The sequence below is a fragment of the Ectopseudomonas guguanensis genome, assembly GCF_900104265.1.
Taxonomy (GTDB): Bacteria; Pseudomonadota; Gammaproteobacteria; order Pseudomonadales; family Pseudomonadaceae; genus Aquipseudomonas; species Aquipseudomonas guguanensis.
The window spans coordinates 249,932-473,015 of record NZ_FNJJ01000001.1; the positions used below are offsets into that span (position 1 = coordinate 249,932).

General features: G+C 64.2%; 218 protein-coding genes, 1 pseudogene and 3 riboswitches (2 of these 222 cut by a window edge). Of the genes and pseudogenes, 112 read left to right on the forward strand and 107 right to left on the reverse strand.

From position 1 onward, the window contains the following. The 4 genes from topA to fadB form a co-directional block, all read right to left on the reverse strand. On the reverse strand, nt 1-690 hold the 5' portion of the coding sequence (gene topA / locus BLS61_RS01230) for a type I DNA topoisomerase (RefSeq protein ID WP_090426233.1). The gene continues 1,917 nt to the left of window position 1, outside the view; only the first 690 of its 2,607 coding nucleotides appear in the window; its start codon is at nt 688-690; its stop codon lies off the left edge, out of view. 105 nt (nt 691-795) lie between these two features. After that, nucleotides 796-1,038, reverse strand: coding sequence for a DUF1653 domain-containing protein (locus tag BLS61_RS01235; RefSeq protein ID WP_090426236.1), 243 nt, complete (start codon nt 1,036-1,038; stop codon nt 796-798). 74 nt (nt 1,039-1,112) lie between these two features. Then, nucleotides 1,113-2,288 carry an acetyl-CoA C-acyltransferase FadA gene (gene fadA, locus BLS61_RS01240; RefSeq protein WP_090426239.1) on the reverse strand — a complete coding sequence of 392 codons (1,176 nt, stop codon included), beginning with the start codon at nt 2,286-2,288 and terminating at the stop codon, nt 1,113-1,115. Between the two features lie 30 nt (nt 2,289-2,318). Beyond that, complete coding sequence (fadB, locus tag BLS61_RS01245; RefSeq protein ID WP_090426243.1) at nt 2,319-4,466, reverse strand: fatty acid oxidation complex subunit alpha FadB; 2,148 nt, start codon at nt 4,464-4,466, stop codon at nt 2,319-2,321. 466 nt (nt 4,467-4,932) lie between these two features. On the opposite strand from fadB, the gene BLS61_RS01255 reads away from it, so the two are divergent. Together BLS61_RS01255 and BLS61_RS01260 are read left to right on the forward strand one after the other, a co-directional pair. Beyond that, nucleotides 4,933-5,754, forward strand: coding sequence for a hypothetical protein (locus BLS61_RS01255; RefSeq protein ID WP_090426247.1), 822 nt, complete (start codon nt 4,933-4,935; stop codon nt 5,752-5,754). Nucleotides 5,755-5,904: 150 nt separating this feature from the next. Further along, complete coding sequence (locus BLS61_RS01260) at nt 5,905-6,354, forward strand: universal stress protein (protein ID WP_090426249.1); 450 nt, start codon at nt 5,905-5,907, stop codon at nt 6,352-6,354. A gap of 87 nt (nt 6,355-6,441) precedes the next feature. On the opposite strand, the gene BLS61_RS01265 is transcribed toward BLS61_RS01260, so the two are convergent. Next, the gene (locus BLS61_RS01265; RefSeq protein ID WP_090426251.1) at nt 6,442-7,128 is read right to left on the reverse strand and encodes a DUF6901 family protein; all 687 of its coding nucleotides are present in this window, start codon (nt 7,126-7,128) and stop codon (nt 6,442-6,444) included. An 18-nt stretch (nt 7,129-7,146) separates the two neighbouring features. Further along, the gene (locus BLS61_RS01270; protein ID WP_090426254.1) at nt 7,147-9,072 is read right to left on the reverse strand and encodes an ATP-binding cassette domain-containing protein; all 1,926 of its coding nucleotides are present in this window, start codon (nt 9,070-9,072) and stop codon (nt 7,147-7,149) included. Between the two features lie 217 nt (nt 9,073-9,289). Between BLS61_RS01270 and BLS61_RS01275 the strand changes: the two genes are divergently transcribed. Then, on the forward strand, nt 9,290-11,218 hold the full coding sequence (locus tag BLS61_RS01275) for a transglycosylase SLT domain-containing protein (protein WP_090426257.1): 1,929 nt from the start codon (nt 9,290-9,292) through the stop codon (nt 11,216-11,218). 100 nt (nt 11,219-11,318) lie between these two features. Here the strand turns inward: BLS61_RS01275 and BLS61_RS01280 are convergent, their stop codons facing one another. Both BLS61_RS01280 and BLS61_RS01285 read right to left on the reverse strand, forming a co-directional pair. After that, nucleotides 11,319-12,125 (reverse strand): MOSC domain-containing protein, encoded by an 807-nt coding sequence (locus BLS61_RS01280; RefSeq protein ID WP_090426260.1) that lies wholly within the window; start codon nt 12,123-12,125, stop codon nt 11,319-11,321. Between the two features lie 152 nt (nt 12,126-12,277). Beyond that, complete coding sequence (locus BLS61_RS01285; protein WP_090426263.1) at nt 12,278-13,210, reverse strand: chemotaxis protein CheV; 933 nt, start codon at nt 13,208-13,210, stop codon at nt 12,278-12,280. Between the two features lie 320 nt (nt 13,211-13,530). Between BLS61_RS01285 and BLS61_RS01290 the strand changes: the two genes are divergently transcribed. The 9 genes from BLS61_RS01290 to BLS61_RS01330 all read left to right on the forward strand — a co-directional run bounded on the left by BLS61_RS01290 (nt 13,531) and on the right by BLS61_RS01330 (nt 22,468). Next, on the forward strand, nt 13,531-14,556 hold the full coding sequence (locus BLS61_RS01290) for a methyl-accepting chemotaxis protein (protein WP_390891671.1): 1,026 nt from the start codon (nt 13,531-13,533) through the stop codon (nt 14,554-14,556). A 21-nt stretch (nt 14,557-14,577) separates the two neighbouring features. Beyond that, the gene (locus tag BLS61_RS01295; RefSeq protein WP_003245288.1) at nt 14,578-14,943 is read left to right on the forward strand and encodes a response regulator; all 366 of its coding nucleotides are present in this window, start codon (nt 14,578-14,580) and stop codon (nt 14,941-14,943) included. A 1-nt stretch (nt 14,944) separates the two neighbouring features. After that, nucleotides 14,945-15,271 carry an STAS domain-containing protein gene (locus BLS61_RS01300; protein ID WP_090426269.1) on the forward strand — a complete coding sequence of 109 codons (327 nt, stop codon included), beginning with the start codon at nt 14,945-14,947 and terminating at the stop codon, nt 15,269-15,271. A 13-nt stretch (nt 15,272-15,284) separates the two neighbouring features. After that, the gene (locus BLS61_RS01305) at nt 15,285-17,507 is read left to right on the forward strand and encodes a chemotaxis protein CheA (protein WP_090426272.1); all 2,223 of its coding nucleotides are present in this window, start codon (nt 15,285-15,287) and stop codon (nt 17,505-17,507) included. Nucleotides 17,508-17,520: 13 nt separating this feature from the next. Continuing rightward, entirely contained in the window at nt 17,521-19,170 is a 1,650-nt protein-coding gene (locus tag BLS61_RS01310) for a methyl-accepting chemotaxis protein (protein ID WP_090426274.1), read from the forward strand. 10 nt (nt 19,171-19,180) lie between these two features. Then, nucleotides 19,181-19,690: a chemotaxis protein CheW gene (locus BLS61_RS01315; RefSeq protein ID WP_090426276.1), complete on the forward strand. Its 510-nt coding sequence runs from the start codon at nt 19,181-19,183 to the stop codon at nt 19,688-19,690. After that, on the forward strand, nt 19,690-20,499 hold the full coding sequence (locus tag BLS61_RS01320) for a CheR family methyltransferase (protein ID WP_090426281.1): 810 nt from the start codon (nt 19,690-19,692) through the stop codon (nt 20,497-20,499). Before BLS61_RS01315 ends, BLS61_RS01320 begins: the two co-directional genes overlap by 1 nt. A gap of 22 nt (nt 20,500-20,521) precedes the next feature. Continuing rightward, nucleotides 20,522-21,589 (forward strand): protein-glutamate methylesterase/protein-glutamine glutaminase, encoded by a 1,068-nt coding sequence (locus BLS61_RS01325; RefSeq protein WP_090426285.1) that lies wholly within the window; start codon nt 20,522-20,524, stop codon nt 21,587-21,589. A 234-nt stretch (nt 21,590-21,823) separates the two neighbouring features. Further along, the gene (locus BLS61_RS01330; RefSeq protein ID WP_090426289.1) at nt 21,824-22,468 is read left to right on the forward strand and encodes a response regulator; all 645 of its coding nucleotides are present in this window, start codon (nt 21,824-21,826) and stop codon (nt 22,466-22,468) included. A gap of 9 nt (nt 22,469-22,477) precedes the next feature. Here the strand turns inward: BLS61_RS01330 and yegS are convergent, their stop codons facing one another. Beyond that, entirely contained in the window at nt 22,478-23,380 is a 903-nt protein-coding gene (gene yegS, locus BLS61_RS01335) for a lipid kinase YegS (RefSeq protein WP_090426293.1), read from the reverse strand. A gap of 177 nt (nt 23,381-23,557) precedes the next feature. Here yegS and BLS61_RS01340 point away from each other — a divergent pair, with 177 nt between their 5' ends. After that, entirely contained in the window at nt 23,558-24,256 is a 699-nt protein-coding gene (locus BLS61_RS01340; protein ID WP_090426296.1) for a pirin family protein, read from the forward strand. 95 nt (nt 24,257-24,351) lie between these two features. Here BLS61_RS01340 and BLS61_RS01345 read toward each other — a convergent pair whose 3' ends face one another. From BLS61_RS01345 to BLS61_RS01355, 3 genes are all read right to left on the reverse strand, one after another. Beyond that, nucleotides 24,352-25,911: an FGGY-family carbohydrate kinase gene (locus BLS61_RS01345; RefSeq protein WP_090426299.1), complete on the reverse strand. Its 1,560-nt coding sequence runs from the start codon at nt 25,909-25,911 to the stop codon at nt 24,352-24,354. A 434-nt stretch (nt 25,912-26,345) separates the two neighbouring features. After that, complete coding sequence (locus tag BLS61_RS01350; protein ID WP_090426303.1) at nt 26,346-27,929, reverse strand: glycerol-3-phosphate dehydrogenase/oxidase; 1,584 nt, start codon at nt 27,927-27,929, stop codon at nt 26,346-26,348. A 2-nt stretch (nt 27,930-27,931) separates the two neighbouring features. Continuing rightward, nucleotides 27,932-29,527, reverse strand: coding sequence for an FAD-binding oxidoreductase (locus tag BLS61_RS01355; RefSeq protein ID WP_090426308.1), 1,596 nt, complete (start codon nt 29,525-29,527; stop codon nt 27,932-27,934). Between the two features lie 125 nt (nt 29,528-29,652). On the opposite strand from BLS61_RS01355, the gene gliR reads away from it, so the two are divergent. Further along, complete coding sequence (gliR, locus tag BLS61_RS01360) at nt 29,653-30,687, forward strand: AraC family transcriptional regulator GliR (RefSeq protein ID WP_090426310.1); 1,035 nt, start codon at nt 29,653-29,655, stop codon at nt 30,685-30,687. Here gliR and BLS61_RS01365 read toward each other — a convergent pair. From BLS61_RS01365 to BLS61_RS01380, 4 genes are read right to left on the reverse strand one after another with little or no spacing between them, the layout of a single operon-like run. Beyond that, on the reverse strand, nt 30,684-31,283 hold the full coding sequence (locus BLS61_RS01365) for an HvfX family Cu-binding RiPP maturation protein (RefSeq protein ID WP_090426313.1): 600 nt from the start codon (nt 31,281-31,283) through the stop codon (nt 30,684-30,686). The two genes, gliR and BLS61_RS01365, sit on opposite strands and share 4 nt — an antisense overlap. 5 nt (nt 31,284-31,288) lie before the next feature. Further along, on the reverse strand, nt 31,289-31,999 hold the full coding sequence (locus BLS61_RS01370; RefSeq protein WP_090426315.1) for an HvfC family RiPP maturation protein: 711 nt from the start codon (nt 31,997-31,999) through the stop codon (nt 31,289-31,291). Next, entirely contained in the window at nt 31,996-32,838 is an 843-nt protein-coding gene (locus tag BLS61_RS01375; RefSeq protein WP_090426318.1) for an HvfB family MNIO-type RiPP peptide maturase, read from the reverse strand. Before BLS61_RS01375 ends, BLS61_RS01370 begins: the two co-directional genes overlap by 4 nt. A 20-nt stretch (nt 32,839-32,858) precedes the next feature. Then, nucleotides 32,859-33,152: an HvfA family oxazolone/thioamide-modified RiPP metallophore gene (locus BLS61_RS01380; RefSeq protein ID WP_090426320.1), complete on the reverse strand. Its 294-nt coding sequence runs from the start codon at nt 33,150-33,152 to the stop codon at nt 32,859-32,861. A gap of 799 nt (nt 33,153-33,951) precedes the next feature. On the opposite strand from BLS61_RS01380, the gene BLS61_RS23290 reads away from it, so the two are divergent. Continuing rightward, the gene (locus BLS61_RS23290; RefSeq protein WP_139205521.1) at nt 33,952-35,358 is read left to right on the forward strand and encodes a hypothetical protein; all 1,407 of its coding nucleotides are present in this window, start codon (nt 33,952-33,954) and stop codon (nt 35,356-35,358) included. A 93-nt stretch (nt 35,359-35,451) separates the two neighbouring features. Continuing rightward, a complete protein-coding gene (locus BLS61_RS23295; RefSeq protein WP_139205522.1) occupies nt 35,452-36,174 on the forward strand; it encodes a hypothetical protein in 723 nt (240 codons plus the stop codon). Nucleotides 36,175-36,308: 134 nt separating this feature from the next. On the opposite strand, the gene BLS61_RS01385 is transcribed toward BLS61_RS23295, so the two are convergent. The 3 genes from BLS61_RS01385 to BLS61_RS01395 all read right to left on the reverse strand — a co-directional run bounded on the left by BLS61_RS01385 (nt 36,309) and on the right by BLS61_RS01395 (nt 38,331). Then, nucleotides 36,309-36,542 (reverse strand): anti-sigma factor family protein, encoded by a 234-nt coding sequence (locus BLS61_RS01385; protein ID WP_041977963.1) that lies wholly within the window; start codon nt 36,540-36,542, stop codon nt 36,309-36,311. Beyond that, on the reverse strand, nt 36,536-37,138 hold the full coding sequence (locus BLS61_RS01390; RefSeq protein ID WP_090426324.1) for an RNA polymerase sigma factor: 603 nt from the start codon (nt 37,136-37,138) through the stop codon (nt 36,536-36,538). Before BLS61_RS01390 ends, BLS61_RS01385 begins: the two co-directional genes overlap by 7 nt. 71 nt (nt 37,139-37,209) lie before the next feature. Next, nucleotides 37,210-38,331 (reverse strand): beta-ketoacyl-ACP synthase III, encoded by a 1,122-nt coding sequence (locus tag BLS61_RS01395; RefSeq protein WP_090426869.1) that lies wholly within the window; start codon nt 38,329-38,331, stop codon nt 37,210-37,212. Nucleotides 38,332-38,635: 304 nt separating this feature from the next. On the opposite strand from BLS61_RS01395, the gene BLS61_RS01400 reads away from it, so the two are divergent. The 3 genes from BLS61_RS01400 to BLS61_RS01410 all read left to right on the forward strand — a co-directional run bounded on the left by BLS61_RS01400 (nt 38,636) and on the right by BLS61_RS01410 (nt 42,300). Beyond that, nucleotides 38,636-39,709: a hypothetical protein gene (locus BLS61_RS01400; protein WP_090426327.1), complete on the forward strand. Its 1,074-nt coding sequence runs from the start codon at nt 38,636-38,638 to the stop codon at nt 39,707-39,709. 240 nt (nt 39,710-39,949) lie between these two features. Next, nucleotides 39,950-41,563 carry an FMN-binding glutamate synthase family protein gene (locus BLS61_RS01405; RefSeq protein WP_090426330.1) on the forward strand — a complete coding sequence of 538 codons (1,614 nt, stop codon included), beginning with the start codon at nt 39,950-39,952 and terminating at the stop codon, nt 41,561-41,563. Further along, nucleotides 41,563-42,300: a substrate-binding periplasmic protein gene (locus tag BLS61_RS01410; protein ID WP_090426333.1), complete on the forward strand. Its 738-nt coding sequence runs from the start codon at nt 41,563-41,565 to the stop codon at nt 42,298-42,300. The genes BLS61_RS01405 and BLS61_RS01410 overlap by 1 nt, the downstream gene beginning before the upstream one ends. Here BLS61_RS01410 and BLS61_RS01415 read toward each other — a convergent pair. Next, the gene (locus tag BLS61_RS01415) at nt 42,291-43,337 is read right to left on the reverse strand and encodes an AAA family ATPase (protein ID WP_090426336.1); all 1,047 of its coding nucleotides are present in this window, start codon (nt 43,335-43,337) and stop codon (nt 42,291-42,293) included. The two genes, BLS61_RS01410 and BLS61_RS01415, sit on opposite strands and share 10 nt — an antisense overlap. Nucleotide 43,338: 1 nt before the next feature. Further along, nucleotides 43,339-43,905, reverse strand: a complete 567-nt coding sequence (gene pnuC, locus BLS61_RS01420; protein ID WP_090426338.1) for a nicotinamide riboside transporter PnuC — start codon at nt 43,903-43,905, stop codon at nt 43,339-43,341. 141 nt (nt 43,906-44,046) lie between these two features. On the opposite strand from pnuC, the gene BLS61_RS01425 reads away from it, so the two are divergent. Next, nucleotides 44,047-44,799 (forward strand): tetratricopeptide repeat protein, encoded by a 753-nt coding sequence (locus BLS61_RS01425; RefSeq protein ID WP_090426340.1) that lies wholly within the window; start codon nt 44,047-44,049, stop codon nt 44,797-44,799. 11 nt (nt 44,800-44,810) lie between these two features. On the opposite strand, the gene BLS61_RS01430 is transcribed toward BLS61_RS01425, so the two are convergent. Together BLS61_RS01430 and BLS61_RS01435 are read right to left on the reverse strand one after the other, a co-directional pair. Further along, a complete protein-coding gene (locus BLS61_RS01430; protein WP_090426343.1) occupies nt 44,811-46,079 on the reverse strand; it encodes an FAD-dependent oxidoreductase in 1,269 nt (422 codons plus the stop codon). 80 nt (nt 46,080-46,159) lie between these two features. Beyond that, on the reverse strand, nt 46,160-46,585 hold the full coding sequence (locus BLS61_RS01435) for a hypothetical protein (protein WP_003245349.1): 426 nt from the start codon (nt 46,583-46,585) through the stop codon (nt 46,160-46,162). 184 nt (nt 46,586-46,769) lie between these two features. Here BLS61_RS01435 and BLS61_RS01440 point away from each other — a divergent pair, with 184 nt between their 5' ends. Next, the gene (locus tag BLS61_RS01440) at nt 46,770-47,036 is read left to right on the forward strand and encodes a DUF2790 domain-containing protein (protein WP_090426345.1); all 267 of its coding nucleotides are present in this window, start codon (nt 46,770-46,772) and stop codon (nt 47,034-47,036) included. A gap of 60 nt (nt 47,037-47,096) precedes the next feature. Here the strand turns inward: BLS61_RS01440 and BLS61_RS01445 are convergent, their stop codons facing one another. Continuing rightward, nucleotides 47,097-47,534 (reverse strand): HIT family protein, encoded by a 438-nt coding sequence (locus tag BLS61_RS01445; RefSeq protein WP_090426349.1) that lies wholly within the window; start codon nt 47,532-47,534, stop codon nt 47,097-47,099. A 177-nt stretch (nt 47,535-47,711) separates the two neighbouring features. On the opposite strand from BLS61_RS01445, the gene BLS61_RS01450 reads away from it, so the two are divergent. Beyond that, nucleotides 47,712-48,413: a glutathione S-transferase N-terminal domain-containing protein gene (locus BLS61_RS01450; protein WP_090426352.1), complete on the forward strand. Its 702-nt coding sequence runs from the start codon at nt 47,712-47,714 to the stop codon at nt 48,411-48,413. Nucleotides 48,414-48,456: 43 nt separating this feature from the next. On the opposite strand, the gene BLS61_RS01455 is transcribed toward BLS61_RS01450, so the two are convergent. Both BLS61_RS01455 and BLS61_RS01460 read right to left on the reverse strand, forming a co-directional pair. Next, a complete protein-coding gene (locus BLS61_RS01455) occupies nt 48,457-49,767 on the reverse strand; it encodes an NTP/NDP exchange transporter (RefSeq protein ID WP_090426355.1) in 1,311 nt (436 codons plus the stop codon). Between the two features lie 43 nt (nt 49,768-49,810). Continuing rightward, nucleotides 49,811-50,860, reverse strand: coding sequence for an SDR family oxidoreductase (locus tag BLS61_RS01460; RefSeq protein WP_090426358.1), 1,050 nt, complete (start codon nt 50,858-50,860; stop codon nt 49,811-49,813). A 272-nt stretch (nt 50,861-51,132) separates the two neighbouring features. Here BLS61_RS01460 and BLS61_RS01465 point away from each other — a divergent pair, with 272 nt between their 5' ends. From BLS61_RS01465 to BLS61_RS01480, 4 genes are all read left to right on the forward strand, one after another. Then, nucleotides 51,133-52,056: a LysR family transcriptional regulator gene (locus BLS61_RS01465; RefSeq protein ID WP_090426361.1), complete on the forward strand. Its 924-nt coding sequence runs from the start codon at nt 51,133-51,135 to the stop codon at nt 52,054-52,056. A 75-nt stretch (nt 52,057-52,131) separates the two neighbouring features. Further along, a complete protein-coding gene (locus BLS61_RS01470; RefSeq protein ID WP_090426364.1) occupies nt 52,132-53,322 on the forward strand; it encodes an MFS transporter in 1,191 nt (396 codons plus the stop codon). Nucleotides 53,323-53,387: 65 nt separating this feature from the next. Beyond that, a complete protein-coding gene (locus tag BLS61_RS01475; protein WP_090426368.1) occupies nt 53,388-53,945 on the forward strand; it encodes a COG3904 family protein in 558 nt (185 codons plus the stop codon). A 223-nt stretch (nt 53,946-54,168) separates the two neighbouring features. Next, the gene (locus BLS61_RS01480; protein WP_090426371.1) at nt 54,169-54,627 is read left to right on the forward strand and encodes a DUF2846 domain-containing protein; all 459 of its coding nucleotides are present in this window, start codon (nt 54,169-54,171) and stop codon (nt 54,625-54,627) included. A gap of 52 nt (nt 54,628-54,679) precedes the next feature. On the opposite strand, the gene BLS61_RS01485 is transcribed toward BLS61_RS01480, so the two are convergent. Next, a complete protein-coding gene (locus BLS61_RS01485) occupies nt 54,680-55,981 on the reverse strand; it encodes an SLC13 family permease (RefSeq protein ID WP_090426374.1) in 1,302 nt (433 codons plus the stop codon). Between the two features lie 40 nt (nt 55,982-56,021). Continuing rightward, complete coding sequence (locus tag BLS61_RS01490) at nt 56,022-56,852, reverse strand: amidohydrolase family protein (RefSeq protein WP_090426378.1); 831 nt, start codon at nt 56,850-56,852, stop codon at nt 56,022-56,024. Nucleotides 56,853-57,019: 167 nt separating this feature from the next. Between BLS61_RS01490 and BLS61_RS01495 the strand changes: the two genes are divergently transcribed. After that, on the forward strand, nt 57,020-57,757 hold the full coding sequence (locus BLS61_RS01495; RefSeq protein ID WP_090426381.1) for a GntR family transcriptional regulator: 738 nt from the start codon (nt 57,020-57,022) through the stop codon (nt 57,755-57,757). A gap of 96 nt (nt 57,758-57,853) precedes the next feature. Here the strand turns inward: BLS61_RS01495 and BLS61_RS01500 are convergent, their stop codons facing one another. From BLS61_RS01500 to BLS61_RS01520, 6 genes and pseudogenes are all read right to left on the reverse strand, one after another. Further along, nucleotides 57,854-59,164 (reverse strand): CitMHS family transporter, encoded by a 1,311-nt coding sequence (locus BLS61_RS01500; RefSeq protein ID WP_090426384.1) that lies wholly within the window; start codon nt 59,162-59,164, stop codon nt 57,854-57,856. Nucleotides 59,165-59,518: 354 nt separating this feature from the next. Then, a complete protein-coding gene (gene arsJ, locus BLS61_RS01505; protein ID WP_090426387.1) occupies nt 59,519-60,745 on the reverse strand; it encodes an organoarsenical effux MFS transporter ArsJ in 1,227 nt (408 codons plus the stop codon). A 183-nt stretch (nt 60,746-60,928) separates the two neighbouring features. Then, nucleotides 60,929-61,933, reverse strand: a complete 1,005-nt coding sequence (locus BLS61_RS01510; RefSeq protein WP_090426389.1) for an ArsJ-associated glyceraldehyde-3-phosphate dehydrogenase — start codon at nt 61,931-61,933, stop codon at nt 60,929-60,931. Nucleotides 61,934-61,947: 14 nt separating this feature from the next. Further along, nucleotides 61,948-62,034 (reverse strand): annotated as a pseudogene (locus BLS61_RS24035) (protein phosphatase); the annotation flags it as partial. 87 nt (nt 62,035-62,121) lie between these two features. Further along, nucleotides 62,122-62,898 (reverse strand): metalloregulator ArsR/SmtB family transcription factor, encoded by a 777-nt coding sequence (locus tag BLS61_RS01515; protein ID WP_090426392.1) that lies wholly within the window; start codon nt 62,896-62,898, stop codon nt 62,122-62,124. 242 nt (nt 62,899-63,140) lie between these two features. Beyond that, entirely contained in the window at nt 63,141-63,668 is a 528-nt protein-coding gene (locus tag BLS61_RS01520) for a DUF3087 domain-containing protein (protein ID WP_090426395.1), read from the reverse strand. A 312-nt stretch (nt 63,669-63,980) separates the two neighbouring features. Here BLS61_RS01520 and BLS61_RS01525 point away from each other — a divergent pair, with 312 nt between their 5' ends. Beyond that, nucleotides 63,981-65,627 (forward strand): methyl-accepting chemotaxis protein, encoded by a 1,647-nt coding sequence (locus tag BLS61_RS01525; RefSeq protein ID WP_090426398.1) that lies wholly within the window; start codon nt 63,981-63,983, stop codon nt 65,625-65,627. A 112-nt stretch (nt 65,628-65,739) separates the two neighbouring features. Here BLS61_RS01525 and BLS61_RS01530 read toward each other — a convergent pair whose 3' ends face one another. After that, nucleotides 65,740-67,185, reverse strand: coding sequence for an alpha/beta hydrolase (locus tag BLS61_RS01530; RefSeq protein ID WP_090426400.1), 1,446 nt, complete (start codon nt 67,183-67,185; stop codon nt 65,740-65,742). Nucleotides 67,186-67,233: 48 nt separating this feature from the next. Further along, entirely contained in the window at nt 67,234-71,250 is a 4,017-nt protein-coding gene (gene hrpA / locus BLS61_RS01535; protein WP_090426402.1) for an ATP-dependent RNA helicase HrpA, read from the reverse strand. Between the two features lie 225 nt (nt 71,251-71,475). Between hrpA and BLS61_RS01540 the strand changes: the two genes are divergently transcribed. The 5 genes from BLS61_RS01540 to BLS61_RS01560 all read left to right on the forward strand — a co-directional run bounded on the left by BLS61_RS01540 (nt 71,476) and on the right by BLS61_RS01560 (nt 75,391). After that, nucleotides 71,476-71,778, forward strand: coding sequence for a type II toxin-antitoxin system RelE/ParE family toxin (locus tag BLS61_RS01540; RefSeq protein WP_090426405.1), 303 nt, complete (start codon nt 71,476-71,478; stop codon nt 71,776-71,778). Continuing rightward, the gene (locus tag BLS61_RS01545; RefSeq protein WP_090426407.1) at nt 71,771-72,064 is read left to right on the forward strand and encodes an addiction module antidote protein; all 294 of its coding nucleotides are present in this window, start codon (nt 71,771-71,773) and stop codon (nt 72,062-72,064) included. Before BLS61_RS01540 ends, BLS61_RS01545 begins: the two co-directional genes overlap by 8 nt. Before the next feature lie 291 nt (nt 72,065-72,355). Continuing rightward, nucleotides 72,356-74,359, forward strand: a complete 2,004-nt coding sequence (locus BLS61_RS01550) for a type I restriction enzyme HsdR N-terminal domain-containing protein (protein WP_244157893.1) — start codon at nt 72,356-72,358, stop codon at nt 74,357-74,359. A gap of 494 nt (nt 74,360-74,853) precedes the next feature. After that, complete coding sequence (locus BLS61_RS01555; protein ID WP_090426413.1) at nt 74,854-75,096, forward strand: hypothetical protein; 243 nt, start codon at nt 74,854-74,856, stop codon at nt 75,094-75,096. Then, entirely contained in the window at nt 75,089-75,391 is a 303-nt protein-coding gene (locus tag BLS61_RS01560) for a LasR-specific antiactivator QslA (RefSeq protein WP_012018065.1), read from the forward strand. The genes BLS61_RS01555 and BLS61_RS01560 overlap by 8 nt, the downstream gene beginning before the upstream one ends. Nucleotides 75,392-75,440: 49 nt before the next feature. On the opposite strand, the gene BLS61_RS01565 is transcribed toward BLS61_RS01560, so the two are convergent. Continuing rightward, nucleotides 75,441-76,430: a hypothetical protein gene (locus BLS61_RS01565; RefSeq protein WP_012018064.1), complete on the reverse strand. Its 990-nt coding sequence runs from the start codon at nt 76,428-76,430 to the stop codon at nt 75,441-75,443. Nucleotides 76,431-76,662: 232 nt separating this feature from the next. Next, nucleotides 76,663-77,835, reverse strand: a complete 1,173-nt coding sequence (locus BLS61_RS01570; RefSeq protein WP_090426416.1) for an MFS transporter — start codon at nt 77,833-77,835, stop codon at nt 76,663-76,665. A gap of 95 nt (nt 77,836-77,930) precedes the next feature. Here BLS61_RS01570 and BLS61_RS01575 point away from each other — a divergent pair, with 95 nt between their 5' ends. After that, nucleotides 77,931-78,824, forward strand: a complete 894-nt coding sequence (locus BLS61_RS01575; RefSeq protein WP_090426419.1) for a LysR family transcriptional regulator — start codon at nt 77,931-77,933, stop codon at nt 78,822-78,824. A 45-nt stretch (nt 78,825-78,869) separates the two neighbouring features. Here the strand turns inward: BLS61_RS01575 and BLS61_RS01580 are convergent, their stop codons facing one another. Then, nucleotides 78,870-79,586, reverse strand: coding sequence for a DUF6683 family protein (locus tag BLS61_RS01580; protein WP_090426422.1), 717 nt, complete (start codon nt 79,584-79,586; stop codon nt 78,870-78,872). Between the two features lie 338 nt (nt 79,587-79,924). Between BLS61_RS01580 and BLS61_RS01585 the strand changes: the two genes are divergently transcribed. Then, nucleotides 79,925-80,749: an AraC family transcriptional regulator gene (locus BLS61_RS01585; protein WP_090426426.1), complete on the forward strand. Its 825-nt coding sequence runs from the start codon at nt 79,925-79,927 to the stop codon at nt 80,747-80,749. 71 nt (nt 80,750-80,820) lie between these two features. Beyond that, nucleotides 80,821-81,207, forward strand: a complete 387-nt coding sequence (locus BLS61_RS01590) for a cupin domain-containing protein (RefSeq protein WP_090426429.1) — start codon at nt 80,821-80,823, stop codon at nt 81,205-81,207. A gap of 308 nt (nt 81,208-81,515) precedes the next feature. Here the strand turns inward: BLS61_RS01590 and BLS61_RS01595 are convergent, their stop codons facing one another. Both BLS61_RS01595 and BLS61_RS01600 read right to left on the reverse strand, forming a co-directional pair. Further along, nucleotides 81,516-81,827 (reverse strand): hypothetical protein, encoded by a 312-nt coding sequence (locus BLS61_RS01595; RefSeq protein ID WP_090426432.1) that lies wholly within the window; start codon nt 81,825-81,827, stop codon nt 81,516-81,518. Further along, on the reverse strand, nt 81,828-82,334 hold the full coding sequence (locus BLS61_RS01600) for a MarR family winged helix-turn-helix transcriptional regulator (RefSeq protein WP_090426435.1): 507 nt from the start codon (nt 82,332-82,334) through the stop codon (nt 81,828-81,830). It abuts the gene before it with no gap. Between the two features lie 85 nt (nt 82,335-82,419). On the opposite strand from BLS61_RS01600, the gene BLS61_RS01605 reads away from it, so the two are divergent. Further along, nucleotides 82,420-83,322, forward strand: a complete 903-nt coding sequence (locus tag BLS61_RS01605; RefSeq protein ID WP_090426438.1) for a DMT family transporter — start codon at nt 82,420-82,422, stop codon at nt 83,320-83,322. Between the two features lie 119 nt (nt 83,323-83,441). Here the strand turns inward: BLS61_RS01605 and fadD1 are convergent, their stop codons facing one another. Continuing rightward, on the reverse strand, nt 83,442-85,130 hold the full coding sequence (gene fadD1 / locus BLS61_RS01610) for a long-chain-fatty-acid--CoA ligase FadD1 (RefSeq protein ID WP_090426440.1): 1,689 nt from the start codon (nt 85,128-85,130) through the stop codon (nt 83,442-83,444). Nucleotides 85,131-85,519: 389 nt separating this feature from the next. Further along, the gene (gene fadD2, locus BLS61_RS01615) at nt 85,520-87,208 is read right to left on the reverse strand and encodes a long-chain-fatty-acid--CoA ligase FadD2 (RefSeq protein WP_090426442.1); all 1,689 of its coding nucleotides are present in this window, start codon (nt 87,206-87,208) and stop codon (nt 85,520-85,522) included. Between the two features lie 231 nt (nt 87,209-87,439). Between fadD2 and BLS61_RS01620 the strand changes: the two genes are divergently transcribed. The 7 genes from BLS61_RS01620 to codA all read left to right on the forward strand — a co-directional run bounded on the left by BLS61_RS01620 (nt 87,440) and on the right by codA (nt 94,827). Further along, a complete protein-coding gene (locus BLS61_RS01620) occupies nt 87,440-88,390 on the forward strand; it encodes an alpha/beta hydrolase (protein WP_090426444.1) in 951 nt (316 codons plus the stop codon). Continuing rightward, entirely contained in the window at nt 88,387-88,860 is a 474-nt protein-coding gene (locus tag BLS61_RS01625) for a MaoC family dehydratase (protein ID WP_090426446.1), read from the forward strand. Before BLS61_RS01620 ends, BLS61_RS01625 begins: the two co-directional genes overlap by 4 nt. Nucleotides 88,861-88,899: 39 nt before the next feature. After that, the gene (locus BLS61_RS24080; protein ID WP_394328127.1) at nt 88,900-89,142 is read left to right on the forward strand and encodes a hypothetical protein; all 243 of its coding nucleotides are present in this window, start codon (nt 88,900-88,902) and stop codon (nt 89,140-89,142) included. A 66-nt stretch (nt 89,143-89,208) separates the two neighbouring features. Then, nucleotides 89,209-90,741, forward strand: coding sequence for a Fic family protein (locus BLS61_RS01635; RefSeq protein WP_090426450.1), 1,533 nt, complete (start codon nt 89,209-89,211; stop codon nt 90,739-90,741). Between the two features lie 347 nt (nt 90,742-91,088). Further along, the gene (gene codB, locus BLS61_RS01640; protein WP_090426453.1) at nt 91,089-92,360 is read left to right on the forward strand and encodes a cytosine permease; all 1,272 of its coding nucleotides are present in this window, start codon (nt 91,089-91,091) and stop codon (nt 92,358-92,360) included. Continuing rightward, complete coding sequence (locus tag BLS61_RS01645; RefSeq protein WP_090426455.1) at nt 92,357-93,580, forward strand: PucR family transcriptional regulator; 1,224 nt, start codon at nt 92,357-92,359, stop codon at nt 93,578-93,580. Before codB ends, BLS61_RS01645 begins: the two co-directional genes overlap by 4 nt. A gap of 11 nt (nt 93,581-93,591) precedes the next feature. Further along, complete coding sequence (gene codA / locus BLS61_RS01650) at nt 93,592-94,827, forward strand: cytosine deaminase (protein WP_090426458.1); 1,236 nt, start codon at nt 93,592-93,594, stop codon at nt 94,825-94,827. A 695-nt stretch (nt 94,828-95,522) separates the two neighbouring features. Here codA and BLS61_RS01655 read toward each other — a convergent pair. The 7 genes from BLS61_RS01655 to BLS61_RS01680 form a co-directional block, all read right to left on the reverse strand. After that, on the reverse strand, nt 95,523-96,374 hold the full coding sequence (locus BLS61_RS01655) for an efflux RND transporter periplasmic adaptor subunit (RefSeq protein ID WP_090426461.1): 852 nt from the start codon (nt 96,372-96,374) through the stop codon (nt 95,523-95,525). 11 nt (nt 96,375-96,385) lie between these two features. After that, nucleotides 96,386-96,589: a DUF1656 domain-containing protein gene (locus BLS61_RS01660; RefSeq protein WP_090426464.1), complete on the reverse strand. Its 204-nt coding sequence runs from the start codon at nt 96,587-96,589 to the stop codon at nt 96,386-96,388. Next, nucleotides 96,576-98,564 carry an FUSC family protein gene (locus tag BLS61_RS01665; protein WP_090426467.1) on the reverse strand — a complete coding sequence of 663 codons (1,989 nt, stop codon included), beginning with the start codon at nt 98,562-98,564 and terminating at the stop codon, nt 96,576-96,578. The genes BLS61_RS01660 and BLS61_RS01665 overlap by 14 nt, the downstream gene beginning before the upstream one ends. A gap of 196 nt (nt 98,565-98,760) precedes the next feature. Next, a complete protein-coding gene (gene ccoM / locus BLS61_RS23965) occupies nt 98,761-98,877 on the reverse strand; it encodes a cytochrome c oxidase subunit CcoM (protein WP_279615157.1) in 117 nt (38 codons plus the stop codon). Between the two features lie 199 nt (nt 98,878-99,076). Continuing rightward, nucleotides 99,077-99,238, reverse strand: a complete 162-nt coding sequence (locus BLS61_RS23605; protein ID WP_090426469.1) for a hypothetical protein — start codon at nt 99,236-99,238, stop codon at nt 99,077-99,079. Beyond that, nucleotides 99,235-99,837, reverse strand: coding sequence for an alpha-ketoglutarate-dependent dioxygenase AlkB family protein (locus BLS61_RS01675; protein WP_244157894.1), 603 nt, complete (start codon nt 99,835-99,837; stop codon nt 99,235-99,237). The genes BLS61_RS23605 and BLS61_RS01675 overlap by 4 nt, the downstream gene beginning before the upstream one ends. Nucleotides 99,838-99,870: 33 nt before the next feature. Continuing rightward, nucleotides 99,871-100,164 (reverse strand): aspartate-semialdehyde dehydrogenase, encoded by a 294-nt coding sequence (locus tag BLS61_RS01680; protein WP_090426474.1) that lies wholly within the window; start codon nt 100,162-100,164, stop codon nt 99,871-99,873. 162 nt (nt 100,165-100,326) lie between these two features. On the opposite strand from BLS61_RS01680, the gene rapA reads away from it, so the two are divergent. Then, nucleotides 100,327-103,170, forward strand: coding sequence for an RNA polymerase-associated protein RapA (rapA, locus tag BLS61_RS01685; protein ID WP_090426477.1), 2,844 nt, complete (start codon nt 100,327-100,329; stop codon nt 103,168-103,170). 357 nt (nt 103,171-103,527) lie between these two features. Here rapA and BLS61_RS01690 read toward each other — a convergent pair whose 3' ends face one another. After that, complete coding sequence (locus BLS61_RS01690; protein WP_090426479.1) at nt 103,528-104,781, reverse strand: RNA polymerase sigma factor; 1,254 nt, start codon at nt 104,779-104,781, stop codon at nt 103,528-103,530. Nucleotides 104,782-104,934: 153 nt separating this feature from the next. Here BLS61_RS01690 and BLS61_RS01695 point away from each other — a divergent pair, with 153 nt between their 5' ends. The 3 genes from BLS61_RS01695 to cmoB all read left to right on the forward strand — a co-directional run bounded on the left by BLS61_RS01695 (nt 104,935) and on the right by cmoB (nt 107,382). Continuing rightward, entirely contained in the window at nt 104,935-105,573 is a 639-nt protein-coding gene (locus BLS61_RS01695; RefSeq protein WP_090426482.1) for a lysoplasmalogenase, read from the forward strand. A gap of 100 nt (nt 105,574-105,673) precedes the next feature. Continuing rightward, a complete protein-coding gene (gene cmoA / locus BLS61_RS01700) occupies nt 105,674-106,417 on the forward strand; it encodes a carboxy-S-adenosyl-L-methionine synthase CmoA (protein ID WP_012018045.1) in 744 nt (247 codons plus the stop codon). Then, on the forward strand, nt 106,414-107,382 hold the full coding sequence (gene cmoB / locus BLS61_RS01705; protein WP_090426486.1) for a tRNA 5-methoxyuridine(34)/uridine 5-oxyacetic acid(34) synthase CmoB: 969 nt from the start codon (nt 106,414-106,416) through the stop codon (nt 107,380-107,382). Before cmoA ends, cmoB begins: the two co-directional genes overlap by 4 nt. Before the next feature lie 213 nt (nt 107,383-107,595). On the opposite strand, the gene BLS61_RS01710 is transcribed toward cmoB, so the two are convergent. Then, nucleotides 107,596-107,871: a hypothetical protein gene (locus BLS61_RS01710; RefSeq protein WP_090426489.1), complete on the reverse strand. Its 276-nt coding sequence runs from the start codon at nt 107,869-107,871 to the stop codon at nt 107,596-107,598. A gap of 116 nt (nt 107,872-107,987) precedes the next feature. Between BLS61_RS01710 and BLS61_RS01715 the strand changes: the two genes are divergently transcribed. Continuing rightward, nucleotides 107,988-108,872 carry a LysR substrate-binding domain-containing protein gene (locus tag BLS61_RS01715; RefSeq protein WP_090426491.1) on the forward strand — a complete coding sequence of 295 codons (885 nt, stop codon included), beginning with the start codon at nt 107,988-107,990 and terminating at the stop codon, nt 108,870-108,872. A gap of 75 nt (nt 108,873-108,947) precedes the next feature. On the opposite strand, the gene pdxJ is transcribed toward BLS61_RS01715, so the two are convergent. From pdxJ to rpoE, 12 genes are all read right to left on the reverse strand, one after another. After that, nucleotides 108,948-109,694, reverse strand: a complete 747-nt coding sequence (pdxJ, locus tag BLS61_RS01720; protein ID WP_090426494.1) for a pyridoxine 5'-phosphate synthase — start codon at nt 109,692-109,694, stop codon at nt 108,948-108,950. Further along, entirely contained in the window at nt 109,687-110,376 is a 690-nt protein-coding gene (gene recO, locus BLS61_RS01725; protein ID WP_090426497.1) for a DNA repair protein RecO, read from the reverse strand. Before recO ends, pdxJ begins: the two co-directional genes overlap by 8 nt. A 57-nt stretch (nt 110,377-110,433) precedes the next feature. Further along, nucleotides 110,434-111,339 carry a GTPase Era gene (gene era, locus BLS61_RS01730; protein WP_208598762.1) on the reverse strand — a complete coding sequence of 302 codons (906 nt, stop codon included), beginning with the start codon at nt 111,337-111,339 and terminating at the stop codon, nt 110,434-110,436. Further along, nucleotides 111,326-112,015, reverse strand: coding sequence for a ribonuclease III (rnc, locus tag BLS61_RS01735; protein WP_090426503.1), 690 nt, complete (start codon nt 112,013-112,015; stop codon nt 111,326-111,328). Before rnc ends, era begins: the two co-directional genes overlap by 14 nt. Further along, the gene (locus BLS61_RS01740; protein ID WP_090426507.1) at nt 112,012-112,389 is read right to left on the reverse strand and encodes a DUF4845 domain-containing protein; all 378 of its coding nucleotides are present in this window, start codon (nt 112,387-112,389) and stop codon (nt 112,012-112,014) included. Before BLS61_RS01740 ends, rnc begins: the two co-directional genes overlap by 4 nt. Before the next feature lie 88 nt (nt 112,390-112,477). Beyond that, nucleotides 112,478-113,332, reverse strand: coding sequence for a signal peptidase I (gene lepB / locus BLS61_RS01745; RefSeq protein WP_090426512.1), 855 nt, complete (start codon nt 113,330-113,332; stop codon nt 112,478-112,480). 6 nt (nt 113,333-113,338) lie between these two features. Beyond that, nucleotides 113,339-115,138: a translation elongation factor 4 gene (gene lepA, locus BLS61_RS01750; protein ID WP_090426515.1), complete on the reverse strand. Its 1,800-nt coding sequence runs from the start codon at nt 115,136-115,138 to the stop codon at nt 113,339-113,341. Nucleotides 115,139-115,289: 151 nt separating this feature from the next. Continuing rightward, on the reverse strand, nt 115,290-116,714 hold the full coding sequence (locus tag BLS61_RS01755) for a DegQ family serine endoprotease (protein WP_090426518.1): 1,425 nt from the start codon (nt 116,712-116,714) through the stop codon (nt 115,290-115,292). Between the two features lie 35 nt (nt 116,715-116,749). Then, nucleotides 116,750-117,205, reverse strand: a complete 456-nt coding sequence (locus BLS61_RS01760; RefSeq protein WP_090426520.1) for a SoxR reducing system RseC family protein — start codon at nt 117,203-117,205, stop codon at nt 116,750-116,752. After that, nucleotides 117,202-118,149: a MucB/RseB C-terminal domain-containing protein gene (locus tag BLS61_RS01765; protein WP_090426522.1), complete on the reverse strand. Its 948-nt coding sequence runs from the start codon at nt 118,147-118,149 to the stop codon at nt 117,202-117,204. The genes BLS61_RS01760 and BLS61_RS01765 overlap by 4 nt, the downstream gene beginning before the upstream one ends. Nucleotides 118,150-118,165: 16 nt before the next feature. Then, nucleotides 118,166-118,738, reverse strand: coding sequence for a sigma-E factor negative regulatory protein (locus BLS61_RS01770; RefSeq protein ID WP_090426524.1), 573 nt, complete (start codon nt 118,736-118,738; stop codon nt 118,166-118,168). Nucleotides 118,739-118,768: 30 nt separating this feature from the next. Beyond that, a complete protein-coding gene (gene rpoE, locus BLS61_RS01775) occupies nt 118,769-119,350 on the reverse strand; it encodes an RNA polymerase sigma factor RpoE/AlgU (RefSeq protein ID WP_003245473.1) in 582 nt (193 codons plus the stop codon). 542 nt (nt 119,351-119,892) lie between these two features. Here rpoE and nadB point away from each other — a divergent pair. Then, nucleotides 119,893-121,524 carry an L-aspartate oxidase gene (nadB, locus tag BLS61_RS01780; RefSeq protein ID WP_090426526.1) on the forward strand — a complete coding sequence of 544 codons (1,632 nt, stop codon included), beginning with the start codon at nt 119,893-119,895 and terminating at the stop codon, nt 121,522-121,524. Here the strand turns inward: nadB and BLS61_RS01785 are convergent. Both BLS61_RS01785 and BLS61_RS01790 read right to left on the reverse strand, forming a co-directional pair. Then, nucleotides 121,478-121,945, reverse strand: a complete 468-nt coding sequence (locus tag BLS61_RS01785; protein WP_090426528.1) for a protein YgfX — start codon at nt 121,943-121,945, stop codon at nt 121,478-121,480. The genes nadB and BLS61_RS01785 overlap by 47 nt on opposite strands. Beyond that, nucleotides 121,929-122,183 carry an FAD assembly factor SdhE gene (locus BLS61_RS01790; RefSeq protein WP_090426530.1) on the reverse strand — a complete coding sequence of 85 codons (255 nt, stop codon included), beginning with the start codon at nt 122,181-122,183 and terminating at the stop codon, nt 121,929-121,931. Before BLS61_RS01790 ends, BLS61_RS01785 begins: the two co-directional genes overlap by 17 nt. Before the next feature lie 421 nt (nt 122,184-122,604). On the opposite strand from BLS61_RS01790, the gene ygfZ reads away from it, so the two are divergent. The 3 genes from ygfZ to BLS61_RS01805 all read left to right on the forward strand — a co-directional run bounded on the left by ygfZ (nt 122,605) and on the right by BLS61_RS01805 (nt 125,324). Beyond that, nucleotides 122,605-123,546, forward strand: coding sequence for a CAF17-like 4Fe-4S cluster assembly/insertion protein YgfZ (gene ygfZ / locus BLS61_RS01795; protein WP_090426532.1), 942 nt, complete (start codon nt 122,605-122,607; stop codon nt 123,544-123,546). Between the two features lie 46 nt (nt 123,547-123,592). Beyond that, on the forward strand, nt 123,593-124,429 hold the full coding sequence (locus BLS61_RS01800) for an HDOD domain-containing protein (protein ID WP_090426534.1): 837 nt from the start codon (nt 123,593-123,595) through the stop codon (nt 124,427-124,429). A gap of 139 nt (nt 124,430-124,568) precedes the next feature. Continuing rightward, nucleotides 124,569-125,324 (forward strand): substrate-binding periplasmic protein, encoded by a 756-nt coding sequence (locus BLS61_RS01805; RefSeq protein WP_090426537.1) that lies wholly within the window; start codon nt 124,569-124,571, stop codon nt 125,322-125,324. Here BLS61_RS01805 and BLS61_RS01810 read toward each other — a convergent pair. Both BLS61_RS01810 and BLS61_RS01815 read right to left on the reverse strand, forming a co-directional pair. Next, complete coding sequence (locus tag BLS61_RS01810) at nt 125,307-126,704, reverse strand: sensor histidine kinase (RefSeq protein WP_090426542.1); 1,398 nt, start codon at nt 126,702-126,704, stop codon at nt 125,307-125,309. The two genes, BLS61_RS01805 and BLS61_RS01810, sit on opposite strands and share 18 nt — an antisense overlap. Then, nucleotides 126,701-127,372, reverse strand: a complete 672-nt coding sequence (locus tag BLS61_RS01815) for a response regulator (RefSeq protein ID WP_090426872.1) — start codon at nt 127,370-127,372, stop codon at nt 126,701-126,703. Before BLS61_RS01815 ends, BLS61_RS01810 begins: the two co-directional genes overlap by 4 nt. Nucleotides 127,373-127,638: 266 nt before the next feature. On the opposite strand from BLS61_RS01815, the gene BLS61_RS01820 reads away from it, so the two are divergent. From BLS61_RS01820 to BLS61_RS01840, 5 genes are all read left to right on the forward strand, one after another. Next, on the forward strand, nt 127,639-128,904 hold the full coding sequence (locus BLS61_RS01820; RefSeq protein ID WP_090426545.1) for an OprD family porin: 1,266 nt from the start codon (nt 127,639-127,641) through the stop codon (nt 128,902-128,904). Nucleotides 128,905-128,935: 31 nt separating this feature from the next. Next, nucleotides 128,936-129,913, forward strand: a complete 978-nt coding sequence (locus BLS61_RS01825; RefSeq protein WP_090426549.1) for a Bug family tripartite tricarboxylate transporter substrate binding protein — start codon at nt 128,936-128,938, stop codon at nt 129,911-129,913. A gap of 63 nt (nt 129,914-129,976) precedes the next feature. Further along, a complete protein-coding gene (locus tag BLS61_RS01830; protein WP_090426552.1) occupies nt 129,977-130,420 on the forward strand; it encodes a tripartite tricarboxylate transporter TctB family protein in 444 nt (147 codons plus the stop codon). A gap of 1 nt (nt 130,421) precedes the next feature. Further along, nucleotides 130,422-131,942, forward strand: coding sequence for a tripartite tricarboxylate transporter permease (locus tag BLS61_RS01835; RefSeq protein WP_090426555.1), 1,521 nt, complete (start codon nt 130,422-130,424; stop codon nt 131,940-131,942). Beyond that, nucleotides 131,926-132,948 (forward strand): AbrB family transcriptional regulator, encoded by a 1,023-nt coding sequence (locus BLS61_RS01840; RefSeq protein ID WP_090426558.1) that lies wholly within the window; start codon nt 131,926-131,928, stop codon nt 132,946-132,948. Before BLS61_RS01835 ends, BLS61_RS01840 begins: the two co-directional genes overlap by 17 nt. A 115-nt stretch (nt 132,949-133,063) precedes the next feature. Here the strand turns inward: BLS61_RS01840 and BLS61_RS01845 are convergent, their stop codons facing one another. Continuing rightward, a complete protein-coding gene (locus BLS61_RS01845; RefSeq protein ID WP_090426562.1) occupies nt 133,064-133,945 on the reverse strand; it encodes an RluA family pseudouridine synthase in 882 nt (293 codons plus the stop codon). Between the two features lie 123 nt (nt 133,946-134,068). On the opposite strand from BLS61_RS01845, the gene BLS61_RS01850 reads away from it, so the two are divergent. Continuing rightward, on the forward strand, nt 134,069-134,740 hold the full coding sequence (locus BLS61_RS01850; protein WP_090426567.1) for a COG3650 family protein: 672 nt from the start codon (nt 134,069-134,071) through the stop codon (nt 134,738-134,740). 104 nt (nt 134,741-134,844) lie between these two features. Beyond that, entirely contained in the window at nt 134,845-136,458 is a 1,614-nt protein-coding gene (locus tag BLS61_RS01855; protein ID WP_090426570.1) for an NAD(P)/FAD-dependent oxidoreductase, read from the forward strand. Between the two features lie 228 nt (nt 136,459-136,686). Here the strand turns inward: BLS61_RS01855 and BLS61_RS01860 are convergent, their stop codons facing one another. The 15 genes from BLS61_RS01860 to BLS61_RS01930 form a co-directional block, all read right to left on the reverse strand. Continuing rightward, nucleotides 136,687-137,202: a GNAT family N-acetyltransferase gene (locus tag BLS61_RS01860; protein ID WP_090426573.1), complete on the reverse strand. Its 516-nt coding sequence runs from the start codon at nt 137,200-137,202 to the stop codon at nt 136,687-136,689. A gap of 109 nt (nt 137,203-137,311) precedes the next feature. After that, nucleotides 137,312-137,650: a Na+/H+ antiporter subunit G gene (locus BLS61_RS01865; RefSeq protein WP_024307416.1), complete on the reverse strand. Its 339-nt coding sequence runs from the start codon at nt 137,648-137,650 to the stop codon at nt 137,312-137,314. Nucleotides 137,651-137,662: 12 nt separating this feature from the next. Next, nucleotides 137,663-137,932 carry a K+/H+ antiporter subunit F gene (locus BLS61_RS01870; protein WP_004423843.1) on the reverse strand — a complete coding sequence of 90 codons (270 nt, stop codon included), beginning with the start codon at nt 137,930-137,932 and terminating at the stop codon, nt 137,663-137,665. Beyond that, nucleotides 137,917-138,414 (reverse strand): Na+/H+ antiporter subunit E, encoded by a 498-nt coding sequence (locus tag BLS61_RS01875; protein WP_090426576.1) that lies wholly within the window; start codon nt 138,412-138,414, stop codon nt 137,917-137,919. The genes BLS61_RS01870 and BLS61_RS01875 overlap by 16 nt, the downstream gene beginning before the upstream one ends. Beyond that, nucleotides 138,411-139,922, reverse strand: a complete 1,512-nt coding sequence (locus BLS61_RS01880; RefSeq protein ID WP_090426579.1) for a monovalent cation/H+ antiporter subunit D — start codon at nt 139,920-139,922, stop codon at nt 138,411-138,413. The genes BLS61_RS01875 and BLS61_RS01880 overlap by 4 nt, the downstream gene beginning before the upstream one ends. Continuing rightward, the gene (locus BLS61_RS01885) at nt 139,919-140,248 is read right to left on the reverse strand and encodes a Na+/H+ antiporter subunit C (protein ID WP_024307413.1); all 330 of its coding nucleotides are present in this window, start codon (nt 140,246-140,248) and stop codon (nt 139,919-139,921) included. The genes BLS61_RS01880 and BLS61_RS01885 overlap by 4 nt, the downstream gene beginning before the upstream one ends. 1 nt (nt 140,249) lies before the next feature. Beyond that, complete coding sequence (locus tag BLS61_RS01890) at nt 140,250-143,042, reverse strand: monovalent cation/H+ antiporter subunit A (RefSeq protein ID WP_090426582.1); 2,793 nt, start codon at nt 143,040-143,042, stop codon at nt 140,250-140,252. Nucleotides 143,043-143,333: 291 nt separating this feature from the next. Beyond that, on the reverse strand, nt 143,334-143,795 hold the full coding sequence (locus BLS61_RS01895; RefSeq protein WP_090426585.1) for an outer membrane lipoprotein: 462 nt from the start codon (nt 143,793-143,795) through the stop codon (nt 143,334-143,336). A gap of 114 nt (nt 143,796-143,909) precedes the next feature. After that, nucleotides 143,910-145,043, reverse strand: coding sequence for a glycerate kinase (locus tag BLS61_RS01900; protein ID WP_090426588.1), 1,134 nt, complete (start codon nt 145,041-145,043; stop codon nt 143,910-143,912). A 55-nt stretch (nt 145,044-145,098) separates the two neighbouring features. Then, nucleotides 145,099-146,466, reverse strand: coding sequence for a GntP family permease (locus BLS61_RS01905; RefSeq protein ID WP_090426591.1), 1,368 nt, complete (start codon nt 146,464-146,466; stop codon nt 145,099-145,101). Nucleotides 146,467-146,663: 197 nt separating this feature from the next. Next, on the reverse strand, nt 146,664-147,782 hold the full coding sequence (locus BLS61_RS01910) for a sugar diacid recognition domain-containing protein (RefSeq protein ID WP_090426594.1): 1,119 nt from the start codon (nt 147,780-147,782) through the stop codon (nt 146,664-146,666). A gap of 70 nt (nt 147,783-147,852) precedes the next feature. Continuing rightward, nucleotides 147,853-148,371 carry a ProQ/FinO family protein gene (locus tag BLS61_RS01915; protein ID WP_090426598.1) on the reverse strand — a complete coding sequence of 173 codons (519 nt, stop codon included), beginning with the start codon at nt 148,369-148,371 and terminating at the stop codon, nt 147,853-147,855. Between the two features lie 146 nt (nt 148,372-148,517). Then, nucleotides 148,518-149,165, reverse strand: coding sequence for a pyridoxamine 5'-phosphate oxidase (pdxH, locus tag BLS61_RS01920; protein WP_090426602.1), 648 nt, complete (start codon nt 149,163-149,165; stop codon nt 148,518-148,520). Between the two features lie 33 nt (nt 149,166-149,198). Continuing rightward, entirely contained in the window at nt 149,199-149,852 is a 654-nt protein-coding gene (locus BLS61_RS01925; protein ID WP_090426605.1) for an OmpA family protein, read from the reverse strand. An 81-nt stretch (nt 149,853-149,933) separates the two neighbouring features. Then, complete coding sequence (locus tag BLS61_RS01930) at nt 149,934-151,079, reverse strand: serine hydrolase domain-containing protein (protein ID WP_090426608.1); 1,146 nt, start codon at nt 151,077-151,079, stop codon at nt 149,934-149,936. Nucleotides 151,080-151,318: 239 nt separating this feature from the next. Here BLS61_RS01930 and mbhE point away from each other — a divergent pair, with 239 nt between their 5' ends. Genes mbhE through mnhG form a run of 6 tightly spaced genes read left to right on the forward strand, consistent with a single transcriptional unit; the run spans nt 151,319 to nt 157,079 of the window. Continuing rightward, nucleotides 151,319-154,039, forward strand: a complete 2,721-nt coding sequence (gene mbhE / locus BLS61_RS01935) for a hydrogen gas-evolving membrane-bound hydrogenase subunit E (protein ID WP_090426611.1) — start codon at nt 151,319-151,321, stop codon at nt 154,037-154,039. Further along, nucleotides 154,039-154,443: a sodium:proton antiporter gene (locus tag BLS61_RS01940; protein WP_090426614.1), complete on the forward strand. Its 405-nt coding sequence runs from the start codon at nt 154,039-154,041 to the stop codon at nt 154,441-154,443. Before mbhE ends, BLS61_RS01940 begins: the two co-directional genes overlap by 1 nt. Continuing rightward, nucleotides 154,440-155,936 carry a proton-conducting transporter transmembrane domain-containing protein gene (locus tag BLS61_RS01945; protein WP_090426617.1) on the forward strand — a complete coding sequence of 499 codons (1,497 nt, stop codon included), beginning with the start codon at nt 154,440-154,442 and terminating at the stop codon, nt 155,934-155,936. Before BLS61_RS01940 ends, BLS61_RS01945 begins: the two co-directional genes overlap by 4 nt. Then, entirely contained in the window at nt 155,936-156,433 is a 498-nt protein-coding gene (locus tag BLS61_RS01950; RefSeq protein WP_024307400.1) for a Na+/H+ antiporter subunit E, read from the forward strand. The genes BLS61_RS01945 and BLS61_RS01950 overlap by 1 nt, the downstream gene beginning before the upstream one ends. Beyond that, nucleotides 156,430-156,741, forward strand: a complete 312-nt coding sequence (locus tag BLS61_RS01955) for a monovalent cation/H+ antiporter complex subunit F (RefSeq protein ID WP_090426621.1) — start codon at nt 156,430-156,432, stop codon at nt 156,739-156,741. Before BLS61_RS01950 ends, BLS61_RS01955 begins: the two co-directional genes overlap by 4 nt. After that, entirely contained in the window at nt 156,738-157,079 is a 342-nt protein-coding gene (gene mnhG, locus BLS61_RS01960; protein WP_024307398.1) for a monovalent cation/H(+) antiporter subunit G, read from the forward strand. The genes BLS61_RS01955 and mnhG overlap by 4 nt, the downstream gene beginning before the upstream one ends. Nucleotides 157,080-157,084: 5 nt before the next feature. Here mnhG and dinG read toward each other — a convergent pair whose 3' ends face one another. Next, complete coding sequence (dinG, locus tag BLS61_RS01965; protein WP_090426623.1) at nt 157,085-159,229, reverse strand: ATP-dependent DNA helicase DinG; 2,145 nt, start codon at nt 159,227-159,229, stop codon at nt 157,085-157,087. Between the two features lie 140 nt (nt 159,230-159,369). Here dinG and BLS61_RS01970 point away from each other — a divergent pair, with 140 nt between their 5' ends. After that, complete coding sequence (locus tag BLS61_RS01970) at nt 159,370-159,834, forward strand: CopD family protein (protein WP_090426626.1); 465 nt, start codon at nt 159,370-159,372, stop codon at nt 159,832-159,834. Between the two features lie 40 nt (nt 159,835-159,874). Here the strand turns inward: BLS61_RS01970 and BLS61_RS01975 are convergent, their stop codons facing one another. The 4 genes from BLS61_RS01975 to BLS61_RS24085 all read right to left on the reverse strand — a co-directional run bounded on the left by BLS61_RS01975 (nt 159,875) and on the right by BLS61_RS24085 (nt 162,599). Further along, entirely contained in the window at nt 159,875-160,636 is a 762-nt protein-coding gene (locus BLS61_RS01975; RefSeq protein ID WP_090426629.1) for a hypothetical protein, read from the reverse strand. Further along, on the reverse strand, nt 160,629-160,934 hold the full coding sequence (locus BLS61_RS01980) for a DUF1145 domain-containing protein (RefSeq protein ID WP_090426632.1): 306 nt from the start codon (nt 160,932-160,934) through the stop codon (nt 160,629-160,631). The genes BLS61_RS01975 and BLS61_RS01980 overlap by 8 nt, the downstream gene beginning before the upstream one ends. A gap of 157 nt (nt 160,935-161,091) precedes the next feature. Continuing rightward, on the reverse strand, nt 161,092-161,826 hold the full coding sequence (locus BLS61_RS01985) for a PA1041 family peptidoglycan-binding anchor lipoprotein (protein ID WP_208598763.1): 735 nt from the start codon (nt 161,824-161,826) through the stop codon (nt 161,092-161,094). A 140-nt stretch (nt 161,827-161,966) separates the two neighbouring features. Then, nucleotides 161,967-162,599, reverse strand: coding sequence for an OmpA family protein (locus BLS61_RS24085; protein WP_090426635.1), 633 nt, complete (start codon nt 162,597-162,599; stop codon nt 161,967-161,969). A 163-nt stretch (nt 162,600-162,762) separates the two neighbouring features. Between BLS61_RS24085 and BLS61_RS01995 the strand changes: the two genes are divergently transcribed. From BLS61_RS01995 to BLS61_RS02005, 3 genes are all read left to right on the forward strand, one after another. After that, nucleotides 162,763-163,260 carry a DUF6231 family protein gene (locus tag BLS61_RS01995; protein WP_090426639.1) on the forward strand — a complete coding sequence of 166 codons (498 nt, stop codon included), beginning with the start codon at nt 162,763-162,765 and terminating at the stop codon, nt 163,258-163,260. Between the two features lie 4 nt (nt 163,261-163,264). Further along, complete coding sequence (locus BLS61_RS02000; RefSeq protein ID WP_090426644.1) at nt 163,265-163,747, forward strand: YchJ family protein; 483 nt, start codon at nt 163,265-163,267, stop codon at nt 163,745-163,747. A gap of 67 nt (nt 163,748-163,814) precedes the next feature. Next, a complete protein-coding gene (locus BLS61_RS02005) occupies nt 163,815-164,930 on the forward strand; it encodes a hypothetical protein (RefSeq protein ID WP_090426647.1) in 1,116 nt (371 codons plus the stop codon). Nucleotides 164,931-164,995: 65 nt separating this feature from the next. Here BLS61_RS02005 and BLS61_RS02010 read toward each other — a convergent pair whose 3' ends face one another. Further along, nucleotides 164,996-165,550 carry a hypothetical protein gene (locus tag BLS61_RS02010; protein WP_090426650.1) on the reverse strand — a complete coding sequence of 185 codons (555 nt, stop codon included), beginning with the start codon at nt 165,548-165,550 and terminating at the stop codon, nt 164,996-164,998. A 192-nt stretch (nt 165,551-165,742) separates the two neighbouring features. Here BLS61_RS02010 and BLS61_RS02015 point away from each other — a divergent pair, with 192 nt between their 5' ends. The 4 genes from BLS61_RS02015 (at nt 165,743) to BLS61_RS02030 (ending at nt 169,647) form a co-directional block, all read left to right on the forward strand. Then, the gene (locus tag BLS61_RS02015) at nt 165,743-166,240 is read left to right on the forward strand and encodes an LEA/WHy family protein (RefSeq protein WP_208598764.1); all 498 of its coding nucleotides are present in this window, start codon (nt 165,743-165,745) and stop codon (nt 166,238-166,240) included. Nucleotides 166,241-166,244: 4 nt separating this feature from the next. Further along, nucleotides 166,245-166,439, forward strand: coding sequence for an SEC-C metal-binding domain-containing protein (locus BLS61_RS02020; protein ID WP_090426657.1), 195 nt, complete (start codon nt 166,245-166,247; stop codon nt 166,437-166,439). Between the two features lie 7 nt (nt 166,440-166,446). After that, on the forward strand, nt 166,447-166,911 hold the full coding sequence (locus BLS61_RS02025) for a DUF2489 domain-containing protein (RefSeq protein WP_090426660.1): 465 nt from the start codon (nt 166,447-166,449) through the stop codon (nt 166,909-166,911). 222 nt (nt 166,912-167,133) lie between these two features. Continuing rightward, a complete protein-coding gene (locus BLS61_RS02030) occupies nt 167,134-169,647 on the forward strand; it encodes a penicillin acylase family protein (protein WP_090426663.1) in 2,514 nt (837 codons plus the stop codon). A gap of 271 nt (nt 169,648-169,918) precedes the next feature. On the opposite strand, the gene BLS61_RS02035 is transcribed toward BLS61_RS02030, so the two are convergent. Further along, nucleotides 169,919-170,611: an NUDIX hydrolase gene (locus BLS61_RS02035; RefSeq protein ID WP_090426666.1), complete on the reverse strand. Its 693-nt coding sequence runs from the start codon at nt 170,609-170,611 to the stop codon at nt 169,919-169,921. A gap of 142 nt (nt 170,612-170,753) precedes the next feature. Between BLS61_RS02035 and BLS61_RS02040 the strand changes: the two genes are divergently transcribed. The 3 genes from BLS61_RS02040 to nadE are packed head-to-tail and all read left to right on the forward strand — an operon-like array spanning nt 170,754 to nt 173,432. Then, entirely contained in the window at nt 170,754-171,398 is a 645-nt protein-coding gene (locus BLS61_RS02040) for a nicotinamidase (protein ID WP_090426669.1), read from the forward strand. Beyond that, the gene (gene pncB, locus BLS61_RS02045) at nt 171,395-172,594 is read left to right on the forward strand and encodes a nicotinate phosphoribosyltransferase (RefSeq protein ID WP_090426672.1); all 1,200 of its coding nucleotides are present in this window, start codon (nt 171,395-171,397) and stop codon (nt 172,592-172,594) included. The genes BLS61_RS02040 and pncB overlap by 4 nt, the downstream gene beginning before the upstream one ends. 10 nt (nt 172,595-172,604) lie before the next feature. Continuing rightward, complete coding sequence (nadE, locus tag BLS61_RS02050; protein WP_090426675.1) at nt 172,605-173,432, forward strand: ammonia-dependent NAD(+) synthetase; 828 nt, start codon at nt 172,605-172,607, stop codon at nt 173,430-173,432. A gap of 55 nt (nt 173,433-173,487) precedes the next feature. On the opposite strand, the gene BLS61_RS02055 is transcribed toward nadE, so the two are convergent. Then, entirely contained in the window at nt 173,488-173,700 is a 213-nt protein-coding gene (locus BLS61_RS02055) for a hypothetical protein (protein ID WP_090426678.1), read from the reverse strand. 320 nt (nt 173,701-174,020) lie between these two features. Beyond that, a complete protein-coding gene (dcd, locus tag BLS61_RS02060) occupies nt 174,021-174,587 on the reverse strand; it encodes a dCTP deaminase (RefSeq protein WP_013714599.1) in 567 nt (188 codons plus the stop codon). Nucleotides 174,588-174,890: 303 nt separating this feature from the next. Between dcd and BLS61_RS02065 the strand changes: the two genes are divergently transcribed. Further along, on the forward strand, nt 174,891-175,100 hold the full coding sequence (locus BLS61_RS02065; RefSeq protein WP_013714598.1) for a cold-shock protein: 210 nt from the start codon (nt 174,891-174,893) through the stop codon (nt 175,098-175,100). A 523-nt stretch (nt 175,101-175,623) separates the two neighbouring features. Here the strand turns inward: BLS61_RS02065 and apbC are convergent. Next, the gene (gene apbC, locus BLS61_RS02070) at nt 175,624-176,712 is read right to left on the reverse strand and encodes an iron-sulfur cluster carrier protein ApbC (protein WP_090426681.1); all 1,089 of its coding nucleotides are present in this window, start codon (nt 176,710-176,712) and stop codon (nt 175,624-175,626) included. Nucleotides 176,713-176,872: 160 nt separating this feature from the next. Here apbC and metG point away from each other — a divergent pair, with 160 nt between their 5' ends. From metG to BLS61_RS02115, 9 genes are all read left to right on the forward strand, one after another. Then, complete coding sequence (gene metG, locus BLS61_RS02075) at nt 176,873-178,909, forward strand: methionine--tRNA ligase (protein WP_090426684.1); 2,037 nt, start codon at nt 176,873-176,875, stop codon at nt 178,907-178,909. A 119-nt stretch (nt 178,910-179,028) separates the two neighbouring features. Further along, on the forward strand, nt 179,029-179,613 hold the full coding sequence (gene rsxA, locus BLS61_RS02080; protein ID WP_003245591.1) for an electron transport complex subunit RsxA: 585 nt from the start codon (nt 179,029-179,031) through the stop codon (nt 179,611-179,613). Further along, on the forward strand, nt 179,610-180,185 hold the full coding sequence (rsxB, locus tag BLS61_RS02085) for an electron transport complex subunit RsxB (protein WP_090426686.1): 576 nt from the start codon (nt 179,610-179,612) through the stop codon (nt 180,183-180,185). The genes rsxA and rsxB overlap by 4 nt, the downstream gene beginning before the upstream one ends. Beyond that, nucleotides 180,182-182,431 (forward strand): electron transport complex subunit RsxC, encoded by a 2,250-nt coding sequence (gene rsxC / locus BLS61_RS02090; RefSeq protein ID WP_090426690.1) that lies wholly within the window; start codon nt 180,182-180,184, stop codon nt 182,429-182,431. The genes rsxB and rsxC overlap by 4 nt, the downstream gene beginning before the upstream one ends. Before the next feature lie 282 nt (nt 182,432-182,713). After that, nucleotides 182,714-183,745 (forward strand): RnfABCDGE type electron transport complex subunit D, encoded by a 1,032-nt coding sequence (locus tag BLS61_RS02095; protein WP_090426695.1) that lies wholly within the window; start codon nt 182,714-182,716, stop codon nt 183,743-183,745. A 2-nt stretch (nt 183,746-183,747) separates the two neighbouring features. Then, entirely contained in the window at nt 183,748-184,383 is a 636-nt protein-coding gene (gene rsxG / locus BLS61_RS02100) for an electron transport complex subunit RsxG (RefSeq protein ID WP_090426698.1), read from the forward strand. Next, on the forward strand, nt 184,380-185,087 hold the full coding sequence (locus tag BLS61_RS02105; RefSeq protein WP_079784273.1) for an electron transport complex subunit E: 708 nt from the start codon (nt 184,380-184,382) through the stop codon (nt 185,085-185,087). The genes rsxG and BLS61_RS02105 overlap by 4 nt, the downstream gene beginning before the upstream one ends. Next, nucleotides 185,084-185,722, forward strand: coding sequence for an endonuclease III (gene nth / locus BLS61_RS02110; RefSeq protein WP_003245598.1), 639 nt, complete (start codon nt 185,084-185,086; stop codon nt 185,720-185,722). The genes BLS61_RS02105 and nth overlap by 4 nt, the downstream gene beginning before the upstream one ends. 111 nt (nt 185,723-185,833) lie before the next feature. Beyond that, on the forward strand, nt 185,834-186,013 hold the full coding sequence (locus BLS61_RS02115) for a PA3496 family putative envelope integrity protein (protein WP_004423730.1): 180 nt from the start codon (nt 185,834-185,836) through the stop codon (nt 186,011-186,013). A 44-nt stretch (nt 186,014-186,057) separates the two neighbouring features. Here BLS61_RS02115 and BLS61_RS02120 read toward each other — a convergent pair whose 3' ends face one another. The 4 genes from BLS61_RS02120 to BLS61_RS02135 all read right to left on the reverse strand — a co-directional run bounded on the left by BLS61_RS02120 (nt 186,058) and on the right by BLS61_RS02135 (nt 189,944). Next, nucleotides 186,058-187,128, reverse strand: coding sequence for a GGDEF domain-containing protein (locus BLS61_RS02120; protein WP_090426701.1), 1,071 nt, complete (start codon nt 187,126-187,128; stop codon nt 186,058-186,060). Between the two features lie 68 nt (nt 187,129-187,196). After that, nucleotides 187,197-187,589: a lactoylglutathione lyase gene (gene gloA / locus BLS61_RS02125; protein WP_090426703.1), complete on the reverse strand. Its 393-nt coding sequence runs from the start codon at nt 187,587-187,589 to the stop codon at nt 187,197-187,199. Nucleotides 187,590-187,662: 73 nt separating this feature from the next. Next, nucleotides 187,663-188,880 (reverse strand): argininosuccinate synthase, encoded by a 1,218-nt coding sequence (locus BLS61_RS02130; protein ID WP_090426706.1) that lies wholly within the window; start codon nt 188,878-188,880, stop codon nt 187,663-187,665. Between the two features lie 116 nt (nt 188,881-188,996). Further along, nucleotides 188,997-189,944, reverse strand: coding sequence for a flagellar protein MotY (locus tag BLS61_RS02135; protein ID WP_090426710.1), 948 nt, complete (start codon nt 189,942-189,944; stop codon nt 188,997-188,999). Between the two features lie 153 nt (nt 189,945-190,097). Between BLS61_RS02135 and pyrC the strand changes: the two genes are divergently transcribed. The 3 genes from pyrC (at nt 190,098) to BLS61_RS02150 (ending at nt 192,204) form a co-directional block, all read left to right on the forward strand. Next, nucleotides 190,098-191,144, forward strand: coding sequence for a dihydroorotase (pyrC, locus tag BLS61_RS02140; RefSeq protein WP_090426713.1), 1,047 nt, complete (start codon nt 190,098-190,100; stop codon nt 191,142-191,144). Continuing rightward, nucleotides 191,141-191,815, forward strand: a complete 675-nt coding sequence (gene rnt / locus BLS61_RS02145) for a ribonuclease T (RefSeq protein ID WP_090426717.1) — start codon at nt 191,141-191,143, stop codon at nt 191,813-191,815. Before pyrC ends, rnt begins: the two co-directional genes overlap by 4 nt. A gap of 170 nt (nt 191,816-191,985) precedes the next feature. Beyond that, on the forward strand, nt 191,986-192,204 hold the full coding sequence (locus BLS61_RS02150) for a bacterioferritin-associated ferredoxin (protein WP_003245614.1): 219 nt from the start codon (nt 191,986-191,988) through the stop codon (nt 192,202-192,204). 74 nt (nt 192,205-192,278) lie between these two features. Here the strand turns inward: BLS61_RS02150 and BLS61_RS02155 are convergent, their stop codons facing one another. Both BLS61_RS02155 and BLS61_RS02160 read right to left on the reverse strand, forming a co-directional pair. After that, entirely contained in the window at nt 192,279-192,647 is a 369-nt protein-coding gene (locus BLS61_RS02155; RefSeq protein ID WP_090426720.1) for a DUF5064 family protein, read from the reverse strand. Nucleotides 192,648-192,743: 96 nt separating this feature from the next. Next, nucleotides 192,744-193,061, reverse strand: coding sequence for a DUF2288 domain-containing protein (locus tag BLS61_RS02160; protein ID WP_090426879.1), 318 nt, complete (start codon nt 193,059-193,061; stop codon nt 192,744-192,746). 294 nt (nt 193,062-193,355) lie between these two features. On the opposite strand from BLS61_RS02160, the gene BLS61_RS02165 reads away from it, so the two are divergent. The 6 genes from BLS61_RS02165 to BLS61_RS02190 all read left to right on the forward strand — a co-directional run bounded on the left by BLS61_RS02165 (nt 193,356) and on the right by BLS61_RS02190 (nt 199,259). Beyond that, nucleotides 193,356-194,474 carry a branched-chain amino acid ABC transporter substrate-binding protein gene (locus tag BLS61_RS02165; protein ID WP_090426723.1) on the forward strand — a complete coding sequence of 373 codons (1,119 nt, stop codon included), beginning with the start codon at nt 193,356-193,358 and terminating at the stop codon, nt 194,472-194,474. A 116-nt stretch (nt 194,475-194,590) separates the two neighbouring features. Further along, nucleotides 194,591-195,514, forward strand: a complete 924-nt coding sequence (gene livH / locus BLS61_RS02170; protein WP_090426726.1) for a high-affinity branched-chain amino acid ABC transporter permease LivH — start codon at nt 194,591-194,593, stop codon at nt 195,512-195,514. Then, nucleotides 195,511-196,770, forward strand: a complete 1,260-nt coding sequence (locus BLS61_RS02175; protein ID WP_090426729.1) for a high-affinity branched-chain amino acid ABC transporter permease LivM — start codon at nt 195,511-195,513, stop codon at nt 196,768-196,770. The genes livH and BLS61_RS02175 overlap by 4 nt, the downstream gene beginning before the upstream one ends. Next, nucleotides 196,767-197,534, forward strand: a complete 768-nt coding sequence (gene livG / locus BLS61_RS02180) for a high-affinity branched-chain amino acid ABC transporter ATP-binding protein LivG (protein WP_090426732.1) — start codon at nt 196,767-196,769, stop codon at nt 197,532-197,534. Before BLS61_RS02175 ends, livG begins: the two co-directional genes overlap by 4 nt. Nucleotides 197,535-197,537: 3 nt before the next feature. After that, the gene (locus BLS61_RS02185; protein ID WP_090426735.1) at nt 197,538-198,239 is read left to right on the forward strand and encodes an ABC transporter ATP-binding protein; all 702 of its coding nucleotides are present in this window, start codon (nt 197,538-197,540) and stop codon (nt 198,237-198,239) included. A 159-nt stretch (nt 198,240-198,398) separates the two neighbouring features. Further along, complete coding sequence (locus tag BLS61_RS02190; RefSeq protein WP_090426738.1) at nt 198,399-199,259, forward strand: DUF6279 family lipoprotein; 861 nt, start codon at nt 198,399-198,401, stop codon at nt 199,257-199,259. A gap of 36 nt (nt 199,260-199,295) precedes the next feature. On the opposite strand, the gene ung is transcribed toward BLS61_RS02190, so the two are convergent. After that, entirely contained in the window at nt 199,296-199,985 is a 690-nt protein-coding gene (gene ung, locus BLS61_RS02195; protein ID WP_090426740.1) for a uracil-DNA glycosylase, read from the reverse strand. Between the two features lie 137 nt (nt 199,986-200,122). Between ung and BLS61_RS02200 the strand changes: the two genes are divergently transcribed. Then, nucleotides 200,123-200,935 carry an HDOD domain-containing protein gene (locus BLS61_RS02200; protein ID WP_090426743.1) on the forward strand — a complete coding sequence of 271 codons (813 nt, stop codon included), beginning with the start codon at nt 200,123-200,125 and terminating at the stop codon, nt 200,933-200,935. A gap of 3 nt (nt 200,936-200,938) precedes the next feature. Here the strand turns inward: BLS61_RS02200 and BLS61_RS02205 are convergent, their stop codons facing one another. Further along, nucleotides 200,939-201,820, reverse strand: coding sequence for an AraC family transcriptional regulator (locus tag BLS61_RS02205; RefSeq protein ID WP_090426745.1), 882 nt, complete (start codon nt 201,818-201,820; stop codon nt 200,939-200,941). A 124-nt stretch (nt 201,821-201,944) separates the two neighbouring features. On the opposite strand from BLS61_RS02205, the gene BLS61_RS02210 reads away from it, so the two are divergent. From BLS61_RS02210 to mmsB, 7 genes are all read left to right on the forward strand, one after another. Beyond that, nucleotides 201,945-203,441 carry a CoA-acylating methylmalonate-semialdehyde dehydrogenase gene (locus tag BLS61_RS02210; protein ID WP_090426746.1) on the forward strand — a complete coding sequence of 499 codons (1,497 nt, stop codon included), beginning with the start codon at nt 201,945-201,947 and terminating at the stop codon, nt 203,439-203,441. Nucleotides 203,442-203,538: 97 nt separating this feature from the next. Further along, the gene (locus tag BLS61_RS02215; RefSeq protein ID WP_090426747.1) at nt 203,539-204,786 is read left to right on the forward strand and encodes a substrate-binding protein; all 1,248 of its coding nucleotides are present in this window, start codon (nt 203,539-203,541) and stop codon (nt 204,784-204,786) included. A 6-nt stretch (nt 204,787-204,792) separates the two neighbouring features. Further along, complete coding sequence (locus tag BLS61_RS02220) at nt 204,793-205,956, forward strand: acyl-CoA dehydrogenase family protein (protein ID WP_090426748.1); 1,164 nt, start codon at nt 204,793-204,795, stop codon at nt 205,954-205,956. A gap of 78 nt (nt 205,957-206,034) precedes the next feature. Continuing rightward, nucleotides 206,035-206,853, forward strand: coding sequence for an enoyl-CoA hydratase (locus tag BLS61_RS02225; protein WP_090426749.1), 819 nt, complete (start codon nt 206,035-206,037; stop codon nt 206,851-206,853). 83 nt (nt 206,854-206,936) lie between these two features. Beyond that, nucleotides 206,937-208,040 (forward strand): enoyl-CoA hydratase/isomerase family protein, encoded by a 1,104-nt coding sequence (locus BLS61_RS02230; protein ID WP_090426750.1) that lies wholly within the window; start codon nt 206,937-206,939, stop codon nt 208,038-208,040. 132 nt (nt 208,041-208,172) lie between these two features. Continuing rightward, the gene (locus BLS61_RS02235; protein WP_090426751.1) at nt 208,173-209,009 is read left to right on the forward strand and encodes an isocitrate lyase/PEP mutase family protein; all 837 of its coding nucleotides are present in this window, start codon (nt 208,173-208,175) and stop codon (nt 209,007-209,009) included. A 151-nt stretch (nt 209,010-209,160) separates the two neighbouring features. Then, a complete protein-coding gene (mmsB, locus tag BLS61_RS02240; protein WP_090426752.1) occupies nt 209,161-210,045 on the forward strand; it encodes a 3-hydroxyisobutyrate dehydrogenase in 885 nt (294 codons plus the stop codon). A 362-nt stretch (nt 210,046-210,407) separates the two neighbouring features. On the opposite strand, the gene BLS61_RS02245 is transcribed toward mmsB, so the two are convergent. Both BLS61_RS02245 and BLS61_RS02250 read right to left on the reverse strand, forming a co-directional pair. Continuing rightward, nucleotides 210,408-210,653, reverse strand: coding sequence for a DUF1145 domain-containing protein (locus BLS61_RS02245; protein WP_090426753.1), 246 nt, complete (start codon nt 210,651-210,653; stop codon nt 210,408-210,410). Between the two features lie 145 nt (nt 210,654-210,798). Then, entirely contained in the window at nt 210,799-212,586 is a 1,788-nt protein-coding gene (locus tag BLS61_RS02250; protein ID WP_090426754.1) for an alkyl/aryl-sulfatase, read from the reverse strand. A 97-nt stretch (nt 212,587-212,683) separates the two neighbouring features. Here BLS61_RS02250 and BLS61_RS02255 point away from each other — a divergent pair, with 97 nt between their 5' ends. Then, nucleotides 212,684-213,595, forward strand: coding sequence for a LysR family transcriptional regulator (locus BLS61_RS02255; RefSeq protein WP_090426755.1), 912 nt, complete (start codon nt 212,684-212,686; stop codon nt 213,593-213,595). 3 nt (nt 213,596-213,598) lie between these two features. Here BLS61_RS02255 and BLS61_RS02260 read toward each other — a convergent pair whose 3' ends face one another. Further along, nucleotides 213,599-214,042, reverse strand: coding sequence for a hypothetical protein (locus BLS61_RS02260; RefSeq protein ID WP_090426757.1), 444 nt, complete (start codon nt 214,040-214,042; stop codon nt 213,599-213,601). A gap of 229 nt (nt 214,043-214,271) precedes the next feature. Beyond that, nucleotides 214,272-214,388: riboswitch (guanidine-I (ykkC/yxkD leader) on the forward strand. Nucleotides 214,389-214,441: 53 nt separating this feature from the next. Here BLS61_RS02260 and BLS61_RS02265 point away from each other — a divergent pair. From BLS61_RS02265 to BLS61_RS02275, 3 genes are all read left to right on the forward strand, one after another. Next, complete coding sequence (locus BLS61_RS02265) at nt 214,442-215,503, forward strand: putative urea ABC transporter substrate-binding protein (protein ID WP_090426760.1); 1,062 nt, start codon at nt 214,442-214,444, stop codon at nt 215,501-215,503. Nucleotides 215,504-215,677: 174 nt separating this feature from the next. Then, nucleotides 215,678-215,778, forward strand: a riboswitch (guanidine-I (ykkC/yxkD leader). A gap of 186 nt (nt 215,779-215,964) precedes the next feature. Then, nucleotides 215,965-216,780 carry an ABC transporter permease gene (locus BLS61_RS02270; RefSeq protein WP_003245663.1) on the forward strand — a complete coding sequence of 272 codons (816 nt, stop codon included), beginning with the start codon at nt 215,965-215,967 and terminating at the stop codon, nt 216,778-216,780. A gap of 41 nt (nt 216,781-216,821) precedes the next feature. Beyond that, nucleotides 216,822-217,646 (forward strand): ABC transporter ATP-binding protein, encoded by an 825-nt coding sequence (locus BLS61_RS02275; RefSeq protein WP_090426882.1) that lies wholly within the window; start codon nt 216,822-216,824, stop codon nt 217,644-217,646. Between the two features lie 163 nt (nt 217,647-217,809). On the opposite strand, the gene BLS61_RS02280 is transcribed toward BLS61_RS02275, so the two are convergent. Together BLS61_RS02280 and BLS61_RS02285 are read right to left on the reverse strand one after the other, a co-directional pair. Continuing rightward, the gene (locus BLS61_RS02280) at nt 217,810-218,742 is read right to left on the reverse strand and encodes a hypothetical protein (protein ID WP_090426763.1); all 933 of its coding nucleotides are present in this window, start codon (nt 218,740-218,742) and stop codon (nt 217,810-217,812) included. Beyond that, on the reverse strand, nt 218,739-219,764 hold the full coding sequence (locus tag BLS61_RS02285; RefSeq protein ID WP_090426768.1) for an isopenicillin N synthase family dioxygenase: 1,026 nt from the start codon (nt 219,762-219,764) through the stop codon (nt 218,739-218,741). Before BLS61_RS02285 ends, BLS61_RS02280 begins: the two co-directional genes overlap by 4 nt. A gap of 333 nt (nt 219,765-220,097) precedes the next feature. Next, nucleotides 220,098-220,197: riboswitch (guanidine-I (ykkC/yxkD leader) on the forward strand. A gap of 67 nt (nt 220,198-220,264) precedes the next feature. Here BLS61_RS02285 and BLS61_RS02290 point away from each other — a divergent pair. The 4 genes from BLS61_RS02290 to uca all read left to right on the forward strand — a co-directional run. Continuing rightward, nucleotides 220,265-221,332, forward strand: a complete 1,068-nt coding sequence (locus BLS61_RS02290) for a putative urea ABC transporter substrate-binding protein (protein ID WP_090426771.1) — start codon at nt 220,265-220,267, stop codon at nt 221,330-221,332. A 76-nt stretch (nt 221,333-221,408) separates the two neighbouring features. After that, entirely contained in the window at nt 221,409-222,137 is a 729-nt protein-coding gene (locus BLS61_RS02295; protein WP_090426774.1) for an urea amidolyase associated protein UAAP1, read from the forward strand. A 10-nt stretch (nt 222,138-222,147) separates the two neighbouring features. Beyond that, on the forward strand, nt 222,148-222,783 hold the full coding sequence (locus tag BLS61_RS02300; RefSeq protein ID WP_090426777.1) for an urea amidolyase associated protein UAAP2: 636 nt from the start codon (nt 222,148-222,150) through the stop codon (nt 222,781-222,783). A 165-nt stretch (nt 222,784-222,948) separates the two neighbouring features. Continuing rightward, nucleotides 222,949-223,084, forward strand: partial view of an urea carboxylase gene (gene uca, locus BLS61_RS02305; RefSeq protein WP_090426885.1) — the start only. Its footprint extends 3,575 nt past the window's final position; 136 of the gene's 3,711 nt are visible here — the first part of the coding sequence; the start codon lies at nt 222,949-222,951; its stop codon lies off the right edge, out of view.

Sequence of the window (223,084 nt, forward strand, 5' to 3'; positions counted from 1 at the left end):
ATCGGCGTGCACTTCCCAGTATTCTTCAGGGACGAAGGCACGGATTTCCTTCTCGCGCTCGACCACCAGCTTCACCGCCACCGACTGCACGCGGCCGGCGGACAGGCCGCGGGCGATCTTGGCCCACAGCAGCGGCGAGACCATGTAGCCCACCACGCGGTCGAGGAAGCGCCGCGCCTGCTGGGCGTTGACGCGGTTGATATCCAGCTCGCCGGGCTTGGAGAAGGCTTCCTGGATCGCCTTCTTGGTGATCTCGTTGAACACCACGCGCTTGTAGCGGCTGTCGTCGCCGCCGATGGATTCGCGCAGGTGCCAGGCAATGGCCTCCCCTTCGCGGTCCAAGTCGGTTGCGAGATAGATGGTGTCGGCATCCTTGGCCAGACGGCGTAGTTCCTCGATCACCTTTTCCTTGCCGGGCAGGATCTCGTACTTGGCCTTCCAGCCGTGCTCGGGGTCGACGCCCATGCGCGCGAACAGCTGACGTTTGGCCTTTTCCTTGGGCGACAGCGCAGGCGCCTCGGCGGCGGCCTTGCCGCGCTTGGCAGGCTCCTTGGTGGCGCTTGCCGAGCCGCTGGTAGGCAGGTCACGGATATGGCCGATGCTCGACTTCACCACGTACTGGCTGCCCAGATACTTGTTGATGGTCTTGGCCTTGGCCGGGGATTCCACGATGACCAGCGATTTGCCCATGGATCAGAGAATTCCTAAAAATGCGAAATATAGAAGGCTGGGAGCCTTGAGGCCCCGCTATATATAGTGGCGACCAAGCGAAGGTCAAGCGTAGGGGCCGTGCAGTCAGACTTCAGAACCACCGATAGGGCTGACTTCGGCCTGAATCAAAGCAAAGCGTGGAACGCGCCTGCCGTCCACCTCGATCTCTTCGCAGAACATGCTCAGCGGCCGCACCCACAGGCCGAACTCGCCGTAAAGGGCCTGATAGACCACCACCTCTTCCTCGCTCTCGGAATGGCGCGCCACGCCGAATACGCGGTATTGCGGGCCCTTGTAGTGGCGATAGAGTCCTGGCTGCAGTTGCATGAGAGGTTCCCGAATTGAAAAGCCGTAAAAAGCAAAACCGGGGCACTGGGCCCCGGTTTGTTGTCCACTGACGCTTAAACGCGTTCGAAGACGGTGGTGATGCCTTGGCCAAGGCCCACGCACATGGTGGAGACACCGAGGGTGCCACCGTTCTGCTTCATGACGTTGAGCAGGGTACCGGAGATACGGGCACCGGAACAACCGAAGGGGTGACCCAGGGCGATGGCGCCGCCGTGCAGGTTGACCTTCTCTTCCATCTTGTCGAGCAGTTTCAGGTCCTTCAGTACCGGCAGGGCCTGGGCAGCGAAGGCTTCGTTGAGCTCGACAAAATCGATGTCGGCCATGGTCAGACCGGCGCGCTTGAGCGCCTTCTGAGTGGACGGCACCGGGCCATAACCCATGATCGCCGGATCGACACCGGCCACGGCCATGGCGCGAACCACGGCCATCGGGGCGATACCCAGATCCTGAGCGCGCTGGGCGCTCATGACGATCATGCAGGAAGCACCGTCGGTGATCTGCGAGGAGGTACCCGCAGTCACGGTGCCGCCTTTCGGGTTGAAGGCAGGCTTGAGGTTGGCCAGGCTCTCCAGGGTGGTTTCCGGACGAATGGTTTCGTCGTAGTCGAAGACCTTCAGGAAACCGTTCTCGTCGTAGCCCTGCATCGGGATGATTTCATCCTTGAACTTGCCTTCGACGGTAGCCTTGTGCGCCAGACGGTGCGAACGCTCACCGAAGGCGTCCTGCTGCTCGCGGCTGATGCCGTGCATCTTGCCCAGCATTTCGGCGGTCAGGCCCATCATGCCGGACGCCTTGGCGGCGTACAGCGACAGGTGCGGGTTCGGGTCGACGCCATGCATCATGCCGACGTGGCCCATGTGCTCCACACCGCCGACGACGAACACGTCGCCGTTGCCGGTCTGGATCGCCTGCACGGCAGTGTGCAGGGCGCTCATGGACGAACCGCACAGACGGCTGACGGTCTGGCCGGCGCTGGTGTGCGGGATCTGGGTCATCAGCGACGCCATGCGCGCGATGTTCCAGCCCTGCTCCAGGGTCTGGTTGACGCAGCCCCAGATCACGTCCTCGACTTCCGCCGGGTCGATCTTGGAATTGCGCTCCAGCACTTTGCTGATCAGGTGCGCGGACATGGTCTCGGCACGGGTGTTGCGGTGCATGCCGCCCTTGGAACGACCCATCGGGGTACGACCGAAGTCGACGATCACTGCATCTCTAGGATTCAGGCTCATATATTCACTCTCGCTCTGTTCGCTGCGCGATTAACCGAAGAACTTCTGGCCCTTGGCGGCCATTTCGCGAAGTTTGGCGGTCGGGTGGTACAGGGCGCCCAGCTCGGCGTACTTGTCGGCCAGGGCGACGAACTCGGCCACACCGATCGAATCGATGTAGCGCAGTGCACCGCCACGGAAGGGAGGGAAGCCGATGCCGTAGATCAGGCCCATATCGGCCTCTGCTGCGGTGTCGACGATGCCGTCTTCCAGGCAACGAACGGTTTCCAGGCACAGCGGGATCATCATGAAGTTGATGATGTCCTCGTCGGTCAGCTCGCGCTGTTCCTTGACGATGGCCTTGAGGATTTCATAGGCCTCGGGATCGGAGACCTTCTTCGGCTTGCCGCGCTTGTCGGTCTCGTAGGCGTAGAAGCCCTTGCCATTTTTCTGACCCAGGCGGTTGGCCTCGTACATCACGTCGACGGCGGTCTTGCCTTCCACGGCCATGCGGTCCGGGAAGCCTTCGGCCATCACGTCACGGCCGTGGTGACCGGTGTCGATGCCGACCACGTCGGAGAGGTAGGCCGGGCCCATGGGCCAGCCGAACTTCTCCATGATCTTGTCGATGCGCACGAAGTCGACGCCGAATTCCAGCAGCTTGGCGAAACCGCCGAAGTACGGGAACAACACACGGTTGACCAGGAAGCCCGGGCAGTCGTTGACCACGATCGGGTTCTTGCCCATCTTCTTGGCGTAAGCAACGGTGGTGGCCACGGCCACTTCGCTGGATTTCTCGCCACGGATGACTTCCACCAGCGGCATCATGTGCACCGGGTTGAAGAAGTGCATGCCGACGAAGTTCTCGGGACGCTTGAGCGCCTGTGCCAGGTAGCTGATGGAAATCGTCGAGGTGTTGGAGGCGATGATCGCGTCCTCACGCACCTGACCTTCCACTTCGGCCAGCACGGCGTGCTTGACCTTCGGGTTTTCGACCACGGCCTCGACCACGATGTCGACGTTGCCGAAATCACCGTAGGACATGGTCGGACGGATGGCGTTGAGCGCTTCGGCCATCTTCGCCGGGGTCATGCGGCCCTTCTCGACGCGCTTGCCGAGCAGCTTGGAGGCCTCGTTCAAGCCCATCTGGATACCCTCTTCGCGGATATCCTTCATCAGGATCGGGGTGCCCTTGGAGGCCGACTGGTAGGCGATACCGCCACCCATGATGCCGGCGCCGAGCACGGCGGCCAGTTTCACGTCACGGGCGATCTCGTCGTGCTTCTTGGCCTTCTTCTTCAACTCCTGATCGTTCAGGAACAGGCCGATCAGGCTCGCGGCGACCGAGGTCTTGGCCAGCTTGACGAAGCCGGCGGCCTCGACTTCCAGCGCCTTGTCACGACCGAAGTTGGCGGCCTTCTGGATGGTCTTGATGGCTTCGACCGGAGCCGGGTAGTTGGGGCCGGCCTGACCTGCCACGAAACCCTTGGCGGTCTCGAAGCACATCATCTGCTCGATGGCGTTGAGCTTGAGCTTTTCCAGCTTGGGCTGACGCTTGGCCTTGTAGTCCAGCTCGCCGGAGATGGCGCGCTTGACCAGATCGAGAGCCGCATCCTTGAGTTTTTCAGGCGCCACAACGGCGTCCACGGCGCCGACTTTCAGAGCGTCGGCAGCCTTGCTTTCCTTACCGGAAGCGATCCACTCGACAGCGTTGTCGGTACCGATCAGGCGCGGCAGGCGCACGGTGCCGCCGAAGCCCGGGTAGATGCCCAGCTTGACTTCCGGCAGGCCAACCTTGGCGGTCTCGGCCGCTACGCGGTAGTCGGCAGCCAGGCACATTTCCAGACCGCCACCCAGGGCGATGCCGTTGATGGCGACGACGGTCGGTACGGCAAGGTCTTCGAAATCGCTGAAAATCTTGTTGGCTTCCAGGTTGCCAGCCACCAGCTCTTCGTCGGGCAGTTTGAAGTTGTCGACGAATTCGGTGATATCGGCACCGACGATGAACACGTCCTTGCCACTGGTGACAATCACGCCCTTGATCGAACCGTCAGCCTTGATCGCGTCGACGGCGGCGCGCAGCTCGTTGAGGGTAAGACGGTTGAATTTGTTGACGGACTCACCCTTGAGGTCGAAATTCAATTCGACGATGCCGCTCTCAAGAGCCTTAACCGTGATGGCTTTACCTTCGTAAATCATCAACTGATCTCCACGGTATGGAAGCTGAACAGTACACATCGGAGCCAACCGGCAGGCCAGCCCACGGCACAGCCGTCGAGCATAGCTCCAATCGGTACGACACACCCACCGACGCGATATTCGGGCTGTAGTGGCGCGCCTGACCAGGCAAACGCTCAATTCATACGCCCGTTTGATTTGGGTATGCACACCTTCGGGGAAAAGCCTGCGCTTGTCAATTGGCCTGTTTTCGTCGATTTCTCGACGAATTCTCCAGGCCCGGTCATCCGCGGCCTCCAGCGATTTTCGATAAACCGCGTCAATATCGCGCCATTGCGCGCTTTTCCCGGCCGCTGCCGGCGTGCCCGAGTCCCTAGCCAAACGCCCGAGCTGCGGGTACAGTCGTCTCACTTTCGGCTGGCACAGGGCCATCCGCGAGCATTAAAAAAACAAATCGAGCCCCACGACGGGCCACACGGAGTTGCCAATGTCGAGCCGCCGTTCGCTTGCATTTTCCCTGAGCGCCCTGCTCGTATTTCTCTTCACCCTGCTCCCCTCCTCCCTGCTCAGCGCCGCGCCGGCCGACGATCTGCTGCGCCTGCACCAGCTGCGCCTGGCAGCCCAGAAAAGCCTGGGCGACTTCTACATGTACAACGGCATGGAAGGCGACCAGCGCTATGCGCGGATGATCGGTGAGTCCCTGCAGGAGGGCCAGGCGCGTCTCGATAGCCTCGGCGAAATGCCCGGCGATGCGAGCAAGGCGCTGCGAGCGCAGCTGCAAACCAGTTGGCAGAGTTATCGCAGCGGCCTCCAGGCCCTGATGGACGCCATGCGCAAGCAGGGCTATACCGACCTGCAGCCTGTCGCCGACCTGGCCGATCACAACCAGCGTCTCATGGCCATTAGTCAGGAGCTGTATCAGAAGATTCAGCAGGAAAGCGGTTTCAGCGTGCCGCCGCTGACCCAGAAGAGCCGCGAACAAAGCCTGCTGATGCAAAACATCGCACTGGACTATGCTTCCCGCAGCGCATCGGTCGGCACCAGCTTCTTCGGCGGCGGTGAAGAACGCGCCATGGACGTGCTGGTCGGTGATTTCGCCAGCAAGCTCGGCAGCCTCAGTGCCGCACAGCAGAACACGCCGCAGATCACGGCTGCACTGAGCGCCATCGAAACCAAGTGGCGCTACATCGAGAAGTCGCTGCGCAACTACAACGAGAACACCGTACCCTTTCTCGTCAGCAAGTATTCCGACAGCATCATCGAAGGCCTGGAAGGCGTGTCTGCCCAGTACGCCGCCAACCAACAGTGATGCTTTATGTTTCCGGCCTGCCTGGCCTGTCCCCGCCCGGTGCTCGCACCGGGCTTTTCTTTGTCCGGATGATGACAACAGGCCCCTTATCGTGCACAACGGGGCCATACTTGCTGCATAGCCATTTGCCCCTTCGAGGAGGAGTCAACCATGCCCTACCAGCACATTCTGGTCGCCGTCGACCTGACCGACGAATGCGACCCCGTAGTGGTCCGTGCGCAGAAGCTGGCCAAGGCCAGTGGTGCCAGGATGTCTCTGGTGCATATCGTCGAGCCCATGGCCATGGCATTCGGCGGTGACGTGCCGATGGACCTGTCGATGCTGCAGCAACAGCAGTTCGAACAGGCGCGTGAACGCCTGGACAGCTTTACCGGCAAGTACCCGGAGCTCAGCGCGGACCAGCGCCACCTGGCCTACGGGCAGCCACGCCAGGAAATCCACCGCCTCGCCGAAGAACAGGGTTGCGACCTGATCGTGGTCGGCAGCCATGGCCGGCACGGTCTCGCGCTGCTACTGGGCTCCACCGCCAATGACGTGCTGCATGGCGCGCCCTGCGACGTGCTCGCCGTGCGCCTGAAGAAAGGCGAAAAAGGCGCTTGAGATCGCGTCGCGGCTGAAGCCCCTCCCACAGTAGCCGCGTTGGCTCTGCCCGTGGGAGGCGCTTCAGCGGCGAGCTTGGCTTCGGCCTTACTCGAACGACTCGCCCGCGCTCATCACCAGCGGGCGAATCTTCTGCAACTGGGTTTCCAGTGACACCGTCATGCTCGACGACATCGAGAAGAAGGTGAGAAACGCCTTGAGATTGGAGTCGCCCTCACAGGTGTCGTGAATGCGCTGCCAGAACGCCTGGTTGACCAGCTTGAGCTGCTGGAACAGACGCACCAGGCCCTTGAGCTCCCAGTCGGCCAGGCGCCCCTCGCGCATGTTGAAATACTGCCGCGTCAGGTACAGCGACACCGCACGCAGAATGAACTCCTGATTGTTGGCAAAGGGCAGGTGATGCTGCGCCATGGGCTTCAGACGCGCCAGCACCGGGCAGGCGCTGGTGGCCATGATCACGCCCAGCAGCGCGCGCAAGCCCTCCTCCAGCCCGACCTGCTTGGTGTACTCGCGCTCCGGCGTACGTACCCAGACGCTGACCTTCTTGAACGCGGGCAGGCCGCGGAAATCCTCGATCACCCGATGCAGATCGACTGCAGCCGGGCAGTGGCTGAACTGATCACGGCTCAGTGGGCAATTGCTGCATTGCTGATGCCCGAGACGGGTCCAGGCCGGCGCCTGTTGCGCTACGGCCACGTCGTATTCCCGGTTCAGCTCGATCCGGTAGCTGAACTGATGATTGTCGTCGAGAGTGATGCGGTACTCGATGGCCATAGCTCGTTCGTTCCTTCGTCAGCCTTCCAGCTCTGCCCAGCGCTCGAGCAACTCGTCCATTTCCTTTTGCAAGCTCTCGAGACGCGCCAATACCTGCGTGGTGACCTGCACCGGCTGCTGATAGAAGGCAGGGTCGGATACCTGCTCCTGTACCGCTGCCATTTCCTGTTCCAGGGCGTCGATACGCCCGGGAATGGCTTCCAGCTCACGCTGCAGCTTGTAGCTTAGTTTCTTCTTCGCCGGTTCGACGCCCTCCTGCACCGGCGCTGCGGCGACCGGAGCTGGCGCTTCGACGATGGCAGTGGCCAGTTCGGCCTTGCCGGACTTGCTTTCACCCACACCCAGCAGGCGTGGCGAGCCGCCCTGACGCAGCCAGTCCTGATAACCGCCGACGTATTCACGCACCCTGCCCTCACCCTCGAACACCAGGGTGCTGGTCACCACGTTATCGAGGAAGGCACGGTCGTGGCTGACCATCAGCACGGTGCCGGGGAAGCCAAGCAGCACTTCTTCGAGCAGTTCCAGGGTTTCCACGTCCAGGTCGTTGGTCGGTTCGTCCAGCACCAGCAGGTTGGCCGGCTTGCTGAACAGCTTGGCGAGCAACAGCCGTGCCCGTTCGCCACCTGACAGCGCCTTGACCGGCGTACGAGCCCGTTGCGGACTGAACAGGAAGTCCCCGAGATAGCTCAGCACATGACGGTTCTGGCCATCGATGGTGATGAAGTCGCGGCCTTCGGCGACGTTGTCGATCACCGTCTTCTCCGGCTCGAGCTGGTGACGCAATTGGTCGAAATACGCCACTTCCAGCTTGGTGCCGACCTCGATGCTGCCGCTGGTGGGCTGCAGATCGCCGAGCAACAACTTGAGCAGCGTGGTCTTGCCGGTACCGTTGGCGCCCAGCAGACCGATGCGGTCGCCGCGTTGCAGGACCATGGAGAAGTCCTTGACCAGGAACGGTCCGCCGGCATGGGCAAAGCTGACGTTCTCCGCCACCATCACCTGCTTGCCGGACTTGTCCGCGGTCTCCAGCTGGATATTCGCCTTGCCCTGGCGCTCGCGACGCTCGGCACGCTCGGCACGCATCGCCTTGAGCGCCCGCACGCGGCCTTCGTTACGGGTGCGACGGGCCTTGATGCCCTGGCGAATCCACACCTCCTCCTGGGCCAGGCGCTTGTCGAACAGCGCATTGGCGGTTTCCTCGGCCGCCAGTTGCTGCTCCTTGTGCACCAGAAAGCTGGCGTAGTCACCGTTCCAGTCGATCAGGCCGCCGCGGTCCAGTTCAAGGATGCGCGTGGCCAGGTTCTGCAGGAAGGAACGGTCGTGGGTGATGAACAGCACGGCGCCGCCGAACTCCTTCAGCGCCTCTTCCAGCCAGGCGATGGCGCCGATGTCCAGGTGGTTGGTGGGCTCGTCGAGCAGCAGCAGATCCGGCTCGGACACCAGCGCCTGGGCCAGCAGCACGCGGCGGCGCCAGCCACCGGAGAGCTCGGCCAGGGTCTTGTCGGCAGGCAGCTGCAGGCGACTCAGGGTGCTGTCGACCAGTTGCTGCAGGCGCCAGCCATCCTTGGCTTCCAGCTCCTGCTGCACGTGCATCAGTTGCTCGAGATCGTCGTCGCCGTGGATGTTCTGCGCCAGGTGGTGATAGCGCGCCAGCAGCTCACCGACGCCGGCCAGCCCCTCGGCGACCACGTCGAACACCGTGCGCTCGTCGGCGCGCGGCAACTCCTGCGGCAATTCGCCGATCTTCAGCCCCGGGGCGCGCCAGATCTCGCCGTCGTCGGGCATCTGATCGCCCTTGACCAGGCGCAGCATGCTCGACTTGCCGGTGCCGTTGCGGCCGATGATGCACACCCGCTCGCCCCGGGCGATCTGCCAGGACACCCCGTCGAGCAGGGGCATGGCGCCATAGGCGAGGGATACGTCGGCGAACTTGAGCAGGGTCATGGGCATCTCCAGAAACAGGCCGCGCATTCTACCCGAGTTGCGCGCCGGGGGTGGCAGGCGTGGTGAAGGTGCTCTGCCAAGGCCTGCACGTGCATTTTTGCGGCATGTGTCCAACTGCCCGGGCGGCATTCACCGCGCCCCGATGAAACGCTAAGCTAGAGGTATGCAACGACACGGATCGTGTTGCCCCTTACCCCTGCTTGCCCCTGGAAATGCCATGCGCAGTCGCTTTCTCTCTGTAGTTTCCTGTCTGATTCTCACCGCCACCGGCATCGCCAGCGTCGAAGCCGCCAGCCTCACCCAGCAGCGCCAGTACTACGATGAGGCCAAGCGCGCCCTGGCCAAGGGCGATAGCGGCCCTTACCGCCAGTACGCCAGCGCGCTGCGCGATTACCCGCTGACGCCCTATCTGGCCTATGACGAACTGACCAATCGACTCAAGTCGGCGAGCAATGCCGAGATCGAGAAGTTCCTCGCCGAACATGGCGACCTGCCCCAGGCCAGCTGGATGAAACTGCGCTGGCTGCGCTGGCTGGCCGAGCGCGGCGACTGGAAGCCGTTCCTCGATCACTACGACCCGGCGCTCAACTTCACCGAACTGGACTGCCTGTACGGCCAGTACCAGCTGAGCCACGGCCTGACCGCCGAAGGCAATGCCACCGCCGAGAAGCTCTGGCTGGTGGGCAAATCCCAGCCCAATGCCTGCGACCCGCTGTTCGAGCGCTGGGCCGCCAATGGTCAGCTCACCGAGCAGCGCCGCTGGCAGCGCACCAAGCTGGCCGTGGAGGCCGGCAATTACGGCCTGGCCAACTTCCTGATCAAAAGCATGCCGACGCTCGGCGAACGCGGCAGGCTGATGGTCGAGGTCGCGCAGAAACCGCAACTGTTGAAGAACACCGCACGCTTCACTCCCGCCGACGACGCCATGAGCGATGTAGTCGGCTTCGGCCTGCGCCGCCTGGCCCGGCAGAACCCCGAAGATGCCCTGGCCCTGCTCGAGGGCTATGCCCAGCGCATGAAGTTCTCTGCCGACGAACAGGTCGCCATCGCCCGCCAGATCGGCCTGCGCCTGGCACAACGCTTCGACTTGCGCGGCCTGCAGGTCATGGACAAGTACGATCCGCAGCTGCGCGACAACACCGTCAGCGAGTGGCGTGCACGCCTGCTGCTGCGCCACGGCCGCTGGGAAGAGGCTTACCAGCTGACCCAGCGCATGCCGTCCGACCTGGCCAGCAGCAACCGCTGGCGCTACTGGAACGCGCGCAGCCTGCAGCTGGCACAACCCAACAGCCAGCAGCCGGCAGTGCTGTTCCAGGCCCTGGCCAAGGAGCGTGATTTCTACGGTTTCATGGCCGCCGATCAGGTCAAGGCACCCTACCAGTTGAACAACCAGCCGCTGGCCCTGGACCCCAAGGTGGTGCAGAAGGTGCGCAATACCGCAGGCATCAAGCGCGCCCTGGAATTCCATGCCCGCGGCCAGATCGTCGACGGTCGCCGCGAGTGGTATCACGTCAGCCGTCTGTTCAGCCGTGACGAGCTGGTGGCCCAGGCGCGCCTGGCCTACGAGATGGAATGGTATTTCCCGGCCATCCGCACCATCAGCCAGGCCCAGTATTGGGACGATCTGGAAGTGCGCTTCCCCATGGCTCACCGCGACCAGCTGGTGCGCGAGGCCAAGCGTCGCGACCTGCACTCGAGCTGGGTATTCGCCATCACCCGCCAGGAAAGCGCCTTCATGGCCGACGCCCGCTCGCATGCCGGCGCCATGGGCCTGATGCAGCTGATGCCGGCAACCGCCAAGGAAACCGCGCGCAAGTTCGGCATCCCCCTGGCATCGCCTCAGCACGCGCTCAACCCGGACACCAACATCCAGCTGGGCGCCGCCTACCTCAGCCAGGTATACGGCCAGTTCAACGGCAATCGCGTGCTCGCCTCGGCCGCCTACAACGCCGGTCCGGGCCGTGTACGCCAGTGGCTGCGCGGCGCCAATCACCTGAGCTACGACGTCTGGGTGGAGAACATTCCGTTCGACGAAACCCGCCAGTACGTACAGAACGTGCTGTCCTACTCGGTGATCTACGGCCAGAAGCTCGGCGCACCGCACCCGCTGGTGGCCTGGAACGAACGATTCTTCGACGATCAATAAAGCGGCTGCAGGCTGCAGGCTGCAGGCTGCAGGCTGCAGGCTGCAGGCGATCAGGATGCCGTTTTTTCCTGAAGCCTGCGGCCTGTAGCCTCGAGCCGCTCTATTCCAGCACTTCCACCGTCATACCCAGCTGCAGCTCGCCAACGCCGCGCGGCAGCAGGTTCTGCCCGAAGAACACGTCACCCTCGCGTTCGCGATAGGTCTTGAGCGTGGCCAGGGGTTCACGCTGGGCGTCACGCTCGCCGGTCTGCGGGTCGATGGTGGTGAGAATGCAGCGTGAACAGCCCTTGGCCACCTCGAACTCGACCTCGCCGATACGGATGCGCTTCCAGCCATCCTCAGCATAAGGCTCGCTGCCGGTGACCACCAGATTGGGACGGAAACGCAGCATGGACAGGGGCTGCCCGACACGTTGCGAGAGATCGTCCAGCGATGCCTGGCCGATCAGCAGCAGCGGGAATCCATCGGCGAAGGCCACGCGGTCACCCGGCTGGGCATAGGCGGTGTCGACCTGGCGGGCACGTTCCTCGGGTACCTGAACCAGACGGCAGGCCTTGCCCAGCAGATCGCTGAGCCACTGCGCCGCCTCTTCGCCGGCATCCGGCACGCGCAGGCTGTCACGCCAGACGATCACCCCGCGCAGGTCCTGTTCGGGATCGGGCAAGGCAACGGCCAGATCGGCGCGGCCCGGCGCGCTCAGGGTCAAGCCGCCGCGTGCATCGTAGCGGGCGCTGAGCTGGCTCATCTGCGGCAGCAGACGCTGGGTGATGAAACGCCCGTTGTCGGCGTCGACCAGCATCCAGCGTCGGTCGCCATGCAGGCCCAGGCCATCGACCGCACTGCGCTGCAGCGCCTCGCCACGGCCGGACTTGAGCGGATAACGATAAAGCCCCGAAAGACTCGGCATGGGTCGGTTTCCTGTTGGCAAAACGCCGTTATACGAGCTCGCGGCCTCGCTCACAAGACCGGGATTCGGCAAGCGCTGCGGCCGGCGCGGGGCGCCTTGCGATCAGGCGGGTTGCACCCGCCGTACACCGGCGGCAGGCGGGAAGCCAGGTATCAGCGCGCTTCGTCCAGCTCCAGACGCTGGCGAATCACGTCCACCAGCTTGTCCGGCTGAAACTTGGAGAGGAAATTGTCGCAACCGACCTTCTTCACCATCGCCTCGTTGAAGCTGCCGGACAGCGAGGTGTGCAGCACCACGTAAAGGTCCTTCAGCCGGGGGTCGTTGCGGATCTCGCTGGTCAGGCGATAGCCGTCCATTTCCGGCATCTCGGCATCGGTGAAGATCATCAGCAGCTTGTCGGTCATCACCTCGCCGCTGTCGGCCCACTTCTTCAACAGGTTGAGCGCCTTGAGGCCGTCGCTGGCCATGTGCAGGCGAATGCCCAGTTGCGTCAGGGTATCGCGCAACTGGCTGAGCGCCACGCTGGAGTCGTCCACCAGCAGCACTTCACGACCGCGGGCCTTCTCCAGCAGCGGATCGGCGAGCTTTTCCGCGGAAACCTTGGTGCTCATCGGTACGATCTCGGCCAGCACTTTCTCCACGTCGATGATCTCGACGATCTGATCCTCGACCTTGGTGATCGCGGTCAGGTAATGCTGACGCCCGGCGCCACCGGGCGGGGGCAGGATCGACTCCCAGTTGAGATTGAGGATACGGTCGACGCTACCGACCAGGAAGGCCTGCACGGAGCGGTTGTATTCGGTGACGATGATGGTGCTGCGCTCATCCGGCACCAGCGGACGCATGCCGATGGCCTGCGACAGGTCGATGACCGGCAGGGTCTGGCCGCGCAGGTTGACCACGCCGCAGACGAAGCGATGACGCTGCGGCATCAGCGTCAGCTTGGGCATCTGCAGCACTTCCTGGACCTTGAACACGTTGATCGCGAAGAGCTGTCGGCCAGCCAGGCGGAACATGAGAATTTCCAGACGGTTCTCGCCGACCAGTTGCGTGCGTTGATCCACTGAATCGAGAATGCCGGCCATCGACTGCTCCTGCTGAAATATGAACGGATGCCTACCAGGCGCGAGGTCCTGGCAAAAGGTTATCGGCAGGCCCGGAAAAAGCCGCAGTTTGGCTTTCTGCCACCATACTCGCTGCCATCTACAGATACCAGCCCGTCCAGCCCCGGGCAACGGACATCGGGGCGCCCCCGGGGGGCCCCTAGGGGAGTCCCCGATATCGCAGCGGCGTACCGCTCTCTATCGTTGCCACATTCCCCTTGCGATAGAGATCCGCTGCCGTGCTCGTCTACTCCGCTCTCTGGACAGGTATCGCCATCAGTCTCGCCGGGCTGGCCGCCGGCATGCCCTGGCTGATCGGCGCAGGCTGTGCCCTCAGCGCCCTGGCCGCGGTTTTCCAGCGCCCGGTACGAGCGCCCACGCCCCTTGCTGCAAGCATAGATGAAGCCGCTGCCGATGCGACGCCGCAGCCCAGCGTCGAGCCGCTGCTGCTCGAGGTGCTGCCGGCCTGGAGCCAGAACCTCGGCCAGGTTCGCCAGCTGGTGCAGGACAACATCCAGCGCCTGTTCGAGCGCTTCGCCGGGCTCAGCGGCCGGCTGGAGCAGACCCTGAGTAGCTCGGAGCAGGCCATCGGCGGTGGCGGCGTCAGCGCCAACCTGCGCGAGGCGCATCAGCGTCTGGACGAAGTCATCGCCTCCTTTCACGGCGCCAGTGCCCGCAAGACCGAGCTGCTTGCCACCATCGCCCACCTCGACAGCTATGCCAGCGAGCTGCAGAAGATGTCGAAACTGGTGCAGGACATCGCCAGCCAGACCAACCTGCTCGCACTCAATGCCGCCATCGAGGCGGCCCGCGCCGGCGAGCATGGTCGCGGCTTCTCGGTGGTCGCCGACGAGGTGCGCAAGCTCTCCAGCCTGTCGGCCGAGACCGGTCAGCGCATGAGCGAGAAGGTTGGCGAAATCAACCAGGCGATCCGTGCCACGGTGATCGCTGCCGAAGAACTGTCCGGCAGCGAGAAAAGCAACCTCGACTACCTGGACCAGGTCGCCGGCGAAGTGATGCAGCGCCTCAGCGCCAACCTCGACGAACTGTCCAGCAGCTCCCTGCAGCTGCAGCAGGATGCCCGCACCACCCAGGCGGACATCCAGGAAATCATCGTCAGCCTGCAGTTCCAGGACCGTACCGACCAGATGCTCGACCACCTGCAGATCGACCTCGATCGCCTGCAGCACGCCGTGCGCGAACAGGACAGCATCCTCGCCAACCCGAGTCGCTGGCTGAAGGAGCTGCGCGACCGTTTCACCACCGAGGAAGAACGCCACGGTGGCCGGCGCAGCACCAAGCAACACGATGACGTGACCTTTTTCTGATCCGCCAAGGAGCAACCCGGCATGGCCAAGACCATTCTGATCGTCGACGACTCCCTTTCCATGCGCCAGCTGGTGAAGATGACCCTTTCCGGCGCCGGCCACACGGTGATCGAAGCCGTGGACGGACGCGATGCCCTGAGCAAGCTCAACGGGCAGAAGATCAACCTGATCATCAGCGACGTGAACATGCCCAACCTCGATGGCATCGGCCTGGTCAAGGAGGTGAAGGCGCGCAACGAATACCGCTTCACCCCTATCGTCATGCTCACCACCGAGAGCGAACAGGGCAAGAAAGCCGAGGGCCAGGCCGCCGGGGCCAAGGCCTGGATCGTCAAGCCATTCCAGCCGCAGCAGCTGCTGGCGGCCGTCGACAAGCTGGCCAGCTGAAATGTTCGAACTCATTCATGAGCCGCAGCAGCAGCCCGAGCGCCTGACCCTGGTCGGCAGCCTGACCATCTACGAGGTGCGCCAGGCTCACGAGGCCCTGCTGGCGGCGCTGAGCGGCAGCGGCGAAGGTAGCCACTGGCAGCTCGCCCTGGATCAGCTGGAAGAGCTGGACAGCGCCGGCGCCCAGCTATTGCTGGCCCTGCAGCGCCAGTTGACGCAGCGCCAGACGCGACTGGAAGTGATCAGCGCCGCCGACGGCCCGCGCGAGCTGCTCGATGTGCTGCACCTGCATTCGCTGCTTCCCGCCCACCCGACGGCGCAGGCCTGAGCCGGAGACCCAGATGCTCAATGGAGATCAATGGAGCCAGTTGCTCCGCGGTTTCATCGACGAAGCAGGCGACCTGATCAAACAGGCCGAAGAATACCTGCTGCAACTGGACCAGACACCCGACGACGAGGATGCGGTCAACGGCCTGTTTCGTGCCATGCACACCCTCAAGGGCTCGGCGGGGCTGTTCTCGCTGACGCCGCTGGTCAGCTTCACCCATCACCTGGAAAGCCTGCTGATGTCGGTGCGTGACAGCCAGCGCACGCTGGAGCCCGCACTGGTTTCGCTGATGCTGCGCTGCCTGGATGAGATCGCCAGCATGGTCGGACTGATCGATGCCGACACCGGCGAACTGCCGGTGGACGAAACGCACCAGAACGAACTGCTCGCCGCCCTCGCCGCCTTTGGTGCGCCGACGAGGATCGAGACCGTTGCCGTAATGGCTCCCGAGGCCTCTTCAGGGGCCTGCGCGCAACGTGGCAGCCTGCCTCGCTGCGCAGGCTGCGACGCCGAGGGCGCCTGGCACATCTCCCTGCGATTCGACGCCGATCTGCTGCGTAATGGCTTCGATCCGGCATCCTTCGTCCGCTACCTGACGCGTCTGGGCGACATCCTTCGTCTCGAAGTGATCGACGAAGCCCTGCCACCCTTGGCCGAGATGGACCCGGAGAGCTGCTACATCGGCCTGGAAATCGATCTGTGCAGCGAAGCCAGCAAGGCCGAGATCGAGGAGGTCTTCGCCTTCATCCACGATTTCTGCACCCTGCGCATCCTGCCGCCGCACAGCGCGCAGGAGGACTATCTGCAACTGATCCGGGAGCTTCCGGAAACCGACCAGCGCATCGGCAGCATGCTGATCGCCAGCGGCCTGCTCACCGAGCACGAGCTCAACCAGGGCCTTGCCCTGCAGGCACAGGCGGAGCCGCAGAAGGCGCCACTGGGCAGCGTGCTGGTGGAAGAAGGCATGGTGGCGCCGCAGGTGGTCAACGCCGCCCTGGCCAAGCAGCAGTCGGTGCGCGAGAAACGCAGCCAGGAAAGCACGCAGATCCGCGTTGCCGCACACAAGCTCGACGAGCTGATCAACCTGGTCGGCGAACTGGTGATCAGCGCCGCCGGCGCCCAGCTACGCGCCCAGTCCCATGGCGATGCCGGCTGCGTGGAAAGCACGCAGATCGTCAACCAGCACGTCGAGCAGATCCGCGAGGCGGCGCTGAAGCTGCGCATGATCGAAATCGGCGACACCTTCAACCGTTTCCACCGCGTGGTGCGCGACGTCAGCCAGCAACTGGGCAAGGACATCCGCCTGCAGATCCGCGGCGCCGACACCGAGTTGGACAAGTCGGTGATCGACAAGCTCGCCGACCCGCTCACCCACCTGGTGCGCAATGCCATCGACCATGGCATCGAGCCGGCCGAGCAGCGTCTGGCCGCCGGCAAGCCGGCCGAGGGCCAGCTGCAGCTCAACGCCTACCACGAGTCGGGAATGATCGTCATCGAAGTGGCCGATGACGGCCGCGGCCTGAATACCGAGCGCATCCGCCAGAAGGCGATCGACCGCGGCCTGATCGACCCCCAGGCCAACCTCAGCGAGCAGGATATCCACGCCCTGGTGTTCGCTGCCGGCTTCTCCACCGCCGACAGCGTCTCCGACCTGTCCGGCCGCGGCGTCGGCATGGACGTGGTGCGCAGCGTGATCGACGGCCTGCGCGGCAGCATCGAGATCGACTCGGTACTCGGCGCCGGCTGCACCTTCCGCATTCGCCTGCCGCTGACCCTGGCGATCATCGACGGCTTCCTGATCAGTCTCGGCGAGGAGTACTTCGTGGTCCCCCTGGACATGGTCACCGAATGCCTGGAGCTGGACGCCGAGCAACTGGGCGACAGCACCTACGGCTACCTGACCCTGCGCGGCAAACCGCTGCCGTGCATTTCCCTGGCGGCGCATTTCGAACTGCCGACCAGCCACAGCAAGCGCCGCAACATCGTCGTGGTCAACCTCGGTCGGCAACAGGCCGGGCTGGTGGTCGACCATCTGCACGGCGAGCTGCAAACCGTGATCAAGCCGCTTGGCCTGCTGTTCCAACATCTGCAGGGCATCGGCGGCTCGACCATCCTGGGCAGCGGGCAGGTCGCGCTGATCCTGGATATCCCCAGCCTGTTCCGTCACCTGCAAAACCAGGTGGAAGGCAGTGCTGGCAACCTTCGTCCATCCCGTATCGACATCAGCGGCTCCTGAGGAGTACTCCACCATGCAATTCATCCGCAATCTCAAGATTGGCGTCAGGCTGATCGCCGGCTTTACCCTGGTGGTGATCCTCACGGTCGCCATCGGCGTGCTGGGCATTCGCAACCTGGGCGAAGTCAGCCATCTGTCCGATCGCATGTACGAGAACGACATGCTCGGCCTGAACGCGCTGCAGGAAGCCAACACCCAGCTGATCGTCGCCGGTCGCTCATTCCGCAGCGTGCTGCTGGCCAGCGACGAGGCGGCCCGCGATGCCGCGGCGAACCGGGCATTCAAGGCCCTGGGCGACACCAAGGCGCTGGTGGAGCGATCCAAGGCCACCTTCCTCACCGCCGAAGGCAAGGCCTTCGCCGACCGCCTGGATCAACCGCTGAACGACTACGCCGTGCTGCTCGAGCAACTGCTCAGGTCCTACCTGGCTTCCGGCTCGCTGGCCTCGGAAACCAGTGTCAGCGCACAGATGCCCGAATTGGCCCGCCGTGGCGATACCATCGACAACCTGCTCAGCGAAGTGGTCTTGCACAAACGCGACCGGGCCAGCGAAGCCAACAAGCAGATCAACCAGATCTACCTCAGCTCGCGCACCCAGATGATCGTGCTGATCGCCATCGCTGCCGCGCTTGGCTTCGCCATCGGCATCTTCATCACCCGCTCCATCTCCAAGCCGCTGAACCGCGCGGTGGACGTGGCCAACAGCCTGGCAGAAGGCGACCTGACGGTCAGCGTCGACGCCGACAGCCGCGACGAGACCGGCCGCCTGCTGGCGTCCATGCAGCACATGACCGAGCGCCTGCGCAGCGTAATGGCCGACGTGCGCAGCGCCGCCGACTCCTTGTCCTCGGCGTCCGAGGAAGTCAGCGCCACCTCGCAGTCGCTGAGCCAGGCCGCCACCGAACAGGCCGCCAGCGTCGAGGAAACCACTGCCTCGGTGGAACAGATGTCCGCCTCCATCGCGCAGAACACCGAGAGCGCGCAGATCACCGACGGCATCGCCGGCAAGGCCGCCAACGACGCCGTGCAGGGTGGCCAGGCGGTACGCGACATGGTATTGGCCATGAAGCAGATCGCCGACAAGATCGGCATCATCGACGACATTGCCTACCAGACCAACCTGCTGGCGCTCAACGCGGCCATCGAAGCAGCGCGTGCCGGCGACCACGGCAAGGGCTTCGCCGTGGTCGCGGCCGAGGTGCGCAAGCTCGCCGAGCGCAGCCAGGTGGCCGCTCAGGAAATCGGCGGCGTGGCCAGCAACAGCGTGCACCTGGCCGAACAGGCCGGCGCCCTGCTCGACCAGATCGTGCCGAACATCCAGAAAACCTCCGACCTGGTGCAGGAGATCACCGCCGCCTCGCAGGAACAGAGCAGCGGCGCCGGGCAGATCAACGTCGCCATGGGTCAGATGAACCAGATCACCCAGCAGAACGCCTCGGCCTCCGAGGAGCTGGCCGCCACCGCCGAGGAAATGAACGCCCAGGCCAGCCAGCTGCAGGAGCTGATCAGCTACTTCCGTCTGGGCACCGCCAGCCCCGCCAAGGCATCGGCACCGCGGCGCGAGGAGCGCAGCCCGAGCAACGTGCGTGAACTGCGCCGCAACAGCGAACGCAAGGTGTCTGCGGCACCGGCCGATGAAGGCCAGTTCGTCAACTTCAACTGAGGGCACCGGCATGAATGGTCTATCCGCCAGCCATCAGGTGGCCCCACCGGACAGCGTGCAGCACCTGTCGTTTCGCGTGCGTGACGCGCGCTATGCCCTGCCCATAGAGCTGGTGCGGGAAATCATCGAGTATGGCCAGGTGACTACGGTGCCGATGATGCCGGGCTTCATCCACGGCGTGATCAACCTGCGCGGCAACGTGGTACCGGTGCTGGATCTGGCGGCGCGCTTCGGCTTCGAGCTGACCCAGGCCGGCAAACGCACCTGCATCGTGATCATCGAGCTGAACCTGGATGAGCAGCAGCAGCGCATCGGCCTGGTGGTCGATGCGGTGGACGCAGTGCTCGACATCGAACCCGGCGAGGTCGAGCAGGCGCCGCCGTTCGGCGCCGGCATCCGTACCGATTTCATCGCCGGCATGGCTCGCGACAATGGAGGCTTCACCATCATCATCGACGTGCGCCGGGTGCTCTCGCTCGACGATATCCGCCAGTTGAGCCTTGCGCAGCAGGCCAGTTGATGCCCAGCGGTCACCTGCCCAGACTCAACGTTCAAGACTTCCGCTTCCTCCAGCGCCTGATGCTGGAGGAATCGGGCATCCGCATGGCCGAACAGAAACGCACCCTGGTCGCAGGACGTCTGATGGGGCGCCTGCGCTCACTGCAGCTGCAGGACTACAGCCAGTATCTGCAACTGCTCAACCGGCCGGAGTCGGTGGACGAGCGGCGCACGGTGATCGACCTGCTGACCACCAACGAGACCTACTTCTTCCGCGAGCCGCAGCACTTCACCGTACTCGGCGAATGGGTAGCCAGTCAGCGCCGCCCTCTGCACCTGTGGAGCGCGGCCAGCTCCTCCGGAGAAGAGGCCTTCAGCATGGCGATGACCGTGGCCGAACACGCCCGCACCCAGGACTGGTCGGTATTCGCCAGCGACATCAGCCGCCGCGTGCTGGAGCGCGCGCGCAGCGCCACCTATTCCATCGACCAGGCCGGGCAGTTCCCTGCCGGCTGGCTCAAGCGTCACTGCCTGCGCGGCGTGGAGGAAAGCGAGGGGTTGCTGCGCATCAGCCAGCCGCTGCGTCACCGGGTGACCTTCGCCGAGGTCAACCTGATGCGCCCGCTGTCCCAGGGCATCGGCCCGTTCGACGTGATCTTCCTGCGCAACGTGCTGATCTACTTCGCTGCCGAGCAGAAGCGCGAGATCGTCAACCGCCTGCTCGAGCGCCTGCGCCCGGGCGGCCTGCTGTTCATCGGCCATGCCGAAAGCCTGCACGGTTTCGGCCTGCCGCTGCGTACCCTGCGCCCGTCGGTCTTCGAGCGCCAATGACGTCACTGCCTGGAGTGCCACCATGCCCAGCGCCGCACAGATCAAGGTCTTCATCGTCGACGACTCGGCATTGGTACGCCAGGTACTGACCACCTGCCTGGACAGCCATCCGGGTATCCAGGTGATCGGCCAGGCCGCCGACCCGCTGTTCGCCCTGGAAAAGATGCACAAGCAATGGCCAGACGTGCTGGTGCTGGACGTGGAAATGCCGCGCATGGACGGCATCACCTTCCTGCGCAAGATCATGGCCGAACGGCCGACGCCGGCGATCATCTGCTCCACTCTCACCGAGGCCGGCGCCGCAGTGACCCTGGATGCGCTGGCCGCCGGCGCCGTGGGCGTGTTCACCAAGGCCAGGCTGGGCCTGCGCGAAAGCCTGCAGCAGATGTCCGGCGACCTGATCCGGCAGATCGAGGTCGCCGCCCGCAGCCAACCGCGCGCGATGCCGCGCAAGACGGTCGAAGCGCCGCCCGCCACGGCAGTCAAGAGCGAACGCGCAGCGGCCGCTCACCTGACCACCACCGACCGCGTGGTGGCGCTGGGCACGTCCACCGGCGGCACCCAGGCTCTGGAGGTGGTGCTGCGCCAGCTACCGGTGGACTGCCCCGGTATCGTCATCGTCCAGCACATGCCGGAGAAGTTCACCGCCGCCTTCGCCCAGCGCCTGGACAGCGTCTGCGAAATCGAGGTGCGCGAGGCGCGTCATATGGACCGCGTGCGCCCCGGCCTGGCACTGGTGGCGCCGGGCGGCCGGCACATGCAGCTCAAGCGCAGCGGCGCGCAGTACTTCGTCGAGGTGCTCGACGGCCCGCCGGTCAACCGCCATCGTCCGTCGGTGGACGTGCTGTTCCGCTCGGTGGCCCGGCATGCCGGACACAACGCGCTAGGGGTGATCATGACCGGCATGGGTGACGACGGCGCCCGCGGCCTGCTCAGCATGCGCGAAGCCGGCGCGCGCACCGTGGCGCAGGACGAGGCCAGCTGCGTGGTCTTCGGCATGCCCAAGGAGGCCCTGCGCCTGGGCGCGGCACAGGGCACCGAATCGCTGCAGGGCATACCGCGGCTGATCGAACAATACGGGCGCGGCTGAAGCCGCCTGGCTTGACCGATCCGTCAGGCTCGACCTGACATCTCAGCAGCATCGACTATGCTCTGCCGGTGCGGCGCCGCAGTTCATCCATCTGATCCGCAACACCCTCCGCGTCATCTGCCGGCCGGCCGCTTGCCATGGATCTCCGGACTTCTGTCCGGACAAAAAGGGAGCGTCCCTCATGCACAGTTCCTCTCTTCATATCCCACTTCGACCAGCCAAGGCGGTGCTGCCATGACCTGCCGGGTATTGCTGGCCGACGACCATGCGGTGATTCGCGCCGGCGTGCGCGCGATGATTCAGGACATCGACGACTACACCATCGTCGGCGAGGCCGAGGACGGCAAGGAAACCGTGGAGCTGGCACGCGAGCTGGAGCCGGACATCATCCTGCTGGACATCTCCATGAAGCGGGTCAGCGGCCTGGAAGCCCTGCAGGTGCTCAATCGTCATTCACCGGATTGCAAGGTGCTGATCCTGTCCATGCATACCGGCCCGGAGGTGGTGCTCGAGGCCCTGCAGAAAGGCGCCCACGGTTACCTGCTCAAGGACGCCGCCGCCATCGAGCTGCGCCTGGCGCTGGAGGCAGTACGCCGCGGCGATCGCTATCTGAGTTCGGCCATCGTGCAACCGGTGATCGAGCAGGCGGTTTGCAAGGTCAACGCCCACGCCGAGCACGGCCTGACCGAGCGCCAGCTGGAGATACTGCGCCTGATCACCCGCGGCGAGTCGACCCGCTCCATCGCCAACGGCCTGGGCCTGAGCGTGAAGACCGTGGAGGCGCACCGCGCGCAGATCATGAAACGCCTGCAGATCCACGACGTGCCGAGCCTGGTGCTCTATGCCGTGCGCGAGGGCATCATCAGCCCGGACGACTGACGGACGCCGTTACCCCGCGCGGCCCAGCAATGCGCAGCGCGGCGGCAGGTGCAGACGCAGTGCCGCCGGGCGCGTCTCGAACCGCAATCGGCTGCTTTGCGTCGGCTCGCCATCGAGATTCAGATCGAGGCCCTCCAGCGCTTCGACCTCCAGCCAGGGCAAGCGCGCGCTGACGGCCACGCTCTGCAGGCCGTGCATGCCGCCGGTGAGCAGCGTGCCGAGGGTGCTCACCACATCCTGTGCAGCCGGCACGATGCTGACATCCAGCAGGCCATCATCGACGGTCGCATCCGGGCAGAGCAGATGCCCGCCGCCAGCCTGACGACCATTGCCGATACCCAGGGCGAGAAATTCGCCCTGCCATTCGAAATCCGGGCCATGAAAGCGGCCTGCAGCGGCACGCACTTCGGAAAAGCGGCTAAGCCCGGTAAGCAGATAGGCGGCGCCACCCAGGACCTTCTTCAGGTCTTCCGACGTGTTGGCGGTAACGTTGGAGCCAAAGCCTCCGGTGGCCATGTTGAGAAAGGCGCGCTCGCCGGCCATGCCCACGTCCACCGCCACCGGCTCTACCTCGAGCAGCGCCAGCGCCGCTGCTGGCGTCAGCGGCACGCCAGCGGCGTGGGCGAAATCGTTGGCCGTACCCAGCGGCAAGAGTGCCAGACTGGCATCGCTGCGTGCCCTGACCAGCGCCTCGACCACATCACGCAGGGTGCCGTCACCGCCGCCCGCGATCAGCGTCGGATAACCGGCTGCCAGCCCCTCGTGCACCAGACGTTCGGCATCGCCGCCTTCCCAGGTCAGGCGCACGGCCAGATCCCAGCCGCGCTCGCGCAGGCCGTGCACCGCCGCCCTCACCTCTTCGTTCAACGCCTGCTTGCCATGCAGGATCAGCCAGGCCTTGCGCTCGCGCATCGCAGTCCTCCTTGAAAGGATCAACGAAAGCCTAGCGCCGGGCCTCCGCGAAAATTAATCGAATAAATGAATTGTTATTCTGAAAATATTGCGCTTTTAAATCGATCCATCCAAATGGATCATGCGCCCAATCGACGCTGAATGGGACTGAGCCCATAGGCAACTGGAGGATTGACCATGATCGATGTACGTCCGTTCGAACAACTCGGTGGCGCTCACCACGGCTGGCTGAATGCCCGCCATCACTTTTCCTTCGCCGAATACTACGATGCCGAGCGGATGAACTGGGGCCGCCTGCGCGTCTGGAACGACGACGAGATCGCGCCGCACTCGGGCTTCCCGCCGCATCCGCACCGCGACATGGAAATCATTACCTACGTTCGCGAAGGGGCGATCAGCCATCAGGACAACCTGGGCAACAAGGGCCGTACCGAAGCGGGCGACGTGCAGGTGATGAGCGCCGGCACCGGCATCGCCCACAGCGAGTACAACCTGGAGGACGAAACCACCAAGATCTTCCAGATCTGGATCCAGCCGAATCAGGCCGGGTTGCCGCCGTCCTGGGGCGCCAAGCCGTTCCCCAAAGGCGAGCGCTCCGGAGCCTTCGTCACCCTGGCCAGCGGCTACGAGGAAGACGTCGATGCCCTGCGCATCCGCACCGACGCGCGACTGGTTGCCGCTACGGTCAAGGCCGGGCAAAGCGCCGAATATGCGCTGCAGCCGGGTCGCAAGGCCTATCTGGTAGGAGCCACCGGCGCCTTCACGGTCAACGGCGTAGCGGCCAAGGCACGCGACGGCGTGGCCATCGCCGATGAAACGCTGATCCGCGTCGAGGCCCAGGAAGACAGCGAAATCGTGCTGGTGGATGTGGCTTGAGGGCAGGCTACAAGCCGCAGGCAAAAGCATCCGCCTGCAGCCTGTAGCCTGTAGCCTGTAGCCTGTAGCCTGTAGCCTGTAGCCTGTAGCCGCTGTTATGCCGGATAGCCGGTGATCTTGCGAATGCGCTGGTACAGCGGCTTGAGCTGACGATACATGCGCTGATAGACCTGCCCGTAGAGCTGCTGGTAAACGCGCTGGGCCTCCGGGTTCGGCTGGAATACCTGGCCGACGCGGGTCATGGCAGCGATGGCGCTCGGGTAATCCGGGTGCAAGCCCAGACCTACCGCGCAGTTGATCGCCGCACCCAGGCCGCTGGTCTCGTACAGGTGCGGGCGTTCGGCCGGCAGACCGAAGATGTCGGCGGTCAGCTGCATCGCCGCATCGCTCTGCGAACCGCCACCGGACACGCGCAGGCGCTCGATACGGGTGCCGGCGCGTTTCTCGATGCGCTCCTTGCCCTGACGCAGGGCATAGGCCAATCCCTCCAGAATCGCCCGATACAGATGCGCGCGGGTATGCACGTCGCCAAAGCCGATGATCGAACCCTTGGCTTCCAGGCCCGGCTCGCGGATGCCGGGCGTCCAGTAGGGCTGCAGCATCAGGCCCATGGAGCCGGGCGGCACGGCGTTGACCAGCTCGTCGAACAGCGCCTCGGGCGGCACCCCCAGCGCCTCGGCACGTTGCATCTCGCGCAGGCCGAATTCGCGCTTGAACCAGCTGACCATCCAGAAGCCGCGGTAGATCATCACCTCGGTATTGAAGTGATCCGGTAGCGCCGCCGGGTAAGGCGGGATCAGCGGGATGGTTTCCAGATAGCGGCTGCGTATGGTGTTGATGGTCGCGGTGGTGCCGTAGGACAGACACGCGGTGCTGGGCTCAAGCGCGCCGGAACCCAACACCTCGCAGGCCTTGTCAGCCCCGGCGGCGATCAGCGGCAGGCCTTCGGGAATACCGGTATGGTGGCTGGCTGCGGCCGTGATGCTGCCCAGGCGCTCGCCCGGCTTGAACAGCTCGGGCAGTTGCTCGGGGCGCACCTTCAGCGCCTGCCATTTCCAGTCGCCCGGCGCCGCCCAGCGCAGGCGCTTGTAATCGAACGGCAGGTAGGCCACGCAGCTGCTGGTGGAATCGACGAAACGGCCGCACAGGCGCTGGGTGAGAAACCCGGACAGCAGCAGTACCTTGTGCGTGCGATCCGCGATGTCCGGCTGATGCTGAGCCACCCAGTTGACCTCGGCCTGGGCGCGGAAGTGATCCACCGCCTCCTCCGCACGCGCCAGCTTGAACAGCCAGCCCCAGGGCCCCTTGATCCGTCCCTGCACCTCGGCGCGGCGCTGGTCGAGCCAGAGAATCGCCGGGCGCAGCGGCGTGCCCTGCTCGTCGACATGGATGATGCTGCCACGCTGGGTGGTCACCGCTACGCCCTTGATCAGACTGCGGTCGATGTCCACCTGCTGCCACAGCAGCCGGCAGGCCTCGCCGAGGCTGGCCCAGTAGTATTCCGGGTCCTGCTCGGCCCAGCCGGGCTGGCTGGAGAAATAGGGGTCGAGCTCGACCTTGCCCTTGGCCAGCAGGTTGCCTTGGGTATCGAACAGCAGCGCTCGCACGCTCTGGGTGCCGTTGTCGATGCTCAGCAGGTAGCTTGGTTCGCTCAAGGTGTGGTCCTTCTTGTTATACGCATGGCTACGTAGCCCGGATGAAATCCGGGAGCTGCCTGTTGGTTCGGTCCCGGATTTCATCCGGGCTACAGCAAGTCTGGATCGGCGGACTGCAGGCGCGCATGGCCTAACTCCAGGCCTGTAGGAGCGAGCTCTGCTCGCGAACGCGGCTGACGTAAAAGCTTCGCGAGCAGAGCTCGCTCCCACGGCCAGCAGGCAGCGCCTTCATGCTGTCTCCGGCAGGCTGTAACAGCGCTTCCACAGCACCAAATAATCGCTCTCTTCCCGCTGCCAGCGCGCATCACTCCGACCCAGTGGCTACGTAGCCCGGATGAAATCCGGGAGCTGCATCGTCGTTCATCCCCGGATTGCATCCGGGCTACAACCGGGTAGCAGCGGATTGTCGGTGTGCACGGCGCACCCTACGTACATCATTCGCTGTCATCCGGCAGGCTGTAACAGCGCCGCCACAACGCCAGATAATCCGTCTCTTCCCGCTGCCAGCGCGCATCGCTCCAACCCAGGCGCGGCTGGCACAGCGCGCGGATGCGCGGCAGCTCGGCGCGGCCGCCTTCTGCCAGCAGCAGGCCCAGGCGGGTGCGGCGCAGCAGCAGGTCGTCCAGGTGCAGCACCAGCTCGCCCTCGGCGGCCCAGGCCAGTTCGGCCCACAGGGTGTTCGTACCCGCGACGCAGTCGCCGCCCACCTCGTCGATCAGGCGCAGCACCTCGCCCAGCTGGCGGCCATGGCGGCCGGCCAGCCGCCGCTGCTGCGCCGGGCTCAATGCCGGCATCGGCGTCGGCGTACTCGAAGCGAAGACCGCGCCGCCCTGATCGTCCACCGCTTTGCCGACGAAGCCCGCGCAGGCGCGCAATACCTCCAGCGCCAGCAGGCGAAAGGTGGTCAGCTTGCCGCCGGCCAGGGTCACGCTGCCCGGCTCGATCCACAGCGCGTGTTCGCGCTTCTCATCCGAGGGTTTCAGCCCGGCGCTGCCATCGCCCACCACCGGGCGCACGCCGGCCCAGGTCGACAGCACATCGCCGCGCATCACCTGGGCGGTCGGGAACTGCTGGGCACAGGCGGCCAACAGATAGTCGACCTCCTCGTGACTGATCACCGCCTCGGTGTCCAGATCGTCCGCATGATCCAGATCGGTTGTGCCGATCACCGTCGCGCCCTCCCAGGGGAAGACGAATACCGGCCGGCCATCGGCCGCATGCATAAAGCTGAAGGCATGCGCCACCGGCAGGCGCCAGCTCGGCAGCAAAAGGTGGCTGCCGCGCAGCGGGCGGATGCAACCATTGCCGGGCTGACGCAGGCGATCGGCCCAGGCGCCGGTGGCCTGGGCCACGGCGCGGCTGCGCAGGCGGTAGCGGTTGCCAGTCTCGATATCCTCGGCGAGTACACCGACTACCTGCCCTGACTCACGCAGCAACTCGACCACGCGCATGCCATTGAGCGCCTCAGCGCCTTCGGCACGTGCCTCGCCCAGCACGCGCTGCACCAGGCGGGCATCGTCGGTCACTGCGTCGAAGAAGCGCGTGCCGCCGAGCAGGCCGTCCTCGCGGATGCCCGGCGCCAGGTAACGCAGCTGCTGCAGCGGGTAGAACAGATGGTTGCGTTTGCCGGCCAGGGCGTCGTACATGCTCAGCAGGCCGCCGAAGACCTTGGGCCCGGGGAAGCCGCCGCGGTAGTGCGGCATGACGAAGCTCAGCGGCTCCACCAGCCCCGGCGCCTCGCCGAGCAGACGCTGGCGCTCGCGCACCGAGTCGCGAGTCAGCCCGATCTGGCCCTTGGCGACGTAGCGCAGGCCACCATGGACCATCTTCGACGAGCGACTGGAGGTGCCCCAGGCAAAGTCACGCTGCTCCAGCAGCAGGCAGCGCCAGCCGCGTCGCGCCGCCTCCCGCAGGATGCCGGCGCCGCAGATACCGCCGCCGATCACCAGCAAGTCCCAGTCATGCGCGGCCAGCTCGGGCAGCGCACGCTCGCGCCAGCGGGCGTTCCACAGTTCCATGCTCAGTCCTGCAACAGCACGCCAGGAGCCAGGCGCTGCTCCGGGTCGAAATGCGTGGCCAGGCTGCGCAGCGTGGCCATGCCCAGCTCGCCCTTCTCCGCCGCCAGATAAGGTGCGTGGTCACGACCGACGCCGTGCTGATGGCTGATGGTGCCGCGATTCTCGGCGATGGTGCGGCTGGCCGCCGCCTTGAGCCGCTGCCAGCGCGCCATGGCGGTGGCGTAGTCGGCGCCGGGGCGGAACACGTAGGTGGTGTAGATGCTCGAACCTTCGCCGTAGACGTGCGACAGGTGGGTGAAGACGTGTACCCGCTCGCCCTCGCCGACCAGCTCGTCACACAGGCTGGCCTCGACCTTGTTCAACAGGTTGTCGACGTTGGACCAGTCGGTGGCGGTTTCCAGGGTATCCACCAGGTAGCCGCGCTCCCACAGACCATGACGCAGGTAAGGGAAGCGGAAGCGGTTGTGCTCCCACTTCTTGCCCAGCAGGGTACCGGTGAACACGCCACCAAAGCCTTTCAGCAGGCGCCGCGTCTGTTTCAGCGAGGCGGCGTTCTGCACCCGGCTGCCGGTGACGCCAAAGGTCAGCATGCATTTCTCGTCACGGGCGCCGCGCAGCGCCAGGTACTTCTCCAGCAGCGCGATCTGCTGCGGATGGCCGGCCAGGGCCAGCTGGGTACGGGTTTCGATGGCGTTGGACAGGCGCAGCATGGACAGCGGCACGCGCGCCTGGGCCAGGCTGCGAATGGCGCTCAGCGCCTGCTGCCAGCTGGGCAGGAACACCGCATAGAAGCGCTCCTGCTCGGCCAGGCGACTGATGCGCACGCGCACCTCGGAGATCACCCCGAAGCGCCCTTCCGAACCCAGCACCAGCTCGCGCAGATCGGGGCCGGCGGCCGACGCCGGGAAGGTCGGAATCTCCAGAGTGCCGGCGAAGGTTTCCAGCTTACCGCCGGCGAACAGTTGCTCGATGCGCCCGTAGCGCAGCGACTGCTGTCCGCTGGAGCGGCTGGCGACCCAGCCGCCGAGGGTCGACAGCTCCCAGGACTGCGGGAAGTGGCCCAGGGTGTAGCCACGGGCGCGCAGCTGGCTTTCCACCTGCGGGCCGTTGGCACCAGGGCCGAAGGTGGCGATCAGGCTGTCCTCGTCGATATCCAGCAGGCGCGTCATGCGCTCCAGCGACAGGGTCAGCACCGGGCGCTGGCCGGCCTGCGGGTTGATGTGGCCGGCCACCGAGGTACCGCCGCCGTAGGGAATCAGGGTGACGTCATGTTTCTGTGCCCAGGCCAGCAGCTCGCGGATCTGCTCGGCGCTTTCCGGGCAGGCGACGCCATCGGGGAACAGGCCGAACTCGCCGGAGCGCATGGCCAGCCAGTCCGGCAGGCTCTGGCCGCGGGCATGGCGCACGCGCACCTCGGCATCAACGCAGATCAGCGGATGCGGGGCCAGACGCGAGACCGGCACACGCGCCAGCACGTCCTGCAGGCTGGCGTCGGCCAGGCGCTGCCCCGGCCCGATCAGCTCGGCGAGAAAAGCCTCGCCATGGGCCGGCAGTTCCACCTCGGTCGCTTCGTCTCCCCATCCGTTCCAGCGTCGCATCGCATCCCCCATTCCGATCAGCACTTATGGCTGCCTATACTAGCCAGCCGCCGATTTCCGTCACTGTCGAATCGGGACAGGCCATATCGCCAATCAAGACAGGCCTCGCAGAACAAGAAGAATCCATGGAAAACCTCGGCTACACCTCGGTTCCCGCTCTGCTCAAGTACCTGCGCCAGGCCGAACAGCTCGGTCTGGATATCGACCGTGCGCTGGCGGCCGCCGGTGTCCAGGCGCAGGATCTGGCCGACAACGGCAAGCGGATTCCCAGCGAGGTGCACGAACGCCTGCTGGCGCATCTGCTGGAGGTGTCCGGCGACCCGCTGTTCGGCCTGCACGCCGCGCGTTTCGTGCAACCCGGCTCGTGGAGCGTGCTCGGTTACATCGCCATGAACTGCGCCACCCTGGGTGAGGCCATGGGCCGCATCGTGCCGTACGAGAAATTGGTGGGCGACATGGGCACCAGCCGTCTCGAAGCCGCCAAGGATCACGTGCGGCTGATCTGGAGTTGTCGCCATCAGGCGCCGCAGGTGCGCCGGCACATGGTGGAGAACGTGCTCGCCTCCTGGCTGCTGTACGCACGCTGGATCGCCGACTCCGAGCACTCGCCGCGCGAAGTCTGGTTCGAGCACGCGCAACCGGCCGGCACCGAGCTGGCCGAATACCAGGCGCTGTTCGGCTGCCCGGTACTGTTCGAGCAACCCTGCAACGCCCTGCTGGTGCCGCTGGACTACCTCGGCGTGCCGCTGCGCCAGGCCGACGCCAACCTGCTGCGCACCCTGGAAGAACATGCTCTGGCGCTGATGGCCGGGCTCGACGAGGACGAGCCGCTACCGCTACGGGTGAAGAACGCCCTGCGCCTGCTGCTCAAGGACGGCCTGCCACGCAAGGAGCGGGTGGCGGAGAAGTTCGACATGACCGTGCGCACCCTGCAGCGCCACCTGCAGCAGGCCGGCACCAGCTACCAGCAGATTCTCGACGAGCTGCGTCAGGAACTGGCCGAGCACTACCTGCTGCGCAGCGACCTGGCGATCCAGGACATCGCCTGCTACCTCGGCTTCACCGAGGCACGCTCCTTCCACCGCAGCTTCAAGGGCTGGACCGGGCAGACGCCGGGCGAATTTCGTGAGAGCCGGCGCCGCGACAATCCGCTGGGCTAACGGGACATTCTGAAACGCCGCGCCAGCCAGTAGTCGAGACTCAACCAGCGCCCTGCCCCGCTGAAGAACAACGCCACCAGCATCACCAGGTAGGTGGCGGCGAACTCGATGCCATTGTTCAGCACCACGAACTTGCCACTGGCGGTCAGCCAGTCGTAATTGCCGTGCTCACGCAGGATGCTGCGCGCCCGTTCGAGCTTCTCCGCCGCCGCCAACACGCGCTCGTTGGCGAAGGGCGCGGACGGGTCGGCAATCGCCTGCCAGCCATAGGGCCAGTGCACGGCGAAGATCGCCACCAGCATGGTGACGATCAGCGGGATGCTAATCCAGCGCACCGCCAGGCCGAACAGCAGCAGAATGGCGCCACCGGCCTCGGTCAGCGCCGCTGCCCAGGCCAGCAGCTCGGGAAACGGCAGGCCGAGCCCCCAATCCGGATTGCCGAACCAGGCGGCAGTGGCGTCGATGTCCTTGAGCTTCTGCGTGCCGGCCATCCAGAACACCGGCACCAGATACAGGCGCAGCAGCAGCGGGCCGAGAAAATCCAGGCGCCGGGTAGCCTCCAGCGCGTCCTGGAAGCGATTGAGCAAAGCGATCATGGCGGTCAGTCCTCGGAATAGGGAAACCAGATATCGCGCGCCAGCCAGTCATCCAGCAGCGCGTGGGCGTTGGTGAAGTAATGGTGGTCGGCAGCCAGGCCGTGCTCGGTGGCCAGCGCCTGTAGCGCCTGCCCAGGCGGCTCGCCGGCCTGCAGGTGCAACGCCAGCTGATAGGCGAACGGCGCCAGTTGCATGAAGCGCACCTGATCCTGGCGGTCACGCCACACCAGCAAACAAGTCGGCTCGGCCGGTGGCTGCGTGGGGCAGTGATCAGCACCGATCCTCTGCACCGGCCAGCGATAGGCCAGCGGCCAGGCCAATGGCGACCAACCGCGCTCGGGCAAGTGCGCATCGCTGACATCCAGCGCCAGCTCGACCCACTCGTAGTGCGCCAGCTCCAGCATGAACGCAGGGTCGTCAGGCTCGGCGCGATAGCCCTGCTGCAGCCAGGCAATGAACTCCTGACTGATCTCGAGAAAGTACGGCGTGCTCGACCGGTGCTCGGCGAAGAACGCGCGCAGCAGCCGCCGCCAGCGCTCGGCCCCGAGAACCCCGCGCAGCACCGGAAAGGCGCCGCCCACCAGGCTGGCGACATTGTTGAAGAACAGCTCCTCGTAGATCGCCATGCGCTCGCCGCTAATGCCCGGCAACAGCGGCTGCACCTCAGGCTGGCGAATACGTGCAGCGAAGTCGCGCTGCTGCTGAATGCCACTCATGTGCCGTACCTGCTCAGCGGCTGCACGGCCTGTTGCAGGCTGCGGATATGTGCCAGCTCGGCATACAGCTCAGCCAGCGGCGGGAAGTTGAAATCGCGCTCCAGCAGCGTCGGGCGCACGCCATGCTGCACGTAAGCGCTGCTCAGCAGTGCCCACACCGGGTCGATGACCGGCGCACCGTGGGTGTCGATCTTCAGGTCCGCCGCCTGATCGTAATGACCGGCGACGTGCAAATAGGCGATACGCTCACTCGGCATCGCGGCGATGTAGGCATCGGCATCGAAACCGAAGTTCAGGCTGTTGACGTAGACGTTGTTGACATCCAGCAACAACTGGCAGTCGGCACGTTCCAGCACGGCGCGAACGAAGTCTGCCTCGTCCAGCTCGCCGGGCAGGCGTGCGTAAGCCGAGACATTCTCGATGATCAGCGGCCGCTCCAGCAGATCCTGAACGATGCGCACGCGCTCGGCGATGCGCACCACCGACTCTTCGGAAAACGGCAGCGGCATCAGGTCATACAGCTGACCATCGTCGGCGCAGGCCGACAGGTGCTCGCTGTAGGCCAACACGCCATGCGCGTCGAGAAAGCCCTTGATGGCGTGCAGCAACTCCAGGTTCAGCGGCGCGAAGCCGCCGAGGTTGAGGGACAGACCATGGCACAGCAACGGCCGGCCTTCGCTCAGGGCGCGCAACTGCTTGCCCAGCCGGCCACCGACACCGATCCAGTTCTCCGGCGCCACTTCGAGAAAGTCGGCGCCGCCGGCATGATCGCCGATCAGCTCGGCGAGCAGCCCGCGACGCAGGCCGAGACCGGCGCCGGTGAGGTTTGCGAGGTGCATGATCCGTCCTCCCCTTGCTCTTACTCGCTCTTCTCGCTGCCGCACTTGCCTTCGCCGCATTTACCCTCGGCGTCGGCCTTCTTCTCGCCGCCACACTTGCCCTCGCCGCACTTGCCTTCCTTGTCGGCTTTCATCTCGCCACCGCATTTGCCTTCGCCACAGGAACCTTCCTGCGCCTTCTCGGCAGCGGCCAGGCTGTAGCCGCTGGCCAGTTCCTGCGCAGCGAAGGGGTTGCTCGCGGCGTGGGCAGTGAAGGCCACGGAAGTCAGCAGCGCAGCGCCCAGGGTGGCAGTCAGGGTATTGAGTTGTTTCATGGCATCTCTCCATCGGTTTCGAATGCGGGGCCGGATTGGCGCCCTCGCAGCAATGGACGAGGCAGGGATGCGGGCGTTACAGCGGGCGAAAAAAGTTTTCGTAGCCCGGATGAAATCCGGGGGGCGCTTTGCCCGCTACCAGTCGCGGCTACGACTGCATGGATGCAGGAGGTAGAGCGAAGCAGGATGCCAGAGCCGAAAGCCCTCCCGCAGGCACAGGAACATCCACCGCACCGTGGGAGGCGCTTCAGCGGCGAGGCTTTCGATAGCCAGTAGCTCGAACATCCACCGCAAACGGTGGATAAAAAACGTCATCGCCCCTACACGCGATGTACCAAGCGTAATGCTGGAGCCAAAAGAGGAGGTCAAGCGAATACAGCGGACTGCCGGAGCACAGCGATAAGGCCATGATTGGAAGGGATTTTTAGTGCGAAGCGAAACGGGATGGTGCGGAGTTAGATGGAAGGCTCTACTATCGGATTCGTACCGCCATCCATCTAACCCCTGTTATGAGTCTGAGCGAAGCTCCGTTAGAGCATATTAAAAAGTTTAAATATTCACTTTACTTAGGCTTGGGAATTTGAATTGAGATATATAGTTCTACTAATTATCATGACGTTGCTGGTGCTTGGATCGGTGAGTGTTGACGTGGGCAAGATCACCCCGTGGCTTTTGGGTGTTAACTTTACGATAGCTATATTCTCTATTAACTTTACATTTTTTTGGCCATCAACTCTCCAAGTACAAAGCGATATACAGCGAGATAACAACAAGGCAATGGTTCAACGTTGTTGCGTTATTGACTTTGCCACTTTTGCCTCTAATCTGCTTTTTAAGCATACCCGAACACTTTGGAAAAATAGCGTTGTGGATGCTTCCTATATTGATTTTCTCTTCTATAGATAATGCAATTCTGACAACCAGATACCTAAGCGCTAAAAAATTTATTGAAGATTCCATCAGCGAAAACACCATATCCCGATACCTAGAGCAGCTATCTATAGAAATAAAGTCTGAGGTAGAATTGCATCAGAGTTATTTGAATGATGGGGGAAATTATCAAAAACCCATACATGCCTATGATTTCGAGCCTAGCACGTTAGGGATTGAACCAAATGATATATGGGACTCAATGACTACCATAACAAACTTGGCCGTTGAGAATAATGACTATCCGATTTTTCGGCAGTCATTAAATGCAATTTTAAAGCTTGTCGTCAGATTCTACTCGTTCAAATTTAAAGACGCAGACTCTTATAAGATAGATGCCGGAATAAAGTATATAGCCAGAAAAAGGCTGCGTTCAATTATCGCTTCTGTGGTTGAGAAAGATCAGAGCGGTATATTTTTTCAATCACTATCGAGTGATCTATGTGATTTCTTAATGAAAGATGAGCTGCTTCAAAAGCCATGCTCAGATTTAGCAAGATCGATTGCTTCTGATGCCGTATGGATTGCTAAAAAAATGCTCGAATCACATAGTGTTATAGAACCGATAAAAGTACTGAACACTATTCATAGAATTGCTGAAGTTAATATTTACGAGATGGAGAATAACGTTTCTGAGAACAATTTGGAACAGCTTGATAAATACAACATATCAGCTTACGCTTATGATATTAAGGTGCTAGGTGTCTCTGCCCTTAATAATGGCAATTCTCATTTTGCATATAGATGCATGGAAAGCCTTTCTTACCTCGGATGCAATTCTGCTAAATTAAAGTCCACGCAGACGGTTGTGGCTGTTTTTGAGTCCATTGTTCAGTTAGGTCGACTGGCTAGAAACTTGAAAATAGGCTGCTTTTGGTCTCGCTGCTTGATTCCTGCTGAAAGCCATGCTGAAGAGTTTATGGGTCATATATTGACTTGGCTGGTGCAGGATATTGAGCCTGACGGAAACTTCTTTATGAGGGGTTATGCTGAGCAGGCGTATTCTCGTATTCGAGGAGTTAAATGCTCAATTAAGCCAAAAGCAAATAGCAATCCGTGCTTCTGGATAGAGGAATTAGAAAAAGATGGTAAAAAAATACCCCATATAGAATATGAATCAGGCATGTATGGTTATGGTGGAAATTCGGATTATTCGGATTATTCAAATTTGAAAGAATATGTCCTACATGGAATTAGATCTGAGAGCACCGCGATGATATTTCATAGCACACCTATACCGTTGAATATAGAGTGCGAGGACGGTGAAGAAAATTGAAGCGAACAACACATAACAAAGCGCTGTTGCCGGATTGCATTTCCGCTAGCGCTACAATGCAGCCGCAAAGCGCCGCGTTAGCGGTCAATGAATATGCCTTTGCTGAACCTCTCTGCTGATACAGCCCCTGCGCTCCTTAAAGCATTGCGGGAAGTTGACATTAAAGTACCGAGCATTACTAAAGGCCGTTCGCACACACATCGCGAACGCTATTTGATGGCTCGCTTCCTTGCAACAACAGCAGAATCGCAGCTGATCGATTATCCACTGACCGTGACACATCGCGACAAGCCTGACTTTGTGCTGCAAATCGCCTCCAATCTTATCGGTGTTGAATGCATTGAAGCTGTCCCGGAGGAGTGGTACGAAATTGAAGCAATACGGGGTCGCAAGTATCCGCATGCATTTAATTTTGGCCAGAAATTTGAACCTGGCAAAAAACTGTTCAACTCCCAGCAGAAAGACGAAATTGCAAGCGGAAACCGTGCGGGTTTGCCATGGATGGGAAACAGCGCAGAGCTTGAATGGGCTGAAGCCATGGCGCATTTTATCCGATTAAAAACCGAAAAACTTCGCTCGGGGGATTACACAGAAACACATAATATGTGGCTTCTCATCCAAGACGAATGGCGCGTTCCTATCCACGACCCAGAAGAGATTAAAGAGGCCGCCACCCTATGCCTTCCGCTTATTGCACATTTACAGGTACAACCTTGTTTCAGCGCAATATTCATTTGTTGTCGTGGCTGGCTTTTATCATTCGGGCATGGAAACTACAGCATGGAGCCAATTCGTGAACTTTGGCGTGACGATTAACTATGCGCTCGCAGCGGGGCCAAGCGTTCAATCGATCACGGGGACCATCATTGTTATCGGCCTTTTTCCGCTGCAGGACTCGCCTGATCCGAGGATAGGCATTTGAAAAACCAACCAAACCCTCGGATCACGGCTCACCCCTGATTACGCCGATCCTGCGCCAGACGCTCGGCCAGGGCGTCGAGTTCGGGTAACTCCTCATCCGGCATCTGCCGGATCACCGCCTGAGTCAGTTTCATCTGGCGGATAAAACGTCGGCAGTTGCCGCACATGGCCAGGTGCGCGCGTACGGCCAGGCGCTGGCGCAACGTCAGTTGGCCGTCGAGATAATCGCTGGAATGAGCGACCAGTTCCTTGCAGGTCAGCATTGGCCCGTCTCCTCGAAATGTTCCAGGGTGGCGAAGACTTTCAGGCGTGCCCGGTGCAGCAGCACACGGGCATTGGAGAGCGAGATGTCGAGAAGATTACAGATCGCCTCCAGCTCCAGGCCCTGGCGTTCGCGCAGCACCAGCACACTGGCCTGCAGCTCGGACAGGCTGGCCAGCGTGTGTTCCAGGCACTGGCGCAGCTCGTCCTCGGTGAGCAGGGCTTCGGGGCTGTCCTGGTGCCAGGCATGTGGCGCCAGCAGCCAGTGGCCGTCATCGGCGAAACGCTCGTCACCCACCGTGCCATGGGGTGCGGGCAGGTCGTCGAGCAGCACCTCGCGGCGGTTGTGCTTGAGTCGGGTCTTGGCGGTGTTGGCGGTGATGGTCAGCAGCCAGGTCTTGAGGCTGGCGCGGCCTTGAAAACCTGCCAGGTTGCGCACCACGGCGAACCAGGCATCCTGCACCACCTCATCGGCGTGGCGGCTGCCGACGATGGCGTAGGCCACCGCCCGCATCGCACCCTGATAGCGAGCCACCAGCTCGCGGTAGGCCTTCTGCTCGCCGGCGAGCAGGCGCCCCAAGAGATCGGAATCGGACATGGAACTCCCGTAGGTCAGGCCTGCGCACGAAGCCGAACGCCCCGTGCACGTCAGGCATTCCTACAGAGAGTTCAACGCTTGCGCAAAATTACACTGCCGATGGAATAACCGGCACCGAAGGAGCTTAGAACACCCAGGCTGCCGGCGGGCAGGTCGTCCTGATGCTTGTGCAGGGCGATTACCGAGCCGGCCGAACTGGTGTTGGCGTAGGTATCGAGAATCACCGGCGCCTCGTGCGGCTCGGCGTCGCGCCCCAGCAGCTTGCGGGCGATCAGCAGGTTCATGTTGAGGTTGGCCTGGTGCAGCCAGAAGCGCTTCACATCTGCGACGTTGAGCTGGTTTTCCGCCAGGTGCGCGGCGATCAGCTCGGCGACCATCGGGCAGACGTCCTTGAACACCTTGCGGCCTTCCTGCACGAACAGCTTGTCGCGCGCGCCGATGCCCTCTTCCGCCGCGCGGTTGAGGAAGCCGAAGTTGTTGCGGATGTTGTTGGAGAACTGGGTCAGCAGCTTGGTGCCGACCACGTCGAACTGGTGCTTGGAGGTAGCCAGGTCGGCACGCTCGATGATCACCGCAGTGGCGGCGTCGCCGAAGATGAAGTGGCTGTCGCGGTCGCGGAAGTTGAGGTGGCCGGTGCAGATTTCCGGGTTGACCATCAGAATGGCGCGGGCTTGGCCGGTCTGGATCGCGGTAGTCGCGGCCTGGATGCCGAAGGTGGCCGAGGAGCAGGCCACGTTCATGTCGTAGCCCCAGCCGTCGATGCCCAGCGCGGCCTGCACTTCGATGGCCACCGCCGGATAGGCGCGTTGCAGGTTCGAGCAGGCGACGATCACCCCGTCGATGTCGGCGACGGTCTTGCCGGCGCGCTGCAGCGCTTCCTTGGCGGCGCCCACGGCCATTTCGCAGAGGATGCCCCACTCGTCATTGGATCGTTCGGGAATGCGCGGCACCATGCGCTGCGGATCGAGGATGCCGTCCTTGTCGATGACGAAGCGGCTCTTGATGCCCGACGCCTTTTCGATGAAGGCCGTGCTGGATTCGCTCAGCGCCTCGACCTCGCCACGGGCGATGGCCTCGGCGTTGTCGGCGTTGAACTGCTGTACATAGGCATTGAAGGATGCCACCAGCTCGTCGTTGGAAATGCTGTTGGCCGGAGTGTAGAGGCCGGTACCACTGATCACGACGTTATGCACGCTCATTCCTCTTGTTCGCTGCCGCAGGTGGCGGCCGGTTATGCGCTGGGCCTTGGCCAGTACGGGCCAGGAAATAACTGGGGTTGGTCGAACGTTGTAGCGTTCTGTCAGTAGCCGCTGAGTTTGCCACAGCCGCGGTCCCTTCGTCCGCTCTGCTGACAAGCGTTCGTGGGCAATAGGACGAAGATGGGCGCATCGGGATACAGGTCGGACTGAGCCCGGGGCGACCACCCATTTGGGCGATTCAAGATTGTCCAACAATCTATAGGCTGCATGCACCTCAATAACAATAAAAGGCCCTGCCATGCGCCAGTTCCTGCTAATGCTCGTGCTGAGCTTCTCCTCCATGACCCAGGCCGCCGTCGGCGTGTTTCCCGACAGCGTCTTCCAGAACCTCGACCATGGCCTGTACTGGTTCGGCTACGGCGACAGCTGGCAGAAGGCCGTACCCGGCCACAGCAACGCCTACTACAGCAACAGCAAACCCACCGTCATCTATATCCACGGCTGGCAGAACGGAGCCACGCAGAGAAAGAACCGCGAAACCTTCAATCGTCAGGATGCTGGCGGGCCGAACCTCGACCTGGCGCACGCCTGGCTCACCGCGGGCTACAACGTCGGCATCCTGTACTGGAACCAGTTCGCCGACGAAGCTGAAGTGAAGGATGCCGAGGCCAAGATCTGGACCGCCAGCGGCCCGCGCGCCATGCGCTGGCGCAACAGCAGCGGAACCTACAGCAACGGCCCTAACGTGTCGGCCGGCGACCTGCTGTTCGATCACTACAAGGCCAACCTGGCCGGCTACACCGGCAACAACATCCGCATCCTCGGCCACTCCCTGGGCAACCAGATGGCGATCGTCCTGACCAAGAAAATCAGCGATGCGGTCAGCGCCGGGAGTCTCAACAGCCGCTTGCTGCCCAAGCGCGTAGCTCTGCTCGACCCGTTCTATTCCAACCAGGCCAAGAGCTGGCTGAACAATCGCTGGGTCGGAGAAGTCAGCCGCTCCTATGTCAGTGAACTGAAGGGCAAGGGGGTGATCTTCGAGGCCTACCGGACCTCTGCGGTCACCAGCACCATTTTCGTTGGCGATGACAACGCCGGGCTGATGAACATGACCGCCTTTACCGAGCTAAAGCCCTGGTACTTCAGCGCCACCCAGCAGACCGAGAAACACAACGCTGCCGTCTGGCACTATCTCTGGTCCTTCTCATTCAACCCGCCGTTGATCAAGGGCAGCAGCGACCAGGCGGCTTCGGCGAAAACCAGCGACAGCCGCATCGCCACCCTGATGAACGGCAACAAGAAGCTGGTGCACGACCAGGGCGCCTATACCAAGGAACCCTCGGACGACAACTTCCAGAGCGTCAACCGCTGATCGCCTGCCCCTCTCCCCACCGGGAGAGGGGGAATGCCGAGCCTGGGCTGCTCGCCGTGCAGCGTCGCAGCCCCCGTTACCACCGGCGCAACGCCAGTGAAGGCCACTCAGTTGACTTTGTAACAGCATGGCCAGCGGGCGTGACGAAACTTCCGACGCGCCAATCCCCCCATTCGACTTGACCCGATCGCCCCCAAGGCGTCTAGAGTGAGCATCGCGCCATCAGATGCCGGAGCCTGCATGAACCTGTCGCTGCTCAGCCGCTACGCCTTCTTTGCCTTCTGCGTTCTTTTCACTCTGGCCAGCCTGCCCTTTCTCTCGCTTCACGAATGGCTGTGGCCGTTCACCCTGCTCGCGGGCGTGCTCAGCCTGATCGGCATCGGCGATCTGCTGCAGACGCGCCATGCGGTCAGGCGCAACTACCCGATCCTGGGCAATATCCGTTATCTGGTCGAAGGCATCCGCCCGGAGATTCGCCAGTATCTGCTCGAGGGTGACGCCGAACAGCTGCCCTTCTCCCGCGCGCAGCGTTCGCTGGTCTACGCCCGCGCCAAGAACGAAGGCTCGGACAAGCCCTTCGGCACCCTCAGCGACGTGTACCAGAACGGCTTCGAGTTCATCAGCCATTCCATGCGCCCGGCACCGCTGAGCGACCCGTGCAGCTTTCGCGTGGAGATCGGCGGGCCGCAGTGCAGCCAGCCGTACTCGGCGTCGCTGTTCAACATCTCGGCGATGAGCTTCGGCTCGCTCAGCGCCAACGCCATCCGCGCGCTGAACCAGGGCGCCAAGCTCGGCGAGTTCTATCACGACACCGGCGAAGGCAGCATCAGCCCCTACCACCGCGAGCACGGCGGCGATCTGGTCTGGGAACTGGGCAGCGGCTATTTCGGCTGCCGCGCCTCGGACGGCCGCTTCGACCCCGAGCGTTTCGCCGTCCAGGCGGCCAGCCCGCAGGTGAAGATGATCGAGATCAAGCTCAGCCAGGGCGCCAAACCGGGCCATGGCGGCATCCTGCCCAAGCACAAGGTCACCGAGGAAATCGCCAACACCCGCGGCGTGCCAATGGGTGAGGACTGCATCTCGCCCTCGCGCCATAGCGCCTTCTCTACGCCGACCGAGCTGCTGCAGTTCATCGCCCAGCTGCGCGAGCTGTCCGGCGGCAAGCCGGTCGGTTTCAAATTCTGCCTGGGCCACCCCTGGGAGTTCATGGGCATCGTCAAGGCCATGCTGCAGACCGGCATCCTGCCCGACTTCATCGTCGTCGACGGCAAGGAAGGCGGCACCGGTGCAGCGCCGCTGGAGTTCACCGATCATCTCGGCGTGCCGCTGCGCGAAGGGCTGCTGTTCGTGCACAACACCCTGGTCGGCAGCAACCTGCGCGACAAGATCAGGCTCGGCGCCAGCGGCAAGATCGTCAGCGCCTTCGATATCGCCCGCGTGCTGGCCATCGGCGCCGATTGGGCCAACTCGGCACGCGGCTTCATGTTCGCCATCGGCTGCATCCAGAGCCAAAGCTGCCATACCAACAAGTGCCCCACCGGCGTGGCGACCCAGGACCCGCTGCGCCAGCGCGCCCTGGTGGTCGAGGACAAGGCCCAGCGCGTCTACAACTTCCACCGCAACACGCTCAAGGCGCTGGCCGAGATGCTCGCCGCCGCCGGCCTCGATCACCCCTCGCAGATCGATGCCAAGCACCTGGTGCAGCGCATGTCGTCTACCGAGATCAAGCTGTTCGCCCAGCAGCATGTGTTCCTCGCACCGGGCGAACTGCTCGGCGGCAAGATCGAGGGTGAGTTCTACGAGCGCATGTGGCGCATGGCGCGTGCTGACAGTTTCGATCCCGCCGCGGCCTGATGCGCATGCGTCTGCTGCTTTTCGCTTTGCTGGTTTCGCTGAGCGCCGTTGCCAGCGCGCAGGAACAACGCCCGCTGCGCTTCTCGGTAACCGAGAGCTGGGCCATGCCGATGATCCGCATCGAAGATGGCCGTGCCACGTCCGGCGTTCTCTACGACCTGCAGATGCGCCTGGCAGAAAAGGTCGGCCGCCGCGCCGAACTGCTGGTGATGCCGCGCCTGCGCGTACAGCGCCTGATGGCCAGGGGCGAGATTGACGTGCGCTGCTACGTCAACCCGGGCTGGCTCAGCGAAACGCACCATCAATACATCTGGAGTGTGCCGTTCATGGTGCAGCGCGACCTGATCGTCGGGCGCCACGACGAAGCCGACATCAGCCTGGCGCAGCTGCCCGGCGAGCGCCTGGGTACCGTGCTGGGGTTCAGTTACCCGCGTCTGGAATCCCTGTTCGCCAGCGGCCAGGTGCTGCGCGAAGATGCCCGCACGCAGGAGCTGGTACTGGAGAAGCTGGAAGCCGGGCGCTATCGCTACGCGCTCAGCAACGAGCTGGCCCTGGCCTGGTTCAACCGCAATCTGCCGGAACACAAGCGCCTGCGCGCACTGGCCGAGCTCAGCGCCGATGCGCTTTCCTGCCTCGTTCGCGATGCGCCGGACGTGCCCACCCAGGCACTGCTGCGGGCCCTGGTACAGATGAAACAGGATGGCGAGTTCGAGGCCATTCTCTCCCGCTATCGCTGAATCGCCGGGCTCCTGCCCAGGTGCCGCAGCGCCTGTTCGAGGCGCTGCGTGGGCGAGCCCGCCAGGCGCGTGAAAGGCCATCCGCGCCGCTGCAACTCCTGCTCGTACCACTGGTTCTGCCGACGGCGGAACGTCTCGTCGCGCCGCGTACCGTCCTGCACGAAGGGAAAGTCGTCGACGCACAAAAACAGATGCTGGTAGTGCCGCTCGGCCAGGCGCTCCAGCTCGGGCTCGGCACGGCCGAACATCTCGCGACAGTAGAACAGCGTGGTCAGCGGCGTGGTGTCGCAGACCAGATAGCGCCGGCACTGCCCGGCCAGGCTCTGCTCACGGTCGACCTGGGTGCGGCCTATGCGCAGCAGATCCTCATAGGCCAGCACACCGCCCTGCTCTTCCCACAGTTCGCGGCCATATTCGGCGGCATGCCGCGTACCCAGCTTCTCGGCCAGCGCCAGCGCCAGGCTGCTCTTGCCGGTAGACTCGCCGCCGAGCAGGGCGATGCGCTCGACGAAATCGCCGTAGACCTGCGGTGCCAGGTACTGGCGCAAGCCGTGGATGTCGGCGCGCAGTCGTGTGCCGGACACCGGCACCTGAATGCGTGCGCGGTCTATCTCGACATGCTGCACCGGCAGCCCGAAACAGCGCGCCAAATGTGCAGCAAAACCATCGCCATAGTCCTCGCTGGTGAAGACTGCATCCACCGGCTGGCCCAACTCGGCCAGGCAGAACGCGGCGACGAACTGGCGCTGCACGGCGTCGGGCTCCTGCTCATCAGGTAGGTCCGGTAACTGCAGGCCCTGAGCGCGCCGCTGCTCGACCCATTCAGGCGTGACCACCCAACTGGCCAGTTCGGGAAAACGCAGCCGCAACCAGGCTGTTCGTCGCTCAGGTTCGCAGCCCGGCAGCTCCGGCCGCGCCCAGCTGAGCAGCACCAATTGCTCGCACTGCTCTTGCGCCTGGCGGATCAGCCATTCGTGCCCCAGATGCAGCGGCGCGAACTTGCCCACAACCAGGCCACGGGCGAATCGCTTGCTCATCTCAGGCCGCCTGCGCTTTCATTTCGCGGCGCCAGCGATACAGGCCGTACCAGGCATTGCACCAGAACAACAGGTAGATGAAGGCGGTCAGGTACAGCTCGCGCGAGGCGAACAATGGCACTGCCAGGGTATTGACCAGCAGCCAGCCGTACCAGGTCTCCAGCTTGCGGCGCATCAGCAGTAGCTGCGCCAGCACGCTGAAGGTCAGCACCAGCGAATCGATAAAGGGCGCGTAGGCGTCGGTGAAGTGGTGCAGCAAGGCTCCGTAGGCGACGGCCACGACAACGGCGATCGACAATGCCAGGCCCAGCCCCGGCCAGGCCGTACGGCTGATCGGCATGGGGTCACCGTTGCGCCCACGCAACCAGCTCCACCAGCCCAGCAGACTGGTGGCGATGAAAAAGCCCTGCAAGGTCACGTCGGCATACAGCTGCACGCTGAAGAACAGCCAGCCGAACAGCGCACAACCGACCAGCCCGACCGCCCAGGTATGCACGGAGTTGCGCGCCGCCATCAGCACCGAAACCAGGTAGAAGAGGTTGGCGAAAATCTCCAGCGACGACGGCATGCACGCATCCTTATGAACATGGAATCAGCCGCGCAGCCTACCACGTGACGTATGCCACAGCCGTGCATGCGCCACCTGACAACAGGGCTGATCCATGCTCTGATATGCCTCCCACCGCACTCCAAAGGACTGGATCGCACCATGCCTGTACTCGCTCTGCTAGTCATCGCCTGCCAAGTCACCTGTGGCCTCCACGTGGTGCGCAGTGGTCAGGAACGCTACTGGCTGTACCTGATCATCGCCCTGCCAGGTCTCGGTTGCCTGATCTACTTCATCGGCATCATGCTGCCCGACCTGCTCGGTAGCCGTCGCGGCCGCCGTACGCTCAACCGCCTGCACGACAGCATCGACCCAGAGCGCCATCTGCGCGCCCTGCGCGATGAGCTGGACATTCGCGACACCCGCGATACCCGCGTCAACCTGGCCGACGAATTGCTGCGCATGGGCCAGGCCGAAGAAGCGGCCACGCACTATCAGATGGCATTGCGCGGCATTCACAGCGACGCACCCGACATCCTCCTCGGCCTGGCAAAAGCACGCTTCGCCCTGGGCGATTTCGCCGGCTGCCAGGCGAGCCTCGACCAACTGATCGCCCACAACCCCGACTTCCGCTCCACCGATGGCCACCTGCTGTATGCCCGTGCGCTGGAAGGCCAGGGCAACGACCTCAAGGCCGAAGAGGAATACCGCGCACTCGGCAGCTACAGCGCCAGCCCGGAAGCCAATTACCGCTATGCCCTGCTGCTGCGCCGGATGGGACGCCAGCGCGAAGCCATCGAACTGCTGCAGCAGATCCACACCCACGCCCGCCGCTCCGCCCGGCATTACCGGGTTCTGCACAAGGAGTGGCTGGACCTGAGCCAGAAGGCGCTGCTCGATCTGCAGCGCAGCTGAACGGCGTCAGGTTATTCCCACGCCTCCCGCTCCCCCGTCCAGGCATGCAGCTCGCGCTGCTGCGCACCGGACCATAGCCAGCCGCTGCGCGCACCGACCAGGGTGCTGACCGCATGCTGGCGGCCGAAGCGGTTGTGGCGGGCCAGCGTCAGGGCGATATCGCGCAGCACGGCCAGGGTGTGGCTGTTGGACTGGAACAAGGGCGTCAGCAGCCGACTCGCCTGGCGGTAGTACCGCAGGTGATCACGGCGAGCATCACCGTAACGAGCGAAGATGGCGTTCCAGTCGATTGCATGCTGGGCCTCGTCGCCCGCGTTGCCGAGCGTATCAGCGAGCGCGGCGGCATCGACCAGCGCCATGTTGGCGCCCTGTCCCAGTTGCGGACTCATGGCGTGGGCGCAATCGCCGATGGCCAGGACGCGGCCATCGTGCCAGCGCTGCATGCGCACATCGGCATAAGCCGCCAGGGTCAGCTGTTGCGGGTCATCGATGCGCTGCAGATAGGCCTCCGCCGCCTCGCCAGCCAGACGGCGCACGCGGGTTTTCCAGGCATTCAGGCCGGCCTGGCGCCAGGCCTCGTGCTCGCTCAAGGGCAGGCTCCAGAACAGACTGGTGAGCGAGCGTTCGCGTGCCTGATGGGTACAGCCGGTGGGCATCAGCCCGAACATTTCCCGGCAACCGCGATACCACTGACGCAGCTCGCCGGTTTCGGCCGACGCTGCAGTCGGCAACATGCTCCATAAGGCGCCCCAGGGATAGGGCCGCGACCACTGGCGCACCTGCATCTGCGCGCGCAATGCCGAGCGGGTGCCATCGGCCAGGATCAATGCGGCGAAATCACCTAGGGGCTGGTCCTGACTCAGCAGGCGGATATGACCGCTGGCCTGCTCGAAGCGGCTGACGTTGACGCCGGTTTCCACTTGTACGCCGGCACGCTGCGCCGCATTGAGCAGCGCCGTCATCAGCACGCCGCGGTGGATGCCCAGGCCGAAACTGCCGGGCTGCCAGTCGTGATAACGGGTATCGAGGATTACCCGTCCCCGGCAACTGGTGCCGTAGAGTCGGCTGACCGGCGCACCCAACGCGGTGCATTCGGCGAGCAGCCCCAGCCGTTGCAGCACGGCCAGACCGGAGGGTTGCAGGAGAATGCCGGCGCCCACCGGCTGCAGCTGTTCGACCCGCTCCAGCAGCCGCACCGCATAGCCCTGGCGGGCGAGAAAAGTCGCAGTGGCCAGGCCGGCGGTTCCGGCTCCCACTATGGCGATCGGTAATCCGTTCACAACTACTCTCCCTGACTCGATGCGGCAAATACTACCCGCATCGCCTGCGAGGCGGCTTGATGCGCCGCGCAAGTCAGCCGTCAGCGCCCATCCGGCAGGATGTCGAAGCCCCCACGATTCTGGCTGACGATACGCAGGTGATGGGTTTCCCCGGCCTTCACCGGTACCGCCACTTCGCGCAGCAGGCGGCCCATGCCGCAGAGGGTGTCGTCCATGCGGTCAGGGGTGATACCCACCACACGGGTGCCAGGCGGTACCTGGAAGGTTGCGACCTCACCGACGCCAATACGCGCGGCGACCTTACGATCCACTTCGATGGCCACGTAGCAGCCGCCGCCCATCATGCCGAAGTCGCGATTGACCACGATCTGCGCACCGTTGGCCTGGGTTTGCTGAAACGCCAGCAGGCGCTCTTGCGGGACGGGACGAATGTTCTCCGGATCACCTCGAAAGGAGGAGCAGCCGGCCAACAGCAACAACGGCAACGCGATGAGGATCGAACGCATGAAGCCCTCCATGGGCGGGTGAATGCCGCCTGAGTATTGGTGCAGCCGGGCGTTCGGGCAAGGTATCGATGACAGCGATCTTCGCTAGCACAAGCATCGATTTCTTCGGCGAAGCGACGAATGTTTTCATCTCTCTCGACCCCAGCGCCAATCTTCCAGGCGCCCCAGATCGGAGATTATCAAGATGAAATTCGCAGCCCTCAACGCCAGCGTCCTCGCCGTCCTTGCCCCCTTGGCCATCGCCAGCGAGAAAGCACCTGCCACTCCCAAGGTCGAAGTACAGGAATACCAGTACGGCATGCAGCTGGATATCGATCAGGTCCTGCAACGCACCGACAACAGCCGCAAGAGCGGTGTGGTACCGAGCGTTCTGGTCTACCGCGACAGTCAGGGTGAAGTGCACGCCGTGCGCTTCATGGAATGGGGCGGGCTGAGCAGCCAGAACGGCTAAGCGCTCGTTCAGCGCGTGCTTCGTGCCCCGGCCGATACTTCGGCCGGGGCGAAACCATTTTCAACCCTGCAGACGTTTGACCAGACGTGTCTGCAGCGCCTCCAGCTCGGCCGGGTCGGCCTTGTTGGCCGCGTGAATACCCAGCCCCTCGCCCTCGAAGCGCGGGATCACGTGCATGTGGATATGGAACACCGTCTGCCCGGCAGGCGCGCCGTTGAACTGCGCCACCTGCACGCCAGCCGGCTGCAGTTCGTCGACCACCGCCTGGGTGACCTTCTTCACCACGGCCATCACCTTGGCCAGGCTGGCGTCGTCGATTTCCAGGATATTGCGCGCGGCAGCGCGCTTGGGAATGACCAGACTGTGGCCCTTGGATTGCGGGAACAGATCGAGGAACGCCAGTACATCGTCGTCCTCGTAGAGTTTGTAGCAAGGCAGGTCGCCACGAATGATCTGGGCGAAGATGTTCTGGGGATCGTAGGTACCGTGCAGGCTCATGCCGATGGGCTCCGTGCCGGGTGGATGAAAACCCGCACCATACCGCCTCGTTCGCGCACAGGGAACCAGGCAGGATCGCCCGAGTCGATGACTACTAGCAGCTGGATCGATTTCCTGCGTACCTGCCACTCGTGTTCTGATCGCCACTTCTTCGACCCATTCGACATGGAACTCCACATGACCGACCTCAGCCCCTTTCACATCACCCGCAAATGGCCCGCGCAGCATCCCGAGCGCCTGCAGCTCTACTCACTGCCCACGCCCAACGGTGTCAAGGTCTCGATCATGCTGGAAGAAATCGGCCTGCCCTATGAGGCGCACCTGGTCAGCTTCGACAGCAATGACCAGTTCAGCCCCGAGTTCCTTTCACTGGCGCCGAACAACAAGATTCCCGCGATCCTCGATCCCGACGGGCCGAATGGCCACCCGCTGCCGCTGTTCGAGTCCGGGGCGATCCTGATCTACCTGGCGGAGAAGACCGGCAAGTTGCTGCAGCAGGACGCCGCCGCCCGCTACGAGACGATTCAATGGCTGATGTGGCAGATGGGCGGCCTCGGCCCGATGTTCGGCCAGCTCGGCTTCTTCCATAAGTTCGCCGGTGCCGAGTACGAGGACAAGCGCCCGCGTGATCGTTACGTCGCCGAATCCGCTCGCCTGCTCGGTGTGCTCGACCAACACCTGGAGGGCCGTAGCTGGATCGCCGGTGAGTACAGCATCGCCGACATCGCCGTGTTCCCCTGGGTGCGCTGCCTGGTGGACTTCTACAAGGCCGGCGATCTGGTGCAGTTCGAACGCTTCGGCAACGTGCGCCGCGTACTCGACGCCTTCCTCGCGCGCCCAGCCGTGCAGCGCGGCTTGAGCATTCCGGCACGCGGCTGACGAGTTTGCAGGAGCCGTGCCTGCGGCTCCTGCAAAGTCCGCTCTATGTAGCCACCAGTTCCTGCCGCTCGGCGGCCTTGCGGTCCGCCTGGGTCCCCAGATACCAGCCGAGCAACCCCCACAGCGCCGCGCTGGCCGCGCCCACCAGCGCCACCAGCCAGGCGCCTTGTGCGAGCATGTCCAGCAGGCTCTTGAGCCAGCCACTCATCGCATCGCCGGCGCGGTAGACCACGGTGTCGATGAAGTTCTTCGCCTTGTATTTGCTCTCGGCATCCAGCGGCGCGAAGAGCATCTCCCGCCCCGGTCGCACGAAGGCGTATTCGCCGATACGCCGTACGATCATCAGCGCTGCCAGCATGGCGAAGGTCGGCAGCAAGGCCAGACCGATGAAGCCGACGCATACCAATAGCGGCACACAGGCCAACAGCACGCGCACACCCAGACGCCGCGCGATGCGCCCGGTGATGAACAGCTGGGAGATCAGCGCACCGGCCTGCACCACGAAATCGATCACCCCGAACACCCGCACCTGCGCGGCGCGATCAGGAAACAGCTCGGCCACCAGGCGCGCCTGCTCGAAGTAGAGAGAGGTGCTGGCCGTGGCCAGCAAGATGACGAAACCGGCGATACCAAACAGGTAGGGTGAAGACAGCACGCGCATCAGACCGCTGAACGGATTGCCCGGTACCGGACGCCGCGGACTTTCCGCCTGCACGGCGCCGGCACGTCCCGCGCCACCCTCCTCGCGCCAGCGCATCAGCACCTGCTTCAGTGACAGCGCTACGGCCAGCAGCACCGCGGCCAGCAGAATCAGCCCACTCTGCCCCAGCGTGCTTACCAGCAAGGCACTCAGCGCCGGGCCGACCAGACCGCCGACACTGGCACCGGCGGCGATGAAGGCGAACAGCCGCTTGGCCTGCTCGCTGTCGAACACGTCGGCCATCAGGCTCCAGGCCACCGAGACGACGAAGAGGTTGTAGACCGAAATCCACACATAGAAGCTGCGCGCCAGCCACACGCTTTCATCCGCACTGAAGAATAACAGGGCGAACAACGCCAGGTTCAGGGTGAAGAAGCCATACACCCAGTCGATGAAATGGAGCCGCGGCACCCGCGAACTCAGCCAGGCGAACAACGGCACCGCGATCAGCATCACCACGAAGGTGGCGGTGAACAGCCACTGCAGGTTCTCCACGCCTGAGACGATGCCCATGGCTTCGCGGATCGGCCGCAGCATGAAGTAGCCCGAGAACAGGCAGAAGAACAGGGCGAAACCGGCCAGCGCCGGCCACAGCTCGTTGCGCTGCGCGTTGATGGCCACGGCCACGCGCTGCGCCATCGTTGAAGATGACATGGCAAATTCCTCGAAGGGGGCGCGCCTCGAGGCGCGCCAAGATTCAGCCGTACTTCACGCCCGTCAGGCGCTCGGCCACCGACCACAGGCGCGCCGCATCATCGGCATCCGCTGCGGCAGCCGGCACCCTTGCCAGCCCCAGTGGACCGCGCTTTTCCTCTTCGCCGGTGGGCCCGTAGTAACGGCCACCCTCGGCTTCAGCCGCCGTCGCCGCGAACAGTGACGACAGCGCGCCCTGCGCCGCCGAGTGATAGACCTCGCGATCCTTCGCCCACTGGCGGGCGAACTCGCTTTGCAATCCAGGACCGCGCTCGACCAGCTCGGTGACGGCCACGCCAGGATGCGCGGCGACGCTGCGCACGCCCCAGTTGTTGGCCAGGCTGCGCCGCTGCAGCTCGAAGGCCATCATCAGACAGGCCAGCTTCGACTGGGCGTAAGCCGCATAGGGGTCGTAGCTGCGCTCGGACTGCAGGTCGTCGAAATCGATCCGACCACGATTGACGGCGATGCTCGCCAGCGTCACCACGCGCGGATCGGATGACTTGCGCAGCGACGACAGGAGCAAACCGGTCAGGGCGAAATGGCCGAGAAAATTGGTCGCCAGCTGCATCTCGAAACCGTCGCGAGACACGCCGCGCTGCGGCGGCGCCATGATCGCGGCATTGTTGATCAGCACGTCCAGCACCTCGCCCTCGGCATTCAGGCGCTGAGCCAGGCTGCGCACCGAGGCCAGGTCGGCCAGGTCCAATTGTTCGAAACGCACCTGCGCATCCGGCACCTGGGCACGAATACGTTCGATGCTCTCGGCGCCACGCTGCGCATTACGCGCGGCGATGATCACCTGCGCACCGGCCCCGCTCAGGGCCAGAGCATCCTCGAAGCCCATACCGCTGGTGCCGCCGGTGACCAGCATGCGCTTGCCGGTCAAAGGCGGCATGTCCTTCGCCTGCCAGCCCGTTGCAGGGTCGGCCCAGGCGAACCTCGGCACACCGCCCAAGATACCTTGCAAGGCAAGACTGCCGCCCAGCATGCCGAACAGCTTCAGTGCATCCCGGCGCGTATGGCCCAGCCCCGCTTCGTTTCTCTTGCTCATTGCAGCTTCCTCCTATCCGTTAGCTCGATGCGCCAAATCATGCAACGGCGCAGGACATAGGGTGCGAGCAGAAACACTGTTCGATAAGCCGGTCACGACCGAACAGGGTATACGGGCAGGCGTACAGTTACCGGGTGTTTCAAAGGCGCGAATCGTAGCCCGGATGCAATCCGGGGCCATTGGTAGGATTGCATCCGGGCTACATCCTCAGGATTGGCAAAGCGGGCGCTGCGCCGCATTATCGGACCTTCGTCATATCCCAGCCGACGCTCATGCGCCAACCGAATCTGTCCGATATCGCCCTGTTCGCCGCCGTGGTCGAGGCCGGTGGTTTTCGTGCCGCAGCGCAGCGCCGCGGCACGTCAGCCTCGTCACTCAGCGATTGCATACGCCGCCTGGAACAGGAGCTGGGCGTGCGCCTGCTCAACCGCACCACCCGCGGCCTGACGCCCACGGAAATCGGTGCGCGACTGCTGAAGCGCCTGCGCCCGGCGCTGGACGAGATCAACACAGCACTCAACGACCTGCAGGAAGACCCGCAGCATCCGGTCGGCTCGCTGCGCCTGCATGTGCCCGGCGTGATCGCCCGGCACATTCTGCCGCAGCTACTGGATGGTTTTCTCGCGCGTTACCCGGGCATCGCGCTGGAAGTGAACATGGACAACACCTTCATCGACGTGATCGGCGCCGGTTACGACGCAGGCATCCGCTACGAGGAAAGCCTGGCCAAGGACATGATCGCCATCCCCATCGGGCCGCGCCGGCAGTGCTTCATGGCAGTCGCCGCGCCCAGCTATCTGCAGCGCCACGGCACGCCACAACATCCCGGCGAACTGAACGAGCACCGCCTGCTCGGTTACCGCTTCGCCAGCGGCAAGCTGGGTGTGTGGGAGTTCGAGCGAGATGGACGCACCTTGCGCATCGCCCCGGAGGGCAGGTTGGTCAGCTCCTCGCAGGACCTGCTGATCGCCGCGGCCTGCGCCGGCCACGGCATTCTCTACACCTTCGAGGAATACATCGCAGCGCATCTCGCCAGCGGCCAGCTGCAACCCATCCTGCATGACTGGTGGCAGCACTTCGAAGGGCCTTACCTGTACTACCACAGCAGGCGCAACGTGCCGGCACCGCTGCGCGCCTTCGTCGACTACGTGAAGGCCCTGAACAACGCCGACCATTCGTCTCAAAGCCCGAAATAGAGCGGCCGCGAATATCCAGGCAATGCGCTCGGAGATTATAATCGCGCGCTTGCTTTTTGCCCCTCCAGGTCCCTCATGAACAATCCCACCGCCAGCGCTGCGACGCATCTGTCGCCGGGCGCGATCCTTCTCATTCAACTCGCCCTGGCCCTCGGCGGCTTCGCCATCGGCACCGGCGAGTTCGCCATCATGGGCCTGATGCCCAACGTCGCCGCCGACCTTGGCGTCAGCGAACCGCAGGTCGGTCACGTGATCAGCGCCTACGCCCTCGGCGTGGTGGTCGGCGCACCGCTGCTGGCCCTGCTCGGTGCACGCCTGCCACGGCGCATCCTGCTTCTGCTGCTGATGGGCTGCTTTGCCCTCGGCAACTTCGCCAGCGCCCTGGCGCCGGGCTACGAGCCGCTGCTGATGTTCCGCTTCATCGCCGGCCTGCCGCACGGCGCCTACTTCGGCATCGCCATGCTGGTGGCCGCCTCCATGGCGCCACCGCACAAACGCGCCAAGGCGGTGAGCCGGGTGCTGGCCGGCCTGACCGTGGCCATCCTGATCGGCAACCCGCTGGCCACCTGGCTAGGCCAGTTCATGAGCTGGCGCTACGCCTTCGCCCTGGTCGGCATCATCGCCATCACCACCATCGTCATGGTGGCGATCTTCCTGCCAGCCGACCCCAACGAGCAGCGCAGCAGCCCCAAGGGCGAGCTGCGCGCCTTCAACCGTGCGCCGATCTGGTTGGCCCTGGGCATTGGCGCCATCGGTTTCGCCGGCATGTTCTGCGTATTCAGCTACATGGCGCCCACACTGCTGCACGTCACCCAGGTCGGCCCCGGCTGGATTCCCCTGGCCATGGGCGTGTTCGGAGCCGGCTGCATAGTCGGCAACAGCGCCGGCGGCTGGCTGTTCGACCGCCTGCGCCTACGCGCCGTGGCCTGGATCCTGGCGTGGAGCACCCTGGTGCTGCTGGTCTTCCCCTTCGCCGCGCACAGCCTGTGGACGCTGCTGCCGGCGATCTTCGCCATCGGCACCATGATCGCCCTCGGCCCGGCATTGCAGACCCATCTGATGGACGTCGCCACCGGCGCGCAGACGCTGGCGGCCGCCTCCAACCACGCCGCGTTCAACCTCGCCAACGCCCTCGGCCCCTGGCTCGGCGGCCTGGCCATCAGCGCCGGCATGAGCTGGACCGTCACCGGCTATATTGGCGCCATCACCGCCATCGCAGGCCTGGCGCTGTTCGCCTGGGCCTGGAAGGTGCAGCAGCGCAACTGAGGGATGCATGACGGTGCTGCGGCAGGTATCTTCTGCCTCCCGAGCCACCGTCATGAACCCATTCGATGATTGCCCAGCTTCTGCGCTTCGCCCTGATCGGCACTGCCCTGCTCGCCCCGCTCCATGCCCAGGCCAAGGTTGAGGTCGAGTCCCACGACGGCCTGCTGGCGGCGAAGATTTCCGAAGAGATAGTGCCCGGCGACTACGAAAAGTTGCTGCAGGGCCTGCGCGCCCATCCCGGCAAGCACAAGCGCAAGGTCGTGCTGCTTGACAGCATCGGCGGCAGCGCGCCGGAGGCCATTCGCATGGGCCGCCTGCTGCGGGAAACCGGCTTCGAGGCGCTGGTGCCTTCCGGTGGCATCTGCCAGGGCAGCTGCATCTACCTGCTGGCCGCCGGCACCAAGCGCACCGTCAACGGCCATGTGGCCCTGCGCCGCCCGCCCTTTTCCGCCGGCGACTCGGCCCAGGCGCAGGCCGCCCACGGCCGCGAGCATTTCAGCCCGGCCAAGTACTTTCGCGACATGGGCGTCGATATCTCCCTGGCCGAAGACATCTACAAGGTGGCGCCTGGCCGCCTGCAGCTGCTGACCCGGGACGACCTGGCGCGCTATCGGCTGAAATGACAAGGCATCCTTGCCCGAAGCGAAACAAATGGATATCGTCTCGGCCGGCATAGCAATACGCCATCAACGAAACGGAATTCGATCATGCGCAGCGATGCATGCGGGCAAGCCCCCCTCTCCTCGTGCCACTCCTCTTCCGTGACCGGAATCTCGACGCCCAACAACCCATGCCGTCGAGCCTTCCTGCTGTGCCGTTCTCATTCCACAGACACTCGGAGTCATCATGCTGAAGAAACTGGCCCTTGCTGCCTTCGCATCCTCGCTGCTCATCGGCTGTGCATCGGTCCCCATGGAAGACAAGCAAGCCTCTGCCGAAGCCAAGCGCTTTGCAGCACCCGCACCTGGTAATGCCGGTCTGTACATCTACCGCAACTCGGGCGTAGGTGGTTCGCTGAAGAAGGACATCTGGGTCGATGACAAGTGCATCGGCGAATCCGCGCCAAAGGTCTTCTTTTACGAACAGGTCAAGGGCGACATGGAGCACAAGATCTCCACCGAGTCCGAGTTTTCACCTAACGATCTGCTGGTCAAGACCGAAAGTGGCAAGAACTACTTCATCAAGCAATACATCAAGATGGGGGCATTCGTCGGTGGCGCCAACCTGAAGCTGGTCGACGAGAAGGAAGGCAAAGAAGACGTCGCGAAGCTGGAGATGGCCCGCAAAGGCAACTGTTCCAAATAAGGCGACACGGAACACGAAGCCCCGGCATCGAGAGATACCGGGGCTTTTTTCGTCAGAACAGGAAGGTCAGCGCCAGGTTGAACAGCATGGCGGCGACGAAGCCGATGGGAGCGGCGCGTAGCAGCAGTTGCGAGAACAACGTCGAGCGCGCCTTGTCATCGGTGCACGAGCCCAGCAGCAGGCTGCCACCCGAGGAGAACGGCGAAATCGAGGTGGCCTGCGCACCAACCACGATGGCGACGAAGATGATCATCGGATCGATCGACATCGAAGCCGCCAGTGGCAGCACCATCGGGAACAGCGCCGGCGTCACCACGCCCAGCGTGCTGGCGAAGATCGACATCAGGGCCGCCACCACGCCAAATGCCACTGGAACCATCAGCGGCGGAATGTTGCCGCCGATCCAGGACGCCAGCGCATCGATGGTGCCAGCCTTGATCGCGATCGAGATCAGCATGCCGACGCCGCAGATCATGATCAGCGTGGCCCAGGGCACGGAGGCGATGGCCTTGCGCTCGTCACCGAGCTTGAGCAGCAGTGCGATCACCGAGAACACGCTGGCGATCAGGCCGATATCCACCTTGCTGTTGACGAACCTGACCGTGGCGTTGTCCGGGAAGGCCAGCAGCGCCAGTGGCGCGGCGAGTACCAGTACCATCATCAGCAGCGTCAGCAACAGGGTCAGTTTCTGCTCGCGGTTGAAGGCTTCCGGCAGGTCGGCGGTGAGTACCGCATTCTTCAGGTTACGGCCATGGCCACCGAGGAAGACGAAGGCGGAAATCACCAGAACCGGAATGATCGCTGTGCTGGCGAAGATCGCCAGGGCATTCACGAAGGCTTCGCTCTCGGGCATGCCGGCGCCGGTCATCAGGCCGCGGAAGATGATGCCGCTCTGGCTGGAAACGAAGTTGGCCCCGGCCAGCGCGCCGTAGTTCACTGCCATGCCACCGAGAATCAGGCTCATGCCGGTGCGCTGGCACAGCAGCAGGGTCAGCGGTGCCATGAAGGCCAGGACGGTGTAGTAACCGGCGCCCATGGCAGCGATCACCCCCGAGGTCAGCAAAATGGCATAGGGCAGCAGGTGCGGCACGCCACGGCAGCGATACAGCAGATGCCCGGCGAGTTTTTCCAGGGTGCCGTTGACGGTGGCGAAGCTGTAGAACAGGCAGACCGAGAAGATCACGAAGAAGATCTTCAGCGGCCACATGTTGATGATGTCGCCCGGGCTCAGACCCATGCCGAAGCAGCCGAGCAAATAGGCGAAGGCGATGGCGAAGAGGCCGATGTTGATCTTGGTGGTGTAACCCAGCGCGACAGCGAGAACGATCGCGGCGACGACGAGCAAGCTCATCATGATGGTTTGACTCCTTTTGTTGTTCTGATGTGAGCGACGGTTACGCCGAGGCGAAACCGAACAGGGTTGCGGGGTTGTCCACCAGAACGCGACGGCGCTCCTCGGGGTCGGGTAAGAGGGCCTCGAGCAGCGCGAACTGCTGATCGTAGCGGGTCTGCGACTCGAACTGGGTGTTGGGCCAGTCGCTGCCCCAGAGGAAGCGGCCGATACCGCCACAGGCCTCGCGCAGGCGCGCCTCGATGGCCTGGGCTCGGGCCAGGTCGGACTGGCTGCGGTAGGCTGCCGACAGCTTGATCCACACTGGCGCCTGGCCGAGCAGAGCGAAGAAGGCGTCATGCTGACCATCGTCCAGCTGCACGCTCGGTGCCGGCAGGCCGAAGTGATCGATCACCACCGTCACCCCTGCTTCAAGGATCTCCGGCACGATCAGCGCCAGATCGCCGAAGCCGCGCTGAATCTCCACCTGCCAGCCACGCTGCGCCAGGCGCCGGAACAGGCCATTCCAGGCCGGCCCGGTGTAGTCCTCCAGCACCTTGCCGATGAGGTTCAGGCGCACACCCACTACCCCGGCCGCGGCCAGTTCGTCCAGTTCGGCATCGCTGATCTGCGCCTCGACTACCGCTACGCCGCGCAAGCGCTCGGGGAAGCGCTGCAACGCCTCGACCATGAATTGGTTATCGGTGCCGAGAAAGCTCGGCTGGATGAGCACGCCATGAGACAGGCCGCAGGCATCCAGGTGGGCGAGATACTGCTCCACGGTGGCGTCATAGCTGGGGCTATAGCGGCGCCCGGGAACCATGGGCAGGTCCCGGCGAAAGATATGGGCATGGGTGTCGATGCCGGTGATACCGGCATAAGGCAGGGACGTCACGAAGCGATCACCTCTGTCGTTCTTGTTCGAGCTGCTCTTGAGGCAGCCATTTATACAAACATACAGTCATATATATGAATAGATGACTGTATAGATAGAGTTCCAGTGCTGTCAACGCACCCGCCGGTGGTAAAGTGACGGCCGGTCGAATTGCGGATTTGAGGTTTATGAGCACCACGGCACTGGGACAGGACGAACGCCTGCCGCTGTATCAGCGGCTACGCGACGAGATGCTGGGCAAGATTGCCGCAGGCGAATGGCTCCCCGGCGAGGCCATTCCCACCGAAGCGGAGCTGACCCGCCAGTACGGTGTGGCCGTAGGCACGGTGCGCAAGGCGGTGGAAACCCTGGTTGCCGAGGGGCTGCTGCTGCGCGCGCAGGGTCGCGGTACCTTCGTGCGGCGGCCGAACTTCGATGGATCGCTGTTTCGCTTCTTCCGTCAGGTCAGCGCCAACGGCCAGTCGCAGGTGCCACAAAGCCGCATCCTCGGATGCCGCCTCGAGCCCGCAGACGCGGCAGCACGCCAGGCATTGCAACTGGCGGAAGGCGAACGCTGCGTCTTCCTCCAGCGCCTGCGCCTGATCGACGGCCGTCCGCTGTTCCACGAGCGCATCTGGCTACCGGCTTCACGCTTTGGCGCGCTGCTGGATCTGGCGCCGGAGGACTTCCCGCCCCTGCTTTATCCACTCTACGAGCAGCACTGCGGCCAGCGCATCGCATCGGCAAAGGAGACCCTCACGGTTTCTGCCGCCGATGCCGAGCTAGCGGCCATTCTCGATGTCGCCGAGGCCAGCCCGAGCGTGGTGATCGAACGAACCGCACTGGGCTATGACCGCACCCCGCTGGAATATCGCCTGTCGCGCGCGGCAGCGGAAAACTTCCGCTATCAGGTGGAAATCAGCTAACGACTTCCGTCCGCCAGATGCAGCACGCCCGGGCAAGCCCGGGCGCGAACAATAGCGTGGCTCGCCCCTATCAGGAGAAGCGAGCCCGACCAGGCGCTAGAACATGCCCAGCGCCCAGGCGGCGCCGAACAGCACCAGTGAGAAGCCCCACATCCACCACAGCGAGTAGCGGATGTGCCGGCCCAGGTCCAGCCCGGCCAGCCCCAGTGCCAGCCACAACGCCGGCGAGAACGGGCTGATGAAGGTGCCGATGATGTTGCCGATGGTCAGCGCATAGACCACGCTGGCCGGCTCCACGCCCTGGCCACCGACCACTTCCAGGGTCACCGGCAGCAGGCCGAAGTAGTAGGCGTCGGTGCTCAGCATCAGCTCCATCGGCAGGCCGAACAGACCGAGCACGATATGCATCTGCCCCACCAGCGGCGCGGGCAGCACGCCGGCCAGGTCCTTGGCGATGGAGGTGAGCATGCCGGTGCCGGTGAAGATGCCGAGCATCGAGCCCGCCGCCAGGATGATCATGCCCATGCTCAAGGCAGCCGGTGCATGGGCCGAGATGCGCTGCATCTGTGCCTTGCCGCCCGGATAGTTGATCAGCAGCGCCAGGCACAGGCCGATCATGAAGATGTAGCCGGCCGGCAGTACGCCGGAGAACAGCGACACCAGCACCGCGAGGAACAACGCGGCATTGGCCCAGAGCAAACGCGGACGCTCCAGCTCGCGCTCCTCGGCGCTCGGCTCGTGCAGGTCACTGGCGGTTTCCACCAGCACGCCTTCGTCGCCGGCCTTGCCTGCGGCGATACGGCGCTGCTCGCGCCAACCCAGCAGCGCGGCCAGGGCGATCAGCAGCACCACGCCGACGCCCTGGATGGTGATCAGCGGCCGCCACAGCTCGGTGACTTCGATGCCGGTCACCGCCGAGGCACGCCCCAAGGGCCCGGCCCAGGGCAGCATGTTGAAGATGCCGGCACCGAGCGCCAGCAGCAGAAGCATCAGGTAGGGGCTCATGCGCAGCTGCTTGTACAGCGGCAGCAGCGCAGGAATGGTCAGCAGGAAGGTGGTGGCGCCGGCACCGTCGAGATGCGCCAGCATGCCGATGATGGCCGTGGCCACGGTCACGGCGATGACGTTGCCGCGGGTCAGGCGCACCATGCCGCCGATCAGCGGGCGGAACAGGCCGGTGTCCTGCAACACGCCGAAGAAGGTGATGGCGAAGACGAACATGGTGGCGATCGCGGTTACCCGGCCGACGCCATCGGTGAAGAATCCGGAAATCGCCTCCGGGCCGAAACCCGCAGCCAGGGCGCCGAGCAGCGGCACCACGATCAAGGGCAGAACAGGCGACATGCGCCCGATGAGCAGCAGCACAACCAGGCTGCAAATGGTCAACAGGCCGATCAGAGTCAACAAACCGCTTCTCCTCTTTTTCTTGTAGATCGCACAAAAGGCGCGCGCGGAGGCTAAGACCTCAACCTTTCAATAACCTTTAAGGGCGTCATGCAGGTCCAGGGAAGTGTCAGGGGATATGTCGTTCGATCAAGGGCCTGCCCAGATGTTCAAGCGCGGGCCGCGTCAGGCTTGCACCGCCCGGCTCGCATGAGCCAGACAGGCAATGCACTAGCTACGCGGGCGTTCTGCAGATTGACGGCGCTGTCGAAAGGCGGCGCTGCGCAGGCCACGGACGCTCGGCAGGCTCACCACGAAATCGCTGCCTCCTCAGGTGCGCAAGCTGTGCACGGCCAGACGCAGCGGCATTCCCGTGGGTCAGCGCGTCGGCTGCATGCCGTGCCTGGGCAAGGCGATGGAAATCAGCGCAGCGGCGAGCACGAAGGCGCTGGAAACCCACAGGCAGGCCTCCAGGCCATGGGCCTGAAACACCCAGCCCGAGAGCAGCGTGCCGATCAGCCGCCCCAGCGCGTTGGACATGTAGTAGAAGCCTACGTCCAGCGATACGCCGTCTTCCTTGGCGTAGCTGACGATCAGGTAGCTGTGCAGCGAGGAATTCACCGCGAACAGCACGCCGAACAGCAGCAGGCCGCCAAGCAAGACCGCCTGCGCCGACCAGCCGGCGCCCAGGCCCAGGGCGATCAGCGCCGGCAGCCCCGCCAGCGATGCCGCCCAGAGGAACGCGGCGCGGCCGTCCGGCACATGTCCGCTTTGCTTGCCAGTGATACGCGGGGCAACTGATTGCACGACGCCGTAACCGATCACCCAGCTGGCGAGAAAGCCGCCGACCAGCCAGAAGTCCCAGCCCAATACCGAGCTCAGGTACACCGGCAGCGCCACCACGAACCAGACGTCGCGCGCACCGAAGAGAAACAGCCGGGCAGCCGAGAGGATGTTGATCGCCCTGCTCTTGGAGAGCATGTCGCGAAACTTCGGCTTGGCCTTGGCCCTGCCCAGATCCTTTTTCAGCAGCACCAGGCTGGCCAGCCAGATCAGCGCCAGCGCGGCGGCCATGGCCAGCACCGCGCCGTTAAAGCCAAGCACGGCGAGCAGCGCGCCACCGAGGAAGAAACCCACGCCCTTGAGCGCATTCTTCGAGCCGGTGAGGATGGCCACCCACTTGTACAGCGTGCCCTGCTGAGTGTCCGGCACCAGGAGCTTGATCGAGCTCTTGGCGCTCATCTTGTTCAGATCCTTGGCGATACCGGACAACGCCTGCGCCGCCATGACCCAGGGCACCGTCAACCAGGCGGCCGGCACGGTGAGCATCAACAGCGCCAGCACCTGCATGCCCAGGCCGATGTTCATGGTGCGATTGAGCCCCAGCCGCGCGCCCAGGTAACCGCCCACCAGGTTGGTGACCACGCCGAAGATCTCGTAGAACAGAAACAGCGCGGCGATCTGCAGCGGCGTGTAGCCGAGACTGTGAAAGTGCAGCACCACCAGCATGCGCAGGGAGCCGTCGGTAAGGGTAAAGGCCCAGTAGTTGCCGGTTACCAGGAGGTACTGGCGGACTTCCGGAGAGAGTCGTGCAAGGGCGTGCATGGCGTGATTTCCTGATCAGGCGTTATGGCTGGCCTCAAGCGTAGGGTGCGCCGCGCGCACCATGGCGGCCCCTGAAGGGATGCGGACAAGCCGATGATTCGCCCCAGGCAGCAGGAAGGACGCGCCATAAGCCTGTCCTTCCCATGCGCTGCGCTGGCTGGTGCGCACGGCGCACCCTACGAATCAGCCGGCCTGGCCGACCAGGCGCGCCAGCTCTACCGCGCGGTTGGCATAGCCCCACTCGTTGTCGTACCAGGCATAGATTTTCACCTGAGTGCCGGCCACCACCATGGTCGACAGCGCATCGACGATGGACGAGCGCGGATCGGTGCGGTAGTCGATGGACACCAGCGGGCGCTCCTCGTAACCCAGGATGTTCTTCAGCGGGCCATCAGCGGCCGCCTTGAGCAGCGCGTTGACCTCCTCGGCGGTGGTGGCACGCTCGACCTCGAACACGCAATCGGTCAGCGAGGCGTTGGCCAGCGGCACGCGCACGGCATGGCCGTTCAACTTGCCGCGCAGCTCGGGGAAGATCTCGGCAATCGCCGTGGCAGAACCGGTGGTGGTCGGAATCAGGCTCATACCCGAGGCGCGGGCGCGACGCAGGTCCTTGTGCGGCGTATCGAGGATGCTCTGGGTGTTGGTCAGGTCGTGGATGGTGGTGATCGAGCCGTGGCGAATGCCCAGCGCCTCGTGGATCACCTTGACCACCGGCGCCAGGCAGTTGGTGGTGCAGGACGCCGCGGTGACGATGCGATGCTGCGCCGGGTCGAACAGGTGCTGGTTGACGCCCATCACCACGTTCAGCGCGCCCTGCTCCTTGACCGGCGCGCAGACCACCACACGCCCCACGCCCTGCTGCAGATAGTCCTGCAGCACAGCGACCGTCTTCATCTTGCCGCTGGCCTCGAGCACCAGGTCGCAGCCGCTCCAGTCGGTGTCGGCGATGGCCTTGTTGGCGCTCACCTTGATGCGCTTGCCATCGATCACCAGGCAATCGCCCTCGCTGCCCGCCTCATGCTGCCAGCGGCCGTGTACCGAGTCGAAATTGAGCAGATGCGCATGGGTGGCGGCGTCGCCAGCAGGGTCGTTGATCTGCACGAACTCCAGCTCGGGCCAGTTCCAGGCGGCGCGCAGGGCCAGACGGCCAATGCGGCCAAAACCGTTGATGCCTACTTTGATGCTCATGTCGAATGCCTCTGTCAGTGGGTCGCGTCGAACTGGTTGATCCAGTTGAGATGTGCGGGATGCTGGATGGCCTTGGGCCGCAGTGCCTGCACCAGGGCGATGATTGGCACCTGCAATACGTCGTCGGGATCGGTCCGGCCCCGGGGTGGATCGATACGCACTGGCGCTGGCCATGAGTGCCGCATGGCTCAATCGCAGAGCGGCTTGCGCCCAGGACGGTCGCGCATCTGCCACAGGCGCTGCACGTCCGGGCGCAGCCATTCGGCATTGCTGTCCAGGGTGCGCTTGAGCACATCCCTGACCCATTCGGGCAACTGCGGATGCAGGCGGTAATAGACCCATTGGCCATTACGCCGGTCTTCCAGCAGAGCGCAACTGCGCAATAATGCCAGGTGCCGGGAAATCTTCGGCTGAGCCTCTTCCAACGCGGCGGTCAGCTCGCAGACACACAGATCCTGCTCGAGGGTTACGAGCATGGCGATACGCGCACGCGTTTCATCGGCCAGGCACTTGAACAGCTCGGTGGGGGCCATGGCATCGGGGTCGCCACTGGCCGGCTTGCTCTTGATCAGCACGAACATCTTTATCCGTTCGTGGATCTCGTGCAGCGTCTTGCGATAGGCCTCCTTCTGCGCGCTGGCCGCCGGGTCCTCGAAGTTCCAGGCGATGTATTCACCGGTGCCGGGGAGCGCCAGGCACTCCAGTGCCGACTTGTCGCACAGGGTGATCACATAGTCGAACGGCTCGCCCGCCACCTGCTCGACCGACTTGCTGAACAGCCCTTCGGTGGAAACGCCCAACTGCTCCAATGCATTGCGTGTACGCGGGTCAACCTCGGTGGGCGCGGTGCCTGCGCTGAATGCCTCGAAGTGTTCCGGGTCGGTGTGGCGCAGCAGCGCCTCGGCCATCTGCGAACGCGACGAGTTGGCCACGCAGAGGAACAGGACACGCTTTTTCTGGCTCATGCGGTTATCCGTCGAAGATGCACAGGAGCGAATATATTGATTTCCATATATTCGGTAAAGCGAATATGCGGAGTGCGTTCACCAACGACGAGGAAGGACAGCGAAGTCGAGGTACCGGTGGTGCTCGACCGTCACGGCGGACGCTCGCCGCTTGCGTCAAGCTCGGTTCTCATGGCGCTGGGCCTTGAGCGGCCCGCTCAGTTGCAGGGCGGGCTGATCAGACCACAGCGCCCGCCCACGGCTTATGCCTCGAACGCCTTGACCCGCTCCAGCCACTGCAGATCGAGACGCGTCTGCTCCAGCTGCAGCCCCTGCCGCTCCATGGCCTCACGGTGGGCATCGATCTCGCGCACCATCTGGCTCAGCTCGCTGGAGTTACCGTCGAGCTGGTGCATCTGGGTCACCCCCAGGTGGTAGAAGCGCAGCAGCTTCATTGCCGTTTCATCGCCCTGCGCAACCCCCGCCTTGACGTGATGCATGACATTGGTCACGCGCATCAGGCTGCGCTTGAGGCGCCAGCCGTAGACGGCCGCTGCCATGAAGGGCCGCGGCCATAGCTGCAGGCGCACCAGGGCGATGGTCAGCGCCAGGCCGGCCAGCACTCCCAGCAGGTTCCACTTGAAGTTGTCGCCACCCGGCGCGCCGAACAGCTGCGTGCTCGCCGTGGCGCAGAGCATGGCCAGCGCCACGAAGATGGCCGCAATCACCGCCGTGCTACGGCGGGTCTGCTGGCGGTAGTAGGCAGGGTCGATGGACTGGATTTCGAACATGGCGCGACTCTCGGAACGAACAGCGTGGGGTCGCCACCATGCACCATCACGTCACATCGGTCGAGCCCGGGCGCAGGCTAGACATGCAGGTGTCACGGCCTGGCCGGGCTCGAGCAGCTGGTGGCGAAACGCGCCTCAGTGGCGAGACAGCCGAAGCTCGGCGCATCTGGCACGAGTGCCGGCTTACGACTTTTCCGCCGGCGGTCGCCTTTACTCTCATGCTGCCGGCCATCGCGGCCGATACATGAGCGGCAACATCGGCCCGATAGGCTGGCCCATGCCCTGCGCCCCATCTCGAAATGGAGTCACCCCATGCGTCTCGACGCCCTCTCCCTGAAAACCCGCCTGATCATTGCGGTGGCCATCCCCTGCATCGCCCTGCTGCTGGTGGCGCTGACCAGCCTGAGCAGCATGTCCAGCATGTATCGGGACACGCAGGTGCTCTACATCAACACCGCCGCACCCATGCGCGCCATGGCCGAGGTGGCCTCGCGCATCCCGCGCATGCGCGTGGGGATCGACATGATGCTGCTGCAGGAAACCCCGCTGCGCGACGAGCGCGGGGTGAAATCGCGCGTGCAGGATGCACGCAACGAGGACATCCCCGGCATGCGCGAAGCGATGCGCCAGGCCGTGGCCGCCCAGGTCAACCCGGAGCGCAAGGCGCAGGCGCAAAAGCTGCTCGACCAGTTCGAGGCCATGGTCAGCAACGAGATCGATCCGATGCTCGCGGCCTTCGACGCCGGCGACATGGCCCGCGCCCAGCAGATCTATCGCGACCAGTACGCCAAGACCTACGGGGTGATGCGCCAGGGCACCAACGAGTTGCTCGACGCGCTGCTGCAGCAGGCCGAACAGCAGAACCAGCACAGCGCCGAGAGCTACAGCGAGAGCCGGACCCGCCAGATCGCCATCATCGCCATTGGCCTGCTGGTGTCGGTGATCATTTCCTGGCTGATCGTCATCCAGCTGCGCCGCCGCGTCGCCGTGCTGCAGAACAGCCTGGGCCAGGCGGCCGACAACCTGGCCCTGGATACTCGTATCGAGCTGCCCGGCCAGGACGAGCTGAGCGAGATCGCGCGCAGCTTCAACCAGTTCATCGACAAGGTGCACGGCGCCATGCGCCAGCTGGCCGACAACTCGCGCCAGCTTTCGGGCATGGCTCGCGACGTGGCCGAGCGCGCGCGCCTGACCCAGAGCAACTGCACCGCGCAGAGCGACCGAACGGTGCAGGTGGCCACCGCCATCAACGAGCTGGGCTCGACCGTCAACGAGATCGCCCGTAACGCCGAGAACGCCGCCAATGTCGCCCGCGAGGCGACCCAGTACGCCAGCGATGGTAGCGCCGTGGTAGACCAGGCACGCGGGCAGATCGATGCGCTCAACGGCGAGCTGGAGCAGGCTGCCAAGGTGATCGAGGCCCTGGCCGCGCAGACCGAGGCCATCAGCACCACGCTCAACACCATCCGTAGCATTTCCGAGCAGACCAACCTGCTCGCCCTCAACGCCGCCATCGAGGCGGCGCGTGCCGGTGAGCAGGGCCGCGGCTTCGCCGTGGTGGCGGACGAGGTACGTACGTTGGCCAGCCGCTCCGGCGCCTCCACCGAAGAAATCCAGCAGGTCATCGACCGTCTGCAGAACGAATCACGCTCGGCCGTCGAGGCCATGGCCAAGGGCCAACGGCAAAGCGCGCTGGTGGTGGAGTACGCCGGCAAGGCATCGGCTGCGCTGGAGCAGATCAATGGCCATATCGGCCAGATCAGCGATCAGAACATCCAGGTCGCCACCGCCACCGAGGAGCAGTCCAGCGTGGTCGAGGACATCAACCGCAATATCGTCGACATCAACGAACTGACCGTCGGCACCACCCATATCGCCGATCAGCTGAACCAGGCCAGCAGCGACCTGCAGGCGCTCTCGACGCAGCTCGATGGGCTGGTGGGGCGTTTCCGCCTGTAACCTGAAATTCCCACCAGGCTGGTGTGCGCGGCGCACCCTACGGCGTGCCGCGCGACACCTACGGCAAGGCGATGATGCCGGCCCGTAGGGTGCGCCGTGCGCACCGAGCCACCTACAGGTCTTCGTCGATGCGCTCGCGCAGATAGTCGTAGAAGGGGTTGGAGGTCGCCCGCTGCAGGCTGTCCAGCCCCACCACCAGCACGCCACGCTCACCGCGCGGCGCCAGGGTGCCCAGCGCCACGCCGTAGTCTTCGCCAGGCGCCGGATCGCTGCCGTACAAGGGATCGCTGGGCGGAAACGGCAGTGCCACGTGCGACAGCGAGAACAGCTGGCTCGGGTAATCCACACCCAGCGGCTGACGCTGCACCTGCAAGCTGCCCGCCGCGGTACGCCGGGCCTCGACCGCACGCCCCCGTTCGGGTGCCACGCCCACCACGGTCAGGTCGTAGTCGCGCTCGGCCGGCGGCAGCAACTCTTCCAGCAAGCTGCTCATGTCAGCCCGCAGCAGGGAGCTGACCGCCTGCGAACGATTGATGTCGAAGACCACCAGTTCGCTGCCGTTGGCCGGCAGGCGGTCGAACAGGTCGCGCACCACCGCGGGCGTGCTTACCGTGCTGTCGGCCAGCGACTGGAAGGCCAGCACCGGCGGCAGCCGCTGCAAACGTCCATCGGCCTCGGCGGCATCGAAGGCGCGCTGCACCTCATGCGTCAGCTCGTAGGTCTGCCGCGCGGCATGCACCGGAAAGGAGTTGTACTTGAACGGATTGAATTCCGGCAGCACGTTCATCCAGGCCGATTTGGCGAACGCCGGCAACACTGCCGGCAAGGCTGCCAGGCCGGCATAACGGGCATAGCGGGTGACCCCGACCATCGGCGAGATCAGCACCAGACGCTGCGGCATGGCCAGGCGCTCGTCCTCCAGCGCAGCCAGGCTGTAGCGCAGCGCCAGGGCGCCGCCGTTGGAATAGCCGATCAGGTACAGCGGCCCGTCCGGCACCTGGCGCCGGGCTTCGCGCACCGCCAGACGGGTGGCGGCCAGCCACTGCTCCCAGCGTGCCGCAGTCAGCGCCCCCGGTACGGTGCCGTGACCGGGCATGCGTGGCACCACGGCGAGCAGACCCTGCTCGCTCAGGTAGCTGGCGATATGGCGCAGGCTATAGGGCGAATCGGTCAGGCCGTGCAGCAACACCACCACGCCGCGCGGCGCACCGGCTGGCGGCAGGATGAAGGAACGGTTCCAGTCCTGCGGCAGCTTGCCGGGGTAGACGGGGCTTTCGCTGGAGTAGCGGCTGAAGGGCGCCACGCCGACCGCCGTCACCGGTTCGATCAGCTCGCGCTGCAGGCGCTGGTGTATCGCGGCCTCGGCTGCCAGATAGGCCTGCCAGTCGGCCTGGTCCAGTTCATCGGCCTCCAGTTCCTGCGGCACCAGGCGGTGCCAGGGCTGCAGATCGGGCAATGACGACAGCCCGGCAATGCGAACGCCCAGCAGGGCCACCGCGATCAGCAACAGCAGTACAAGCGTCCAGGCCATCACGTTGCGCATGCGCGGTAAACGCATGAGGCGCCTCCTTGGTTGCGGTTGTTTCTGACCCTAGCGCAAAGCGGCTCAGGCCTCCACCAGGCTCCACTGCTTGGCGAGGCGCTTGTCCGATACCGCCATCTTCGTCCCCAGTTGCTGGGCGAACAGCGACACGCGGTATTCCTCCAGCATCCAGCGATACAGGGTCAGCTGCGGGTCACGCTTGCCTTCCTGGGCATGCTTGGCCGTACGCGCCTGGTACTGTTCCCAATAGCCTGTGAGCTCGCCCGTCCATACGCGGTCGCGCTGCACCTGCGCGCCGACCTTGTCCAGGCGCTGCTCGATGGCCTTGAGGTAACGCGGAATCTCCTTGAGCCACTCGCCCGGCGTCTCGCGCACGAAGCCGGCGTACACCAGATTGGCCAGCTGCTGCTTGATGTCGTTGAGCGCCATGGCCTGGGCCAGGTCGATCTTGCCCTTGAAGCGCTTCTGCAGGTCATGGTGCAGCTTGAGAATCTCCAGCACCTGGCGGGCGATACGTTCGGCATGCGCCGTCCAGTCGCCGCGCTTGCGCTCGGCCAGCTGCGCCAGGGCCGCGCCATCACGCGGTAGCGTCGCTTCGCCTTCGAGGATGCAGGCATCCAGGCTGGCCAGCAGAATGTCCTCGACCAGCGCCTCGACGCGGCCAATATCGCGGTACAGCAAGCCCAGCTCGGTCAGCCCCGGCAGCTTGCCGCGCAGAAACTTCGCCTGCTCGGCCAGTTGCTGCAACAGCAAACGCTGCAGCGCACGACGATGCTGGAAGTCGGCCTCGGCCTGGGTCGGGAAGCGCCCTTCCTTGACCACCCCGCCCTCTTCCACCAGCGCCGGGTAGACGGTCATGGAAAGCCCGGCAATCTTCTGCTGCGCCTTCTCGGCCACTTCGGCAAAGGCCTTGGCCTCCACCGCTTTCGGCTTGTCGCTCTGCTGCGGGATGGCCAAGGCAGCCTGGCTGGCCTCGGCGAAACGCGCGGTCAGCTCGGCCAGATCGCGACCTTCACCGAGGAACTTGCCGCGCGCATCCACCACCTCGATATTCATCTTCAGGTGGTTTTCGATGCTTTCAGCCGCTTCCGCCCAGGCCTCGTCGGACACCCGTGCGCCAGTCATGCGCAAAAGCTCCTGGCCGAGCGCCTGCGGCAACGAACCCTGGCCGAATACCAGCTTGTCCAGCGCGGCGCCGACGAAGTCCGGCACCGGCACGAAGTTCTTGCGCAGCGCCTTGGGCAGGCCGCGTACCAGCGCCACGCACTTGGCTTCCAGCAGGCCCGGTACCAGCCACTCGAGGCGTTCGGGCTGCAGTTGCGGCAACAGCGGTGCCGGCACGCGCAGGGTCACGCCGTCACGCGGGTGGTTGGGCTCGAAGTGATAGCTCAGCGGCAATTGCAGCTCGCCGATGCGCAGGGTGTCCGGATACTGCGCGGCGGTGACCTCCCTGGCATCGCGGGCCAGGGCGTCTTCCTCGCGCATGATCAGCAGCTGCGGATCGGCGGCGCTGCCTTTCTTGTACCAGCTCTCGAAACTCGCGGCCTGGTAGATGTCCTGCGGGATGCGCGCCTCGTAGTAGCCGAACAGGGTTTCCTCGTCGGCGAGGATGTCGCGGCGGCGCGACTTGGCCTCCAGCTCGTCGAGGCGTTCGAGCAACTGGCGGTTGGCGGTCAGGCAGCGCACGCGGCTGTTGATCTCGCCACGCACCAGCCCCTCGCGAATAAACATCTCGCGCGCCACCGGCGGATCGATGGGGCCGTAATGCACCGGGCGGCGCCCGACGATGATCATGCCGTACAGGGTGACCTGCTCGTAGGCCACCACCTGGCCGCGCTTCTTCTCCCAGTGCGGCTCCAGATGGTTCTTCTTCACCAGGTGCACCGCCAGCGGCTCGATCCAGTCCGGCTCGATCTTCGCCACCATACGAGCGAACAGCTTGGTGGTTTCCACCAGTTCGGCGGCCATCACCCAGTTGGGTTTCTTGCGCCCGATCACGCTGGAGGGGTGAATCCAGAAGCGCCGCTGGCGCGCGCCGAGGTAGTCGCCCTCCTCGGTCTTCTGGCCGATCTGGCTGAGCAGGCCGGCGAGAATCGCCTTGTGCACGGCGGCGTAATTCTTCGCCCGCACCGCCGCCTCGCTGGCCTCGGCCTGCTGGCGGGCGATGGCGTTGACGCGGGTGTCCTTGGTCGGCTGCGGCACGTTCGCCGCCTGCTCACCCTTCACCTCCGAGCGGTTCTGCCCGCCCTTGCCCGTCAACTGCAGATCACGGGCGATCAGCACCAGTTGCCGGTGCGCGTCGCGCCACTCACGCAGGCGCATGTAGTTGAGGAAGTTCTTCTTGCACCAGGTGCGCAGCGGGTTGCTGCCCAGCTCCTGGCGTTTCTCTTCGAAGCCGCGCCACAGATTGATCAGCGCGGCGAAGTCCGAGTCCACATCCTTCCATTGCGCGTGCGCCTGGTCGGCGGCCTGCTGGCGATCCATCGGCCGCTCGCGCGGATCCTGCACCGACAGCGCGGCAGCGACAATGAGGATTTCCTCCAGGCTGCCCTGCTTGGCGCCTTCCAGCACCATGCGTCCCAGGCGCGGGTCGATGGGCAGGCGCGCCAGTTGCCGGCCGATGGGCGTAAGCTGGCTTTCGCGGTTGACCGCCGACAGCTCCTGCAACAGGTTGAAGCCGTCGCTGATGGCCTTGCCATCTGGCGGCTCGATAAAGGGGAAGTCCTCGATGCTGCCCAGGCGCAGATGCAGCATCTGCAGGATCACCGCCGCGAGATTGGTACGCAGAATCTCCGGATCGGTGAACTCAGGGCGACCGAGAAAATCCTCCTCGCTGTACAAACGAATGCAGATGCCCGGCTCGACCCGCCCGCATCGGCCCTTGCGCTGGTTGGCGCTGGCCTGCGACACCGGCTCGATGGGTAAGCGCTGCACCTTGGCACGGTAGCTGTAGCGGCTGATGCGCGCGGTGCCGCTGTCGATCACGTAGCGAATGCCCGGCACGGTCAGCGAGGTTTCCGCAACGTTGGTGGCCAGCACGATCTTGCGCCCCGGCATGGGCGCGAAAATCTTCTGCTGCTCGGCCGGCGTCAACCGCGCATACAGCGGCAGCACCTCGGTATGGCGCAGATTGGCCTTGCGCAGCACCTCGGCGGACTCGCGAATCTCGCGCTCACCGGGCAGGAACACCAGCACGTCGCCGGGGCGCTTGCCCACGCTGCGCTCGTGCTCGGCGATCTCGTCCAGCGCGGCGAGAATGCCCTGGTCGATGGACAGGTCATCGAGCAGACGCTCGCCCTCCTCGTCCACCTCGGCCGCCAGCGGGCGATACCAGGTTTCCACCGGGTAGGTGCGACCGGACACCTCGATGATCGGCGCGTCGTTGAAGTGCTTGGAAAAGCGTTCCAGATCGATGGTCGCCGAGGTGATGATCAGCTTCAGATCCGGGCGGCGCGGCAGCAGGGTCTTCAGGTAGCCGAGCAGGAAGTCGATGTTGAGGCTGCGTTCGTGCGCCTCGTCGACGATGATGGTGTCGTACTTTTCCAGAAAGCGGTCGTGCTGGGTTTCGGCGAGCAGGATGCCGTCGGTCATCAGCTTGATCAGCGTGCCGTCCTTGCTCTGATCCTCGAAACGCACCTGATAGCCGACCAGCTCGCCCAGCGGCGTACCGATTTCCTCGGCCACCCGAGTCGCCACACTGCGCGCCGCCAGCCGACGCGGCTGGGTATGGCCGATCAGCCCATGCACGCCCCGGCCAATCTCCAGACAGATCTTCGGCAACTGCGTGGTCTTGCCCGAACCGGTCTCACCGGCGATCACCACCACCTGGCTCTTCTCCAGCGCGGCCTTGATCTCGTCGCGCTTGGCGGCAATCGGCAGCGCATCGTCGTAGCGCATCGCCGGGATGCTGCTACGGCGCGCCGCCACCTTGTCGCTGGACGCCTGAAAACGCTCCAGCCACTGCGCCAGCTTGGCCTCGTCGGGGTGCTTCTGCAGCTCATGCAACTGCCGGCGCAAGCGATGGCGCTCGGCGATCATGACGTGGTCGAGGTTGTTCTGCAGCGTGGCGAGGTCAGTCATCTGGATCGGGGCAATCAGGGCAAAGGCGGGATTGTCGCAGATTCGAGCCCTGCCCGCTGCCGGGAGAGCGCGCGTAGGGCGGATCGGAACGCCGACCTCTCGTAGCGCCAGCGAACAGTCCACCAATCCAGACTCAAAACAGCGCTACAACCTATCCTTTAGCACTCCAAAAGCTGCCATATCCTCCAGCTTGGCAATTCGTGCTTTATAAACTACATTCAGCCCATGCAAAAAATCGAATCCGCCACCTTCAGAAACTGGCTGAAGAAGCTCAAGGACGACACCGGCAAGGCGCGCATCGTGGCCCGGATAAACCGGCTGATGGAAGGCCTGCCAGGCGACGTGGCACCGGTCGGCCACGGTGTCAGCGAACTGCGGATTCACTATGGCCCCGGCTACCGGGTGTATTTCCACCAGCAAGGCGACACGCTGGTGATCCTGCTCTGCGCAGGCGACAAGGGCAGCCAACGCCGTGACATAGAGGCCGCCCAGCAGATCCTGCAGACGTGGAGAACACGAGATGACTGAAACCTTTAGTGACTTCGACCCCGCCGAATACCTCACCAGCCCCGCAGCCATTGCCGAGTTCATGAGCGACGCTCTGGAAACTGGCGATGCCGGCTATATCGCCAAAGCCCTGGGCGTGGTGGCACGCGCCAAAGGCATGACCGAACTGGCCAGAGAAACCGGCCTGTCCCGCGAGCAGCTTTATCGCTCCTTCAGCGAACACGGCAACCCGACACTGAAAACCATGCTTGCGGTGATGAAGGCGCTGGGGGTTGATATGGCGGCACGGCCGCATGGTGCGCGGTAAGGGTGTTAGTGTACACAGGGATTACAAGCAAACTTATTATTTAAAAGACACAAGCAGAAAAATAAATACCCCCTATTTTTCTGCACAGATGAAAATAATAATCGCAACATTGTTCTTCACTGAAACCAACCTTAAAAATTAGCGCTGAGAAAAAACATGACACTTGATATTCGAGGAAGTATAAAAAACACCAAACTCAGCACTAATCCGTACGTCGTATTTGAAGAACTAATCTCGAATGCAATTGACTCATACCTAATCCGAAGATCTCGTGACCCGCAAGCCCCGGACATGCAAATCGAGATAGATGTTACCTTCATCCCGGCAGGGCTTGATGAAAACCAAGAAGACATGATTATTTCCTGCCAGGATAATGGCTGCGGTTTAGGTGAAGAACAACTCAAAGCCTTTCTAACTAAAGACACATCATACAAAGACGACCTCTCAATCCCGGGAATTGGCCAATGTAAAGGTGCTGGCCGAATCCAATATTTCCACCACTTCGCAGAGCTTATTCTTGAGAGCACATATCAAGACGGCGATACATTTATCGATCGAAAGCTTCATTATCTGGAACCCCAAAAGCAAATTGAAGCTGAAAATTTCACTTCAACCCCGACAAACAAAGCAACAACAGGAACGCGAGTCACACTAAAACAACTCAAACCATTAGTGCACACCAAAATAATGCGAAGCGAAGAACTAAGCGCCCTATTCTCCGCCTCAGATTTAAAGAAGAATGTCCTTGTAACATTCCTTCAAAGATTAATTGGACTTGATAGCCGCCTAGGTGAATTTAGCATTATTTTTAGCAGCCAACATTGGAGTAAAGAACCTCAGCATTCGTCTCTGAAGCGCAATGACCTACCGAGTGTCACAAGCGTAAAAACAGTAACTGCCGAGGAGTACAATCCCACAACTAACGAGAGAGTAGCTGAACCTCAAGAAATAAAGATATCCCACTACAAACTAGACACCAAACACTACGACCTCCCTAAAAACTCTATTGCATTATGCGCCAAGTCTTCCCCTGTCAAAGACATTACATCAAGATACCTGAGATCCAAAACCGAGCAGAATAATCCAGTAGGCAACCACCATCATATAGTTCTTATCGAAAGCAGCTACCTAGATCAACGCGTTAATGAACAGCGGGATGACTTTGATTGTATACCTGCTGAGTTCATACCAGACGACATGTTCTCGCCAGATGGTATTTCATATGCCGCCATCTACGACGCCATTGATCCTGTAATCCAAGAAATGGTCACCCCCGCAGACTGGAAAAAAGAAACAGTTCTAAGTTTAGTTTCAAATCAATTCGGCATAAGCGAAGATATGCTAAAAGACACCTCAACGCGTATTGTTTATGGCGATACGCCCCTAGCCGTTGCAGAGCGTGTCTTAAAGAAATATCAAGAGCGCGTCATTGAAGAAACTGCGGAAATCATGACCCTCAAAGACGAGATCACTAAGTCCGAACCAGACTCGGTAGACTTTAGAGAAAAGGTCAATGAGTTATCTTGGAAATACACTGCCTCGCTCAAGAATATCGACATGGCAAATTTATCTCAACTTATTGTGAGACGCGCCGCGGTCGTACAAATACTTGACTTAGCATGCAGAAAAAGGCTAGCGATACAAAAGATCAATAGCGAAGCAAAGCGCAAGGACGAAAGAATTATTCACAGCATTTTCTTTCCTATGCGAAAAGACAGTTCGGATGTTACTGATCATGACATCTGGCTTCTAAGCGAAGAGTACCACTATTATGACTATATCGCCTCTGATCTTCCGCTATCAAAACTAAAATGGGATAACGGCAACAAAATATTTTCCGAGGACATAGACCAACAACTTCAGAAAGTTCTAGACAAGCGATCTAATGAAAACAGCAGCAAACGCCCCGACATAGCCATCTTCAGTAAAGAAGGCTCAGTTATTATTGTAGAATTTAAAGCACCCGGAGTGCAGATGGACGAGCATATAGGTGATCTGCAGGAGTACGCTTATCTGCTAAACGCCAATTCAGGCGGAAAGCTAAAAAAATTTTATGGATACTTGATAGGCGATACAGTCAACACTCTTCGCCTAGGTGGCTGGACTAAATTTCCGACAGGCAATGGTTGGTTTCAATCGAATGCTCTGATTGACCCTGAGAATAATACAAAGCTAGGCGAGACATACTTCGAGATACTACACTTTGAGGATGTCATTGATAGGGCAAAAAAAAGAATTGGCGTTTATCAAGACAAATTAAACCTAAAACTAGATTTTCAAGATTCCGACTACTGATTCGCTCAACCACCCAAGGCGTAGGGTGGACTCAGGAGCGTCAGCGAGCAGTCCACCGGCCCAACAAAAGGCGTACTGCTCCGCAAGTACGCCCTACAAGGCTTCTGACCGATAGCAGCCACTCCAAAACCTTGCCCTGTCCTCCACCCCGCGCTACAGTCCGCCCCGTCACGGTCAATCCCGTGACCGGGTGTGACAACCCGAATCGTTCGAGGCGCGGTAGCGCCATAGCCGAGAGCAGGCGCTTTTTTGTGCCTGCTGTTTTCTCGTGCCTTTATGGCGGGCCGTGTGAGGCAGGCTTCGGCCTGGCCGGTTCCCTCGGACGCCGGTTTGTCACCCTTGCACGGTCCGCCTCCCATAACCGCGTGACAACGGCGGGTGGCGGCTCCTTAATCGTTCGAGGAGCATAAGGAAAATGCACTATCCCCCTTTTACCCAAGGGCTCCGCCCTGGGCTGCTGGGTGTCGTGTCGACTTCCGTTTTGGAGGTGTTGCATGACCAAGTCTGAATCCGTCGTTATCCCCTTCCCCACACCACACAATCCCTTGCATAGCCATGTGGCCGACGACTGCCCCTTGCAGGCAGCAGCCGAGTATCGGGCAGCGTTGCTGGCCAAGCTGTTGCGGCGAATGCCGGAGCCGGAGTTGGCGAGCACTACCCACGCGCTATTGAGCGAGTTGATCGTGCTCTACCGCCGGGCCATCGCCCAGGCAGCCGGGAGGGCCGAGCATGATTGAGCCGCAACGGTACCTCACCCACCTGCCCGCCCATGACGGGCAACCGGCTGCCGAGTTTGGCTGGAATGCAGATTGCCAGGCGAGCTTCTCCCACGGCGTGCAGCAGGCCCAAGCCTGGCTGGACGATGCCAACAGCGGCTGGCTGTGGGCCAATCTGCTGCTGGAGCGCCAGCTCTACCCGCCGGGCGCACAGCGCCATGCCTTCGAGCTGGGTTTTCTCAGCCGCATCCACCAACGCCTGTGCTCGCCGCTAGGCGGCGGGCATCAGGCGTTGCGGACGGAGTTGAGGTTGTAGCTGTCGGAGTCAGAGGCCTATCCACTAAACCTACCGGCTCGATCGTGCCTTATATCGTGCCGCCATCGAGGCCATTCCCCTGGCTACTCGAGGCCATGCTGGAAGCGAGTGTTGCAGTGGGCGGTACATAGCCGCTCAGCTCGCTCCAGCCGTCTCTAAAAGCGCTGCCATTCTGCACTGATGCCTGGGTTACGCCGATCTTGTACTGGATATGCGCAGCGTTGATGGTCTCTTTGGTGGTGGCGGCGTTTCCCTGGGACATATCGACCATCGGATTGACGACATGGGCGAGATCCACCCGCAGTATCGCCAGGGCTTCGTATTGGCCGTTGGCAATATGGGTCGCGTAGCTGGCGTACTCTGTTCTGAACTGGTTCTCGGCAAATAGGTACACACGATGCCGGGTTATCTCCTGTTCGTTATCCGCCACCAGTTCTTGATAAGCATAGGAGAGTTCACTGAGGAAATGACTGTAGTACCTTGACAAGTCCAGGGTGTCGATACGCCGATATTCGTTATCCAGGAGGAGCTTCGCCCTCGCCAGCTTATTCAGGTTGGGTAAATCCTTGAACAACGGCTTTTGCTTCTTGTTTGTCAATTTGGCCCTCGCGTCGAGCCTAGCCTGCCTCTCATCCATCAGGTCATCATCAAAAGGCACGCGAGCGTGTCGGAGTGCGCCGATGTACGCAGCAAGAATCTCTTCAAGGTCGGCGTCCGCTGCAATGAGGCCCTTGTTTTCTGGAATGGCCGCGCCCGGGGCATAGGGGATCTCTTCGACTTCGGCAAAATCCCTGTTGGAGAACGCGATTCTTACCCGCACTGTGCTTTGGAGGATCGTGTGGTGGGCATAGCCCTGCTCCGCCAACTTTTTCAGGAATTTCTTGAAGCTAGCCAGGCGCTTGTTTTCGCGCTTGTCGATCCGGTTCTGCTGCGTGGCGCCTAGGGCTCTAGAAGCCGGACGCCTGGATGCAGGCGCCATCCCAACGTCGCGGATACCTACCAGATTGGCCTTGTTCGTCGCGTGGTACAGATAGGGCATATGCACTTCCTTGGCTCGTACATGCAGCAGTATCTGAGGGTTGAGCTGCCGAAGCTGCTCGCTTCGTACAGAAGCCTAGGCCACGAAGCGGAAAAGGGCTTGCTGCTTGAACGGCAACGGGGCTGAACGGAGGCGGATTTGCGTGTCGACGCTGAATGTCCGCTGCTGGCCAATTGCACGTAGGGCGCACCGGGACGCCCTACATTTCCAGCCACCAACTCCCGGTATCACATCACTGGCACACCGCTGGAGCCGCCACGGCTCTGGAACGCCAGGCAAACCCCAGCACCATCAGCAGTCCCAGCCCGGCCATTGCCGCGCCGGCCAGAGAGATCGCCGGATAGCCCAGCCCGGCATTGATCACTGCACCGCCAAGTGCTGCGCCAATCGCGTTACCGAGGTTGAAGGCGCCGATATTCACTGCCGAGGCCAGGTTGGGCGCGGCCTTGGCGGCCTCCATAACGCGCATCTGCAGCGGCGGCACGATGGCGAAGCTGGCGATGCCCCAGATCAGGATGGTCAGGGCTGCCGGCAGCGGCCAGCGCATCAGTACGGTGAAGGCCAGCAAGACCAGGATCAGCGCACTCAGCGAGACGATCAGGGTGCGGTCGACGGAGCGATCCGCCGCCTTGCCGCCCCACATGTTGCCGAGCGTCAGGCCGATGCCGTACAGCACCAGCATGGCGGTGATGAAGGCGGTGGACGCCTGGGTCTCGCTGCTGAGGATCGGTGCGATATAGGTGAACACGGTGAACATCGCGCTGGAACCGATCACGGTCAGGGCCAGGGCCGCCAGTACCGGGCCACGGCCCAGCACACGGATTTCCGCCAGCACGCCGTCACTCTTCGGCAGCGGCACGTTGGGCAGCGCGAACCACAGCGCGAGCATGGCCAATACGCCCAGACCGGTAATGCCCGCAAAAGCCGTACGCCAGCCAAACACCTCACCGAACCAGGTGGCCAGCGGCACGCCGCCGATGGTCGCCAATGTCAAACCCATGAACATCGCCGCCACTGCACCGGCGCGTTTGTCCGGCGCGACCACGCTGGCGGCGACGATGGAGCCGACGCCGAAGAAGGCGCCGTGGTTCAGCGAGGTCACCACTCGCGCAATCAACAGACTGTAGTAATCGGTGGCCAGGGCCGACATCAGGTTGCCCAGGGTGAAGATGGCCATCAGCCCGATCAGCAGATAGCGCCGGGGAATCTTGCCGGTGGTCAGGGTCATCAAAGGCGCGCCGAGCAGCACGCCGAGGGCGTAGGCGCTGACCAGCAAGCCGGCAGCGGGAATGGAAACGCCGAGATCGCTGGCGATGCCCGGCAACATGCCCATGGGGGCGAACTCGGTGACACCGATGCCGAAGGCACCGATGGCGAGTGCAACGAGTGGTGGATTGATACGCATGGAAAGGCTCCTCATCTATGCCGCGAATGCTAGGATCCAAACCTTGCTGGCGGTAGATGGCCTTTCTGACAAACACCTTTGCTTACGGAGCACAAATGGACATAGGCGGCCGATCAGGTGACATGGTGGTGTTCGCCACCGTGGCGGAGGAAGGCAGCCTGTCGGCCGCCGCACGTGCACTGGGGCTGACGCCCTCGGCGGTCAGCCGGATCATCGCGCGCACCGAGCAGCGCCTTGGCACGCGCCTGCTGCTGCGCACCACCCGCGCGATCACCTTCACCGCCGAGGGCGAGGCGTACCTGCGCGGCGCGCGGCGCATCCTTGCTGATATGGCGGAGGTCGAAGAAGCCATCACCGATCAGGGCGTGCCACGGGGCCGCTTGCGTGTTAGCGCTGCCCTCGGCCATGGCCGGATGACCATCGTGCCGCTGGTGGCGGCGTTCAGCGCGCGTTACCCGAGCATCACCGTCGACCTCAGCCTGGGCGACGAAGTGGTCGACATTCTCGGCGGCCAGGCGGACGTGGCCGTGCGCTTCGGCCTGCTACCGGACAGCCCGTTGACCGCACGAAAAGTCGGCGAAACCGGCCAGGTGGTGGTGGCCTCCCCAGACTATTTGCAGCGCCATGGCACACCGCAACAGCCGGAAGACCTGCTGCAGCACAACTGCCTGCGCTTCAACTTCCGCCGCGCCGAACCCAACTGGCCCTTTGTCCGCTACGGCCAGGCGTTCTCACTCAAGGTCTGCGGCAATATCGAATGCAGCAGCGGCGAGGCGCTGGCGCAATTTGCACGGGTTGGCGCCGGCATCGCGCGCATCGGCGAGTTCACCGTGGCCGAGGACATCCAGCGCGGCGATCTGGTGCCGCTGTTGCAGGCCTTCAACCCCGGTGACAGGGAACCGATTCATGCGGTGTTCGTCGGCGGCTCGGCAATGCCGGCGCGGGTGCGGGTGTTCGTGGATTTTCTGGTCGAGCATCACCGGATGTGAGCAGCGGCGATTGCCAGAACTGGAGGCAGCCCTACTACCGAATCACTAGAGCCCTGTGAACCCATTCTCTGTCACTTTATAGGCACGCATGTCATTGCGAGTGATCTCCTTCAAGTCGTTCCTGACCGCATCGGCTAGGTCCTGCTTCGAGCGAGAAGACGATGAACGTACGCGCGCCTCCTCCAGCCACAGCGCGGTTATTATCAAGCGTATCTCGGACTCCTGCTGGAGCTCTGGACCACTCTTGCGAGCCAAAGGAGACTGCCTTAACCCGCTAGCGGTCTGCCGGTAAATGGCTGCTGTTTGTGCGTCAGACAACGCCCGCCCATTGGCGAGCTCCCAACCGACGGCGAGAAACAGCGCTGTAGCTCCGCTGAGAGAATCCTCCGGCAGGCCACGCTTTGCCAGTTCCTGTCGGTAGATAGCGCGAGTGCCTGCGGTCTTTACCAGGTAGGACGGGTCTTCCATCTGAAATCGGACCGACACCATCTCGGACAGACGTTGTGCAACCGCTTCTTCGATTTGCCCGGTCAGATCGCCTGAACGATCAAAGAACAGGGCGGCAGCGTCTTCCGGTCGAGCCCGCGCAGAGGTTTCAGCCTCCTCATCATCAGCACTCTGACCTGCTGCCTCCTGCGCATTCCGAAGAGCAGACTGGCCTAGAATACCGTTGCCCCAGATACCGATATTCACCTGTGCCGAGGCTGGGCCGACCAGAAACATAGCGCCCAAGGCGATGGCATGGATGCGTAGAAGATGCATGGCATTTTTCCATTAGCTTCGTCGTAAAGAACTGAGCGACCGATCCCAACCCCAACAAGAAAGGGAAAAGTGTTGAATCGGACCAGCCGTCCCGAAAATAAATCCGCCGTCTTTTCATCATTGAACGCGTAAGTTGGATCGAAACGCCGACCGCCCGTGGCGTCAGCGAACAGCTCACCACACGGGCAATTGCGCGCTGTGCCGTGACGCAGAGCGTCACAGGCTTGCTCCCATGCGAGAACCATCGAAGAGCCAGACATGCGTAGGCATACCCCCTAGTATGGGTAGATCTTTAAGTGCATACCTGCCAGTACCGCGCATGATCGAGAGCAGCCCTCATGGATAGCAAAACGAACCAACCCACCTCCAGTGATTGGGTCGTGCGAAGCGCTCTACCCAGCGGGGTGGAACGTATCGAGGCGTGGTTTGCTGGCCATGGCTATGACCCACATCGTCACGACACTTACTCGATCGGACGAACCCTCGCAGGGGTGCAGAGCTTTAACTACAAAGGTTCTCTGTGTCACGGAGTCCCTGGAAATACGCTTGTGCTGCACCCTGACGAACTGCATGACGGCATGGCCGGCACCAATGCCGGTTTCCGCTACCGTATGGCGTATGTCGACCCGGCACTTATCCAGAACATTCTGGGCGGACAACCCCTGCCCTTCATATCCGGGGGGCTCTCGAACGATCCACGCCTGTACCGTGCCAGTGAAGCATTCGTGCAAGCGCTGGATCACCCGCTGGAAATGCTGGAAGAACAGGACGCCCTGTATGACCTTGCGATGGCATTGCACGCAGTCGCAGGCAAACCACCTGGCCGCAAGCGTCTGGATTACCGTGCAGCCGAGCGCGCACGGGCATTCATCATGGAGCACCTGCACTCCAGCATTACCCTGGAGATGCTCGAGCAAGCCAGCGGGCGCGAACGCTGGAGCCTGTCGCGTGACTTCCGCGCACTCTACGGCACCAGCCCCTACCGTTTTGTCACCCTGCGCCGCCTGGATTACTTTCGAAGCCTTGCTCTGAATGGTTTCACCTTGGTAGACGCGTCCCTTGCTGCAGGTTTTCACGACCAAAGCCATATGACCCGGCATTTCACACGCAGCTATGGCGTATCGCCCTTACGCTGGCTGGCGCGTCTGCGTCCTGCATGCTGACTTGCAGGATCTTACAAGAGGGATGCTTTTCGCCTCGCTAGGCTGACGACTCCCATTCAAGAGGATCCGTCATGCCTGATTCCCGTCCCCCACAAACCTCCCTCCCAGTCGACCTCAAGCAAAAGGCTTCGCTGATCGAGCAGCAATGGAGCCCAAGGGTCGTCGCCGAAATGAACGACTACCAGTTCAAGGTGGTGCGAATAGAAGGCGAATTCATCTGGCACTCACACCCGGAAACTGACGAGGCGTTTCTGGTACTGGAGGGTGTCTTGCGTATTGACCTACCGGAGGGCTGCGTCCATGTGAAACCCGGGGAGCTATACGTCGTGCCACGGGGTGTTGAACACCGTACAGCAGCGCAAGGAGAGGCGAAACTGATGATGATCGAACCTCGAGGGATCCTGAATACGGGGCACGAAGGAGGTGATCTAACCGCGCTGAACGATATATGGATCTGACTCGATGGTGCCAAGCCTAACGCCAGCAACTAGCCCGGACATCCACTGCAACGATGAAGAGCCCCATCCACCTTCCGGTGAAACCGAGGCGTAGGGCGGACAACGCGCAGCTTGTCCACCGCTTCTTCAAGCGCCATCGATGCTCGAAAAAATATGCGGCTCCGAACCGATGAAGCTTGAAGCAACAGCGGCCCGAGCCGATGAACTACCCCGGATTTCGCCGTGCTCAACCCAGGCTACAGGCCAACAATCAGACGCCCTTGCGAACTGCGTCCAGGGCATCTTTCATCTTCAGACCGAGTGGTGGGTCAACACTGATCCCAGATTTCGATGCCTAGTTCAGCATCGCGCGGACATGCGTTGATTCGTTCCTGGAGCAGTTCAGGCGTGAAGTAAAGCGCCGGGGACGTTCTCCGGTTCGCCGGCAGCATCGGCAGTATGTCGCTGGCCGCCCCCCTGTACAGGCTTGGGAAGTTGTCCGAGCGGGTTTGCGTGAGCTTCCTGGCTTCGGCCAGTTCATCGACCCACCGCGGCCACCCAGCCTCCCAGAGGGCCAAGGTGTTTGCTCCTCGAACCGACTCAACGTCGGGGTGCATATAGATCCGTATCTGATAGCTCATTCAGCGCGCTCCCTCGCACTCAGCCAAGCCCGCCAGCAACTTGCCGGTCAATTCATGCAACGCCCGCTGCTCGTCCACGGTCAATCCTGAAAGCACACGCTGCAGGTTGGCCACATGGGCGGCGAGCATGCCATCGATCAGTTCGAAACCGGCCGGGGTCAGGGCCACCAGCACGCCACGGCGGTCGCTGGGATGTTTGCGCCGTTCGATCAGCCCGGCTTTTTCCAGGCGGTCGATGCGGCTGGTCATGCCGCCCGAGGAAATCATCGCGCTCTCGTACAACGCTGTGGGCATCAGCGCATAAGGCTCGCCTGCGCGACGCAGGGTGGCGAGCAGGTCGAACTCACCGGCCTGCAGCCCGTGTGCGGCGAAGAACGGCAGCAGGTGGTCGCGGCTGATCACCTGGCTCAGCTCCCCCAGGCGGCCGATCACCGCCATGGCCTGAGCATCCAGATCGGGCCGCTGTCGTTGCCACTGCTCAGCGGCCAGTTGTGCACGGTCTTGCATGTCGCCCTCGATTTATCTTGCTATCAAGATACTTTTCAAAAAGAATGTTTTCATCGTAGCCGATCCACACCAAGGAGGCACCTGCATGTCGGCCACTCACTACCGGCCAGTTCTGGCCGTTTCGCTGCTGTTCACCATCGGTACGCTGATGGGGCTGACCAGCAACCTGGTCAAGCTGGCCAGCGGCAGCGGATGGCAGCCGATGGCCTTCCTGCTGTGGAGCCTGCTCGGTGGCGGCCTGCTGCTGTTGCTGTTCGCCTGGTTGCGAGGGGAACGGCCCGGCATGAGCCTGCCTCAGCAACGCTACTACCTGGCCTCCGGCCTGCTCAGTATCGCGGTGCCCAACGCCCTGCTGTTCAGCTCGATCGGCCATGTCGGAGCCGGCTTCGCCTCGATGTGCCTGGCCTTCCCGCCACTGATCACCTACCTGCTGGCCCTGGCCCTGCGCATGGAGGGCCTCAGCCGCATCCGCCTGCTGGGCATCTGCATCGGTCTGGCCGGCAGCCTGCTGCTTGCCCTGGGCAAGCTCAACAGCGGCGACAGCCCGACGCTTTGGGTGCTGGGCGCGCTGAGCGTGCCGGTGTTCCTGGCGCTGGGCAATATCTACCGCGCCCGCTACTGGCCGAGCGGCGCCAGCCCGCTGTCACTGGCTCCCGGCATGCTCCTGGGCGGGGCCGTGCTGCTGGCCTGCACGGCCCCGTTCGGCGTGGACTTCACGCCGCATCTGGATAGTGCCAAGGCAGTTGGCCTACTGGGCGCACAGATGCTGTTGTTCGCCGCGGTCTATGCGCTGTTCTTCATCCTGCAGAACCTGGCCGGCACCGTGTTTCTCAGCCAGATCGGCTCGGTGGCGGCCATCACCGGAGCCGCCATCGCCATCGGCCTGCTGGGTGAACAGGGCAGCCTGAGCATGCTGCTGGCAGCCTTGTGCATCGTCAGCGGGGTGCTACTGGTGGCCTGGCGTGGGGCGAAGGAAGCCAGAGGCTGAACACCGTGCGCACCGATTCGCCCCCCCTATAAGAGCGTGGTGCGCGCGGCGCACCCTACGGGAAGGTGACGCAAAAAAAAACGCCACCCGAAGGTGGCGTTCTTGTCAGCGCGGGCGAATCACTTCTTGCCCAGCTTCTTCAGCTCTTCGTCGCGCAGTTCGCGGCGCAGGATCTTGCCGACGTTGGTGGTCGGCAGTACGTCGCGGAACTCGACGGCCTTGGGCACCTTGTAGCCGGTGAGGTTGGCGCGCATGTGCTCCATCACCTGCTCCTTGGTCACGCTCTCGCCCGGCTTGACCACCACGAACACCTTGATCGCCTCGCCGGATTTCTCGTCCGGCACGCCGATAGCGGCGCACTGCAGCACGCCCGGCAGGGTCGCCAGCACGTCTTCCAGCTCGTTCGGATAGACGTTGAAGCCGGACACCAGAATCATGTCCTTCTTGCGGTCGACGATGCGCAGGTAGCCGTCTTCCTGGATCAGGCCGATGTCGCCGGTTTTCAACCAGCCTTCGGCATCGAGGATTTCGTCGGTGGCTTCCTGGCGCTGCCAGTAGCCCTTCATCACCTGCGGGCCCTTAACGCACAGCTCGCCGATCTCGCCGATGGCCAGCTCCTGGCCGTCGTCATTGATGATCTTGCAAAGCGTCGAGGGTACAGGAATGCCAATGGTGCCGAGCTGGATGGCACTGAACGGGTTGACCGTGGCCACCGGGCTGGTCTCGGTCATGCCAAAGCCTTCGCAGATGGCGCAGCCGGTGACTTCCTTCCAGCGTTCGGCGGTAGCCAGTTGCAGGGCCATGCCGCCGGAAACGGTGAGCTTGAGCGCGGAGAAGTCCAGCTTGCGGAACTCTTCGTTGTTGCACAGGGCGACGAACAGGGTGTTGAGGCCGACGAAGCCGGTGAAGCGGTACTTGGCCAGGTCCTTGACCACGGCCGGCAGGTCGCGCGGGTTGGTCAGCAGGATGTTGTGGCCACCGATCAGCATCATCGCCATGCAGTGAAAGGTGAAGGCGTAGATGTGGTAAAGCGGCAGCGGCGCGATCAGCACTTCGCAACCTTCATCGAGGTTGGCGCCCATCAGCTCCTTGACCTGCAGCATGTTGGCCACCAGGTTGCGATGGGTGAGCATGGCGCCCTTGGCCACGCCGGTGGTGCCGCCGGTGTATTGCAGCACGGCGATGTCGGCGTTGCTCGGGTTGGCTTCGCTGAAGCTCTGACCACGGCCCTTGGCCAGGGCATCGTTGAGTTTGACCGCCTGCGGCAGGTTGTAGGCCGGCACCATCTTCTTCACATGCTTGATCACGAAGTTGACCAGCAGACGCTTGAAAGTCGGCAGCATGTCGCCGACTTCGGTGACGATCACCGTCTTCACGCCGGTCTTGGGCACCACCTGTTCGGCCAGGTGCGCCATGTTGGCCAGGCAGATCAGCGCCTTGGCGCCGGAGTCGTTGAACTGATGCTCCATTTCCCGCGCGGTGTACAGCGGGTTGGTGTTGACCACCACCAGGCCGGCGCGCATGGCACCGAACACCACGATGGGATACTGCAGGACGTTGGGCAACTGCACGGCGATGCGGTCGCCGGGCTTCAGATCGGTGTGCTTCTGCAGGTAGGCGGCGAAGTCACCGGAGAGCTTGTAGATCTCGCCGTAGGTGAGCGTCTTGCCCAGGTTGCTGAAAGCAGGCTTGTCGGCGAAGCGTTGGCAGGACTCCTTGAGTACCGCGAGGATGTTCGGGTACTGGTCGGGATTGATTTCGGCAGCGACCCCAACGGGATACTTGTCCTTCCAGAAGTTTTCGGTCATGGAAGCCCACTCCTAAGCAACAGCTGATCTTCACCGCGCGAAGGCGGTTGTTTGTTGTGTGTTTAGCTCGCTTTTCCGCTGGCCCACGGCCCGGAAGCGCGCCGAGAGTAGCAGCTTTGCCAGAGGCTCACCAGCACCAGTCATGGTCCAACCAGCCCCAAAAGTGACCAAAAAAGACCATGCAGTCACCTAGCGTTCTTTTTCCCGAGAAACCGTGAAAGGCTTCTAGCTCGCAGGTTGCAGGCGATGGAGCCTGGCTCGGCTGTACGGTGCTGCAGTGCGTGACGGTCTGCAATAGGCTGTGGCGGTTACGAAATCACAACAATTGGACTGCCGATGGCAGCAGGAGGCGGGAAGCCCCTTCCCTGCAGCGGGAAGGGGCTTTGGGGTCAGGCGATATCGCGCAGCTCGCGACGCAGGATCTTGCCGACCGGGGTCATGGGCAGGGCATCCTTGAACACGATGTGCTTGGGCACCTTGTAGCCGGTGAAGTTTTCCTTGCAGTAGGCCTTGAGTTCTTCCACGGTCACGCCGCCGTCACGCGGCACCACGAACAGCTTGACCACTTCCCCGGACTTCTCGTCCGGCACACCGATGGCCGCACAGCTGGCGACTTTCGGGTGAGCCATGACCACGTCCTCGATCTCGTTGGGGTACACGTTGAAGCCCGAAACGATGATCATGTCCTTCTTGCGGTCGACGATACGCACGAAGCCATCCGGGTCGATCACCGCGATGTCGCCGGTCTTGAACCAGCCCTCGGCGTCGAGCACCTCGGCGGTGGCTTCCTCACGCTGCCAGTAGCCCTTCATCACCTGCGGCCCCTTGATGCACAGCTCCCCGCGTTCGCCGGTCGGCAGCTCGTTGCCGTCATCATCGATCACCTTGAACGCCGTGCCCGGCACCGGAATGCCGACCGTACCCAGGCGCGCCTTGTCGCCGTATGGGTTGGTGCTCGCCACCGGCGAGGTCTCGGTCAGGCCGTAGCCTTCGACCACGGTGCAGCCGGTCATCTGCTGCCAGCGTTCGGCAGTGGCCTTGACCAGCGCGGTACCGCCGGAGTTGGTGACCTTGAGGCTGGAGAAGTCCAGATTCCTGAACTCCGGGTGATCCATCAGCGCGACGAACAGGGTGTTGAGGCCCAGCAGCGCGGAGAACTTCCACTTGCCCAGCTCCTTGACGAAGCCCGGGATGTCGCGCGGGTTGGTGATCAGCACGTTGTGGTTGCCGTTGACCATCATGCACATGCAGTTAGCGGTGAAGGCATAGATGTGATACAGCGGCAGCGGCGCGATCATGATCTCCTGGCCCTGCTTCATCAGCGGCGTGCCGTCCGGGCCGAGCTGCGACAGGCAGGCATCGACCTGCAGCATGTTGGCCACCAGGTTGCCGTGGGTGAGCATGGCGCCCTTGGCCACGCCCGTGGTGCCGCCGGTGTACTGCAGCACCGCGATGTCGTCGTGACTGGCCTTGACCGGCGCCAGCGCCTGGCCGTGGCCCTGCTTGAGCACCTGCTTGAAGGGAATGGCCTGGGGCAGATGGTAGTCAGGCACCATCTTCTTGACCTTCTTCACCACGGTGTTGACCAGCCAACCCTTGAGGCTTGGCAGCAGGTCGCCCATCTTGGCTTCGATCAGGTACTCGATCTCGGTATCCGGCAGCACTTCCTGCACCAGCTTGCCGAACATGTTCAGGTACACCAGCGCACGCACACCGGCATCCTTGAACTGGTGGCGCATCTCACGGGCGGTGTACAGCGGGTTGGTATTGACCACGATCAACCCGGCACGCATGGCGCCGAACACCGCGATGGGATATTGCAGCACGTTGGGCATCTGCACCGCGATGCGATCACCCGGCTTGAGGTCGGTTTGCTTCTGCAGGTAGGCGGCGAAGGCCGCGGAGAGGCGATCCAGCTCGGCATAGGTCAGCGTGACGCCGAGATTGCTGAAGGCCGGACGGTCGGCGAAGCGCTTGCACGAACGCTCGAACACTTCGATCACCGACTTGTAGCTGGACAGGTCGATGTCGTTGGGCACGCCAGGGGCGCGTTTGTCGTTCCAGAAATCAGGTTGCATTGTTCTTGTCCTCTTCCCCTGAAGTGATCTGGCCCGCGGTGCGGGTCTGCCCGGAAAGTAGCAGCTTAGAGCCGCGCCGCAAATAGCTCGAAGGCGTCATTGATGGGCTGAATTTCGCAATAAATGCGGTGATTCGTAACCGATCTTTACTGCTTCGATGAAAACCGCGGTGCTTTGCCTGATGACGGCCAAGGTGCACAATGCCGCCAATCTCCGGCACAAGGATTCGCCATGCGCCACAACCCCTTCCCCCTGGTGACCCAGGACGGCCTGCACCTGCACGTCAACCACTGGCATGGTGATCAGCCGCCGCGCGCGGTGGTCATGCTGTCCCACGGCATGGCCGAACACAGCCTACGCTATGCACGCCTGGCCGAAAGCCTGGTCGCCGCCGGCTTCGACCTCTATGCGCTGGACCAGCGCGGCCACGGCCAAAGCGCCGCTCAGGGGGTGCTCGGCCACTACGCCGACGAAGGCGGCTGGGACAAGGTGGTCGGCGACCTGGCCTCGCTCAATCACCATATCCGCCAACGCTACCCACAGGCGCCGATCTTCCTGTTCGGCCACAGCATGGGCAGCTACATCGGCATGGCCTACCTGATGGGCCACAGCTGCAGCCTGCAGGGTGCCGTGCTCTCCGGCTCCAACTACCAGCCGGTGGCGCTGTACAAGGCCGCGCGGCTGATCGCCGGTTTCGAGCGCTGGCGCCTGGGCCCCAAGGGGCGCAGCAAGGTTATCGATTACCTGTCCTTTGGCTCGTTCAATAAAGCCTTCAAGCCCAACCGCACGGCCTTCGACTGGCTCAGCCGCGACCCGGCGGAAGTGGACAAATACGTGACCGATCCGCTGTGCGGTTTCGTCTGCACCACGCAGCTGTGGTGTGACCTGCTCGACGGCCTGCAATACATCACCCCGGTCGAGAACCTGGCGCAGATCGATGCCGACCTGCCGCTGCTGGTGATCGGCGGCTCACGCGACCCGGTCAGCGACGGCAAGCGCCTGAGTGATCTGGCGGGCGCCCTGCGCGAGGCCGGCGTGCGCGACGTGCAACTGAAGATTTATCCCGAGGCCCGTCATGAGCTGCTCAACGAGAGCAATCGCGACGAGGTCACCGCCCACCTGATCGACTGGCTGCAGCAGGCCCTGAGCCAGGATCGAAGCCCAATCAAGGAGTGTCCATGACCCAGGTAACCAACATCCCCTACGAGGCCCTCGAAGTCGGCCAGCAGGCGAGCTTTGAGAAGCACGTCGAAGAGCGCGACGTGCAACTGTTCGCCGCCGTCTCCGGTGACAACAATCCGGTGCACCTGGACGCCGCTTTCGCCGCCGAGACCATGTTCAAGGAGCGCATCGCCCACGGCATGTTCACTGGCGCCCTGATAAGCGCCGCCATCGCCTGCAACCTGCCCGGCCCCGGCACCATCTACCTCGGCCAGCAGCTCAAGTTCACCCGCCCGGTCAAGCTCGGCGACACCCTGACCGTGAAGCTGGAAGTGCTGGAAAAACTGCCGAAGAACCGCGTGCGCATCGCCACCCGCGTGTTCAACCAGGACGGCAAGCAGGTAGTGGACGGCGAAGCTGAAGTGCTCGCCCCGAGCGCCGAGCAGACCGTGACCATGCCGCCGATGCCGCAGGTGACGGTGGTTACGTAACGCCTACGAACGGCTGGACCAGGTCTCCCTGCACCACAAATTGAGGCGGCTGCCATGCATATGAATGCCGCCTTCGACCTGAGAACGAAGCAGCAGTGTCCTCAAGCCGAAATGAGGTACGAGCCGTTTCATGTGGTGGAGTGTTATAGATGTGAGGTGATTAACCGCATCAGCGTCGATCAGACCAACCTGCAGCGCGATATTAGAGAGCCTTTAGACAGCACTGATGGTCTGTCTCGCCTCCCTGGTCAGCTCTTTGATGTTCATGGCCTGGACAACTGACTATAAGTTTTTCCAAGAAGACCGTATGAATTATAGTTTTCTCGCGTCTCCTATAGGAAATTCGCCATGCGACAACCCATTGAGCGAGCCGGATACAGCTGGCTGATCAACGCCCTCGATCTTCGCTGCGTGCCGCTTGATCGTGAGTGCGTCATAGGCTCGCGCCAGGCGCTCTCTCAGTCCGCTGGTGGCGTCAACCTAGAGGTCTTCAGCAAGGGATACGCCAGAGAGCAACGCCCCATCGACCAGATGCTGTTTGCGCTCTCGTACGAAGGGGTAAATCTGGGTGTCCTGGAGCGCGCCTTCCAGATTCCTGCTGTCCGGGATGACCTGGCTGCGGCAATCGCTGAGAAGCCAGCCAGCGGTTATCTGCGCCGGCTCTGGTATATCTGCGAGAACATTGCAGGCCACCCGTTGCCTCTGCCCGACGCAGCTCAGAACATTCCCTATGAGCACCTGCTCCCACCGGAGAAATATTTCACCGGCCCAGAGGAGATGTCGCGCAGGCATCGCGTGCGGATGAATCTCCTGGGCACGCCTCAGCTTTCAGCCCTGATTTCCCGCCAGGGCTGGACAGACGACAGTCTGTTGAATGCGCAAATAGTCGAGCGCATGCATGACCAGATGGTTGACTTCTCGGTCACCGAGATTGCCAGAGCGGCGCAATACCTGCTGACGACCGAGACTCGCAGTTCCTATGAGATCGAGCATGAGCGTCCGACTCCTGATCGAATCTTGCGATTTGTGAGAGTGCTGGAACAGGCGGGACAACGCCCGTTGGATGAGGAGTTTTTGTTCGACATCCACCGGATAGCCCTCGGTACTGGGCGTCCCGATCCGTCCATTGGCGCATACAGGTATCTGCAGAACTGGCTCGGCCGCGGCGATCAGATCCATCTGATTCCGCCGGCGCCGGAAACAGTGCCTGAGATGATGCAAGAGTGGTTCGCCATGCGTGAGCGCGTCATGCGCAGCGATGCCCCGGCGCTGGTGAAGCTAAACGCGATCGCGCACAGTTTCATCTACATCCATCCTTTCATGGACGGCAACGGCAGGTTATCCCGCTTCATCATGCAGGACATCCTGGCCAACGAAGGCCTCAAACTGCAGGGCATCATCCTGCCTATCTCCGCTGGCCTTCTGGTCAACCTGGACAGTTACATCGGCACGCTCGACGCGTTGTCACGACGGTTACTTAGCGCCACGCAGTACCACCGGAGGGACTTGACCAGCGATCCTGAGCTGGACGAAGCGCATGCCCATCTGTTCGCCCACCTGGACTTCACTGATCTGCAGGGCGAGGTTAACAAGAGCGCTGCGCGAGTTCTGGATGGACTCATGCGTGATGAGGTCAACCATCTGGTCAGGCGCGACAGGTTCAAAGAGCAGCTGGATCGCGAGCTGGACCTGTCGAACCGGGACCTTGAGCTGCTTATCGCGGTGATCTATGAGAACAGCGGGCGTGTCTCCAAGCGGAAGCGGACGAGCTTGTTCCAGCATCTGACAGATGAGGATATTGCGCTAGCTGAGAGCATCTACGCCGATCTTCATATGCCGGAAGCAGCAGAGCCTGAGGGGACTGCGAACTCTCTGCAGTAGGCTTGCGCTCAGGATTGAAAAGCCGATGGGTAGCCCAGGGGCCAGGACTCGTAGCGAACAGCCCTTGCAGAGCCTTCGATTCAGGGAGGGGCGGGTTAGACCTGCAGGGCGTTCAAGTTGAGGCAGCGCCAACAAAAATCCGCTGCAAGCTGGTGCGCAACCGCAGCGTCGCGCACCAGTTTTGTTCTACACTCACAAAATCTTTAGCCACCTGAAACTGCAAAGTGCGTTTCTTTGTGCATTTCGCACAAAACCCTTTGATCACCCTGCCAAGCCTGCTCATTGCGCTGACTCTGGCACGCCCCCTGCTATCGCCAAGGCTTCACACCCTTACCGGAGCCAGGTCCATGAGCAACGCCACCCCCGATAGCGATTACCCCCTGAGCGAGGTGCCCAACGGCGCGCGCAAGGGGCTGTTCTCCACCGCCATCCTGCTGTTCGGTTTCACCTTCTTCACCGCCACCATGTTCGCCGGCGGCAAGATCGGCATGGCCTTCGATTTCACCACCCTGCTCTGGGCGGCGGTGATCGGTAACCTGCTGCTCGGCCTGTATGCCGCCGTGCTGGGCCTGATCGCTTGCCGCAGCGGGCTGAATTCGGTGCTGATGGGCCGCTTCTGCTTCGGCGAGGTGGGCAGCAAGCTGTCCGACATGCTCCTGGGCTTCACCCAGATCGGCTGGTACGCCTGGGGCACGGCGACCATTGCCATCGTGCTGGTGAAGATTCTCGGCCTGCCCGAGAGCCTGACCATCCCGCTGATGGTGCTGTTCGGCTTCGGTTTCTGCCTCACTGCCTTCGTCGGCTACAAGGGTCTGGATCTGCTCTCGCGCGTCGCCGTGCCGGCCATGCTGGTGCTGCTGGTGGCTTCGCTGTGGATCGCCACCCGTGATATCGGCGGGTTGAGCGGGCTGCTGGCGGTGGAACCGTCCGAGAGCATGAGCCTCAGCGTGGCCATCACCTTGGTGTTCGGCACCTTCGTCAGCGGCGCCACCCAGGCCACCAACTGGACGCGTTTCGCCAGGAGCGGCCGCGTCGCGGTGCTGGCCAGCCTGTTCGGCTTCTTTATCGGCAACGGCCTGATGATCGTCGCCGGCGCCTATGGCGCCATCGTCTATCAGCAGCCGGACGTGGTCGAGGTGCTGGTGCTCCAAGGCCTGTCCATGGCCGCCGTGGTCATGCTGTTCCTCAACCTGTGGACGACCCAGGACAACACCATCTACAACTTCGCCGCCGCCGGCTGCAACCTGCTGCGCACCGGCAAGCGCAAGACCGTGACCCTGGCAGGCGCGGCTATCGGCACCCTGCTGGCCATCGGTGGCATGTACGAGATGCTGATTCCCTTCCTGATCCTGCTCGGCTCGATCATCCCGCCGATTGGCGGCGTGATCATGGCCGACTACTTCTACGGCCACCGCGCGCGCTACCCGAAACTGGCCGAGGTGCGCCTGCCGGCGTTCAACTGGGTCGGCCTGGGCGCCTACCTGATCGGTGCACTGAGCGCCTACTTCTCGCCCTGGGTCGCGCCGCTGGTGGGCATCGCCGTGGCTGCCCTGGCTTACGTGGTGCTGTTCGAGGCGAACAAGGCCCTGGTCGGCCGTCAGCAGGTCGCCGGCGCGTGAGCCTGACCGTCGCCGATGTACTGGCCCTGCCCGGCCTGGCCAGCATGCGCCTGCGTGCCGGCCAGGCCGGACGCGACAATGCCGTGCGCTGGCCCTATGTGGCCGAGAACGAAGGCATCGCCGAGTGGGTGATGGGCGGCGAGCTGATTTTCGTCACAGGCATCAACCACCCGCGTGACGAAGCCAACCTGCTGCGCCTGGTGCGTGAGGGCCATGAGCGCGTGGTCGCCGGCCTGGTAATCCTCACCGGCGCGGAGTTCATCCAGACCATCCCGACCAGCGTCATCGCGGAGGCCGAGCGCCTGAACCTGCCGCTGATCGAGCAGCCCTACGCGCTGAAGATGGTGGTCGTCACCCAGGCCATCGGCACCGCCCTGGTTCACGCACAGCAGCTCGGCCGCTCGCGCCAGCACGTGTTGGAGCAGGTACTCGACGGTGACTACCAGTCGCTCGACGTTTTGCTGCAACGCGGCGACAGCCTGGGCCTGGCGCTGCACGTACCGCGCCAGGTGACGCTGCTACGCCTCGACGGCAGCGAGCAACTGTTCGGCGACCTGGCCGACGATGACGCCGAGCGCCAGCTGCAGAGCCGTCAGCAACTGCTGCAACGACGCCTGGAGCAATGCCTCGGCGAACTCGGTAATGCCTTGCCCCTGATCAGCCAGGGCCGTCACTGGATCGCCCTGCTGCCATGTGCCGATGCCAGCGCCGAAGCGCGCAACCGCCAGGCCATGACCGTGCTGCTGGATGAGCTGCGCCCGCAGCTCGGCCCGCTGCGGCTGTTTCTCGGTCTGGGCAGCGCCGGCTGCGATGCACCTCGTTTCGCCCAGGGCCTGGGTGAGGCGCGCCAGGCCCTGGCCGTGGCGCAGCGCTTTCCCGAGCGCCTGGGTCTGTGCAGTTTCAATGAGCTGGGCGTGCTGGAATTGCTCGGCGCGATTCGCGACCGAAGCCTGCTCGATCGCTTCGTCGAACGCGTGGTCGGCCCGCTGATCGGCGACGATTCGCGCCACCAACCGGTGCTGATGCCGACGCTGGAGGCCTGGTTCGCCGAGAACGGCAACCTGGCCCTGGCCGCGCAACGCCTGAACGTTCACCGCAATACCCTGAGCTACCGTCTACAGCGCATCGAAGCGCTGACCGGCTGCTCATTCGAAGACCCGCACGACCGCCTGAACATCAGCGTTGCGCTGTTGATCCGGCGTCTGTCGTCGCCTGCCTGAGAGGAAACCCGATGATCATCCACAATGCCCGCCTGCGCGGCCACGACGGCCTGCACCGCATCACCCTGAACGGCGCGCGCATCGCCGCCATCGAAGCCCAGCACGCCCTGCATCCCATCGCCGAGGGCGACCTGGACGCTGCCGGCAATCTCGTCGTGCCGCCCTTCGTCGAGCCGCACATCCACCTCGATGCCACCCTCACCGCCGGCGAGCCGAACTGGAACATGAGCGGCACCCTGTTCGAGGGCATCGAGCGCTGGGCCGAGCGCAAGGCGCTGGTGACCCATGAAGACACCAAGACCCGCGCCAAGAAGACCATCGACATGCTGGTCGACCACGGCATCCAGCACGTGCGCACTCACGTCGACGTCACCGACCCGACACTGGCCGCGCTCAAGGCCATGCTCGAAGTGCGCGAGGAAACCCGCCACCTGATCGACTTGCAGATCGTCGCCTTCCCGCAGGAGGGCATCGAGTCCTATGCGAACGGTCGCGCGCTGATGGAGCAGGCCATCGAGCTGGGCGCCGACGTGGTTGGCGGCATCCCGCACTTCGAGAACACCCGTGACCAGGGTGTGTCGTCGATCAAGTTCCTCATGGACCTGGCCGAGCGCACGGGCTGCCTGGTGGACGTGCACTGCGACGAAACTGACGACCCACAATCGCGCTTTCTCGAAGTGCTGGCCGAGGAAGCCCGCGTGCGCGGCATGGGCGCGCGGGTCACCGCCAGCCACACCACGGCCATGGGCTCCTACGACAACGCCTACTGCTCCAAGCTGTTCCGCCTGCTGAAGATGAGCGGCATCAGCTTCATCTCCTGCCCCACCGAGAGCATTCACCTGCAGGGCCGCTTCGACACCTACCCGAAGCGCCGTGGCCTGACCCGCGTGGCCGAGATCGACCGCGCCGGGATGAACGTCTGTTTCGGCCAGGACTCCATCGTCGACCCCTGGTACCCGCTGGGCAACGGCAACATCCTGCGCATCCTCGAAGCCGGCCTGCACATCTGCCACATGCTCGGCTACGAAGACCTCAAGCGCAGCCTGGATCTGATCACCGACAACTCGGCGCGCGCGCTAAACCTGGGTGAAGGGTATGGCCTGGAAGTGGGTCGCCCGGCCAACCTGCTGATCCTCTCGGCGCCGGACGATTACGAGATGGTACGCAGCCAGGGCCACGCGCTGGTGTCGGTGCGCCATGGCAAGGTGCTGATGCGCCGCACGCCGGCCAGCATCGAGCGCGCCTGATCCAGTCATTTCGTCGTAGGGTGGATGACGCTTTTATTCATCCACCATTGCGTCAGTCCAAGCGGTGGACAAGCTTCGCGTTGTCCACCCTACGAACTCATGCGAACAGCGACCGTAGGAGCGGATTCAGCCGCGATTACCCTTGAACAGCTCGCGGCTGAAGCCGCTCCTACAACTGAGAAACCGAGCTAGTCCACCCGCACGCTGGCGGTCATGCCGGCGCTTAGTCCAAGCGGTGGACAAGCTTCGCGTTGTCCACCCTACGAACTCATGCGAACAGCGACCGTGGGAGCGGATTCAGCCGCGATTACGCTTGAAGAGCTCGCGGCTGAAGCCGCTCCTACAACTGAGAAACCGAGCTATTTCACCCTTACGCTGGCGGTCATGCCGGCGCTTAGTCCAAGCGGTGGACAAGCTTCGCGTTGTCCACCCTACGAACTCATTCGAACAGTGACCGTAGGAGCGGCTTCAGCCGCGATTCCCCTTGAAGATCTCGCGGCTGAAGCCGCTCCTACAACTGAGAAAACGCGCTAATCCACCCGCACGCTGGCGGTCATACCGGCGCTTAGCGGTGGACGAGCTTCGCGTTGTCCACCCTACGAACTCATGCGAGCAGCGACCGTGGGAGCGGCTTCAGCCGCGATTACGCTTGAAGAGCTCGCGGCTGAAGCCGCTCCTACAACTGAGAAACCGCGCTATTTCACCCTTACGCTGGCGGTCATGCCGGCGCTCAGCACCATGCCATCCGGCACCTGATCGAGCCTGATGCGCACCGGAATGCGCTGCGCCAGGCGCACCCAGTTGAAGGTCGGCTCGACATCGGCCAGCAGCTGCCCATCCGGGCTGGCGTTGCGGTCGGTGATGCCACGGCTGATGCTGTCCACCTCGCCGCGAATCTGCTGATCCCCGCCCATCAGCCAGACCTCCACCGGCGCACCGACCTGAATGCGTGGCAGCTTGGTTTCCTCGAAATACGCCTGCACGTAGAAAGAGTTGGTATCGACCAGCGCCATCACTGCCTGCCCGGCGTTCACGTAGTTACCTTGCGCCAGCACCAGATTGGTGATCTGCCCATCACGCGGCGCGCGTACTTCACTGCGCGCCAGGTTCAACTCGGCAACCCGCAGCTCGGCCTGCGCTTCGCGGTATTCGCCGCGTGCCATCTCGGCGTTGATCTGCGCATTTTCCAGCAGCTCGGCACTGATCGCCTGGGCGCCCAGACGCGAGCGGCGCGAGGCTTCGTGCTCGCGCAGGCTCAGTTGCTGGCGGCGAATGTCCACCACCGCCCTGGCCTTCTCCACCGCCGCCTGATAGCGGTCGCGGTCGATGCTCATCAGCAGATCACCCGCCTTGACCTGCTGGTTGTCACGCACCTTGAGCTCGACCACCCAGCCGGACACGTCCGGGGCGATGGTCACCACCTCGGCGCGCACACGGGCGTCGCGTGTCCAGGGCGAATACATGTAGTGCTGCCAGATCCAGGAACCGGCGAAGATCGCCACCACCACCATGGCCAGGGTTATGCCGACTCGAATGGTCGAACGCATGCTTTCTCTCCTCAATGCGCCAGGACGGCCATCATGGCCGCCAACACGCAGACATACAGGGCACAATCGAACAGGGCTTCGTGCCAGATCCAGCGCGACAGCCCGATGCGCTGCAAGCCCAGGCGCAGCATGCCCGTCAGCAACAGCGCCAATACTGCGTAGGCCGCCATCGGGCTTAGCAACACGCCGCCCAGCGACCATTCATGCAAACCCATTCCCCCCTCCTCTGAGTTGGCACCAGTGGCGCCAGCCACTCTGCAGCTGCAACAGCGCCGCCTCGGCCAGGCGCTTGTCGATGCTCGGCGTGCAGGCGCGCAGGGACTCCTGCAGTTCGGCCACCGCTGCATTCAGATCGTCTTCACGGCCCGCTGCAGGACCACGCTCCAGCGCGTCCTCCAGGCGCTCAAGAAAGCGCTGCTGCGAACGAGCCAAACCGGCATCGGCATTGGTCAGGCACTTGCGCAGGTGCAGCAATTCATCGCCCAGATCGAGACCGGCCACGCCATCGTCCCAGCGGCTGCGCGCCTGATCCGGCCGCGCCGGATAATGCCGCGCCAACTGCAACAGACGATCCGCCATGCGCCCGCCGAACCAGTTTTCGGCGCGGCCCAGGTCGCGACGGGTCAGGCGCCCGAGGTCGGTCAGGATCGCCTGCATCAGGCGCCGGCCATGCCAGACCGGATTGCGCAGCACCACCAGCTTGAAAGCCATCACCGCACAACCCACGCCTATCAGCATGCCTGGCGCCTCATTGAGGAAGAACTCGACGTTGTAGCCGACACCCGGTGCCGGCAGGCAGAGCACGATGAAGTGCAGGCAAAACGAGGTCGAGGTCGCAGCCGTCGCCGGCTTGGCCATACCCAGCACACCAAAGAACAACGGCACACCCAGCACCATGCAGAGCATCACGAAGCCGTCGATCTGCGGCATGAGAATCTGCCCGACGAAGAACGCCACCGGCAGCGCATAGAAGATGCCACGCAGAAACATCATGCCGATCTGCGGTGCGGCCTCGAGCCGGGCGAACAAACTGCACACCACGCAGGCCAGGAGCAGCGCGCCGATGGCATGGGTCCAGCCGGTGGCCAGCCAGAAGGCTGCCAGAACCAGGAAGGTCAGCGCGCTGCGCGAGCCATACACCAGTGCGGTCTGCCAATCGTAATGCCAGGACAAGGCGCGCGGCGCATCGGACGGTGCCCTGCCCTCCTCGACCGCGAGCAAGGCGCGACTGGCATCCTCGACACGCAACAGCAGCACCATCAAGCGTTCCAGACACAGTTGCTGGCCACTGCTCAGCTCTTCGTCCTGCGCCGCCTGGCGCAGTTGCTCGACAAGCTCCAGCAAGCCTTCTGGCTGCGCCTGCTGCAGGCGCTCGTCCACCAGCTGCAACCAGGGCGCAACGGCCTGCGCCTCGGCGTTGCTCAGTTGCCGCCATTGCCGCGCGACACCGCGGGCCAGGCGCAACATGCCGAGCAGATCGCGACTCAGCACCCGCAACGCCACGGCACGCTGGCGACCGCGCGCGCCCTCGAACCAGGCATGTTCACGCTGGGCATCCACGGCGACGATACGCGCCAGCACTTCCAGCAATCCCTGCCGCGAGCCAGCCTCACCAGCCAGCGCCTGGCGCGATGCTGTCACCCCAGCCTGCCAGGCGTCGCGGGCCTGTTGCGCCAGTTGCCGCTCGACCCGCTGCGGCCAGAGCAAGGCGCTGCTAAGGGTGGCGCAGGTGATGCCCAGGCAGATTTCCGTGCACCGGGCGATGGCCTCGTCGAACACCACATGCGGCTTGCCGATAGCCGGCAAGGCGATGATCGCCACGGTGTAGCCAGCCAGCACGAAGGAATACGACCAGGCGCTGCGCAGCATGGTCGAGGATGCCGTACACAACGCCAGCCAGAGGGCGAAGGCCAGCACGAACAGCAGCGGCGCCTGGGCAAACAGCCCCATCATCACCACGGCCATGAAGGTGCCGACCAGCGTGCCGAGCAGTCGCGCCAGGCCCTTTTGCACCACCATGCCGGACAGCGGCTGGGCAACGATGAATGCGGTCATCAGCGCCCACTGCGGCTGCTCCAGGCCAAACCGCAGCGCGCACCACAGCGCCAGACCACCGCCGAGCAGGGTCTTGATGGCGAATTGAACGGCTTGCGAGCTCGGTGCAAGGAACACCAGCAAGGAATCACGCACGACGGCTACCTGAAAGAAATCTCAGCTCTGAACATAGCTGTAGCGATTGGGTTGCGCTTCCGTGCGAAAGCCAATTATTAGCTAGCTATGCATCTATGTCCAGAAGGTGAAGCGATCTCGGATAGGTAGCGGGCAAACAAAAAAAGGGCGACCGAAGTCGCCCGAATTGCCTTGCGTGCCCTGTGAACCGGAAGGATCAGCTCTGCTTGCGCTTGTGCGCATCCTTCCAGATGAAGTAACCAACGCCCCCACAAAACGCGATCATCAGAAGTACGGTGCCGAGTCCGGCGAGAACCACTGTATCGACGAACATGGCTGCCTCCTGTTGTGCCTGTCTGTCTGGGATGGCTTCACGTTATCAGCGCTGGCGGCGGGAAAATTGATCTGGGTCAATGGCTGAAGAGCAGGCGTGACAGGGCCTGGGGGAATACTGACCCAGGTCAAGAAATCGAGGGGGTTCGAGGCGGGAAACGCTGCACAACGTTGTGCGCAGCGGGAGAATCGGGGCGCTTTCAGCGCTTCTTGGGCTTGCTCTTGGACTTCTTCTTGGCCTTGCCCAGCGGCAGCACCTGCTCGAACGCCTGACGCATCTCGTTGAGGCGCTTGTCGTTGAGGTCGTGGATACGCTTGTCGCGCTCGGCGGCGAAGTCGATCAGCTTGTCGTCATTGCTCATAGCGGAAACCGGATCAGGCGAAAGGTCAGGTTCAGGCGCGGCGCGCAGGCTTGGCGCGTCTTCGCCACTTGATGTTGCCAATGATGCTGGGTCGGCCCGCGCATGACCAGCAGCGAAGCGTGTTCCAATGTCAGCGAATGTTCGATGCGCGTGCTGCCGACACGGCGCAGGTCGAAACGTCGGCTGCCGCCCAGATTGAGCGAGGCGATCAATGGATCGCGCCCCAGCTCAGGCTCGGCATCACTGTGCCAGCCCATGGAGTCCTGGCCGTCGCGGTAGTAGTTGAGCAGCACGGCATTGAGCGGCTGCCCGACTTCTTTCGCGACCCGTTGACGAATCTCGTCGAGCAGCGGCGTCCAGGGCAGAGGCTCGTGCATCTTTCCTGAATAGCGATAGCGCGCCTCCGGCTCGCCATACCAGGCAGTCAGCCGTGGCGTGCGGTGATAGCGGCCATGGATGAACAGCTCCGGTTGCTGCCAGGGCGTCTGCTCGACCAAGGCTTGCAGCCAGCTGTCGGCAAGAGCGGCGTCGACCCAGCCGGGTAAATAGTCCAGCTCGGCATCGGCAAGTGCGGGCAAGGGGTCGGCGAACAGCATCATGAGGTCTATGAAGAAGAGGATGAAATCAGTGTCTCAGACTTCCACATCCACCCAAAGTCCCTTTCGAGGCAGATCGCCCAGCGCCTGCTCGACCTCTTCCGGCTCGGCTTCAGCCAGCTGCTCGGGGGTGTAGCCACGGCGCTGCCGCCGACGTTGTTCATCGCGCAGCAGCTCCTCGGTTTCCTGTGGGTGGCGCTTGTCCAGGCTCAGCGCACTTTCCTTGGCGCTGCCCTCGGCCGGGGTCACCGGAGGAATCTCGGGCTTGGGCTTGATCACGTCCTGCGTGGCAGTGACCGGCACCAGGCTATGGGGGATAGGCGGTAGCACGTTGCAGCACCTCCTTTGGTCAGGCTGTCGGCCCCGTGAACCGCGACTTTAGCCGGTGCTCGCTACACTTTCGACTAAGCCGAACGGCATTAGTGCCACGACCGCTTTGGTCGCGGCTCGGCATCCGTTACCATAGCCGGCTTTTTCACGCGGGAGACAGGCATGGCGCAGTATCAACCGGGGCAACGCTGGATCAGTGACAGCGAAGCGGAATTGGGTCTGGGAACCATCCTCGCCGAGGACGGCCGCCTGCTCACCGTGCTCTACCCGGCCACCGGCGAAACCCGCCAGTACGCCACGCGCAATGCCCCGCTGACCCGTGTGCGCTTCGCCCCGGGTGACGAGATCACACACTTCGAGGGCTGGAAGCTCACCGTGCAGGAAGTCGAGGATGTCGACGGCCTGCTGGTCTACCACGGCCTCGATGCCCAGCATAAGCCGGTCACCATGCCGGAAACCCAGCTGTCGAACTTCATCCAGTTCCGCCTGGCCAGCGACCGCCTGTTCGCCGGCCAGATCGACCCGCTGGCCTGGTTCGCCCTGCGCTATCACAGTCTCGAGCATAACAGCCGCCTGCTGCAGTCGTCGTTGTGGGGTCTGGGTGGCGCACGCGCCCAGCCGATCGCCCACCAGCTGCACATCGCCCGCGAAGTGGCCGACCGCATCGCCCCGCGCGTGCTGCTGGCCGACGAAGTGGGCCTGGGCAAGACCATCGAAGCCGGCCTGGTGATTCATCGCCAGCTGCTCTCCGGCCGTGCCAGCCGCGTGCTGATCCTGGTGCCGGAAAACCTGCAGCACCAGTGGCTGGTGGAAATGCGCCGGCGTTTCAACCTCGACGTCGCCCTGTTCGACGCCGAGCGCTTCATGGAAAGCGACGCCAGCAACCCCTTCGAGGATTGCCAGCTGGCGCTGGTCGCCCTGGAGTGGCTGAAGGACGACGAAAAGGCCCAGGACGCGCTGTTCGCCGCCGGCTGGGACCTGCTGGTGGTCGACGAAGCCCACCACCTGGTCTGGCACCCGGAGCAGGCCAGCGCCGAATACTCGCTGGTCGAGCAACTGGCCGAGGTCATCCCCGGCGTGCTGCTGCTCACCGCCACCCCGGAACAGCTCGGCCAGGACAGCCACTTCGCCCGTCTGCGCCTGCTCGACCCGGCTCGTTTCCATGATCTGCAGGCGTTCCGCGCCGAAAGCAGCCAGTACCGCCCGGTCGCCGAAGCGGTGCAGGAACTGCTCGACCAGGGCAAGCTCAGCGCCCAGGCACGCGATGCCATCGGCGGCTTCCTTGGCGATGAAGGCCGTGAACTGCTGGATGCCATTGATGGTGGCGACGAAGAAGCACGCGCGCGTCTGGTGCGCGAGCTGCTGGATCGTCACGGCACCGGTCGTCTGCTGTTCCGCAACACCCGCGCCGCCGTGCAGGGCTTCCCCGAGCGCGAGCTGCACCCCTACCCGCTGCCGAGCCCGGACGAATACCTTGAGCTGCCGGTTGGCGAGCACGCCGAGCTGTACCCGGAAGTCAGCTACCAGGCGCAGGAAGAGATCGACGACGAGCAACGCTGGTGGCGCATCGACCCGCGCGTCGAATGGCTGATCGACACCCTGAAGATGCTGAAGAAATTCAAGGTGCTGGTGATCTGCGCCCACGCCGAGACCGCGCTGGACCTGGAAGACGCCCTGCGCGTGCGTTCCGGCATCCCGGCCACGGTGTTCCACGAAGGCATGAGCATTCTCGAGCGCGACCGCGCAGCCGCCTACTTCGCCGACGAAGAGTTCGGCGCGCAGGTGCTGATCTGCTCGGAGATCGGCTCCGAAGGCCGCAACTTCCAGTTCGCCCATCATCTGGTGCTGTTCGACCTGCCGGCCCACCCGGACCTGCTCGAACAACGCATCGGCCGTCTCGACCGTATCGGCCAGAAGCATCGCATCCAGCTGCACGTCCCTTACCTGGAAAACAGCCCGCAGGAGCGTCTGTTCCAGTGGTACCACCAGGCGCTGAACGCCTTCCTCGCCACCTGCCCCACCGGCAACGCCCTGCAACATCAGTTCGGCCCACGCCTGCTGCCGATGCTGGAAAACGCCGACGACGGCCAGTGGCAGCAACTGGTGGACGAAGCCACCGCCGAACGCATTCGCCTGGAAGGCGAACTGCACAGCGGCCGCGACCGCCTGCTGGAGCTGAATTCCGGCGGTGCCGGCGAAGGTGAAGCGCTGGTCGAAGCGATCCTCGAGCAGGACGACCAGTTCACCCTGCCGATCTACATGGAAGAGCTGTTCAACGCCTTCGGCATCGACAGCGAAGACCACTCCGACAACGCCCTGATCCTGCGCCCCAGCGAGAAGATGCTGGATGCCAGCTTCCCTCTGGGCGATGACGAGGCGGTAACCGTCACCTACGACCGCGAACAGGCTCTGGCCCGCGAGGACATGCAGTTCCTCACCTGGGAACACCCCATGGTGCAGGGCGGCATGGACCTGGTGCTGTCCGGCTCAATGGGCAACACCGCGGTGGCGCTGATCAAGAACAAGGCGCTCAAACCCGGTACCGTGCTGCTGGAGCTGCTTTACGTCAGTGAAGTGGTCGGCCCGCGCAAGCTGCAGCTGGGGCGCTTCCTGCCACCGGCTGCGCTGCGTTGCCTGCTCGACGCCAATGGCAACGACCTGGCGCCGAAGGTCGGTTTCGAGACCCTCAACGACCAGCTCGAAAGCGTGCCGCGGGCCAGCGCTAACAAGTTCGTCCAGGCCCAGCGCGATGTACTGGCCAAGCAGATCAACGATGCTGAAGCCAAGGTCATGCCGCGCCATGTCGAGCGCGTGAGCGAGGCCAAGCGTCGCCTGATCGCTGAACTGGACGAGGAACTGGCCCGCCTGATCGCCCTGCGCGCGGTCAACCCAAGCGTACGCGACAGCGAGATCGAAGCCCTGCGCGAGCAGCGCGAACAGAGCCTGGCGATGTTCGACAAGGCCGCCCTGCGCCTGGAAGCGATTCGCGTACTGGTCGCGGGCTAACCGTACGTAGGGTGCGCCGTACGCACCGAGGAATTTCGGTGCACACGACCGCAGCGCCTATCACTCGTATGTGGTGCGCACAGCCTGGGCGGCCCCGGGACACCCTACGGGTCACCTAACTCCTCCAGCCCATAGCCCGAATGCAATCCGGGAGTGCGCCCCCCGGATTGCATCCGGGCTACGGATACTGGTCGCGGGTTAAAGCACGGCATCGGCAATCGTAGGGTGCGCCGTGCGCACCGACCGCTGGCGCCGAAGAATGAGGTGCCAGCGGCCTAGCCGGCCTTCTCCCTGATAGGGTTCAGCGGCGCAGCGTTCCATCCAGCGCTCACTCGTATGCGGTGCGCACAGCGCACCCTACGGCCTATCACCCGCCTGGTGTGCTTCCAACTCATCCAACCTGCGCTGCAGAAACTGCCGATCCGGGCCCTGTTGCGCCAGCGCCAGGGCCTGGCGGTAGGCAGCGATCGCCTGCTCGCGGCGGCCCAACCGGCGTAGCAGATCGGCCCGCGCCGCATGGGCCAGGTGGTAGCCGTGCAGTTCGCCCGCAGCCAGCAGTCGGTCGATTTCCACCAACCCCGCCTGCTCGCCATCGCGCATGGCCAGCGCCACGGCGCGGTTGAGCTCGATCACCGGCGACGGGTTCAGGCGCAGCAGCTCGTCATACAGGCCGACGATCTGCGCCCAATCGGTTTCTTCCAGACTGGCCGCCTCGGCATGTACCGCGGCAATCGCCGCCTGCAGGCTGTAGGCGCCGAAACGCCGCGAGTGCAGCGCCTGCAATACCAGCGCCTCGCCTTCGGCGATCAGCTCGCGATTCCACAGACTGCGATCCTGGGCCTCCAGCAAAATCACCTCGCCATCGACGCCGCTGCGCGCAGCGCGTCGCGATTCGTGCAGCAGCATCAGCGCCAGCAGCCCCTGTACTTCCGGCTCGGGCAGCAACTCCAGCAGCAGGCGGCCCAGCCGAATCGCCTCGTCGGACAGCTGGCTGCGGGTCAGCGAATCGCCGGAGCTGGCGAAATAGCCTTCGTTGAACACCAGATAGACCACGCGCAACACCGCCTCCAGGCGCTCGGGTAACTCGCTACGCCCCGGCACCTCGTAAGGGATGCGCGCGTCGCGAATCTTCGCCTTGGCCCGCACGATGCGCTGGGCCAGGGTCGCAGGGCTGGAGAGGAAAGCGCGGGCGATCTCCTCGGTGGTCAGGTCGCAGACTTCGCGCAGGGTCAAGGCTACCTGGGCATCACTTGCCAGCGCCGGGTGGCAGCAGGTGAAGATCAGGCGCAGGCGGTCGTCTTCGAGCAGTTCGCCTCCCTCGACGTCACTCTCGTCGGGCAACTCGGCCTGTTCATCCAGCGGCTGGAAGCGGCGCTGCCGACGCAGGTTGTCGATGGCCTTGAAGCGCCCGGCGGACACCAGCCAGGCGCGCGGATTGTCCGGCACACCGCTCTGCGGCCATTGCTCGACCGCACTGCGAAACGCCTCGTGCAGCGCCTCCTCGGCCAGGTCGAAATCGCCCAGCAGGCGGATCAGGGTGGCGAGCACCCGGCGCGACTCCTCGCGGTACAGGCGTTCGATCAGCTCGGTGACAGGTGGCGATATCGACATGCGCTTCTCCTGAACGAACGCATACGGTGCCCAATACCGCCGGCGACGTCGAGTGGCGGCACGATCCGCCACTCGATTTGGCACCCGTCGCATTGGCAGCCGTTCGGTCGCTGGGCATAGTCGCGCCATTCCAAGAACGAAGGGAGTCTTGCTATGCGTTGGTTGCTGCTGGGCCTGGCGGGTGCTGCGGTATTTCTCTACGGCCGGATTACCGGCGATGCACAGCTCAGCCTGCTGACCAAGGGCATCCCGGTGATCGCCCTGCTGCTCTGGCTGCGCCAGGCGCCGGCCGGCACCTACCGCCGCTGGATCGCCGTTGGTCTTGTATTCTCCCTGGCCGGCGACATCCTGCTGGACTGGCCCGGCGATCTGTTCGTGTTCGGCCTTGGCGCCTTTCTGCTCGGCCACCTGGCCTACCTGCGCGCCTACTGCTCCGACAGTCGGCAACCGGCCCTGCCCGCCCTGCTGCTGGCACTGATCGCCGGTGGCGCGATGTTCACCCTGCTGGCCAGCAGCGGCCTGGGCGAGCTGCTGATCCCGGTGGCCTGCTATGCCACGGCGATCAGCCTGATGCTTTGGCGCGCCCTGGCCCGCATCGGCCACCCGGGTCTGCAGCCGCGCTCCACCTGGCTGGCCGCCGGCGGTGCGGCGCTCTTCGTGCTGTCCGACAGCCTGATCGGCATCGACCGCTTCGTCGCCAGCTTCGACGCCGCGCCTTACGCCATCATCCTCACCTACTGGCTCGGCCAGTGGGGCATCACCGCTTCGGCCTTCCAGCGCAGCAAGGCCTAGCAGGCCGTTAATGCCCTGCAGCGAGCAGTCGGGAAAGCCCTGACTGTTCGCCCGCACTTGGCTAAAATGCCGGCCTTTTCCGCTACCCGTTGCGACTGCCGTGAGCCAAGAACCCGATCGCCTATTCGCCCAGCCACTGGCCGAGGTGCCCGACTTCGTCTTCAACGAGGACGTGGTGCGGGTGTTTCCCGACATGATCAAGCGTTCGGTGCCGGGCTACCCGACCATCGTCGAGAACATCGGCGTGCTCGCCGGCCAGTTCGCCCAGCCACACACCACCCTGTATGACCTCGGCGCCTCGCTCGGTGCGGTGACCCAGGCGCTGCGCCGCCATGTGCGCATCGATGGCTGCAAGGTCATCGCCGTGGACAACTCCCCGGCCATGGTCGCGCGCTGCAGCGAATACCTGCATGCCCAGGACGCCATGTTCCAGGAGCTGCTGCCCGTGGAGGTGATCGAGGCCGATATTCTCGCCCTCGACCTGCAGCCCACCTCATTGGTCACGCTCAACTTCACCCTGCAGTTCATCCCGCCGGAGCGGCGCCTGGAGCTGCTCACGCGCATTCGCCAGGCACTGTTGCCCGGTGGCGCGCTGATCCTCTCGGAGAAGCTGCGCTTCGAGGACGCCGCCGAACACGAGCTGCTCACCGAGCTGCACGTCGCCTTCAAACGCGCCAATGGCTACAGCGAACTGGAAATCGCGCAGAAGCGCAGCGCCATCGAGAAGGTGATGCTGCCCGACAGCCTCGAGCAGCATCGCGAACGACTGCTGGCCGCTGGCTTCAGCAAGGTGGTGCCCTGGTTCCAGTGCCTGAACTTCGCCTCGCTGGTGGCCCTGCCATGATGCGCGATCTGGATCTCGATGCCCTGCAGGCACAACTGGCCGGCACCCCGCTGCAGGAATGGACAGCCGACCTGCCTGGCCAGCTCGATGCCAAGCTGGCAATCGGTCACGGCGACCTGGCGCGCTGGTACGGCGCGGTGCAGGCACTGCCGGACCTGCCGGTGAGCGAGGTGGAACTGGCCCGGCGTTTCGCCTTCGGCGGCGCCTGTGACGAGGCCACGCGCACGCAGTTGAAAACGGCCCTGCAGGGGCTGATTCCCTGGCGCAAGGGGCCGTTCGAACTGTTCGGCGTGCACATCGATACCGAATGGCGCTCGGACTGGAAATGGCAGCGCGTCGCCCCACATCTCGACCTGCGCGGCAAACGCATCCTCGACGTCGGCTGCGGCAACGGCTACTACATGTGGCGCATGCTCGGTGCGGGTGCGGGCAGCGTGGTCGGCATCGACCCCAACTGGCTGTTCCTCTGCCAGTTCCTGGCGATGAAGCGCTACCTGCCGGAGCAACCGGTGTGGCACCTGCCGCTGGCCTTCGAGGAACTGCCGGCCAAGCTGCAGGGCTTCGATACGGTATTCTCCATGGGCGTGCTCTATCACCGTCGCTCGCCCATCGACCATCTGCTGGATCTCAAGGAGGCGCTGGTCAAGGGCGGCGAACTGGTGCTGGAAACCCTGGTGGTCGAAGGCGATGCCGAACAGGTGCTGGTGCCCGAGGATCGCTACGCGCAAATGCGCAACGTCTGGTTCCTGCCCTCGGTGCCGGCGCTGGAGCGCTGGCTGCGCCGCGCCGGTTTCGAGGACGTGCGCTGCGTGGACGTCAGCACCACCTCGGTGGAAGAACAACGCGCCACCGAGTGGATGCGCTTCCAGTCGCTGCCGGAGTTTCTCGATCCGGCCGATCACAGCCGCACCGTCGAAGGCCTGCCGGCACCGACCCGCGCCGTGCTGATCGCGCGCAAACCCTAAGGACAGCGGTTCTCGTAGGGCGGGTGCAACCCGCCAGACTGCAATTGGCGGGTTGCACCCGCCCTACGGTCAAACCGGCTCACCACCGAGTGGATGCGCTTGCCGTCGACGGCCGTGCCTCGTTCCACGATCTATTGGTCGCACGCAAACCGTAGGGTGCGCTGTGCGCACCGGATTACGCAGTAAATGGCGCTCTGGCGGGTTGCACCCGCCCTACGACACTCGCTGCTGCGGCCGCAACCAGCGTGCCCGCCGCCGTGCAATCAGCCGCAGCGGTTCACCGGCGCCCTGCTCCACCACGCCACGGGCGCTGCCCAGGCGAATCCGCCCCTCCATATCCTGCGCCAGCAGGCGACGCATACGCCGACGCCAGAACCAGGCGCAGATCCAGTCGACGATGGCGTTCTGCAGATCCAGCGGCCACATGGCCGGCATATAGAACTCGGGCATGGCTGGGCGCGACTTGTCGCGATTGCTCGAACTGTTCATGACCTTTCCTCCGTTTCGCGGCCGGCTTCGTGCGGGCTTGCGATCAGGATGAAACGCGCCTATCGTTCAAACAAACGACAAATACCAAACTTACCGTTAAGTAGTATTTAACGATCATGAACGCCACCGCCCCGACCGCGCTCCCGCTTCTGGAAAGCGATGTGCTGCGCACCTTCGTCGCCATCGCCGACAGCGGCAGCTTTACCCGTACTGCCGTGCAGGTATTTCGCAGCACGGCGGCGGTGAGCCTGCAGATCAAGCGCCTGGAGGAAACTCTCGGCCAGCGCCTGTTCATCCGCGAAGCCAGGCGCGTGCAATTGACCGCCGAGGGCGAGGTATTGCTGGGCTATGCCAGGCGCCTGCTCAAGCTCAACGAGGAAGCGGTGTCACGCTTTCTCACCCCGACGCTGACCGGACGCGTGCGCTTCGGCACACCGAACGATATTGGCGACCGCGTGCTACCGGGCGTGCTGACCCTGTTCGCCCGCAGCCATCCGGCGGTGGAAGTCGAGGTGAACGTGGGGCGCAGCGTGGATCTGGTGGCCAAGCTGGATGCCGGCGAGCTGGATCTGACCCTGATCAATGCCGGCAACGACGGCCTGGATGACGCCCGCGGCGAAGTGATCTATTCCGAGGAGCTGGTCTGGGCCGGGCGTGATGGTGGCCTGGCCATACAGCGCTCGCCCCTGCCGCTGGCGCTGGCCAACCCGGGCTGCGCCTGGCGCCGCACCGCGCTCGATGCGCTGGATCGCCAGGGGGTGGCCTATCGCATTGCCTACTCCTGCGAGCAGTGCGCCGGCCAGCAAGCCGCGATGATCGCCGACCTGGCCATCGCCCCCTTCCCGCGCAGCCTGGTCAGGCCGCCGCTGCGCCGACTCGGCGCAGACCAGGGTCTGCCGCCGCTGGGCGAATACCACATCAAATTGATACGCGGCCATCAGCGTAACGAGGCCGTCGAGGCCCTAGCTACGCAGATGATCCAGGCATTCAGCCAGGGCTGAACGAACAACGTGGGAGGCGCTTCAGCGGCGATAGACCATCGAAAGTCGCGGCTGAAGCCCCTCCCACAAAGTCCACTAGCCGCGGTAGGCCGCCGCGACGATCAACGCCTTCATCTCCGCAACGGCCTGCTTGAAGCCGACGAACAGCGCATGGGCAACGATGGCGTGGCCGATGTTCAGCTCGTTGATGCCGGGAATCGCCGCCACGGCTTCGGCATTGTGGTAATGCAGGCCGTGGCCGGCATTGACGATCAGGCCATGGTTCAGGCCGCAGATGACGCCATCGCGAATACGCGCCAGTTCCTGCGCGGCCTCTTCCGCCGTGTGGGCATCGGCATAACGGCCGGTGTGCAGTTCGATGGCCGGCGCACCGACGCGCATGGCCGCCTCGATCTGCCGCTCTTCGGCGTCGATGAACAGCGACACCTCGCAACCGGCCAGGGTCAGGCGCTCGACCGCCGCGGCAATGCGCGCCTCCTGGCCGGCCACGTCCAGGCCACCTTCGGTGGTCAGCTCCTGGCGGGTTTCCGGTACCAGGCAGACATGGGCCGGGCGAATCTGCTCGGCGAAACCGAGCATGAAGTCCGTAACGCCCATCTCGAAGTTCATCCGCGTTTGCAGCACATCGGCCAGCACGCGCACGTCGCGATCTTGAATATGCCGGCGATCTTCGCGCAGGTGCACGGTGATGCCGTCGGCACCGGCCTCCTCGGCGTCCAGCGCGGCCTTGACCGGGTCCGGGTAGCGTGTGCCACGAGCCTGGCGCAGGGTGGCGACGTGGTCGATGTTCACGCCGAGCAGAATACGATTGGCCTCAGTCACGCTTGGACTCCTTGAGCGTCATGAAAAGTTCGCGGCTGACCAGTGGCCTGCCGCCGAGATGGGGTGCCAGCGCCTGGCGCATCAGGCGCTTGGCGGCAGCCAGTGCGCCCGGCGTCTGCCAGTCGGCTTCGGCCATGGCCAGCAGCTCGCGCCCCTGAAACACACCGGGCTGCAGTTGTATCACCGGCACCAGGCCGATGTCCTGCTGCCAGCGGTACAGCGCCGCAGGGTCGATGGGCTGGTCATGCTGATCGCGATCCAGGGCGAAACCATAGCCCAGCTCATCCAGCAGGCGCCATTCGAATGCGCGCAGCAGCGGTTCCAGCGGCCGCCCGGCCGCCAGCGCCTGCAGTGTCAGGCCATAGTGTTCGAGCATTGCAGGATGCGGATCTTCGGCCGGCAGCAGGCGGATCAGCAGTTCGTTGAGATAGAGCCCGGAAAACAGCGCCTCGCCGGTCAGCAGCAGCGGAATGCCGGCGCTTTCCAGGCGGCCGACTGTCTTCAGCTCGCCGCGCCCGCGCAGCTCCAGCTCCAGTGGGGCGAATGGCCGGGCAATGCTGCCGACCTTGCCGCGCGCGGCGCGCAGTACCGCACGCACGCGGCCCTGGGCGGTGAAGAAATCCACCAGGGCGCTGCTTTCCTTGTAGGGGCGGCTATGCAGAACGTAGGCGGCAGAAGTCATGTCAGTAACCGCCAGAATGCGCCACGCGCAACACCGAGGATGCGCATGGCGCCGCGATCAATCCAGGTAACCCAGCGAACGCAGGGCGCGTTCGTCGTCGGACCAGCCGCCCTTGACCTTGACCCACAGATTGAGCATCACCTTGGAGTCGAACATGGTCTCCATGTCCTTGCGCGCATCGGCGCCGATGCGTTTGATGCGCTCGCCCTTGTCGCCGATGATGATCTTCTTCTGCCCGTCGCGCTCCACCAGGATCAGGCCGTGGATATGCAGAATGCGGCCCTCCTGCTTGAATTCCTCGATTTCCACGGTGATCTGGTAGGGCAGCTCGGCGCCGAGCTGGCGCATGATCTTCTCGCGGATCAGCTCGGCAGCCAGGAAACGGCTGGAGCGGTCGGTGATCTGATCTTCCGGATAGAAGTGTTCGGACTCCGGCAGGCGCTCACCCACCAGTTTTTCCAGGGTGTCGAGGTTCTGCCCCTGCAGCGCGGAGATCGGCACGATCTCGGCCTGCGGCAACTGCTCGGCCAGCCAGTTCAGGTGCGGCAGCAATTCGCTCTTGTCTTCCAGGCGGTCGGCCTTGTTCACCGCCAGCAGGATCGGGCACTTGACGTGCTGCACCTTCTCCAGCACCAGCTGATCCTCGTCGGTCCAGCGCGTGCGGTCGACCACGAACACCACCACGTCGACGTCCTTCAACGCGGAAGAAGCGCTGCGGTTCATGTAGCGGTTGAGCGCCTTGTCGTTGTGCTTGTGCAGGCCGGGGGTGTCGACATAGACGGCCTGGATCTCGCCCTCGGTCTTGATGCCGAGCATGTTGTGCCGGGTGGTCTGCGGCTTGCGCGAGGTGATCGCCAGCTTCTGCCCGAGGATGTGGTTGAGCAGCGTCGACTTGCCCACGTTGGGCCGGCCGACGATGGCGACGTAGCCGCAGCGGGTCACGGGTGCATCAGTCATTGCCATTCTCCACCCCGAGGGCGATCAGCGCCGCAGCCGCGGCGACCTGCTCGGCGATACGCCGGCTGCCGCCCTGGCCCAGGGTCTTTTCATTGAGCAGGGCCACCTGGCACTCGACCATGAAGGTACGGCAGTGCGGCTCGCCCTGAACGTCCACCACCTCGTAACGAGGCAGTTCACAGGCACGCGATTGCAGGAACTCCTGCAGGCGCGTTTTCGGATCCTTGTTGGTGTCGACCAGGGTCAGGCCATCGAGCTCGCCACTGAGCCACTCCAGCACACGCTCGCGCGCCGCTTCCATGCCCGCGTCCAGATAGATGGCGCCGATCAGCGCCTCGAGCGCATCGGCGAGAATCGATTCACGGCGAAAGCCACCGCTCTTCAGCTCACCGGAGCCCAGGCGCAGGTAGTCGCCCAGCTCGAAACCGCGGGCCAGCACGGCCAGGGTCTCGCCCTTGACCAGGCGCGCGCGCAGCCGCGACAGCTGGCCTTCGCGGGCCTGCGGGAAGCGCTCGAACAGCGCCTCGCCGGCTACGAAATTGAGGATGGCATCACCGAGGAATTCCAGCCGCTCGTTGTTGCGGCCGGCGAAACTGCGATGGGTCAGGGCCAGGACCATCAGGTCCTGGTCCTTGAAGCTATGGCCGAGCTTGCGCTCGAGGCGGGACAGATTGGGACTCACGGCATCCGTACACGAAATTCTTTGTCGAAATTCACCACCAGATCGAGGTTCTCGATCAGCGGCTCGCGTTTTTCATATTTGAGGTGGACCAGGAACTCGTTGTTTTCCACCTTCACCTGCAGAGCGTCGCGCATGTTCAGGTCACGAATGTTGTTGACCTGCATGCCCTTGCTGACGTGGTTGTAGAAATCGCCCACGGTGCGCACGCCCGAGGCCTTGTCGGTTTCCACCGAAGTGATGATCTTCTCCATGGACATGTAGTCCAGGTAATGCGGCAGTACCTTGAACGCCGTGCTGGCGAAGAACGCCACCACGGCCAGAACCACCAGCCAACCCAGAATGGAAAGCCCCTGCTGCGAGCGCGCGAAAGTCATGTATATCCCCAATAGACGGTCTTGTTGAAAAGCCGAACGGCCAGATTATTTATAGCCTGCGGCGCTGCATTGAACAGCGCGCCAGTGCTCAATGAATCAGGCCGACACGCGAGAAATTGGGCAGATTGCCGGTCTTGGGCTCCGGCCAGCTCATCCAGATGGCGAAGGCCTTGCCGACGATATGGTCGTCCGGGACCATGCCCCACAGTGCCTGAGGGATATGCCGATCACGCCAGTAGCGGCTGTCGTTGGAGTTGTCACGGTTGTCGCCCATCATGAAGTAGTGCCCTTCCGGCACCACCCATTGGCCGCCGGGCTCGCGGCGCATGCGGGTCATTTCCTTGCGGATGGTATGCTCGACCTGGCCCAGACGCTCCTGATAGAGCGTGGCGCTGCCCAGGCTGCCCGGCTCTTCACCGATCAGTTTCTCGGCCACCGGCTCGCCGTTGATCAGCAGGCGCTTGCCCTGGGTGTACTCGATACGGTCACCCGGCAGACCGACCACGCGCTTGATGTAGTTGATGGTCGGATCGCTGGGGTAGCGGAATACCATGACGTCGCCGCGTTGCGGGTTGTCGACCTCGATGATCTTTTCATCGATGACCGGCAGGCGAATGCCGTAGGCGAACTTGTTGACCAGGATGAAATCGCCCACTTCCAGGGTCGGCTTCATCGATCCGGAAGGAATCTGGAACGGCTCGACCAGAAACGAGCGAAGTACCAGCACAATGGCCAGCACCGGGAAGAACGACTTGCCGTACTCGACCAGCAAGGGCTCCTTGCTCAGGCGCTCCAGCACCCTGTCGTCGGGATCGTCGACCCGGCCCTGGTACGCCGCAATCGCCGCACGGCGGCGCGGAGCCAGCAGAATCAGATCGATCAGGGCCAGGAAGCCGCAAACGGCGACCGCGATAACCAACAGGAGCGGGAAATTGATCGACATAGAGCCTTAGCTATCCAACCTGAGCACAGCGAGGAAGGCTTCCTGTGGGATCTCCACGTTGCCGACCTGCTTCATGCGTTTCTTACCGGCCTTCTGCTTCTCGAGCAGCTTCTTCTTACGGCTCACGTCGCCACCGTAACACTTGGCCAGTACGTTCTTTCTGAGCGCCTTGACAGTGGTCCGCGCGATGATCTGGCCGCCAATGGCTGCCTGGATCGCCACATCGAACATCTGCCGAGGGATCAGTTCCTTCATCTTCTCGGTCAACGCACGGCCTTTGTAGGCCGCGTTGTCGCGGTGCACGATCAATGCCAGGGCATCGACCTTGTCGCCGTTGATCAGCACGTCCAGCTTGACCAGGTTGGCAGACTGGTAGCGGTCGAAATGATAGTCCAGCGAGGCATAACCACGGCTGGTCGACTTCAGACGATCGAAGAAGTCCAGCACCACCTCGTTCATCGGCAGGTCGTAACGAACCTGAACCTGGGAACCGAGGAACTGCATGTCACGCTGCACGCCACGCTTCTCGATGCACAGAGTGATGACGTTACCCAGGTGCTCCTGCGGCACCAGGATGGTCGCGGTGACGATCGGCTCGCGGAAATCGGCGACGGAAGACACGTCCGGCAATTTGGAGGGGTTGTCGACGGTGATGGTTTCACCGGTTTTGAGCTCGAGCTCGTAGATCACGCTCGGCGCTGTGGTGATCAGATCCAGGTCGTACTCGCGCTCCAGGCGCTCCTGGATGATCTCCATGTGCAGCATGCCGAGGAAGCCGCAACGGAAGCCGAAGCCCAGCGCGTCGGAGCTTTCCGGCACGTACTGCAGCGACGAGTCGTTGAGGGTCAGCTTCTGCAGGGCATCGCGGAAGTCCTCGAAATCGTCGGAGCTGACCGGGAACAGACCGGCGTAGACCTGCGGCTGGATCTTCTTGAAGCCCGGCAGCACTTCGACCTCGGGGGTCGAGGACAAGGTCAGGGTATCACCGACCGGTGCACCGTGAATGTCCTTGATGCTGGCGATGATGAAGCCCACTTCACCGGCCTTGAGGTCGGCGGTGGCGGTGTGTTTCGGGGTGAAGACGCCGACGCTGTCGACCAGATGCACCTTGCCGGTGGACTTGACCAGGATCTTGTCACCCTTCTTCACGCGGCCCTGGCGCACGCGCACCAGCGACACCACGCCCAGGTAGTTGTCGAACCAGGAATCGATGATCAGCGCCTGCAGCGGCGCTTCAATATCGCCTTCCGGCGCAGGGATGGTCTGCACCAGGCGCTCGAGCACCTCGTCCACGCCCATGCCGCTCTTGGCACTGCAGGCCACGGCGTCGGTGGCGTCGATGCCGATGATCTTCTCGATCTCGTCCTTGACGCGGTCCGGGTCGGCCTGCGGCAGGTCCATCTTGTTCAGCACGGGCATCACTTCCAGCCCCTGCTCGATGGCGGTGTAGCAGTTGGCAACCGACTGTGCCTCGACGCCCTGGCCCGCGTCGACCACCAGCAGCGCGCCCTCGCACGCAGCCAGCGAACGCGAAACTTCGTAGGTGAAGTCCACGTGGCCGGGGGTATCGATGAAGTTCAGCTGATAGGTCTTGCCGTCCTTCGCCTTGTAGTGAAGGGTGACGCTGTGGGCCTTGATGGTGATGCCGCGCTCACGCTCCAGATCCATGGAGTCGAGAACCTGAGCCTCCATTTCACGCGCGGCAAGACCGCCGCACATCTGGATGAAACGGTCAGCCAGGGTGGACTTGCCGTGGTCAATGTGGGCAATGATGGAAAAATTGCGGATATGACTCAGGTCACTCACGGATCAACACTCGAAGAAGGCACGGGCAAGACGCTTGCCGAAAATAGCCGCGGATTGTACCCGATCCCTCGCGACCGCGTCACGTCCGCACAGCGCTGGTGCGGATACGAAGAAGGGCGCTCGAAAGCGCCCTTCTTCAGCCTTGCCCGGATTACTCGGCCAGCTTGAACGTGATGAAGCTGGCACGCCCCTGGCGCAGCACGCGCATCGACACCGAACGGTTCTTCGGCAACTCCTGCGCGACCTTGGCGAAGGTGCTGGTGGAGTCGATGGCCTGGTTGTTCAGGTGCGTGATCACGTCACCCGGGCGCAGGCCGATCATGGCCGCCGGGCCGTTGAGCACCTCCTTGACCACGACACCGCCTTTCAGGTCGAGGCCCTTCTTCTGCTCGGCCGTCAGCTCGACCACGGTCACGCCCAGGCGGTTGTTGCTGCGCTCGCCACCCTGAGCCGAACCAGCGGATGCCAGTTCCTGCCCCTCTTCCGGCAAGGTTCCGATGGTCACGCTGAGCTTCTTGCGCGAACCGTCACGCACGATATCCAGATCGGCCTTCTCGCCCGGCTTCAGCCCACCGACCAGATGCGGCAGGTCGGCCGACATGATGATTGGCCTGCCGTTGAGGCTGAGAATCACGTCTCCCACCTGCAGGCCACCCTTGTCCGCCGGGCCGTCTTCCAGCACCTGCGCCACCAGTGCGCCGGCCGGCTTCTCCAGGCCGAAGGATTCGGCCAGGTCCTTGTTCACTTCCTGAATCACCACGCCGAGCCAGCCGCGGGTTACCTTGCCGTCGGCCTTGAGCTGGTCGGCCACCTGCATGGCCACTTCCATCGGAATGGCGAAGGACAGGCCCATGAAACCGCCGGAACGGGTGAAGATCTGCGAGTTGATACCCACTACCTCACCTTGCAGATTGAACAGCGGCCCGCCGGAGTTACCCGGATTGATCGCCACGTCGGTCTGGATGAACGGCACGTAGCTGTCGCTCGGCAGGTTACGCCCCTTGGCGCTGACGATACCGGCGGTGACCGAGTGATCGAAGCCGAACGGCGAACCGATGGCCAGCACCCACTCACCGACCTTCAGGTCATCGGCCTTGCCCAGGCGTACCACCGGCAGACCCTTGCCTTCGACCTTGAGCAGCGCCACGTCGCTGCGCGGATCGGCGCCGATCAGCTTGGCTTCCAGTTCGCTGCGATCGGAAAGGCGCACGATGATCTCGTCGGCATCGGCGACCACGTGATTGTTGGTCATGATGTAACCGTCCGGCGAGATGATGAAACCGGAGCCCAGCGACTGCGCCTCGCGCTGGCGACCGCCAGGATTGCGCGGCATCTGCGGAATGCTGCGTTCGAAGAACTCGCGGAACATCGGTGGCAGGCCTTCGAGGTCGGGCAGCCCCGGCTGGCCGGCAACCGCGCGCTCGGGCATCTTCTGCCGAGTACTGATGTTGACCACCGCAGGCGAAGCTTCCTCTACCAGATCGGTGAAATCTGGCAGGCTGGCCTGAGCGAACAGGCTCTGTCCCCAGAGCAGGGCAACCGCCAACAGCGGCGCTATGGACTTGAGTTTTCTCATCGAACTACGACTCCCCATGTAAAACTCGGACACTCTCAACCCGCCGCCGATACAGGTACCAGCAGCGCACGTAGGACAACAGGCTGTAATAAGGGGTTCTCGGCAACGCGAGCGGCGCGCCAGCGCACCATCAGCCAACTGGCGAACAAACCGGCCAGACCGGCCAGAATGATCAGCGGCTCGGGCAGCCCCAGGCCGTCCGCCAGCAGCGCGGCGGCGAACAGACCGAGAAGAGGAAGCAGATAAACCAGCAACGAACTGCGCACCAGCAGATCTTCGCGCACACCGATGACCACGGTGTCGCCGATCGCCAGCTGCATTTGACTGAGGGCACGGACATAGCCACGCTGGCGCCCGACACCCAGGCGATCCATTAGGCCCTGACCACAGGCCGCGTTGGCCGAGCAACTCGAGCAGGTACTCTTGCGCAGCGTCTCGACCCAGACGGCGCCGGGCTCGAGCGCCACTACACGCCCCTGCTCTTCGATCATTGGCTAGCCTGTTCAGGCACTCCGGCACGCATGGACAGAGCGATACGCTCTGCAGTTCCCAGAGGAATTTCGCCCACTACGGTGACCATCATGTCACCGGCATCGGTGCTCATCCGCCGCGAAACGGCGACGGTCGGACCCAGCTGGCTGCGCGCATCTTCGACGACGCTGCCTTTCAGGGGCTCGAGGAAAACCGAGAAGCGCGCCAGACCATCACCGTACATCAGGTAGGCAACAGCATCGTTCGAGGAGGAAGTACGGCGCAGCTGTGCCGTGATCAGCGTGAAGCCCGGCGGCAACCAGTCCGAACGCCAGCGTCCGTCGGCCATGTTGTCGGCAGCACGGAAACGCACCGGGCGGCAACCCGAACTCGGCTGCAGGGCATTTACAGCAGGCGTCGCGGTATCCAGCTGAGCGAACTGGAAACGTTCCAGAAGCTGGCCGCGCTCGTTCAACAGCAGGGATTTGAGCGGGAGTCCGGTTTCCTCGTCGAGATGCAACTGGAAGCCGTAGCGGTGCTGATCCCTGGGCTCCAGCACCAGCACACTGGCCGGGCGATTGGCGATGCGTGAACGACCGGCGACACGAATGTCGTACCAGTTGCTCAACTGCTCGGCATCCAGTTGCCGGGCCGGCCAGGCCTGCCCTTCGCTTACCTGATCGGCCAGGGCGCCGCTGACGCATTGCGCCTGACCATCGACCTTGAGCACTTCCTGCGCAGGGCCGTCGAGTTGCAGAAGGCGCTCGCGAACTTGCCCCCCCTCCTCTACCCGGTGCCAGACGGCATGAGTGGAGAAACTACCATTACGCTCATAGATGAACGTACCCTGAAAACTTTGCTGACGCTCCGCCGCAGCGAGGCGTCCGAGCAAGTCCTGTACCTCGGAGGCCTGCACCGGCATTGCCAGCAGACCTCCGAGCACGCAGAGGGGAATCGCGCGCATGTGACTCCTTAAGCGCTTAGCGGTTTTCCAGACTCGCAGCCCGAGCATAAGGCAGAGCGGTTTCACCGCTGCCCATCACGGCTTCCTGCGCATGCTGACGCAGATAGTTGGGCAGACGCTGCTCATGCCAGCTGGCGGTACCAGCCTTGGCAGGCTCGCCGGCTTCCTCGCTGCTGTTATAGCCAGCGAGCAGTGCGGGACCTTGCACCTGCGGTACCGAGAGTACCGGAGAAGCTTCCTGTTGGGCCAGCTGAGCACCGCCCAGATCATCCTGGTTGTAGAACCGCACCCCTGCCAGCACGGCAACGGTCACCGATGCAGCCACGGCTACGCGCCCGACGCTGCGCCAGATCGGCGTCTTGCGCGCCGGAATGGCTTCGTCGGCCAATGCCGTGGAAACCGCAGATGCGATGTCCAGTTGCGGTACCAGCAACTCACGGTGCATGGCTGCACGGGCAATCTGGTAACGCGACCAGGTGCCACGCAGCTCGCCATCCTCGCTGGCTGCGAGCACTCGCCGCAGTTCCAGTTCGTCCGCTTCGTTATCCATCACCGCGGACAGCGATTCCTGCAGGGTTTCACGACTCATGGTGTTCCTCTCTTGGCTGTCGCCGCTGCCTTAGGCTTCCTGCAACAGAGGTTGCAGGGACTTATCAATTGCCTCACGTGCACGGAAAATCCGCGAACGTACCGTACCTACCGGACACTGCATGACGCTGGCAATGTCCTCGTAGCTCAAGCCTTCGAACTCACGCAGGGTCAACGCCGTGCGCAGGTCATCCGGCAGCTGGGCGATGGTTCGATGCACGGTGGCCTCGATCTCGTCGCGCAGCAATGCCCGCTCCGGTGACTCGATGTCCTTGAGGGCGTGGTCGCCATCGTAGAACTCCGCGTCATCGCTACTGACATCACTATCTGGCGGTCGACGTCCGCGAGACACCAGATAATTCTTCGCCGTGTTGATGGCGATGCGGTACAGCCAGGTATAGAACGCGCTGTCACCGCGAAAGTTTCCAAGCGCCCGGTAGGCTTTTACGAACGCCTCCTGAGCGACATCCTGAGCCTCATGAGTGTCGTGCACGAATCGCACGATCAGACCGAGGATCTTGTGCTGATACTTCAACACCAACAGATCGAAGGCACGCTTGTCACCACGCTGCACTCGCTCGACCAGCTGCTGATCATCTTCCTGGGTTAGCATGCATTCTCCTCGTTACGCCTGGAGGAGGTTTGCACCCGTAAGCGAATCAGCTTGCCAAGATAGACTCGGGCCTTACGCAAAAGTTCTCCCCTCCAAGCAAGCTTCCCGCAGAGTTTTCTTCCCTCTGCCTGGAATGGCGCCAGCGAAACCTTTTCACTGACGCAAATGATCTTATCGCCGCTCATTTCCACACCCTCCGCTGACTTCAGATGCAGGCACGCGCAAGCGCTCTCCCTTATATGGGCGACCACCAATGGAACCTTAAAGACTAAAAAAGTTCCTGAGCCCTGCGGTCGGTCATAAGAGCCTTTTCATTATTCACGAGCTGGAACCTGCAGGGCGAAGTCAGGTGCGGAGGCGAAATTGGCAGCTGCAAATGAGCAGTACTCCTTTCACTCATCCTCAGGGACGACGGGTCGCCGTCCGGATTGGCTTCGACGCAGCTGGTCCGACGCGCAGCGGATAATGATGTGGCTCCGGCTGGCTATTGTGCCGCTGCCCCTCTCTATATACTAGGGCTCGCTTTCCCGCGGAACTCGGACATGAGCCACCACTTCCAGCACGATGTTCTGGTCATCGGCAGCGGCGCTGCCGGCCTGACCCTTGCCCTCACCCTACCTTCCCACTTGCGCATCGCGGTCCTGAGCAAGGGCAGTCTGGCCAATGGCTCGACCTATTGGGCGCAGGGTGGTGTGGCAGCCGTGCTGGACGATACCGACACGGTCGAATCCCATGTCGCCGACACCCTCGATGCCGGCGCGGGACTGTGCCGCGAAGACGCCGTGCGCTTCACGGTAGAACACAGCCGCGAAGCCATCCAGTGGCTGATCGACCAGGGCGTGCCCTTCACCCGTGACGATGAGACGGCGCGCGAGGACGGCGGTTTCGAGTTCCATCTGACCCGCGAGGGTGGCCACAGCCATCGGCGCATCATTCACGCTGCCGATGCCACCGGCGCGGCGATTTTCAACACCCTGCTGGAACAGGCGCGGCAGCGGCCGAACATCGAGCTACTGGAGCAGCGCGTCGCCGTCGACCTGATCACCGAGCGCAAGCTCGGCCTGCCCGGCGAGCGCTGCCTGGGCGCCTACGTGCTGGATCGCGCCTGCGGCGAGGTGGACACCTTCAGCGCGCGCTTCGTGATTCTTGCCACCGGTGGCGCTGCCAAGGTCTATCTCTACACCAGCAACCCGGACGGCGCCTGCGGCGATGGCATTGCCATGGCCTGGCGTGCCGGCTGCCGCGTCGGCAATCTGGAATTCAACCAGTTCCACCCCACCTGCCTGTATCACCCGCAGGCCAAGAGCTTTCTCGTCACCGAGGCCGTACGCGGTGAAGGCGGCCTGCTCAAGTTGCCCAATGGCGAACGCTTCATGCAGCGCTTCGACGAACGCGCCGAGCTGGCACCACGCGATATCGTCGCCCGCGCCATCGACCACGAGATGAAGCGCCTGGGGATCGACTGCGTCTACCTGGACATCAGCCACAAGCCGGCCGAATTCATCAAGAGTCACTTCCCAACCGTCTACGAACGCTGCCTGGGCTTCGGCATCGACATCACCAAGCAGCCCATCCCGGTGGTGCCGGCGGCGCACTACACCTGCGGCGGCGTGGTGGTCGACCAGCATGGCCGCACCGACGTGCCCGGGCTGTACGCCATCGGCGAAACCAGCTTCACCGGCCTGCATGGCGCCAACCGCATGGCCAGCAATTCGCTGCTGGAGTGCTTCGTTTACGCCCGCTCGGCCTGTGCCGACATCGTCGCCCAACTCGACGCCGTGGACATGCCGATCGACCTGCCCTGCTGGGACGCCAGCCAGGTGACCGATTCGGACGAAGACGTGATCATCGCCCACAACTGGGACGAGCTGCGCCGCTTCATGTGGGACTACGTCGGCATCGTGCGTACCAACAAGCGCCTGCAGCGCGCGCAGCATCGCGTGCGCCTGCTGCTGGACGAGATCGACGAGTTCTACAGCAACTACAAGGTCAGTCGCGACCTGATCGAGCTGCGCAACCTGGCGTTGGTCGCCGAGCTGATGATCCGCTCGGCCATGCAGCGCCATGAAAGCCGTGGCCTGCACTACACCCTCGACTACCCCGGACTGCTGGCCGAGGCCCGCGACACTATTCTGGTGCCGACACCCCCGGCTCAGCCCAGCGTCGCCTGCTGAACTTCAGCCGCAGGCGCAGGCGCCGATGCTGCTCGGGCGCCAGCGCATCACGGGGGATGCACAGCCCGCGGCTGAAACGTTGGCCCGGCAGGCGATAGCGCAGCACCACCGCCAGCGGCAACGCCAGGCTGTCGGGGCGCAGTTGCACCGCCCGCCAGCCCTCTGCAGCACTGTGGAGATGCCAGCCGAACGCATCACGGCGCAACCCCGTGACCGCCTGCGGCGCCGTCAGCAACAGGTGACGCGGCAGCACCCAGGCGGCGTGCGCCAGGCATGCCGCGGCTGACAGGAGTTTTGCCCAGAGGGGAATGTCGGCCAGCCAGGGCGCCAGCAGGGCCAGAGTCAGGGCCGAAAGGTAGAGCCGCAGCAGCCAGCGCGATGGCTGCCAGCGGCACTCGAAGACGTCACTTGGGTTGGACACGATCCAGGATCATGCGCACGATGTGGCGCAGGTCGGCATCCTCGGGCTCGCCGCGCTGCATGAACCAGCCGAACATGTCCTGATCCTCGCATTCCAGCAGCTTGCGGTAGCGCGCCTGGTTCTCGACATCCAGTGTCGGGTATACCTCCTGGACGAACGGCACCAGCAGTACATCCAGCTCCAGCATACCACGACGGCTATGCCAGAACAGGCGATTCAGTTCACTTTGCTCAACCATGCAACGGACTCCTCGAACGAGGCCGGCAGTATAACAGCAGCCGCAAGCGGCACGCTGCAACACGGAAGACCGCTCCGTGCAAGACCGCACGACGAGGCGATGCCGTAAGGCTCTGCACTTAAGCGGCGGTTGGGCGCGATCAGTCCCCTCGCCCCTTTGGGGAGAGGGTTAGGGCGGGCCGCGTTCGGAGAGGGGAAAACTGGCAGGTTTGCGGTGTTTTCAGCCCTCTCCCCCAGCCCCTCTCCACTAGGCGTGCCCCCAATAAATGGGAGAGGGGGGCCAAACGTGTACAACCTTGAGTGAACAGCATCGAGGCGATGCCGGGCTTTTTCTGCGCTTTTGCATGAAGCCTGTAGCTTGAGGCTTGTGGCTGCTTTTATGATGACGCCTCTGACCTTTATCCAGTGATTCGATCTGCATCATGGCCGATAGCGCTTATTTCACCCTCCTCGATCACGAAGGCCTGCTCGCCGTACGCGGCGCTGATGCGGCCAAGTTCCTGCAGGGGCAGGTGACCTGCAACCTCAATTACCTCAGCGCCAGCCAATCCAGCCTTGGCGCTCGCTGCACGCCCAAGGGCCGCATGCTGTCGAGTTTTCGCATCGTCCCGGTGGACGACGGCTACCTGCTGGCCATGGCCCGCGAGCTGATCGAGCCGCAGCAGGCGGACCTGCAGAAATACGCGGTATTCTCCAAATCCAAACTCACCGATGAAAGCGCCGCCTGGGTGCGCTTTGGCCTGGCCGGCGGCGACGCCGTGCTCGGTGACCTTGGCCTGCACCTGGGGCCTGCCAGTGACTCCGTGGCCAGCGCCGGACCATTGCTCGCCGTGCGCCTGAGCGACGGCCGCGCCGAGTTGTGGGCACCAGCCGCTGAAGCCGAACGATTGCAGGGCCGCCTGGCCGCCTTGCTGCCTCAGGCTCCGCTGAACGACTGGTTGCTGGCCCAGGTACGCGCTGGCGTAGGCCAGGTGTTCGGCGCCACCCGTGAGCTGTTCATCCCGCAGATGATCAACCTGCAGGCCCTCGGCGGCGTGAGCTTCAAGAAAGGCTGCTACACCGGCCAGGAAATCGTTGCGCGCATGCAGTACCTGGGCAAGCTCAAGCGCCGCCTGCAGCGCCTGCGCCTGGTCGGCAGCGAACTACCGACCGTCGGCAGCGAATTGTTCTCCCCGGTGCATGGCTCCAGCGTCGGCGAAGTGGTGCTGGCCGCCCAGGCCGGTGACGCCATCGAACTGCTCGCGGTGTTGCAGGATGACGCCGTCAACGACGGCCGTATTCATCTCGGTAGCAGCGAAGGCCCGACATTGACCCTGCTCGATCTGCCGTACCAGCTGGATGCCGACAAGGAAATCCAGCGCTGACTAAACTTCCCTGGCGCCTTACCGGATCGCCTAAGAGAGCCACTTCATGAGCAAGCTTGCTGAAAAAGTCCAACAGGAACTGATCCATGCCATCGAGAACGATGAGCTGGTGCTGCCCACCCTGCCCGAGGTGGCGCTGAAGGTTCGCGAGGCAGCCGAAGACCCGGACGTGGGCATACCGCAGATCAGCAAGGTGATCGGCAACGACGCCGCCCTGACCGCGCGCATCATCAAGGTGGTCAACAGCCCGTTGCTGCGCAGCAACAAGGAGATCACCGACCTGCAGATGGCGGTCAGCCGTCTGGGCATCAACTACACCTGCAACCTGGCCACCGGCCTGGCCATGGAGCAGATGTTCCAGGCCACCAGCGACGTGGTCGACCGCAAGATGCGTGAAGTGTGGAACAAGAGCACCGAAATCGCCGGCATCTGCCACGTACTGTGCCGCCATTACACCCGCCTGATGCCCGACCAGGCCACCCTCGCCGGTCTGGTGCATCAGATCGGCGTGCTGCCGATCCTCACCTATGCCGAAGAGCACAACGAGCTGCTGGCCGACTCCATCAGCCTCAACCATGTGATCGAGCAGATCCACCCGATCATCGGCGACAAGATCCTGCGCACCTGGGAATTCCCCGAGCCCATCGCCATCGTGCCCAGCCAGTACCTGAACTTCACGCGCGACTCGGCCAAGGTCGATTACGTCGACATCGTCCAGGTCGCCACCCTGCAGAGCTATCTGGGCAGCGAGCATCCCTACACCCAACTGGACTGGAGCAAGGTGCCGGCCTTCGCCAAGCTCGGCCTGGACCCGCAGGTCGACATGCAGGCCGACGAAGACCTGTCCGCGGCCATGGAAGCGGCCATGAGCATGCTGCAGTAAAAGCGACCCGCCACGGATGGCAAAAAATTGTCGGGAACAATTTTTGACGTCGTTGTGCGACGGCCCGAAGGGTGATCTACGGGAATGTAGATCACGAAATGCCTCTACACTCAGCTCAATCTCCTGAGGAAGTAGAGCCATGCGCTTCGCGCTTCTCCTAATCGCCCTGCTGTGCGGCAGCATCCAGGCTGCCGACAGCATGCGCCTGACCAACGGCGAATGGCCACCCTACCTGGGCGAGCACCTGCCCCACCACGGCGTCGCCTCGCGCATCGTCGCCGAAGCCTTCGCCCTGCAGGGCGTCGAGGTTCGATGGGAGTTCCACCCCTGGGCACGCTCGCTGAAGATGGCGGAAAAAGGCGAGCGCGACGGCAGTGCGGTATGGCTGCACAGCAGCGAACGCGAACGGCTCTTCCATATCAGCGACCCGGTCGTGGAAAGCGGCTATTACCTGTTCCACCGCAAGGCGCATGAATTCGACTGGGCCAGTGTCGAGGACCTGCGCGGCCTGCGCATCGCCGGCACGCGCGGCTATGACTACGGTGAGGCCTTCCAGCGCGCCGAGGCCGACGGCGAGCTGCAGGTGGTACGTCTGAACAGCGATGAACAGGGGCTGCGCCAACTGCTGGCCGGGCGCATCGATGTGTTTCCCCTCGACAAGGTGGTGGGCTTCGACATGCTCCACCGCCACTTCAGCCCTGCCGAGCGTGCGCGCCTGAGCTTCCACCCGCTGCCCCTGCGCAGCGACAACCTGCACCTGCTGCTGTCGCGCGAAATCCCCGGCAACGCAGAACTCATCGAACGCTTCAATCGCGGGCTGGCGCAGCTGCGCGAGAGCGGCAAGGTGGCCCAGTACCTGCTGGAAATTCAGCAGCCGCTAAGTCTCGGGCACTGACAGCGGAAACTCGACACGCACCCGCAGGCCGTGCGGCTGCGCCTGGTGCAGGCTGATCCTGGCCTGATGGGCGCGACAGATCTCGCCGACGATGGCCAGACCCAGACCGGCACCATTGCCCAGATTGCTGCGCCTGTAGAAGCGCTCGAAGACCTTCTCGTGCTCGGCCTCGGGAATGCCCGGCCCGTCGTCCTCGACCTCCAGCACGGCCGGCGCCAGGGCACGGATGATCAGGTTGCCGCCGGCCGGCGTATGCGCCAGGGCATTGTCCAGCAGGTTGTTCAGCAGCTCGTTGAGCAGCGTCGGCTCGCCATCGATCCACACCGGCTGATCGGCCTCCAGCGCCAGCGCGACGCCACGGGCGTGGGCCAGCGGGGCCATGGCCAGGCCCAGTTCGCGAGCCAGCTGGCTGAGGTCGATGCGCTGCGCGCCGCCCTCGGTAATGGCCCGCGCGCCACTCTCGATACGCGCCAGCGACAGCAGCTGGTTGGCCAGCGAGGTCAGACGGTCGCCCTGCTGCGCCACCTGCTCCAGCGTGCTGCGCCACTCCTCGGGCTGCTCGGCACGCAGGCCCAGGGTGATGCGCGCCTTGAGCGCCGCCAGCGGCGTACGCAGCTCATGCGCCGCATCGGCAATGAACTGCGACTGGCGCTCGAACAGGCCGCGCAAGCGCTCGTTGAACTGGTTCAGCGTTTCCACCAGCGGCAGCACTTCGCGCGGCAGCCCCTCGTCCGGCAGCGGCTGCAGGTCGTCGCTGGCCCTCTCGGCCACTTCCCGGCGCAGCGCCTCCAGCGGGCGCAGGGCCAGGTTCACCGCCAACCACACCAGCAGCAGGGCGCTGACTGACAGCAGCCCCATGCGCCACAGGGTGCCGATCAGCAGCTCGCGGGCCATGCGCTCGCGCGCGCCCTGGGTTTCCGCCACGCGAATCTCGGCGATACCGTTGAGCTGCGGCTCGCTGACCGGCTGCAGCAGGCTGACCACGCGCACACCCTGGTTGCGATACACGGCATCGTAGAAATGCGCCAGCGCCGGATAGTCATCGGTACGGGGCGTGCCCGGCGGCGCCGGCGGCAGGTCCTCATAGCCGGAAACCTGCTCGCCCTCGAGGTCGAGCACCTGATAGTAGATGCGCCCGGCACTGTCATAGGCGAAGGTATCCAGCGCCACATAGGGAATATTTGCGCGCAACCGACCATTCTCGGCATACAGGCCGTCGGCCACTGCCCGCGCCGATGCCAGCAATGTCCGGTCATAGGCCGTATCCGCCGCCCGGCGGGCACTCCAGTAAGCGGTGAAGCTGCTGAGCAGCAGAATCAGCGACAGCAACAGCGCCAGGCGCCGCAGCAGGCGCCCGCGCAGGCTGACGCCACGACTCATGCCTCGACCGCCTCCAGCAGGTAGCCGAGGCCGCGGAAGGTGACGATACGTACGGCGCTGCCTTCGAGCTTCTTGCGCAGGCGATGGATGTAGATCTCGATGGCATCCGGGCTGGCGTCCTCGTCCAGGCCGAACACCTGAGCGGCCAGTTGCTCCTTGCTCATCACCCGTCCCGGCCGGGCGATCATGGCCTCCAGTACCGCCTGCTCGCGGGCGGTGAGGCTGAGGGCCTCGCCATCGAGGCTGAAGCGGCGCACGCCCAGGTCATAGACCAGGTTGCCGCAGCGCTGCAGCTGCTCGCCACCGAGCACGCTGCGCCGCAGCAGCGCCTTGACCCGCGCCTCCAGTTCGCTGAGCTCGAAGGGCTTGGCCAGGTAGTCGTCGGCGCCCAGATTGAGGCCGTGCACACGGTCCTTGACCTCGCCACGCGCGGTCAGCATCAGCACCGGCAGGGTCTGGCCGCGGTCGCGCAGACGCGCCAGCACGGCGAAACCGTCCAGGCGTGGCAGACCGATATCGAGAATCGCCAGGGCGTAGTCCTCGCTGGACAGCGCCAGATCAGCCGCGACGCCGTCATGCAGCACGTCCACCGTCCAGCCGGCGCCTTTCAGCACCTGGGCCACGCTTTCCGCCAATTGCGGGTGGTCTTCGACCAGCAGAATCCGCACTGCCACCTCCAGCTGCAGCATCGTGAGAGGCGCGCAGTTTAGCGCTGCCACGGCTGCTGTGAATTGCTCAAATGCCAAAGCGGCAAACGAAACGCCATGGGAGCGACCTTGCCGGACCTTCGCCGCCAGCGCTGAAAAACTTTTCGCCATGAAAGCCTGGCGAAAGCTTGCCCTCATAGCATCGATTCAGGGTGGCTCGAACCACCCGCCAAAGCGACCTGGCAGTGGTGCCAGGTCGCGACAAGAACAAGAACGGAGACCACACGATGCTCGCAGCCTCACGCCAGGCCCTGCCGCCTGTACGCCTGCTCTGCCTGGCAATCGCCGCTACCGGCGTTGCCCCCCTCGCCAACGCCGCCTTCATCGAAGACAGCAGCGCCAGCCTCACCGCCACCAACATCTACCTGAACCGCGACTTCCGCCAGTTCGATGGCCAGAACAAGCGTGAAGAATGGGGCCAGGGCTTTCGCCTCGACCTGCAATCCGGTTTCACCGAAGGTACCGTCGGTTTCGGTGTCGACGCCATGGGCCTGCTCGGCCTCAAGCTCGACTCCGGTCGCGGCCGTACCGGCACCGACCTGCTGCCCGTACATGATGATGGTCGCTCCGCCGACGAATTCAGCCGCCTGGGCCTGACGGGCAAGGTCAAGGTCTCGGCCACCGAACTGCGCTACGGCTCGCACGTGCCGGAACTGCCGGTGGTCAAGGCCAGTGACAGCCGCCTGTTGCCGCAGGTATTCGAGGGCGGCCTGCTGACCTCCTCGGAGCTCGAAGGCCTGACTTTCACCGGTGGCCGCCTGGACAAGGTCATCGACCGCGCCTCGACCAACTCCGAAGAAATGCTGCTCAACGCCAAGAACCGCCGCTTTGCCTCCGGCGTCGAAGCCGACCACCTGGATCTGGCCGGTGTCGACTACAAGTTCGCCCCCGGTTTCACTGGCCGCTACTACTTCGCCGATCTCGACGACATCTACCGCCAGCACTTCTTCGGCCTGCTCACCAGCCACAAACTCGGTGCCGGCACCCTGAGCAGCGACCTGCGCTACATCGTCAGCCGCGACAGCGGTGCGGCCAATGCCGGCAAGGTCGACAACCGGGCCCTCAACGCCATGGTCAGCTACGGCCTGGGCAACCATAAGTTCGGCCTGGGCCTGCAGGACATGAGCGGCGACACCGGCTTCGCCTACATCGACGGCAGCGATCCGTTCCTGATCAACTTCGTGCAGATCAACGACTTCGCCAACGCCGACGAGCGCTCCTGGCAGGCTCGCTACGATTACAACTTCGCCGGCATCGGCGTGCCCGGCCTGACCTTCATGACCCGCTACATCCGCGGCGACGACGCCCGCATCGCCGGCTCCGACGACCGTGGCGGCGAGTGGGAACGCGATATCGAATTCAAGTACGTGGTGCAAAGCGGCCCGCTCAAGGACCTCTACGTACGGGTACGCAACGCCAGCTTCCGCTCCGACTTCGCCCGCGACGCGGACGAGAATCGCGTCATCGTCGGCTACACCCTGCCAATCTGGTAAACAACAACAAGACTCGCGAGGAATCATCATCATGAAATCTGTCCTGACCCGTGCCGCCCTGGCCACCGCCTGCCTGGCGTTCGCCGGCCAACTGCTGGCTGCCGAACCCAAGCGCCCGGAATGCATCGCCCCGGCCAAGCCCGGCGGCGGCTTCGACCTGACCTGCAAGCTGGCCCAGAGCGGCCTCAAGGACACCGGCCTGCTCAAGGCGCCGATGCGCGTCACCTACATGCCCGGCGGCGTCGGCGCCGTGGCCTACAACGCCGTGGTCGCGCAGCGTGCCAAGGACCCGGGCACCATCACCGCCTTCTCCTCGGGCTCCCTGCTCAACCTGGCCCAGGGCAAGTTCGGCCGCTACGACGAGACCGCCGTACGCTGGCTGGCGGCCATCGGCACCGACTACGGCGCCATCTCCGTGCGTGAAGACGCGCCCTGGCAGAACCTCGGTGAACTGGTCGCGGCGCTGAAGAAGGACCCGAGCAGCGTGGTGTTCGGCGCTGGCGCCACCATCGGCGGCCAGGACTGGATGCAGACCGCGCTGATCGCCCGCGCAGCCGGTATCGACCCGCAGAACCTGCGCTACGTCGCCTTCGAAGGCGGCGGCGAAACCCTCACCGCCATGCTCGGCGGCCACGTCCAGGTCACTTCCAGCGGCCTCGGCGAAGTCACCCCGCAGCTGGCTGCCGGCAAGATCCGCATCCTCGCCGTGCTGGCCGACGAGCGCCTGCCGGGCAAGCTGGCCGACATCCCCACCGCCAAGGAGCAGGGCTTCGACATCAGCTGGCCGGTGATCCGCGGCTTTTACATGGGCCCGCAGGTTAAGGACGAGGAATTCAACTGGTGGAAGACCCAGTTCGACCAGATGCTCGCCCGTGACGATTTCGCCACCCTGCGTGAACAACGCGACCTGTTTCCCCTGTCGCTGACCGGCGACGAGCTCGATGCCTTCGTGCACAAGCAGGTGGAGGAATACAAGGCGCTGGCCGGCGAGTTCGGTCTGGTCCAGTAACACTCCTTGCGCAATCCGCGTTCGGCCGCCATGCGGCGGCCGGCGCTCCCGAGGTAAAACACCATGTACGTTCGCCTGTTCTCCGCGATCTGGCTGCTGCTGTGCGCCTGGCTCGCTGTCGTTGCCTGGGGCTTCCAGGCGCCCTTCGCCTACGACCCGGTCGGCCCGCGCGCCTATCCCCTGCTGCTGCTGGGCCTGATGGGCGCCGGCAGCCTGTGGCTGATCATCAAACCCGGCATGCTCGAGCAACGCCTGGACGTTCCCATGGCGCTGCGCAGCGCCCTGTGCGTGGTGGTGCTGCTGGCCTATGCGCTGACCTTCGAGCTGCTCGGCTTCGTCGTCAGCACCGCCCTGGCCACCTTCGCCCTCGGCCTGCTGTTCACCGGCCGTCCGCTTCCCTGCGCGATCAGCGCGGTGCTGATGGGCGTGCTGCTGTACAGCCTGTTCGACCTGTTGCTGGACGTGCCCCTGCCGCTCGGCCTGTTAGACGCTTTCGTGGAGAGCTGAAATGGAAACCCTCAACTTCCTCATGCAGGGCTTCGACGTCGCCACCAGGCCGACCAACCTGCTGGTGGCGCTGTTCGGCGCCTTCGTCGGCACCGTGGTCGGCCTGCTGCCGGGTCTCGGCCCGATCAACGGCGTGGCCCTGCTGCTGCCGTTGGCCTTCGCCCTCGGCCTGCCGCCGGAAACCGCACTGATTCTGCTTGCCGCCGTGTACCTGGGCTGCGAGTACGGCGGACGCATCTCCGCCATCCTGCTCAACGTGCCCGGTGATGCCGCCGCGGTGATGACCACCCTCGACGGCTACCCGCTGGCACGTCAGGGCAAGGCCGGCATCGCCCTGTCGCTGTCGGCGGTCAGCTCGTTCATCGGCAGCATCATCGCCACCTGCGGCGTGGTGCTGTTCGCCCCGCTGCTGGCGAAGTGGGCGGTGGCCTTCGGCCCGGCCGAGTACTTCGTGCTGATGATCTTCGCCATCGCCTGTCTTGGCGGCATGGTCGGCGACAAGCCGGTCAAGACCCTGATGGCAGCACTGATCGGCCTGGCCCTGGCCACGGTCGGGGTGGACTCGACCACCGGCGTGTACCGCTTCACCTTCGACAGCGTCAGCCTGTCCGACGGCATCCAGTTCGTCATCGTGGTGATCGGCTTCTTCAGCGTCAGCGAGATCCTGCTGATGCTGGAAAAGACCCATGGCGGTCAGAAAGCCGTGAAGGCCAGCGGGCGCCTGCTGTTCAACTTCAAGGAGTTCTGCCTGAGCTTCTGGACCATGATCCGCAGTGCGCTGGCCGGCTTCGTCATCGGCACCCTGCCGGGTGCCGGCGCAACCATCGCCAGCGCCATGACCTACATGACCGAGAAACGCCTGGCCGGCCCCAAGGGCCGCTTCGGTGACGGCGACCTGCGCGGCCTGGCCGCCCCGGAAGCAGCCAACAACGCCTCGGCCTGCGGCTCGCTGATCCCCATGCTGACCCTCGGCGTACCCGGTTCGGGCACCACGGCGGTGATGATCGGCGCTCTGACCCTGTACAACATCACCCCCGGCCCGCTGCTGTTCGAACAGCAACCGGACGTGGTCTGGGGCCTGATCGCTTCATTGTTCATCGGTAACGTCATCCTGCTGGTGATGAACATCCCGCTGGTCGGCCTGTTCTCGCGCATGCTCGCAGTACCCAACTGGGTACTGGTGCCGGCGATCACCGTGATCAGCATGGTCGGCGTGTACGCGGTGCACAGCACCACCTTCGATCTGGTGCTGATGGTCGTTCTCGGCGTGTTCGGCTACATCCTGCGCAAGCTGGACTTCCCGCTGTCGGCGCTGATTCTCGGCTTCGTCCTCGGCGAGCTGATGGAAGACAACCTGCGCCGTGCGCTGTCGATCTCCGCAGGCGACCTGGGCATCCTCTGGAGCAGCCCCATCACCCTGGCGCTGTGGGCGCTGGTTGCGCTGATGCTGGCGCTGCCGGGCATCCGCTGGCTGCGTCGACGCAAGCAGATCAGGGCCGAGGCCGATGCCGCTGCCGCGTGATCTGTGGGTAACGCCGCTGACCGGTGCGGTCGGCGGCTACCTGGCCAGCCTCGCCGGTTGGCCTTTGCCGTGGATGGTCGGCTCCCTGCTGGCGGTGATCGCCCTGCGTTGCCTGGCCAACCGCGCCTTCACTGAACTGCCTGGCGGGCGCAAGGCCGGCCAGTGGCTGGTGGCCAGCGGGATAGGCCTGCACTTCACCAGCGATGTGCTGGAGCAGGTGCTCGGCCACCTGCCGGTGGTGGTCATGGGCGCCTTCGGCACCCTGTTGCTGAGCCTGATCGGCATCGCCATCCTGCGCCGCGCCGGTGTCGACCGCGCCACTGCCTTCTTCGCCAGCATGCCTGGCGGCGCCAGCGAGATGGTCAACCTGGCGCTGCGTCACGATGCGCAACCGGCGCGCGTGGCAGCGGCTCACAGCCTGCGCCTGCTGTTGGTGGTGCTGCTGATTCCGGCGCTGTTCACCTGGGGCCTGCCCGCCGTCAGTGCCCCGCCGCCCCTGCCGGTGGACTGGGCCTGGCTGCTCGCGCTGCTGGCAGCTGGCGGGCTGTTGGCCATGCTCTGGGCGCGCCTGAAGCAACCCAACCCCTGGATGCTCGGCCCGCTGACCGCCTGCGCCGTGGCCAGCGCCGGCTTCGACCTGCATCTGGGCCTGCCGCAAGGCCTCGGTCAGCTCGGCCAATGGCTGATCGGCTGTGCGCTGGGCTGTCACTTCGACCGCGCCTTCTTTCGCAGCGCTCCGGGCTTCCTCGCTCGCGTCCTGCTGTTCACCCTGCTGGCGATGCTGGCCGCTGCCGGTCTCGGCGAGGCGTTGGGCTGGCTGGCCGGGGAAGATCACCTGTCGCTGATGCTGGGCATGATGCCCGGCGGCATCACCGAACTGTGCCTGACTGCCGAGGCGCTGCAGCTGTCGGTGGCGCTGGTCACCGCCCTGCAGGTACTGCGGCTGTTTCTGGTGATGTTCCTCGCCGAGCCGTTGTTCAGGCTCTGGAGCAAGAGCCATGCGTAGCCCGCTTTGTGCGGGCTTTTTTATGACACTTCTGGTGCGCACGGCGCACCCTACGGAACGACGCACCGCCGCCACGATTGGTGCGAACGTGTAGGGTGCGCCATGCGCACCAGCGCTACCACTGCAACTGCAATTGGCTTTCGAACTCGCGTATCTGACCACTCACCGGATCGACGAAGCGCAGGCCGCGCGCCAGCAGCTTGAGCGGCTTGGCGTAATCGTCCGGCTGGTTGCGTGACTCCAGCAACTGCGGATAGAAGTCGTCGCCGACGATGGGCGCGCCGAGCCCGGCCAGATGCACGCGCAGCTGATGCTTGCGCCCCGTTACCGGCGAAAGCCCATAGCGCCACAGCTCGCTACGACGCTCCAGCACCTCGATACGCGTCTCGCTGTTGGCCTCGCCCGCCACCTCCTGCATGCGAAAGAACGGCTCGCCTTCGACCATGCGCGAGCGATGCACATGGGGAAACTGCAGTTGCGGCAGCGCCGGGGCTATGGCCTCGTAGCGCTTTTCCACCGCACGCTGGCGAAACAGCGCCTGGTAAAGACCGCGGCTGGCCGGGTTGACCGAGAACAACACCAGGCCGGCGGTGAGCCTGTCGATGCGATGAATCGGCACCAGGTCGGGGTTGCCGGTGCGCCGGATCAGCCGCGCCAGCAAGGTCTGCTCGACGTACTCGCCGGCCGGCATCACCGGCAGGAAATGCGGCTTGTCCGCCACCAGCAGATGCTCGTCCTGCCACAGCACCTGCTCGACGACGGGAATCGGCGTTTCGTTCGGCACCTCACGGAAATAGCGAACCTTGAGCCCGACTCGATAGGGGTGTTCAGGGCCCAGCGCAGTCCCACTGGCGTCCAGCACGCGACCACGGGCCATACGCTCTTGCCAGGTGGCGCGATCGATGGCAGGAAAGCGATCGCACAGGCAATCGAGCACCGTCGCCCAGTCGCCCTGCGGCAGGTGAAGGGTGCTGGGGCGCATGGCGGGGCTGGGCATTGCAAAGGCTCGCACGGATCGGGACCGGCGAATTAGGCCGCACTCGCAGGGCTCAGTCAAAGCAAACGGCTTGAGCCACGGTCGCGCTGTGGCTATGGTGGCCGCTCGCATTTGGAGAGACCCATGTCCATCACCCGTTCCCTGCTCACCAGCGTCGCCCTCCTCCCGCTTCTGGCCGCCTGCCAGGTCTACACCGGCAAGCCGGAAGGCCCACCTCCGGCCACCCGCCTGCAGGGTCAGGTACAGGTCGAGAATGGCCAGCTGGTCTTCACCCCCTGCCAGGAGCAGCGCCGCTTCGTGCTGGCAGATGGCGACGGCAGTGCCACCGAGCGCGAAGTCATGCGACTGGGCAACGATGGCCGGACCAGTCTGTTCGCCGATCTGGCCGGTCGTCTGGGCGGCAGCCAGGGCAAGGGCAACGACGGTCGCTTCGAGGTCAGCCAGATCTATCGCCTGCAGGGCGAAGGGCATGGCTGCGACGATCTCAACTTCAAGCGCCTGGCCTTGCGCGCCAGTGGCAACGAGCCGTTCTGGCAAGTGGAAATCGGCAGCAAGGGCCTGGTGCTCAACCGCCCCGATCACGAGCCGCTGGCGCTGCCCTACCTCGAGGAGCAACTGCCGGACGGTCGTCTCAACTTCAGCAGCGAGGCCAATGGCCAGCGCCTCGATCTGTGGGTCGCCCCGCAACGCTGCGTCGACGCCATGAGCGGCGCGCTCAACCACCTCAGCGCCGAACTGCGCCTCGATGGCCAGGTACTGCGCGGCTGCGCGCATTTCGGCGCCATGCGCAACTGAGGCCGCGCGAGCCAACACGCACGGCCAACCGGGGGCGTCGATCCTGTACAATCGCCGCCCTTTTCCACCTTGCCGGATCACCACCGGCCAACCAGGACACCGCCATGCTTCGCCTGACCGAACTGAAACTGCCCCTCGACCATGCCGACGAGGCCCTGCGCCCGGCCATCGTCCAGCGCCTGGGTATCGCCGATGCCGATCTGCAGGCTTTCAGCGTGTTCAAGCGCAGCTACGACGCGCGCAAGAAGTACGGCGACATGCCGTTCATCTACACCATCGACTGCCAAGTGAAGGACGAAGCGGCGCTGCTGGCGCGCCTGAGCGGCGACAAGCACGTCGGCCCGGCACCGGATATCACCTACAAGCCGGTGGGCAAGGCCGAGGCGCCGCTGGACGAGCGTCCCATCGTGGTCGGTTTTGGTCCCTGCGGCATCTTCGCCGCGCTGATCCTGGCCCAGGCCGGCCTGCGCCCCATCGTGCTGGAGCGCGGCAAGGAGGTGCGCCAGCGCACCAAGGACACCTGGGGGCTGTGGCGCAAGAACGTGCTCGACCCGACCTCCAACGTGCAGTTCGGCGAAGGCGGCGCCGGCACCTTCTCCGACGGCAAGCTGTACAGCCAGATCAAGGACCCCAACCACTACGGGCGCAAGGTGCTGGAAGAGTTCGTCAAGGCCGGCGCGCCGGACGAGATTCTCTACGTCAGCAAGCCGCATATCGGCACCTTCCGCCTGACCGGCGTGGTCGCCACCATGCGCGAGGAGATCAAGGCCCTCGGTGGCGAAGTACGCTTCCAGCAGCGCGTCAGCGACCTGCTCATAGAAGATGGCCAGCTCACCGGCGTGGTGCTGGAAAGCGGCGAGCAGCTCAACAGTCGCCACGTGATCCTTGCCCTCGGCCACAGTTCGCGCGACACCTTCCGCATGCTCCACGCCCGAGGCGTGTACTTGGAAGCCAAGCCCTTCTCGGTGGGTTTCCGCATCGAGCATCCGCAGTCACTGATCGACCGCGCGCGCCTGGGCAAGTACGCCGGCCATCCGAAGCTCGGCGCCGCCGACTACAAGCTGGTGCACCACGCCAGCAACGGCCGTTCGGTATACAGCTTCTGCATGTGTCCGGGTGGCACCGTGGTGGCCGCCACCTCCGAACCGGAACGCGTAGTGACCAACGGCATGAGCCAGTATTCGCGCAACGAGCGCAACGCCAACGCCGGCATCGTCGTCGGCATCACCCCCGAGCAGGACTACCCGGGCGGCCCGCTGGCCGGCGTCGAGCTTCAGGAGCGCCTGGAATCCCACGCTTACGTACTCGGCGGGCGCAACTACGAGGCGCCCGGGCAACTGGTGGGCGACTTCATCAAAGGCAAGCCGTCCACCGCCCTGGGCGAGGTACAGCCCTCCTACAAGCCGGGGGTGAAACTGGGCGATCTGGCGCCGTCGCTGCCGGACTTCGCCATCGAAGCCATCCGCGAGGCGCTGCCGGCCTTCGGCAAGCAGATCAAGGGCTTCGACCTGGACGATGCGGTGCTCACCGGCATCGAGACACGCACCTCCTCGCCGGTACGCATCACCCGTGGCGACGATCTGCAGAGCCTGAACCTCAAGGGCCTGTACCCGGCCGGCGAAGGCGCCGGCTACGCCGGAGGCATCCTCTCGGCCGGGGTCGACGGCATTCGCGTGGCCGAGGCGGTGGCCAAGGATATGCTCGGGTTGAATCGCTAACCCCTTTTCGGATTACGTGCCCCGTAGGGTGGGTTAGCGGCGCCAAGCCTGCGAATGTCTGATCACCGCCATCGTGGTGCGCCGCGTAACCCACCAGGCGATTGCCCTGCGCCGCGCCAATGGTGGGTTACGGCGCAACGAATTTTTTAGGCTCATCGGGATAGGTGACAGGCGCCTAACCCACCCTACGGAAATCCGTCAGTCGTCATAGCACCAGGCCGCAGAGCATTAAAGGTCCTCGCGACGCTGGCAGCACAGCGTCGAGCGCCGCGAGCCGTTGGGCCGTCGCGTGGGATCGGCATAGGTCAGCAGCTCGCTGAAACCGGCCTTGCGCATCATCCCTGCCGATGCGGCATTCTCTTCGTGACGGTCGATATAGATATCGCTTACGCCCAGCCGCCACAGCTCGTTGACGGCCTCGCGCAGCAGACGCGCCCCCAATCCCCGGCCGACGCAATCGCGATGCACCACCGCCTCGCAGATATAGCCGTGCAGTTGCCCGGCACGTGCGGCGGGTTGATGAGCGGCGAAATCCAGGGTCAGGCGAAAACTGACGAAACCCTGCAGCTGCCCCTGTTCCTCGGCCAACACGGCCAACGTCGCGCTCGTTGCAATACCCTGCAGGTGCTGGCGAACCTCGTCTTCGGGCAGATGATTCCAGGGGTTGGGCCCATGCTCGAGAATCAGCGCACAGAGCGCATCGATATCCTCTGCACAGGCCTGACGAATGATCAACTCGCTCATGCTCTCGACTCCCTTGGCGCAGCAACTCGTTTGATTCAAGGATCGAGTCTAGGGTGGGTGAACATGTGGCGACAGCTACAGCCAGGCGCGAGAAACGCCTGACAGTGGCTCAGTGGTCATCCTCCCACGGCTGGCCACGGGTCTGCTCGAACAGCTCGACCTTCTGCTGCATGGCCGCCTTGGACAGGATATGCGCACTGACCGGCGCGGTGAGGAACAGGAACAGGGTGATCAGCACCTCATGCAGGCTGAGGCTGCCGGTGTGATGGGCGAAGAACAGCATCGAGGCGATCAGCGTGCCGCCAACCCCTAGCGTGGTGGCCTTGGTCGGCCCGTGCAGGCGCGTGAAGAAGTCCGGCAGGCGATACAGACCGATGGCACCGACCAGGGCGAACAGGCTGCCCAGGATCAGGCAGGCACAAATCAACAGTTCCAGCCAGAACGGCATGGTCATTCCCCCTTAATCGATGATGTCGCCGTGCAGCAGGTGCTTGCCCACCGCAACCGTACCGACGAAGCCCATCACCGCGATCAGCAGTGCAGCTTCGAAGAACAGATCCGAGGCCAGCCAGATGCCGAACAGCACGATCAGCGCCAGCGCGTTGATGTAGAGGGTATCCAGGGCCAATACGCGATCCACCACGTTCGGCCCTTCGACCAGACGCGCGACGTTGAGCAGCATGGCCAGCGTGAGGATGCCCATGCACAGAAAGACTACGTTCTCGAGCATTCGAAAATCTCCAGCAGCGGCGTTTCGTAACGGCTCTTGACCGCGGCGATCAGTTCCTCGCGATCCGGCACGTCGAGCCCGTGCACCAGCAGTATCTTGTGATCGGAGCTGAGGCTGGCAGAGACCGTGCCTGGGGTCAGCGAGATGATGCAGGCCAGCGTCGACAGGACGAACTCATCCTCGATCGCCACCGGCACCTCGACGAACGCCGGTTTCAGACGCGACTTCGGCCCCAGTACCAGCTTCACCACCTGCAGGTTGGCCACCACGATGTCGTAGAACACCTTGCCGATGAACAGCAGCAGACCCAGCGGCTTGCGCACCTTCGGCACGTGCAGCAGGAAGTCGCGGCACAGATAGACGATGGCCCAGGCAAGCAAGGCACCGAGCAGCAAATGCCCCAGGTTGAAGGTGTTGACCAGCAACAGCCAGAGCACCGTCAGCACCAGCATCATGCGCGGATGGGGGAAGAAACGCCTCATGCCGCACCTCCGGCGATGATCGACAGGTAAGGCTGCAGATCAAGCAATTGCGCCGCAGCAGCCTCCAGATAAGCCAGGATCGGTTTGGCAGCGATCAGCAGCAGCGGGCTGGCCAGCAACAGGCCAAGCGCCGCCAGCAGGCTGATGCGATCAGCCGGCTCGGCTTTCGACGGCGCCGCGTCCGCGCCATGGCCCAGCCAGAACAGGCTGGTACCGGCGCGGCTCAGCGCCACCAGCGTCAGCAGACCGCCGATCAGCAGCACCGGCCACAGGCTCCAGGCCTGCCAGCCCGGCTCGGCCGCACGCAGCAGCATCATCTTGCCGAGGAAGCCGGAGAACGGCGGCAACCCGGCCACGGAAATCGAGGCGAAGAAGAACAGGCAGCCCAGCAGCAGCGGCTGGCGCAGCACGCGCTCCTGCTGCAGGTCGCCACCGGCGCTGTCACGCTGGGCGACCACCAGGCCGGCCAGCAGGAACAACGCGCCGCTGATCAGCGTGCTGTGCAGCGTGTAGTAGAGCGCGGCGCTCAGCGCCGCGGCATTGCCGATGGCGAAGCCGGCCAGCAGGGTGCCCACCGAGAACACCACCAGATAAGCCAGCAGCGCCTGCAACTGGCGGGCTCCCAGGGCGCCGATCACGCCGAAGGCGATGGTCGGCAATGCCAGCCACCAGAGCAGCTCATGACCGAGATTGGCCAGCGGCCCGGCCTGCTCGCCGAACACCAGGGTGAACACGCGGACAATGGCGTAGAAGCCGACCTTGGTCATGATGGCGAACAAGGCGGCCACCGAAGCGGGCGCCGCCGCGTAGGCGCGCGGCAGCCAGAAGCACAGCGGCAATACCGCGGCCTTGAGACCGAAGACGATCAGCAGCAGGTAGGCGGCGGCCTTGATCAACGGCGCATCGGCGACATCGGCACTGGCCACGCGCGCAGCCAGATCGGGCATGTTCAGGGTGCCGGTCAGGCCGTACAGCAGGCTGACACCGATCAGGAAGAACGACGACCCCAGCAGGTTGAGCACCACGTAATGCACACCGGCCTTAACCTGATTGGCACGGTTGCCGTGCAGCAACAGCGCGTAGGAGGAGATCAGCAGCACCTCGAAGAACACGAACAGGTTGAACAGGTCCGCGGTGAGGAAGGCACCGTTGATGCCCAGCAACTGAAACTGGAACAGCGCATGGAAGTTCGGCCCCTGCTCGTCCTCGCCACGGCAGGCGTAGATCAGCGCCAGGCTGGCAAGCAGCGCAGTGACCAGCAACAGTGCGGCGTTGAAGCGGTCGAGCAGCAGCATGATGCCGAAGGGCGCCGCCCAATTGCCCAGCGCGTAGACCTGCAACTGCCCTGCCCCGGCCAACCCGACCAGGTACAGGCACACCGGCAGCAGCGCCAGGCAGCCCACCAGGGAAATACCCCGTCTGACCTGACGCGACCAGGTGTGGCCGATCAGCAGCAGCGCGCCGAAGAACAGCGGCACAAGAATGGGGAGGATGATGGCGTGACTCATGCGCGCGGCTCCTCGCCATCGACGTGATCGGTTTTCAGCTCACCCAGGCCGCGCAGGGCCAGCACCACGACGAAGGCGGTCATGGCGAAGCCGATGACGATGGCGGTGAGTACCAGCGCCTGCGGCAGCGGATCGCCGTATTCGGCGCTCTTGCCGATTACCGCCGGCACCCCGGTGCCAAGGCGGCCCATGGCGAAGATGAACAGGTTGACCGCGTAGGAGATCAGGGTCAGCCCCATCACCACCGGAAAGATGCGCGCCCGCAGCAGCAGGTAGACGCCACTGGCGGTCAGCACCCCGAGGGTGATTGCGAATACAGCCTCCATATCAGATGACCTCCTTGCACGACTCGTCCTGACTGACATGGCCGATGTTGGAAAGAATCAGCAGGGTGGCGCCGACAACGGCCAGGAACACCCCGAGATCGAAGAGGATGGCGGTGGCCAGTTCGATTTCGCCGATCAGCGGAATATGGAAGTGGCCGAACGCCGAGGTCAGGAACGGCGAGCCGAACGCCCAGCTGCCCAGGCCGGTCAATCCGGCGATCAGCACGCCCCAGCCGGCGGTGGCGTGATAGCTGAACTTCAGGCGCTGCTGGGTCCAGGTCACACCGTGGGAGATGTACTGCAGGATCAGCGCTACGGAGGTGATCAGGCCGGCGATGAAGCCGCCACCCGGCAGGTTGTGACCGCGCAGGAAGATGAACGCCGAGATCAGCAGCGCCATCGGCAAAATGGCCCGCGCCAGGTTGTCGAGAATCATCGGATGGGCATCGCTCGACCAGGGGCGACCGTTCTTGTCATGGGTCGGGTGCGGCAGGCGCAGGCCGTGCAGCAGCGCGTAGATACCGATGGCGGCAATCGCCAGCACGGTGATCTCGCCCAGGGTGTCGAAGCCGCGGAAGTCCACCAGGATCACATTGACCACGTTGGTGCCGCCGCCGCCGGAGACGCTGTTCTCCAGGAAGAACGAGGAGATGCTCTGGTAGGGTCGGGTCAGCACGGCGTAGGCCAGCATCGCCACCATGGTGCCGCTGCCCAGTGCCAGGGTCAGATCACGCAGGCCGCGCAGGCTGCTGGACTCGGCCGGCGTACGGTCGGTCATGAAGTACAGGATGAGCATCAGCAGGATGATGGTCACCACCTCGACCGATAGCTGGGTCAGCGCCAGGTCGGGGGCGGAGAAGCGAGCGAAGGCCAGCGCCACCATCAGGCCGGCGGCGCTGAGGATCATCAACGCCACCAGGCGACGGCGATGGAAGACCACGGTGAGCACTGCGGTGACCATCAGAATCAGCATGCCGGCGACGGTCAACGGGTCGACCGGCGTCATGGCCACGCTGCCGGTGAGCTGCTCCAGCGGCGACAGGGCAATCACCATCAGGGTCAGGGCACTGCCGAGCATCCAGGCCAGGTAGCGCTGCAGGGAGCCGCTTTCCAGCAGCTTGGTGATGCGCACGGACAGGCGGGTCATGTAACGCACCACCTGATCGAAGGCTTCCTTGGCGTCCAGGTTGGGCAAGCCTTCGTACCAGCGGAACAGCGGCCTGCGGCAGGCGTAGACGAGGATGCCGCCGAACAGGGCGATGAAGCTCATCATCAGCGGCAGGTTGAAGCCGTGCCAGATCGCCAGGCTGTACTCGGGCAGCTCGCCACCCAGGGTCGAGGCGGCCGCGGTGGCCAGCAGCGGCGCGACGGTGTAGGCCGGCACCACCCCCACCAGCAGGCAGAGGAACACCAGCACCTCCACCGGCACCTTCATGTAACGCGGAGGCTCGTGTGGCGGGTAATTGGGCAGATCGATCGGCTCGCCGTTGAAGAACACGTCGTGGATGAAACGCAGCGAGTAGGCCACCGAGAATACGCCGGCCAGGGTCGCGGCAGCCGGAATCACCCAGTTGAAACCGCCCAGCAGGTGCTGGTGCAGGGTTTCGGTGAAGAACATTTCCTTGCTCAAAAAGCCATTGAGCAGCGGTACCCCGGCCATCGCCGAGGCGGCCACCATCGCCAGCACCGCCGTATGCGGCATGTACTTCCACAGGCCGTTGATGCGCCGCATGTCACGGCTGCCGGTTTCGTGGTCGATGATGCCCGCGGCCATGAACAGCGAAGCCTTGAAGGTGGCGTGGTTGATGATGTGAAACACCGCCGCCACCGCAGCCAGGCGCGTATCCAGGCCGAACAGCAGGGTGATCAGGCCCAGGTGGCTGATGGTCGAATAAGCCAGCAGGCCCTTGAGGTCATGCTGGAACAGCGCCATGCCCGCGCCTACCAGCAGGGTGGCCAGGCCGGTCAGGCTGACCATGTAGAACCACCATTCGGAACCGGCCAGCGCCGGGTACAGACGCGCCAGCAGGAACACCCCGGCCTTGACCATGGTCGCCGAGTGCAGATAGGCCGACACCGGCGTCGGCGCCGCCATGGCGTGTGGCAGCCAGAAATGGAACGGGAACTGCGCCGACTTGGTGAATACCCCCAGCAGCACCAGCACCAGCGCCACCGGGTACAGCTCGTGCGCACGGATCGCATAACCGGCCGCCAGCACCTGCGACAGCTCGAAGCTGCCGGCGATGTGGCCGATCAGCAGGATGCCGGCGAGCAGCGCCAGACCGCCACCGCCGGTGATCGCCAGGGCCATGCGCGCGCCCTTGCGCGCATCGGAGCGCGAACCCCAGAAGCCGATCAGCAGGAACGACGACAGGCTGGTCAGCTCCCAGAACATCAGCATCAGCAGCAGGTTTTCCGACAGCACCACGCCGAGCATGGCGCCCATGAACAGCAGCAGGAAGGCGAAGAACCGCCCCATCGGCTCGGTCTTGGCCAGGTAATAGCGGGCGTAGAGGATGACCAGCAGGCCGATGCCGAGAATCAGCAGGGCGAACAGGAAGCCCAGGCCGTCGAGGCGCAGGCTGAGGTTCAGGCCCAGCTGCGGCAGCCACTCCAGCTTGATGCGCAGCACCTCGCCGGCGAACACCGCCGATCGATGGTTGAACAGCAGCACCAGCGCCACGATGGGCGCTATGGCCGCCGCCGCGGCACAGGCCGAGCGCCCAAGCCGGTCGGCCAGCACCGGCAGAAACAATCCAAGAAATGGCAAGGCGACAATCAGCGCAAGCGCCATCGGAAAAACCCCTTATGCAGGCACGTCAGGTCAGCTGACCCAACGACGAGAATTGGAGTCGCAACTCCCTGACGGTGATATCCATGCACCACAACGGAGCAGCTAAGTCGTTGTCGGCACAAGCATAACGGCCGATTATCCATAACTATCAACGCAACGTCATGCATTGAATTATCATTAAACACACTTGGTTACATGCATGTCGATGCAAGGCTACCGACGACCGCCCAGCACTATAGCCGGACACAAAAAAGCCGGAACAGCCTGGCTGCTCCGGCTCGCATGCAAGGATCAGTGAGAGACGCGGCTGGTGCCGTTGACGGTCATGATGCGCACACGCTCGCCGACACGGAACACCTGGTTCGGCTCGACTTCCTGAACGTAGGCGCGCAGGGTGCCGTCATCCTCGCGTACGGTGATTTCCACGCCCTGGGTACGCGTCAGGCCTTCCTCGGCCGCCGCACCGAGCAGGCCACCGGCAACCGCGCCGACCACGGCCATGACCGCGCTGCCACGGCCACCGCCGACGCTGCTGCCGCCGATGCCGCCAACCACCGCACCGGCGCCCGCGCCGATCGGCGTCTTGGTGCCTTCGATCTTCACCGGGCGCAGCGACTCGATGGTGCCCATGCGTACCGTCTGCACGGCCCGCGCCTCGCTGCGGCTGTAGGTGTCGCCGGTCAGGCTGGACTGGCAGCCGCCAAGGACCAGCAGTGCAGCCAGCGAGGTAATGAGCAGAGTGGGTTTACGCATAGCAATTCCTCCAAGGGGGTCTTGATCCATTAGACGTCGGGCGCGCACAACTGTCACGACTGAGTCTTAACAATTGTTGTTTCAGACAGACCGAGTTCAGCTAGGTTCGTCTGGTCATGAGCTAGCCAGGCGCCAGAGCCGGGCGATATCCGTTGCACGCGCCTGCAGCTCACCCGCTGCGCCGGCCATTGCCTGCTCCAGCGACAGCGGCCCCGGCGCCAGGCTGAACGCAGCCTCGATACCCACCTCGTACAACGCCTGATAGTTGTCGCCCAGGCTACCGGACAGAGCGATAACCGGCACACCGGCCGCACGCGCCACGCGCGCCACACCGACCGGCGTCTTGCCGTGCAGGGTCTGGGCATCCATGCGCCCTTCCCCGGTGATCACCAGATCGGCATTCTCCACCGCCGCGGCGAGGCCGGACAGCTCGGCCACCAGCGCGATACCGGGACGGAAGCTCGCCTTGAGAAAGGCACGCGCCGCGAAGCCAAGCCCGCCGGCGGCGCCGACACCGGGAAACTCGGCATGATCCTCGCCCAGCGTGGCGGCGGCGATGCGCGCGAAGCGGCCAAGCGCCTTGTCCAGCTCGGCGACCTGCTCAGGCGTCGCGCCCTTCTGCGGACCGAACACGGCAGACGCGCCACGCGGCCCGCACAGGGGATTGTCGACGTCGGCGGCGACCTCGATCTGCACCTCGAGCAGGCGCGCGTCGAGGTCGCTCAGCACGAGCTGATCGAGTCCCGCCAGGGCCGCCCCGCCAGGTACCAGCTCCTGCCCCTGGGCGTCGAGAAAACGCACTCCCAGCGCCTGCAGCAGACCGGCCCCGGCATCGTTGGTGGCACTGCCGCCCAGGCCCAGAATGATGCGCCTGGCGCCGGCATCCAGCGCCTCGCGGATCAGCTCGCCAGAGCCGAAACTGCTGGCCAGGCGGGCATCACGCTGCTCGCGCGGCACCCAGTGCAAGCCGCTGGCCGCAGCCATCTCGATGACCGCCGTGCCCTGCCCCAGCCAGCCCCAGTGAGCCCTGACCGGTGTGCCCATGGGGCCGCGCACCTCGCACTCACGGCGTTCGCCGCCAACGGCCGCCAGCAGCGCATCGACCGTGCCCTCACCGCCGTCGGCCATCGGCCGCAGCATACACTCGGCTTCGGGGAATACCTGCTGCCAGCCACGGGCGATGGCAGCGGCCACCTCGGGTGCGCTGAGGCTCTCCTTGAAGGAGTCGGGAGCGATGACGATTTTCATGATGAAGCACCTCGAAAGGAGCGGGCGACCAGCGATCGCCCGCCGATAAAGCGGATTACAGCAGAACCAGGCTGAGCAGCCAGACGGCCAGCATGCCGGACATGCCCTGAATCAGCGTGGCCATGGTCTGGGCGCGGTAGGCGGTGGCCACCTTCATGCGGCTGAACTGGGTCACCACCCAGAAGAAGCTGTCGTTGGCGTGGGATACGGTCATGGCGCCGGCGCCGATGGCCATCACGGTCAGCACCCGGCCCATCTCGCTGTCCAGGCCCAGGTTGGCCAGCAGCGGTGCGACCATGGCCGAGGTGGTGACCAGCGCGACGGTGGACGAGCCCTGCGCACTTTTCAGCGCAGCGGCCACCAGGAACGGCATGAACAGACCGATACCCAGTGCCGACAGCGTGTCGCCCAGGTAACCGGTCAGCGCCGTGGCCTTGAGGACGGCCCCGAAGGCGCCACCGGCACCGGTGATCAGCAGGATCGGCGCCGCCTCCTTCAGGCCATGGGCGACATGATCGTGGAACTGCTGACGCTTGCCCTCGCCCCTGAGCAGCGCGCAGGCCAGCACCAGGCCGACCAGCAGCGCGGCAACCGGCTGGCCGAGGAAGCTCAGTACATCGAACAGCGCGCCTTCGCCGAACGGCTTGCTGGGGAAGGCGGCGACCGAGCCGAGGCAGATCAGCGCGATGGGCACGAAGATCGGCGAGAACGCCTGCCAGGCGCTGGGCAGCTTGCCGTAGCGGGCACGCAGCGCGTCGAAATCGACGTTGTCGGCGAGCAGCTCGCTCGGTGCCTCTTCCAGCAGCGCCTGGTCGTTCTGCTTGAGGAAGCGATTGGCCCACAGCATACCGGCCACCGCGGTGACCGCAGCGACCAGCAGGCCGACCAGAATCACCAGGCCCAGGGAGGTCTCCAGGCCCAGGTTGCCGGCTGCGGCGATCGGGCCGGGGGTTGGCGGCACGAAGGTGTGAGTGGCATACAGGCCGGTGGCCAGGGCCACGCTCATGGCCACGACCGAGACCTTCATGCGTGCGGCCAGGGCATTCTTCAGCGAATTGAGAATGACGTAGCCGGAGTCGCAGAACACCGGAATCGACACCAGATAGCCGATGATCGACAGGGTCAGCGTCGGGAAGCGCTGGCCGAGCAGACGAATCACCGTCTCGGCCATGGTGATGGCGGCGCCGCTGCGCTCGAGGATGACGCCGATGATGGTGCCGAGCACGATGACAATACCGATGTAGCCGAGAATGCCGCCGAAGCCGGCGGTCATGGTCTTGATGATTTCGCCGCTGGGCAGCTGATAGGCGAAGCCGGCGATCAGTGCAGCGGCCAGCAGTGCCAGAAAGGGGTGCAGTTTCAAACGGGTGGTGGACAGCACGATGAACGCGATCAGTGCCACAAGTATCAGGACCAGGCCCATGACCAGTCTCCTCATTGTTGTTATGGCGGGCGCGTGGCCCGAAATGGAAATGCCGACAGGCGCTTCCATTGTCGCCCAGCCTACCCGGCCCTCGCCCTGTGCGCCGGCACCAGAACGAACGCACCTGCGCCGTCGTCGACTGTGCAAGCGCACAACCCCATCCGCCAGGTCAGGCGGCAGCTTTCGCGTTAGCGCACTCAGCCGAGCGGCATATCGGACTCGAGCAAACCCAGCCCGAGGGATAACTGCAGGCGTTGGTCCAGCCGGTTGAGATCCAGGCCACTGAGCTCGGCGATGCGCTCCAGGCGATAGCGCAGGGTGTTGCGGTGAATGCCCAGCGCCTGGGCACAGGCCTGCACCTGACCGTCGTACGCGCACCAGGCTTCCAGCGTCGTCCGCAGCGTGCCTTGCGAGTCCTGCGCCAGTACCCGGCGCAGCGGGGCCAGCCAACCCTGCAGCAGCCAGCTGTGGCGCTGGGCATAGAGCAGCGTCGGCAGACGCAATTCGTCCAGACGCAACAGGCGACGCTCGGGGAAACGCGCCTGGCCGTAGGCCTGCAGGTCACGCAGCACCAGGCTGGCCTGGCGCAGCTCGGCCAGGTCATGCAGCGGATCGCTGAGCGCCAGCGAGCGTACGCCCCACTCACGCTCATCGGCCTGCTGCAGCCAGGCTGCATCATCGCGTGTAGCGCTATACGGCCTGCACCAGAGCAACTCATGACGCCCAAGCGGCGCGACCAGGTGCTCGCTCTTGCCGCCCAGAGAGGCCAGCAGGCGCGCCTGGCGCGGCAGCGGATCGCCCTCGGCATCGAGTTGCAGCAGGCACATCTGCCGCGGCCAGGTCAGTTGCAGCCCGAGACGCTCGGCATCGTTCTCGAAGCTGGACAGGCGCAGCTGCGGGTCGAGCAACTGGCGCAGCCAGGCCTCCTGCTGATGCCGCTGCCAATGCCGCTCGGCCTGCAGCACGCGGTGTTCGACCAGCATTTCCGCAGCCATGCGCACCAGTTCGGCGTAGGGCCGCACGGTCTCGGGATCGCCGGTGATGCCGAGCACGCCGATCAGGCGCTCGGCATGCAGCAGCGGCAGGTTGACCCCCGGCTTGACCCCGCGCAGACAGGCCGCCGCCTGCGCATCGATCTCCACCACACGACGATTGGCCAGCACCAGCTGCGCGCCCTCGTGGCGAGTGTGCAGGCGGCTGGGGTCGCCGCTGCCGATGATCATGCCCTGCGCATCCATGACGTTGATGTTATGCGGCAGGATGGCCATGGCGCGGTCGACGATATGCTGCGCCAGGGTGGAGTCGAGTTCGAGCATGAAAAACGGCCTCGCGAGTGAGGCCGTCATTGTAGGCGTGTCAGCGGCGCCTCGCGCCGACGAAACGGAATTACTCCGCAGCAGAGGCTGCAGCGCTCTCCACAGGCTTGTCCTCTGCTGGCGCCTTCGCCTTGGCCTGATTGCGTCGGGCTTCCATGCGATGCCGCCTGGCCTGTTGACGAGCATGCGAGGCCTGCGCTGCCGTCACCACACCAACGGGCTGGCCTTGCAGATCCAGGCGCGGCGCGTTCTCGGTCATGGCCGACCAGTAGCGCCCGCCCCGGCACCAGGCGGCAATGCCCAGCTTCAGCTGATCGAGGCTGATGCCGAGCAACGCCAGATGCTGCTCGGCGTCCTTGAGAATGCCCTCTTTCAGCGGCACCTTGGGCGCCGGGTTGACCGGAAACGCCAGCGGGAAGTGCTTCTGCAAGCGCCAGATCGCCTCGACGGCCGGGTCCTGCTCACGCGCCTTGGCCTTGGGCGGTTGCTTGCGCTTTTGCGGCTTGGCGCTCTCGGTCTTTACCTGCTGTACCTGCTGTTTCTCGGCGCGCAGGCGGTCACGTAGCTCGGCTAATTGTTCAAAACCCATCGTTCGGTTCGCAGCATCCTGGTTGGTTCGTGGCGCAAGGGTATCGTATGTGCCCTTTTCGCACAGCCTTATTGGCTGCCGATGTGCTCAGTGGTCGTGATCGGGCAGACGCTTTCGCCAGATGCCTGAACTCAAGCGGCCACCTGTCAAGGCGCCAACCGCTCACGAATCCAGGCTTCGCCCTGCAGGCGATAGTTGAGGCGGTCATGCAGACGGCTTGGCCTGCCCTGCCAGAACTCGATGCGCTCGGGCAGCAGGCGATAGCCGCCCCAGTGCGGCGGGCAATGCGGTGCCTGATTGAGGAAGCGTTTTTCGGTTTCCGCCAGCAGGTTCTCCAGCTCGGCACGGTCGCGGATAACCCTGCTTTGCGGCGAGGCCCAGGCACCGATGCGGCTGCCCAGGGGGCGCACCTGGAAGTAGGCGTCGGATTCGGCCGGGGTGACCTGCTCGACGCGCCCCTCGATACGCACCTGGCGCTCCAGGCTCGGCCAGAAGAAGGTCATGGCGGCGAAGGGACGGGCCGCCAGTTGGCGACCCTTGGCACTGTCGTAGTTGCTGAAGAAGGTGAAGCCACGTTCGTCGAGGCCCTTGAGCAGCAGCACACGGCAGTGGGGGCGGCCCTGTTCGTCGACGGTGGCCAGGGTCATGGCGTTGGGCTCGACCGGCAGTTGCTCGGTCTTGACCGCGTCATCGAACCACTGACGAAACAGGGCAAGGGGTTCCAGCGGGGCCTGGGCTTCGCTCAGACCGTCGCGGGTATAGTCGCGGCGCATATCGGCCAAAGTCTGGGTCATGGCAGTTCCTCACAGAGGGAAATGCCGCCAAGCTTACTCCGACTTGCTGACTTTTCCTTGATCTGCGGCAGCTACCTTGGGCGCATCCTTGAGTTCCGGCTGGGCCGGCTGGCTGTACTTGGCGATCAGGCCCTGCATGGTTTCGCGCGAGGTCAGGAGGATTTCCACACGGCGGTTCAGTGCACGCCCGGCAGCGCTGTCGTTGGCGGCGCGCGGCATGTCGGAGCCCAGGCCCATGACCTGCAGGCGGTTCTGCTTGAGGCCACTGAGACGGAAGATGGAGGTCACGGCACGCGCGCGCTCCTGGCTGAGTTCGCGGTTCTTGGTGTCGTCGCCGCTGCTGTCGGCATGGCCGAGGACTACCACGGCGATGTCTTCGTCGGTTTCAAGCAGCTTGGCTACGCGGGTGATCGGGCCCAGGCTGGCGGGCAGGAGCATGTGCGGGCGGTCCGGGTTGAAGGAGCCCTGCACCGGTGCTGTCACCACCAGCAGATTTTCCCGGCGCTCGAACTCGAACTGGCTGCCCTTGACCGCTTCACGCAACTTAGGCTCGTACTCGTCGAGCCAGGCGCGGGTCACCTGCGGTGCAGGCATCGCTGCCGGCTTGGCAACTTCCTTCTTCTCCGGGCCGGCGCAGCCGGCGATCAGCAGGCAGCAGGTAAAGGCAAAAATCTTGTTGGCACGCATGTAGCCCCCGAGGTCAAACAGATCTAATGGTCGATTCGTTATGGTTGGTACTGAACGATTGGCGAAGTTTAGCCGTTTCAATCAGATACAGTCCGCAATCTGGCGTGCAAGTTTCTGCGCTCGCGGGTCCATCAAGACGAACGGTCCTAGATTGTTGATCACGAAGCCGAATGCCAGGTCCCGTTCCGGGTCGGCGAAGCCGCTGGAACCACCGGCACCGGGATGACCGAAGGCTTTAGCCCCCATACCGTAGGTGGCGTTGGCCACATCGGCCTGATCGAGCATGCAGCCGAGGCCGAAACGGGTGCGGGTCAGCAGGGTCTTGTCGTCTCCGACGCTGTGCTCACGGGTCATCTCGCCCAGCAGCTCGGCGTCGAGCAGGCTGCCGTCGAGCAGACCGGCATAGAAGCCCGCCAGGCTGCGCGCGTTGCCATGACCGTTGGCGGCCGGTTGCTGCATGCGCCGCCACTCCGGCTTGTTGGTACTGGTCATGATCGATGGCGGGTTGGTGAACGAGCGCGTGCTCATGGCGCTGGCGTCGCTCATCATCACCTTGAGCAGGCGCTGCGCAGCGGCATCGCCGAGATTGCCCTTGCCGCGGGCGATATGGGCGACGCGGTCGAATTCGCTGTCGGCCAGGCCGACATGAAAATCCAGCCCCAAGGGTTTGGCGATGCGCGCAGCAATGCTGTCGCCCGGGCCGCGGCCTTCGACCCGGCGAATCAGCTCGCCGATCAGCCAGCCATAGGTAATGGGGGCGTAACCATGGCCATCGCCCAGTGGCCACCAGGGCGCTTCAGCGGCCAGCGCATCGGTCATGGTCTGCCAGTCGTACAGCGCCTCGGCGGGCAGCTGCTGACGCAGCGCCGGCAAGCCTGCCTGATGGCAGAGCAGGTGGCGCACGCTGATGCGCTCCTTGCCGGCAGCGGCGAATTCGGGCCAGTAACGTGCCACCGGGGCGTCCAGATCGAGCTTGCCCTCGCCTACCAGTTGCAAGGCCACCACCGCCGCGAAGGGTTTTGTGCAGGAGAACAGATTGGCGATGGTATCGCTGTGCCAGGGCTGCTGGCCGTCCTTGTCCATGACCCCGGCCCACAGATCGATCACGGTTTCACCGCCAACCTTCACGCACAGGGCCGCGCCCCGCTCCTGCGCATCGTCGAACAGTGCGGCGAACGCGTCTCTCACCGCCTCGAAGCGCAAGTCGAAATAGCCCTGAATCTGCACGCTGTTCTCCCGTTTCGCTGCTTGGCCAAATGTCGCCGATGATGGCAGCCGCCTATCATGCAATGTTCTGAAACTTCATAAAATAGCGATCTTCGATTGGTTTTTCCTATTCTGAAAAAAGCGCGGCCTGATATGACCGATACGCCCTGAAACCCGTTTCAGACCGGAAAACGCCGGCCACAGGCAGGTGCGTGATCGTCAGGCGGCCCTGGATTCGACGCTCGGCATAGGAGAAACGAGTGCTCTACCTACTGTCCCTGATCGCCCTGGCCGCCGTCATGGCGCCCGGCCTGACGCGCCTGCTGGGCGCTCGCACGGGCTGGCTGTTGATGCTGGCGCCGCTGGTGGCCTTCATCTGGTTCGTCCAACAGATTCCGCTGATCGCCGGCGGCGATGCCGTCGTGCAGAGCATGAGCTGGATTCCGGCTCTGGGTATCAACCTGAGCCTGCGTCTGGACGGCCTCTCGCTGCTGTTCGCCCTCCTGATCAGCGGCATCGGCAGCCTGATCGTGCTGTACGCCGGCAGCTACCTGTCGAGCCACGTCCACCTCGGCCGCTTCCATGCCTACCTGCTGGTGTTCATGCTGGCGATGCTCGGCCTGGTGCTGGCCGACGATCTGGTGGCGATGTTCGTATTCTGGGAGCTGACCAGTATCGCCTCCTTCCTGCTGATCAGCTTCCAGCACGAAAAGGCCGTCTCGCGCCGGGCAGCGCTGCAGGCCCTGCTGATCACCGGCGGCGGCGGCCTGGCGCTGCTGGCAGGGCTGATCCTGCTCGGCGGCGCCACCGGCAACTGGCAGTTCTCCAGCCTCAGCGCCGAGCAGATCGAAGGCCACGTGCTCCTGCCGGCGATCATCGCCCTGGTGCTGCTGGGCTGCTTCACCAAGTCGGCGCAGGTGCCCTTCCACCTGTGGCTACCCAATGCGATGAACGCACCGACACCGGTATCGGCCTATCTGCACTCAGCGACCATGGTCAAGGCCGGCATCTACCTGCTGGCGCGGCTAAATCCGGTGCTGGGCGGTTCCGTCGGCTGGGGCACGCTGCTGATCACCTTCGGCGCCGCCACCGCAGTGCTCGGCGCCTTCCTCGCCTTCCGCCAGACCGACCTCAAGCGCCTGCTGGCCTACACCACGGTCACCGTGCTGGGCCAGCTGACCATGCTGATCGGCACCAACACCAGCTACGGCCTGCAGGCCTTCGTGCTCTACCTGGTGGCGCACTCCCTTTATAAGGGTGCACTGTTCATGGCGGTCGGCGCCATCGACCACGCCACCGGCACCCGCGAACTGGCGCGCCTCGGCGGTCTGATCCGCTTCATGCCGCTGACCGGTGCAGCCGTGGCCCTGGCGGCATTCTCCAACGCCGGCCTGCCGCCGTTCTTCGGCTTCATCGCCAAGGAGTTCAAGTACAGCGGCCTGATCGAGATGGGTCATATCGGCTGGGCAGTAACCCTGGTGATGATCCTCACCAATGCCCTGCTGTTCGCCGCTGCCGGCCTGGTGTTCCTGCAGACCTTCCTCGGCAAGCGTGGCGACTATCCACGCGCGCCTCATGAGGTCGGTCTGCCGATGTGGCTGGGGCCGATGCTGCTGGCCATCGGCGGCTTCCTGCTCGGCGCCTGGAATGCCTGGCCGGAAACCTGGCTGGTGAACAACGCGGTACAGGCCGTGGCCCGCGGTCCTGTGGATGTACATCTGTATCTGTGGGGCGGAATCACCCCAGCGCTTGTAGCCAGCTTGCTGACCGTGTCGCTGGGTGTGCTGTTCTACGTGATGCGCGACCGGGTACGGCAGACACTTGATCGTGCCAACGCGGCCTGGAACGTCAGTGGCGACCTGCTCTGGGATCGTCTGCTCAAGCGCGTCTTCCACCTCGCCGGGCTGCTCGCCGCACGCTTCCAGCACGGCTCGCTGCGCCAGCATCTGGTGCTGTTGGCCCTGGCGGTTGGTGGTCTGCTCGCGGTCGGCCTGTTGCCGGCCCTGCCGCAGCTGCTGCAGGGCAGTTACAGCCCGATCTCGCCGCTGGGCCTGGCCGGCTGCCTGCTGGCACTGGCCGGTGGCGTGGCGGCGGCATTCCTGCCCGGCCGCCTGACCTTGCTGGCAGCGCTCGGCGCCTGTGGCCTGGGTCTGGCGCTGGTGTTCGTCTCGGTCAATGCCCCGGACGTGGCGATGACCCAGCTGATGGTGGAAACCCTCAGCCTGATCTTCCTCGCCCTGGTGTTTCGCAAGATGCCCACGGTGCCGCCCAGCGGTGCCCGGGCGCCCTGGAAGCGCCGTCTGCATGCCAGCGTGGCGATCCTCTTCGGCCTCAGCGTGACCGGCGCCCTGCTGCTGGCGGTGAGCCTGCCGCTGCCGGGCGACATCGCCCAGTGGTACCAGGCCAACAGCCTGCCGGGCGGTCACGGGCATAACGTGGTCAACGTGATTCTGGTGGACTTCCGCGCCTTCGATACCCTCGGCGAAATACTCGTGGTCGCGCTATCGGCGCTTGCCGCAGCCAGTTTGCTCGGCACCGGGCGGCGCTTCGGCAACGAGCACAGCGGTGAAGACGCCTTCACCTCGCCACTGCTGCGCCAGGGTCTGCGCCCGCTGGCCTGGCTGATGCTGGCTGCCTCCCTGCTGCTGCTGTGGCGCGGCCATAACCTGCCGGGCGGCGGTTTCATCGGCGGTCTGGTGGCGGCCTGCGGTCTGATCCTGCTGGTACTGACCTACGGCCACGGGCAGATTCGCCGCGTGCTGCCGCTGCCACCGGCACAGCTGATCGGCATCGGTCTGGGCTGCGCGGCAGGTGCCGGCATTCTCGGCCTGCTCGCCGGCAGTGCCTTTCTCACCGGTCTCTGGACCTTCCCCGGCGGGCTGCCGCTGGGCACGCCCTTGCTCTTCGATATCGGCGTTTTCCTCACCGTGTTCGGCTCTGCCCTGCACATGATCGACAAGCTCACGGGAGTTCGCCACTAATGGAATGGCTCGCTGCAATCACGACCGGAGGCCTGGCGGGTCTGGGCCTGTGGATGCTTCTGGACCGCAATCTCAAGCGCGTGGTGCTGGGTGTGGTGGTACTGGGTAACGCAATCAACCTGGGGGTTCTCACCGCCGGGCGCTTCTTCGGCGAGCGTCCGGCCTTCGTCGAGGCCGGCAATGCGCTCGATGCGGCCAACCCGCTGCCGCAGGCGCTGGTGCTGACGGCGATCGTCATCGGCTTCAGTCTGTTCATCTTCGCCCTGGCGCTGCTCAAGCGCACCCGCGAACTGCATGGCGACAAGACCACCGACTCGGTCAGCTCGATTACCGAGCAACCGGCGCCGGACTGGCACGACAGCGAACATGAGAGCGACGCCCAGGGTGCGGAGGTTCGCCGATGAACCACGCGTTACTGGTTGCACCGATTCTGGTGCCCCTATGCAGCCTGCTGCTGGCGATCATCCTGCGCCGTAATTTGCTGGCCGTGCGCGTGCTCAGCCTGAGCGGCGCCGCCCTGTTGGCGGCAGTCGGCCTGGTGCTGGTCTGGCAGGCGGCGCAGGGGGTGGTGCTGACCGGCCAGGTCGGCGGCTGGCAGGCACCGTTCGGCATCAGCCTGGTGATCGACCGGCTGTCGGCGGTGATGATCGCCATCAGCGCCGTGGTCGCACTGGTCACCCTGCTCTATGGCGTGGCCAAGGACAACGACAGCAAGATCGGCCGCGACTTCCACCTGTTCATCCAGGGCCTGCTGACCGGTATCTGCGGCGCCTTCATCACCGCCGACATCTTCAACCTGTACGTCTGGTTCGAGGTGCTGCTGATCGCCTCCTTCGCCCTAATGGCACTCGGCGGTGGCAGCCGCCGGCTGGCCGGCAGCATGACCTACGTGGCGCTGAACCTGTTCGCCACGCTGATCTTCCTGCTCGCCGCCGGCCTGGTCTACGGCGCCAGCGGCACGCTGAACATGGGTGAACTGGCAGTGATCATGCGCAGCGGCGAAGCACCGCCCGGCGTCACCCCGGCGCTGCTGCTGATGCTGCTGTCGTTCGCCATCAAGGCCGCGCTGTTCCCGGTATTCGGCTGGCTGCCAGCCACCTACCACGTAGCGCTCACCGCGGTGTCGGCGATGTTCGCCGGGCTCCTGACCAAGGTCGGCGTGTACGCGCTGATCCGCCTGGTAACCCTGCTCTGGCCGGAATACGGCCTGCCCCATCAACTGCTGCTGTGGGTGGCCTGCGCCACCATGCTGGTGGGCGTGCTCGGCGCAGCGGCGCAGACCGAGGTACGCCGTATCCTGTCGTTCCATATCGTCAGTCAGGTCGGCTACATGATCCTCGGCCTGGCCCTGGCTACCCCGCTGGCGCTGGCCGGCGCGGTGTTCTACCTGATCCACCATATCGTGGTGAAGGCCAACCTGTTCTTCATCGGCGGGCTGGCGGCGCGCATCTGCGGCTCCGAGCGGCTGGCAGACATGGGTGGGCTGTACAAGCGCATGCCCTGGCTGGCGCTGCTGTTCGCCATTCCGGCGCTGTCGCTGGCCGGCATACCGCCGCTGTCCGGGTTCTGGGCCAAGTTCCTGCTGGTCAAGGCCAGCCTGGATGCCGCAGCCTGGTGGGCGGCGGGCATCGCGCTGCTGACCGGCGTGTTCACCCTGCTGTCGATGAACAAGATCTGGAACGAGGCCTTCCTCAAACCTCACCCACAGGGTGAAGAGGCGCTGCAAGTGGTCACCGGCATGCGCCCGGCCTGGATAGGCATGAGCGCCCTGGCGCTGATGACCGTACTGATCGGCCTGGGCGCCGGCCCGCTGATCGACTACGCCGTGGCGGCCGCCGCTCAGCTCGCCGACCCGCAAGCCTATCTGCAACCCTTCGCTGGCGCAGGAGGTGCCTGATGTCGTTTCTCATCCATCTGCTGGCCAGCGCCGTGCTGGCCTGGAGCGTTGGCGCCGGCCATCTGGGTGGTGGTCTGCTGGCCTTCGCCCTGCTCTACCTGCTGGCACGCCTGCTGGGCGTGGCCGTGGCGCGCCTGCGCCGTTACGCGCGCAGCCTGGAGCATGGCATCAGCTTCTGTCTGTGGTTCATCGCCCAGGTGTTTCTCGCCACCTATCACGTCGCCACCCTGGTGCTGGCGCGTCGGGTCGACGTAGAGCCGGCGATACTGGCCTACCCGGTCACCCGCCGCGAAGTGGACAAGGTCACCCTGCTCGGCACCCTGCTGACCCTGACACCTGGCACCCTGGCCCTGGATTACGATCCGGAGCAGGGCCTGCTCTACATCCACGCCCTCGATGCGCGCCGCCGCGAGGACATGACCGACATTCTCATCGAACTGGAGCGCCGTCTGCTGGCCTGGCTCGATGCGAGTAAAGCCGAAGGAGTAACGCCATGACCCTGCACCTGGCCGGAGCAGCCTGGGTATTGCCACTGGCTGCAGTCCTGCTCGCGCTGAGCGGTTTGATCAGCCTGTATCGCCTGCTGCGCGGGCCGAGCCGACCGGATCGCGCAGTGGCCATCGACGCCCTGACCCTGCTGGCGGTCGCCGCCATGGCGCTATTGTGTCTGATGCGCGGCGAGGCGCTGTTCATCGACGTCGCCGTACTGCTGGCACTGGTGTCGTTTCTCGGCACGGCGGCCTTTGCCTTCCTGTTCGACGACGCCCACAGCCAGATGCCGGAAAAAAGCGAGGAACGTCCATGAACGAGATACAAGCCTGGCTGGCCTCGCTGCTGGTGCTCAGTGGCGCGCTGATTTCCCTGCTCGGCGCGATTGGCGTGCTGCGCCTGCCCGACAGCTACAGCCGCATGCACGCGGCGAGCAAGGCCGGGGTACTCGGCGCGGTGCTGTTGCTGGGTGCAGTAGCCCTGGCCACTAGCGGCGAACTGGCCCTGGAAGCCTTTCTCGGCCTGCTGATTCTGCTGGCCAGCGCCCCGCTGGCTGCGCACGCCATCGCCCGCGCCGCTCACCGCGCCGGCATTCGGCCGACGCTGGGGCGCCTGGGTGATGAGCTGGAGCAGCGCAACAGGGGCGGTGAATAAACCGCTTAATCTATCTGCCGGCGGAACGGTGGCAAGGCATTGAGAATGGCCTTGCCGTAACGCTGGGTAACCACACGGCGATCCAGCAGCGTGATGGTGCCGCGGTCGGCCTCGGTACGCAGCAGGCGACCGCAGGCCTGTACCAGGCGCAGCGACGCATCCGGCACGGCAATTTCCATGAAGGGATTGCCGCCACGCGCCTCGATCCACTCGGCCAGCGCCGCTTCCACCGGGTCGTCGGGTACGGCAAAGGGAATCTTGGCGATCACCACATGCTCGCAATAGGCGCCCGGCAGGTCGACGCCTTCGGCGAAACTGGCCAGGCCGAACAGCACGCTCTCCTCACCTGAATCGACCCGCGCCTTGTGCTTGTTCAGGGTCTCCTGCTTGGACAGGTTGCCCTGGATGAACACACGTTTGCGCCAGTCACGGTCAAGGCCATCGAACACGTCCTGCATCTGCTTGCGCGAGGAGAACAGCACCAGCGAGCCACGGCTGCCAGCCACCAGGCTCGGCAGATCACGAATGATCGCCGCGGTATGCGCGGCGGCCTCGCGCGGGTCGGCCTTCAGATCCGGCACACGCAGCAGGCCGGCATCGGCATGGTGGAAAGGGCTCGGCACGATGGCGGTGACCGCCACCTTGGGCAGCCCGGCCCGCATGCGGTAGCGGTCGAAGGTGCCCAGCGCGGTCAGGGTCGCGGACGTCACCAGGCAGCCGTGGGCAACATTCCACAGGTTGCGGCGTAGAGTCTCGGCGGCGAGGATCGGGCTGGCGTTGACCTCGATGTCGTATAGCGCACCGCTCTCGGCCAGGGTCAGCCAGCGCGCCATCGGCGGGCTTTCCTCGGGGTCCTCGGCGGTGAAGGCCAGCCACAGCTCCCAGTTGCCCTTGGCGCGGGCCATCAGGCTGCCGAACAGCGGATACCACTCCTCGGCCTGGTGGCTGGCGATACCCACTGCGCCCTCACCATCCATGGCTTCCTTGAGCAGCTCGGTAACGCCGGTGAACAGGTCGTTGAGCTTGGAGAAGCCTTTCTTCAGCTCCAGCCCCAGTTCGGTCAGGTGCTGCGGCACCACCCCGCCGACGAAGCGGTGGCGCGGGCGCTCGCGCCCTTCCATGTCCTCGCCGGCCTTGAAGTCGGCAATCTCTTCACAGGCCGAGAACATGAACTGCTGCTGGGTCTTGAGCTCACGGGCCAGCTCCGGCACCTGTTCGATCAGGCGGCCGAGATCGCCAGGCAGCGGATTCTGCGCCAGCAGCTTGGTCAGGTTCTTGTCGATCTGGGTCAGCCAGTCGGCGGTGGAGCGCAGGCGGGTGAAATGGGCGAAGTGGCCGATTGCCTTGTCCGGCAGGTGGTGGCCTTCGTCGAATACATAGATGGTTTCGCGCGGATCAGGCAGCACAGCCCCACCGCCGAGCGCCAGGTCGGCCAGCACCATGTCGTGGTTGGTGACGATCACGTCGACCTTGCCCATGCCTTCGCGTGCCTTGTAGAAGGCGCACTGCTGGAAATTCGGGCAGTGGCGATTGGTGCACTGGCTGTGGTCGGTGGTCAGCTGCGCCCAGCGGCTGTCCTCCAGCTCTTCGGGCCAGCTGTCGCGGTCACCGTCCCACTTGTTGCCGGCCAGTTTCTCGATCATCGCGGTGAACAGCTTCTGCCCCTGCTCGTCGACGTCGATGCGAAAGCCTTCTTCCTCGAACAGTTGGGCCGTGGCGCTCTGCGCGGCGCCGTCCTGCAGCAGGTGGTCGAGCTTGGACAGGCACAGGTAACGCCCACGCCCCTTGGCCAGGGCGAAGCTGAAATTCAGCCCGCTGTTGCGCAAAAGATCGGGCAGATCCTTGTGCACGATCTGCTCCTGCAGGGCGACCGTCGCAGTGGCGATCACCAGGCGCTTGCCGGCGGCCTTGGCCGTAGGAATGGTGGCCAGGCTGTAGGCCACTGTCTTGCCGGTACCGGTGCCCGCCTCCACCGCGACCACCGCGGGCTCGCCAAGGCGCTTACCCTCGTCGTCGGTCTTGATCGCACCCAGCACCTTGGCGATCTCGGCGATCATCAGGCGCTGGCCATAGCGCGGCTTGAGCGACTTGGCCTCGAGAAAGCGCGAATAGGCGCCCTGGATCTGGGTCTTGAGTTCGGTACTGAGCATGGATTCTGAAACGAAAAAGGCTGGATAAATTTTCAGTATTCGCGGAGCGGCCGCTATCATAGCGCGCCAATCGATCTGGCGCAGACTCGCGTGCCAATCGAATGCCGCGAACTGCCCAACGGCCCCGATGGAGACACCACATGACGCCCTATGCACCGCTCTATGCCCTACACCTGCTCGCTGCTGTCGTCTGGGTCGGGGGGATGTTCTTCGCCTGGATGATCCTGCGCCCGGCTGCGGTCGACACGCTGGAAGCGCCCGCGCGTCTGCGCCTGTGGCTGAGCGTGTTCAAGCGTTTCTTCGTCTGGGTCTGGCTGGCGGTACTGGCCCTGCCAGTAACCGGCATGGGCATGCTGCACATGAGCTACAGCGGCTTCGACGCCGCGCCGCGCTACGTGCACATCATGATGGGACTGTACCTGGTGATGCTCGCCCTGTTCCTGCGTATTCAGGCGCTGCAGCTGCCGGAGCTGCGGCGCGCCGTGGAGAGCGAGAACTGGCAGGCGGGTGGCGAGGTTCTGGGACGGATTCGCAGGGTGGTGGGCAGCAACCTGCTGATCGGCCTGGCGCTGATGACGCTGGTGGCCATGCGCCCTTCATTCTGATTGGCGAAGCTGCCGGGGTGCGCACCCGCGCAGCCGCTCGCTAGAAGCGGAACACTTGCACGGCGCCGCTGCGTCCTGCCGCACCTTCGCGCCCTGGCTGACCCGGTTTGCCGTCAGCGGCGCCATCCACGCCATAGAGCAGGCAGCCCTTGGCCGCACCACCGCGACCGGGACGCCCCGCCGCGCCCGCAGCACCGCCCGCGCCGCCGTCGAGCAACACCTGCATGCGCTCGACCTCGACATGGTGCGGCACCTCCAGCACCACATTGCCGCCCGGCGCGCCATCGTGGCCATCGGTACCATCCTGGCCATCGTAGCCCGCACTGGCCTGGCCCCAGGTACAGCCACCGGGCTTGCCGTGCGCACCACCGAGCCCGGCATAGCCAGGCGAGCCCTGGCCTCCGCGTACGTCCAGGGTCAGCGATTCGAATGTCAGCTTGTGCAGCTTGAGACTGATCTCGCGCCCCGGTGTCGCCGGTCGGGTATGGGTACCGGCGGCGCCCTTGGCGCTGATCCAGGCGCCGGGGCCTATATCGGCATCCTCGACCACAAGCCGTAGCGGCTGATCACTCGGCGCCACCCCGATGCGCGCGTCGCGCCCCATCAGCAACTGGCCGATGCGCAACTCGGTCAGCGTCGCCGGAATCATCAGGGTCGCCTGATCCGCCACTTCCAGCCGCTCCAGCTGCAGGGTATTGCTGGCAACGGGCAGGCGCATCAGGGTGTTGGAAGGCACCTTGACCTGTGTGCCGGCCAGCGCCGTACCGGCGCACAGCCACAGCAGCAGCACGAGATTACGCATGCGCAGCCTCCTCCATCGCCGCGTCAGTGGCGGTTTCGGGCTGCGGCAGGGGCTTGAGCGGATACAGGTGAAAAATGCCGAACAGCAACACCTGCAGACGGTCCAGCCAGGGATTGGCGCGACCGGACAGCAAACCGGAGAACAACCACAACTGCACGCCATGCAGCAGCGCAAGGAAGGCCGCGAGCAGGTAGACGAGTTGCTCGAACGGTGCCCCCAGGCGCCTGGCCAGAGCCGCGCCGAACACCAGCCAGAAGACCAAGGCCAGCGCCTTGCCCATGATCAACAGTGCTTTCATCCCCGCCCTCGTGCTCGGTTTTTCTGATAGCGCAGCACGTTAACCGGTCGCAGCCCGGACCACCAGTGCGAAGGATTACTTTCCATGACGTGGAATAGCGGCGAACAGAAAAAAGGCGCACCCAGGCCAGCAACGCCCCGGGTACGCCCTTTCCGATTCAGCGAGAAACGTACAACTCGACGCGACGATTCTGCGCACGTCCGGCATCGCTGCCGTTGTCCGCCACCGGCTGGCTCTCACCGCGCCCTTCGGTACTGAGCTTGCCGGCAGGCACGCCCTGAGCGATGAGAAAATCGGCGACACTGCGGGCGCGGCGCTCGGACAGCGCCTGGTTGTAGGCATCGGAACCGACGCTGTCGGTATGCCCGACAACCCTGACCGCGACCAGGCTGGCACCGTTCAGGCGGGTACCGACATCAGTGAGCAGCCGCTGCGCATCGGCTGTCAGCTGCGCCGAGTCGAATGCGAACAGTACGTTGCCCAGATCGCTGAGGACGATGACCTCATCCTGCACCTGCGGCTCCATCGCCGGCGCGGCGGCAACGCTGGCAGGGTATTGCGGCAACGGACAGCCGTTGTGCCCCACCGCGGTCCCTGCAGGCGTGCCGGGGCAGCGATCACGGCGGTCGAACACGCCGTCGCCATCCTCGTCGCCGTCCTGCGCATAGCAGATGATGGCGCCCAGTACGGCACCGGCTACCGCGCCGCCGGCTGCCCAGGTGGAACTTTCGATTGCACCGAGGCCGCCACCGGCCAGGGCTCCAATCGCACTGCACAGGGGCCAGTTCCCCTGGTTGAGCGGCGCGTCTCCCGTACTGGAAGTCGTGGCACAACCCGAGAGAACACTGCTGACCAGGAGAAAGGGTAAAACCCTCGAAAACTCGACTCTCATGGCTGTGTCTCCTGTGATACCGGCATGTTGCCGGTATCACAGGAGTAAAGACGGCCGCTGCGCTTCGCACAAGAAAAGGCCCGACCGGTGGAGAACCGGTCGGGCCCGTGCGCTTGACGTATTGTGCGGAGCCCGATGCCTTACGGCCGAGCTTCGACCTCGGCCTCTACACGACGGTTGATCGCGCGGCCCTCGGCAGTGGCGTTGTCGGCCACCGGACGGCTCTCGCCATAACCCACCGCCTGCACGCGGCCGGACTCGACACCGTACTGGTTGACCAGCACGTCGCGCACGGCACCGGCACGGCGCTCGGACAGGCGCTGATTGTAGGCATCGCTACCCACGGAGTCGGTATGGCCTTCGACCACGGTGGTGGTCTGCGGGTACTGCTTCATGAAGTCGGCCAGGGCTTTGATGTCGCCATAGCTCTCCTGCTTGACCTGCGCCTTGTCGAAGTCGAACTTGACGTCCAGTTCCACGCGCACGGCTTCGGCCGGCTCGGCCACGGCAACTTCCTCGACCACGACCTGTTCTTCGACGACGGCCACCTGCTGAGCTTCGGCACCATGCACCCAGCAGTAAGCCGCCGCCATGCCGGCGCCCAGCACGGCACCGCCGCCGGCCCAGGTAGAGCTTTCGATCGCGCCCAGCGCCGCACCGCCCACACCACCTACGGCCGCACAGGTGGGCCAGTCGGTTTTCTGCAGGCCGGCGCAGCCGGTCAACAAGGTACTAGCCAGAATCAGGGGTACTGCATTCCTTGTGATACTCATACTTTAGGTCTCCAATGTTCATCGGCCCATAACCGACTCGATAGTAGTAAAGACAGGAGTTGTGCAATCCGCCAGCTATAGCAGCTTTTACGGATAATCTTCTCTCACTCTAGGCCTGATACCGACACCGCGTTAGTCTTTGCAGACTTTTCGAGGAAGTTCGATGACTGCCAGCCTTAGCACCCGTACTCCACAGCAGGCCATTGCGGCACTGCTCGCCCGCTATACGCCGCAGAAGCTTCTGCTGCTCGGCGCGAGCGAGCTCCCCGCAGTCAGCGCCTTTCACGGCGCCCATCGGCAATGCCAGGTCACCACCGCGCCTGCCGCGCCCCTGGCGCCTGAACTGGCCGCGCAGCGCTTCGACCTGGCTCTGCTGGTCGACTGCCTGGAGCACTTACCCAAACGCGATGGACTGCAGCTGCTGGGCGGCATTCGCAACCTCAACGCCAGCCGGATCGCCGTATTGCTCGACCTCAAAGCTGCCGATTGGCAGGAAACCGACTTCTTCGCTCTGGCCATGCAGGCCAGTGAGCAGTTCCAGCGCGAGGGACAGACCCTGCATCTGTTCACCTATGATCTACTCGATTACAAGCAAGTTCCCGACTGGTTGAATGCAAAGTTCTGGGCCAATCCCCAGAACTTCGGCAAATATTGGTGGTAGAGCGATGACCCCAGCCGATCCCAATTGCCCCTGTGGCAGCGGCAACCCGCTGAGCCAGTGCTGCGGCCACTTCCATGCAGGCACCCACGCCCCCAGCGCCGCCCTGCTGATGCGCTCGCGCTACAGCGCCTACGTGCTGGGTCTGGTGGATTACCTGGTGGCCACTACCCTGCCGGTCCAGCAGCAGGGCCTCGATCGCGAGGCCATGGCGGCCTGGAGTGCTCAGGCCACCTGGCTGGGTCTGGAGGTCGAAGGTAGCGAGGTGTTCGGCGGCCAACCCGAGCATGCACAGGTGACCTCCACCGCGCGCTGGCACGACGAGAACGGCGAGCACTGCCACCGCGAGTGCTCGGCATTCGTTCAGGTGCAGGGGCGCTGGTACTTCCTCGACCCGACTGTGCCCCTGAAGGCCGGACGCAACGACCCCTGCCCCTGCCAGGGCGGGCAGAAGTTCAAGAAGTGCTGCGCGCCCTATCTGAATGGCTGACTGGCGTTAATCACGCTTTCTGCTTGAGTTGAATCGTCCCACAAGGACACTCAACAAGGAGAAAGTCATGCACAAGAAAAGTGGTATCGCTCTTATCCTGGCCAGCCTGCTGTTTGGCTGCGCCAGCCCGCACGGTGAGCAGCCAGGGGAAACGCTGGACCTGGGAGACAGCCAGCGCGTCACTCGCCTGTTCGCCTATCCCAACAACTGCAGCGTGATCTGCTACCGCGACTGGACGCTGGAGCAGACGGTCGAGCACTACCTGCAGCAGAGCCTGGCGCGCGATGGCTACGCGCAAGCCAGCGTACGCGTCACGCGTAGCGGCGAACGCGTGCAGGCGTATTTCCAGGGCACCCCGGCGGGCTACGGCAAATCGCTGCTGCAATTGCTCGATACCGGCGAGCTGGCCTATCGCGGCGCCAGCCAGCTGAATCTTGACGGCAAGTGGCAGTACAACTGGTACTTCTTCCTGCCCCTGGGCATGGCCCTGGAAAACCGCAAGAGCGTCGAGCTGCTGCATTTTCCACCGGACTACTCGCTGACCCAGGCTCAGGACTACCTGCGCTCGAGCACCACCGACCGCTGGGCCGCGCTGCTCAGCTACAACGGCATACCGCTGGAGCAGACGCCGGCCTACCAGACCATCGTCGACATTGCCCCCATCGCTGCCCCGGCCAGTGCGGGGAGCACCCTGGAAGGCGTTTACGGCTACTTCAACGATTATCAGCGGCGCATGGTCGACGAGCTCAGCGCTGGGTCGGACAACACCAGCCTGCCGATGGTCGCCTTCGGCAGCCCGGTGCGCAGCTGGATCAAGCAGCAATACGGAGTAACCCTGCCGGTGCTCGGGCTCGGCCAGATCAACGCCGGGGCCAGCCGGCAGATCTCCGTACTCGGCGCCAATCATCCCAGCTATATCTGGTACGCCGCCGACCCGGCCAACAACAAGGGTAGCGAGGATGCCGCCAACGCGGCGGGAATCAAGGTGATGGGACAGGACCTGAGTGCGGCCTGCTGGCAGGCCGGCATGGGCCAGCAGCCGACGCGCGATGCGCAGCAGCTGCTCAACAGCTGCACCCAGAAATGGCAAGTGACGGAAAAACTGCAAACCTGCGAGCTGTTCTTCACCAGCGTGCGCAACCTCAAGCCGGAGCAAGCGCAGGCCAAGTGCAAGGCGAGCTAGTCGCATCCGGCGCAAGAACGCCGTGGCTGCCTGCGCAGCTCACGGCGTTGCAACCCGCGAAGCGGTCAGTCCTGCAGTTTCAGATGCGAGGTATCCGGCGCTGGGGCCGGAGCCGCAGGCTTGGCCTGCCCCATGTCGCTGCCCACCGGTGCCAGGCTGAACTGCGACAGGTCGACCCGCGGCGCTTCGGCATCGGGCCTGGCGTCCTGCAGATCACTGCCCACCGGAGCGATGCCAAAATCCGGCGCATCCACCTCGCTGAAGGCGGCCATGTATTCGTCACGCGGCGCGACCTGCAACCGTCCCGGTCTGGCCGCAACGGGCGCGGCAACCGGAGCGGGCGTCGGCTCCACCGGAGGTGGCGGCGCCAGCTCCACCTCCTCGATGGGCATGTCCATATCCACGACTTCGACGCGCGCACCTGCACGCTCCAGGGTCGCGCGGTACTTTTCCGCAGCCGCGGCGTCGAGGTTGTTCTTGATCACGATGCGGCGCCCGGAGAACAACTGGGCAATGCGCTGGGCATCGGCCTGGAACAGCTTGGCCATATTGGCCCTGACCAGCTCCGGCTGTGCCCCCGGCACCAGTTGCCCGGAGAAGGCGATCTCGTAGCGACTCATGGTCACACTCCTGTCCTATTCGCCGCTCAGTATGGCGCAGGTTCCTTTGCCCTGACACTGCAGACCTCTCATCCATGCCATGCCGATTCACCAACTCTGCAAACTGCGACGATATCGTCCTGAAAATAATGCCGTTCCCCCCGTTGCAGCCAAGCACTTGCTTGTTACACTGGGTCGCAATGGGGGTGTGAAATGTTTTCTCAGGCGCAAATGATAAGAATTATCAGCCTATTGATGTTTTTCGGCCTGCTCTCCGGGCTGGCAGGATGCTCTACCTGGATGTCGGGTGGTTTCAAGGACCCGGATGTCCAACTCATCAAAGTTGATGTGATCAAGGCCAGACTGCTCGAGCAGGAATTCAGGCTGCGTTTCCGAATCGACAATCCCAACGGCGTCAGCCTGCCGGTGCGCGGGCTGGACTACAACGTCCATATCAACGGCATCCAGCTGGCCGAAGGGCACTCCAACGAGTGGTTCACCGTGCCTGCGCATGGTCATCACACCTTCGAGGTGCCGGTGCGCACCAATCTCTGGCGCCATGTGCGGCAGATCGTCAAGGCCCTGGAAAAACCCGACGTACCGATTCGCTACAGCCTCAAGGGCGAAGTGAAAACCGGCATGTTGTTCGGTCGCAGCGTGCACATGGCGCGCAATGGCGAGATAATTCCCGGCGATTTCATCCGGGAGTAACACCATGAACAACCAACCCCACGTCCACGGCCCAGACTGCAACCATGACCACGATCATCACGATCATGGCCACGTGCACGGCCCGCACTGCAACCACGGCCATCAGGAGCCGGTGCGCAACGCGCTGAAGGATGTCGGCCGCAACGACCCATGCCCCTGCGGCAGCCAGAAGAAGTTCAAGAAGTGCCACGGCGCCTGAACCGCGCATGGATGCCCTGACCCTCACCCTGCTAACGACCGGCCTGCTGCTCATCGCGGCGCTGGCTGCCTATGCCTGGAACCTCTGGCGCCGCGTATGGGCCAACCAGCGCGCCCGCGACGAAGCGCAGCAGGAGCGCCAGCAACGCCTCGGCGGCGACCTGCACATCCTCGCCAGCAGTCTGCTCGACGAGCAGCTGCCGCTGATCGAAGGCGCCATTCGCATCAAGGTGCTGCTCGACAACTACGACAGCACCCTGAGCAATGACAGCCGCTGCCAGGTATTCCACGTGCTTTTCGAAGCCACTGCCGACGTACCCACCCATGCGGCCTGGAAGGCTCTGGACAAGTCCGAACGGCGTCGCTTCGAAAAACGCTTCAACGAGCTGGAACTGCAACACAAGGCCGCCGCGCGCATCGCCGCACGCTGGCTGCTGGACGAAGGACTCAAAGGACCTCAGGCAAGCGCCTGACGAGGCGAGAGTCGACGGCGCATTCGCACGGGTGCGCCAGAGATGGGCACTTGACCGGGCTGCCTTGCAGCCCGCCGTCGAACCGGCATCGCAGACCCGCTGCGGCCTTTGAACGGATCTCGCGGCCTCTTGCCAGGCTCCACCAGCCTCTTTACCTTGGCGCCTTTGTGGCCGACCGCTGCACGACCGGCCTCGACCGTCCGCACACCAAGGAACTTCGCCATGCGCGCGCTGGCCCGCCTGACTCTTGCCGCCTCACTGATCAGCCTCGCCGGCTGCCAGTCCCTGCTCAACAGCCGTTACGCCGACAGCGTGCCGCCCACCCGTGGCGTCGAGCGCATTCAGGGCGTGGCCGAAAGTGCATCGGTGCGGCGCAATGCTCTCGGCATGCCGCTGATCGAATCGAGCAATTTCCATGACGCGCTGTTTACCCTGGGCTACGTGCATGCCGGCGACCGCCTCAGCCAGATGGTCGGCATGCGCCTGCTGGCCCAGGGTCGCCTGGCGGAAATGGCCGGCCCGGGCGTGCTGGAAATGGACCGCTTCATGCGTGCGGTGAATCTGAAAAAGAGCGCGGAAATTCTCTACGCCGACGCCTCGCCGCGCCTGAAACGCTTCTTCGAAGTCTATTCGCGTGGCGTCAACGCCTACATGTTCCGCTACCGCGACCGCCTGCCGATGGACCTGGCCGCATCCGGCTACCGCCCCGAGTACTGGAAACCCGAGGATTCGGTGCTGCTGTTCTGCCTGCTGAACTTCGGCCTGGCGGTGAACCTGCAGGAGGAAATCGCCGCGCTGACCATGGCCCAACAGGTCGGCGCCGACAAGCTGCCCTGGCTGTTGCCGATCTACCCGGACGAACCGCTGCCCTTCGCCGAGGCGGAAAAGCTCGCCGGCCTCGACCTCAAAGGGCAGCTGCCGGGCCTGCAGGCGATTTCCCGCACGGCGGCGCAGATTGCCGAGCAGCATATGCTCGGCGTCGCCGCCTCGAACAACTGGGCCATCGCCCCCGAGCGCAGCCGCGGCGGCAAGAGCCTGCTGGCCAACGATACCCACCTGCCGCTGGCGATGCCCTCGCTGTGGAATTTCGTGCAGATCCGCTCGCCCAAGTACCAGGCCGCCGGGGTGTCCCTCGCGGGCGTGCCGGCCGTGGTCGCCGGCTACAACGGCAAGTTGGCCTGGGGCATGACCATGGTCATGGGCGACAATCAGGACATCTATCTGGAGCGCATCAAGCGCGAAGGCAGCCGCCTGATGTACCAGGCCGACGGCAAGTGGCTGCCGGTCGCCGAACGCCAGGAAACCTTCTTCATCCGCGGCCAGCGGCCGATCCGCGAAACGCTGTACGAAACCCGCAACGGCCCGCTGCTCAACTCGGTGCTCGGCGAGCGCAAGCACTCGCTGCAGCCCTTGCCGCTGCAGAGCGGTTATGGCCTGGCGCTGAAAACCACTCAGCTCGAGCGTGACAACAGCCTGGATGCCTTCTTCGACCTGTCCCGTGCGCAGTCGGTGGACGAGGCCTTCGAGGCGGCGCGGGAAATACGCGCCATGCCGCTCAATATCGTCTTCGCCGACGCCCGGCACATCGGCTGGCAGGTCACCGGTCGCTACCCCAATCGCCGTGAAGGCCGCGGCCTGCTGCCCTCCCCTGGCTGGGACGAGCGCTACGCCTGGGACGGCTTCGCCGACCCGATGCTGCATCCTTATGACCAGGACCCGCCACGGGGCTGGCTGGGCACCGCCAACGAGCGCAGCGTACCGCCGGGCTACGGCATGCAGCTGTCCAGTTCCTGGTACTACCCCGAGCGTGCCGAGCGCATCGCCGAACTGGCCGGCAATGGCCGACACGACGGCCGCAGCATGATCGCCATGCAGTACGACCAGACCTCGCCCTTCGTCGCCAAGCTGCAGGCCATGTTCAATGACCCGGCCATGCACGACTCGCTGCGCCAGGCCATCGCCGCCCTGCCGGCTGGCCAGCGCGAGCGTGCCGATGAAGCGCTGAAACGCCTGCTCGCCTTCGACGGCAAACTCGCCGCCAGCTCGGCCGATGCCGCCATCTACGGCGCCTTCCTGCATGAAAGCGCGCGACAGATCTTCCTCGACGAACTCGGGCCGGAAAGCAGCCCGGCCTGGCAGGCGCTGGTGCAGACCGCCAACACCTCCTACTCGGCGCAGGCCGACCATCTGCTCGGCCGCGTCGACAGCCCGTTCTGGAACGACATTCGCACCCCGCAGCAGGAAGACAAACCGACCATTCTCGCCCGCAGCCTGGCCGCCAGCATCGAGCTGCTGGAAAGCCGTCTGGGCACGGAGCGGCGCAACTGGCAGTGGGGCAAGTTGCACACCTATGAATGGGTCAGCGATAGCACGCGCCTGGCGCCCTACATGAGCGCCAGCCAGCGCACCAGCATCAACGCCCTGAAAGGCTATCTGGATCGCGGCCCCTATCAGGCCGGAGGGGATCACAGCACGCTGAACGTTTCGGCCTACGCCTGGGGCCAGGACTTCGACACCTTCCTGATCCCCGCCATGCGCATCGTGGTGGATTTCGCCGCCGACGAGCCGCTGGTGGGCGTCAACAGCTCGGGCCAGTCCGGCAATCCGGCCAGCCCGCACTATGCCGACGGCATCGAGTCATGGCTCAAGGGCGGCTACATGAGCTTCCCGTTCAAGTCGGAGAATCTGGACAAGGTCTACGGCAACCAGCGCCTGCTGCTGATGCCGGCCAAATGACGACCGTTCGTCGGGCGACGCTGAACCAATCCCAGCGCCGCCACTCTGAGTAGTCGACTTACTCCATAGATCATCGTTTAAGGCGCTCCGGCGCCTTTTCTTTTGCCTGTGGAAAAGAAGGATGGCATTTCCACATCACCGACTGAACTTTCTCACCGCAGCGGGTTCAGAACCCATGCATCGATTGAAATGCTCCCCAGGCGCCCTCTGGCGCCTATTTTTTTGCCTGCATGAATCGCCGGGCCTGCAGGCAGTGCCTGCCGACCTGCTTTCAAGCCAGCAGGCTGCGGTCGAAGACGAAAACCTCAGCCGCCAGCGGGCGATGCTCCAGCAGATTCTGCGGCCGGCCCATCTTCGGGTAGTTCTTCTCACCGGTCTCGCCGATCCAGCCCTGGGTCTTCATCCGTTCCAGGCGGCCACGCAGGGTGGTGTGCTGCACCGGCTCGCCCAGGCAGGCCTGGAATGCCGCCAGCGCTTCGGTCACGGTAAAGCGCGGGGCCAGCAGGTACAGCGGCAGCGAGCTGTAGACCGACTTGCCGCGCAGGCGCTCGGCCGCCAGACGCACCAGTTGCGAATGGTCGAATGGCAAGGCCTGCTGCCCGGAAATGACAGCGGCCAATTCGACGAACTGCAGATCTTCGCCCTGCGGCACGACGTCAGGCGCCAGCAGCGCCAGGTAACAGGTGCTCAGCGACCAGCCACGCGGATCACGCACGCCGTTGCCCACCGTTGTCACCTGTTCCAGATACCGCGGTTGCAGACGCGCCTTGTCCGCCAGGGCACGTGCCGCGGCGGCATCCAGGCTGGCATCGGCGCAGCGACCATTGACCAGCACCCCCGGCAGTGCCCACTGCCCCATATAGGGTTCGCGCTGGCGACGCAGCAGCAGCACCTGCAACGTCCCCTCTTCGCTCAGGCGCAGGGCGACGATATCCACCCCGGCCAGTACTTCCACTGCACTCATCCTTCCATTCGCCTCCGTCATGGACTTATTTCATCTTGACCAATAATTCGCCTTCTTTCACGCAAGAATTGATGAAAACGCTTGACTACATATTTCATCAGATGAAATATGTAGTCATCCAAGCGCAGTAAGGAGGCGCACCATGAAGATCGCCAGCTTCGACGTCGACGCCCAGAAAGGCTTCACGCCGCTTTGTCCCAATGAGCTGCCAGTACCCGAGGGCGACGCCATCGTCCCGGCACTGAACCAGCTGGCAGCGCGCGCTCAGCTACGCGTCGGCAGCAAGGATGCCCACAGCCCGCAAGCCGCCTGGGTGGTGCCGGACCACGCCCAGATGCTGCAAGCGCTGCCGCTGGCCAATGCCGATCTGACCTGGGTCAGCCATTGCGTGCCCGGCACACCCGGCTTCGAACTGCTCGACGGCTTGCCGGCGCCATTGGACTACGACTACTTCGTGTGGAAGGGCGTGGAGCCCGATCTGCATCCTTATGGCGCCTGCTACCACGACCTGGCCGAGAAGCGCAGCACGGGCGTGATCGAATTTCTTCGGCAAAATGGCGTCGACCTTGTATTGGTCGGCGGTCTGGCACTGGACTACTGCGTCAGGACCACCGCCTTGCAATTGCGCCGCGCCGGCTTCGAGGTGATCGTGTATCTGCCGGCCTGTCGAGCCATCGCCAGCGAAACTGCCGAAACCGCCTGCATCGCCATGAGCGAGCAGGGCATCACACTTGCCGCCAGCCTGGAACAGCTGGACAGCGCCCTAGCCAAGGAGAACCTGCGATGAGCGAGAGCATCTTCGCCGAACGGATCGTGCAGAACCTGCTGGATACCGATTTCTACAAACTGACCATGATGCAGGCGGTGCTGCATAACTACCCCAACGCCGAGGTGGAATGGGAATTTCGCTGCCGCAGCAGCGAGGACCTGACGCCCTACCTGGCGGAGATCCGCTATCAGATCGAGCGCCTGAGCGAGCTGAGCATCACTGCGGACCAGCTCGCCTTTCTCGAGCGCATCCCGTTCATCAAGCCCGACTTCATCCGCTTTCTCAGCCTGTTCCGCTTCAACCTGCGCTACGTCCACACGGGCATCGAAGACGGCCAGTTGAGCATTCGCCTGCGCGGGCCCTGGCTGCACGTGATCCTCTTCGAGGTGCCGCTGCTGGCCATCGTCAGCGAGGTGCGCAACCGCTATCGCTACCGCGAGGTACTGCTGGAACAGGCTGCCGAGCGCCTGTACGAGAAGCTCGATTGGCTCAAGGCCGAGGCTTCGCCGAGCGAACTGGCAGGTTTTCAGCTTGCCGACTTCGGTACCCGCCGGCGCTTCTCCTACCGCGTGCAGGAACAGGCGGTGCATATCCTCAAGCGCGATTTCCCCGGGCGCTTCGTCGGCACCAGCAACGTGCACCTGGCGCGCGAGTTCGACCTCAAGCCCATCGGCACCATGGCCCACGAATGGCTGATGGCGCACCAGCAGCTCGGCCCACGGCTGATCGACAGCCAGATCGCCGCGCTCGACTGCTGGGTGCGCGAATACCGTGGCCTGCTCGGCATCGCCCTGACCGACTGCATCACCATGGACGCCTTCCTGGCCGATTTCGACCTGTACTTCGCCAAGCTCTTCGACGGCCTGCGCCATGATTCCGGCGACCCGCTGGAGTGGGCGGAAAAGGCCATCGCCCACTACGAGAAACTGGGCATCGATCCGATGAGCAAGACCCTGGTGTTCTCCGACGGCCTCGACCTGGCCAAGTCGCTACGGCTCTACCGTGCACTTTCCGGGCGAATCCACGTAAGCTTCGGGGTCGGAACCAACCTGACCTGCGATATCCCCGGCGTCGAGCCAATGAACATCGTGCTCAAGATGATCGCCTGCAACGGCCAGCCCGTGGCGAAGATTTCCGATACGCCGGGCAAGACGCAATGCCGCGATGAAAACTTTGTCCATTACCTGAAACACGTCTTTCGCGTTATCCAGTGAGGAGCCAGACATGAGCAACCGCCAAGCCGAAATCGCCGCCGCCCTCGACGTGGTACCCCCTTTTGCCGACGACGCCGCGCTGGTCGCCGAGATCGAGCGGCGCAAGACCTTCATCAAGAACACCCTCAAGCAGTCCGGGCTCAAGGTGCTGGTACTGGGCATCAGCGGCGGCGTGGACTCGACCACGGCCGGACGCCTGGCTCAGCTTTCGGTCGAAGAACTGCGTGCCGAGACCGGAGACGCCGACTATCGCTTCATTGCCGTGCGCCTGCCGCACAACACCCAGCATGACGAGCACGACGCCCAGGCCTCGCTGAACTTCATCGGTGCCGATGAGGTCAGCACCGTCAACATTGCCGACAGCGTCAAGGGCCTGGCCCAGCAGGTCAGCCATCTGCAGCAGCTGAGCGACGCCCGTCGCGACTTCGTGATTGGCAACGTCAAGGCACGCATTCGCATGGTCGCCCAGTTCACCATCGCCAACGCCAACAATGGCCTGGTGATCGGCACCGACCACGCCGCCGAGGCGGTGATGGGCTTCTTCACCAAGTTCGGTGACGGTGCCTGTGACCTCGCCCCGCTGTCGGGCCTGGTGAAGAAACAGGTGCGCGCCATCGCCGCGCACCTGGGGGCGCCCGAGCATCTGGTGCAGAAGACGCCCACTGCCGACCTGGAGGAGCTGCGTCCCGGCAAGCCGGACGAAGAGGCTCACGGCGTGACCTATGCCGAGATCGATGCCTTCCTGCATGGAGAGAAAGTCAGCGACGAGGCCTACGCCACCATCGTGCGCACCTACGACGCCACGCGCCACAAACGCGAATTACCGCTGGTACCCTGATCCCTCGGGCAAAAAGAAGCCGGGCAATGCCCGGCTTCTTCGTCTGCACAGTGGATCAACGCCACTCACCGGCGATGCGCTCTGCCGGTGGTACACAGCGCTCGAAAACCTCCCGAGGCCGGCACTGGGCCACCGGCGCGGGTGGCGGCTGATCGGGCAAGGTCGGCTCGCCCGGCTCCTGCGGTGGCACGGGTTTGCCTGGCTGATCGGGGATATCGGGTTCGGGTTGGCCGGGAATGCTTGCTGCGTTGAGGTCGAGCAAGGGCATGAGTCTGCTCCTGAGCATGGGTGGTTATAGATGGAACCCCATGCAGGCAGTAAATTCAGCCTATCCGACCAGAAGGTCGCGCCCATGAAAAAGCCGGGCTTCGCCCGTAATGCTGTTCACATAAGAAGCGGTTGAACGCGATCAGTCCCCTCGCCCCTCCGGGGAGAGGGTTAGGGAGAGGGGGGAAACTGGCAATTTTGCGGTGTCTTCTGCCCTCTCCCCCAACCCCTCTCCCATAAATGGGAGAGGGGAGCCAAGCGCGAGCCCCCCAATTAAACAGTATTAGGGCTTCGCCAGGCTTCTGCTGCGCGCATCAGTGATCAGGCTTTCGGCAGGGTTACGCCGGTCTGTCCCTGATACTTGCCACCGCGGTCGCGGTAGGAGACTTCGCAGGCCTCGTCGGACTGCAGGAACAGCATCTGCGCCACGCCTTCGTTGGCGTAGATCTTCGCCGGCAGGTTGGTGGTGTTGGAGAATTCCAGGGTCACGTGGCCTTCCCACTCCGGCTCCAGCGGCGTGACGTTGACGATGATGCCGCAGCGCGCGTAGGTGCTCTTGCCCAGACAGATGGTCAGCACGTCACGCGGAATACGGAAGTACTCGACGGTGCGGGCCAGGGCGAAGGAATTCGGCGGGATGATGCAGACGTCGCTCTTGATGTCGACGAAGCTCTTCTCGTCGAAATTCTTCGGGTCCACCACCGCAGAGTGGATGTTGGTGAACACCTTGAATTCGTCGGCGCAGCGCACATCGTAGCCGTAGCTGGACACACCGTAGGAAATCACCCGACTGGCGTCGGCGCCACGCACCTGACGCTCCACGAACGGCTCGATCATCCCGTGTTCCTGGGCCATGCGGCGAATCCACTTGTCCGATTTGATGCTCATGGCGAGGTGTCCTGAATTGGGGCTGTTGCGAAAAAAAGTGAGCGCATCTTACCGAGCCCGGGGCCATGCTTCAAAGCTTGCCGCGTCAGGCGGCGACGATAATTTGCAAAAAAGCTGCATCGACTATTCGCACTTGGCGATAAAAACACGTATGGTGTCCCCACTGTGCTGCATGTGTCACCGCGAATCGCTACTAGATGCCTAGATCTCGATCCAAACATCGTCCGACTCCTAGTACTCGTTGCACTCAGTCCCGGCCTGGGCTTTTCCAGGGCTGTTATTACTTTTGTTAGGAGACATCACATGTCCAATCGTCAGACTGGCACCGTCAAGTGGTTCAACGATGAGAAAGGCTACGGCTTCATCACCCCGCAATCCGGTGACGACCTGTTCGTACACTTCAAAGCCATCCAGAGCGACGGTTTCAAGACCCTGAAGGAAGGCCAGCAGGTTTCCTTCGTGGCTACCCGTGGCCAGAAAGGCATGCAGGCTGAGGAAGTTCAGGTTATCTAACCTGCGCTACCCCGCTTGAAAAGAGCCCCGCCCTAGTGCGGGGCTTTTTTATGGGTGTTTGCACGCCTTGTAGGAGCGGATTTATCGGCGAAATCGCGGCTGAAGCGGGATGCCGCCCAGCCGCTCCTACAGGAAGCGGGAGCTGAGTGTAGTGCTGTTCACTTAAGGTCGTAGGCATTGGCTCCCCTCTCCCATTTATGGGAGAGGGGTTGGGGGAGAGGGCCGAAAACTCCGAGAAACTGCCAGTTTCCCCCTCTCCCTAACCCTCTCCCCATAGGGGCGAGGGGACTAAACGCGCTCGACCGTTTACTAAGTGAACAGCATTGGGATCTGAGTGGACTTCGCCAAGCCAGGACCGAGTCGCCTGCTTTGCCCTCTCCCGCCCTTCGGGCACCCCGCTCCGCGCCCCGGCCTGATCGCTTCGCGATCAGGCGCTCATAGGCGCAGGAAGCGATGCTTCCAAAACGCGCCTCTTCGCCCCATAAATGGGAGAGGGTCATCAGATGCCGCTACGCGGCTGCTTTCAGTCCTCACTGATCTCGATGCTGGGCATCGCCGGCTTGCCAGCCAGGGCAATACGCGCGCCGACCTTGCGCGCCAGGTCCTGATAGATCATGGCGATCTGGCTTTCCGGATCGGCAATGGTGGTCGGCTTGCCGTCATCGGCCTGCATGCGGATGGCCATCGACAGCGGCAGGGAGGCCAGCAGCTCGACGCCGTATTGCGCAGCCAGCTTCTCGCCGCCGCCCTCGCCGAACAGGTGCTCGGCATGGCCGCAGTTGGAGCAGATGTGCACCGCCATGTTCTCCACCACACCCAGCACCGGGATATGCACCTTGCGGAACATCTCCACGCCTTTCCTGGCATCGAGCAGGGCCAGGTCCTGCGGCGTGGTGACGATCACGCTGCCGGCCACCGGCACCTTCTGCGCCAGGGTCAGCTGGATGTCACCGGTACCCGGCGGCATATCCACCACCAGGTAATCGAGGTCGTTCCAGGCGGTCTGGGTGATCAGCTGCAGCAGCGCGCCGCTGACCATCGGCCCACGCCACACCATCGGCGTGTTGTCGTCGGTGAGAAAGGCCATGGACATCACCTGCACGCCATGGGCCTCGAGCGGCACGAACCATTTCTGATCTTTCACCTGCGGCCGCGTACCCTCGGCGATGCCGAACATGATGCCCTGGCTGGGCCCGTAGATATCGGCGTCGAGGATGCCCACCCGCGCGCCCTCGCGGGCCAGCGCCAGCGCCAGGTTGGCCGCGGTGGTGGACTTGCCCACACCGCCCTTGCCCGAAGCCACGGCGATCACGTTCTTTACCCCGGCCAGTGCCGGCACCTGGGCCTGGCCCTGGTGCGAGTCGATCACACAGTCGACCTTTACCTGCGCACTGTCGACGCCATCGAGGTTCTCCAGCGCCATTTGCAGCATCTGCGCCCAACCGTTCTTGAACAGGCCGGCGGCGTAGCCCAGCTCCAGACGTACGGTGACGCGCGCGCCCTGGATGTCGACCTCGCGCAGGCAACCGGCACTGACCGGGTCCTGATCGAGATGGGGGTCGGTGAACTGACGCAGACAGGCTTCGACCGCTTCGCGGGTGACGGCACTCATGCAAGAACTCCAGAAGACAGGCAGAAAATCAGGCGGGCATCATAGCAGCAGCCTCCCCAAGCAGCGCAGCATGCGCTTTTCCTTGCCGCAGGTAGCTTGAAGCTTGTCGCTTCCCTTATAGTTGCCGACTTCCCTCGTTTTACCAGTGCAGCCGATCACCATGACCGAAGCCCGCAAGATTCTCGTTACCAGCGCCCTCCCCTACGCCAACGGCTCCATCCACCTCGGCCATATGCTCGAGTACGTGCAGACCGACATGTGGGTGCGCTACCAGAAGCTGCGCGGCAACCAGGCGATCTACGTCTGCGCCGACGATGCCCACGGCTCGGCCATCATGCTGCGCGCCGAGAAGGAAGGCATCACCCCCGAGCAGCTCATCGCCAACGTGCAGGCCGAGCACACCGCCGACTTCGCCGACTTCCTGGTGGACTTCGACAACTACCACTCCACCCACTCGCAGGAAAACCGCGAGCTGTCGGCGGCCATCTACCTGGCGCTGCGCGACAAGGGGCATATCGCCACCCGCGCGGTGACCCAGTACTTCGATCCCGAGAAGGGCATGTTCCTCGCCGACCGCTTCATCAAGGGCACCTGTCCGAAATGTGGCACCGAGGATCAGTACGGCGACAACTGCGAAAAATGTGGCGCGACCTACTCGCCGACCGAGCTGAAGAACCCGCGCTCCGCCATCTCCGGTGCGGTGCCGGTGCTCAAGGAGTCGCAGCACTTCTTCTTCAAGCTGCCGGACTTCGAAGCCATGCTCAAGCAGTGGACGCGCTCCGGCGCGCTGCAGGAGGCGGTGGCCAACAAGATCGCCGAATGGCTCGACGGCGGCCTGCAGGAGTGGGACATTTCCCGCGATGCGCCCTACTTCGGCTTCGAGATTCCCGGCGAGCCGGGCAAGTACTTCTACGTCTGGCTGGACGCACCGATCGGTTACATGGCCAGCTTCAAGAACCTCTGCGCGCGCCGTCCGGAGCTGGACTTCGATGCCTTCTGGGGCAAGGACTCCACCGCCGAGCTGTACCACTTCATCGGCAAGGACATCGTCAACTTCCACGCCCTGTTCTGGCCGGCCATGCTCGAAGGCGCCGGCTACCGCAAGCCCACTGCGGTCAACGTGCACGGCTACCTGACGGTAAACGGGCAAAAGATGTCCAAGTCGCGCGGCACCTTCATCAAGGCGCGCACCTACCTGGACCACCTGAACCCGGAATACCTGCGCTACTACTACGCCTCCAAGCTGGGCCGCGGCGTGGACGATCTGGACCTGAACCTCGAGGACTTCGTGCAGAAGGTCAACTCGGACCTGGTCGGCAAGGTGGTCAACATCGCCAGCCGCTGCGCCGGCTTCATCCACAAGGGCAACAATGGCCTGCTGGTCGCCGCCAACCCGGAGCCGGAGCTGTGGGACGCCTTCCAGGCCGCCGCGCCGAGCATCGCCGAGGCCTACGAGGCGCGCGACTTCTCCCGCGCCATGCGCGAGATCATGGCGCTGGCCGACCGCGCCAACGCCTGGATCGCCGACAAGGCGCCCTGGGCCCTGAACAAGGTCGAAGGCAAGCAGGCCGAGGTGCAGGAAATCTGCGCGCTGGGCATCAACCTGTTCCGCCAGCTGGTGATCATGTTGAAACCCGTGCTGCCGAAGCTGGCCGCCGATGCCGAAGCCTTCCTCAATGTGAAGCCGCAAACCTGGGCCGACCTGTCGCTGCCGCTGGCCAACCACCAGCTCAACCCGTTCAACCCGCTGCTGACCCGCATCGAGCCGGCGAAGATCGAAGCCATGGTCGAAGCCTCCAAGGAAGACCTCGCCGCCGAAGCGTCCAAACCCCAGGGCAATGGCGAACTGGCCAAGGACCCGCTGGCCGCCGAGATCAACTTCGACGCCTTCGCCGCCGTCGACCTGCGTATCGCCCTGATCGAGAAGTGCGAGTTCGTCGAGGGTGCAGACAAACTGCTGCGCCTGTCGCTGGATATCGGTGACGAGAAGCGCAACGTGTTCTCCGGCATCAAGTCCGCCTACCCGGACCCGAGCAAGCTGGAAGGCCGCCTGACCCTGTACGTCGCCAACCTGGCGCCGCGCAAGATGAAGTTCGGCATCAGCGAAGGTATGGTCCTGGCCGCCGGCCCCGGTGGCGAGGAAATCTACCTGCTCAGCCCGGACAGCGGCGCCAAGCCGGGTCAGCGCGTCAAGTAAGCGCCAGCTAGGCTTATAGGCATCGAACAAGCCGGCCAATGCCGGCTTGTTTGCATCTACGCGCTTCCCGATAATAGGCGCCCTTTTCCTACGGCCTTTGCGCACTCGACGGCAACCCGATGACCGAACTCGTCCTGATCATGGTCAGCGCCATCCTGGTCAACAATTTCGTGCTGGTGCAGTTTCTCGGCCTGTGCCCGTTCATGGGCGTGTCGAAGAAGATCGAAACCGCCATCGGCCTGTCGCTGGCCACCACCTTCGTGCTGACCCTGGCTGCCATGTGCAGCTACCTGGTGCAGCAGTACGTGCTCAAGCCGCTGGACCTGGAATTCCTGCGCACCATCAGCTTCATCCTGGTGATCGCGGTGACCGTGCAGTTCACCGAGATGGTGGTGAACAAGACCAGCCCGCTGCTCTATCGCGTGCTGGGCATCTTCCTGCCGCTGATCACCACCAACTGCATCGTCCTGGGCGTGGCCCTGCTCAACGCCAACAAGGCCGAGTTCACCTTCATCACCGCCACCGTCAACGGCTTCGCCGCGGGTCTGGGCTTCTCCCTGGTGCTGGTGCTGTTCGCCGCCATGCGCGAGCGCATCGCCATCGCCGACGTGCCGAAATCCTTTCAGGGCGCGGCCATCGGCATGATCACCGCCGGTCTGATGTCGCTGGCCTTCATGGGCTTTGCCGGGTTGATCAAGCTATGAGCCTGGTTCTCGTCGCCGTCCTCGCCCTGCTCGCGCTGTGCCTGATTGCTGGCGCCATCCTCGGTTTCGCCGCGGTGCGCTTCAAGGTCGAGGGCGACCCCATCGCCGAACAGATCAACGCCCTGCTGCCACAGACCCAGTGCGGCCAGTGCGGCTACCCGGGCTGCAAGCCCTACGCCGAGGCGATCGCCGGCGGCGACAAGATCAACAAGTGCCCGCCCGGCGGCGAAGCGACCATCCAGGCGCTGGCCGACCTGCTGGACGTCGAACCCGAGCCGCTGGATGCGGTGGAAGGCGAGAAGCCGCAGATGGTCGCGTTCATCCGCGAAGCCGAATGCATCGGCTGCACCAAATGCATCCAGGCCTGCCCGGTGGACGCCATCGTCGGCGCTGCGCGGCAGATGCACACGGTGATCGCCAGCGAATGCACCGGCTGCGACCTGTGCGTCGAACCCTGCCCGGTGGACTGCATCGACATGATCGAAGTCGGTAGCACCGTGCAAAGCTGGAAATGGGACAAGCCGCTGGCGCCCGGCCAGTTGATCGCCAGCGACCGGGAGCAGGCGGCATGAGCGCGCAGGAAAAGATCTGGGATATACCCGGCGGCATCCACCCTGCCGAGCGCAAGGAGCTGTCCAACCGCACGCCGATCCAGCAGGCGCCGCTGCCCAAGCGCCTGGTGTTGCCGCTCGGCCAGCATATCGGTGCAGTCGCCGAGCCCTGCGTGGTGGTCGGCCAACGGGTGCGCAAGGGCGAGAAGATCGCCGAGGCCAACGGCTTCGTCAGCGCGCCGCTGCATGCCCCGACCTCCGGTACCGTCAGCTTTATCGGCCCGCAGCCCTACCCACACGTCTCCGGCATGCTGGCGCCGGCTGTCGTCATCGACAGCGACGGTCTGGACGAATGGGTCGACCTGACGCCGCATGGCGACTACCGGCATATGGCATCCGCCGAGCTGCTGGCGCTGATCCGCGAGGCCGGCATCAGCGGCCTGGGCGGCGCCGGCTTCCCCACCGCGGTGAAGCTCACCGCACGGCCGACGCAGAAGATCCACACGCTGATCATCAACGGCACCGAGTGCGAGCCCTACATCACCGCCGACGACCTGCTGATGCGCGAGCGCGCCGGCGAGCTGGTTTCCGGCATCGATATCCTGGTGCAGCTGATCCAGCCCGATCAGGTGCTGATCGGCATCGAGGACAACAAGCCCGAGGCCATCGCCGCGGTGCGCGGCGCCTGCAGCGAGCGCAGCTACCAGGTGCGGGTGTTCCCCACCAAGTACCCCTCCGGCGGCGAGAAGCAGCTGATCCAGATTCTCACCGGTGTCGAGGTGCCCTCGGGCGGGCTGCCGGCCGATATCGGCATCCTCTGCCAGAACGTCGGCACCTGCACGGCCATTCACGACGCGGTGGTGCTGGGCAAGCCGCTGATTTCGCGCATCACCACCCTGACCGGCGAGGCGCTGGCGCGCCCGGGGAACGTCGAGGCGCTGCTCGGCACGCCGGTGGGCGAGCTACTGGAGTTCGCCGGGCTGGACACCGGCAAACTCAATCGCCTGATCATGGGCGGTCCGATGATGGGCTTTACCCTGCCCAGCCTCGAGGTGCCGCTGATCAAGACCAGCAACTGCCTGCTGGCCAGCACCGCCGTCGAGCTGCCGCCGCCACCGCCGGCCATGCCCTGCATCCGCTGCGGCGAATGCGCCGAGGCCTGCCCGGCCAGCCTGCTACCGCAGCAACTGCACTTCTTCGCCCTGGGCCAGGAGCACGAACAGCTCAAGGCGCACAACCTGTTCGACTGCATCGAGTGCGGTGCCTGCGCCTACGTCTGCCCATCGAGCATTCCGCTGGTGCAGTACTACCGTGCGGCCAAGGCGGAAATCCGCGAGCTGGAACAGAAGCAGCTCAAGGCCGAGCACTCCAAGCAGCGTTTCGAGCAGCGCCAGGAACGCCTACGTCGCGCCGAGGAACAGAAGGAAGCCGAGCGCAAGGCACGCGCCGAGAAGGCCGCCCGCGCCAAGGCGGCGCAGGCCGAGGCACCGGCGGTAGCGGCAGCCGCGCCGGCCGATGAGGCGCTGAAGAAACTCAAGATCGAAGCCAGCATGGCCCAGGTCGCGCTGAAGAAGGCGGAAAAACAGCTGGCCGCCCACGACACGCCCGAACTGCAGGCGCAAGTCGCTGAGCTGCGTGCCGCTGCCGAAGCCGCACAAAAGGCCTTGACCAACGCACAGGCAGCTGCACCTGCCCCGACGCCCAAGCCCGCCGGCGACGAGGCGTTGAAGAAGGCCAAGATCGACGCTGCCATGCTCAAGGCCCAGCTGCGCAAGCTGGAAAAGATCGAAAACCCGGACGACGACCAGCAGGCCGAACTCGCTCGCCTGCGCCAGCAACTGGAAGCAGCCGAGAAAGCCCTGGCCGATCTGGAAAGCCAGGCGCCCGCCCCTGCCGCCAAACCGGCCGGCGACGACACCTTGAAAAAGGCCAAGGTCGAGCTGGCGATGAAACGCGCCGAACTGAAGAAGGCCGAGAAGGCCGGCGCCGACGAAGCCGACCTGCAGCCGCTGCGCGCTGCCCTGGCTGCCGCCGAACAAGCCCTGCATGCGGCCGAGGCGGCTTCGGGCAAGCCGGCGCCGGAGCTGGTACGCACCGAACGCCCCGGCGTGGACGAAAAATTCAAGGCGCTGAAGACCGAGGTGGCCTTCGCCCGCGCCGACCTGCGCAAGCTGGAGCGTGACGAGAGCGCCGCGGGCGAGGCGCTGGAACAGGCGCGTACACGCCTGGCCGAAGCCGAACGCAAGCTGGCCGAATACCAGACGTAGCGATCGCCCTGGATAGGTCAGGCAGCACAACGATTAAAGCCCCTCTCCCACTTGTGGGAGAGGGGTTGGGGAGAGGGCCAGTACGCCGCACCCTCTCCCCGGCCCTTTCCCGTAAACGGGAGAGGGGGAACGAAAACGCCGGCACACCGGAACAGCGCCCCGGATTGCATCCGGGCTACAGTCGCGTCGGAGCACCCGGGCGGCACAGACAACAGTAGCCCGGATGCAATCCGGAGAATGAACACCACTGCACTCAATACGAACGCAGTAACAGGAGCGCCGATGGCCCTGCCCCGCATCACATCGCCCCACGCCAAGGGCAGCAACCGTACCCAGCAGGTCATGCTGCAGGTGCTGCTGGCCACCGTGCCGGGCATCCTCGCGCTGACCTGGCTGTTCGGCGCCGGCACCCTGTTCAACCTGCTCTGGGCCAGCCTCTGCGCGCTGGGCTTCGAGGCCGCGCTGCTGGCCGCGCGCAAGCGCCCGGTGGCCTTCTTCCTCAAGGACTACAGCGCCCTGGTCACCGCCGTGCTGCTGGCCCTGGCCTTGCCGCCCTATTCGCCATGGTGGCTGACCCTGATCGCCTGCGGCTTCGCCATCGGCTTCGGCAAGCAGCTTTATGGCGGACTCGGGCAGAACCCCTTCAATCCGGCTATGGTCGGCTACGTGGTGGTGCTGATCTCCTTCCCGGTGGAAATGACCAGCTGGCCCGCGCCGCACGGCGTCGCCGCGCTGGACGGCATCAAGCACATACTCGGTATCGCCAGCCTGCCAGACGGCTGGGCCCAGGCCACCGCGCTGGACGCGCTGAAAGTGAACAAGAGCCTGACCATCGACGAGCTGTACGCCGTCAACCCGGCTTTCGGCCATTTCGGCGGCACTGGCAGCGAGGCGGTCAACCTGGCGTTCCTCGCCGGCGGCCTGTACCTGCTGCACAAGCGGCTGATCACCTGGCACGCGCCGGTGGGCATGCTCGCCGCGCTGTTCGTCATGAGTCTGCTGTTCTGGAACGGCAGCGGCTCGGATTCCAACGGCTCGCCGCTGTTTCACCTGCTCACCGGGGCCACCATGCTCGGCGCCTTCTTCATCGTCACCGACCCGGTATCCGGCGCTACCAGCAATCGTGGGCGTCTGGTGTTCGGCATCGGCGTCGGGATACTGGTCTACGTGATCCGCGCCTGGGGCGGTTACCCGGACGCGGTGGCCTTCGCCGTGCTGCTGATGAACCTGGCCGCGCCGACCATCGACTACTACACCCGGCCGCGTAGCTACGGCCATCGCAAGCCCAACAGCGGCTTCAAGTTGGGAGAATGAGCATGCTGCCGGAAATCAGCCGCTCGATGCTGAAGAACGCCCTGGTGCTTGGCCTGTTCGCCATTGGCACCGTCGGCAGCGTGGCTCTGCTGCAACAGGGCACTGCCACGCGCATCGCCGCCGCCGAGCGCGAAGCGCAGGTACGCGCCCTGGCCGAAATCCTGCCGAGCGGCAGCTATGACAACCACCTGCTGGACAACCGCATCGAACTCAATGCCCCCGAGCTGGGCCACCGCAGCCCGCAGTCGGCTTACCTGGCCTTGAAGGGCGACCAACCCAGCGCGCTGATCCTGCCGGTGACTGCACCGAACGGCTACAGCGGCGCCATCCACCTGCTGGTGGGCATCTCCGCCGATGGCCGCCTGGCCGGTGTGCGTGTGCTTGGCCACCGAGAGACTCCGGGCCTGGGCGACAAGATCGAACTGGCCAAGAGCGACTGGATACGCAGCTTCGAGGGCAAGTCCCTGAGCGATCCCAACGAAGACGGCTGGGCAGTGAAGAAGGATCGCGGCGATTTCGACCAGTTCGCCGGCGCCACCATCACTCCGCGCGCCGTGGTCAAGGCCGTGCACGGCGCCCTGCGCTACTTCGACAAGCACCGCGCCCAATTGCTGGGCCTGGCGGAGAACGAACAATGACCAGCTACCGCGAAATCAGCTTCAACGGCCTGTGGAAGAACAACCCGGCGCTGGTGCAGCTGCTCGGTCTGTGCCCGCTGCTGGGGGTGAGCAACTCCACGGTCAACGCCCTCGGCCTGGCCCTGGCCAGCGCGGTGGTGCTGGTGTGCTCCAACACCGCGGTGTCGCTGGTGCGCGGTGTGGTCAATACCGCCGTGCGCCTGCCGGCCTTCGTCATGATCATCGCCGCACTGACCACCTGCATCGAGCTGCTGATGCAGGCCTTCACCTACGAGCTGTACCAGATCCTCGGCATCTTCATCCCGCTGATCACCACCAACTGCGTGATCCTCGGCCGCGCCGACGGCTTCGCCGCCAAGCACGACCCGGCCCGCGCCGCCTATGACGGTCTGATGATGGGCCTGGGCTTCGGCCTGGTGCTGGTCATGATCGGCGCCATCCGCGAACTGCTCGGCACCGGCGCCCTGTTCGCCAACATGCACCTGTTGTTCGGGCCGATTGCCGCCGAGTGGAAGCTCACCCTGGTACAGGACTACAAGGGCTTTCTGCTGGCCATCCTGCCGCCGGGCGCCTTTATCGTCCTGGGCCTGCTGATCGCCGGCAAGAACCGCATCGACCAGATCGCCGCGGAACGGGCCAAGGCCGCCGCGCCCGAGGCGCCCGTACAAAGCCGCCGCGTTCGCGTTACCGGAGTCATCGAATGAACGCCGCCAAACGCCTGGAAATCTTCCGTCGCCTGCACGAGGACAACCCCGAGCCGAAGACCGAGCTGGCCTACAGCACGCCGTTCGAGCTGCTGGTAGCGGTGACGCTATCGGCCCAGGCCACCGACGTCAGCGTCAACAAGGCCACGGCCAAGCTGTTTCCGGTGGCCAATACGCCGGAGGCCATCTACGCCCTGGGCGTCGAGGGACTTTCCGAGTACATCAAGACCATCGGCCTGTACAACAGCAAGGCGAAGAACGTCATCGAGGCCTGCCGCATCCTCATCGAGAAGCACGGCAGTCAGGTGCCGGACAACCGCGAGGACCTCGAAGCCCTACCCGGCGTCGGCCGCAAGACCGCCAACGTGGTGCTCAACACTGCGTTTCGCCAGCTCGCCATGGCCGTGGACACGCACATCTTCCGCGTCAGCAACCGCACCGGCATCGCGCCGGGCAAGAACGTGGTCGAGGTGGAGAAGAAGCTGCTCAAGTTCGTGCCCAAGGATTACCTGCTCGACGCCCACCACTGGCTGATCCTGCACGGACGCTACGTCTGCACCGCACGCAAACCGCGCTGTGGAGCCTGCCGCATCGAGGATCTGTGCGAGTACAAGGCAAAAACCTCCGACGATTGATCGACCATAGAATCCGGCGATCTTCTGATTGAAAAAATCTTTTTTACCCGCTCAATTTTTGCCGCTATAAGGTGCGCAAATGGCCCCGGTAACTGGCCTGGAGTGGAATAGATGAGCACTGACAAAGAAGATCTCGAGCTGGACGAAGACTTTGTCGCGGACGATGCAGACGATGCCGAGCCTGCGGTGGAAGTCGCCAAGACCAACCTGACCAAGCGCCGCATCATCGACAACTTCCTCGAAGAGCGTCGCCTGCACAAGCAGCTGGCCGAATACGATTTCGATATCTGATCGCGCCACGCAAGAAGCCCCGCCAGCCGCGGGGCTTTTTCGTTTCAGCTCACCGCACGCAGGGCACGACGCGCGCACTTGTTGGCGTACATCGCCGCATCGGCCTGCACCAGCAGGCTATCGAGCCCCTCGTCGGGATTCAGCGACGACTCGCTGATCCCCATGCTCATCGACAGACGCTGCCCGGCGCCGCCCTCCCTGCCCCGCAATGCCTGCTCCAGACGACGCAGCACCTCTTCGCTGTCGCTGTAGTCGCTGGCCAGTACGACGAATTCGTCGCCGCCCAGGCGGGCGATCACGTCGGTCACACGAAACTGTGCCTTGAGCAGGTCGGCGGCCGCCTTGATCAGGCGGTCCCCGGCGTCATGGCCGAAGCGATCATTGACCGGTTTGAGATCGTCGAGATCGGCGTACAGCAGCAGGCAGCGCCCCTTGCGCCGACGCGCCGCGCGCAGCTCGCGCTCGGCCAGCAGGCGAAAGCCGCGCCGGTTGTACAACCCGGTCAGTTCATCGGTCAGTGACAGCTGACGCACCGCCTGCTCGGCCAGCTGGCGCTCACGAACCTCATCCTGCAAACGTCGATTGGCCTCGGCCAGTTGCCCGGTACGTTCGTCGACGCGCTGCTCCAGCTCGGCATACACCTGGATATTTTCCAGTGCCACCGACGTGGAATCGGCCAACGCCTGCAGCAACTCGACCTGCCCATCGCAAGCCTGATAAGGCTGTGCCCAGTAGGTGCCGATGGCGCCGATCGGCTCCAGAGTGCGAATCGGCACCATCACCAGGCTTTTGACGAAGGTCGGGCGATAGACCTCGTGGGGAATGCGCGAGTCGGCGTAGATATCGGGGATCACCGTTGCACAGCGGTTCAGCATGACCCAGCCGCTGATACAGGAGGTCAGGGGGAAGCGCTGCCCCTTCCACAGAGGCGAGATGGCGTCCTCGTCGCGATAGAAGCACTGCTGCCCGTCGCGCAGGACGAAGGTTGCGCCGTCGGCACCGGTCAGCTCACGGGCCGCGCTGCGGACGATCTCCACCACACGGTCCACGTCCTTGGCCATCGACAGCTCCTGGACTACGCGAATGAGGCGCAGGGCCTGAGAATCAGTCGTCATGGGGCACCTCGCTGATCAGCGAATGGCCACTTATTTTGTAAGCATTTACTTACAAGATTCGCCAGCTGTCAATCGTTCCGCTTGGCTGAGAGCAGTTCGATCCGGTAGCCGTCCGGGTCCTCGACGAAGGCCAGGATGCTGCTGCCGTGCTTCATCGGCCCCGGCTTACGGGTAATCCTGCCGCCGCGCGAACGGATGTCCTCGCAGGCCTTGTAGACGTCTTCGACTTCCAGGGCGATATGGCCGTAGCCAGTGCCCAGCTCGTAGCTATCGACGCCCCAGTTGTGAGTCAGCTCGATCACACTGTTGTGCGCCTCGTCGCCGTAACCGACGAACGCCAGGGTGAACTGGCCGTCCGGATAGTCCTTGCGGCGCAGCAAGGTCATGCCCAGCACCTCGGTGTAGAAGGCAATGGATCGGTCCAGGTCGCCGACACGCAGCATGGTATGCAGCAGTCTCATCAGATTTTCCTCTACTGGAAAGCAGAACCCCGGCGCGTGGCCGGGGTTCTTGTGACACGGTGCAGCCAGTCTATCAGACCAGCTTGCGCCCCTTGCCTGCAGCGATACGCATGCGCAGCGCGTTGAGCTTGATGAAGCCCGCCGCGTCCTGCTGGTTGTAGGCGCCGCCGTCTTCCTCGAAGGTCGCGATGTTGGCGTCGAACAGCGAATCGTCGGACTTGCGCCCGGTGACGATGACGTTGCCCTTGTACAGCTTCAGGCGCACCACGCCGTTCACGTTGGCCTGGGAGGCGTCGATCATCTGTTGCAGCATCAGACGCTCCGGGCTCCACCAGAAACCGTTGTAGATCAGGCTGGCGTATTTCGGCATCAGCTCGTCTTTCAGGTGAGCCACTTCGCGGTCGAGGGTGATCGACTCGATGGCGCGGTGGGCCTTGAGCATGATGGTACCGCCAGGGGTTTCGTAGCAGCCGCGCGACTTCATGCCGACGAAACGGTTCTCGACGATGTCCAGGCGACCGATGCCGTTCTCGCCGCCGATGCGGTTCAGCTCGGCCAGCACCTGGGCCGGGGTCATGGCCTTGCCGTCGATGGCGACGATGTCACCGGCGTTGTAGGTCAGCTCGATGTAGGTCGGAGTTTCCGGCGCCGCTTCCGGCGACTTGGTCCAACGCCACATGTCTTCTTCGTGCTCGGTCCAGGTGTCTTCCAGCACGCCACCCTCGTAGGAGATATGCAGCAGGTTGGCGTCCATGGAGTACGGCGACTTCTTCTTGCCGTGGCGCTCGATCGGGATGGCGTGCTTCTCGGCGTAGTCCATCAGCTTCTCGCGCGACAGCAGATCCCACTCGCGCCAGGGGGCGATGACTTTCACGCCCGGCTTCAGCGCATAGGCGCCCAGTTCGAAACGCACCTGGTCGTTGCCCTTGCCGGTGGCGCCGTGGGAGATGGCGTCGGCGCCGGTCTCGTTGGCGATCTCGATCAGGCGCTTGGCGATCAGCGGGCGAGCGATGGAAGTACCCAGCAGGTACTCGCCTTCGTAGATAGTGTTGGCGCGGAACATCGGGTAGACGAAATCGCGGACGAATTCTTCGCGCAGGTCGTCGATGTAGATTTCCTTGACGCCCAGGGCCTGAGCCTTGGCGCGGGCCGGTTCGACCTCCTCGCCCTGGCCGAGATCGGCGGTGAAGGTCACCACTTCGCAGTTATAGGTATCTTGCAGCCACTTGAGGATCACCGAGGTGTCCAGGCCACCGGAATAGGCCAGAACCACCTTTTTGACGTCCGCCATGCCATCACTCCACGGGTTGTACGGTAAAACCCGTGATTCTACTGGCCCCGCGGGCCAATTTACAGGGGTGCGACAGCCTGTGATGACAAAGCGACGCAACGCAGCGTGGCTTCTGCTCAGGAAGGCGTGCTGCCAAGCGGGTCGGCCGGGGTGTTTGGCGGGGCGCTCTGTGGCGCGCCAGGAGGCGGCACCTCTGGTGCAGGCACGCGATCCAGACGCAGGGTGGCGCGACGATTCTTCGCCCGATTGGCCTCGTTGTTGTTCGGTACCAGGGGGTAGCGCTCGCCATGAAAGCGCATGGTGATTTGTTCGACCGGTATGCCGCCGGCCACCAGATACTCCTGCACGGCCAGCGCGCGGCGACGTGATAGGTCTCGGTTGGTCAGGCGATTGCCGCTGTTGTCGGCGTGGCCGTCGATCTGGAAGCTGTTGATGCTGGGGTCGGCCTTGACGAAGTCGAGGATGATGTCGAGCTTGGCCTTGGCCATGGCATCCAGTTCGATGCCGCCACCGGGAAAGCCGATCTGCGCCTGGCGAATCTGATCGAAATTAACCGGCAGCAGCTTGGCGGTGCACGCCTGGTAATCGTCATAGGCCTTGTGAAACTTCACCGGCAGCAGCCGCACTTCCAGATTTTCGCCGCCATTGAGCGTGCGATGACGCACTACCGGGCTGCGCCCTTCCAGCAGACCGGTGAGCAGGCGCGCGCCCTGCTCCTGCGAGCTGTTGAACGGCACCTCGCCATTACCGACGCTGACCACGCCCAGATTGATATCACCGCGCCCCGGCTGCCAGGGCGCCGCCGCCGCCAGCAGGGTCGCCGAGCCAGGCCCCATCCAGCGCTCACGCGCCTTGAGGCGGAAGGTCACCTGCTCACCGGCGCGGCGCACGAATTCGCCGCTGCCGAAATTGCTGATCGGCTGACTGAGGCGGCATTCGAACTGATCGCCCTCGACCGTCCACTCCACCTTCTCCAGCCGCGTCTGGAAGCTGATGGCATGCGCCGGCAGGCACAGAGGCATGCCAGCCAGCAGGCTGATCAGAAGCAAATTGGGCGCACGCACGACAGGCTCCACGGCGGTTCAGGGCATTCTCACGGGGTATCGGTCGGACGTACGGAAACTTGACCCTCGCGTGCGATTGTCGCGTCGGCGCAAGCGCGAAGCGGCGCTTTTTCAGTTAACATGCGGCCACGTTTTACCCGCCTGGAAGCCTTCATGTCCGACCGCCTGACTCTCCTGCGTCCCGATGACTGGCACATTCACCTGCGCGACGGCGCGGTGCTGCCACATACCGTCGGCGACGCCGCGCGCACCTTCGGCCGCGCCATCATCATGCCCAACCTGGTTCCGCCGGTGCGCAACGCCGCCGAGGCCGACGCCTATCGCCAGCGCATTCTCGCTGCGCGCCCGGCTGGCAGCCGCTTCGAGCCGCTGATGGTGCTCTACCTCACCGACAACACCAGTCCCGAGGATGTGCGCGCGGCCAAGGCCAGCGGTTTCGTGCACGCGGCCAAGCTCTACCCGGCCGGCGCCACCACCAACTCCGATTCGGGCGTCACCAGCATCGACAAGATTTTCCCGGCGCTCGAGGCCATGGCCGAAGTGGGCATGCTGCTGCTGGTGCATGGCGAAGTGACCCGCGCCGAGATCGATGTGTTCGACCGCGAGAAGGCCTTCATCGACGAGCACCTGACCCGCGTGGTCGAGCGTTTCCCCACGCTGAAAGTGGTGTTCGAGCACATCACCACCCGTGACGCGGTGCAGTTCGTCGAGGCGGCCTCGGCCAACGTCGGCGCCACCATCACGGCCCACCACCTGCTGTACAACCGCAACCACATGCTGGTTGGCGGTATTCGTCCGCACTTCTATTGCCTGCCGATCCTCAAGCGCAACGTGCACCAGGAAGCCCTGCTCGATGCCGCCACCAGCGGCAACGTCAAGTTCTTCCTCGGCACTGACTCGGCGCCGCACGCCAAGCATGCCAAGGAAGCGGCTTGCGGCTGCGCCGGCTGCTACACCGCCTTCGCCGCCATCGAGCTGTACGCCGAGGCCTTCGAACAGCGCAACGCGCTGGACAAGCTGGAAGCCTTCGCCAGCTTCCATGGCCCGGACTTCTACGGCCTGCCGCGCAACAACGACAGCATCACCCTGGTGCGTGAGGAATGGACCGTGCCGGCCAGCCTGCCGCTGGGCGACAACAGCGTGGTGCCGCTGCGTGCCGGCGAAACCCTGCGCTGGAAGCTGCTGGAGGGCCAGGCGTGAGCGAAGACAGCTACGACGACGAACTCGACCCCAGCCTGCCGTCCGGCCCGCGCACGCCCATGGCGGCGCGCTTTCGCGGCTACCTGCCGGTGGTGGTGGACGTGGAGACCGGCGGTTTCAATTGCGCCACCGACGCCCTGCTGGAAATCGCCGCGACCACCATCGCCATGGACGAGGGCGGCTTTCTCTATCCGGATCACACCCACTTCTTCCGCATCGAGCCCTTCGAGGGCGCCAATATCGAGGCGGCGGCGCTGGAGTTCACCGGCATCAAGCTCGATCACCCGCTGCGCATGGCGGTGAGCGAGGAGCATGCCCTGGGCGAGATCTTCAAGGGCCTGCGCAAGTCGATCAAATCGGCCGGCTGCAAGCGCGCCATCCTGGTGGGCCACAACAGCAGCTTCGATCTGGGCTTTCTCAACGCCGCGGTGGCGCGTTGCGGCATCAAGCGCAACCCCTTCCATCCCTTCTCCAGTTTCGATACCGCCACCCTGGCCGGCCTCGCCTACGGCCAGACCGTGCTGGCCAAGGCCTGCCAGGCCGCGGGCATCGAGTTCGATGGCAAGGAGGCGCACTCGGCGCGCTACGACACCGAGAAGACGGCCGAGCTGTTCTGCGGCATCGTCAACCGCTGGAAGGAAATGGGCGGCTGGGACGAGTTCGATCAGTAGGGGCAACCCGCTCATGAAAAAACCGGCGCACGCCGGTTTTTTCATATCAGGCCTCGGGGCCTGTACCGTTCGTCAGGAGATGCGAGCATTCGCAATCGATCTTTGACAAGCATTCTCATTAACATTAGTATCCGACCCATCGAACAGAACTACCAAGACGAGCCTTGCTTATGTACGTCTGCCTCTGTGAAGGTGTCACCGATACGCAAATCCGCGACGCGGTCTATGAAGGCTGCTGCAGCTACCGTGAAGTCCGCGGCACCCTGGGCATCGCCAGCCAGTGCGGCAAGTGCGCCTGCCTGGCCAAGCAGGTGGTACGCGAGACCATCGCCGAAGTGCAGAGCAGCCAGGCCAGCCTGGCCTACCCCGCCGGTTTCGCGGCTGCCTGATAGATGAATGAAACAAAAAAACCGGATCGAATGATCCGGTTTTTTTTCGCCCGAACGTTGGTCGCGCGCGAAGGCTACAGGCCGTCGCGCTCCACATGGTCGAGGTTCACCGCCTCGCCCGGCTTGGCGTGCAGCCTGGCGCGGATGTCCTCGAAGATTGCGTCGTATTCCTGGTGCGCACGCATGATCGGGCTGTGATTGGCCGGCAGGCCATGCTTGGCCACCAGCCGGGAAATCACGCTGGCGAAGTTGAAGGCGGTGTCGCGGTGCATGGCAAAGGTTTCCTCGAAGGCCTTGCCATCGATCTCGCCGACCAGACGCCCGTGCAACATGGGGCCTTCCTGCGAGTCCTTGCGCACCTCGTAATAGAAATCGATGCTGTAACCAGGTTGCCCGCCCAGACCAGGCGGATTGCTGCGATGCAGATGACCAGGTTCGAACATGGGGCTCACTCCTTTGTCTTGGCACTGCGAAGTTGCTCCCTGACGGGAGCGTGCGATGAGTCTAGCCCGCGACTTGCAGCCGTGCAGCGCACCCTTTCAGTGCAGAGTCGAATCCCCTGCCCTTTCCTGAACCAGCACCCAGGGTGCGACCACCACCGCCCATAGCTGCGGGTCACGCTTGAGCAGATCTGCAGCACGCGCGTCCTCGAGGCGGCCCACCAGCCCTTCGTTCATCCACTGCGCGACACGGGCCTGATCGTTCTCCGCCACGGCCTGCGCGACCGCCACCAGATCCTGATTGCCCTCGACCCAGAGCAACGCACCGCGGGCGAAGAAAGGCTGCAATTCCTGCCAGCGAATCGGTGCGGTTTCGCCAAGCAGCTTGGCATAGAGGGTGCTAGATTGATCCGTCATGGTGTGGCCTGTGTCGATGGCGTGAATGAGGGCGCGCAATGATAGCGTCAGCAGCCCTTCTGGCAACCGCACGACGCTCGCCAACCGACTGAAGCCACGCCGTTTTTCTATACATTTCTTGCAATTACGCGACACCCCCGTGTTCCGCCTCCCGCTACCGGCTTTTCAAGGCGCAAATTCGCGCTCTAAACTGCTCCGGTACAGTTGCCGGAGGCGTTACCGGGATCATGGACCCGGTTCTGCAGCTTCGGCCGCAAGAACTACAACAACGATAAACACAAGAGTGGAGCACTCATGAACAAGGCTAAGCAGATTTCCAAGCTGTTCGCGGCAATGGCACTGGCGGGGGCGGCCAGCTATTCGATGGCGGCCGACAACATCAAGATCGGCCTGGCCGGTCCGGTGACCGGTGCTGTGGCTCAGTACGGTGAAATGCAATTCATCGGCGCCAAGATGGCCATCGAGCAGATCAACAAGGCCGGCGGCGTCAACGGCGCGCAGCTCGAAGGCGTGGTTTACGACGACGCCTGCGATCCGAAGCAGGCCGTGGCCGTTGCCAACAAGATCGTCAACGACGGCGTCAAGTTCGTGGTTGGCCACCTGTGCTCCAGCTCCACTCAGCCGGCTTCCGACATCTACGAAGATGAAGGCATCCTGATGATCACCGCGGCCTCCACCAGCCCGGACATCACCGCGCGTGGCTACGAGCTGGTGTTCCGCACCATCGGCCTGGACAGCCTGCAGGGCCCGACCGCCGGCAACTTCATCGCCGACCACGTCAAGCCGAAGAACGTCGCCGTCATCCACGACAAGCAGCAGTACGGCGAAGGCATCGCCACCGCGGTCAAGCAGACCCTGGAAGGCAAAGGCGTGAAGGTCTCCCTGTTCGAAGGCATCAACGCCGGCGACAAGGATTTCTCCGCGCTGATCGCCAAGCTGAATCAGGCTGGCGTCGATTTCGTCTACTACGGCGGCTACCACCCGGAACTGGGCCTGCTGCTGCGCCAGACCAAGGAGCGTGGCCTGAACGTCAAGTTCATGGGGCCGGAAGGCGTGGGTAACAAGGAAATCTCCGCTATCGCCGGCCCGGCTTCCGAAGGCCTGCTGGTGACCCTGCCGAAGTCCTTCGACCAGGATCCGAAGAACCAGGCGCTGGTCGAGGCCTTCAAGGCCAAGAACGAAGACCCGAGCGGTCCGTTCGTGTTCCCGGCCTACGCTGCCGTTCAGGTCATCGCCGAAGGCATCGAGAAAGCCGGCGATACCGACACCGCCAAAGTGGCCGCAGCCCTGCGCGCCAACAGCTTCGACACCCCCACCGGCACCCTGGCCTTCGACGAGAAGGGCGATCTGAAGGACTTCAGCTTCGTGGTGTACGAGTGGCACCAGGACGGCACCAAGTCCGAAGCCAAGTAAGCTTCCTGTCTGAGCCAAAGCCCACTGCGCGAGCAGTGGGCTTTGTTTATTAGAAGAATTCCGGCCTCGCGCTGCGCCACAAGCGCCGCTTTACGCAAGCGCCCAGGAGTTAGGCAATGCCTGATCTTTACCATTACCTGCAACAGCTGCTCAATGGCCTGACCATTGGCAGCACCTATGCCCTGATCGCCATCGGCTACACCATGGTCTACGGCATCATCGGCATGATCAACTTCGCCCACGGCGAGGTTTACATGATTGGCTCGTACGTAGCCTTCACCGTGATCGCCGGCCTCGCCATGTTCGGCCTGGAAGCCGTGCCCTTCGTGATGATCGCGGCGTTCGCCGCCACCATGATCGTCACCAGCGCCTACGGTTACAGCATCGAACGGGTGGCCTACCGCCCCCTGCGCGGCGGCAATCGTCTCATCCCGCTGATCTCCGCGATCGGCATGTCGATATTCCTGCAAAACGCCGTGCTGCTTTCGCAGGACTCCAAGGACAAGGCCATCCCCAGCCTGCTGCCTGGCAATTTCATCCTCGGTGAAAGCGCGGCCAACGGCGTGGTGGTGTCCTACATGCAGGTGCTGATCTTCATCGTCACCTTCGTCACCATGATCGCTCTGACCCTGTTCATCTCCCGCTCGCGCCTGGGCCGTGCCTGCCGCGCCTGCGCCGAAGACCTGAAGATGGCCAACCTGCTCGGCATCAACACCAACAACATCATCGCCCTGACCTTCGTCATCGGCGCGGCGCTGGCCGCCGTCGCTTCGGTACTGCTGGGCATGAACTACGGCGTGATCAACCCGCACCTGGGCTTCCTCGCCGGCATCAAGGCCTTCACCGCTGCGGTACTCGGCGGTATCGGCAGCATCCCGGGCGCAGTGCTCGGCGGCCTGCTGCTGGGCGTGGCCGAAGCCTTCGGCGCCGATATCTTCGGCGATCAATACAAGGACGTGGTGGCGTTCAGCCTGCTGGTGCTGGTGCTGCTGTTCCGTCCCACCGGCATCCTTGGCCGCCCGGAGGTGGAAAAGGTATGAGCCGCAACCTCAAATCCGCGATTTTCAGCGCCCTGCTGGTGCTGATCATCTCCTACCCGGTCCTGGGCCTGAAGCTCACCACCGTCGGCATCAGCCTGCGCGTGGAGGGCGCCACCGCCTTCGAACTCTGGTGCATCGGCGGCGCCGCGGCACTGATCTTCCTCTGGCAACTGCTGCGTGACCGCATCACTCCGACCTGGGCCCAACTGCCCAAGCTGCCCAGTGGTTCCGGCCAGCTCGGCAACTTCCTCACCCTGCCCTCCACCCAACGCTGGATCATCCTGGCGATGGTCATGGTGGCGCTGGTGTGGCCGTTCTTCGCCAGCCGCGGCGCGGTGGACATCGCCACGCTGATCCTGATCTACGTGATGCTCGGCCTCGGCCTGAACATCGTCGTGGGCCTGGCCGGCCTGCTCGATCTGGGTTACGTCGGCTTCTACGCCGTCGGTGCCTACAGCTACGCGATCCTGGCGCACTACTTCGGTCTGGGCTTCTGGATCTGCCTGCCGCTGGCCGGCATGATGGCCGCGCTGTTCGGCTTCCTGCTGGGCTTCCCGGTGCTGCGCCTGCGCGGTGACTATTTGGCCATCGTCACCCTCGGCTTCGGCGAGATCATCCGTATCCTGCTGCGCAACCTGACCGAGCTGACCGGCGGCCCCAACGGCCTGAGCATCGCCAACGAGAACAAGCCGACCCTGTTCGGTCTGTCCTTCGAGCGCCGTGTGCCGGCGGACATGCCGACCTTCCACGGCTACTTCGAACTGGCCTACAACTCGCAGTACAAGGTGATCTTCCTGTATCTGATCGCCCTGCTGCTGGTGCTGCTGACCCTGTTTCTGGTCAACCGCCTGCTGCGCATGCCGATCGGTCGTGCCTGGGAAGCCTTGCGTGAAGACGAGATCGCCTGCCGTGCGCTGGGCCTGAACCCCACCGTGATCAAGCTCTCGGCCTTTACCATCGGCGCCAGCCTGGCGGGTTTCGCCGGCAGCTTCTTCGCCGCGCGTCAGGGTCTGGTAACGCCGGAGTCGTTCACCTTCATCGAGTCGGCGATGATCCTCGCCATCGTCGTCCTGGGTGGCATGGGCTCGCAGCTGGGCGTGATCCTCGCAGCCGTCATCATGGTGATGCTGCAGGAGATGCGTGAGCTGAGCGAGTACCGCATGCTGTTCTTCGGTCTGGTCATGATCTTCATGATGATCTGGCGCCCGCAAGGGTTGCTGCCGATGCAACGTCCCCACCTGGAGCTGAAGCGATGAGCCGCACGATTCTCGAAGTAAGCGGCCTGTCCATGCGTTTCGGCGGCCTGCTGGCCGTCAACGGGGTGGGCCTGAACGTCAAGGAAAAACAGGTGGTGTCGATGATCGGCCCGAACGGCGCCGGCAAGACCACCGTATTCAACTGCCTGACCGGTTTCTACCAGCCGAGCGCCGGCAGCATCCGCCTCAACGGCGAGTCGATCGAGGGTCTGCCGGGCCACAAGATCGCCCGCAAGGGTGTGGTGCGCACCTTCCAGAACGTGCGTCTGTTCAAGGACATGACCGCGGTGGAAAACCTGCTGGTGGCCCAGCATCGCCACCTCAACACCGGCTACCTGGCCGGCCTGTTCAAGACCCCGGGCTTTCGTCGCAGCGAGCGCGAAGCCATGGATTTTGCCGCCTACTGGCTGGAGCAGGTCAACCTGGTGGACTTCGCCAACCGCAGCGCCGGCACCCTGGCCTACGGTCAGCAGCGTCGCCTGGAAATCGCCCGCTGCATGATGACGCGCCCGAGCATCCTGATGCTCGACGAGCCGGCCGCCGGCCTCAACCCGCGCGAGACCGAAGACCTCAAGGCGCTGATCGGCATGCTGCGTGACGAGCACAACGTCACCGTGCTGCTGATCGAGCACGACATGAAGCTGGTGATGAGCATTTCCGACCACATCTACGTGATCAACCAGGGCACTCCCCTGGCCGACGGCACGCCGGACGACATCCGCAACAACCCGGACGTGATCAAAGCCTATCTGGGGGAGGCGTAATCCATGCTGAGCTTCAACAACGTCTCAACCTTCTACGGCAAGATCCAGGCGCTGCACGATGTCAGCATCGAAGTGCAGAAAGGCGAGATCGTCACCCTGATCGGCGCCAACGGTGCCGGCAAGTCGACCCTGCTCATGACCCTGTGCGGCAATCCGCGCGCCACCAGCGGCAGCATCCGCTACCAGGGTGAAGAGCTGGTGGGCATGGATACCCCGGAGATCATGCGCAAGAGCATCGCCATCGTGCCGGAAGGCCGTCGCGTGTTCGCCCGCCTGACCGTCGAGGAAAACCTGGCCATGGGCGGCTTCTTCGGCGACAAGGCGGAGAATCAGGAGCAATTGGACAAGGTCCTGCACCTGTTCCCGCGCCTGAAGGAACGCTTCGTCCAGCGTGCCGGCACCATGAGCGGCGGCGAACAGCAGATGCTCGCCATCGGCCGCGCCTTGATGAGCAAGCCCAACCTGCTGCTGCTCGACGAGCCGTCGCTGGGTCTGGCGCCGATCATCATCCAGCAGATCTTCGACATCATCGAGCAACTGCGCAAGGACGGCGTGACCGTGTTCCTGGTCGAGCAGAACGCCAACCAGGCGCTGAAGCTGGCCGATCGCGGCTACGTGCTGGAGAACGGCCACATCGTCATGCAGGGTAGCGGCGAAGAGCTGCTCAACGACCCCAAGGTACGCGACGCCTACCTCGGCGGCTAAGCGATACCCGCTCTATCGGAACCGCCCTTCGGGGCGGTTTCTTTTTGCCCGTGCATCGAATGCCCGCTTCGCTGAAGTCTTAAGCGGATATTTCCATCCTCTTGCATCAGGTTCGTCGAGTATTAGTCTCAAGTGCTCTGCCTTTGCGAGACAGCGTTCATGCGCAAATCCCTGCTCCTGCTACTGGTCCTCAGCGTGCTGCTCAGCGCCTGCAGCCGCATCGACCTGGCCTACCGCAACCTGGACCGGCTGATTCCCTGGAAGCTCGGCGACTACGTGGCCCTGAACAGCGAACAGAAGGCCTGGCTCAAGCCGCAGTTGCAGGAGCACCTGAGCTGGCATTGCAGTGTGGAATTGCCGCGTTATGTGGATTGGCTGGAGCGCAGCCAGGAGGCGCTGAGCAGCCGCGACAGCCAGGCCCTGGTCGGGCAGCTGGAAGCCTTCGACAGCGCCATGCAGCGCCTGGCCGTGGAGATCACCCCCAGCGCCACCGAGCTGCTGCGCGGCCTGAGCCCGCGCCAGGTAGAGCAACTGTTCGCCGCCCTCGACGAGCAGAACGCCGAGCTGCGCGAAGAGTTTCTCGAACCGCCGCTGGAGCAGCAGATCGCCCGCCGCGCCGAGCGCATGAGCGAGCGCCTGCAGCCCTGGTTCGGCAAGCTCAACGCGGCGCAGCGCCAGCGGGTCGACGACTGGGCCGAGGGCCTGGGCGCGCAGAATCAGGTGTGGCTGGACAACCGCCTGGCCTGGCAACAGGCCCTGCGCAAAGCGCTCGAGGCACGCCGCAGCGACGACTTCGACGCGCGGATGACGGCGCTGCTGCAGGAACGCGAGCGCTTCTACACCGATGCCTACAAGGCCAGCTACCAGGTCAATCGCCAGGCCATGGCCGAGATGATCGTCGACCTCATCGCCCAGGCCGACGACTCACAGCTCAGGCGCGCCAACCAGCGTCTGAGCAGCCTGCGATCGGACCTGGCCGCACAGCAGTGCCAGGCCGGCGAGTCGGTAGCCAGCCGCTGAAATGAGCCGGCGCGCGCCCGACCCAGGGCGCGCCCCTTATAGTGCCGGCAGGCGCCAGTCGATGGGGCTCATGCCGTTCTGCGCGAGGAACTGGTTGCAGCGACTGAAATGACCGTTGCCGATGAAACCGCGATGCGCGGACAGCGGCGATGGATGCGGCGAACGCAGCACCAGATGCTTGGTCGGGTCGATCAGACGCTGCTTGCTCTGCGCATGACTGCCCCAGAGCAGGAACACCAGCTTGGGCTGATGCTCGCTGACCACCTCGATCACCCGGTCGGTGAACGGTTGCCAGCCCTTGGCCGCGTGCGAGCCGGCATTGCCACGCTCCACCGTCAGCGAGGTGTTGAGCAGCAGCACACCCTGATCGGCCCAGCTCTGCAGGTAGCCGTGGGCAGGGATGTCGATGTTGAGGTCGCGCTTGAGTTCCTTGTAGATGTTCACCAGCGACGGCGGCGTCTGCACGCCCGGCTGCACGGAGAAGCAGAGCCCGTGCGCCTGACCCGGCCCGTGGTACGGATCCTGACCGATGATCACCACCTTGACCCGATCCAGCGGCGTGGAATTGAGGGCGTTGAAGATCAGCGGGCCCGGCGGATAGATCTCCTTGCCGGCGGCCTTCTCGGCCTGCAGGAACTCGCGCAGCGCTTTCATGTAGGGCTTGTCGAACTCCTCGCGCAGCGCCTGCTTCCAGCTGGCTTCGAGTTTGATGCGGTCTTCGGTCATGCGCTTTTCCTGCGGGTGCAAACGAGTGGAGGCACGCTAGAGAAGGCAGCAGGGCAAGTCAAGGCAGAGCATGCCGGCAAGGCGCAGGATGCTTTGCTAGCCTTGCCGGAACCTTATCAATCCGTGACGCCAAGCCGATGCCCCCTTCTATCGACACCCTGCGCATGGCGCTGCTCAGTCGTTTTCTCAAGGGCGAAGCCAGGATTCCGCAGATGCCGGAAGCTGCCGTTCGCATCCGTAAACTGCTGGATGACCCGCGCACCTCGCTGGAACAGCTGACCCGCGTGATCACCGGCGACCCGCCGCTGGCCGCCTACCTGATGCAGTTTTCCAACACGCCGCTGCTGCGTGGCGACCGCGCGTGCAGCTCGCTGCGCGAACTGCTGGGCCGCCTCGGCACTCGCCAGCTGGCCGACCTGGTGCTGGGTTTCAGCCTGCAGCATCTGTTCACCAGCAGTGAGCCGCTATTGCAACAGGCCTTTCGTACCCGTTGGCGCAACGCCCGCGAACGCGCCGCCTACTGCGCGGTGCTGGCGCAGCGCACCGGGCTATCGCTGGACGATGCCATGCTCGGCGGCCTGCTGCAGGACATCGGCAGCCTGCCGCTGCTGTCGGAGCTGGAGCACTGGCCGGACGTGCCACGCGACAGCGATACGCTGCATGCGCTGTGCGAGCAGCTGTCGGGCGACCTCGGCGCGCTGATCCTGACGCGCTGGCAGTTGCCCTCGGCCGTGATCGAATCCACGCGCCTTTTTGGTCAATGGCAACGCCAGCATGAGGGCGCTGCCGATTTGGCCGACCTGGTGCTGCTGGCCAGTGCCCTGCAGAGCAACCGCACGCCGCCCGAGCCGCTGCCGGCGCAGGCGAAGCTGGGCCTGGAGCAACCGCTCGGCGAACTCAGGCAGGAGCTGGCCGGCGAACTGCAACTTTGGAAGCGCCTGCTCGCCTGACTGCTAGCCCTGGTGCAGCGCCCGGTAATGACTGGGCGCCATGCCCACCACCTTGCGAAACAGCCGCGAGAAGTAATAGGGGTCCTCGTAACCCAGCTGCTCGGCAACCTGGCGCACCTCGATATCGCCACGGTCGAGCAGACGGCAGGCCAGCGCCATCTTCAGCTGGATGAAGTCCTGGATCGGCGCATGGCCGGTCAGCGCGCGGTAGGTCTTGGCGAAGTGAAAGCGCGAGAGCCTGAACTGCGCCGCCAGTTCGTCGAGGTTGAGGCTGCCATGCAGGTGCGCGCGCATCACCGCCTGTACCGCCTCGATGTCCAGCACCCGCCCGGACTTCAGACTGACCCGCGCCGGCAGCACCGCCAGGGAGCTCAGCATCGCCTGCAGGCGGTGCGCGGCATGGATGAAGGGCAAGGCGTTGAGGCCCTGGCGCTGCAGCCCCAGCAGCGCCTCGAAGTCGCCTAGCAAACGCGGCTGCACACCGATGCGCCGCAGCGTCTGCGCGCCCAGCAGACGCAAAAAGTCCTCGCTGAGGCTGCCGTCGAAGTGCACCCAGTAGATCGTCCAGGGATCTGAGCCATCCGCGCCATAGGCATGCGACACGGTCCTCGGCAACAGCAGCAGATCGCCACCAGCAACCTCGAATCGTCCATCCTCCGTTTCCAGCCAGCCCTTGCCGGAGCGGCAGTAGATCAGCAGATGATCGTCCGGCTGCAGGCGCCGCATCTGGTGGCCGGCCGCCTCTGGGTAGAAGCCCATGGCCAGGGGATAGCAGCCTGAACTGAGCGGATGGCGCGCCAGCAGGCGGCGCAGGCGCGGTGGGGTGATGAAGCGCTGCCCGCCGAGCGGCAGCGGCCAGTTGGAGGTTTCCACCCGCAAACCCATGACGCTCATTCCTCGAAAACATCCATGAATGACAAGATCGTCCATCCGAAGGCCAAGATCGTCAATCCACAAAGCGGCGCCGAGTGGCTATAAAAAGCCGGTACAAGAATAAAAGGAGGCGAGCATGCCCCGTACCCTGCCGCAACTGATCGACGGCCAATGGCGCGTCAGCCAGGCCCACGAACTGATCGAAGTCACCGACCCGGCCACCCAGGAGGTGATCGCCCTCGCCCCCAGGGCCACCGCCGAGGAAATCGAGGCTGCCGTGGCCAGCGCCCAGCAGGCCTTTCTCGCCTGGCGCGAGGTGCCGGTATCGGAACGCGCGCGTCTGATGCTGCGCTACCAGCATCTGCTCAAGGAACACCACGACGAGCTGGCGGAAATACTCGCCCGCGAAACCGGCAAGACCTTCGCCGATGCCAAGGGCGACGTCTGGCGCGGCATCGAGGTGGCCGAGCATGCGGCCAACATCGCCGGCCTGATGATGGGCGAGACGGTGGAGAACGTCGCCCGCGAGATCGACACCGCCAGCTGGATTCAGCCGCTGGGCGTGTGCGTCGGCATCACCCCGTTCAACTTCCCGGCGATGATCCCGCTGTGGATGTTCCCGCTGGCCATCGCCTGCGGCAATACCTTCATCCTCAAGCCATCGGAACAGGACCCGATGACGCCCAATCGTCTGGCCGAACTGTTCCTCGAGGCCGGCGCGCCGGCCGGGGTGCTGCAGGTGCTGCATGGCGGCCGCGAGCAGGTCGATGCGCTGCTGGTGCACCCGGCGGTACGCGCGGTGTCCTTCGTCGGTTCGGTAACGGTCGGCCAGCACGTCTACCGCACCGGCACTCAGCACCTGAAACGCGTACAGGCCTTCGCCGGGGCCAAGAATCATATGGTGATCATGCCGGACGCACCCAAGGATCAGGTCATCAGCAACCTGCTCGGCGCCAGCTGCGGCGCAGCAGGGCAGCGCTGCATGGCGATCAGCGTGGCGGTGTTCGTCGGCGAGTCGAAGCAATGGATCGACGAGTTGGCCGAGCAGATGGCCGCGCTGCGCCCCGGTCACTGGCAGGACGGCGGCGCCGCCTACGGCCCGCTGATCAGCCCGCAGGCCCGCCAGCGCGTGCTGCGCCTGATCGATGAAGGCAAGGCCGAGGGCGCCGAGTGCCTGCTCGACGGCTCGCAGTGCAGGGTGGAAGGTTACCCGAACGGCAACTGGGTCGGGCCGACCCTGTTCCGCGGCGTGACGCCGAAGATGGGTCTGTACCGCGAGGAAATCTTCGGCCCGGTGCTGGTGTGCATGGAGGTGGACAGCCTGGAAGAGGCCATCGAGCTGGTCAACGCCAGCCCCTACGGCAACGGCACCAGCCTGTTCACCCGCTCCGGCGGCGCCGCGCGGCACTTCCAGCACGCGGTGGAGGTCGGCCAGGTGGGCATCAACGTACCGATCCCGGTGCCATTGCCGTTCTTCTCCTTCACCGGCTGGAAGGGCTCGTTCTACGGCGACCTGCATGCCTACGGCAAACAGGCGGTGCGCTTCTACACCGAGACCAAGACGGTGACCAGCCGCTGGTTCGACGACACGCCGCTCGGCGACGGGCCGAACATGACCATTCAACTGAAATGAGAACTGGGTGATCTTTCGTTAGACCAATAGACGATCACCTGAACTGGACAAGCGGCGTAAAAGAACTCCTTGCAGAACAAAAACAAGGAGAACTGCAATGCGCCAACTGTCCGCCGTCCTGGCCCTGTGGGCCACAATCACCGCCTGTGCGCAGGCAGCCAAGCCCATCACCCTCGGTCTCAACTACCCGCGCACCGGGCCATACAAGGAGGAGGGGTTGGCGCAGATGCGTGGAGCCCTGCTGGCCATCGACGAGATCAACGCCCAGGGCGGTGTGCTGGGACGGCCACTGCGCCTGTCCAGCAAGGACACAGCCTCGCGCCCGGCCAAGGCCGAGAAGAACGTCGACAAGCTGGCTGCCGAAGGTGCGGTGATGCTCTTCGGCGGCGCCTCCAGCGCCGTGGCCATCGCCGCCGGCAAGCGCGCCAGGGAGCACGGCCTGTTGTACTTCGGCACCCTCACCTACTCCAACGACACCACCGGCAAGGACGGCCACCGCTACATGTTCCGCGAATGCAACAACGCCTGGATGAGTGCCAAGGTGCTCGGCCAGTACCTGAGCAAGACCCTGCCGAACAAGCGCTACTTCTACGTCACGGCCGATTACACCTGGGGCCATACCAGCGAGGCCTCGTTGCGCCAGGCCACTTCCAGTGACAACGCAGCCGAGCACGCCGGTGTGCGCATTCCCTTCCCCGGCGCGCGCCTGGCCGATTATCAGGACGCACTGACCCAGGCCGCCGCAAGCAAGGTCGATATCCTCGCCCTGGTGCTGTTCGGCGAGGACCTGGTGCGCGCCATGCGCATCGCCAAGGACCTGGGCCTGACCGAGCGCATGCAGATCGTCGCGCCCAACCTCACCCAGAGCATGGTCGAGCAGGCCGGCCCGGACCTGATGCAGGGCGTGATCGGCACCGAACCCTGGACCTGGCGCGTGCCGGCGCTGGAGAAGTCCGCGCGTGGCGAAGCCTTCGTCCAGGCCTTCAAGACCCGCTACCAGATGTACCCCTCCAGCTCCGCCGCTTCGGCCTACAGCATCGTCCAGCAGTGGGCCGATACCGCCAGGCGTGCCAACAGTCTCGACAGCGAAGCGCTGATCAAGGCGCTGGAGGGCCACCGCTACAGCCTGTTGAAAGGCGAACAGCAATGGCGCGCCTTCGATCACCAGAACCTGCAGACGGTCTACGCGGTGAAGGTGAAACCGCGCGACGAGGTGCTCAAGGACCCGCTCAAGCAGGATTACTTCGAAATCGTCGACCGCCTCGACGCCAGCACGGCGCTGCCCAGCCTCGCCGACTGGCAGGCCGAGCGCCGGGCCGGCGGCCAACCCCTGACCTTGCAATGAGATGCCATGGACTTCGAACTCAATGACGAGCAACGCCTGCTGACCGACAGCGCCCGCACCTTCGCCGCGCGGGAACTGACGCCCCATGCCGCGGACTGGGACCGTGAACACCACTTCCCCATCGAGGTGATCCGCCGCGCTGCGGAACAGGGCTACCTGGCCCTCTACCTGAAGGAGGAGGACGGCGGGCTGGGGCTGTCGCGGCTGTCCAGCTCGCTGATCTTCGAACAGCTGGCGGCCGGCTGTGTGGCCACCACCGCCTACCTGACCATCCACAACATGGCCACCTGGATGCTCGCCAGCTTCGCCGATCAGGCGCTCAAGGATGCCTGGCTGCCGGGGCTGATCAACGGCCAGTTGCTGGCGTCCTATTGCCTGACCGAGCCGGATGCCGGCTCCGATGCCGCCAACCTGCGCACCCGCGCGCGGCGTGACGGCGATGATTACCTCATCGATGGCAGCAAATGCTTCATCTCCGGGGCGGGTTCGACCGACGTGCTGATCGTCATGGCGCGTACCGGCGAGGACGGCGCCAAGGGCATCTCCTGCTTCCTGGTGCCGGCCGATGCGCCCGGTGTGCGCTACGGGCGCAACGAGGACAAGATGGGCTGGAAGGCGCAACCGACCCGCACCATCACCTTCGATGGCGTGCGCATCCCCGCCAGCCACCGCATCGGCCCCGAAGGCGAAGGCTTCGTCTACGCCATGAAGGGCCTCGATGGCGGCCGCCTGAATATCGCCAGCTGCTCGCTCGGCGCGGCCCAGGCAGCGCTTGAGCAGAGCCTGCGCTACGTCGAGGAACGCAAGCAGTTCGGCAAGCCCCTCAGCGCATTCCAGGCGCTGCAGTTCAAGCTCGCCGACATGCTCACCGACCTCACCGCCAGCCGGCAGATGGTGCGCCTGGCCGCACACAGGCTCGACCAGGGCCACGGCGAGGCGAGCCTGTATTGCGCCATGGCCAAGCGCTTCGCCACCGACCATTGCTTCGCGGTCTGCAACGAAGCGCTGCAACTGCACGGCGGCTATGGCTATCTGAATGACTATCCCCTGGAACGCTGGGTACGCGACGCACGCGTGCACCAGATACTGGAAGGCACCAACGAGATCATGCGGGTGATCATTGCGCGCCGCCTGCTGTTGCAGGGCGGCATGCTCGATCGCCTGCTGTAGTAACCACGATAGGTAGGAACGTGCGATGTTCGCGAGCAGAGCTCGCTCCTGCAGCAATGATCCGTATCGAGGACGACCATGAGTACAGCCATCGAAACCTACAAATCCGGCATCTTCGACCTGACCCACAAGCTCACCGTGGAAAAGCACGGCCATACCGCGCTGATCACCATCAACCATCCACCGGCCAACACCTGGGACCGCGACTCGCTGATCGGTCTCAAGCAGGTGGTCGAGCACCTCAACCGTGACGACGAGGTCTACGCCCTGGTGGTGACCGGCCAGGGGCCGAAGTTCTTCTCCGCCGGCGCCGACCTGAACATGTTCGCCGACGGCGACAAGGCGCGTGCCCGCGAGATGGCCCGGCGCTTCGGCGAGGCCTTCGAGACCCTGCGCGATTTTCGCGGCGTATCCATCGCCGCGATCAACGGCTACGCCATGGGCGGCGGCCTGGAATGCGCCCTGGCCTGCGACATCCGCATCGCCGAACGCCAAGCGCAGATGGCCCTGCCGGAAGCGGCCGTGGGCCTGCTGCCCTGCGCCGGCGGCACCCAGGCGCTGCCCTGGCTGGTGGGTGAGGGCTGGGCCAAGCGCATGATCCTCTGTGGCGAACGCCTCGACGCCGAAACCGCCCTGCGCATCGGCCTGGTCGAACAGGTGGTGGATGCCGGCGAGGCCCGCGGCACCGCCCTGCTCCTGGCCGCCAAGGTGGCACGGCAGAGCCCGGTGGCGGTGCGCACCATCAAGCCGCTGATCCAGGGCGCGCGCGAGCGCGGCCCGAACACCTGGCTGGCGGAAGAGCGCGAGCGCTTCGTCGACCTGTTCGACGCCGACGATACCCGCGAGGGTGTCAACGCCTTCCTGGAGAAACGCGACCCGCAGTGGCGCAACAAATGAGAAGAGCGGCTACAGGCCGCAAGCTGCAGGCCTCAGGCAAGAGCGGCGCATCGCCTGCAGCCTGAAGCCCCAAAGGTGATCCCATGAATCTGCAATTCGAAGAACGCCCCGCCCTGCATGGCTACCGCATCGGCATCGCCAGCCTGGACGCCGAGAAGAGCCTCAATGCCCTCTCCCTGCCGATGATCGAGGCGCTCGATGCGCGCCTGAAAGCCTGGGCCGAAGACCCGACCATCGCCTGCGTGATGCTGCGCGGCACCGGCCCGAAAGCCTTCTGCGCCGGCGGCGACGTGGTACAGCTGGTGCAGCAGTGCCGCGAACACCCCGGCGAGGTGCCGCCGCTGGCGCGGCGCTTCTTCGCCGACGAATACCGCCTCGACCACCGCATCCACAGCTACCCCAAGCCCTTCATCTGCTGGGCTCACGGCCACGTGCTGGGCGGCGGCATGGGTCTGATGCAGGGCGCCGGCATCCGCATCGTCACACCGAGCAGCCGCCTGGGCATGCCGGAAATCAATATCGGCCTGTACCCGGATGTCGGCGGCAGCTGGTTCCTTGCCCGCCTGCCGGGACGTCTGGGTCTGTTTCTTGGCCTCACCGCCGCCAGCATCAATGCCCGCGATGCGCTGGACCTGAACCTGGCCGACCGCTTCCTGCGTGACGACCAGCAGGACGCCCTGCTCGAAGGCCTGGTGCAACTGAACTGGCGCGAACAAGCCGACCTGCAACTGCACAGCCTGCTGCGCGCACTGGAGAACGAGGCATGCGGCGAACTGCCGGCGGCCCAGTGGCTACCGCGCCGCGAACGCATCGACGAGCTGCTTGATGTCGCCGACCTGCCGGCAGCGGTACAGGCCATCAGCGCCCTGCAGCAGGATGACAACGCCCTGCTGGCCCGCGCCGCCAAGACCCTGGCCCACGGCTGCCCGCTGACCGCGCACCTGGTCTGGCAGCAGATCCGCCGTGCGCGGCACCTGTCGCTGGCCGAGGTGTTCCGCATGGAATACGCCATGAGCCTGAACTGCTGCCGCCACCCCGAATTTCCCGAAGGCGTGCGTGCGCGCCTGATCGACAAGGATCAGACGCCGCATTGGCATTGGCCGGATGTGGCCACGATTCCCGAGGCGGTGATCGAGGCGCACTTCGCTCCGGCCTGGGACGGTGAGCATCCGTTGGCGGACCTGTAGGACGTTGCGCCGACTCGGTGCGCACGGCGCACCCTACATATGCCCCGTAGCCCGGATGCAATCCGGGGCATCGACCACGGAGCGAATTCATTCGCGATAGAGCAGGCACGACGCCCTCAGAGGAGCACCAGCATGGACGACAAGCAACTGCAAAAAGCCCTGACCTTCCAGGCCCTGCATCAACGCGACGAGCTGCTGGTACTGCCCAACCCCTGGGATGCCGGCTCGGCGAAGATACTCGCGGCCCTGGGTTTCGAAGCCCTGGCCACCACCAGCGCCGGCCTGGCCTTCTCGCTTGGCCGCATCGACGGCGAAGGACTGATCAGTCGCGAGGAAACCCTGGCCAATGCCCGCGCCATCGTCGCTGCCACGCTTCTGCCGGTGGCGGCCGACCTGGAGAACGGCTTCTCCGACGATCCGCAGGGCTGCGCCGAAACCCTGATCCAGGCCGCCGCCTGCGGCTTGGTGGGCGGCTCCATCGAAGATGCCAGCGGCCGTGCGGATGCCCCCATCTACCCGCTGGAACTGGCAGTGGAGCGCATCCGTGCATCGGTGGCTGCGGCGCGCAGCCTGCCCTTCCCCTTCACCCTCTGCGCCCGCGCGGAAAACTTCCTGCACGGGCGCGAAGACCTGGCCGACACCCTGCGTCGCCTGGAGGCTTATGCCGAAGCCGGCGCCGATGTGCTCTACGCCCCCGGCCTGACCACCCGAGCACAGATCGATGCCGTGGTACGCGCAGTGGCACCACGACCGGTCAACGTGCTGCTGGGGCTGTCCAGCAGCGCGCTGAGCCTGGACGACCTGCGTGAGCTGGGCGTGCGCCGCGTCAGCGTCGGCTCCAGCCTGGCGCGCACGGCCTTGGGCGGCTTCCTGCAGGCCGCGAGTGCCCTGCGTCAGGGCGATCCCAGCTTCGCCAAGGAGGCGGCGCCCTTCGCCACGATCAACGACCTGTTCAAAGCCGGGCAGTAACCTGCGCCCGTAGCCCGGATGCAGTTCGGGTCATGGGCCTGTGGGAGGGGCTTCAGCCGCGACCGGCAGAGCACCGGGAAGCTACACGATTGATGCGTGATTGATTGGCATTGAGCAGTACCCCAAGAGCAACAAGAAAAGGAGAACCGACATGACCCAGATCGCCTTTATCGGCCTCGGCCATATGGGCCTGCCCATGGCCCGCAACCTGCTCAAGGCGGGTTATCCGCTGAAAGTCTTCGACCTGGTGCGCAGCGCCGTCGATACCCTGGCCGGCGAAGGCGCGGTAGCGGCCGAGAGCGCCGCCGATGCCAGCGATCAGGCACAGGTGGTGATCAGCATGCTGCCGGCCAGCCGCCATGTGGAAGGCCTGTACCTGGGCGAAGAAGGCCTGCTCGCGCGGCTGCCCGCCGGCACGCTGGTGATCGAGTGCTCGACCATCGCCCCGGAGTCCGCGCGCAAGGTGCACGCCGCTGCTCGTGAGCGCGGCGTCGCCCTGCTCGATGCGCCGGTGTCCGGCGGCACGGCTGGCGCTGCCGCCGGCACCCTGACCTTCATGGTCGGCGGCGAGGCCCAGGCGCTGGAGAAAGCCCGGCCGATCCTCACCGCCATGGGCAGGAACATCTTCCACGCCGGCCCGGACGGCGCCGGCCAGGTGGCCAAGGTGTGCAACAACCAGGTGCTCGCCGTGCAGATGATCGCCACTGCCGAAGCCATGGCCCTGGGCGTGGCCAACGGCCTGGAGCCGGCGGTGCTGGCCGAGATCATGCGGCAGAGTTCTGGCGGCAACTGGACGCTGGAGAAATACAACCCCTGGCCCGGGGTGATGGAAAGCGCCCCGGCGTCCAAGGGTTACAGCGGCGGCTTCATGGCCGAGCTGATGGCCAAGGACCTCGGCCTGGCCCAGGAAACCGCCAGCCACAGCGGCAACAGCACACCCATGGGCGCCCTGGCGCTGCAGCTGTATCGCCTGCTGCTCAAACAGGGCAAGGGCAAGCAGGATTTTTCGGTGGTGCAGCAGCTGTTCGTCGAATAGCGCCTTGGTCGCCCATAGGCTGCGCTGCGTGCACCGGGGTGTTTCCGGTAGGGCTGGTGCGCACGGCGCACCCTACGGAAGCCGCGCCCTCCTCGTAGGGTGCGCTGCGCGCACCGGGGCGTTTCCCGGTAGAGCTGGTGCGCACGGCGCACCCTACGCAGCCGCACTCATCGTAGGGTGCGCTGCGCGCACCGGGGTGTTCCCGGTAGAGCTGGTGCGCATGGCGCACCCTACGGAGCTGCTCCCGTCGTAGGGTGCGCTACGCGTACCGGGGTGTTTCCGGTAGGGCTGGTGCGCATGGCGCACCCTACGGAAGCTGCACCCGTCGTAGGGTGCGCTACGCGCACCGAGGCCATCGGCATTCAGCGCAGCGTCTGCAAATGCAAAACACCAAACAGCAGCACCTGCAGGCGCTGCCACCACAACAGCGGCAGGCCCCGCAGGCGCGAGCCGAACAGCAACAGCTCGCCCAGATGCGCCAGCAGCACCGCCAGGGCGGCCCAGTTGACCCAGCCGCCCAGCGGCGCGGCGAAGGGGTAGAAGAGATTGATCAGCGCCACCAGCCAGAACATGGCCAGGGCGCCCTTGGCGAAAGACAGCAGGTTCATCGTCAGCCTCCGAATGGATGAACCTGAAGTGTGACCGGGCGGTTGGCAGGAAACCGCCCTTCTTTCGGTGGGAACGCCCTGTAGGAGCCGCGCCCCCGCGGCGAATGGCAAACACAACGCCGATCTTGCCGCTTCGAACCGAGGGCTAACGCAGCGTCAGCCCGAACGCCTCGTCGGCGAAGTCGAAGCAGGCGAGGAAACGGCGAATCTCCAGCAGATTACCCTCGACCTTCACATCGCCCAGCAGCGCGCCCTTGACCAGGCCGCCCTCGCCGGTCAGCAGGGTTTCCATGAAGCGCTTGTCCATGCTCAGGCGTAGCTCGGTGCCCTCGGGAATGCCCTTGTGCAACTGCGCGACGCCACGGCGGACCTCCAGCGCCCACTGCTCGTCCACATCGGGAAAGCTGAAGCCCAGGGTCAACTCGAGGTCGCCGGCCTTCTGCGGGTCGATGCGGGTCACCCAGTTCTGCAGGAAGCTCTGCGGGGTGAAACTGCGCACCATGTCCGGCGAGAGGAAAACCTCGCGCATCTCAACCGAGCGCTGGCGGATGGCATCACCGTCGAGCTTGCCCTCCAGTTCCATGGCGCTCATCAGATACCAGTTGCGCCAGTTGATGTTCATGCTGGCGTAACCCAGCTTGCGAAAGCTGCGCGCCTTGATCTCGCGCGCCAGCTTGTCGTCGTGGTCGACGCGGATGGCGTAGCCGGCCAGCTCGGCGGCCCACTGATAGTCGCCCTTCAGATAGGCGTTGCCAGCCTCCAACAACAGCTTTTCACGACCGCCGGCCAGGGCGATCAGCCGCTCGGCCTGCTGCCGCGGCGGGGTCGGGTCGAGGGCCACCGGGTCGCCCTGGAACCAGCCCAGGTAGCCGTTGTAGATCTGCCGTACGCTGTGCTTCACCGTGCCGTAGTACTCGCGCAGATAAGGCGTGTAGCCGGCCAGGTGCGGCGGCAGCTTGACCTTCTCCACCAGCTCGTCCGGGGTCAGGCCCTTGTTCATCCAGCGCACGGTCTGGTCATGGATGTAGGCGATACCGTCGCGGGTCATGCGCAGCACTTCCTCGACCTTGTCCTGTCCGCTGACCGGGCGACCATGCAGCGGCACCATATGCTCGGCCCGGTAGGCGCGCAGCTTGTCCAGGCTCTCGACCCACTGCACCGGGTCGCGGAACCTGGTGCCGCGCAGCGTATGGATGTTCGGCAGGGTCGGCCCCTGATCGACCTCGGCACTGATCAGCACGCGGTTGTCCGGCAGGTACAGGATGATCTCGTCCGGCGCCTCGCTGGGGACGTGCAGAAACTGCACATCGAGACCGGCGATCCTGGTGTCCAGGCGTTCGCCAAAGGTCACGGTCGGCGCGATGAACGACGACGGCTCGGCCTTGGCCAGCGGACCGATACCGGCGTTCATCCCCTCCTGATCGCTGGCCGGCAGGAACGAGCCGAAGCTGTAGGCCGAGCGCACGCCGAGGATCGGCCCGACCAGCGCGCCCTGCGCCACCACGTTCTGCAGCAGCGTCTCGTGGGCATAGATATGCACCTCGCCGCGCTCGACCTGCTCGCGGCTGACGAACGCCTGCACGCCGTTGATGTGATCCGGGTGGAAGTGGGTGTAGACCACCGCCTTGACCGGCTTGTCGCTGAGCTTGCGGAACTCGGCCATGATCTTGCGCGACTCGCTGACCGACTCGCCGGTGTCGACGATGATCAGCCCCTCGGGCGCCTCGATCATCACCACGTTGCCCAGCTGCCAGCCGACCGCCGAATGGACGTTGCCCGCGACGCGGTAGATCTGCTGGGCGAAGTGCCGGGTGTGCGCGGCCAGTTCGGCGTGAATGCTCGGCTCGATACGCTCGGCCGGCAGTTCGGCCTGTGCGCCCAGGGGCAAGGCAGCGGCCAGCAGCAGGCCGCCAAGGCGAGAGAAGGTGCTCATGGCGATAGGACGTCTTGTTGTTGAAGTACTGGCAGGTTGGCAAAGGCCACCTGATAATTCCAATGCATTCGAATCCAATAACCAATGCATAACGCGCATGAACGACCTACGCCAGCTCCGTCACTTCGTCGCCCTCGCCGAACAGGGTCACTTCGCCCGCGCTGCCGAGGCCGTGCACCTCAGCCAGCCGGCGTTGAGCCGCAGCATCCAGGCCCTGGAGGCGCAGCTCGGCTGCAGCCTGGTGGACCGCCATAGCCGCGGCATCAGCCTGACCGCCCACGGCCACCTGGTGCTGGAGCATGCCCGCCGTCTGCTGGCCGGCAGCCTGGCGTTGAGCAATGCAGTCAACCAGCTGGGCAATCTCGAGGCAGGCGAGCTGCGCCTCGGCGCCGGCCCCTACCCGGCCGCACGGTTGATACCGCAGGCCCTCGGGCAATTGCTGCAGCGCTATCCGCGGGTGCAGGTGAAGCTGGACATCGGCAACTGGCTGGAGCTGCGCGACAGCCTGCTGGACTCGGCCATCGAGCTGTTCGTCGCCGATATCCGCGAGCTGCAGGGCGATGCGCGGTTGCAGATCGAAGCACTGCGCGTGCATCAGGGCGTGCTGTTCTGCCGCCCGGCGCACCCGTTATTGCAGCGGCGCGATCTACAACCGCGCGACCTGCTGGACTTTCCCCTGGCCGGCACGCAGTTGCCGCAGGCGGTCGAGCGCAGCCTGGGTCACGCCAGCGGACGCGCGCAACCCTTGAGCGTGCAGTGCGACAACTTTCTCGTGCTCAAGCGCCTGGTGGCCGACAGCGACGTGCTGAGCATGGCGCCCTGGGACGTGATCGCCGAAGAGGTCGGAGCCGGCCAACTGAGCCTGTTGCCGCTGGCCCCGGCGAGCCTGCAGCAGCAGTCGGCCTATGGCCTGGTCAGCCGCGCCGGGCACAGCCTATCGCCAGCGGCGCAGGCCATGGTCGAGGTGATTCGTCGGCTGGATGCAGTGACCCCGCGCGCGGCGGGTTGAGCCTTACCAGCGGCGCTCGCCACCGCGCTGCTGGTGGTCGTTGCTGCGTCCGTTGGAAAAACGCAGCTGCGTGCCGCGACCGCTGTCCCAACCGCGCTGCACCTGCCCGCCACGATGTTCCTGCCGACGTGCGCCGCGCCGATGTTCATGCCGCGGCTGCTCATGGCGCTTGTAGCCATCGCGATAACGATGATCGTGGCCATAGTGATGACGCGGCGGCGGTGCCGGCACATGACGCGGCGGCGCCGGGTAGTAATGCTGGCGGCGATCCTCGTAATAGTAATAGCGAGGCGTCACGTAGACAGGTGGCGCATAGTGATCACGGCGGTAGCCATCGTGGTATCGATAGGCATGGCCGTTGTGATAGCCACGGTCGTAGCCGCCGCCGTAAACGGCGCAGCCGGCGAATGACAGCAGCAAGGCGCAGAGCAGGATCTTGTAGGGCATGGCGGCCTCCTTGTGACCGCTGGGACGACGCCGACCGATGTCGGCCTCCGGGAGGGTAACCCCTGAGGCATCAGACAACGCCGGCGGCGACAGGTGCGATCACTTCGTCGGCTGTGACGGGGCATGCAAAAGCGCAGCATGCCCCAGCGCCAACGGCAGGGCTGGCACGCCATTCGCTTGAAGCCGCAGCGGAGAGCCGATCCGCGATGCGGATCGCAGGTAGCGAATCGCAATGGCCGACTAGGGTTCCGGCTCGCCAGTGGCGAGTGACTGGTCCGAGAGTGGGCGACCTCATGCAGCGGCGGGAAGCCGCGGGGTTACACGGCGGGACAAAAGCCCGGGAGAACGCGCAGCCAGGCTGCCGGCTTTCCCGCTTTCGTCCATGACAAGAGGTTTTCCATGTCCATTCGCTCCCTGCTCACCGCCCTGCTCTGCGCCTGTCTGCTCGGCGCTCCAACGGCCCAGGCCGCGCCCAAGACCTTCAAGCTGTGCTGGTCGATCTTCGCCGGCTGGATGCCCTGGGGCTATGCCGCTGAACAGGGCATCGTGAAGAAGTGGGCAGACAAGTACGGCATCGACATTCAGGTGCAGGAAGTGCCGGATTACGTCGGTTCCATCGAACGCTACAGCGCCGGGCAGTTCGACGCCTGCACCATGACCAACATGGATGCCCTGACCATTCCCGCCGCCGCCGGCAAGGACAGCACCGCGCTGATCGTCGGCGACTTCTCCAACGGCGCCGACGGCCTGCTGCTGCGCGGCAGCGGCCTGCGCATCCAGGACCTCAAGGGCAAGAGCGTGCTGCTGGTGGAGAACTCGGTGTCGCATTACCTGCTCAGCCGCGCGCTGGAGTGGGCCCTGCTCGAGGAGAGCGACGTGACCATCATCAACGTCTCCGACACCGAAATCGCCGAGGCCTTCCTCGCCGGCAAGGGCGACGCGGTGATCACCTGGAACCCGATCCTCTCCGAGATCCGCCGCAAGGCCGAAGTCAGCCAGGTGTTCAGCTCCAATCTGATTCCCGGCGAAATCCTCGACCTCACCGTGGTCGACAGCCAGACCCTGGCGCAGCACCCGGAATTCGGCCGCGCACTGACCGGCGCCTGGTTCGAGACCCAGCGTCTGCTCGGCCTGCCCACCCCGGCCGGGCGCGAGGCCCGGGCCAGAATGGCGGCCGCTGCCGACACCACCGCGGACGACTTCGAGGCCCAGTTGGGTACCCTGCGCTCGTTCTACTCGCCGCGCACCGCGCTGAACTTCGCGCGCACCGGCAAGCTGCCGGATCTGATGCAACGGGTGGCGCGCTTCGCCGATGCCCACGGCCTGCTGGGCAAGAGCGGCATGGGGCTGACCAATCTGGGGATCGCCTTTAGCGGTGAACGGACTTTGGGCAACCCGCAGCGCATCCTGCTGCGTTTCAATCACGACTACATGCAGTTGGCTGCCGACGGCGCACTCTGACGCCCCAGCAGGCAGCACGACCCGAGCCCAATGCACCAGCAGAGCGCATCGCATGCCCCGACGCCAGCCGAGCGAGCGCCGCCTGCTGCGCTTCGCGGTGCATGGCACGATGTTCGCTAAGAACAGCCCGTGCAGGAACAACCCGGCTCGCCGGGATCGCGGCACCACAATTTGCCAATAGCCGGCTAGGGTTCCGGCTCGCCACCCGCGAGCGACTGGTCCGAGAGCTGGCGACCTCCAGCGAGGTTACACGGCGGGACAAAAGCCCGGGAGAACGCGCCCCATCCTTGGGGAACCGCCGCGCACTCCTGCCCGCCCCCTGTCCAACTGGAGGTTCACCATGGGTATGCCCCACTCGTTTCAGCGGCCATCGGCCACCCATCCCAAAGGCCCGATGCCCGCACGCCCTTGCGCCCGCTAGCGGCGCAGGCATTTCGCTCCAGGCCCGACGAGGACTCCCCATGCGCCTGATCAATCGCCACCCGGATCGCAGCGGCCGCCTGCTGCTGATCCTGCTGCCCTTCGCCCTGCTGCTGTTCGTCTACTTCAGTGCCTCGACCACCCGCCTGGCCGAAAACCCCAACGACAAGCTGCTGCCCAGCGCCAGCCAGATGGTCGATGCCATCGACCGCCTGGCCTTCACCGAGGACAAACGCAGCGGCCAGTACCTGTTCTGGCAGGACACTGCCTCCAGCCTGCAACGCCTGGGCATGGGCCTGGGCATCGCCGCGCTGCTGGGCCTGGTGCTGGGCATCGCCGCCGGCAGCATCCCGCTTTTCGGCGCACCGCTGTCACCGCTGCTCACGGTGCTGTCGATGATTCCGCCGCTGGCCATCCTGCCAATCCTGTTCATCGTCTTCGGTCTGGGCGAGCTGTCCAAGGTGATGCTGATCGCCATCGGCATCACTCCCTGCATCGCCCGTGATATCGAACAGCGCGCCCGCGAAATTCCCGGCGAGCTGCTGATCAAGGCGCAGACCCTCGGCGCCAACACCTGGACGCTGATCCTGCGCCTGGTGCTGCCGCAGCTGCTGCCGCGCCTGCTGATCTCGCTGCGCCTGATGCTCGGCTCGGCCTGGCTGTTTCTGATCGCCGCCGAGGCCATCGCCTCGACCGACGGCCTCGGCTATCGCATCTTCCTGGTGCGCCGTTACATGGCCATGGACGTGATCCTGCCCTACGTGGTGTGGATCACCCTGCTGGCCTGGCTGATGGACCTGGGCCTGCGTCAGGTGCTGCGCCTGTGCTTCCCCTGGCATGAAGGAGGCAAGGCATGACCCTGTTCAGCCAACATATCGTCCCGCTGAGGGAACCTGCCATGAGCGAATCCAGCGCTACGGCCGCGAACCCGGCGACAACCGCCTTCATCGAAGCGCGCAACCTGTGGCAGGAGTACGGCGACCAGGTCGTGCTCGAACGCCTCAACCTCAAGGTGAATGAAGGCGAATTCTGCACCCTGGTCGGCGCCTCCGGCTGTGGCAAGTCCACCTTCCTGCGCATGCTCCTCGGCCAGGAACGCCCGAGCCGCGGCGAACTGCTGCTGCGTGGTCAGGTGCTGCCCAACGAGCCCGATCCGAGCCGGGGCGTGGTGTTCCAGCGTTACTCGGTACTCCCGCATCTGAGCGTGCTGGACAACGTCGCCCTCGGCCTGGAACTGCCGAAGTCGAAGCTGCTGGGCCGGCTGTTCGGTGCCGCCAAGCGCGAGGCCCGCGAGCGCGCTGCGGAAATCCTCACCAAGGTCGGCCTCGGCCATGCCCTGAACAGATACCCCAGCGCGCTCTCCGGCGGCATGCAGCAACGCCTGGCCATCGCCCAGGCGCTAGTGATGCAACCGCGCATGCTGCTGCTCGACGAGCCCTTCGGCGCCCTCGACCCCGGCATCCGCAAGGACATGCACGCGCTGCTGCTGGAGCTGTGGCAGGAAACCCGCCTGACCGTGTTCATGGTCACCCACGACCTGTCCGAAGGCTTCAGCCTCGGCACCCGCCTGCTGGTGTTCGACAAGGTGCGCCACGACCCGCAGGCGCCCGGTGCATACGGGGCGCGGATCACCTATGACATTCCGCTGAACGCGGCGCGCCGGGCGCAGGTGCAACTGCCCAGCGAGCTGGCCGAGCGTATCGCCGCGCGCAACGAACCGTAGCCCGGATGAAATCCGGGGATCATCGGGACAGTTTCCCCGGATTGCATCCGGGCTACGGAGCGGCCAGCCTGGTGCGCACAGCGCACCCTACGAAGCGCACACCGTGCTGCAGAACGTAGGGTGCGCCGTGCGCACCACCTGTGCCTCCGGCAAGGAAGCTCTCCTAGCTCAACACCTCGAGATAGCGCGCCAGCGTTTCCCCCTCCGCGGCAAACCAGCACTGCGCCTCGTCGGTACAGGGCGTGGCGAGATCGGCGCGCCAGTCCGGCTCCAGCGTATCGATGAGGAAGGTGCGCACCATCGCAAGGCCATCCGGCCTTTGCAGGTGCTGGCAGACGCGCCCGGCCGCCGGGATTTCGAAGCCCTCCAGCGAAACGCGCTGCCCGACCCGCGCCGGCTGGGTGGATAGCGCCACCCGATACCGGCCCGGCTGATCGGCATAGGCCAGCAAGGTTTCGCAGTCGAACAGCGCGGCCAGCGCCTGTCCATCACCCTGTGCCCGCTCCGCGCGCTCACGCAGTTGCAGCGCTGACTCACCCGGCTCGACCGCCCGCCCATGCACCCAGCCAAGCCGGTCGCCGCAGAGAATCAGGCCACCGCCGCGCTGCAGCACCTGGCCGGTTTCGGCATCGCACTCCTCCAGCAGACGCAGGCCGATCAACGGCCCGCCGCTGGCCTGCAGGCGCCAGTCCTCGACATAGGCGCCGCTGGTGCCGAACTCGATCATGCAGTTGCCGATGCGCTGCAACTGCGCCGGCTCCGGCCAGCGATTGTGCAGTTGCAGGGACACCCCGCCGCGCCAGCTCAGGTAGCCGTTCTCCCAGATGCTGTCGGCCACCCAGCCTTCATAGTTGGCAAGCTGGCGCAGCTCGGCGGCGTCGTAGTCCTGCCAGGCCCGTACCGGTAGCGCGGGTGCGTCCGGCAGGCGCAGGTCGATGGTGAAGCTGCGGCTCTGCAGCCAGTGCACCTGGGTGCGCTCGTCGCTGCGGCCATCGGCGAAGCTGATGCTGCGCCGACGAAAGTGCCCGAGCATCCAGTCCGGCACACCGCCCTCGGCGCGCTGCGGGTAACGTGCAGCCAATTCCAGCAGGTTCATGCCGTCACCTCCCGGCCGCCTTGACCAAAGCTGGACAAACCTGCCGTACCATCCGGCAGTTGCAGTGAGCCGTCCTCCAGCCGCTCACGCAGATAGCGGAAGGTCTGCGCCGTCTGCGCGAACAGGTGGTCGCCACAGTTCACCGGCGCGTACACCCGCTCACCGCGCGGCGGCAGGCCGGGGATCGGCGCGATGCGCGTCGGGTAGTCGCAGGCGCAGAACAGTGGGAAGGCGAAACGCTCCTCGCTGACCTTGCGCACGCGGTGCGAGGTGGCGACGAAATGGCCGTTGCTGAGCACTTCGAGCATGTCGCCGATATTGATCACGAAGGCGTCCTCCACCAGCGGCACGTCGATCCACTGCCCATCGCCGTTGAGCACCTGCAAGCCTTCGGCGGTGGGCAGAAGAATGGTGAAGCACTCGTAGTCGGTGTGCGCGCCGATGCCGGGACGGTCGGCCACCGGATCGGGATCGAGCGGGTAATGGATCATGCGCAACTGGCTGGTGGGCTGCCGGGTGATGCCGGCGAAGGTGTCCTCGGCCAGCCCCAGCGCCAGGGCGAAGCCGCGAAACAGCGTGTCGCCCAGCGCCAGCGCGGCGCGGTAGTAGGCGCTGACCTCGCGCTTGAAGTCCGCCGAGTCCGGCCACTGCGTCGGGCCCAGCAGCGGATAGACCTGCGCCGCCTCGGTGTAATCGTAATTGACGTCGTAGGCTTCCTTGAGATCCTTGCTGCCGCCGACGAACTGCTCCTCGCCCTCCGGCACGTAGCCGCTGTGGTTGCTCGACTGGCCGATGTAAAAACGCATCTTCTCTTCCAGCGGGCGGGCGAAGAAGCGGCGCGCCTGGTCGACCAAACCGTCGCGCAGCTCACGCGCAATGCCGTGCCCGGTAATCTGCAGGAAGCCGACCTCGCGCGCGGCACGGCCCAGCTCATCGGCTACGCGCTGGCGCTCGGCAAAATGCTCGCTATACAAGCCCGAGACATCGATCAGGGGAATCGAGGTGAAATGGGTATGCGCCATGGCAATCTCCCTTGAACAAGTGAGTTACCTGGTCGTCCAGACGAGCAGCGGGTCGGGTCGTCCCGAGGGCGGCGGCAAGGCCGCCCCTGCAACGGGGTCGATAGCGATTTCCATGCCACCGCCATCATGCCGCCAAGGCGCGGTGCTTTGAGCCGAATTGCCCCCGAACGGTGCAATGAACACCACCTAGGCCCCATCAGGCAGCACGCAAACCGCAAGCTACATCGCCCAAGCGCGCAGCCACGGGCTCCGGCGAGCTGGCACGCTATTCGCTAAAGCTCAGGTGTGCAGGTTACAACCGGGTTTTCCCGGAATCGCGGCACCACAATTTGCGAAATGGATGACTAGGGTTCCGATCCGCGCAGGCGGGTGACTGGTCCGAGAGTCATCGACCTCCAGTGAGGTTACACGGCGGGATAAAAGCCCGGGAGAACGCGCCTTTCGAACCATTCGAAACGTGCCGCGACTCCTGCCCGTACTCAACAAGACTGGAGGTTCCAATGCGCAAGTACCGTCTGCTCTCCTTCGCCGCTGCCGGTCTGGCCGCGCTGCTCAGCTTCAGCGCCCACGCCGAGAAGAAAGACAGCTTCAGTGTCTGCTGGACGCTCTACGCCGGCTGGATGCCCTGGGGCTATGCCAGCACCTCCGGCATCATCGACAAATGGGCGAAGAAGTACGGCATCGACATCGATGTCGTGCAGCTCAACGATTACGTGGAATCCATCAACCAGTACAGCGTCGGTCAGTTCGACGGCTGCACCATGACCAACATGGACGCCCTGACCATTCCCGCCGCCGGCGGCGTGGACAGCACCGCGCTGATCGTCGGCGACTACTCCAACGGCAACGACGGCCTGCTGATCAAGGGCGAAGGCAAGACCCTGGCCGACCTCAAGGGCATGCAGGTCAACCTGGTGGAGCTGTCGGTCTCCCACTACTTCCTCGCCCGCGCCCTGGAAAGCGCCGGCATGAGCGAGCGCGACGTGAGCGTGGTGAACACCTCCGACGCCGACATCATCGCCGCCTATACCACCCCCAGCGTGCAGGCTGCCGCCACCTGGAACCCGATGCTCGCCGAGATCAAGGCCCAGCCGGGCAGCACCGAGGTGTTCGACTCTTCGAAGATTCCCGGTGAAATCCTCGACATGATGGTGGTCAACACCCAGACGCTGAAGGACAACCCGGACTTCGGCAAAGCCCTGGTCGGCGCCTGGTTCGAGATTCTCGACCTGATGCAGTCCGGCACGCCCGAAGCCACCGAAGCCCTGACCGAAATGGCCAAGGCCTCCGGTACCGACCTGGCCGGTTTCCAGGCCCAGCTGGCGACCACCAAGCTGTTCTACACACCCAAGGAAACCCTGGACTTCGTCACCAGCCCGGCCCTGCCAGAGACCATGACCAAGGTCGCCAACTTCAGCTTCGAGCACGGCATCCTCGGTGAAGGCGCGCGCAGCGCTGACGCCATCGGCATGACCTTCGCGGGCGACGTGACTACCGGCGACAGCGCCAACATCAAGCTGCGCTTCGACCCGAGCTACATACAGATGGCCGTCGACGGCAAGCTCTGACCCTCACGCCCCCTCGCAACGATGATCAGGCGCCACTGCCGGCGCCTGACGATACGGCTTTGATCTCGAGGTACCCATGACAACTGCCCTTACCCTGCGCCCCACCCTCTATGAGGAAACCGTCCCCGGCGGCGGCCACACTTCCTTCGTGCTCAAGCGCGGCCAGTTGCTGCGCATCACCGATATCGAAGGCGGCGCCAACGTCAGCCTGCTGCTGTTCAACGCCCTTGAGAAAAGCGAGCGGCTGAACCTGCCGGACACCCTCAAGTGCCAGCACACCGCCAAACTCACCGCCGGCCACTGCCTGTACTCGGACATGGGCAAGGTGCTGGCGGCGATCACGGCCGATACCTGCGGCTGGCACGACAGCTTCGGCGGCGTGCTGAATGCCGACGAGGTGCTGGAAAAGTACGGCCAGGGCCGCTACCAGGAACTGCGCAACGGCTTCTTCCGCAACGGCATGGACAACCTGCTGGTGGAAATGGGCAAGTGGGACCTGAACCTGCAGGACCTGTTGATGAACCTCAACCTGTTCAGCCGCGTGGAGGTCGACGCCGATGGCGTCTTCCACTTCCAGCCGAACAATTCCAGGGCCGGCGACCATATCGAGCTGTATGCGCCGATGGACACCCTGGTGGTGCTCACCGCCCTGCAGCACCCGATGGACCCCAACCCGCAGTACGCGCCCAAGCCGGTGCAGCTCGCCTGGAGCAAGGTTGCCAGTGACGGTATCACCCTGCTCTGCCGCACCTCGCGCCCGGAGAACGGCCGGGGCTTTCACAACACCGAACGCCAGTACCTCTGAGGATGCCGACATGAGCCTGACCGCAAGCAACCTGCATCCTGAAACCGCCGTGTTCCGCCACACCATCCCGGCGGGCGAACCCTACCTGTTCGAGGTCAAGGCCGGGCAGACCCTGCGCCTGCATGATCTGGAAGGCAACCAGGCGATCGACACCCTGTTCTTCGCGGCGAAAAACCCGCGCGAGCGCTTCGACCCGCAGCGCACCCTGCGCAAGCAGAACAAGGTCTACCTCACCACCGGCACGGTGCTCTACTCCAATCTTGGCAAGCCGCTGCTGACCATAGTCGCCGACACCTGCGGGCGCCACGACACCCTCGGCGGCGCCTGCGCGCAGGAGAGCAACACCGTCAGGTATGCACTCGAGAAGCGCTATATGCACAGCTGCCGCGACAACTTCCTGCGCGCCAGCCTGCACGACGGCCGCCTGAGCAAGCGCGACCTCGGCGCCAATATCAATTTCTTCATGAACGTGCCGGTAACGCCGGAGGGCGGCCTGACCTTCGAGGACGGCCTCTCCGCGCCCGGCAAGTACGTGGAACTCAGGGCCGAGACCGACGTGATCGTGCTGATCTCCAACTGCCCGCAACTGAACAACCCCTGCAACGGCTGGAACCCGACGCCGGCCGAAGTGCTGGTGTGGAACTGACGTAGGGCGGGTGAAACCCGCCAAGGCCCGGCGGGTTTCACCCGCCCTACAAAATTTGTCCGCAGCACGCGCAACACGCATCACCCGGATTTTCACCACGGACGACCGTGGCACATGACGAATGACGGCGGGACGGCCCGCCACGCCCTTCGAGGGTCAATGAAGATGTTCGACAAACTCCTGATCGCCAACCGTGGCGCCATTGCCTGCCGCATCCTGCGCACCCTGCGTGAACTGAACGTCAGCGGCGTGGCCGTGTATGCCGAGGCCGACGCCGCCAGCCTGCATATCCAGCAGGCCG

Excerpts from the sequence above, each read along its gene's own strand:
- BLS61_RS01235 (WP_090426236.1), bottom strand. The coding sequence starts at position 1,038 with ATGCAACTGCAGCCAGGACTCTATCGCCACTACAAGGGCCCGCAATAC.
- fadA (WP_090426239.1), bottom strand. The coding sequence starts at position 2,288 with ATGAGCCTGAATCCTAGAGATGCAGTGATCGTCGACTTCGGTCGTACC.
- fadB (WP_090426243.1), bottom strand. The coding sequence starts at position 4,466 with ATGATTTACGAAGGTAAAGCCATCACGGTTAAGGCTCTTGAGAGCGGC.
- BLS61_RS01255 (WP_090426247.1), top strand. The coding sequence starts at position 4,933 with ATGTCGAGCCGCCGTTCGCTTGCATTTTCCCTGAGCGCCCTGCTCGTA.
- BLS61_RS01260 (WP_090426249.1), top strand. The coding sequence starts at position 5,905 with ATGCCCTACCAGCACATTCTGGTCGCCGTCGACCTGACCGACGAATGC.
- BLS61_RS01265 (WP_090426251.1), bottom strand. The coding sequence starts at position 7,128 with ATGGCCATCGAGTACCGCATCACTCTCGACGACAATCATCAGTTCAGC.
- BLS61_RS01270 (WP_090426254.1), bottom strand. The coding sequence starts at position 9,072 with ATGACCCTGCTCAAGTTCGCCGACGTATCCCTCGCCTATGGCGCCATG.
- BLS61_RS01275 (WP_090426257.1), top strand. The coding sequence starts at position 9,290 with ATGCGCAGTCGCTTTCTCTCTGTAGTTTCCTGTCTGATTCTCACCGCC.
- BLS61_RS01280 (WP_090426260.1), bottom strand. The coding sequence starts at position 12,125 with ATGCCGAGTCTTTCGGGGCTTTATCGTTATCCGCTCAAGTCCGGCCGT.
- BLS61_RS01285 (WP_090426263.1), bottom strand. The coding sequence starts at position 13,210 with ATGGCCGGCATTCTCGATTCAGTGGATCAACGCACGCAACTGGTCGGC.
- BLS61_RS01290 (WP_390891671.1), top strand. The coding sequence starts at position 13,531 with ATGCCCTGGCTGATCGGCGCAGGCTGTGCCCTCAGCGCCCTGGCCGCG.
- BLS61_RS01295 (WP_003245288.1), top strand. The coding sequence starts at position 14,578 with ATGGCCAAGACCATTCTGATCGTCGACGACTCCCTTTCCATGCGCCAG.
- BLS61_RS01300 (WP_090426269.1), top strand. The coding sequence starts at position 14,945 with ATGTTCGAACTCATTCATGAGCCGCAGCAGCAGCCCGAGCGCCTGACC.
- BLS61_RS01305 (WP_090426272.1), top strand. The coding sequence starts at position 15,285 with ATGCTCAATGGAGATCAATGGAGCCAGTTGCTCCGCGGTTTCATCGAC.
- BLS61_RS01310 (WP_090426274.1), top strand. The coding sequence starts at position 17,521 with ATGCAATTCATCCGCAATCTCAAGATTGGCGTCAGGCTGATCGCCGGC.
- BLS61_RS01315 (WP_090426276.1), top strand. The coding sequence starts at position 19,181 with ATGAATGGTCTATCCGCCAGCCATCAGGTGGCCCCACCGGACAGCGTG.
- BLS61_RS01320 (WP_090426281.1), top strand. The coding sequence starts at position 19,690 with ATGCCCAGCGGTCACCTGCCCAGACTCAACGTTCAAGACTTCCGCTTC.
- BLS61_RS01325 (WP_090426285.1), top strand. The coding sequence starts at position 20,522 with ATGCCCAGCGCCGCACAGATCAAGGTCTTCATCGTCGACGACTCGGCA.
- BLS61_RS01330 (WP_090426289.1), top strand. The coding sequence starts at position 21,824 with ATGACCTGCCGGGTATTGCTGGCCGACGACCATGCGGTGATTCGCGCC.
- yegS (WP_090426293.1), bottom strand. The coding sequence starts at position 23,380 with ATGCGCGAGCGCAAGGCCTGGCTGATCCTGCATGGCAAGCAGGCGTTG.
- BLS61_RS01340 (WP_090426296.1), top strand. The coding sequence starts at position 23,558 with ATGATCGATGTACGTCCGTTCGAACAACTCGGTGGCGCTCACCACGGC.
- BLS61_RS01350 (WP_090426303.1), bottom strand. The coding sequence starts at position 27,929 with ATGGAACTGTGGAACGCCCGCTGGCGCGAGCGTGCGCTGCCCGAGCTG.
- BLS61_RS01355 (WP_090426308.1), bottom strand. The coding sequence starts at position 29,527 with ATGCGACGCTGGAACGGATGGGGAGACGAAGCGACCGAGGTGGAACTG.
- gliR (WP_090426310.1), top strand. The coding sequence starts at position 29,653 with ATGGAAAACCTCGGCTACACCTCGGTTCCCGCTCTGCTCAAGTACCTG.
- BLS61_RS01365 (WP_090426313.1), bottom strand. The coding sequence starts at position 31,283 with ATGATCGCTTTGCTCAATCGCTTCCAGGACGCGCTGGAGGCTACCCGG.
- BLS61_RS01370 (WP_090426315.1), bottom strand. The coding sequence starts at position 31,999 with ATGAGTGGCATTCAGCAGCAGCGCGACTTCGCTGCACGTATTCGCCAG.
- BLS61_RS01375 (WP_090426318.1), bottom strand. The coding sequence starts at position 32,838 with ATGCACCTCGCAAACCTCACCGGCGCCGGTCTCGGCCTGCGTCGCGGG.
- BLS61_RS01380 (WP_090426320.1), bottom strand. The coding sequence starts at position 33,152 with ATGAAACAACTCAATACCCTGACTGCCACCCTGGGCGCTGCGCTGCTG.
- BLS61_RS23295 (WP_139205522.1), top strand. The coding sequence starts at position 35,452 with ATGCCTTTGCTGAACCTCTCTGCTGATACAGCCCCTGCGCTCCTTAAA.
- BLS61_RS01385 (WP_041977963.1), bottom strand. The coding sequence starts at position 36,542 with ATGCTGACCTGCAAGGAACTGGTCGCTCATTCCAGCGATTATCTCGAC.
- BLS61_RS01390 (WP_090426324.1), bottom strand. The coding sequence starts at position 37,138 with ATGTCCGATTCCGATCTCTTGGGGCGCCTGCTCGCCGGCGAGCAGAAG.
- BLS61_RS01400 (WP_090426327.1), top strand. The coding sequence starts at position 38,636 with ATGCGCCAGTTCCTGCTAATGCTCGTGCTGAGCTTCTCCTCCATGACC.
- BLS61_RS01405 (WP_090426330.1), top strand. The coding sequence starts at position 39,950 with ATGAACCTGTCGCTGCTCAGCCGCTACGCCTTCTTTGCCTTCTGCGTT.
- BLS61_RS01410 (WP_090426333.1), top strand. The coding sequence starts at position 41,563 with ATGCGCATGCGTCTGCTGCTTTTCGCTTTGCTGGTTTCGCTGAGCGCC.
- BLS61_RS01415 (WP_090426336.1), bottom strand. The coding sequence starts at position 43,337 with ATGAGCAAGCGATTCGCCCGTGGCCTGGTTGTGGGCAAGTTCGCGCCG.
- pnuC (WP_090426338.1), bottom strand. The coding sequence starts at position 43,905 with ATGCCGTCGTCGCTGGAGATTTTCGCCAACCTCTTCTACCTGGTTTCG.
- BLS61_RS01425 (WP_090426340.1), top strand. The coding sequence starts at position 44,047 with ATGCCTGTACTCGCTCTGCTAGTCATCGCCTGCCAAGTCACCTGTGGC.
- BLS61_RS01435 (WP_003245349.1), bottom strand. The coding sequence starts at position 46,585 with ATGCGTTCGATCCTCATCGCGTTGCCGTTGTTGCTGTTGGCCGGCTGC.
- BLS61_RS01440 (WP_090426345.1), top strand. The coding sequence starts at position 46,770 with ATGAAATTCGCAGCCCTCAACGCCAGCGTCCTCGCCGTCCTTGCCCCC.
- BLS61_RS01445 (WP_090426349.1), bottom strand. The coding sequence starts at position 47,534 with ATGAGCCTGCACGGTACCTACGATCCCCAGAACATCTTCGCCCAGATC.
- BLS61_RS01450 (WP_090426352.1), top strand. The coding sequence starts at position 47,712 with ATGACCGACCTCAGCCCCTTTCACATCACCCGCAAATGGCCCGCGCAG.
- BLS61_RS01455 (WP_090426355.1), bottom strand. The coding sequence starts at position 49,767 with ATGTCATCTTCAACGATGGCGCAGCGCGTGGCCGTGGCCATCAACGCG.
- BLS61_RS01460 (WP_090426358.1), bottom strand. The coding sequence starts at position 50,860 with ATGAGCAAGAGAAACGAAGCGGGGCTGGGCCATACGCGCCGGGATGCA.
- BLS61_RS01465 (WP_090426361.1), top strand. The coding sequence starts at position 51,133 with ATGCGCCAACCGAATCTGTCCGATATCGCCCTGTTCGCCGCCGTGGTC.
- BLS61_RS01470 (WP_090426364.1), top strand. The coding sequence starts at position 52,132 with ATGAACAATCCCACCGCCAGCGCTGCGACGCATCTGTCGCCGGGCGCG.
- BLS61_RS01475 (WP_090426368.1), top strand. The coding sequence starts at position 53,388 with ATGATTGCCCAGCTTCTGCGCTTCGCCCTGATCGGCACTGCCCTGCTC.
- BLS61_RS01480 (WP_090426371.1), top strand. The coding sequence starts at position 54,169 with ATGCTGAAGAAACTGGCCCTTGCTGCCTTCGCATCCTCGCTGCTCATC.
- BLS61_RS01485 (WP_090426374.1), bottom strand. The coding sequence starts at position 55,981 with ATGATGAGCTTGCTCGTCGTCGCCGCGATCGTTCTCGCTGTCGCGCTG.
- BLS61_RS01495 (WP_090426381.1), top strand. The coding sequence starts at position 57,020 with ATGAGCACCACGGCACTGGGACAGGACGAACGCCTGCCGCTGTATCAG.
- arsJ (WP_090426387.1), bottom strand. The coding sequence starts at position 60,745 with ATGCACGCCCTTGCACGACTCTCTCCGGAAGTCCGCCAGTACCTCCTG.
- BLS61_RS01510 (WP_090426389.1), bottom strand. The coding sequence starts at position 61,933 with ATGAGCATCAAAGTAGGCATCAACGGTTTTGGCCGCATTGGCCGTCTG.
- BLS61_RS01515 (WP_090426392.1), bottom strand. The coding sequence starts at position 62,898 with ATGAGCCAGAAAAAGCGTGTCCTGTTCCTCTGCGTGGCCAACTCGTCG.
- BLS61_RS01520 (WP_090426395.1), bottom strand. The coding sequence starts at position 63,668 with ATGTTCGAAATCCAGTCCATCGACCCTGCCTACTACCGCCAGCAGACC.
- BLS61_RS01525 (WP_090426398.1), top strand. The coding sequence starts at position 63,981 with ATGCGTCTCGACGCCCTCTCCCTGAAAACCCGCCTGATCATTGCGGTG.
- BLS61_RS01530 (WP_090426400.1), bottom strand. The coding sequence starts at position 67,185 with ATGCGTTTACCGCGCATGCGCAACGTGATGGCCTGGACGCTTGTACTG.
- hrpA (WP_090426402.1), bottom strand. The coding sequence starts at position 71,250 with ATGACTGACCTCGCCACGCTGCAGAACAACCTCGACCACGTCATGATC.
- BLS61_RS01540 (WP_090426405.1), top strand. The coding sequence starts at position 71,476 with ATGCAAAAAATCGAATCCGCCACCTTCAGAAACTGGCTGAAGAAGCTC.
- BLS61_RS01545 (WP_090426407.1), top strand. The coding sequence starts at position 71,771 with ATGACTGAAACCTTTAGTGACTTCGACCCCGCCGAATACCTCACCAGC.
- BLS61_RS01550 (WP_244157893.1), top strand. The coding sequence starts at position 72,356 with ATGCAAATCGAGATAGATGTTACCTTCATCCCGGCAGGGCTTGATGAA.
- BLS61_RS01555 (WP_090426413.1), top strand. The coding sequence starts at position 74,854 with ATGACCAAGTCTGAATCCGTCGTTATCCCCTTCCCCACACCACACAAT.
- BLS61_RS01560 (WP_012018065.1), top strand. The coding sequence starts at position 75,089 with ATGATTGAGCCGCAACGGTACCTCACCCACCTGCCCGCCCATGACGGG.
- BLS61_RS01565 (WP_012018064.1), bottom strand. The coding sequence starts at position 76,430 with ATGCCCTATCTGTACCACGCGACGAACAAGGCCAATCTGGTAGGTATC.
- BLS61_RS01570 (WP_090426416.1), bottom strand. The coding sequence starts at position 77,835 with ATGCGTATCAATCCACCACTCGTTGCACTCGCCATCGGTGCCTTCGGC.
- BLS61_RS01575 (WP_090426419.1), top strand. The coding sequence starts at position 77,931 with ATGGACATAGGCGGCCGATCAGGTGACATGGTGGTGTTCGCCACCGTG.
- BLS61_RS01580 (WP_090426422.1), bottom strand. The coding sequence starts at position 79,586 with ATGCATCTTCTACGCATCCATGCCATCGCCTTGGGCGCTATGTTTCTG.
- BLS61_RS01585 (WP_090426426.1), top strand. The coding sequence starts at position 79,925 with ATGGATAGCAAAACGAACCAACCCACCTCCAGTGATTGGGTCGTGCGA.
- BLS61_RS01590 (WP_090426429.1), top strand. The coding sequence starts at position 80,821 with ATGCCTGATTCCCGTCCCCCACAAACCTCCCTCCCAGTCGACCTCAAG.
- BLS61_RS01595 (WP_090426432.1), bottom strand. The coding sequence starts at position 81,827 with ATGAGCTATCAGATACGGATCTATATGCACCCCGACGTTGAGTCGGTT.
- BLS61_RS01600 (WP_090426435.1), bottom strand. The coding sequence starts at position 82,334 with ATGCAAGACCGTGCACAACTGGCCGCTGAGCAGTGGCAACGACAGCGG.
- BLS61_RS01605 (WP_090426438.1), top strand. The coding sequence starts at position 82,420 with ATGTCGGCCACTCACTACCGGCCAGTTCTGGCCGTTTCGCTGCTGTTC.
- fadD1 (WP_090426440.1), bottom strand. The coding sequence starts at position 85,130 with ATGACCGAAAACTTCTGGAAGGACAAGTATCCCGTTGGGGTCGCTGCC.
- fadD2 (WP_090426442.1), bottom strand. The coding sequence starts at position 87,208 with ATGCAACCTGATTTCTGGAACGACAAACGCGCCCCTGGCGTGCCCAAC.
- BLS61_RS01620 (WP_090426444.1), top strand. The coding sequence starts at position 87,440 with ATGCGCCACAACCCCTTCCCCCTGGTGACCCAGGACGGCCTGCACCTG.
- BLS61_RS01625 (WP_090426446.1), top strand. The coding sequence starts at position 88,387 with ATGACCCAGGTAACCAACATCCCCTACGAGGCCCTCGAAGTCGGCCAG.
- BLS61_RS01635 (WP_090426450.1), top strand. The coding sequence starts at position 89,209 with ATGCGACAACCCATTGAGCGAGCCGGATACAGCTGGCTGATCAACGCC.
- codB (WP_090426453.1), top strand. The coding sequence starts at position 91,089 with ATGAGCAACGCCACCCCCGATAGCGATTACCCCCTGAGCGAGGTGCCC.
- codA (WP_090426458.1), top strand. The coding sequence starts at position 93,592 with ATGATCATCCACAATGCCCGCCTGCGCGGCCACGACGGCCTGCACCGC.
- BLS61_RS01655 (WP_090426461.1), bottom strand. The coding sequence starts at position 96,374 with ATGCGTTCGACCATTCGAGTCGGCATAACCCTGGCCATGGTGGTGGTG.
- BLS61_RS01660 (WP_090426464.1), bottom strand. The coding sequence starts at position 96,589 with ATGGGTTTGCATGAATGGTCGCTGGGCGGCGTGTTGCTAAGCCCGATG.
- ccoM (WP_279615157.1), bottom strand. The coding sequence starts at position 98,877 with ATGTTCGTCGATACAGTGGTTCTCGCCGGACTCGGCACCGTACTTCTG.
- BLS61_RS23605 (WP_090426469.1), bottom strand. The coding sequence starts at position 99,238 with ATGAGCAATGACGACAAGCTGATCGACTTCGCCGCCGAGCGCGACAAG.
- BLS61_RS01675 (WP_244157894.1), bottom strand. The coding sequence starts at position 99,837 with ATGATGCTGTTCGCCGACCCCTTGCCCGCACTTGCCGATGCCGAGCTG.
- rapA (WP_090426477.1), top strand. The coding sequence starts at position 100,327 with ATGGCGCAGTATCAACCGGGGCAACGCTGGATCAGTGACAGCGAAGCG.
- BLS61_RS01690 (WP_090426479.1), bottom strand. The coding sequence starts at position 104,781 with ATGTCGATATCGCCACCTGTCACCGAGCTGATCGAACGCCTGTACCGC.
- BLS61_RS01695 (WP_090426482.1), top strand. The coding sequence starts at position 104,935 with ATGCGTTGGTTGCTGCTGGGCCTGGCGGGTGCTGCGGTATTTCTCTAC.
- cmoB (WP_090426486.1), top strand. The coding sequence starts at position 106,414 with ATGATGCGCGATCTGGATCTCGATGCCCTGCAGGCACAACTGGCCGGC.
- BLS61_RS01710 (WP_090426489.1), bottom strand. The coding sequence starts at position 107,871 with ATGAACAGTTCGAGCAATCGCGACAAGTCGCGCCCAGCCATGCCCGAG.
- BLS61_RS01715 (WP_090426491.1), top strand. The coding sequence starts at position 107,988 with ATGAACGCCACCGCCCCGACCGCGCTCCCGCTTCTGGAAAGCGATGTG.
- recO (WP_090426497.1), bottom strand. The coding sequence starts at position 110,376 with ATGACTTCTGCCGCCTACGTTCTGCATAGCCGCCCCTACAAGGAAAGC.
- era (WP_208598762.1), bottom strand. The coding sequence starts at position 111,339 with ATGGCAATGACTGATGCACCCGTGACCCGCTGCGGCTACGTCGCCATC.
- BLS61_RS01740 (WP_090426507.1), bottom strand. The coding sequence starts at position 112,389 with ATGACTTTCGCGCGCTCGCAGCAGGGGCTTTCCATTCTGGGTTGGCTG.
- lepB (WP_090426512.1), bottom strand. The coding sequence starts at position 113,332 with ATGTCGATCAATTTCCCGCTCCTGTTGGTTATCGCGGTCGCCGTTTGC.
- BLS61_RS01755 (WP_090426518.1), bottom strand. The coding sequence starts at position 116,714 with ATGAGAAAACTCAAGTCCATAGCGCCGCTGTTGGCGGTTGCCCTGCTC.
- BLS61_RS01760 (WP_090426520.1), bottom strand. The coding sequence starts at position 117,205 with ATGATCGAAGAGCAGGGGCGTGTAGTGGCGCTCGAGCCCGGCGCCGTC.
- BLS61_RS01765 (WP_090426522.1), bottom strand. The coding sequence starts at position 118,149 with ATGCGCGCGATTCCCCTCTGCGTGCTCGGAGGTCTGCTGGCAATGCCG.
- BLS61_RS01770 (WP_090426524.1), bottom strand. The coding sequence starts at position 118,738 with ATGAGTCGTGAAACCCTGCAGGAATCGCTGTCCGCGGTGATGGATAAC.
- rpoE (WP_003245473.1), bottom strand. The coding sequence starts at position 119,350 with ATGCTAACCCAGGAAGATGATCAGCAGCTGGTCGAGCGAGTGCAGCGT.
- nadB (WP_090426526.1), top strand. The coding sequence starts at position 119,893 with ATGAGCCACCACTTCCAGCACGATGTTCTGGTCATCGGCAGCGGCGCT.
- BLS61_RS01790 (WP_090426530.1), bottom strand. The coding sequence starts at position 122,183 with ATGGTTGAGCAAAGTGAACTGAATCGCCTGTTCTGGCATAGCCGTCGT.
- ygfZ (WP_090426532.1), top strand. The coding sequence starts at position 122,605 with ATGGCCGATAGCGCTTATTTCACCCTCCTCGATCACGAAGGCCTGCTC.
- BLS61_RS01800 (WP_090426534.1), top strand. The coding sequence starts at position 123,593 with ATGAGCAAGCTTGCTGAAAAAGTCCAACAGGAACTGATCCATGCCATC.
- BLS61_RS01805 (WP_090426537.1), top strand. The coding sequence starts at position 124,569 with ATGCGCTTCGCGCTTCTCCTAATCGCCCTGCTGTGCGGCAGCATCCAG.
- BLS61_RS01810 (WP_090426542.1), bottom strand. The coding sequence starts at position 126,704 with ATGAGTCGTGGCGTCAGCCTGCGCGGGCGCCTGCTGCGGCGCCTGGCG.
- BLS61_RS01820 (WP_090426545.1), top strand. The coding sequence starts at position 127,639 with ATGCTCGCAGCCTCACGCCAGGCCCTGCCGCCTGTACGCCTGCTCTGC.
- BLS61_RS01825 (WP_090426549.1), top strand. The coding sequence starts at position 128,936 with ATGAAATCTGTCCTGACCCGTGCCGCCCTGGCCACCGCCTGCCTGGCG.
- BLS61_RS01830 (WP_090426552.1), top strand. The coding sequence starts at position 129,977 with ATGTACGTTCGCCTGTTCTCCGCGATCTGGCTGCTGCTGTGCGCCTGG.
- BLS61_RS01835 (WP_090426555.1), top strand. The coding sequence starts at position 130,422 with ATGGAAACCCTCAACTTCCTCATGCAGGGCTTCGACGTCGCCACCAGG.
- BLS61_RS01840 (WP_090426558.1), top strand. The coding sequence starts at position 131,926 with ATGCCGCTGCCGCGTGATCTGTGGGTAACGCCGCTGACCGGTGCGGTC.
- BLS61_RS01845 (WP_090426562.1), bottom strand. The coding sequence starts at position 133,945 with ATGCCCAGCCCCGCCATGCGCCCCAGCACCCTTCACCTGCCGCAGGGC.
- BLS61_RS01850 (WP_090426567.1), top strand. The coding sequence starts at position 134,069 with ATGTCCATCACCCGTTCCCTGCTCACCAGCGTCGCCCTCCTCCCGCTT.
- BLS61_RS01855 (WP_090426570.1), top strand. The coding sequence starts at position 134,845 with ATGCTTCGCCTGACCGAACTGAAACTGCCCCTCGACCATGCCGACGAG.
- BLS61_RS01860 (WP_090426573.1), bottom strand. The coding sequence starts at position 137,202 with ATGAGCGAGTTGATCATTCGTCAGGCCTGTGCAGAGGATATCGATGCG.
- BLS61_RS01865 (WP_024307416.1), bottom strand. The coding sequence starts at position 137,650 with ATGCCGTTCTGGCTGGAACTGTTGATTTGTGCCTGCCTGATCCTGGGC.
- BLS61_RS01870 (WP_004423843.1), bottom strand. The coding sequence starts at position 137,932 with ATGCTCGAGAACGTAGTCTTTCTGTGCATGGGCATCCTCACGCTGGCC.
- BLS61_RS01875 (WP_090426576.1), bottom strand. The coding sequence starts at position 138,414 with ATGAGGCGTTTCTTCCCCCATCCGCGCATGATGCTGGTGCTGACGGTG.
- BLS61_RS01880 (WP_090426579.1), bottom strand. The coding sequence starts at position 139,922 with ATGAGTCACGCCATCATCCTCCCCATTCTTGTGCCGCTGTTCTTCGGC.
- BLS61_RS01885 (WP_024307413.1), bottom strand. The coding sequence starts at position 140,248 with ATGGAGGCTGTATTCGCAATCACCCTCGGGGTGCTGACCGCCAGTGGC.
- BLS61_RS01890 (WP_090426582.1), bottom strand. The coding sequence starts at position 143,042 with ATGGCGCTTGCGCTGATTGTCGCCTTGCCATTTCTTGGATTGTTTCTG.
- BLS61_RS01895 (WP_090426585.1), bottom strand. The coding sequence starts at position 143,795 with ATGCGTAAACCCACTCTGCTCATTACCTCGCTGGCTGCACTGCTGGTC.
- BLS61_RS01900 (WP_090426588.1), bottom strand. The coding sequence starts at position 145,043 with ATGAAAATCGTCATCGCTCCCGACTCCTTCAAGGAGAGCCTCAGCGCA.
- BLS61_RS01905 (WP_090426591.1), bottom strand. The coding sequence starts at position 146,466 with ATGGGCCTGGTCCTGATACTTGTGGCACTGATCGCGTTCATCGTGCTG.
- BLS61_RS01910 (WP_090426594.1), bottom strand. The coding sequence starts at position 147,782 with ATGCTCGAACTCGACTCCACCCTGGCGCAGCATATCGTCGACCGCGCC.
- BLS61_RS01915 (WP_090426598.1), bottom strand. The coding sequence starts at position 148,371 with ATGGGTTTTGAACAATTAGCCGAGCTACGTGACCGCCTGCGCGCCGAG.
- pdxH (WP_090426602.1), bottom strand. The coding sequence starts at position 149,165 with ATGACCCAGACTTTGGCCGATATGCGCCGCGACTATACCCGCGACGGT.
- BLS61_RS01925 (WP_090426605.1), bottom strand. The coding sequence starts at position 149,852 with ATGCGTGCCAACAAGATTTTTGCCTTTACCTGCTGCCTGCTGATCGCC.
- BLS61_RS01940 (WP_090426614.1), top strand. The coding sequence starts at position 154,039 with ATGGAATGGCTCGCTGCAATCACGACCGGAGGCCTGGCGGGTCTGGGC.
- BLS61_RS01945 (WP_090426617.1), top strand. The coding sequence starts at position 154,440 with ATGAACCACGCGTTACTGGTTGCACCGATTCTGGTGCCCCTATGCAGC.
- BLS61_RS01950 (WP_024307400.1), top strand. The coding sequence starts at position 155,936 with ATGTCGTTTCTCATCCATCTGCTGGCCAGCGCCGTGCTGGCCTGGAGC.
- BLS61_RS01955 (WP_090426621.1), top strand. The coding sequence starts at position 156,430 with ATGACCCTGCACCTGGCCGGAGCAGCCTGGGTATTGCCACTGGCTGCA.
- mnhG (WP_024307398.1), top strand. The coding sequence starts at position 156,738 with ATGAACGAGATACAAGCCTGGCTGGCCTCGCTGCTGGTGCTCAGTGGC.
- dinG (WP_090426623.1), bottom strand. The coding sequence starts at position 159,229 with ATGCTCAGTACCGAACTCAAGACCCAGATCCAGGGCGCCTATTCGCGC.
- BLS61_RS01970 (WP_090426626.1), top strand. The coding sequence starts at position 159,370 with ATGACGCCCTATGCACCGCTCTATGCCCTACACCTGCTCGCTGCTGTC.
- BLS61_RS01975 (WP_090426629.1), bottom strand. The coding sequence starts at position 160,636 with ATGCGTAATCTCGTGCTGCTGCTGTGGCTGTGCGCCGGTACGGCGCTG.
- BLS61_RS01980 (WP_090426632.1), bottom strand. The coding sequence starts at position 160,934 with ATGAAAGCACTGTTGATCATGGGCAAGGCGCTGGCCTTGGTCTTCTGG.
- BLS61_RS01985 (WP_208598763.1), bottom strand. The coding sequence starts at position 161,826 with ATGAGAGTCGAGTTTTCGAGGGTTTTACCCTTTCTCCTGGTCAGCAGT.
- BLS61_RS24085 (WP_090426635.1), bottom strand. The coding sequence starts at position 162,599 with ATGAGTATCACAAGGAATGCAGTACCCCTGATTCTGGCTAGTACCTTG.
- BLS61_RS01995 (WP_090426639.1), top strand. The coding sequence starts at position 162,763 with ATGACTGCCAGCCTTAGCACCCGTACTCCACAGCAGGCCATTGCGGCA.
- BLS61_RS02000 (WP_090426644.1), top strand. The coding sequence starts at position 163,265 with ATGACCCCAGCCGATCCCAATTGCCCCTGTGGCAGCGGCAACCCGCTG.
- BLS61_RS02005 (WP_090426647.1), top strand. The coding sequence starts at position 163,815 with ATGCACAAGAAAAGTGGTATCGCTCTTATCCTGGCCAGCCTGCTGTTT.
- BLS61_RS02010 (WP_090426650.1), bottom strand. The coding sequence starts at position 165,550 with ATGAGTCGCTACGAGATCGCCTTCTCCGGGCAACTGGTGCCGGGGGCA.
- BLS61_RS02015 (WP_208598764.1), top strand. The coding sequence starts at position 165,743 with ATGTTTTCTCAGGCGCAAATGATAAGAATTATCAGCCTATTGATGTTT.
- BLS61_RS02020 (WP_090426657.1), top strand. The coding sequence starts at position 166,245 with ATGAACAACCAACCCCACGTCCACGGCCCAGACTGCAACCATGACCAC.
- BLS61_RS02025 (WP_090426660.1), top strand. The coding sequence starts at position 166,447 with ATGGATGCCCTGACCCTCACCCTGCTAACGACCGGCCTGCTGCTCATC.
- BLS61_RS02030 (WP_090426663.1), top strand. The coding sequence starts at position 167,134 with ATGCGCGCGCTGGCCCGCCTGACTCTTGCCGCCTCACTGATCAGCCTC.
- BLS61_RS02035 (WP_090426666.1), bottom strand. The coding sequence starts at position 170,611 with ATGAGTGCAGTGGAAGTACTGGCCGGGGTGGATATCGTCGCCCTGCGC.
- BLS61_RS02040 (WP_090426669.1), top strand. The coding sequence starts at position 170,754 with ATGAAGATCGCCAGCTTCGACGTCGACGCCCAGAAAGGCTTCACGCCG.
- pncB (WP_090426672.1), top strand. The coding sequence starts at position 171,395 with ATGAGCGAGAGCATCTTCGCCGAACGGATCGTGCAGAACCTGCTGGAT.
- nadE (WP_090426675.1), top strand. The coding sequence starts at position 172,605 with ATGAGCAACCGCCAAGCCGAAATCGCCGCCGCCCTCGACGTGGTACCC.
- BLS61_RS02055 (WP_090426678.1), bottom strand. The coding sequence starts at position 173,700 with ATGCCCTTGCTCGACCTCAACGCAGCAAGCATTCCCGGCCAACCCGAA.
- dcd (WP_013714599.1), bottom strand. The coding sequence starts at position 174,587 with ATGAGCATCAAATCGGACAAGTGGATTCGCCGCATGGCCCAGGAACAC.
- BLS61_RS02065 (WP_013714598.1), top strand. The coding sequence starts at position 174,891 with ATGTCCAATCGTCAGACTGGCACCGTCAAGTGGTTCAACGATGAGAAA.
- apbC (WP_090426681.1), bottom strand. The coding sequence starts at position 176,712 with ATGAGTGCCGTCACCCGCGAAGCGGTCGAAGCCTGTCTGCGTCAGTTC.
- metG (WP_090426684.1), top strand. The coding sequence starts at position 176,873 with ATGACCGAAGCCCGCAAGATTCTCGTTACCAGCGCCCTCCCCTACGCC.
- rsxA (WP_003245591.1), top strand. The coding sequence starts at position 179,029 with ATGACCGAACTCGTCCTGATCATGGTCAGCGCCATCCTGGTCAACAAT.
- rsxB (WP_090426686.1), top strand. The coding sequence starts at position 179,610 with ATGAGCCTGGTTCTCGTCGCCGTCCTCGCCCTGCTCGCGCTGTGCCTG.
- rsxC (WP_090426690.1), top strand. The coding sequence starts at position 180,182 with ATGAGCGCGCAGGAAAAGATCTGGGATATACCCGGCGGCATCCACCCT.
- BLS61_RS02095 (WP_090426695.1), top strand. The coding sequence starts at position 182,714 with ATGGCCCTGCCCCGCATCACATCGCCCCACGCCAAGGGCAGCAACCGT.
- rsxG (WP_090426698.1), top strand. The coding sequence starts at position 183,748 with ATGCTGCCGGAAATCAGCCGCTCGATGCTGAAGAACGCCCTGGTGCTT.
- BLS61_RS02105 (WP_079784273.1), top strand. The coding sequence starts at position 184,380 with ATGACCAGCTACCGCGAAATCAGCTTCAACGGCCTGTGGAAGAACAAC.
- nth (WP_003245598.1), top strand. The coding sequence starts at position 185,084 with ATGAACGCCGCCAAACGCCTGGAAATCTTCCGTCGCCTGCACGAGGAC.
- BLS61_RS02115 (WP_004423730.1), top strand. The coding sequence starts at position 185,834 with ATGAGCACTGACAAAGAAGATCTCGAGCTGGACGAAGACTTTGTCGCG.
- BLS61_RS02120 (WP_090426701.1), bottom strand. The coding sequence starts at position 187,128 with ATGACGACTGATTCTCAGGCCCTGCGCCTCATTCGCGTAGTCCAGGAG.
- gloA (WP_090426703.1), bottom strand. The coding sequence starts at position 187,589 with ATGAGACTGCTGCATACCATGCTGCGTGTCGGCGACCTGGACCGATCC.
- BLS61_RS02130 (WP_090426706.1), bottom strand. The coding sequence starts at position 188,880 with ATGGCGGACGTCAAAAAGGTGGTTCTGGCCTATTCCGGTGGCCTGGAC.
- pyrC (WP_090426713.1), top strand. The coding sequence starts at position 190,098 with ATGTCCGACCGCCTGACTCTCCTGCGTCCCGATGACTGGCACATTCAC.
- BLS61_RS02150 (WP_003245614.1), top strand. The coding sequence starts at position 191,986 with ATGTACGTCTGCCTCTGTGAAGGTGTCACCGATACGCAAATCCGCGAC.
- BLS61_RS02155 (WP_090426720.1), bottom strand. The coding sequence starts at position 192,647 with ATGTTCGAACCTGGTCATCTGCATCGCAGCAATCCGCCTGGTCTGGGC.
- BLS61_RS02160 (WP_090426879.1), bottom strand. The coding sequence starts at position 193,061 with ATGACGGATCAATCTAGCACCCTCTATGCCAAGCTGCTTGGCGAAACC.
- BLS61_RS02165 (WP_090426723.1), top strand. The coding sequence starts at position 193,356 with ATGAACAAGGCTAAGCAGATTTCCAAGCTGTTCGCGGCAATGGCACTG.
- livH (WP_090426726.1), top strand. The coding sequence starts at position 194,591 with ATGCCTGATCTTTACCATTACCTGCAACAGCTGCTCAATGGCCTGACC.
- BLS61_RS02175 (WP_090426729.1), top strand. The coding sequence starts at position 195,511 with ATGAGCCGCAACCTCAAATCCGCGATTTTCAGCGCCCTGCTGGTGCTG.
- livG (WP_090426732.1), top strand. The coding sequence starts at position 196,767 with ATGAGCCGCACGATTCTCGAAGTAAGCGGCCTGTCCATGCGTTTCGGC.
- BLS61_RS02185 (WP_090426735.1), top strand. The coding sequence starts at position 197,538 with ATGCTGAGCTTCAACAACGTCTCAACCTTCTACGGCAAGATCCAGGCG.
- BLS61_RS02190 (WP_090426738.1), top strand. The coding sequence starts at position 198,399 with ATGCGCAAATCCCTGCTCCTGCTACTGGTCCTCAGCGTGCTGCTCAGC.
- ung (WP_090426740.1), bottom strand. The coding sequence starts at position 199,985 with ATGACCGAAGACCGCATCAAACTCGAAGCCAGCTGGAAGCAGGCGCTG.
- BLS61_RS02200 (WP_090426743.1), top strand. The coding sequence starts at position 200,123 with ATGCCCCCTTCTATCGACACCCTGCGCATGGCGCTGCTCAGTCGTTTT.
- BLS61_RS02205 (WP_090426745.1), bottom strand. The coding sequence starts at position 201,820 with ATGGGTTTGCGGGTGGAAACCTCCAACTGGCCGCTGCCGCTCGGCGGG.
- BLS61_RS02210 (WP_090426746.1), top strand. The coding sequence starts at position 201,945 with ATGCCCCGTACCCTGCCGCAACTGATCGACGGCCAATGGCGCGTCAGC.
- BLS61_RS02215 (WP_090426747.1), top strand. The coding sequence starts at position 203,539 with ATGCGCCAACTGTCCGCCGTCCTGGCCCTGTGGGCCACAATCACCGCC.
- BLS61_RS02220 (WP_090426748.1), top strand. The coding sequence starts at position 204,793 with ATGGACTTCGAACTCAATGACGAGCAACGCCTGCTGACCGACAGCGCC.
- BLS61_RS02225 (WP_090426749.1), top strand. The coding sequence starts at position 206,035 with ATGAGTACAGCCATCGAAACCTACAAATCCGGCATCTTCGACCTGACC.
- BLS61_RS02230 (WP_090426750.1), top strand. The coding sequence starts at position 206,937 with ATGAATCTGCAATTCGAAGAACGCCCCGCCCTGCATGGCTACCGCATC.
- BLS61_RS02235 (WP_090426751.1), top strand. The coding sequence starts at position 208,173 with ATGGACGACAAGCAACTGCAAAAAGCCCTGACCTTCCAGGCCCTGCAT.
- mmsB (WP_090426752.1), top strand. The coding sequence starts at position 209,161 with ATGACCCAGATCGCCTTTATCGGCCTCGGCCATATGGGCCTGCCCATG.
- BLS61_RS02245 (WP_090426753.1), bottom strand. The coding sequence starts at position 210,653 with ATGAACCTGCTGTCTTTCGCCAAGGGCGCCCTGGCCATGTTCTGGCTG.
- BLS61_RS02250 (WP_090426754.1), bottom strand. The coding sequence starts at position 212,586 with ATGAGCACCTTCTCTCGCCTTGGCGGCCTGCTGCTGGCCGCTGCCTTG.
- BLS61_RS02255 (WP_090426755.1), top strand. The coding sequence starts at position 212,684 with ATGAACGACCTACGCCAGCTCCGTCACTTCGTCGCCCTCGCCGAACAG.
- BLS61_RS02260 (WP_090426757.1), bottom strand. The coding sequence starts at position 214,042 with ATGCCCTACAAGATCCTGCTCTGCGCCTTGCTGCTGTCATTCGCCGGC.
- BLS61_RS02265 (WP_090426760.1), top strand. The coding sequence starts at position 214,442 with ATGTCCATTCGCTCCCTGCTCACCGCCCTGCTCTGCGCCTGTCTGCTC.
- BLS61_RS02270 (WP_003245663.1), top strand. The coding sequence starts at position 215,965 with ATGCGCCTGATCAATCGCCACCCGGATCGCAGCGGCCGCCTGCTGCTG.
- BLS61_RS02275 (WP_090426882.1), top strand. The coding sequence starts at position 216,822 with ATGAGCGAATCCAGCGCTACGGCCGCGAACCCGGCGACAACCGCCTTC.
- BLS61_RS02280 (WP_090426763.1), bottom strand. The coding sequence starts at position 218,742 with ATGAACCTGCTGGAATTGGCTGCACGTTACCCGCAGCGCGCCGAGGGC.
- BLS61_RS02285 (WP_090426768.1), bottom strand. The coding sequence starts at position 219,764 with ATGGCGCATACCCATTTCACCTCGATTCCCCTGATCGATGTCTCGGGC.
- BLS61_RS02290 (WP_090426771.1), top strand. The coding sequence starts at position 220,265 with ATGCGCAAGTACCGTCTGCTCTCCTTCGCCGCTGCCGGTCTGGCCGCG.
- BLS61_RS02295 (WP_090426774.1), top strand. The coding sequence starts at position 221,409 with ATGACAACTGCCCTTACCCTGCGCCCCACCCTCTATGAGGAAACCGTC.
- BLS61_RS02300 (WP_090426777.1), top strand. The coding sequence starts at position 222,148 with ATGAGCCTGACCGCAAGCAACCTGCATCCTGAAACCGCCGTGTTCCGC.